Source organism: Streptomyces sp. NPDC048018 (assembly GCF_043202995.1).
Classification (GTDB): Bacteria; Actinomycetota; Actinomycetes; order Streptomycetales; family Streptomycetaceae; genus Streptomyces.
The window spans coordinates 1-230,686 of record NZ_JBIDBK010000003.1 but is presented as its reverse complement, the minus strand read 5'-3'; the positions used below and the strand labels follow the sequence as shown (position 1 = coordinate 230,686).

The 230,686-nt window shown below is 73.0% G+C and carries 181 protein-coding genes, 2 tRNA genes and 5 pseudogenes (1 of these 188 cut by a window edge); 93 read left to right on the top strand and 95 right to left on the bottom strand.

Annotated features, from left to right (window positions below; all coding sequences use genetic code 11):
* On the bottom strand, window positions 1–1,316 hold the 5' portion of the coding sequence (locus tag ACGF1Z_RS12365; RefSeq protein ID WP_393002838.1) for an MMPL family transporter. It extends 976 nt beyond the left edge of the window; the window shows 1,316 of its 2,292 coding nt (coding positions 1–1,316); its start codon is at window positions 1,314–1,316; the stop codon falls past the left edge of the window.
* A gap of 345 nt (window positions 1,317–1,661) precedes the next feature.
* Here ACGF1Z_RS12365 and ACGF1Z_RS12360 point away from each other — a divergent pair, with 345 nt between their 5' ends.
* Window positions 1,662–2,882: a sensor histidine kinase gene (locus ACGF1Z_RS12360; RefSeq protein WP_393002836.1), complete on the top strand. Its 1,221-nt coding sequence runs from the start codon at window positions 1,662–1,664 to the stop codon at window positions 2,880–2,882.
* A complete protein-coding gene (locus ACGF1Z_RS12355) occupies window positions 2,879–3,556 on the top strand; it encodes a response regulator (protein ID WP_393002834.1) in 678 nt (225 codons plus the stop codon). The genes ACGF1Z_RS12360 and ACGF1Z_RS12355 overlap by 4 nt, the downstream gene beginning before the upstream one ends.
* A 247-nt stretch (window positions 3,557–3,803) precedes the next feature.
* On the opposite strand, the gene ACGF1Z_RS12350 is transcribed toward ACGF1Z_RS12355, so the two are convergent.
* Both ACGF1Z_RS12350 and ACGF1Z_RS12345 read right to left on the bottom strand, forming a co-directional pair.
* The gene (locus ACGF1Z_RS12350; RefSeq protein WP_393002832.1) at window positions 3,804–4,223 is read right to left on the bottom strand and encodes an archease; all 420 of its coding nucleotides are present in this window, start codon (window positions 4,221–4,223) and stop codon (window positions 3,804–3,806) included.
* A gap of 108 nt (window positions 4,224–4,331) precedes the next feature.
* Window positions 4,332–5,546 carry an aromatic acid exporter family protein gene (locus ACGF1Z_RS12345; RefSeq protein ID WP_393002830.1) on the bottom strand — a complete coding sequence of 405 codons (1,215 nt, stop codon included), beginning with the start codon at window positions 5,544–5,546 and terminating at the stop codon, window positions 4,332–4,334.
* 348 nt (window positions 5,547–5,894) lie between these two features.
* Here ACGF1Z_RS12345 and ACGF1Z_RS12340 point away from each other — a divergent pair, with 348 nt between their 5' ends.
* Window positions 5,895–6,863, top strand: a complete 969-nt coding sequence (locus tag ACGF1Z_RS12340) for an adenosine kinase (RefSeq protein ID WP_393004139.1) — start codon at window positions 5,895–5,897, stop codon at window positions 6,861–6,863.
* A gap of 401 nt (window positions 6,864–7,264) precedes the next feature.
* On the top strand, window positions 7,265–8,689 hold the full coding sequence (locus ACGF1Z_RS12335; RefSeq protein ID WP_393002828.1) for an MFS transporter: 1,425 nt from the start codon (window positions 7,265–7,267) through the stop codon (window positions 8,687–8,689).
* Between the two features lie 536 nt (window positions 8,690–9,225).
* Here ACGF1Z_RS12335 and ACGF1Z_RS12330 read toward each other — a convergent pair.
* Window positions 9,226–9,456: a hypothetical protein gene (locus ACGF1Z_RS12330; RefSeq protein WP_393002826.1), complete on the bottom strand. Its 231-nt coding sequence runs from the start codon at window positions 9,454–9,456 to the stop codon at window positions 9,226–9,228.
* 308 nt (window positions 9,457–9,764) lie between these two features.
* Window positions 9,765–11,834 carry an NAD-dependent DNA ligase LigA gene (gene ligA, locus ACGF1Z_RS12325; protein WP_393002824.1) on the bottom strand — a complete coding sequence of 690 codons (2,070 nt, stop codon included), beginning with the start codon at window positions 11,832–11,834 and terminating at the stop codon, window positions 9,765–9,767.
* A gap of 320 nt (window positions 11,835–12,154) precedes the next feature.
* Here ligA and ACGF1Z_RS12320 point away from each other — a divergent pair, with 320 nt between their 5' ends.
* On the top strand, window positions 12,155–12,679 hold the full coding sequence (locus tag ACGF1Z_RS12320) for a DUF2199 domain-containing protein (RefSeq protein ID WP_393002822.1): 525 nt from the start codon (window positions 12,155–12,157) through the stop codon (window positions 12,677–12,679).
* 364 nt (window positions 12,680–13,043) lie between these two features.
* On the opposite strand, the gene ACGF1Z_RS12315 is transcribed toward ACGF1Z_RS12320, so the two are convergent.
* From ACGF1Z_RS12315 to ACGF1Z_RS12285, 7 genes are all read right to left on the bottom strand, one after another.
* On the bottom strand, window positions 13,044–15,038 hold the full coding sequence (locus ACGF1Z_RS12315; protein WP_393002820.1) for a hypothetical protein: 1,995 nt from the start codon (window positions 15,036–15,038) through the stop codon (window positions 13,044–13,046).
* Complete coding sequence (locus ACGF1Z_RS12310; protein ID WP_393002818.1) at window positions 15,035–19,189, bottom strand: DUF5682 family protein; 4,155 nt, start codon at window positions 19,187–19,189, stop codon at window positions 15,035–15,037. The genes ACGF1Z_RS12315 and ACGF1Z_RS12310 overlap by 4 nt, the downstream gene beginning before the upstream one ends.
* Entirely contained in the window at window positions 19,186–20,340 is a 1,155-nt protein-coding gene (locus ACGF1Z_RS12305) for an AAA family ATPase (protein ID WP_393002816.1), read from the bottom strand. Before ACGF1Z_RS12305 ends, ACGF1Z_RS12310 begins: the two co-directional genes overlap by 4 nt.
* A gap of 233 nt (window positions 20,341–20,573) precedes the next feature.
* Window positions 20,574–25,487, bottom strand: coding sequence for a DNA-binding protein (locus ACGF1Z_RS12300; RefSeq protein WP_393002814.1), 4,914 nt, complete (start codon window positions 25,485–25,487; stop codon window positions 20,574–20,576).
* Window positions 25,484–26,350: a DUF4132 domain-containing protein gene (locus ACGF1Z_RS12295; RefSeq protein WP_393002812.1), complete on the bottom strand. Its 867-nt coding sequence runs from the start codon at window positions 26,348–26,350 to the stop codon at window positions 25,484–25,486. The genes ACGF1Z_RS12300 and ACGF1Z_RS12295 overlap by 4 nt, the downstream gene beginning before the upstream one ends.
* 268 nt (window positions 26,351–26,618) lie before the next feature.
* Window positions 26,619–26,864 (bottom strand): hypothetical protein, encoded by a 246-nt coding sequence (locus ACGF1Z_RS12290; RefSeq protein ID WP_393002810.1) that lies wholly within the window; start codon window positions 26,862–26,864, stop codon window positions 26,619–26,621.
* 372 nt (window positions 26,865–27,236) lie between these two features.
* The gene (locus tag ACGF1Z_RS12285; protein ID WP_393002808.1) at window positions 27,237–28,517 is read right to left on the bottom strand and encodes an extracellular solute-binding protein; all 1,281 of its coding nucleotides are present in this window, start codon (window positions 28,515–28,517) and stop codon (window positions 27,237–27,239) included.
* A gap of 559 nt (window positions 28,518–29,076) precedes the next feature.
* Here ACGF1Z_RS12285 and ACGF1Z_RS12280 point away from each other — a divergent pair.
* From ACGF1Z_RS12280 to ACGF1Z_RS12270, 3 genes and pseudogenes are all read left to right on the top strand, one after another.
* Entirely contained in the window at window positions 29,077–29,451 is a 375-nt protein-coding gene (locus ACGF1Z_RS12280; RefSeq protein WP_393002806.1) for a hypothetical protein, read from the top strand.
* Between the two features lie 200 nt (window positions 29,452–29,651).
* Window positions 29,652–29,990, top strand: a complete 339-nt coding sequence (locus ACGF1Z_RS12275; RefSeq protein WP_376634307.1) for an ArsR/SmtB family transcription factor — start codon at window positions 29,652–29,654, stop codon at window positions 29,988–29,990.
* A gap of 221 nt (window positions 29,991–30,211) precedes the next feature.
* Window positions 30,212–30,598, top strand: a pseudogene (locus ACGF1Z_RS12270) (transposase); the annotation flags it as partial.
* 869 nt (window positions 30,599–31,467) lie between these two features.
* Here ACGF1Z_RS12270 and ACGF1Z_RS12265 read toward each other — a convergent pair.
* The 5 genes from ACGF1Z_RS12265 to ACGF1Z_RS12245 all read right to left on the bottom strand — a co-directional run bounded on the left by ACGF1Z_RS12265 (window position 31,468) and on the right by ACGF1Z_RS12245 (window position 38,595).
* The gene (locus tag ACGF1Z_RS12265) at window positions 31,468–32,685 is read right to left on the bottom strand and encodes an amidohydrolase (protein WP_393002804.1); all 1,218 of its coding nucleotides are present in this window, start codon (window positions 32,683–32,685) and stop codon (window positions 31,468–31,470) included.
* 301 nt (window positions 32,686–32,986) lie between these two features.
* On the bottom strand, window positions 32,987–35,050 hold the full coding sequence (locus ACGF1Z_RS12260) for a S9 family peptidase (protein WP_393002802.1): 2,064 nt from the start codon (window positions 35,048–35,050) through the stop codon (window positions 32,987–32,989).
* Entirely contained in the window at window positions 35,023–36,807 is a 1,785-nt protein-coding gene (locus ACGF1Z_RS12255; RefSeq protein WP_393002800.1) for an N-acetylglutaminylglutamine amidotransferase, read from the bottom strand. Before ACGF1Z_RS12255 ends, ACGF1Z_RS12260 begins: the two co-directional genes overlap by 28 nt.
* Window positions 36,795–38,195, bottom strand: coding sequence for a glutamate--cysteine ligase (locus tag ACGF1Z_RS12250; protein ID WP_393002798.1), 1,401 nt, complete (start codon window positions 38,193–38,195; stop codon window positions 36,795–36,797). The genes ACGF1Z_RS12255 and ACGF1Z_RS12250 overlap by 13 nt, the downstream gene beginning before the upstream one ends.
* A 193-nt stretch (window positions 38,196–38,388) precedes the next feature.
* Window positions 38,389–38,595 carry a hypothetical protein gene (locus ACGF1Z_RS12245; RefSeq protein WP_393002796.1) on the bottom strand — a complete coding sequence of 69 codons (207 nt, stop codon included), beginning with the start codon at window positions 38,593–38,595 and terminating at the stop codon, window positions 38,389–38,391.
* Window positions 38,596–38,793: 198 nt separating this feature from the next.
* Between ACGF1Z_RS12245 and ACGF1Z_RS12240 the strand changes: the two are divergent.
* The 3 genes and pseudogenes from ACGF1Z_RS12240 to ACGF1Z_RS12230 all read left to right on the top strand — a co-directional run.
* A pseudogene (locus ACGF1Z_RS12240) lies at window positions 38,794–39,264 on the top strand (SRPBCC family protein); the annotation flags it as partial.
* Between the two features lie 339 nt (window positions 39,265–39,603).
* Entirely contained in the window at window positions 39,604–40,569 is a 966-nt protein-coding gene (locus ACGF1Z_RS12235; protein WP_393002794.1) for an LLM class F420-dependent oxidoreductase, read from the top strand.
* A gap of 215 nt (window positions 40,570–40,784) precedes the next feature.
* A complete protein-coding gene (locus ACGF1Z_RS12230) occupies window positions 40,785–41,912 on the top strand; it encodes a glutamate--cysteine ligase (protein WP_393002792.1) in 1,128 nt (375 codons plus the stop codon).
* Between the two features lie 145 nt (window positions 41,913–42,057).
* On the opposite strand, the gene ACGF1Z_RS12225 is transcribed toward ACGF1Z_RS12230, so the two are convergent.
* The 4 genes from ACGF1Z_RS12225 to ACGF1Z_RS12210 form a co-directional block, all read right to left on the bottom strand.
* Window positions 42,058–43,488, bottom strand: coding sequence for a DEAD/DEAH box helicase (locus ACGF1Z_RS12225; protein WP_393004137.1), 1,431 nt, complete (start codon window positions 43,486–43,488; stop codon window positions 42,058–42,060).
* 135 nt (window positions 43,489–43,623) lie between these two features.
* On the bottom strand, window positions 43,624–43,893 hold the full coding sequence (locus ACGF1Z_RS12220) for a GlsB/YeaQ/YmgE family stress response membrane protein (RefSeq protein ID WP_393002790.1): 270 nt from the start codon (window positions 43,891–43,893) through the stop codon (window positions 43,624–43,626).
* 135 nt (window positions 43,894–44,028) lie between these two features.
* The gene (locus ACGF1Z_RS12215) at window positions 44,029–44,202 is read right to left on the bottom strand and encodes a hypothetical protein (RefSeq protein ID WP_393002788.1); all 174 of its coding nucleotides are present in this window, start codon (window positions 44,200–44,202) and stop codon (window positions 44,029–44,031) included.
* 241 nt (window positions 44,203–44,443) lie between these two features.
* Window positions 44,444–46,324, bottom strand: coding sequence for a transketolase (locus ACGF1Z_RS12210; RefSeq protein ID WP_393002786.1), 1,881 nt, complete (start codon window positions 46,322–46,324; stop codon window positions 44,444–44,446).
* A gap of 447 nt (window positions 46,325–46,771) precedes the next feature.
* On the opposite strand from ACGF1Z_RS12210, the gene ACGF1Z_RS12205 reads away from it, so the two are divergent.
* Window positions 46,772–47,374 carry a TIGR03086 family metal-binding protein gene (locus tag ACGF1Z_RS12205; RefSeq protein WP_393002784.1) on the top strand — a complete coding sequence of 201 codons (603 nt, stop codon included), beginning with the start codon at window positions 46,772–46,774 and terminating at the stop codon, window positions 47,372–47,374.
* 72 nt (window positions 47,375–47,446) lie between these two features.
* On the opposite strand, the gene ACGF1Z_RS12200 is transcribed toward ACGF1Z_RS12205, so the two are convergent.
* Window positions 47,447–48,589: a serine/threonine-protein kinase gene (locus ACGF1Z_RS12200; RefSeq protein WP_393002782.1), complete on the bottom strand. Its 1,143-nt coding sequence runs from the start codon at window positions 48,587–48,589 to the stop codon at window positions 47,447–47,449.
* 235 nt (window positions 48,590–48,824) lie between these two features.
* On the opposite strand from ACGF1Z_RS12200, the gene ACGF1Z_RS12195 reads away from it, so the two are divergent.
* On the top strand, window positions 48,825–49,049 hold the full coding sequence (locus ACGF1Z_RS12195; protein ID WP_393002780.1) for a DUF6458 family protein: 225 nt from the start codon (window positions 48,825–48,827) through the stop codon (window positions 49,047–49,049).
* 59 nt (window positions 49,050–49,108) lie between these two features.
* A complete protein-coding gene (locus tag ACGF1Z_RS12190; RefSeq protein WP_393002778.1) occupies window positions 49,109–49,462 on the top strand; it encodes a PRC-barrel domain containing protein in 354 nt (117 codons plus the stop codon).
* Window positions 49,463–49,718: 256 nt separating this feature from the next.
* Here ACGF1Z_RS12190 and ACGF1Z_RS12185 read toward each other — a convergent pair whose 3' ends face one another.
* Complete coding sequence (locus tag ACGF1Z_RS12185) at window positions 49,719–51,311, bottom strand: FMN-binding glutamate synthase family protein (RefSeq protein WP_393002776.1); 1,593 nt, start codon at window positions 51,309–51,311, stop codon at window positions 49,719–49,721.
* Window positions 51,312–51,494: 183 nt separating this feature from the next.
* Here ACGF1Z_RS12185 and ACGF1Z_RS12180 point away from each other — a divergent pair, with 183 nt between their 5' ends.
* Window positions 51,495–51,899, top strand: a complete 405-nt coding sequence (locus tag ACGF1Z_RS12180) for a hypothetical protein (protein ID WP_393002774.1) — start codon at window positions 51,495–51,497, stop codon at window positions 51,897–51,899.
* A gap of 86 nt (window positions 51,900–51,985) precedes the next feature.
* Entirely contained in the window at window positions 51,986–52,147 is a 162-nt protein-coding gene (locus ACGF1Z_RS12175; RefSeq protein ID WP_393002772.1) for a hydrophobic protein, read from the top strand.
* A 220-nt stretch (window positions 52,148–52,367) separates the two neighbouring features.
* Here ACGF1Z_RS12175 and ACGF1Z_RS12170 read toward each other — a convergent pair whose 3' ends face one another.
* Window positions 52,368–52,595 carry a DUF5133 domain-containing protein gene (locus ACGF1Z_RS12170; protein ID WP_393002770.1) on the bottom strand — a complete coding sequence of 76 codons (228 nt, stop codon included), beginning with the start codon at window positions 52,593–52,595 and terminating at the stop codon, window positions 52,368–52,370.
* A 354-nt stretch (window positions 52,596–52,949) separates the two neighbouring features.
* Here ACGF1Z_RS12170 and ACGF1Z_RS12165 point away from each other — a divergent pair, with 354 nt between their 5' ends.
* The 4 genes from ACGF1Z_RS12165 to ACGF1Z_RS12150 all read left to right on the top strand — a co-directional run bounded on the left by ACGF1Z_RS12165 (window position 52,950) and on the right by ACGF1Z_RS12150 (window position 61,254).
* On the top strand, window positions 52,950–56,975 hold the full coding sequence (locus ACGF1Z_RS12165; protein ID WP_393002768.1) for a HAMP domain-containing protein: 4,026 nt from the start codon (window positions 52,950–52,952) through the stop codon (window positions 56,973–56,975).
* A gap of 123 nt (window positions 56,976–57,098) precedes the next feature.
* A complete protein-coding gene (locus tag ACGF1Z_RS12160) occupies window positions 57,099–59,582 on the top strand; it encodes a SpoIIE family protein phosphatase (RefSeq protein ID WP_393002766.1) in 2,484 nt (827 codons plus the stop codon).
* A 67-nt stretch (window positions 59,583–59,649) separates the two neighbouring features.
* Window positions 59,650–60,018, top strand: coding sequence for an STAS domain-containing protein (locus tag ACGF1Z_RS12155; RefSeq protein WP_393002764.1), 369 nt, complete (start codon window positions 59,650–59,652; stop codon window positions 60,016–60,018).
* Between the two features lie 60 nt (window positions 60,019–60,078).
* On the top strand, window positions 60,079–61,254 hold the full coding sequence (locus ACGF1Z_RS12150; protein WP_393002762.1) for a PP2C family protein-serine/threonine phosphatase: 1,176 nt from the start codon (window positions 60,079–60,081) through the stop codon (window positions 61,252–61,254).
* A 139-nt stretch (window positions 61,255–61,393) separates the two neighbouring features.
* On the opposite strand, the gene ACGF1Z_RS12145 is transcribed toward ACGF1Z_RS12150, so the two are convergent.
* Window positions 61,394–61,906, bottom strand: a complete 513-nt coding sequence (locus tag ACGF1Z_RS12145) for a MarR family winged helix-turn-helix transcriptional regulator (RefSeq protein WP_393002760.1) — start codon at window positions 61,904–61,906, stop codon at window positions 61,394–61,396.
* 107 nt (window positions 61,907–62,013) lie between these two features.
* Between ACGF1Z_RS12145 and ACGF1Z_RS12140 the strand changes: the two genes are divergently transcribed.
* The gene (locus ACGF1Z_RS12140; RefSeq protein ID WP_393002758.1) at window positions 62,014–63,228 is read left to right on the top strand and encodes a PP2C family protein-serine/threonine phosphatase; all 1,215 of its coding nucleotides are present in this window, start codon (window positions 62,014–62,016) and stop codon (window positions 63,226–63,228) included.
* Between the two features lie 117 nt (window positions 63,229–63,345).
* Window positions 63,346–63,786: an ATP-binding protein gene (locus ACGF1Z_RS12135; RefSeq protein ID WP_393002756.1), complete on the top strand. Its 441-nt coding sequence runs from the start codon at window positions 63,346–63,348 to the stop codon at window positions 63,784–63,786.
* 95 nt (window positions 63,787–63,881) lie between these two features.
* Here ACGF1Z_RS12135 and ACGF1Z_RS12130 read toward each other — a convergent pair whose 3' ends face one another.
* Entirely contained in the window at window positions 63,882–64,139 is a 258-nt protein-coding gene (locus tag ACGF1Z_RS12130; RefSeq protein ID WP_393002754.1) for a WhiB family transcriptional regulator, read from the bottom strand.
* Window positions 64,140–64,272: 133 nt separating this feature from the next.
* Here ACGF1Z_RS12130 and ACGF1Z_RS12125 point away from each other — a divergent pair, with 133 nt between their 5' ends.
* The gene (locus ACGF1Z_RS12125) at window positions 64,273–65,109 is read left to right on the top strand and encodes a DUF1206 domain-containing protein (RefSeq protein ID WP_393002752.1); all 837 of its coding nucleotides are present in this window, start codon (window positions 64,273–64,275) and stop codon (window positions 65,107–65,109) included.
* Between the two features lie 232 nt (window positions 65,110–65,341).
* Here ACGF1Z_RS12125 and ACGF1Z_RS12120 read toward each other — a convergent pair whose 3' ends face one another.
* Window positions 65,342–66,112 (bottom strand): restriction endonuclease, encoded by a 771-nt coding sequence (locus ACGF1Z_RS12120; protein WP_393002750.1) that lies wholly within the window; start codon window positions 66,110–66,112, stop codon window positions 65,342–65,344.
* A gap of 415 nt (window positions 66,113–66,527) precedes the next feature.
* Here ACGF1Z_RS12120 and ACGF1Z_RS12115 point away from each other — a divergent pair, with 415 nt between their 5' ends.
* Genes ACGF1Z_RS12115 through ACGF1Z_RS12105 form a run of 3 tightly spaced genes read left to right on the top strand, consistent with a single transcriptional unit; the run spans window position 66,528 to window position 69,732 of the window.
* A complete protein-coding gene (locus ACGF1Z_RS12115; RefSeq protein WP_393002748.1) occupies window positions 66,528–68,216 on the top strand; it encodes a PP2C family protein-serine/threonine phosphatase in 1,689 nt (562 codons plus the stop codon).
* On the top strand, window positions 68,213–69,331 hold the full coding sequence (locus ACGF1Z_RS12110) for a B12-binding domain-containing protein (RefSeq protein ID WP_393002746.1): 1,119 nt from the start codon (window positions 68,213–68,215) through the stop codon (window positions 69,329–69,331). The genes ACGF1Z_RS12115 and ACGF1Z_RS12110 overlap by 4 nt, the downstream gene beginning before the upstream one ends.
* On the top strand, window positions 69,328–69,732 hold the full coding sequence (locus ACGF1Z_RS12105; protein ID WP_393002744.1) for an STAS domain-containing protein: 405 nt from the start codon (window positions 69,328–69,330) through the stop codon (window positions 69,730–69,732). Before ACGF1Z_RS12110 ends, ACGF1Z_RS12105 begins: the two co-directional genes overlap by 4 nt.
* An 81-nt stretch (window positions 69,733–69,813) precedes the next feature.
* Here the strand turns inward: ACGF1Z_RS12105 and ACGF1Z_RS12100 are convergent, their stop codons facing one another.
* Window positions 69,814–70,383, bottom strand: coding sequence for a DUF4230 domain-containing protein (locus ACGF1Z_RS12100; protein WP_393004135.1), 570 nt, complete (start codon window positions 70,381–70,383; stop codon window positions 69,814–69,816).
* Window positions 70,384–70,673: 290 nt separating this feature from the next.
* Between ACGF1Z_RS12100 and ACGF1Z_RS12095 the strand changes: the two genes are divergently transcribed.
* A complete protein-coding gene (locus tag ACGF1Z_RS12095) occupies window positions 70,674–71,435 on the top strand; it encodes a VanZ family protein (RefSeq protein ID WP_393002742.1) in 762 nt (253 codons plus the stop codon).
* A 57-nt stretch (window positions 71,436–71,492) separates the two neighbouring features.
* On the opposite strand, the gene ACGF1Z_RS12090 is transcribed toward ACGF1Z_RS12095, so the two are convergent.
* The gene (locus ACGF1Z_RS12090; RefSeq protein ID WP_393002740.1) at window positions 71,493–72,005 is read right to left on the bottom strand and encodes a GNAT family N-acetyltransferase; all 513 of its coding nucleotides are present in this window, start codon (window positions 72,003–72,005) and stop codon (window positions 71,493–71,495) included.
* Window positions 72,006–72,237: 232 nt separating this feature from the next.
* Between ACGF1Z_RS12090 and ACGF1Z_RS12085 the strand changes: the two genes are divergently transcribed.
* Both ACGF1Z_RS12085 and arr read left to right on the top strand, forming a co-directional pair.
* A complete protein-coding gene (locus ACGF1Z_RS12085) occupies window positions 72,238–74,526 on the top strand; it encodes an FUSC family protein (RefSeq protein WP_393002738.1) in 2,289 nt (762 codons plus the stop codon).
* 60 nt (window positions 74,527–74,586) lie between these two features.
* Window positions 74,587–75,015: an NAD(+)--rifampin ADP-ribosyltransferase gene (gene arr / locus ACGF1Z_RS12080; protein ID WP_393002736.1), complete on the top strand. Its 429-nt coding sequence runs from the start codon at window positions 74,587–74,589 to the stop codon at window positions 75,013–75,015.
* 205 nt (window positions 75,016–75,220) lie between these two features.
* On the opposite strand, the gene ACGF1Z_RS12075 is transcribed toward arr, so the two are convergent.
* Both ACGF1Z_RS12075 and ACGF1Z_RS12070 read right to left on the bottom strand, forming a co-directional pair.
* Window positions 75,221–75,865 carry a TetR family transcriptional regulator gene (locus ACGF1Z_RS12075; RefSeq protein WP_393002734.1) on the bottom strand — a complete coding sequence of 215 codons (645 nt, stop codon included), beginning with the start codon at window positions 75,863–75,865 and terminating at the stop codon, window positions 75,221–75,223.
* The gene (locus ACGF1Z_RS12070) at window positions 75,862–77,358 is read right to left on the bottom strand and encodes an MFS transporter (RefSeq protein ID WP_393002732.1); all 1,497 of its coding nucleotides are present in this window, start codon (window positions 77,356–77,358) and stop codon (window positions 75,862–75,864) included. The genes ACGF1Z_RS12075 and ACGF1Z_RS12070 overlap by 4 nt, the downstream gene beginning before the upstream one ends.
* 336 nt (window positions 77,359–77,694) lie before the next feature.
* Here ACGF1Z_RS12070 and ACGF1Z_RS12065 point away from each other — a divergent pair, with 336 nt between their 5' ends.
* Window positions 77,695–77,901, top strand: a complete 207-nt coding sequence (locus ACGF1Z_RS12065) for a DUF6480 family protein (protein WP_393004133.1) — start codon at window positions 77,695–77,697, stop codon at window positions 77,899–77,901.
* Window positions 77,902–78,167: 266 nt separating this feature from the next.
* Here ACGF1Z_RS12065 and ACGF1Z_RS12060 read toward each other — a convergent pair whose 3' ends face one another.
* Entirely contained in the window at window positions 78,168–78,893 is a 726-nt protein-coding gene (locus tag ACGF1Z_RS12060) for a dienelactone hydrolase family protein (RefSeq protein ID WP_393002730.1), read from the bottom strand.
* A gap of 383 nt (window positions 78,894–79,276) precedes the next feature.
* Here ACGF1Z_RS12060 and ACGF1Z_RS12055 point away from each other — a divergent pair, with 383 nt between their 5' ends.
* From ACGF1Z_RS12055 to ACGF1Z_RS12035, 5 genes are all read left to right on the top strand, one after another.
* A complete protein-coding gene (locus tag ACGF1Z_RS12055; RefSeq protein ID WP_393002728.1) occupies window positions 79,277–79,660 on the top strand; it encodes a DUF6479 family protein in 384 nt (127 codons plus the stop codon).
* A 127-nt stretch (window positions 79,661–79,787) separates the two neighbouring features.
* Window positions 79,788–80,453 carry an SDR family NAD(P)-dependent oxidoreductase gene (locus ACGF1Z_RS12050; RefSeq protein WP_393002726.1) on the top strand — a complete coding sequence of 222 codons (666 nt, stop codon included), beginning with the start codon at window positions 79,788–79,790 and terminating at the stop codon, window positions 80,451–80,453.
* Between the two features lie 334 nt (window positions 80,454–80,787).
* Complete coding sequence (locus ACGF1Z_RS12045; protein WP_393002724.1) at window positions 80,788–81,288, top strand: hypothetical protein; 501 nt, start codon at window positions 80,788–80,790, stop codon at window positions 81,286–81,288.
* Between the two features lie 269 nt (window positions 81,289–81,557).
* Entirely contained in the window at window positions 81,558–82,025 is a 468-nt protein-coding gene (locus ACGF1Z_RS12040; protein WP_393002722.1) for a DUF3592 domain-containing protein, read from the top strand.
* 252 nt (window positions 82,026–82,277) lie between these two features.
* Entirely contained in the window at window positions 82,278–82,823 is a 546-nt protein-coding gene (locus tag ACGF1Z_RS12035; protein ID WP_393002720.1) for an EF-hand domain-containing protein, read from the top strand.
* Window positions 82,824–82,875: 52 nt separating this feature from the next.
* Here ACGF1Z_RS12035 and ACGF1Z_RS12030 read toward each other — a convergent pair whose 3' ends face one another.
* The 3 genes and pseudogenes from ACGF1Z_RS12030 to ACGF1Z_RS12020 form a co-directional block, all read right to left on the bottom strand.
* Entirely contained in the window at window positions 82,876–83,409 is a 534-nt protein-coding gene (locus ACGF1Z_RS12030; RefSeq protein ID WP_393004131.1) for an SMI1/KNR4 family protein, read from the bottom strand.
* Window positions 83,398–83,610 (bottom strand): annotated as a pseudogene (locus ACGF1Z_RS12025) (AraC family transcriptional regulator); the annotation flags it as partial. The gene ACGF1Z_RS12030 and the pseudogene ACGF1Z_RS12025, both read right to left, overlap by 12 nt.
* A gap of 293 nt (window positions 83,611–83,903) precedes the next feature.
* Window positions 83,904–85,013, bottom strand: coding sequence for an FAD-dependent oxidoreductase (locus tag ACGF1Z_RS12020; protein WP_393002718.1), 1,110 nt, complete (start codon window positions 85,011–85,013; stop codon window positions 83,904–83,906).
* Window positions 85,014–85,083: 70 nt separating this feature from the next.
* Between ACGF1Z_RS12020 and ACGF1Z_RS12015 the strand changes: the two genes are divergently transcribed.
* The 3 genes from ACGF1Z_RS12015 (at window position 85,084) to ACGF1Z_RS12005 (ending at window position 87,390) form a co-directional block, all read left to right on the top strand.
* The gene (locus ACGF1Z_RS12015; protein ID WP_393002716.1) at window positions 85,084–85,764 is read left to right on the top strand and encodes a TetR/AcrR family transcriptional regulator; all 681 of its coding nucleotides are present in this window, start codon (window positions 85,084–85,086) and stop codon (window positions 85,762–85,764) included.
* A 403-nt stretch (window positions 85,765–86,167) separates the two neighbouring features.
* Window positions 86,168–86,629, top strand: a complete 462-nt coding sequence (locus ACGF1Z_RS12010) for a hypothetical protein (RefSeq protein WP_393002714.1) — start codon at window positions 86,168–86,170, stop codon at window positions 86,627–86,629.
* A 170-nt stretch (window positions 86,630–86,799) separates the two neighbouring features.
* Window positions 86,800–87,390, top strand: coding sequence for an SMI1/KNR4 family protein (locus ACGF1Z_RS12005; RefSeq protein ID WP_393002712.1), 591 nt, complete (start codon window positions 86,800–86,802; stop codon window positions 87,388–87,390).
* Window positions 87,391–87,614: 224 nt separating this feature from the next.
* Here the strand turns inward: ACGF1Z_RS12005 and ACGF1Z_RS12000 are convergent, their stop codons facing one another.
* Window positions 87,615–88,355: a class I SAM-dependent methyltransferase gene (locus tag ACGF1Z_RS12000; RefSeq protein WP_393002710.1), complete on the bottom strand. Its 741-nt coding sequence runs from the start codon at window positions 88,353–88,355 to the stop codon at window positions 87,615–87,617.
* Here ACGF1Z_RS12000 and ACGF1Z_RS11995 point away from each other — a divergent pair, their 5' ends adjacent.
* The gene (locus ACGF1Z_RS11995; RefSeq protein ID WP_393002708.1) at window positions 88,356–88,829 is read left to right on the top strand and encodes a DUF4440 domain-containing protein; all 474 of its coding nucleotides are present in this window, start codon (window positions 88,356–88,358) and stop codon (window positions 88,827–88,829) included.
* 222 nt (window positions 88,830–89,051) lie between these two features.
* Entirely contained in the window at window positions 89,052–89,957 is a 906-nt protein-coding gene (locus ACGF1Z_RS11990; RefSeq protein ID WP_393002706.1) for a GNAT family N-acetyltransferase, read from the top strand.
* A gap of 238 nt (window positions 89,958–90,195) precedes the next feature.
* Here ACGF1Z_RS11990 and ACGF1Z_RS11985 read toward each other — a convergent pair whose 3' ends face one another.
* A complete protein-coding gene (locus tag ACGF1Z_RS11985; RefSeq protein ID WP_393002704.1) occupies window positions 90,196–90,357 on the bottom strand; it encodes a hypothetical protein in 162 nt (53 codons plus the stop codon).
* Between the two features lie 559 nt (window positions 90,358–90,916).
* On the opposite strand from ACGF1Z_RS11985, the gene ACGF1Z_RS11980 reads away from it, so the two are divergent.
* From ACGF1Z_RS11980 to ACGF1Z_RS11970, 3 genes are all read left to right on the top strand, one after another.
* Window positions 90,917–91,210 carry a hypothetical protein gene (locus ACGF1Z_RS11980; protein WP_393002702.1) on the top strand — a complete coding sequence of 98 codons (294 nt, stop codon included), beginning with the start codon at window positions 90,917–90,919 and terminating at the stop codon, window positions 91,208–91,210.
* Between the two features lie 812 nt (window positions 91,211–92,022).
* On the top strand, window positions 92,023–93,159 hold the full coding sequence (locus ACGF1Z_RS11975) for a phosphatidylserine/phosphatidylglycerophosphate/cardiolipin synthase family protein (RefSeq protein ID WP_393004129.1): 1,137 nt from the start codon (window positions 92,023–92,025) through the stop codon (window positions 93,157–93,159).
* A gap of 110 nt (window positions 93,160–93,269) precedes the next feature.
* Entirely contained in the window at window positions 93,270–95,237 is a 1,968-nt protein-coding gene (locus ACGF1Z_RS11970) for an amino acid transporter (RefSeq protein ID WP_393004127.1), read from the top strand.
* Window positions 95,238–95,381: 144 nt separating this feature from the next.
* On the opposite strand, the gene ACGF1Z_RS11965 is transcribed toward ACGF1Z_RS11970, so the two are convergent.
* Entirely contained in the window at window positions 95,382–96,257 is an 876-nt protein-coding gene (locus ACGF1Z_RS11965) for a carbon-nitrogen hydrolase family protein (RefSeq protein ID WP_393002700.1), read from the bottom strand.
* Between the two features lie 3 nt (window positions 96,258–96,260).
* Window positions 96,261–97,736 (bottom strand): APC family permease, encoded by a 1,476-nt coding sequence (locus ACGF1Z_RS11960; RefSeq protein WP_393002698.1) that lies wholly within the window; start codon window positions 97,734–97,736, stop codon window positions 96,261–96,263.
* A gap of 121 nt (window positions 97,737–97,857) precedes the next feature.
* Here ACGF1Z_RS11960 and ACGF1Z_RS11955 point away from each other — a divergent pair, with 121 nt between their 5' ends.
* Both ACGF1Z_RS11955 and ACGF1Z_RS11950 read left to right on the top strand, forming a co-directional pair.
* Entirely contained in the window at window positions 97,858–98,487 is a 630-nt protein-coding gene (locus ACGF1Z_RS11955) for a TetR/AcrR family transcriptional regulator (protein WP_393002696.1), read from the top strand.
* Window positions 98,488–99,066: 579 nt separating this feature from the next.
* On the top strand, window positions 99,067–100,749 hold the full coding sequence (locus ACGF1Z_RS11950) for a SpoIIE family protein phosphatase (RefSeq protein ID WP_393002694.1): 1,683 nt from the start codon (window positions 99,067–99,069) through the stop codon (window positions 100,747–100,749).
* 218 nt (window positions 100,750–100,967) lie between these two features.
* On the opposite strand, the gene ACGF1Z_RS11945 is transcribed toward ACGF1Z_RS11950, so the two are convergent.
* Together ACGF1Z_RS11945 and ACGF1Z_RS11940 are read right to left on the bottom strand one after the other, a co-directional pair.
* The gene (locus ACGF1Z_RS11945) at window positions 100,968–101,492 is read right to left on the bottom strand and encodes an RICIN domain-containing protein (protein WP_393002692.1); all 525 of its coding nucleotides are present in this window, start codon (window positions 101,490–101,492) and stop codon (window positions 100,968–100,970) included.
* A gap of 118 nt (window positions 101,493–101,610) precedes the next feature.
* Window positions 101,611–101,970 carry a hypothetical protein gene (locus ACGF1Z_RS11940; protein WP_393002690.1) on the bottom strand — a complete coding sequence of 120 codons (360 nt, stop codon included), beginning with the start codon at window positions 101,968–101,970 and terminating at the stop codon, window positions 101,611–101,613.
* A 614-nt stretch (window positions 101,971–102,584) separates the two neighbouring features.
* Here ACGF1Z_RS11940 and ACGF1Z_RS11935 point away from each other — a divergent pair.
* The 3 genes from ACGF1Z_RS11935 (at window position 102,585) to ACGF1Z_RS11925 (ending at window position 104,045) form a co-directional block, all read left to right on the top strand.
* Window positions 102,585–103,598, top strand: coding sequence for a CPBP family intramembrane glutamic endopeptidase (locus tag ACGF1Z_RS11935; RefSeq protein WP_393002688.1), 1,014 nt, complete (start codon window positions 102,585–102,587; stop codon window positions 103,596–103,598).
* Between the two features lie 115 nt (window positions 103,599–103,713).
* Window positions 103,714–103,914, top strand: a complete 201-nt coding sequence (locus ACGF1Z_RS11930; RefSeq protein ID WP_030221474.1) for a cold-shock protein — start codon at window positions 103,714–103,716, stop codon at window positions 103,912–103,914.
* Between the two features lie 57 nt (window positions 103,915–103,971).
* Window positions 103,972–104,045: transfer RNA gene (locus ACGF1Z_RS11925), tRNA-Met, on the top strand.
* 57 nt (window positions 104,046–104,102) lie between these two features.
* On the opposite strand, the gene ACGF1Z_RS11920 is transcribed toward ACGF1Z_RS11925, so the two are convergent.
* The 3 genes from ACGF1Z_RS11920 to ACGF1Z_RS11910 all read right to left on the bottom strand — a co-directional run bounded on the left by ACGF1Z_RS11920 (window position 104,103) and on the right by ACGF1Z_RS11910 (window position 108,458).
* The gene (locus ACGF1Z_RS11920) at window positions 104,103–105,563 is read right to left on the bottom strand and encodes a catalase (RefSeq protein ID WP_393002686.1); all 1,461 of its coding nucleotides are present in this window, start codon (window positions 105,561–105,563) and stop codon (window positions 104,103–104,105) included.
* Between the two features lie 297 nt (window positions 105,564–105,860).
* A complete protein-coding gene (locus tag ACGF1Z_RS11915) occupies window positions 105,861–107,027 on the bottom strand; it encodes a Rieske 2Fe-2S domain-containing protein (RefSeq protein ID WP_393002684.1) in 1,167 nt (388 codons plus the stop codon).
* A gap of 279 nt (window positions 107,028–107,306) precedes the next feature.
* Window positions 107,307–108,458 (bottom strand): hypothetical protein, encoded by a 1,152-nt coding sequence (locus ACGF1Z_RS11910; protein ID WP_393002682.1) that lies wholly within the window; start codon window positions 108,456–108,458, stop codon window positions 107,307–107,309.
* 264 nt (window positions 108,459–108,722) lie between these two features.
* On the opposite strand from ACGF1Z_RS11910, the gene ACGF1Z_RS11905 reads away from it, so the two are divergent.
* The gene (locus ACGF1Z_RS11905) at window positions 108,723–109,073 is read left to right on the top strand and encodes a metalloregulator ArsR/SmtB family transcription factor (protein ID WP_393002680.1); all 351 of its coding nucleotides are present in this window, start codon (window positions 108,723–108,725) and stop codon (window positions 109,071–109,073) included.
* Window positions 109,070–109,816, top strand: a complete 747-nt coding sequence (locus tag ACGF1Z_RS11900) for a DUF2071 domain-containing protein (protein WP_393002678.1) — start codon at window positions 109,070–109,072, stop codon at window positions 109,814–109,816. The genes ACGF1Z_RS11905 and ACGF1Z_RS11900 overlap by 4 nt, the downstream gene beginning before the upstream one ends.
* 141 nt (window positions 109,817–109,957) lie before the next feature.
* Here ACGF1Z_RS11900 and ACGF1Z_RS11895 read toward each other — a convergent pair whose 3' ends face one another.
* From ACGF1Z_RS11895 to ACGF1Z_RS11805, 19 genes are all read right to left on the bottom strand, one after another.
* Complete coding sequence (locus ACGF1Z_RS11895) at window positions 109,958–110,788, bottom strand: glycoside hydrolase domain-containing protein (protein ID WP_393002676.1); 831 nt, start codon at window positions 110,786–110,788, stop codon at window positions 109,958–109,960.
* 45 nt (window positions 110,789–110,833) lie between these two features.
* Window positions 110,834–111,229: a hypothetical protein gene (locus ACGF1Z_RS11890; protein WP_393002674.1), complete on the bottom strand. Its 396-nt coding sequence runs from the start codon at window positions 111,227–111,229 to the stop codon at window positions 110,834–110,836.
* Between the two features lie 106 nt (window positions 111,230–111,335).
* On the bottom strand, window positions 111,336–111,881 hold the full coding sequence (locus ACGF1Z_RS11885) for a hypothetical protein (RefSeq protein WP_393002672.1): 546 nt from the start codon (window positions 111,879–111,881) through the stop codon (window positions 111,336–111,338).
* A gap of 46 nt (window positions 111,882–111,927) precedes the next feature.
* Window positions 111,928–113,301: a hypothetical protein gene (locus ACGF1Z_RS11880; RefSeq protein WP_393002670.1), complete on the bottom strand. Its 1,374-nt coding sequence runs from the start codon at window positions 113,299–113,301 to the stop codon at window positions 111,928–111,930.
* Between the two features lie 355 nt (window positions 113,302–113,656).
* Entirely contained in the window at window positions 113,657–114,253 is a 597-nt protein-coding gene (locus ACGF1Z_RS11875; RefSeq protein WP_393002668.1) for a sigma-70 family RNA polymerase sigma factor, read from the bottom strand.
* Between the two features lie 274 nt (window positions 114,254–114,527).
* Window positions 114,528–116,009: a S8 family serine peptidase gene (locus ACGF1Z_RS11870; RefSeq protein WP_393002666.1), complete on the bottom strand. Its 1,482-nt coding sequence runs from the start codon at window positions 116,007–116,009 to the stop codon at window positions 114,528–114,530.
* Window positions 116,006–119,425 (bottom strand): right-handed parallel beta-helix repeat-containing protein, encoded by a 3,420-nt coding sequence (locus ACGF1Z_RS11865; protein WP_393002664.1) that lies wholly within the window; start codon window positions 119,423–119,425, stop codon window positions 116,006–116,008. Before ACGF1Z_RS11865 ends, ACGF1Z_RS11870 begins: the two co-directional genes overlap by 4 nt.
* 71 nt (window positions 119,426–119,496) lie before the next feature.
* The gene (locus ACGF1Z_RS11860) at window positions 119,497–120,996 is read right to left on the bottom strand and encodes a hypothetical protein (RefSeq protein ID WP_393002662.1); all 1,500 of its coding nucleotides are present in this window, start codon (window positions 120,994–120,996) and stop codon (window positions 119,497–119,499) included.
* Between the two features lie 81 nt (window positions 120,997–121,077).
* Window positions 121,078–121,512, bottom strand: a complete 435-nt coding sequence (locus ACGF1Z_RS11855; RefSeq protein WP_393002660.1) for a hypothetical protein — start codon at window positions 121,510–121,512, stop codon at window positions 121,078–121,080.
* A gap of 97 nt (window positions 121,513–121,609) precedes the next feature.
* Complete coding sequence (locus tag ACGF1Z_RS11850; protein ID WP_393002658.1) at window positions 121,610–132,169, bottom strand: hypothetical protein; 10,560 nt, start codon at window positions 132,167–132,169, stop codon at window positions 121,610–121,612.
* A gap of 389 nt (window positions 132,170–132,558) precedes the next feature.
* A complete protein-coding gene (locus tag ACGF1Z_RS11845; protein ID WP_393002656.1) occupies window positions 132,559–132,867 on the bottom strand; it encodes a hypothetical protein in 309 nt (102 codons plus the stop codon).
* Window positions 132,860–133,426: a YbaB/EbfC family nucleoid-associated protein gene (locus ACGF1Z_RS11840; RefSeq protein WP_393002654.1), complete on the bottom strand. Its 567-nt coding sequence runs from the start codon at window positions 133,424–133,426 to the stop codon at window positions 132,860–132,862. The genes ACGF1Z_RS11845 and ACGF1Z_RS11840 overlap by 8 nt, the downstream gene beginning before the upstream one ends.
* Before the next feature lie 46 nt (window positions 133,427–133,472).
* Window positions 133,473–135,680, bottom strand: coding sequence for a hypothetical protein (locus ACGF1Z_RS11835; RefSeq protein ID WP_393002652.1), 2,208 nt, complete (start codon window positions 135,678–135,680; stop codon window positions 133,473–133,475).
* Window positions 135,681–135,721: 41 nt separating this feature from the next.
* Entirely contained in the window at window positions 135,722–136,162 is a 441-nt protein-coding gene (locus tag ACGF1Z_RS11830; protein ID WP_393002650.1) for a hypothetical protein, read from the bottom strand.
* A gap of 159 nt (window positions 136,163–136,321) precedes the next feature.
* The gene (locus ACGF1Z_RS11825; RefSeq protein WP_393002648.1) at window positions 136,322–136,618 is read right to left on the bottom strand and encodes a hypothetical protein; all 297 of its coding nucleotides are present in this window, start codon (window positions 136,616–136,618) and stop codon (window positions 136,322–136,324) included.
* Between the two features lie 64 nt (window positions 136,619–136,682).
* Window positions 136,683–137,018, bottom strand: coding sequence for a hypothetical protein (locus ACGF1Z_RS11820; RefSeq protein WP_393002646.1), 336 nt, complete (start codon window positions 137,016–137,018; stop codon window positions 136,683–136,685).
* A gap of 86 nt (window positions 137,019–137,104) precedes the next feature.
* Window positions 137,105–138,580 (bottom strand): type VII secretion protein EccB, encoded by a 1,476-nt coding sequence (gene eccB / locus ACGF1Z_RS11815; RefSeq protein ID WP_393002644.1) that lies wholly within the window; start codon window positions 138,578–138,580, stop codon window positions 137,105–137,107.
* Between the two features lie 58 nt (window positions 138,581–138,638).
* Window positions 138,639–140,018 carry a type VII secretion integral membrane protein EccD gene (eccD, locus tag ACGF1Z_RS11810; protein WP_393002642.1) on the bottom strand — a complete coding sequence of 460 codons (1,380 nt, stop codon included), beginning with the start codon at window positions 140,016–140,018 and terminating at the stop codon, window positions 138,639–138,641.
* 82 nt (window positions 140,019–140,100) lie between these two features.
* Window positions 140,101–140,481, bottom strand: a complete 381-nt coding sequence (locus tag ACGF1Z_RS11805; RefSeq protein ID WP_393002640.1) for a hypothetical protein — start codon at window positions 140,479–140,481, stop codon at window positions 140,101–140,103.
* 298 nt (window positions 140,482–140,779) lie between these two features.
* Here ACGF1Z_RS11805 and eccCa point away from each other — a divergent pair, with 298 nt between their 5' ends.
* The 3 genes from eccCa to ACGF1Z_RS11790 are packed head-to-tail and all read left to right on the top strand — an operon-like array spanning window position 140,780 to window position 147,395.
* Window positions 140,780–144,823 carry a type VII secretion protein EccCa gene (gene eccCa / locus ACGF1Z_RS11800; protein WP_393002638.1) on the top strand — a complete coding sequence of 1,348 codons (4,044 nt, stop codon included), beginning with the start codon at window positions 140,780–140,782 and terminating at the stop codon, window positions 144,821–144,823.
* Window positions 144,820–145,665 carry a hypothetical protein gene (locus tag ACGF1Z_RS11795; RefSeq protein ID WP_393002636.1) on the top strand — a complete coding sequence of 282 codons (846 nt, stop codon included), beginning with the start codon at window positions 144,820–144,822 and terminating at the stop codon, window positions 145,663–145,665. Before eccCa ends, ACGF1Z_RS11795 begins: the two co-directional genes overlap by 4 nt.
* Entirely contained in the window at window positions 145,614–147,395 is a 1,782-nt protein-coding gene (locus tag ACGF1Z_RS11790; protein ID WP_393002634.1) for a hypothetical protein, read from the top strand. The genes ACGF1Z_RS11795 and ACGF1Z_RS11790 overlap by 52 nt, the downstream gene beginning before the upstream one ends.
* Before the next feature lie 125 nt (window positions 147,396–147,520).
* On the opposite strand, the gene ACGF1Z_RS11785 is transcribed toward ACGF1Z_RS11790, so the two are convergent.
* Window positions 147,521–149,596: a M4 family metallopeptidase gene (locus tag ACGF1Z_RS11785; protein ID WP_393002632.1), complete on the bottom strand. Its 2,076-nt coding sequence runs from the start codon at window positions 149,594–149,596 to the stop codon at window positions 147,521–147,523.
* 321 nt (window positions 149,597–149,917) lie between these two features.
* Between ACGF1Z_RS11785 and ACGF1Z_RS11780 the strand changes: the two genes are divergently transcribed.
* The 4 genes from ACGF1Z_RS11780 (at window position 149,918) to ACGF1Z_RS11765 (ending at window position 153,931) form a co-directional block, all read left to right on the top strand.
* Window positions 149,918–150,919, top strand: coding sequence for a hypothetical protein (locus tag ACGF1Z_RS11780; protein WP_393002630.1), 1,002 nt, complete (start codon window positions 149,918–149,920; stop codon window positions 150,917–150,919).
* A 366-nt stretch (window positions 150,920–151,285) separates the two neighbouring features.
* Window positions 151,286–151,732 (top strand): hypothetical protein, encoded by a 447-nt coding sequence (locus ACGF1Z_RS11775; protein ID WP_393002628.1) that lies wholly within the window; start codon window positions 151,286–151,288, stop codon window positions 151,730–151,732.
* Window positions 151,733–151,805: 73 nt separating this feature from the next.
* A complete protein-coding gene (locus ACGF1Z_RS11770) occupies window positions 151,806–152,387 on the top strand; it encodes a carbonic anhydrase (protein ID WP_393002626.1) in 582 nt (193 codons plus the stop codon).
* A 14-nt stretch (window positions 152,388–152,401) separates the two neighbouring features.
* Complete coding sequence (locus ACGF1Z_RS11765) at window positions 152,402–153,931, top strand: SulP family inorganic anion transporter (protein ID WP_393002624.1); 1,530 nt, start codon at window positions 152,402–152,404, stop codon at window positions 153,929–153,931.
* A gap of 234 nt (window positions 153,932–154,165) precedes the next feature.
* Here ACGF1Z_RS11765 and ACGF1Z_RS11760 read toward each other — a convergent pair whose 3' ends face one another.
* Window positions 154,166–154,792, bottom strand: a complete 627-nt coding sequence (locus ACGF1Z_RS11760; protein WP_393002622.1) for a hypothetical protein — start codon at window positions 154,790–154,792, stop codon at window positions 154,166–154,168.
* A 361-nt stretch (window positions 154,793–155,153) separates the two neighbouring features.
* On the opposite strand from ACGF1Z_RS11760, the gene ACGF1Z_RS11755 reads away from it, so the two are divergent.
* Window positions 155,154–156,281 carry an NADH:flavin oxidoreductase gene (locus ACGF1Z_RS11755; protein ID WP_393002620.1) on the top strand — a complete coding sequence of 376 codons (1,128 nt, stop codon included), beginning with the start codon at window positions 155,154–155,156 and terminating at the stop codon, window positions 156,279–156,281.
* A 197-nt stretch (window positions 156,282–156,478) separates the two neighbouring features.
* Here the strand turns inward: ACGF1Z_RS11755 and ACGF1Z_RS11750 are convergent, their stop codons facing one another.
* The 4 genes from ACGF1Z_RS11750 to ACGF1Z_RS11735 form a co-directional block, all read right to left on the bottom strand.
* Window positions 156,479–156,937, bottom strand: coding sequence for a MaoC family dehydratase (locus tag ACGF1Z_RS11750; protein WP_393002618.1), 459 nt, complete (start codon window positions 156,935–156,937; stop codon window positions 156,479–156,481).
* 65 nt (window positions 156,938–157,002) lie between these two features.
* Window positions 157,003–158,589: a long-chain fatty acid--CoA ligase gene (locus ACGF1Z_RS11745; RefSeq protein ID WP_393002616.1), complete on the bottom strand. Its 1,587-nt coding sequence runs from the start codon at window positions 158,587–158,589 to the stop codon at window positions 157,003–157,005.
* An 11-nt stretch (window positions 158,590–158,600) separates the two neighbouring features.
* Window positions 158,601–159,488: an amidohydrolase family protein gene (locus tag ACGF1Z_RS11740; RefSeq protein ID WP_393002614.1), complete on the bottom strand. Its 888-nt coding sequence runs from the start codon at window positions 159,486–159,488 to the stop codon at window positions 158,601–158,603.
* Window position 159,489: 1 nt separating this feature from the next.
* Window positions 159,490–160,401, bottom strand: coding sequence for an SDR family oxidoreductase (locus ACGF1Z_RS11735; RefSeq protein WP_393002612.1), 912 nt, complete (start codon window positions 160,399–160,401; stop codon window positions 159,490–159,492).
* A 205-nt stretch (window positions 160,402–160,606) separates the two neighbouring features.
* Between ACGF1Z_RS11735 and ACGF1Z_RS11730 the strand changes: the two genes are divergently transcribed.
* Window positions 160,607–161,020, top strand: a complete 414-nt coding sequence (locus ACGF1Z_RS11730) for a MarR family winged helix-turn-helix transcriptional regulator (RefSeq protein WP_393002609.1) — start codon at window positions 160,607–160,609, stop codon at window positions 161,018–161,020.
* A gap of 347 nt (window positions 161,021–161,367) precedes the next feature.
* The gene (locus ACGF1Z_RS11725; RefSeq protein ID WP_393002607.1) at window positions 161,368–161,850 is read left to right on the top strand and encodes a DedA family protein; all 483 of its coding nucleotides are present in this window, start codon (window positions 161,368–161,370) and stop codon (window positions 161,848–161,850) included.
* A 269-nt stretch (window positions 161,851–162,119) separates the two neighbouring features.
* On the opposite strand, the gene ACGF1Z_RS11720 is transcribed toward ACGF1Z_RS11725, so the two are convergent.
* The 3 genes from ACGF1Z_RS11720 to ACGF1Z_RS11710 all read right to left on the bottom strand — a co-directional run bounded on the left by ACGF1Z_RS11720 (window position 162,120) and on the right by ACGF1Z_RS11710 (window position 164,081).
* Window positions 162,120–162,548 (bottom strand): hypothetical protein, encoded by a 429-nt coding sequence (locus tag ACGF1Z_RS11720; protein ID WP_393002605.1) that lies wholly within the window; start codon window positions 162,546–162,548, stop codon window positions 162,120–162,122.
* 178 nt (window positions 162,549–162,726) lie between these two features.
* Window positions 162,727–163,476, bottom strand: coding sequence for a hypothetical protein (locus ACGF1Z_RS11715; RefSeq protein WP_393002603.1), 750 nt, complete (start codon window positions 163,474–163,476; stop codon window positions 162,727–162,729).
* 263 nt (window positions 163,477–163,739) lie between these two features.
* Entirely contained in the window at window positions 163,740–164,081 is a 342-nt protein-coding gene (locus ACGF1Z_RS11710; protein ID WP_393002601.1) for a hypothetical protein, read from the bottom strand.
* Window positions 164,082–164,565: 484 nt separating this feature from the next.
* Between ACGF1Z_RS11710 and ACGF1Z_RS11705 the strand changes: the two genes are divergently transcribed.
* The 4 genes from ACGF1Z_RS11705 (at window position 164,566) to ACGF1Z_RS11690 (ending at window position 169,199) form a co-directional block, all read left to right on the top strand.
* Window positions 164,566–164,730, top strand: coding sequence for a hypothetical protein (locus tag ACGF1Z_RS11705; RefSeq protein WP_393002599.1), 165 nt, complete (start codon window positions 164,566–164,568; stop codon window positions 164,728–164,730).
* Window positions 164,731–164,865: 135 nt separating this feature from the next.
* The gene (locus ACGF1Z_RS11700) at window positions 164,866–166,227 is read left to right on the top strand and encodes an adenosylmethionine--8-amino-7-oxononanoate transaminase (RefSeq protein WP_393002597.1); all 1,362 of its coding nucleotides are present in this window, start codon (window positions 164,866–164,868) and stop codon (window positions 166,225–166,227) included.
* A gap of 247 nt (window positions 166,228–166,474) precedes the next feature.
* Window positions 166,475–167,968, top strand: a complete 1,494-nt coding sequence (locus ACGF1Z_RS11695) for an MFS transporter (RefSeq protein ID WP_393002595.1) — start codon at window positions 166,475–166,477, stop codon at window positions 167,966–167,968.
* Between the two features lie 358 nt (window positions 167,969–168,326).
* Complete coding sequence (locus ACGF1Z_RS11690; protein WP_393002593.1) at window positions 168,327–169,199, top strand: helix-turn-helix domain-containing protein; 873 nt, start codon at window positions 168,327–168,329, stop codon at window positions 169,197–169,199.
* A gap of 114 nt (window positions 169,200–169,313) precedes the next feature.
* Here the strand turns inward: ACGF1Z_RS11690 and ACGF1Z_RS11685 are convergent, their stop codons facing one another.
* The 3 genes from ACGF1Z_RS11685 to ACGF1Z_RS11675 form a co-directional block, all read right to left on the bottom strand.
* On the bottom strand, window positions 169,314–170,114 hold the full coding sequence (locus ACGF1Z_RS11685) for a maleylpyruvate isomerase family mycothiol-dependent enzyme (RefSeq protein ID WP_393002591.1): 801 nt from the start codon (window positions 170,112–170,114) through the stop codon (window positions 169,314–169,316).
* Between the two features lie 323 nt (window positions 170,115–170,437).
* Window positions 170,438–171,712 carry an MFS transporter gene (locus tag ACGF1Z_RS11680; RefSeq protein WP_393004125.1) on the bottom strand — a complete coding sequence of 425 codons (1,275 nt, stop codon included), beginning with the start codon at window positions 171,710–171,712 and terminating at the stop codon, window positions 170,438–170,440.
* 17 nt (window positions 171,713–171,729) lie between these two features.
* Window positions 171,730–172,269, bottom strand: a complete 540-nt coding sequence (locus ACGF1Z_RS11675; RefSeq protein WP_393002589.1) for an ArsR/SmtB family transcription factor — start codon at window positions 172,267–172,269, stop codon at window positions 171,730–171,732.
* Window positions 172,270–172,477: 208 nt separating this feature from the next.
* On the opposite strand from ACGF1Z_RS11675, the gene ACGF1Z_RS11670 reads away from it, so the two are divergent.
* A complete protein-coding gene (locus ACGF1Z_RS11670) occupies window positions 172,478–173,035 on the top strand; it encodes a hypothetical protein (protein ID WP_393002587.1) in 558 nt (185 codons plus the stop codon).
* Window positions 173,036–173,307: 272 nt separating this feature from the next.
* On the opposite strand, the gene ACGF1Z_RS11665 is transcribed toward ACGF1Z_RS11670, so the two are convergent.
* On the bottom strand, window positions 173,308–174,210 hold the full coding sequence (locus ACGF1Z_RS11665; protein WP_393002584.1) for a LysR family transcriptional regulator: 903 nt from the start codon (window positions 174,208–174,210) through the stop codon (window positions 173,308–173,310).
* 124 nt (window positions 174,211–174,334) lie between these two features.
* Here ACGF1Z_RS11665 and ACGF1Z_RS11660 point away from each other — a divergent pair, with 124 nt between their 5' ends.
* Complete coding sequence (locus ACGF1Z_RS11660) at window positions 174,335–175,270, top strand: DMT family transporter (protein ID WP_393004123.1); 936 nt, start codon at window positions 174,335–174,337, stop codon at window positions 175,268–175,270.
* A 170-nt stretch (window positions 175,271–175,440) separates the two neighbouring features.
* On the opposite strand, the gene ACGF1Z_RS11655 is transcribed toward ACGF1Z_RS11660, so the two are convergent.
* Window positions 175,441–175,749, bottom strand: coding sequence for an STAS domain-containing protein (locus tag ACGF1Z_RS11655; protein WP_393002582.1), 309 nt, complete (start codon window positions 175,747–175,749; stop codon window positions 175,441–175,443).
* A gap of 543 nt (window positions 175,750–176,292) precedes the next feature.
* Window positions 176,293–177,957 (bottom strand): ROK family protein, encoded by a 1,665-nt coding sequence (locus tag ACGF1Z_RS11650; RefSeq protein WP_393002579.1) that lies wholly within the window; start codon window positions 177,955–177,957, stop codon window positions 176,293–176,295.
* A gap of 172 nt (window positions 177,958–178,129) precedes the next feature.
* Here ACGF1Z_RS11650 and ACGF1Z_RS11645 point away from each other — a divergent pair, with 172 nt between their 5' ends.
* From ACGF1Z_RS11645 to ACGF1Z_RS11630, 4 genes are read left to right on the top strand one after another with little or no spacing between them, the layout of a single operon-like run.
* Window positions 178,130–179,440, top strand: coding sequence for an ABC transporter substrate-binding protein (locus ACGF1Z_RS11645; protein WP_393002577.1), 1,311 nt, complete (start codon window positions 178,130–178,132; stop codon window positions 179,438–179,440).
* An 11-nt stretch (window positions 179,441–179,451) separates the two neighbouring features.
* A complete protein-coding gene (locus ACGF1Z_RS11640; protein ID WP_393002575.1) occupies window positions 179,452–180,444 on the top strand; it encodes a carbohydrate ABC transporter permease in 993 nt (330 codons plus the stop codon).
* Window positions 180,445–180,481: 37 nt separating this feature from the next.
* A complete protein-coding gene (locus ACGF1Z_RS11635) occupies window positions 180,482–181,321 on the top strand; it encodes a carbohydrate ABC transporter permease (RefSeq protein WP_393004121.1) in 840 nt (279 codons plus the stop codon).
* A 35-nt stretch (window positions 181,322–181,356) separates the two neighbouring features.
* Window positions 181,357–182,751: a GH1 family beta-glucosidase gene (locus ACGF1Z_RS11630; RefSeq protein WP_393002573.1), complete on the top strand. Its 1,395-nt coding sequence runs from the start codon at window positions 181,357–181,359 to the stop codon at window positions 182,749–182,751.
* A gap of 439 nt (window positions 182,752–183,190) precedes the next feature.
* Here the strand turns inward: ACGF1Z_RS11630 and ACGF1Z_RS11625 are convergent, their stop codons facing one another.
* Complete coding sequence (locus tag ACGF1Z_RS11625; protein ID WP_393002571.1) at window positions 183,191–184,210, bottom strand: LacI family DNA-binding transcriptional regulator; 1,020 nt, start codon at window positions 184,208–184,210, stop codon at window positions 183,191–183,193.
* 200 nt (window positions 184,211–184,410) lie between these two features.
* On the opposite strand from ACGF1Z_RS11625, the gene ACGF1Z_RS11620 reads away from it, so the two are divergent.
* From ACGF1Z_RS11620 to ACGF1Z_RS11605, 4 genes are all read left to right on the top strand, one after another.
* The gene (locus ACGF1Z_RS11620; protein WP_393002569.1) at window positions 184,411–186,603 is read left to right on the top strand and encodes a discoidin domain-containing protein; all 2,193 of its coding nucleotides are present in this window, start codon (window positions 184,411–184,413) and stop codon (window positions 186,601–186,603) included.
* Window positions 186,604–186,864: 261 nt separating this feature from the next.
* Window positions 186,865–189,033 (top strand): discoidin domain-containing protein, encoded by a 2,169-nt coding sequence (locus ACGF1Z_RS11615; protein WP_393002567.1) that lies wholly within the window; start codon window positions 186,865–186,867, stop codon window positions 189,031–189,033.
* Window positions 189,034–189,079: 46 nt separating this feature from the next.
* Window positions 189,080–190,171 (top strand): DUF1996 domain-containing protein, encoded by a 1,092-nt coding sequence (locus tag ACGF1Z_RS11610; protein WP_393002565.1) that lies wholly within the window; start codon window positions 189,080–189,082, stop codon window positions 190,169–190,171.
* Window positions 190,172–190,399: 228 nt separating this feature from the next.
* Window positions 190,400–191,806 carry a GH1 family beta-glucosidase gene (locus ACGF1Z_RS11605; protein WP_393002563.1) on the top strand — a complete coding sequence of 469 codons (1,407 nt, stop codon included), beginning with the start codon at window positions 190,400–190,402 and terminating at the stop codon, window positions 191,804–191,806.
* A gap of 92 nt (window positions 191,807–191,898) precedes the next feature.
* On the opposite strand, the gene ACGF1Z_RS11600 is transcribed toward ACGF1Z_RS11605, so the two are convergent.
* Window positions 191,899–192,375, bottom strand: coding sequence for a hypothetical protein (locus ACGF1Z_RS11600; RefSeq protein WP_393002561.1), 477 nt, complete (start codon window positions 192,373–192,375; stop codon window positions 191,899–191,901).
* Window positions 192,368–193,846: a glycosyltransferase gene (locus ACGF1Z_RS11595; protein ID WP_393002559.1), complete on the bottom strand. Its 1,479-nt coding sequence runs from the start codon at window positions 193,844–193,846 to the stop codon at window positions 192,368–192,370. Before ACGF1Z_RS11595 ends, ACGF1Z_RS11600 begins: the two co-directional genes overlap by 8 nt.
* A 436-nt stretch (window positions 193,847–194,282) precedes the next feature.
* On the opposite strand from ACGF1Z_RS11595, the gene ACGF1Z_RS11590 reads away from it, so the two are divergent.
* Window positions 194,283–195,572, top strand: coding sequence for a serine/threonine protein kinase (locus ACGF1Z_RS11590; RefSeq protein ID WP_393002557.1), 1,290 nt, complete (start codon window positions 194,283–194,285; stop codon window positions 195,570–195,572).
* Window positions 195,573–196,004: 432 nt separating this feature from the next.
* Here the strand turns inward: ACGF1Z_RS11590 and ACGF1Z_RS11585 are convergent, their stop codons facing one another.
* On the bottom strand, window positions 196,005–197,828 hold the full coding sequence (locus tag ACGF1Z_RS11585; protein WP_393002555.1) for an alkyl/aryl-sulfatase: 1,824 nt from the start codon (window positions 197,826–197,828) through the stop codon (window positions 196,005–196,007).
* 92 nt (window positions 197,829–197,920) lie between these two features.
* On the opposite strand from ACGF1Z_RS11585, the gene ACGF1Z_RS11580 reads away from it, so the two are divergent.
* Together ACGF1Z_RS11580 and ACGF1Z_RS11575 are read left to right on the top strand one after the other, a co-directional pair.
* Complete coding sequence (locus ACGF1Z_RS11580; protein WP_393002553.1) at window positions 197,921–198,208, top strand: DUF3253 domain-containing protein; 288 nt, start codon at window positions 197,921–197,923, stop codon at window positions 198,206–198,208.
* A 631-nt stretch (window positions 198,209–198,839) separates the two neighbouring features.
* Complete coding sequence (locus tag ACGF1Z_RS11575; RefSeq protein ID WP_393002551.1) at window positions 198,840–199,211, top strand: hypothetical protein; 372 nt, start codon at window positions 198,840–198,842, stop codon at window positions 199,209–199,211.
* Window positions 199,212–199,556: 345 nt separating this feature from the next.
* Here ACGF1Z_RS11575 and ACGF1Z_RS11570 read toward each other — a convergent pair whose 3' ends face one another.
* A complete protein-coding gene (locus ACGF1Z_RS11570) occupies window positions 199,557–200,075 on the bottom strand; it encodes a DUF6328 family protein (RefSeq protein ID WP_393002549.1) in 519 nt (172 codons plus the stop codon).
* Window positions 200,076–200,706: 631 nt separating this feature from the next.
* Here ACGF1Z_RS11570 and ACGF1Z_RS11565 point away from each other — a divergent pair.
* Window positions 200,707–201,213 carry a hypothetical protein gene (locus ACGF1Z_RS11565; RefSeq protein WP_393002547.1) on the top strand — a complete coding sequence of 169 codons (507 nt, stop codon included), beginning with the start codon at window positions 200,707–200,709 and terminating at the stop codon, window positions 201,211–201,213.
* A gap of 291 nt (window positions 201,214–201,504) precedes the next feature.
* Window positions 201,505–201,924: a hypothetical protein gene (locus ACGF1Z_RS11560; protein ID WP_393002545.1), complete on the top strand. Its 420-nt coding sequence runs from the start codon at window positions 201,505–201,507 to the stop codon at window positions 201,922–201,924.
* Between the two features lie 303 nt (window positions 201,925–202,227).
* On the opposite strand, the gene ACGF1Z_RS11555 is transcribed toward ACGF1Z_RS11560, so the two are convergent.
* A complete protein-coding gene (locus ACGF1Z_RS11555; RefSeq protein ID WP_393002543.1) occupies window positions 202,228–203,511 on the bottom strand; it encodes a hypothetical protein in 1,284 nt (427 codons plus the stop codon).
* A gap of 990 nt (window positions 203,512–204,501) precedes the next feature.
* Here ACGF1Z_RS11555 and ACGF1Z_RS11550 point away from each other — a divergent pair.
* The 3 genes from ACGF1Z_RS11550 (at window position 204,502) to ACGF1Z_RS11540 (ending at window position 206,794) form a co-directional block, all read left to right on the top strand.
* Window positions 204,502–205,302: a peptidoglycan DD-metalloendopeptidase family protein gene (locus ACGF1Z_RS11550; protein WP_393002541.1), complete on the top strand. Its 801-nt coding sequence runs from the start codon at window positions 204,502–204,504 to the stop codon at window positions 205,300–205,302.
* Window positions 205,303–205,494: 192 nt separating this feature from the next.
* Window positions 205,495–206,484: an ArsR/SmtB family transcription factor gene (locus tag ACGF1Z_RS11545; RefSeq protein ID WP_393002539.1), complete on the top strand. Its 990-nt coding sequence runs from the start codon at window positions 205,495–205,497 to the stop codon at window positions 206,482–206,484.
* Window positions 206,485–206,717: 233 nt separating this feature from the next.
* Window positions 206,718–206,794 (top strand) — tRNA-Trp (locus ACGF1Z_RS11540).
* Window positions 206,795–207,008: 214 nt separating this feature from the next.
* On the opposite strand, the gene ACGF1Z_RS11535 is transcribed toward ACGF1Z_RS11540, so the two are convergent.
* The 3 genes and pseudogenes from ACGF1Z_RS11535 to ACGF1Z_RS11525 all read right to left on the bottom strand — a co-directional run bounded on the left by ACGF1Z_RS11535 (window position 207,009) and on the right by ACGF1Z_RS11525 (window position 209,053).
* Window positions 207,009–207,962, bottom strand: coding sequence for an SDR family NAD(P)-dependent oxidoreductase (locus ACGF1Z_RS11535; protein ID WP_393002537.1), 954 nt, complete (start codon window positions 207,960–207,962; stop codon window positions 207,009–207,011).
* 165 nt (window positions 207,963–208,127) lie between these two features.
* A pseudogene (locus ACGF1Z_RS11530) lies at window positions 208,128–208,397 on the bottom strand (DUF6479 family protein); the annotation flags it as partial.
* Between the two features lie 416 nt (window positions 208,398–208,813).
* Window positions 208,814–209,053, bottom strand: coding sequence for a hypothetical protein (locus ACGF1Z_RS11525; protein ID WP_393002535.1), 240 nt, complete (start codon window positions 209,051–209,053; stop codon window positions 208,814–208,816).
* Window positions 209,054–209,661: 608 nt separating this feature from the next.
* Here ACGF1Z_RS11525 and ACGF1Z_RS11520 point away from each other — a divergent pair.
* Window positions 209,662–210,213: a TspO/MBR family protein gene (locus ACGF1Z_RS11520; RefSeq protein WP_393002533.1), complete on the top strand. Its 552-nt coding sequence runs from the start codon at window positions 209,662–209,664 to the stop codon at window positions 210,211–210,213.
* Window positions 210,214–210,490: 277 nt separating this feature from the next.
* Complete coding sequence (locus ACGF1Z_RS11515; RefSeq protein ID WP_393002531.1) at window positions 210,491–211,885, top strand: aspartate ammonia-lyase; 1,395 nt, start codon at window positions 210,491–210,493, stop codon at window positions 211,883–211,885.
* A 128-nt stretch (window positions 211,886–212,013) separates the two neighbouring features.
* Here ACGF1Z_RS11515 and ACGF1Z_RS11510 read toward each other — a convergent pair whose 3' ends face one another.
* Window positions 212,014–213,441: a pre-peptidase C-terminal domain-containing protein gene (locus ACGF1Z_RS11510; RefSeq protein WP_393002529.1), complete on the bottom strand. Its 1,428-nt coding sequence runs from the start codon at window positions 213,439–213,441 to the stop codon at window positions 212,014–212,016.
* Window positions 213,442–213,759: 318 nt separating this feature from the next.
* Here ACGF1Z_RS11510 and ACGF1Z_RS11505 point away from each other — a divergent pair, with 318 nt between their 5' ends.
* The 7 genes from ACGF1Z_RS11505 to ACGF1Z_RS11475 all read left to right on the top strand — a co-directional run bounded on the left by ACGF1Z_RS11505 (window position 213,760) and on the right by ACGF1Z_RS11475 (window position 221,048).
* The gene (locus ACGF1Z_RS11505) at window positions 213,760–214,707 is read left to right on the top strand and encodes an ABC transporter substrate-binding protein (RefSeq protein ID WP_393002527.1); all 948 of its coding nucleotides are present in this window, start codon (window positions 213,760–213,762) and stop codon (window positions 214,705–214,707) included.
* A gap of 2 nt (window positions 214,708–214,709) precedes the next feature.
* Entirely contained in the window at window positions 214,710–215,672 is a 963-nt protein-coding gene (locus tag ACGF1Z_RS11500; protein ID WP_393002525.1) for an amino acid ABC transporter permease, read from the top strand.
* The gene (locus ACGF1Z_RS11495; protein WP_393002523.1) at window positions 215,669–216,433 is read left to right on the top strand and encodes an amino acid ABC transporter ATP-binding protein; all 765 of its coding nucleotides are present in this window, start codon (window positions 215,669–215,671) and stop codon (window positions 216,431–216,433) included. Before ACGF1Z_RS11500 ends, ACGF1Z_RS11495 begins: the two co-directional genes overlap by 4 nt.
* The gene (locus ACGF1Z_RS11490; protein WP_393002521.1) at window positions 216,430–217,647 is read left to right on the top strand and encodes a M20 family metallopeptidase; all 1,218 of its coding nucleotides are present in this window, start codon (window positions 216,430–216,432) and stop codon (window positions 217,645–217,647) included. The genes ACGF1Z_RS11495 and ACGF1Z_RS11490 overlap by 4 nt, the downstream gene beginning before the upstream one ends.
* A gap of 102 nt (window positions 217,648–217,749) precedes the next feature.
* Window positions 217,750–219,039: a cyanophycinase gene (locus ACGF1Z_RS11485; RefSeq protein ID WP_393002519.1), complete on the top strand. Its 1,290-nt coding sequence runs from the start codon at window positions 217,750–217,752 to the stop codon at window positions 219,037–219,039.
* Window positions 219,040–219,158: 119 nt separating this feature from the next.
* Window positions 219,159–220,022 (top strand): MurR/RpiR family transcriptional regulator, encoded by an 864-nt coding sequence (locus ACGF1Z_RS11480; protein WP_393002517.1) that lies wholly within the window; start codon window positions 219,159–219,161, stop codon window positions 220,020–220,022.
* Window positions 220,023–220,088: 66 nt separating this feature from the next.
* Window positions 220,089–221,048 carry an ABC transporter substrate-binding protein gene (locus ACGF1Z_RS11475; RefSeq protein ID WP_393002515.1) on the top strand — a complete coding sequence of 320 codons (960 nt, stop codon included), beginning with the start codon at window positions 220,089–220,091 and terminating at the stop codon, window positions 221,046–221,048.
* A 34-nt stretch (window positions 221,049–221,082) separates the two neighbouring features.
* Here ACGF1Z_RS11475 and ACGF1Z_RS11470 read toward each other — a convergent pair whose 3' ends face one another.
* From ACGF1Z_RS11470 to ACGF1Z_RS11455, 4 genes are all read right to left on the bottom strand, one after another.
* Complete coding sequence (locus ACGF1Z_RS11470) at window positions 221,083–221,967, bottom strand: MurR/RpiR family transcriptional regulator (RefSeq protein ID WP_393002513.1); 885 nt, start codon at window positions 221,965–221,967, stop codon at window positions 221,083–221,085.
* Between the two features lie 335 nt (window positions 221,968–222,302).
* Window positions 222,303–222,746 carry a DUF2267 domain-containing protein gene (locus ACGF1Z_RS11465; RefSeq protein ID WP_393002511.1) on the bottom strand — a complete coding sequence of 148 codons (444 nt, stop codon included), beginning with the start codon at window positions 222,744–222,746 and terminating at the stop codon, window positions 222,303–222,305.
* A 59-nt stretch (window positions 222,747–222,805) separates the two neighbouring features.
* Window positions 222,806–223,201 carry a DUF2267 domain-containing protein gene (locus tag ACGF1Z_RS11460; RefSeq protein ID WP_393002509.1) on the bottom strand — a complete coding sequence of 132 codons (396 nt, stop codon included), beginning with the start codon at window positions 223,199–223,201 and terminating at the stop codon, window positions 222,806–222,808.
* Between the two features lie 101 nt (window positions 223,202–223,302).
* Window positions 223,303–223,734 carry an Hsp20/alpha crystallin family protein gene (locus tag ACGF1Z_RS11455; RefSeq protein ID WP_393002507.1) on the bottom strand — a complete coding sequence of 144 codons (432 nt, stop codon included), beginning with the start codon at window positions 223,732–223,734 and terminating at the stop codon, window positions 223,303–223,305.
* A gap of 128 nt (window positions 223,735–223,862) precedes the next feature.
* Here ACGF1Z_RS11455 and ACGF1Z_RS11450 point away from each other — a divergent pair, with 128 nt between their 5' ends.
* Together ACGF1Z_RS11450 and htpG are read left to right on the top strand one after the other, a co-directional pair.
* The gene (locus ACGF1Z_RS11450) at window positions 223,863–224,513 is read left to right on the top strand and encodes a type III effector protein (RefSeq protein WP_393002505.1); all 651 of its coding nucleotides are present in this window, start codon (window positions 223,863–223,865) and stop codon (window positions 224,511–224,513) included.
* Window positions 224,514–224,631: 118 nt separating this feature from the next.
* A complete protein-coding gene (gene htpG, locus ACGF1Z_RS11445; protein WP_393002503.1) occupies window positions 224,632–226,551 on the top strand; it encodes a molecular chaperone HtpG in 1,920 nt (639 codons plus the stop codon).
* 339 nt (window positions 226,552–226,890) lie between these two features.
* Here the strand turns inward: htpG and ACGF1Z_RS11440 are convergent, their stop codons facing one another.
* The 3 genes and pseudogenes from ACGF1Z_RS11440 to ACGF1Z_RS11430 form a co-directional block, all read right to left on the bottom strand.
* On the bottom strand, window positions 226,891–227,472 hold the full coding sequence (locus ACGF1Z_RS11440; RefSeq protein ID WP_393002501.1) for a GNAT family N-acetyltransferase: 582 nt from the start codon (window positions 227,470–227,472) through the stop codon (window positions 226,891–226,893).
* An 827-nt stretch (window positions 227,473–228,299) separates the two neighbouring features.
* Complete coding sequence (locus tag ACGF1Z_RS11435) at window positions 228,300–229,343, bottom strand: YihY/virulence factor BrkB family protein (protein WP_393002499.1); 1,044 nt, start codon at window positions 229,341–229,343, stop codon at window positions 228,300–228,302.
* 1,130 nt (window positions 229,344–230,473) lie between these two features.
* A pseudogene (locus ACGF1Z_RS11430) lies at window positions 230,474–230,686 on the bottom strand (hypothetical protein); the annotation flags it as partial.

Below are 230,686 nucleotides of genomic sequence, written 5' to 3'. Positions count from 1 at the left end.
TCGGAGACCCCCGGCGGCAGGGCCCGGGCGATCTCCCGCGCCGTCGCCGCGGCCGCCGTCTCCCGCGGGGTCCCACCGGTGCCGAAGTCCATGCGCACGCCCTTCACCCCGACCGCGAGCGCGCCGAGCAGCACGATCGACGCCGTGAGCACGAGCAGCGGGCGACGCGCCACCAGTTCTCCGACGCGGCCGGCCGCACCGGGCCGCTCGGGCTTGCTCAGGCTCCGCGACGGCCAGAACATCCGACGCCCCGCCACCGCGAGCAGAGCCGGCATCAGGGTCAGGCTGGCGACCAGCATCACCAGCACCGACACGGCCACCGAAGGCCCGAGGACGCGGAACTGACCGAAGGTCGCCACGCCCAGCGTGGCGAAGGCCGCCACGATCGTCAGCGCGGCCGATGTCACCGCGGTGCCGACCCGGCCGGCGACGTACGCGGCCACCTCCCGGTGGTCTGCCTCCGGCTGCCTCCTCAGCTCCTCGCGGAAGCGGAACAGCAGGAAGAGGAAGTAGTCGACGCCTATGCCGATGAGGACCGTGCCGATGAGGCTCGGGGTGCCCGGGTCGAGGTCGAAGCCCGTCAGGAGGGCGGCCCCGACGACCGTGCCGGCCGCCGCGCCGCCCACCACGGACACCGCGAACAGCGGGACGAACGCGGCCAGGACACTGCGGAACACCAGCACGTTGATCAGCACGATCAGTCCGACCATCACCAGACCCACCACCGTCTGCGTGCCCTTCTCCGCGTCCGCGCGGTCCACCACGTCCGCCACGCCCCCGGTGAACCCGGTGCGCAGCCCCGCGTCGCCGAACTGCTGCTCGGCACGGTCGTGGAAGGCCCGGTACAGGGCGTGCATCCCCGGGTCGGTCGTATTGCCCCGCAGGCGCGCGCTGAGCAGCGCGAACGACCCGTCCGGCGCGGTCATCGCCGGGACGACCGAGGGGACCTGGGAGTAGTCCTTGGACAGCCCCGGGATCCGCTCCTCGATCAGCGGCATCTCCACGCGTTCGGCACTCAGGCCGCGCGCCACCTCACCCATCCGGCGCCGGTCCGCGTCCGCGAGCGGCCTGCCGTCGCGCCGCGCCACCAGCACCGTCACGGTACCGGCGTCGGCTCTCGCGCCGAACTCGTCCTCGGCGACGCGCAGCGCCGCGGCCGCGTCGTACTCCGAGGGCAGGAAGCCCGCGCTGTCGGTCTGCGTCACCCGGAAGACCAGCGCCTGCCCCAGCACGGACACGAGGATGCCGAGCACGCCCCACAAGGCGATCACCCGCCAGGGTTTGCGGGTCGAGAATCCGGTCAGGGCACGAATCACGGAAGTCCTCCGGTGCGGCTCGGCGAGCGACGGCCGGCGCGGTTGCGTACAACGGGTGCGTACGAGGGATGCGTACGAGGTACGAGGGGCGCCGTGTACCGGGCGGCTCCCGGCACCCGTCCAGGACATCAGCGGTGATCGGCCCGGACCTCGGCGCCGGGAACGAGAATCCGCCTGGGACCACGGCCCCCCACCGTCCCCCGACCGGGAGCCTGCTCCCAGTCCCCGCTCACCCCGGCCCCGGTCCGGAGCCGCACGCGGCGCTGACACAATGGGGCACATGACGGACAAGCCGCAGCTCAGCACGCCACTGTGCGATTCCCGGGTAACCGCACAGGGGGCGACATGAAGCGGCGCGGCGGAACGCGCCCGGGCCGGATACCGGGCACGGTCGACCTGCGGGGCGAAGGCTCGCGTCCGGGCTCTTCGGGATGCCGGGTATGGAGTCAGCACGACGGGCTCGTCGCCGTCGGCGCCGCCGCCGTCGACCTCGTCGGCTTCACCGTCACCAGTCAGATGGACCAGGGCCACGTGCCGGTGGCCGGCTGCCTGGTCGCGGTCGGCGCCTCCCTGCTGCTCGTCGCCCGTCGTCGCGCCCCGCTGTGCGTCCTCGCCGGGGTTCTGATGATGAACCTGTCGCTCAACTGGTTCAGCGCTGTGGGCCAGCATTACGGCGCGGCCACCGTGGTCGCGCTCTTCACCGCCGTACGCCACCACCGTGCCGTCATCGGGGCCCTGGCCGTCGCCGGCTGCGTCGCGATGCTCCAGTTCGTGCATCCGGTACTGCCCGCGCCGTCGCTCCTCGACTTCGTCGCCAACGCCGCGTCCGCGCTGCTCGTCGCGGGCGCCGCCGTCGCCGTCGACCGATGGCAGCGCAACGCCGAGACCCACCGGCGCATGCTCGCCGACCGGGCCGTCGCCGACGAACGCCGCCGCATCGCACGCGAACTGCACGACATCGTCGCCCACCACCTCACCACCATGCAGCTCCTCGCCGGCGGCGCCCGCGCCAACCTCGACCGGTCGCCCGAGACCGCCCGCGAGGCCCTCGTCACCCTGGAGGGCTCCGGCCGGACCGCCCTGCACGAGATGCGCCACCTGCTCGACGTGCTGCGCGCGGGCGACGAGAACGAGGAGGGCGAGGCCACCGCGCCGCAGCCCGGCATCGGCGACCTCGACCGCATCGTCGAGGACAGCCGCCGCGCGGGCCTTCCCACCACCCTCACCACCGAAGGGGACCCGCGGACGCTGCCGCCGAGCGTCGCGCTCGCCGTCTTCCGCATCGTCCAGGAGGCCCTCACCAACGCGCGCAAGTACGCCGGCCAGGGCGCCAAGGTGGACGTCCGCCTCACCTACGCCGCCCGTGACGTGCGCGTCAGCGTCACCGACGACGGCCGGCTCCCCGGCCGTCAGCCTGCCGCGCGCGGCTCCGGCTACGGCCTCATGGGCATGCGCGAACGCGTCGCGCTGCACGGAGGCACCCTGCACGCCGGCCCCGGGGACGGCGGCTTCACCGTACGCGCCAGGCTGCCCCTGCCGGCCGACCACCAGGAGGCGTACGCGTGACCTCGCCCGTGACCGTACTCATCGCCGACGACCAGCCCCTCGTCCGCCGCGGCCTCGCCCTGATGCTCGCTCCTGAACCGGACTTCGAGGTCGTCGCCGAGGCCGCCGACGGGGCGGAGGCGCTGCGACTGGCCCATGAGCACCGGCCCGACGTGGTCATCATGGACATCCGCATGCCCGTCCTCGACGGCATCGCCGCCACCGAGCGCCTCACCGCGGAGCTCCCGTCCTGCCGCGTCCTCGCGCTGAGCACCTTCGACATGGACGAGCACGTGGTGGCCGCCCTGCGTGCCGGGGCCTGTGGCTTCCTGCCCAAGGACATCTCGCCCGAGGACCTGGTCGCCGCACTGCACGTGGTCCGCGACGGCGAGGCGATCCTGGCCCCCAGACTCCTCACACGTCTCATCTCCCGACACGTCACCGCGCCCGCGCACTCCCTCGCACCCCCGGCACCCGCGAACGCCGACGGGCTCACCCCGCGCGAACGGGAGGTGTGGCGGCTCATCGCGACCGGCCTGGACAACGCGGAGATCGCCGACCGGCTCGGCGTCAGCGCCTCCACGGTCAAGAACCACATCACCGGTCTCTTCGCCAAACTCGCCGTCCGCGACAGGGCCCAGGCGGTCATCGCCGCGTACGAGACGGGCCTGGTGTCGGCCCGCCGGGAGGCGTGACGCAGCCGGGTGACCGGCTCCATGGCCGGGGCGTCCCTGCGAAGGCGTCGGGGACGCTCGCTCACGGTTCCCTGTGCGGGCGTCCACCTTCAGGCGTCGATGCGGAGTGTCCCCTCGCCGAGGCCAACGTTCACGTTCACGCTCAGGCGTCGGACCGCCCCCCATGGAGAGAGTGGGCACGCGGCGTCCACACGCGGAAGACCGCCTCAGACCGCCACACGCGGACGACCGCCTCAGACGTCCACCGTCAGACGTCCACGATCGCCGTGCACGACCAGCCCTCCGCATCCGGCCCGATGCGGAGTCCCTCCCAGGAGACGCTTTTCGGCGTGGCTCCGGTGACGTCCACGTCCGTGAGCGCGGCGACCGCCGCCCGCACTTCCAGGCCGCCGTCGTCGGCCGTCTCCACCTCCACGTCCACCGGGACGCGGCCCGCCAGCTCGAACCCGAGCACGATCTCGTCGAGCAGTTCGACCAGCATGTCCTCGTCGCTTCCCGGTTCCAGGAGCAGCCGGTCCACGGCGGTGGGCCGGACGCCCGACACCTCGGCGAAGCACTCGACCACTCCGAGCACCGCCTCCGCCAGACACGCCTCGCGCGTCGAGCCCCATGCCTGTACCCGCGCGTCGGCGGTGTGCGGCACCGATCGGTGGCCGTTCGCGGCCATGTCCACCTCCGCAGTTCTCGCGGGCCTCGCCGGACGCTCCGGGCCCCGGTGCCCGTCGTGTACCCGGCCGGGCAGGACCCACGCGTGGCGCCACCCGTACGGGCGAGGTCAGTGCTCCGCGGGCACCCGGGCGGACCCGGGTGCCAGGCGGCGTCGCCGGTCGCGCCGCTCGCGCGCGTGGCGGTCGAGTTCCTCCATGAGGCGGCGGCCCCGGTGCTCGGGATCGAGTTCGTCGAGGACGCGGTCGAACTCGGCGAGCAGGGAGCCGTAGAGCTGCCAATGGCCGGGCTCCCGCAGGGCGCTGGCCAGGAGCAGTTCGGCCGCGTGGGCCCGGCGGGCGCGGGCGGCCCGCAGTTCGCCCGCAAGGCGCGTCTCGGCCGCCTCGGCGGCCCCGCTGTCCGGGGCCGTGACGAGGACGGCGTAGCTGACGAAGGCGTCGGCGGTGTGCTGGGCCGTCTCCTGCAGGACGAGAGCTGTCGGCCGCGGCAGCAGGGACTCGCCGGCGCGCGCCTTCGCCAGGTCGGTGACGCTGCGGGCCAGGACGCGCAGCACCACGGCGCAGATCTCCAGGGTGTCGAGGCCGGTGCGGAGCATGATGCGGTGCAGCAGGCCCTCCTTGACGCGCGGATTGAACCGCAGGCTGTCCTCGGCCGTGCGGAGCGCGGCGTCGACGTCGGCCACGTCGTTGTCGAGCCGCCGCGCCTCGTACAGCCGGGCCGTGGCGCGTTCCACCGGGGTCGCCCCGGTGAACTCCTCGGACACGTCCAGCAGCAGCCTGCGCATGCGCCGCGCCAGGTCCTCGATCGAGTCGCCCGCGGTGTCCACCCACACGGGCGGGGCGAGCAGCAGATTGAACAGGAGCCCCACGACGGCCCCGATCAGCGTCTCCAGGACGCGGTCCCAGGCGGTGTGGGCGACCTGCGTGACCCCGAGCACCAGCATCGCGCTGATGGCGACCTCGGGAATGAACTCCTCGACCCGCACGAACCGTCCGACGACGAGGGAGGCCAGGATCACGAGGGCGAGACTCCACCAGGACAGCCCGACGATGGCGCTGAACCCGATGGCGATGAGGACGCCGACGACGACGGCGTTGACCCGTCGCAGGCTCGTGGTGAGTGTCGAGTAGAGCGTGACCTGCACGACGAGCAGCGCGGTCAGCGGCGCGGTCAGGGGCGCAGACTCGCTGCTGAGCCAGAGCGCGGCGACGTAGGAGAGCGTCGCCGCGGCCGTGGAGCGCAGCGTCTGCACGACGAAGGGGTCGTGCCGCAACCGCTTGGCCACGTCCGCGTACCGGGCGGCCGGTCCACTGAGCTGTGCCATCTGGTCCCTCCTGCCCTGCGGACGGCGAGTCCACACCGGCCCCTACTCTTGCAGAAAGGTGGTGAAGGATCTTGCAGGGGCGCGAGGCCCGCTGTTTGACTGCCTGGCATGAGCAGCAGCGACAGCGCCCTCGACAACGGTGGCAACTTCGCCGGCGAGACCGACGCCGACATCGATGCCGACAGAAAGATTGACACCGACATCGACCCCGACGGCTCCACCGACACGGACCTCGGCCTCGGCATCGGAGGCGAATCCGACGCCGATGCGGACGAGACCGACCTCGACCATGCCGAAGTCGCCGGCACCGAAGCTGACTACACCGAAGTCGACTACGTCGACGTCACCATCGACCACGACGATGCCGACCACGACGACACCGACTGCGACGACAGCGACATCGACGTCCTCGTTCTCGGAGGCGCCGGGGTCGACACCATCGTGTACGTCCCCGAACTGCCCCTGCCGTACGCCGACAGCCACATGATCCGGCCCGGCATCGAGACCCGGGCCGGACAGACCGGGGACTTCGTCGCCCTGGGGCTGCACCGGCTCGGGCTGCGCACCCATCACCTGGACATGCTCGGCGCCGATCCCGAGGGCGACCTCGTCCGCGCCTTCCACCGGGACCAGGGCATCCCACTGACCGAGGTGCGCCAACCCGCCGGGACGAAGCGGGCCGTGAACCTCGTCGGCCCCGACGGCCGCAGGCTGTCGCTCTACGACGCCACCCGCGGCCACGACGACGACCGGTTGCCCCCGCAGACCGTCAAGGCGCTCGCCGCCCGCAGTGGACACGCCCACGTGTCCCTCACCCAGCCCTGCGCCCACGCCCTGCCCGAGCTGCGCGACTCGGGCGTCACGCTCTCGACCGACCTGCACGACTGGGACGGACGCGCCGCCTATCACGAGCCCTTCGCCCTCGCCGCCGATCTCGTGTTCCTGTCCACCAGCAACCTCGACGACCCCGAGGGCACCCTGCGGGACATCGCGGCGCGCGGCCGCGCCTCCGCGGTCATCGGGACGTCCGGCGCCGCCGGCGCCCACCTCCTCACCGGGCCCGAGGCCGAGCTCGTCCACATCCCCGCCGTCAGTCCGCCCGCTCCCGTCGTCGACAGCAACGGCGCCGGCGACGCCTTCGTCGCCGGATTCCTGTACGCCTGGCTCTCCGGCGCGCCCGTCCTCACCTGTGCCCTGTACGGCTCCGTGGCCGGCGCATACGCCTGCACCGTGCCCTCGACCCGTGCCGATGCCATCGGGCGTGACGCACTCCTGGCGGAAGTGGCTCGGCTGCGCGGTGCGTCGGGCGGTCACTGACGCGCGCGACGGCGGGTCGGGGGCAGACCGTCGGAAGGCCCGCCCGACGCGACGTGCGGCGAAGCCCGATCAGCAGCCTGCGCGGAGGCCCACCGGAGACTCACGCATGCGCACCGGGAGTCGGCCCGGAGATCCGAGATCCGAGAACCGAGAACCGAGATCCGAGATCCGAGTCGGAGATCGAGCGGGAGTTCGGATGGGGGATCCGGCCGGAGAGCCGGCCGACGTGTCCGCCGGCGAGCAGGTCGGCGATCCGGAAGGAGATCCGCGGGGACCCGGTGGAAGCCCGGGGCGGAAATGCCACCCGGCCGCTCCCGGGCGGCTCCCGGCCGCGGGCGGTTGCGCGGCCTACTGTGCCTCCTGACGTGACGCCCCCCACGCGGACGGAGAGGAGCCGGCTCGTGGAGTACGGCAGGTCGGCCGGAGACGTCGGGCCCGCGCCTCCGGAGCGTCCGGGCCCGGCTGACGGCGGGCGGGCCTGGGCGCCGCTGACGGCCGTCTGCGCCGGGTACTTCATGGTGATCCTCGACGTCACGATCCTCAACGTCGCCGTGCCGGTCATCGGCCGGGACCTGTCGGCCTCGCTGACCGGCATCCAGTGGATCACCGACGGCTACACGCTGGTCTTCGCCGGGTTCCTGCTGACCGGCGGCGCGCTCGGCGACCGGCTCGGCAACCGCCGGGTCTTCTGCTGGGGCGTGGTCGTCTTCACCCTGTCCTCGGCCGTCTGCGCGCTGGCACCCGACACCCCCGCCCTGGTGGCCGCCAGGCTGGTGGAGGGCCTCGGCGCGGCCTTGATCGTGCCCGGTTCCCTCGCGCTGCTCCAGCAGACCTACCCGGCGCCGGCCGCACGCTCTCGGGCCTTCGGGCTGTGGGGCTCGATGGCCGGCATCGCGGCCTCGGCGGGACCGTTGCTGGGCGGGCTGCTCGTCTCCACGGTGGGCTGGCGGTGGGTGTTCGTCATCAACCTGCCCGTCGGCACGGCCTGTCTGCTGCTCACCCTCCGGTACGTCGCCGCCTCGCCCCGGAACCCCGGCCGGGCGCTGGACGGGCCGGCGCAGTGCGCCGTCGTCGCCGGGGTGGCGCTGCTGACGGCGTCCCTCAACGAAGCGGGCCGGCGGGGGTGGGGCGACCCGGCGGTCATCGCCGGCCTGGCGCTGGCGGCCGTGTCCGCGGGGGCCTTCGTGCTGCGCGAAAGGACGGCCCGCTCGCCCGCCCTCCCGCTGGAACTGCTGCGCTCGCGGCCCCTGGCCGGCGGCGCGGTCATCGGCCTGCTCTTCAACTTCGCCTTCTACGGCATGGTGTTCACGGCCAGTCTGGAGTTCCAGCAGCAGCGTGGCTTCAGCGCCCTGGAGACCGGACTGGCGCTCTTCCCGGCCGTGGCGGTGACCATGTTCGCGTCCGTCCTGTCGGGCCGGCTCGCCGCCCGCACCGGTCACCGCCCCCTGGTCGTCGCCGGCATGCTGCTGGGAGCCCTGGGCCTGGGCGGCTGGGCGCTCGCCGGGAACGCCACCGCCTACGCCCTGCTCGCCCTCTTCATGACGGCAGCCGGCTTCGGCACCTCCTTCGCGCTCACCGGCACGACCACCACCGTCATGGGCGCCGCGCCGCCCGCGTACGGGGGCGCGGCCTCCGCCCTGTTCAACACGACGCGGCAGATCGGCAGTGCCACCGGAGTCGCACTCGGCGGCAGCCTCCTCGCCACCGCGGGCCACGGCACCGGTGTGCGGATCAGCATGGCCGCAGGCGCCCTCGCCTACCTCGTCGCGGCCGTCCTGGCCGCGCGTGCCGTCCCGCCCGGACCCACGGCCACTGCCCGGAGTTGACGGTCTGCCGACCGGCACGCGGCCGACGCCACGACCCGGCTCGGTTGCGGTGCCCGCCCCAGGTACGCGTACGCGTCTGCCGGACTCTCGTGGGGGTCGAGATCAGGACCGCCCCGACAGCGCGTTCCGCCGACCACATCACGGGTTCCCAGCACTCTTCCCATGCCTTGACGGCCTCGTCGAAGTCCTCCATCTCCTCGAAGTCGTCCTCGTCAGGCTGCTCGGCCGGCAGCGGCCGGACGGTCTCAGGATCGGCACCCTCACGAGGAAACGGCTCGGCCAGCCGGGACAGGTCGGCCAGATCGGCTCCGTCTCCCTCTCACCGCCAGCGACCTCGACGAGCCGCACCGGATACACCCCGTAAGAAGGCCCGGCGCCGCCGGCGCCCATCTTGGAGGAGGAACTCGCGGTACTCCCGGGGGAGCGACACGCCCAGCGCCCGCAGCGTGACGACTCTCGGGACAGCGTGACGGGCTCGGTGCCGGGCCGGCCGTGCCGGTCGGCTCGGCGTCGGCCCGGACGAGGGGCGGTGCAGGTCAGCCGAGCAGAGTGCCCAGCGGCGAGAGCGAGTTGCCGGACAGCGGCAGCTGACCGAGAGCCGGCGCGCTCTGCGTCGCCGCCGCGGGCACGTCCGACAGGTCGCCCGCCGCCGCGGGCCGCGGCGCCGGTGCGTCACGGTCGACGGGGCCGTCGGCCGCGGCCACCCCGGCGGTGCCGAGGGCCACAGCCCCCGCCAACAGCACGCTACCGACAATCCTGGACTTCATGGGTCCACCTTCCGAAGGTCACGACTGGTACGGCGTGACCAACGAGAGGCGCCCCCGGTGAGATGCGCGCCGGGCAGGACGGGATCGGACGAGCAGACGGCGCGGACGCCAGGGGTCGACCAGATCCGGCGCCGCTCACGCGAGCGGCCCACGGCCCCTCGCCGTTCGCGGTCCCGCAGGCCGGCGCGAGGGTCCGTGAGCCGCTCGCCCTTCACGGGCCGGTCGTTCCCCCGGCGAGTAGCCAGCCGGCGGAGCCCGCCCGCAGGGCAGCGAGGGCGCGGGCCCTTCCGCGCGCCGCGGGCGCGTCGTCAGGCGAGGTGCTCGGCGACGAGGTCGGCGAACTCCTCCGGAGTCAGGACCTCGACGCCGAGCTTCTCGGCGGCGGCGGCCTTCGAACTCGGCTTGCCCGAGGGCGAGGAGGCGGCGACCAGGTAGGAGGTCTTCGCGTTGACGCTGCTACCGGCGCGGCCGCCGGCGCGCTCGATGAGCTCGTTCATCCGGGTACGGCCGAAGCCTTCCAGGCGGCCGGTCATCTTCCCCGTGACGACGACGGTCCGGCCCGCCAGCGGTCCCTCGCCCAGGGCCGGGGCGGCGACGCCGGCCTGCCCGGGTTCGGACATGTTGACGCCCGCCGCGATCAGCTTGTCGACAACCGGGGCGAGAGCGGCGAGTTCCGCCACCACGACGGGGGCCTTCTCGGGGCCCATGCCCTCGACGGCCTGGATGTCCTCAGCGGTCGCCCGGCGGATCGCGTCCATGGTGCCGAAGTGCGCGGCGATCCGCCGCGACATGCTGCGGCCCGTGCCCGGGATGCCGAGTGCGCAGAAGACGCGGCTGAGCGGACGGGTCCTGGCCAGGGCCAGCTGCTCGACGAGCTTCGCACCGCGCTTGGCGCTGCCCGAGGCGGCGGTCAGCTGCTCCTCGGTCAGGACGAACAGGTCGGCCACGTCCCCGACGAGCCCGGCGTCGATCAGCGCCTTGACGTAGGTCCTGCCCAGGCCGTCGATGTCGAGGATGTCCCGGCCGGCGGCGTACCCGATCAGCGGGGCGAGCGCGCACGTGGTGCCCTTCGCGCACCGCCACCGCTCCTGGCTCCTGTCGATGGGGCCACCGCAGTGGGGGCACGCGTCGGGGAGCGGGACCGGCACGGCACCTTCGGGACGGAGCTCCACGACCGGGGCCTGGACGCGGGGGATGATGTCGCCGGCCTTGTAGACGGTGACGGTGTCCCCGATGTGCAGGCCACGGCGGGCGATGTCGGCCGGGTTGTGCAGTGTGGCCCGCGCGACCGTCGACCCGTCGAGGTCGACCGGAGTGAGGACGGCGGTCGGGGCGAGCACACCCGTGCGTCCGACCTCCCAGACCACGTCTTCCAGCACGGTCTGCCGCTCGACGGCCGGGAGCTTGTACGCGATCGCCCAGTACGGGAAGCGGCTGCCCAGCCCGGCCGCTTCCTGCTCGGCGGCGCTGTTGGCCTTGACGACCACGCCGTCGATACCGAAAGGAAGCCCGGCGCGCAGCGCGGCGATGGCCTCCACCCGCGCCTGGGCCTCGGCGATCGTGTCCACCACGCACAGCCCTGCGGGGGTCGCCGCCGTGGTCTGCACGCCGGCCCCGGCGACGGTGGCCAGCACCTCGGCGTGCGTCGCCCCGACGGGCAGGAACGATTCGGCGTCCAGGTCGACCGCGCCGTACGCCCAGAACGTCATCTCCAGGCGGTAGGGCCGGTCCTTCGCCCGCAGCGTCCCGGCCGCGCCGTTGCGCGGGTTGGCGAACAGCGCCGCCCCGAGCGCGGCGCGTACCTCGTTCGCGGCCTCGAACTGCGCGTGGGTGAAGAGGACCTCGCCGCGGGCCTCGAAGGTCACCGGCTCGGCCAGCACCTCGGGCAGGCCGACGATGCTGCCGATCACGTGGCTGACGTCCTCTCCGTGGGTGCCGTCGCCGCGGGTGATGATCTGCACCAGCCGGCCGCCGCGGTAGCGGGCGGCGACGGCCGCGCCGTCCAGTTTCGGTTCGACCGTGAAGCCGCCCTCGGCCTCGCGTCCCAGGCGACGCGTCAGCGACGCCGCCCAGCCGGTCAGCTCCTCGGGGCTGAACACGTTGTCGAGGCTGAGCAGCCGGGAGGTGTGCGGGACGTCGCCTTCCGGGGCGGCCCCGTCGGCGACCAGCCCGGTCGGCGAACCGGCCGTCTCGCTCGGGTGCTCCGCCTCCCACTCCAGTACGGCGCGGCGCAGTGCGTCGAAGGTCGCGTCGTCCATGGGGCTGTTCCCGCCGCCGTAGTAGGCACGAGACGCCTCACGCAGCAGGCCGAGTGCGGAGGCGTGATCGGCGCTGGTGGACAGGGCAGGGGACGCCTCAACGGCGAGAGGTGCGGTCATGCACGCATCATGTCGTGAGGGTCTGACAATGCACGGGTGCCGCCCGGGGACCCTGGACGGCATCGCGTGGGGAGACCACCCGTCTCCTGGCTCCGCTCTCGCCCCGTCCGGCGGGGCCCCGCGGACCGGAACACCGCCGGCCGTCGGTCGGGCTCGGGGTCCCGTCCTCGCACCGGTCGACGTCGACGCGCTCGACGGTGTGCCGACCGCGCCGCACCACCCGGAGCCCGGGCCCCGGTCAGGCGGGGGCCCGCCCGGTCGCGGACGGAAAGGGTTCCCGCCCGAGGCGGTCGCCGAGCCGGTCATTATGCTCCGGCACCATGACCAGCGACCTCGGATTCACCTGTACGTGCTGTGGAAACCACCACCCCGAGCTGCCGATGAACTACACGGCGGAGGCTCCGGCGGTGTGGGATCCGGCCTTTGCCGGCGCCGACGACTGCGTCCTCTCCTCGGACCAGTGTGTGGTCGGTGGGCAGCACTACTTCGTGAAGGGCCTGATCGAGATACCGGTCGTCGACAGCGACGAGGTGTTCTCGTGGGGCGTGTGGGTGTCGCTCAGCCGCGAGAACTTCTCCCGTGCCGCGGAACTGTGGGACCGGCCCGGACGTGAGGCGGAGGAGCCGTACTTCGGCTGGCTCACCACCGACCTCCCGGTCTACTCGCCCACCACCCTCAACCTGAAGACTTACGTGCACACCCGGCCCGTCGGGGAGCGCCCCTTCGTCGAGCTGGAGCCCACCGCCCATCCCCTCGCCGTCGAACAGCGCACGGGAATCACCCTGGACCGTGTACGGGAGATCGCGGCGGCCGTGCTCCACGAGGGCACCGGCGAACAGCGCTGAGGCCGGCCCCCGCGACGTCGCCGGTTCAGATCGCGCCCGCCGACCGGAACCGCAGAACACGGAGGAGCGCGGGGCCGTGACCGTGCGGGAGGGCCCGCGTCGCTCGCGGCGGCGCCTGCGCACGAGCGACACCCCCTGGGCCGCTCAGCGCATCGCCGGGCCGGCGGCGGGCGGGGGAGACCTGGGCGCACGCGGGGCACGTCGGGCACCCGGCGTCTTCGCCGCGGTCAGCCCTCGTCCGATGCGGCTGGCGCGGGCGCTCGGGGCGGCCCGTGAGCTGCCGACAGGCGTGGGCCACCGGCCGGGACACCGGAGCCGGGCCTGCCGCGCGGCGATGCCGCCTGGCAGCAGGCCCAGCCTCGGCTCAGGACCAGGACGCCGCCACCAACGCCCGCTCCGCGGCCGCCAGATGGACGGCCGAGGCGAGCCAGGCGCGCGTGTACCCGTCGGCCGAGGCGTCCGTCAGGCGGCCGAAGGCGTCACGCGGGCGACGGCCCGCCTCCGCCGTCAGGGCCTGCGCGAGGTGCGCCGCGCCGCCGAGGCCCGCCCGGGTCAGCCGGGCGACGAGCGAGGCCGCGTCCGTGCCGCGGCCCGACTCCGCCAGGGCCCGCCGCCCGCCCGCGACGCCCGTCTCCAGCAGGCGCCGCACCCGCCACAGCGGCGCGTCGGCCAGCGGGTCGGGACCGACCGGCACCGGCCCGCCGGCCGAGGCCCCCGCCGTCGCGCGGGGAAAGTGCTCCCCTTGGAGCCGGTCGTAGCCCAGGTCGGCGTGGCCCTTCCACTCCTCCGGCAGCCGCAGGGTGGCCGCCGCAGCCGGCACCGGTCCGACCGCCAGCGGCCGGAGCGTCGCCGCCCGGTCCAGGTCGGGACGGCCGAGCACGCGCAGCGCCAGGCCCGGGTGTTCGGCGATACGGCGCAGGTTGACGGCGTGCGGCAGCTCCGGGTGGGGGTGTGCGGCGCGGAGCCGCAGCACGGGCCCCTCCCCGGCGACGCGTACGACGACGCTGTCGCCGGCCGCACCGATCACCTCGACGTCGCAGCCCAGCAGCCCCGTCGCCGCCCTGCCGGGGTCACCCGCCCCGCCGGCCTCGGCGAGCACGGCGGCCATCGCCTCCTGCACCGGCCGGGCGAACAGGGCGGCGGCGGGCTCCTCGGACCAGTCCACCCCGCGCAGCGGGGTGGCGCCGACGCCCCGTCCCGCCCCGAGCCGCCCGTCCGGGGACACGGTCGCACCGACGATCCGCAGACCCCCGCGCGCCAGCCCGGCGTGGTCCAGGACGGCGCCGCCGAGCGCCACGGACGCCGAACCCGCACCCTTCACCCGGGCGAGACCGCCGGGCCGCACGTCGGACACCGTGTACGCGGCGCCGTCCGCGCCGATCAGATGGGTCGAGACGCCCGCGTACCCGGTCGCGGACAGCACCGGCTCCCGGCACAGGCCGTACACCCGCAGGCTGCCGCCCTGTTCGTAGACCCGGCGCGCGGAGCCCGCCGCACCGGCCCCGGCCGATCCGGAGGCCAGCAGGGCGGCACCGGCCAGCAGCTCGCGGAAGGCCTCTGCGAGGTCGCCGAGGCGCTGCCCCTGGCTCCGCTCCCGTGCGGCCCTCAGACCCCTGACCACACGCAGCGCGGCGGCCTCGGCGCGCGGCAGCCCGGCGAGCCGCGCGGTGTGGGCGGCGCGGAGCAGCTCGGCCTGCACCACCGCGCCACCCGCGCCGACTCCGGCGGACAGGGCCTCGGCGGCGGCGTCCCACAGCGCCGCGGCGGCGCGGACCTGCGCCGGGGTGAGGGCGACGGCCGCGGCCGCCCCGGCGTCGCCCGGAGGCAGCGCCACGTCGGCCGGGGGACGGCCGCCGCCCGCGGGTGCCACGGCGGACGATCCGGCCGGCGTCCCGGACCCGGTGCTCGCCACACTGCCCGCGGGGGTGGGAGGACCCTCCGCCTTCCCGTATCCCGTCACAGCCCCCGCGCCCGTGCCCGGACCCGAGGCCGTACCCGCGGCTGAGCCCGACGGGGCGGCTCCGTCCGTGTCCGGGGCCTCGCCCCCGCCCGCCTCACCCTCCCCGTCGGCGAGGGGGGCCGCGCCCAGAACGGCGGCACGGTGCAGGCAACGCGGAGCCAACAGGCAGGTGCACAGGGCCTGTTCCGCGCTCGTGACGGTGCCCGACGGGCCGGGGCGCAGCGTGACCGTCGCGTCCTCGCCGAAGCAGACCTCGACCGATCCGTCGGCCGCGGCCGCTGCGAGGCCGGCGCAGCCCGCGATCGCCGCGTCGAGCTTCTTGCGGAGCCGCGCGCTGAGCTGCTCCACGGCATCGGCAACGACACCGGGCGCGACAGGAGGCAGGAGTTCGGTGCTCAACGGGCTTCTCCACGGAGGCGGTCGCCCACCCAGCGGGCGAGGGCGAGCGGACTGAGGGCCGCCACCGGCATCCCGGCCGCGACGAGTTGGCGTGCCACCGCCACCGAGTAGCGCGGTGTTCCACGGTCGTCGAGGGCCGCGCAGCCCAGCAGATGCGCGCCGGAGGACGCCAGGGCGCGTACCTCGCCCAGCAGCCCGCCGAGCGGCGCGCCCTCCTCGAAGTCGCTGACCACGACGACCAGCGTGCGGCTCGGCACGGTGATCAGCGAACGCGCGTGCGCCAGACCGGCCGCGATGTGCGTACCGCCGCCGACCTTGACCTCCAGCAACAGCGACAACGGATCCTCGACCCGGTCGGTCAGGTCGATCACCTGCGTGGAGAAGGCCAGGAAGTGCGTGGACAGGGTCGGCACCCCGCCCAGCACCGCGGCCGTCAGCGCCGACCAGATCACCGAGGCCTCCATCGAGCCGGAGACGTCGACCACGAGGATCAGACGCCAGTCCGCCTCGCGGTTCGCCCGGGTGCTGAACAGCGGGCGCTCCGGCACGACGACGAGCCGGCCGTCCTCCATGCGGCGGGTGTGGGCGAGATTGGCCCGCAGCGTACGCGCCAGGTCGAGCCGCCCACCGGGCCGCCGGGTGGGGCGCGGGGTGGCCAGGCCCGAGAGCGCCGGGCGCAGCCGGGTGGCCAGCTCCCGGGCCAGCTCGTCCACGAGTCGCTTCACCAGCGGCCGCAGTCGGGCCAGTTGGGCCTCGGGCAGGCCGCCGGCCAGGGACAGCACCGAACTGAGCAGTTCCACCGAAGGCCGTACCGCCGCCGGGTCGAGCTGCGCGAGTACGTCGGTGCGGCCCGCGTCGGCGGCCTCCGCGAGCACCTCCTCGCGTACGTCGGCGCCGAAGAGGGCCTCCAGCTCCTGCGCCCACTCCCTCGCCGTGGGGAACGACGGGTCCTGGCCGCCGCCCTGACCGGACGCGCCCCCGTCGAGGTCCTGCGCGCCCTCGCCGCGACCGCGGCCGTAGAGCTCGTCCAGCGCGTGGGCGTAGCGGCGCGCGTCTCCCGTGAGCCGGTCCTTGTGGCGGCCGAGGAGCAGCCGCCAGCGGTCGGTGCGGCCGAGCCGACGGTCGGCGCCGGCCGCGGTCGCGGTGTCCGCCGAGGCCGCGTCGGCGACCTCACCGGTGGGCGCCGGGTCCGCGGACCCGGGATGGAGCCCATCATCGGCGGGGGCGGGTGCCGCCTTGGGCCGGAGACCGTCTGCAGCGTCCGTGCCCGGCAGGCCGAGGGCCTTCAGCGCGGCCGATCCGGCCGCGTCGGCCGCCGCCCACAGGCCGAGCAGCTCCGGTGGGGCGTCGAGCGACAGGTCGAGCCGGTCGCCGAGCCGTTCCGTCACGGTGGTGAGCAGCCGGTCGCGCGCGGCCGGTGCCAGGGTGTCGAAGCCGCCGCGCAGGGCAGGCAGTCGATCGAGGAAGTCCCGGTCGGCGAGCTCGTCCACCCGGTCCAGGAGAGGGGTGAGCGCGTCCGGTGAGGCCTGCAGCAGGGGTCCTGCCGCGGTGAGCACTCCGGCGAGACGCTTCGTCAGCGCCCGGCGCGCGTCGGGAGTCGTGGCCCCGTCGATCCAGCCGGCCGTGCGCTCGCCCAGGCCGGACGCGTCGTCCAGGTCGAGCAGCACGCGCACGGCCAGGGCGGCTCCCTGGACGAGCGGGGAGCCCTCGGCGGAAAGCCCGGCGAGGGCCCGGTCCAGCCGGAGGCCCAGATGACGTGCGGCCGCCCGGTCCGCCAGCGCCACCAGCGCCCCCGCATCGGCGACGCTGTCGCTCCCGGCGAGACCGGGAAGGGAACGGACGGCCGCCTCCAGCAGCTCCTCCGAGAGCGCGCCGGCCGTGCTGCGGGTGTCCTGCGTCGTGCCGGGGTAGTGACCGCGCCGCAACCCCTCCAACAGGTCCAGGGCCTGGAGGAGCACGGGCAGATCGGCGCTCTGGGGCAGCACCGCGGAGGCCTCGAGGAGCCGCGCCTCGACCAGGTCGGGCAGGTCGCAGCGCGCCGCGGCGGTCAGACCGGCCAGGATCCGGTCCGGGGTGGGGCCGCCCTCGGCGGCGTCGCGGCGCGCGGCCGCGGTCAGCGTGCCGGCCGCGGCCTGGGCCGCGGTGACGCCGCGTACGCCCGCGAGGTCGAGGCGCGCCGGTACGGACGGCGTCCACGTCGCACGCCATTTGGTGCCGAGCGCCGTGCCCTCGCCCGTACTCGCCACGGCGAGGGGTTCGCCGTAGGAGGCCCCGATGACGAGCAGGCGCTGGAGCAGCACCTCGCGGCGGCCGTCCAGCGGCGAACGGAGCGGGTCGAGTCGCAGGTCGCGGCGGTCGGGGTCGTCCGGGCGGGGCAGCCGCAGCTCCTCGAGCTCGGCCTCCACCGAGGGGCCGAGCCCGGACCGGGGCGTGTGCGGGCCGAGCCGGCCGCGTGCGCCACCGACGAACACGGCTTCCAGCGCTCGGGCCAGGGCCCGGCCCCGGCCCAGGGGCTCGCCCTGACCGAGGACGGTGGTGACGGCCTCGAGCAGTTCGCCGCGGCCGGGCGCCGGCAGTCCGCGCAGGGTGGCCAGGTCGCAGGCCAGCCGGAGGGTCTCGGCGGCCTCGCCGGTCCCCGCGGTGTGACCGGCGCGGCGCATCTCCCGGCACAGGCCGGTCACCGCGTCGGCGGCCGCCTCACGGATCCGTTCCGGGTCGCCTGCGGCCGTGAGCACGGCCTGCTGCCACAACGGGTCGCGGATGCCCGCGGGGTAGCCGGACCGGGAGTCGAGCAGGTCGAAGGAGTACGGGACGAGCGAGGTCACGGCCGAACCGCGGTCCTCCGCAGGAGCGATGCGCGCAGCAGCCCCGGAAGCGCCGCCGGAGGCCGCCCCCGAGTCGGAGGCCGTGCGGGAGCCGGAGCCGGAGCCGGAACCGGAACCGGAACCGGAGCCGGAGCCGGAGCCGGAGCCCGAGTCCGAGCCCGTGCCCGAGTTGGAGCCCGAGTCCGAGCCCGTGCCCGAGTTGGAGCCCGTGCCCGTGCCGGCGCCGGAGGCCGTGCCCGTGCCCGTGCCCGTGCCGGAGCCCGAGCCCGAGATGGAGCCGGAGCCCGTGCCCGTGCCCGACGCAGCTCCCGCGTCGGCATCCGCCACGGCGGGTGCGAGGGGCGCGGACCCGGTGAGTGCCGGCGTCTGGGGTGCGGGTGTGTGCGGTGCGGTGGCGTGGAGGGCGGGCGCGTGGAAGGCGCCGACCACGGCTGCCACTCGCCGCCCGCCCGCCGCGGCGGAGGCGATCACCTGCCGCATCCGTTCCTCCCGCGCCAGGTCGGTGGCGGGTACGGCGCCATCGGTGCGCAGGGCCCAGCCCACGCCGAGTGCGGCGCGGCGCACCGCCTCCGGGGTGCACCCCGGAGCGAGGACCTCCACCGCCCGGTCCCACAGGTCGTCTCCGTCACGGCCGGTCCCGGCGGCGGCGAGCGCCTCGGCGTACGAACGGCGCCCCTGCGCGGTCCCGTCGAAGGGGCCTGAGGAGAGGCCGTCGCCGTCACCCCGGCCGTCGTCCAGGCCCGGGGCGGGCACCTCCGGCACTCCCGAAGGCTCCAGGCCCCCCGGACCCCCCTTCGGGACGCCCGGCGTCTGCGAGGCTCCCGCGTCACCCGCGTCACCCGCGTCACCCGCGTCACCCGCGTCACCCGCGTCACCCGCGTCACCCGCGTCACCCGCGGCCGCCCCGGCGTCGGGGCTCGCGGGCTCGCTCCGCTCCGGCTCGCGCACCGGACCCGGGGCCTCGGCGGACCAGCCCGGGTGGCCGAGGGGAAGGTCGCAGCACACGACCTCCACCCCGCGCCGCCCGGCCCAGCGGATCGCCGCGAGTTCCGGCGAGAAGTCCGCGAAGGGGTAGAACGACAGCTGTCCGGCCTCGCCCGCCCCGGCCAGGGCGACCGGGGCCACGGTCTCGGGGTCCGCGAGGTGTTCCAGCCAGGGCTGGAAGTCGGCCGGCAGCTCGACGCAGACGACCTCGGCCCGCGCCTCGTCCAGCAGGGCGGGCACCACCGCGGCGAGAGCCGGGCTGTGATGGCGCACCCCCAGCAGGTACGGCGTGCGCGAGGCGGCCAGCGCGTCCACCGCCGCTCGTGGATCGACGGCCGTCAACGCAGGCTCCCGCGCAGGTCCCAGAGCCGGCGCCACATCGCCGAGCCGTTCTCGGCGCGGCGGCGTACCGGGCCGTCCCAGTAGCCCAGCAGCCGCGCGTGGTCGGCCGGGTCGTCCTTGCGGACGACGCCCAGCAGATGGCCCGGAAGCAGGTCGAGCACGTCACCGCCCGGCAGGTAGGCGGCGGCGACTCCCAGGGAGGCCGCCACCTGAACGGCCTCGGCGGTGGACATGACCGTGCCGGGCCGCTCCACGTCCCAGCCCTCGGTGGAGCGACCGGAACGCAGGTCGCGGAAGACGGTGACGAGGGCGTCCAGGACGGCGTCGTCGACGGCGAAGGCCGCGCCCGCGCGCTGTACGGCGGCGACCGCCTGGCGGCGGATCAGGACCGCTTCGGCGTCGGCGTCCGCGATCGGGTCCACGGTCTCGAAGTTGAAGCGGCGCTTCAGGGCGGCCGACATCTCGGAGACGCCCCGGTCGCGCAGGTTGGCGGTGGCGATGACGGTGAAGCCGGGAGTGGCACGGACGACCGCGTCCTCGGTGGCGGTCAGTTCGGGCACGCTGATCCGCCGGTCCGACAGGATGGAGACGAGGGCGTCCTGGACCTCGGGCAGGCAGCGTGTGATCTCCTCGACCCGCACGACACGGCCGGCCCGCATCGCGGCGAGGACGGGGGAGTCGACCAGCGCCTGCGGGGTGGGGCCCTGGGCGAGCAGCAGGGCGTAGTTCCAGCCGTAGCGGAAGGCCTCCTCGGTGGTGCCCGCCGTCCCCTGCACGGTCAGCGCGCTGGTGCCGCTCACGGCGGCCGCGAGGAGCTCCGACAGCATCGACTTGGCCGTACCGGGCTCACCGGTGAGCAGCAGCCCGCGCTCTCCCGCGAGGGTGACCACACAGCGCTCGACCAGGGCGCGTTCGCCGACGAACTTCGGGGCGATCGCGAGCTTCGACGGGAGGTCCGGCCGACGCTCCGGCAGGGTCAGCTCCCTGCCGTCGCTGCCGCAGACGAAGGTGACGACCGCGCGCGGCGTGAGCGCCCAGCCGGGCGGACGCGGGCCGGGGTCCTGTGCGGCGAGGAAGGCGAGCTCGGCGGCGTGACGTTCCTCGGCCGGCCGGCCCTGCCGGACGGGGGCGGTCTCTTCGGTGACGGTCATGGGGGTTTCCTTCGTAGGAGTTCGACATGCGGGCGTACGGGGTGGGGGCGGCGCGGCGCACCCGGGGTGGGGGCGCCGCGCCGTGCCGACGACGGGAGGTGGGCGACCGGCGGCACGGATGCGGCTCGGCGGTGCCGCATCCGCGCCGGGGAGGCGATACCGGCGGGGCGCCGCCTCGCCGGGGCGCCGCCGGGGCGACGGCGCTCGGGTGGCGGCGCCTCACCGGCCGTGGCTCAGCGGCGGCGCCTCGTACGCCGGACCTTCAGCTCCTCGAAGCGCGGGACGTCGCCGTCGAGGATCCGCCGCCACGCGCGGGTGAACAGCTCGGCGGCCGGTTCGGTCGGGACCAGTGCCCCCAGCGCCGGCCGGTTGCCCGTGACCACCCCGTACATCGGCAGCTTCCACTGCTCGACGGGCAGGAGCGGCGACGCCTGCTCGGCCCAGGCTCCCGGCAGGAAGAGTGCCCGCCCCGCCCTGGCCCGTACCGCCGACACCACCAGTTCGGTCTCCGCCAGTTCGGCCCGCGCCGCCTTGAGACGGGCCGGCTTCCACCCCGTCCACCGGGCGGTGTTGCGGTCCGTCGGGTCGGGCATGGCCAGCAGCATCAGGTAGAGCGTCGCCGCGTCGGCGCCCAGGCCGTGCGCCCCGGCGACCTCGGCCACCAACGCGGGCACCGAGCGCGACGGATCCTGCGGCCACCACATGCCCTCGGCGTCCGGCTCGCCGGCCGCCGGCGCGCCCGGGTCCGCCAGCAGGCGTGCGAACGCCGGGTCGTGCGCGCGCCGCAGGGCGGTCTCGACACCCGTCGGCTGCTGGTCGGCGCCGCGCAGCGCCACCAGATACGGGTCCGATCCGGTCGAGTCCAGCAGGGAGGGGCGTACGGCCGGCTGGGGCTGCCCGTCCTGCGTGGCCATGAGCACCGCTCCGTACCGCTCGTGGTCGGGAGCCGTCTCCGTCGGCGCGCCGGCCACCTTCCTGAAGTCCGCGAGGCTCGTGTAATGCCCCGCGGAGAGCAGCAGTCCGGGCGCCGCCAGTCGCTGCCGTACGGCGGTCAGAGCACTCGGCAGCGCCGCCCGGACCGGATCGCCGGCCGGCAGCCGGTGGGCCAGCCAGGCCGCCAGACTCATCGCGCCCGCCAGAACCGACGAGGTGAACGGCGCCTCGGTGGGGGCCGCCGGAGCCGGGTGGTCGCCCTCGATGCGCCACTCCACGTCGACGCCGAGCTCCGGCGACGACGCCGGGTCCAGCAGCGCCGGGAGCGCCCGGTGGACCGGCCAGCCGCTGCGCGCGGCGCGCGCAGCCTCCGCCGCCAGCCAGTCGGGCACCTGCCGGCGCCGCCCCACCTTCTCGTTCCACATGGCCGCAGCCGACGCCACGTCCGGCCCCTCGGTCCACAGCCGCGCCGGGTCCTCGGGCAGGAGCGCTGCGAGCACCGCCCGGCGCACCTCGACCGTGAGCGCACGCAGCTCGTCACGGGCGTGTCCCGCCTCGGCCACCTTCAGGCCCAGGGCCTTGCGCAGCTCGGCCGGCAGGAAGTTCTTCTCCCAGCTGTCCACGCCGGGCATGCCCACGAGGACGATCCGGGCCAGCGCCCCGGACACGCCGGTGAGACGGCTGAACTCGTCGGCGGCATCCGGCAGGAAGGGCGCCTCGGCACGCGAGCGCGCCTCCCGCAGGAAGCCGGTCAGCCAGTCGGCACCGCGCACCCGGTCGCCCACCGGAGCCTCACCGCGCACCGTGTACGGGCCGGGCACCTCGAAGCGCCCGCTCGGGTCGTGGAAGAGCGCACCGAACTCCCGCCCGTCGGGAACGCTCGATGTGTGCTCGGTGATGCCGAGCGCCGCGCCGCCGCCGAGAGGCAGCACACTGCGGTGCGAGACATTGCGCTCCTGGCCGTCCGGAGTACGCAGGTGAGGCGCCGTCAGGTGCACCAGAACCCGTCGCCAGTGCCCCGCCGAGACCGCCGTCGAGGCCAGCCCCAGCGCGTCGACCTGGCCGAGGACGCCGAGCAGGGCCTCACGCTGCGCCGGGTCGCTGCCGGGCGCCACGGCCCGGTAGGCGATCGCGGCGGGCTCGTCCAGGAGGGAGACGAAGGGCAGCCCGCTGTACGGCAGCGACGGCAGGTCGAAGTGCAGCCGGCCCGGCGGCGCGACGGCCGTGGTGTCCGCCCGTACGGCGGCCAGCGCCTCCAGATAACGGTGGGTCGTGTCGTTGTCCGCGCCGTAGCGGTAGTAGCCGGTGCCGGCGATCCCGTGCAGCGCCTTGCCGATCACCTGGTCGCTCGGTCCCTGCACGCGGGGTTCCGCGGGCTCGGCGGCGGGGTCGAGCCGCGCGGCCACGCCGTCCAGCGCCTTCTGCTGCCGCACGGCGAAGCGCAGCACCTTCACCACGCCGGCGATCAGCTCGGGCGCCGAGACCTGTGGCAGTGCGGCGCTCACCAACTCGGGCAGGTCCGCCGCCCGTTCGGCCAGCGCGGCCGCCTTCAGCAGCACGCCGGCCGCCTCCGCGTCGACGCCCCGCAGCGCCGCCGACCCCTGCGGATCACGCGCCCGCAGCATGAACAGGTAGGGCAGCGGCGGCAGGGCCTGACCCGCGGTCCCGTACAGCTCGTTGCGGTGGTCGCACTCGGCCGTGGTCGTGACCACGCCGTCCGGGTCGCTGAGCGACAGCTCGCGCCACCGCTGGGTCAGGGCCCGCGGCCGGTGGTCGCCGGGGAACGTCAGCGCGGCGACCGGCTTGCCGGCGCCCTTGGGCAGGGTGACGGACCGTCCGGCGGTGTCCTCGCCGAGGTGGCCGCCGTCGGGGAGCCGCACCACACGCCAACCGAGGAGCCCGTCCACGGGCGTGCCCTGGGCCGAGCCCTCCACCATCGGGGCGGGCCGCACCCAGGACGACCCGGCGGACAGTTCGGCGCCGGGCGCGTGCCGCTGCAGCGCGTCGGCGAGGAATCCGGGCTGGGAGCGCCGCCCGTAGGCGCCGCCGACGGGGTCGTACTCCAGCCAGCCGCCCCGGTCCTCCCCGGAACCGTTCTGCCACACCCAGTACGACGTGCCGTCGGACACCAGCGCCCGCTCCCCGGGCAGCTTCGTGTCGCCGCTGTGCAGCACCCCGCCGCCGGTGGTGCGTCCGCCGCCGGGCAGCTGCAGGCTGAGGTGCTGCGAACGCATGGTCCAGTAGTCGGTGCCGGCCAGAGCGAACACCGTGTCCGGCGCGGTGTGCCAGTAGCCCTGCGGTTCGCTGCGACCGTACGTGCTCCAGAACACCAGCAGTGCACCGTCCACGTAGTGGAAGCCGGTCCGCCACACCGACCCCGGGGGCACCCGCAGGTCGTGGACGAGAAGGGTGCCGTCCGCGTCGATGACGCGCGCCTGCGTCGCGTTGGCCACGATCAGGTACGGCCAGGCCTCGACGACGGTCAGACCGTCGGTGCTGTACTGCCCGGGCGCCAGCTCCGACAGCGCCTCCTCCCACGCCGGCCAGCGCAGCTCCTCCCACAGGCCGCCGCGCAGGGTGCGGGCCACGGTCTCGCCGAGATCGGCCGCCGCCGCGGCCGCGACCTCCTGCGGCGCGAGCGTGAGGGCCTCGGAGGGCAGCCACGACAGCCGCGCGATCGCGCTCGGCAGTCCGGGCAGCCCGGCCGCCACCGACGATACGGCCACCTCCCGCATCCACTCGGCGAGCATGGGGCGCCCGCCCGGCGAGGCGGCCAGGCGCCGCATGACGTCCGTACCGGAGGACGCGCTGTTGTAGCTGTTCGCCCCGCGCCGGAACGCGGGCCGGAAGCGCGGGTCGGCCGCCAGCGCGACCAGGTCCCGCGGTTCCTCGCCACGCGCCCAGTCCGACAGGTTCAGGGCGTCGCCGCGCCGACCGCGGCCGGACGTCTCCTCGGGGTCGGCGACCGGGATCTCCAGCGAGAGCAGGAGGTCCAGCAGGTTCACGTCCTCGACACCGATCCGCAGGAACCGCTCGCCCTCGGGCCGCGCCGCCAGGTCGGCACGCAGCCGCCCGGCCGCCCGCTCCACCAGCTCCAGCAGGGCAGACGGTGTCGGACGCGGACCCCAACCGCGGTGCCGGGCGGCGTGGAAGCGCTCCAGCCAGCCCGCCGCGCCGTCGGAGCACCGCTCCTCCTGCGGCAGCTCCGCCTCGGTGAGACCGGCGTCGGCCCCGGACTCCGACAGCACCCCGAGCCACAGCTCGGCCATGTCGCCGTTGTCCCCCGGCAGGGTCATCGACAGCAGCGTGCCCCGCACGGACGGAACGCGCCGGGCCAGCGCCACCAGCGCGCCGCGGTGCGACTTCCACCAGCCGGCGGCCGCCCGCAAGGTGGCCGGCAGCGGCAGGATCTCGGCGAGGTAGTCCTGCTCCGCCTCACTGCCGGACAGGGCCGCGGCCCGGGCGAGCAGCTTCAGCTCCGTCGCCGCCTGCGCGGACGGTGCGAGGCCGCCGGCCGTCCGGCGTACGCACAGGCGCCGGAAGCGCTCGTACGCCTCGACGGGCGCGAGCCGGGCCGACAGGTCCTTGCCGTAGGCGGCGAGGACCTTCACCGGCAGGGCGCCGGCCAGGGCGAACTCCAGGAACACGGCGTCCAGCCGGTCCTCGTCGACCGTCAGCCCGTGCTGCGCCTCGCTCGCACGGGCGCGGCCGAACAACTGCCCGGCGTACGTGGTGTTCTCGACGCCCAGGAAGACCCGCGCCGCCTGCTCGTAGAAGACGGGAAGGAAGTGCGGGACGGCCGAGGCGAGCCGTCCGGCCAGCTCGTGGCAGGCGTCCAGCGCCGCCTTGGGCTTGCTCTTGGCCTGCCGGGCCAGCCGGTCCAGCTCCGGCACGACCGCCAGGGCGTGGTGCCCGTCCTCCGGGTGGTGCACCAGCACCCACTCGGGGAAGCCGAGTTCGCGGCGCCGGCCGAGACCCACCACGGCCGGCTCGCCCTGGAGTTCGAGTCCGAGGAAGCCGGCGGCGAGGTCCTCGGCCGGGCCGAGTTCGGCCGCCGCCAGCCGCACGACGACCCGGTCCGCACCGAGCACCGGGTGGCGGTAGGTCCGCGCGGTCAGCTCGACCGCCGCAGGGCCCGCTCCCCGGGCGTCGGCCGGCAGCACCGCGCCCGCCGCGAGCAGCTCCCTGTTGTCGTCCACACCCGTGCCGGTCACGCGTCCCCACCCTCTTCGATCGTGCGGCCGGCGTACAGCGCAGCGGCCATGCGCATCCCCTCGGACCAGGCCACCGGCCCGACCTCGCTCAGCCGCACCGCGCGGCCGTCCTCGTCGTGCCAGCTCAGCGCGCCGGTCTCCGACTCCCCGTCCCAGTACGGCTCGCCGATCCACACCGACGCCTCCGTGCTGCGGCCACCGTCGCGCACCTTGCACGTCGCGTAGCCGCCGGACACCCGGTAGCCCAGGCCCGTGGCGCGCGCGGCGAGACCGAACCGCGAGGCGAACTTCCCGCCCGCGTAGTCCCGTACCTCCGTCGCCGTCCCGGGACGCCCGGAGTCCGGCCCGTCCGTCCGGGCCCAGGTGGCCCGGTGGATCTGCTCCACCTTCTGGGTGATGCCGAGGTCGGCCGCGAAGTCCCGCACGTCGTCCAGGTCCGGCAGGAGCACGGGGTGGGGGAGCGTCACCGTGCGCGGCGACAGACGCACGGTCTCACCGTCCAGGTCGACCACCTTGAGTTCCCCGTCCGCGGTGACGTCCCGCAGGAAGCCGACCTCGTCCGGGTCGTCGCCGACGACGGCCATGTCGCGGAGCGCGGCCTGCCATGCCTCGTCGGGCCACACCCGTGCGATCAGCTCGGTCGGAACCGGCAGCGACGACACCATCCAGGCGTCCACCTGGGCCACGCAGGAGGCCTCGTGCCGGTCCAGCCACTCGGCGAGCTGCTTGAGCCTGTCGACCTCGGCACTGTCGCGCACCGCCTTCGGGAGCGTCTTCAACTGCCGCCCCCCGGCGCGCCGTGCGACCACGCGCCCCTCCTCGAGGGTGACCTCGTACCCCTCACCCGCTGCCAGCCACGCCATCAACCGCGCCCCTCCGCCTGTCCATGGGATGTCAGCGCAGCCCGAACCAAGGGGAACGAAGCCCCTGAGCTGCGATATGAGGGGAGATTAACGAGGGCCACTGACAATGCGGTGCGGGCCCCCGGCGCACCTCCGGCCACTCCGGCGGTCTCCGGTGGCAGGAGGGCGCGGACGGCGGGCGAGACCGGGCCTCAAGAGCCGCCGGATCCAGGGGAGGCGACGCTCGCGCTCGATGCCGGTGGCCTGCCGCGGAGATCCACGTCCGAGGTCAGAACCCCCACGGACCGAGCTCGACGACGGCTGCGAACAGATGCCCCCAGACGTCCTGCGCGGGACACTCCTCGTCGACCGTGAGCAGTTCGAGAGCGGCGACCTCCCGCAGGAAGTCACACCGCCCGTCCTCGCCCGGGTGCCCGTCCCAACAGGCGCCCGTGAACCGGTACACGGCCTCCAGCAGCCGCCGTACGAACGTCTCGGTGTCACGGGCGAGCGGGAACGGCGAACAGCGTGTCAAGATCGTCGCGCGTCATGCGCACATGCTGCCAGTGCGGGGTCGGCGACGGGCGCGGGGCCGTCGCTCACGTGCGCGGGATCGTCGTCGACACCCGGGAGCGGACGGCGTCGGAGTCGGTCAGGCTGCGGCGTAGGGACCGGTCTGCGTCCGCGCGGACTGGCGCTGCGGGCGGAGGGGGGCGTCGCCCCGTGGGCCTCGTGGGCACGTCATGGGCGACGGGGAGGGCGTCCGGTAGACGCCGTGGGTCGGAGTGGCGCGGGGGAGTGGGCCACGGGGTGGAATCCGCTGACGCGGGATTCCGCGACGGTGGACGGAGCCGGTGAGGGGGAGGGGAGGAGGTCGTCCCCCGCGGATCCTGGTCCGAAGAAGGGCCTAGCTCCGCTTCGCGATGTCGTCCGCCTGCTGGGCGATGTCCTGGAGCACGGTCTTGGGGTCGGCGGTCGGCGCGACGGCCTTGCCGATGTTCTGCTTGATCGTGTTGCTGACCTGCAGCCAGGACGGTTCGTTGACCGGGTACAGCTGCGAGACCCGCAGTGCGGTCAGGAACTGCTCGACGTCGGGGTCGGCCGCCCCGTCCTGCGAGGCCTGGGTGGCCGAGAAGGTGGAGGGCAGCAGGTGATAGCGCCCGGCGAACTCGATGAGGTTCTTGTCCTCGTAGACGAAGTCCAGGAACTCTCCCACCAGTTTGCGGTTGTCGTCGTGCCGGAACGCCATCATCCAGTCGGCGACGCCGGCCGCGGGCGGGGTCTCGCCGTCGTCCAGCGTGTCCGACACCGGCATGCTCAGCGTGCCGACCCTGATGCCCTTCGCCCGGGCCTCGTGGAGGAGCGAGGGGTAGCCGTTGACCATGCCGACGTCGCCGCGCAGGAAGGCGGCGAAGGCGTCCTGCCGGTTGAGCTGGGCCGGCGGGACCGGCCCGGTCAGTCCGGGCGTGACCAGGTTGCTCTTGATCCACTGGAACGTCTGCGTGTTCCGGTCGGACGCGATGCTGTACCCGCCGCTGTTGTCGGTGTACCCGCCGCCGTTGCTCAGTTCCCAGATCATGGCCTCGGCATGCGCCTCCTCGGGGCCGAGCGGAAGGGCGTACGGATAGAGCACGCCCTCCTTCTTCAGCGCCTTGGCGGCGGCTTTCAGGTCGGACCAGGTCTTCGGCGGCTCCGCGCCGGCCTTGTCGAACAGCTCCTCGTTGTAGAAGAGCAGCCGGCTGCTGGCGACGAAGGGCAGGCCGTACAGGGTGTTGTCGATGGAGCCGGCCTCGGCGAGCGGAGGCAGGAAGCTCGCCTCGGCTCGGACCGACAGCACCTCGTCGGCGGCGTACAGGCGGCCCTGCGCCGCGAAATCGGAGTAGGCACCCATGAGTGCCACGTCCGGGGCGTTGTCCTCCTGGACCATGCGGGTGACCTCGCGGTCGACGTCGGCCCACGGGTAGAGCGTTACCTCGATGTTCTTGCCGGGGTGAGCGGCGGTGAAGGCGGCCGTCAGCTTGTCCCAGTACGCCCGGGAACTGTTCGCCGGGGTGTCACCGTACTCGGCGGCCACCAGGCGCAGTGTCGTCCCTCCGTCGCCGGTGGACGAGCCGCAGGCGGTGACGAGGGAGCCCAGGAGTCCGAGTGCGGCCACGGAGGCTGCCGTGCCGAAGAGTCTTGGTCGCACGGATGTTTCCTCTTGATCTTAAGTGGACGGTGTGCGTCCGGAATTCTCTCCCGCCCCAGGATGAATTGCGTGCCCTGGCCAACGATTATGGCCATTGCTCCAACCGTGCCGGTTGCGAGTGGTGTTTTCCGATATACCGAGCCCGACCAGGACGCGCGTAGACCCGTCCCGGCCCTCTTCGGCGTCCCGCTTGTACGGCATGGGGTGAACGCACGGTCGGAGCGCGCTCTTCCGTCGGCCGAGGGCCGCCTCCGGACCGCAGTCGAAACTCGCGCCTCGTTCTGCGTCCGTGGGCGGCGCCACGGGTGCGCGTCAACCGGCCATCGTCCGTCGCGCCTTTCCCGGGACGGGGTGGGACGTTCCCCCTGGCCCACGACGCCCTCGCGGCTGAGGGGCCCGGTGCTCCGCGGTGGCCGATGTTAGGGCATGGGGGATCGATTCCTGCCGGATTCCCGATCTTCCTGAAGTTCTGACACCCAGTGGGTAGCGTCTGCCGTCGTCACCCGGCCGGGCTGTGAGGGCGGCCGGGTTCTTTCGAGAACAGAGGGAGCGAGTACTGATGTTGAGTGTGGAGACATCTCTCAAAGAGGCGATGACCTCGATCGAGGGCAGCCTGGGCGTCGCCCTGGTCGACTACACGAGCGGCATGGCCCTCGGAACCCTGGGCGGGGGCAAGGACCTCGATCTGTCGGTGGCCGCGGCCGGCAACACCGACGTGATCCGCGCGAAGGTCCGCACCATGGAGATGCTGGACCTCAAGGAGGACATCGAGGACGTGCTGATCACCCTCGGGAGTCAGTACCACCTCATCCGGCTGATCAGGGGCCGCGGCGGCAACGGCCTCTTCCTGTACCTCGTCCTCGACAAGGGCCGGGCCAACCTCGCCATGGCCAGGCACCAGTTGAGGCGCATCGAGGAGTCGCTCGAGCTGTAGCCTTCGTCCTGCCTACGGCTCCCGCATGCCCACGACTTGAAAGAGTTTTCAACTCGGCACATCTGAATGTGATCAGTCGGGGGCGGGCCGGAGCCGGAGGCGGGAGGATTGCTGGAGCTGGACATCGAGGTGCCATCGAGCAGCCGGCGGTTCCGCCTGCCGGCCCTCGGAACGGTCGAACCGGGTGGGAGTGTTGTCGCATGCAGGTGCCGCTGTACCAGGCGAAAGCGGAGTTCTTCCGCATGCTGGGACATCCCGTTCGTATCCGCGTACTGGAACTGCTCCAGAACGGCCCCGTACCTGTCCGCGAGCTGCTGAACGAGATCGAGATCGAGCCGTCCAACCTCTCCCAACAGCTCGCCGTGCTCCGGCGATCGGGCATCGTCGTCTCGATCCGTGACGGCGCCACCGTCAGCTACGCCCTCGCCGGAGGCGACGTGGCGGACCTGCTGCGCGCCGCACGCCGCATCCTGACGGAACTGCTCGCCGGGCAGAGCGAGCTGCTCGCCGAACTCCGCCACGCCGACACCTCCGCGTAGCCGGTCCGCCCGCACAGCGGCGGTCCGAGACGGAGCCGCGGAGGGCGGCGGCCTTCATCGTCTTCGGGGTTCGCTGCGAAGAGTCACGCGCCCCGCCCGCTCCTCGTTGTGCGACATCGACGCCCCGTCCGGTGCCGGCGTGCGGGCAGGGCGAGAGGGCGTCCCCTGCGGAAGGCGTGATCGACGCGTGTCTCTTTGATCGGTCGGACGTTTGACCGGGTATGTCCGTCCGTCTGGCGATTTCTGATGCGATGTGGGACCGGATCCAGCCGCTGATGCCGGCCGATCCGGTCCACGGTCGGCGTTGGGCCGATCACCGCCGAACCCTGGAGGCCATCGCGTGGAAATACCGTACCTGCTCACCTTGGCGGGACATGCCGGCCGAGCTCGGCCCGTTCCAGACCGCTCACAAGCGGCTGATCAGGTGGGCCGGGGACGGCACCTGGGAGCGCATTCTCGTCGCGGTGCGGGCGGCGGCCGGCGACGCGGACGACACCACCTGGACCGTTTCGGTCGACTCCGCCGAAAGCCCGGCTCCCCGGCACGCCGCCGAAGCAGGGCAGAAGGGGCGCCGGGGCGGGCCGGATCCGACACCCTCGCGCTACGGCGCTCCCGCCTGAGGACGGAGGTGCGTCCTGCCGGGCGCCGGACGCGTCAGCCTTCGCCCTGGGCGCCTGACCGGGCGCGGTTCCTGGCACGGGTCCAGCGGGCGGCCTTCGCCGGGTCGCGGCGAGCAGGGCCAGTCCGGCGCACCCGACCGCGATGTTGCCCAGGCCGATGCCGGTTGTCAGCGCCAAGCCGCTCAGAGCGTCGAGGAGGTCCAGTCGCGCTTCGGTACGGGCCGGGCGGTCCGTACCCCGCAGGCGTCGTAAGGCGGTTATGAGGGGGATCAGTTGCAGGGCCGCCAGCACGAGGAACACCCAGCGGAACGTGTCGTAGTCCACGCCGGGAATCCTACGTCCGGGTGCGCACATCGCGGCCGAGTCCGTGGGACGTGGGCGCGACAACCGCCCTGTGCTGACCGGCCTCCCGCTGCTGACCGGGCCGGGGGCGGGGGCGACGGCTCGGCGCCCCGTCCCTCGGGAGCCCCGTCCGAGCCGGCGGGATCCCCCGGCGGCGGGTCCGCGGTACGAGGCCGTCCGGCAGCCGGTCCCGGGCCTGTTCCGCCCCTGCCTCCCCGCTGTCGCGGCGTCGTGGGGCGCGGCGCCGCGGCCGACGGCCCGGACGCGCGGGACACCGGTCGCGGGATGCCGCTATGCCGTGTCCGCCGCCCTTCGCCTCCGGGCGGTTCACGGCCGCCGTCAAGCGCTCGGTCACGCCCGTGCCCGCAAGGACAGGCGGAACCCGGCACGCGCGAGCGGCGGGTGCGGGCAAAGGCGCCGCGCCCCACACCGCCGGGTGCGGCCCTCCGGCCGCGAGGGAAGGCGACGAGTGCCCGCAGACGAGCGGCGACCGTCCCACCGGCCGGCCGGTGTCGTCACAGGCCTGCGGCGGCCTTCTTCCGGAGACCCGCCCAGGCGATCTCCGCGACCTCCTGGCGCAGCAGGACGTCGGCCGCCGTGCAGGCCAGCGCCTCCGCGGCGGCCAGCATCACCTGGCGCGCCCGGGGCCCCGCGGAGGCCTCCGCGAACTGCGGCGTGTGGGTGGTCGCCTCCGCGTCCAGGATCGCGACGAAGGGATGGATCGCGGGGACCCGGGTGCTCACGTTGCCGATGTCCGAGGAACCCACGTAGACCCCGGGGGCGGGCTCCGACAAGCGGATGCCGGTCCGTGCGAGGTGACCGGTGAACAGACCCGAGAGCACCTCACTGTCCCGGAAGTGCTCGTAGCGGCCACCGACGTCGGTCACCTCCACCGTCGTGCGCGTGGCCAGAGCGACGCCCCGCGCGCACGAGCCCAGCTCGTCCACCAAGTCCTCCAGCGCCGCGGTGGTGGCCCCGCGCAGCCCGAACAGGCTCTCCGCGTACGCGGGGACGATGTTGGTCGCCCGGCCGCCCTCCGACACGATCCCCTGGACGTGCGATCCCTGGGGGAGACGCCTGCTCAGGACGCCCAGGGCGTTGAAGAGCTGGACGAGGGCGCCCAGGGCGTCGATCCCCTCGGTCGGATTGCCCGTCGGGTGGGCGGCGCGCCCGTGGAACCCCACCCGGATCTGCGCACTGGCCGTCAGCGGCGCCCACGCCCAGTCGTGGACCCCCGGGTGGAACATCAGAGCCGCGTCGACCCCGTCGAACACCCCCGCCTCCACCAGCGTGACCTTGCCGCCGCCGCGCTCCTCCGCCGGCGTCCCGACGGCCGTCAGGCTGCCGCCGACCTCACCGAGCACGCTGTGCAGCGCGAGTGCGGCACCCAGACCGGCCGTCGCGATCAGGTTGTGGCCACAGGCGTGCCCGAGCAGCGGCAGCGCGTCGTACTCCATCAGCAGGGCCACGTGCCGGCCGGGCGGCTCAGGGCTCGGGGTCTCCGGTCCCGCGCGGCCGACGAAGGCGGTCGGCAGCCCGGCCACCCCGCGCTCCACCCGGAAGCCCTCCCGCTCCAGTTCCCCGGTGAGCCGTTCCGCCGCCCGGTGTTCCTCGTAGGCCGTCTCCGGTTCGCCGTGCAGCGCGAGGCTGAGATCCCAGAGCCGTTCCGCACGGCCGGCCACCTGCCGTGCGATGCGGGTGTGCACCTGCTGGGGTTCGGGACTCCGTGACACGTCGGGCCTCCTCCGACCGGTGCGGAACGCTCTGCCCGTTCCGCGTCTTCCACACGAGGGGCCCCCGACACCCTGATGCGTCCTTTGCGTGCGACCGCCGGCCGGGAACACCGACCCCGCTCGGCGCCCCGGACCCTCCGCACACCTCCCGGCATGCAGTCGCCCGCGCCCCGAGCCGCCCACGCGCCCGCTGCGCGCTCGCCCAGTCCGGGCCCTCCACGCGCCCGGCACGCCTCAAGCCGCCCGCGCGCCCGCGGACCGCGCCCGCGACGCGCCCCGCCGCCGCCGCGCCCGAGCCCGGTCACGCGGCGAGGCGGCGCTGGATCCAGTCCGCGGCGGTCAGCCGGAACAGGCGCCGGCTCTCCGCGCGGCGGAAGTCGTGGCCCTCCTCGTGCAGCAACAGCAGCTCCGCCTCGAGGCCGCGGGCCCGGGCGGCCGCGACGATCTGCTCGGACTCGCGCGGCGGGACGTTGGTGTCGTGCTCGCCGTGGATCGCGAGGAGAGGCACCCGCAGGGCGTCGATCCGGCTCATGGGCGAGAGCGCGCGCAGCAGGGCCCGGTCGCGGACCGGATGGCCGTACTTGTGCGCCGCCGAATCGGCCAGCCAGGGCTCCGTTCCGGCGAAGAAGGTGGCGAAGTCGGACATGCCGCACACGGTGACCCCGGTGCGGAAGAGCTCGGGGTGCCAGACCACGGAGGCGAGCGTGAGGTAGCCGCCGTACGAGTGGCCCATGACGGCCAGCCGCAAGGGGTCGGCGAGCCCCGCCTCGATCACGTGCGCGGCGCAGGCGGCCACGTCCTGGATCGCCGCGAAACGCCCTGCGCCGAGGTCCGCGTCGCGAAACGTGCGGCCCCAGCCGGAGGAGCCGCGGACGTCCGGGGCGAAGACGTCGAGGCCGCGGCCGAGCAGCTCGTGGTAGAGCGGGTCGAAGACCGGACGCTCCTGCTCCTCCGGGCCACCGTGCAGATGGAGCACACAGGGGGCCGGCTCGCCGGCGGCACGGCCGGGGGCCCGGTGGTACCAGCCGCCCAGGAGCAGCTCGTCGCGGGCCGTCGGGCGGACGGGAACCGGCCGTACGGGAGCGCGCCCCGGCGGCACGGTGTCGGCGTCACGCGCCGACCACGGCGTCCGGGCGGGGGGCGACGCGTCCGGCAGGTGCCACACCCCGGGCCTCCGCTGGGACCCCGAGAGGGCGACGAGCATGCCCCGCGCTCCGGCCGGGGTGACCCGGGTGACCACCTCGTGGTCCAGGTCCACCTGGCGGGGGGCCGGGGCGACGGGCGCGGCGCCGTCGTGCGGAACCGCCGCGGAGCCGGTGAGCGGCCGGGTCTCCAGGACGCTGGCGCCCCGGACGTTCCACGCGAGTGCGGCCCGGCGGCCGTGTTCGACGAACGCGAGGAGTTCCAGATCGCAGGCCTCCCGGTACGCCACCACGCGCACGTCGCTCGCGGGATCTCCCGCGCCGGTCAGGTCGAGGGCGAGCAGCGCCGCGTACTCGCGTCCGTGGTCGCTGCGCAGCCACACGGTGCCTGCGTCCGGGGAGAAGCGGCCGATCCACGGGTCGCCGTCGGCGACGGGCAGCACGCGGGCCGGTGTCCCGTCGGCCAGCCGGACGACGACCGCCTCCCGCCGTCCGCGCGGCCCGCGGCGCAGCAGGACAAGGCCACCGTCCGGGCTGATGTCGCACACCCGCAGCGTCGCGGCCTCGGTCTCGTCCGCCAGCAGGACGGGCGCGCCGACAGCCGCCGGATCGACGAGATAGGCGGTGAGCCGGTCCCGGGCCGGGGGGCCGCCGTCCCCGTCCGCGGCGGTCACGCCGCCCCGGAGCATGGCGGCGTGGCCGTCGCGTTCCGTCCAGTCCGCCGACCCCGCAAGGTGCGCGCGCAGGTCCTCCGGCCGGTCCGGCGTCGGCTGCGCGATCGTGACGGCCAGCGCCGAGCCGTCCCTGGTCCAGCAGCCCAGGTACGCCGAGGAGCCCGGGTCCGCGCCGGCCAGGACCCGGCGGTCGGTGCCGTCGGGGCGGACGCAGAGCACGCGGGTGTGACCGCTGCCGCCGGGGGAGACGGTGTACGCGATCCAGCGCCCGTCCGGCGACCAGGAGACCTCGGTGACGTGGTCCGGGGCGGCGTCCAGCAGCCGGACCTCGGCGCCGTCCACCGGCGCCGTCCACAGTTGCGGCACACCACCGCGGTCGCAGATGAACGCCACGTGTTCGGCCGCCGGGTCCGCCGTCGGATACCAGCAGGCGTGCGCCCCGACACGCGGCCGGTCGTCCGGCGGCCCGACGGCGCTGCCGAGGGGCAGTGCCGCGGGCGCCCCGGGCAGGACGGGCGCGGTCAGTGGATGCCGTGCGTCTGCAGCCATGTCTCCAACAACGCTACCTGCCACAGGGCATTGGCCCCACGGTTCGTGCGATGGCCATCCGGCGCCTCCAGGAGCGAGGCGATGTACTCGTCCCGGAACACCCCGCGGCCACGGGCGACGGGTGCGGCGAACACGTCCCTCACGCGCTGTCGTACCGGGCCCGCCATGTGGCGGATCGCCGGCACCGGGAAGTAGCCCTTGGGCCGGTCGACGACGTCGTGGGGCAGGAGCGTGCGCGCGGCGTCCTTGAGGACACCCTTGCCGCCCTGGGCGAGCTTCAGCTCGGGCGGGCAGGCGGCCGCGAGCTCGACGAGCTCGTGGTCGAGGAAGGGCTCGCGGGCCTCCAGCCCCCAGTCCATGGTCATGTTGTCGACCCGCTTCACCGGGTCGTCGACGAGCATGACGTGCGTCTCCGTCCGCAGCGCGGCGTCCAGGGCCGTCTCGGCGCCGGGCATCGCCATGTGCCGGTGCACGTACTCCGTCGACGGGTCGGATCCGGGGAGCATCTCGGGCCGCAGGATCCTCGCCAGCTCGGCGTGCCGCCGGTCGAAGTAGACCTCGGCGTACCGCTCCGGCTCGGCCTCGCGGGGCACCTCGGCCATGGCCGGGTACCAGTGGTAGCCGGCGAAGACCTCGTCGGCGCCCTGCCCGCTCTGCACGACGCTCACCTCCTTGGAGACCTGCTCCGACAGGAGATGGAAGGCGACCGCGTCGTGGCTGGTCATCGGCTCGCTCATGGCGGCGACGGCTCCGTCCAGGGCGGTGGAGACCCGGTCCGAGGGCACGATCAGCTGGTGGTGGTCGGTTCCGAAGCACCGGGCGACCCGGTCCGAGTAGGGGAACTCGTCGCCCTCCTCCCCGGCCTCCGACTCGAAGCCGACGCTGAAGGTCCGCAGGTCGGTCTGCCCTTCCTCGGCGAGCAGGGCGACGATCAGGCTGGAGTCCAGTCCGCCGGACAGCAGCACGCCGACCGGCACGTCACCGACCATCCGGCGTCGTACGGCGGTCCGCAGCGCCCCGAGGACGGCGTCGCGCCACTCCTCGGCGCCCATCCCGGCGTACTCGGTCCGCCGGGTGTAGGAGGGCTGCCAGTAGGAGTGGTCGTGCTGCGTCCCGTCCGCCTCCACGACCCGCACGGTGGCGGGCGGCAGCTTGCGCACCCCGGCGAGGACGGTGCGCGGGGCGGGGACCGTCGACTGCCAGCTCATGTAGTGGTGCAGCGCGACCGGGTCGAGGGAGGTGTCGATCCCGCCCGCGGCGAGGAGGGCGGGGAGCGTGGAGGCGAACCTGAGCCGTCCGGGACGGGCCGCGAGGTAGAGCGGTTTGATGCCCAGCCGGTCCCGGGCGAGGACGAGCCTGCCGGTGGTGTGCTCCACCAACGCCACGGCGAACATGCCCACGAGATGCCGGACGAAGCCGGTGCCCCACTGGCGGTACGCCTTGAGGACGACCTCGGTGTCCGACGTGGTGCCGAAGCGGTGGCCGTGCCCCCGCAGTTCCTCGCGCAGTTCCCGGTAGTTGTAGACGCAGCCGTTGAAGACGCAGGTGAGACCCGCCTCGTCTTCGGTCATCGGTTGCGCGGCGCGATCCGACAGATCGATGATCTTCAGCCGGCGGTGTCCGAGAGCCACGGCTCCTTCGGACCAGAGACCCCGGCCGTCGGGTCCACGGGCCGCCAGCCGGGCGGTCATGCGTTCCACGGCGGCGAGGTCGGGCCGCCCTCCGTCGAAGCGGACCTCTCCACTCAGACCGCACACGCCGGGCCTCCTTCGGACCGGACGGCGGGCGCCGGGCGACGGCCCGGGGTCGTCCCGGGAGCGGGGCCGCCGCGTCGCCATGGCGACGCGATCGGCCCGGTCCCGCGCACGTTGTGCTCGTCGGCCGGGTCGTCGGCGACGCCGGGGTCGGCGGGCGCGTGCCGCGTGCCGCGCGCCCTGGCCGGCCGGGCCGCGAGGCGCCCGCCACCGCTCTGCCGCCCCGCCGGGCGCGGCGCCGGCCGGCGTGCCCGGCGCGCCCGGTCACCCCTGACGGGGCCGGGTGCGCCACCCCGGGTCGCGGCGAGGAGGTCGTCCACGCCCGCGAGCAGGTCCTCTGCCGCGACCGTCCTGCGCAGCCGATGGGCGGCGCTGCCACGGGCCAGCGCCTCTTCGGTCAGGGTCAGCACGGTCGCCCAGTCCCCGTACTCCTCCAGCGGGTGGCGGAGTCGCCTCAGCATGCCGCGTACGACCTCGGGGGCGGGCGCGGCCCGGCGGGTGGCCGGATCGACGAGTTCGCCTTCCAGACCGGACCGGGCGGCGCGCCAGGTGGCCGCCCGCAACCACTCGTGCCGGCCGTCGCACCGGGTGCCGCCGGCCGTGCGGAGGCGGGCGCAGGCGTCGACCACGAGGGCCCGGAACAGGGCGGCGATCAGGACGACGGTCTCGACCCGCGGACACGCGTCGCAGACACGTAGTTCGAGGGTCTGCAGATGGGCCGACGGACGGATGTCGTAGTAGATCATCCCGGGGTCGCTGATGACGCCGGAACGCACCAGTTCGTCCACGGCGCGGTCGTACTCCGCGGCGCCGCCGAAGCATCCCGGCGGCCCGGACGTGGGCCAGCGTTGCCAGACCATGGTGCGCCAGCTGGCGTAGCCGGTGTCGGCGCCGAGCCAGAAGGGCGAACTCGCGGACAGGGCCAGAAGCGGCGGCAGCCAGGGCCCCGCGGCGCACATCGCCCGCACCGCGGTGTCCCGGTCCGGCACGTCGACGTGCACCTGCGCGCCGCAGATCAGCTGCTCGTCCGCCAGCCGGCGGTACTCGTCCGTCATGTGGTGGTAGCGGCGTTCAGGGGTCGGCGGGACGGTGCCGAGCCGGGTCAGCGGGGCGGTGCCCGCCGCGGCGATGCCGAGGCCCTGGCGGAACGCGCTGTCGTCGAGCCGGCGGCGGGTTCTGGAGAGGTCGGCGTAGAGGCCGTCGAGGGACGTGTGCACCCCGCTGTTGGACTCCACGACGGACTGCGGGAGCTCGCGGGCGTAGCCGTCATGGGGCCCGCTGTCGGGGGGCCGGGCCACCCGGCTGAGGACGTCTTCGGCTCGTGGAACGAGCTCCCCGGTCTCGACATCGATCACGTGGAACTCTTCTTCCACTCCGATCCGGACGGTCACGGCGACTCCTACGTGCTCATGGACGTGTGCTCCGGCGAGCGCGCCGTGATCGGCGTCGGCCCGTCTGCCGTGCGAATGCCCCGCCGGGGGCCTCGCATGCCTGGACCGCTCATCTGATGTGCAAGGTGCACGAATGAGCGACGGCTGGAGTGCGGGTGCCAGGCGCGCGGCGGCCGGAAGGCCGCGACCCGCTCTACGTCTCGTCCGGCGCCTCGTCCCGCGGCTCCCCCTCGGCGCGCCCGCGGCGCGGCCGCTCCCTGTCGTCTTCGGGGCGGCGCAGTTCACCGGGGCCCTTGCCGCCCTGCGGCGGCCGAGGGGATTCACGTTCCGGCTCGTGGGGACGGACCTGCTCCTCGCGGCCCTTCCCCGGCTGCTGTTCCTTGTCCTGCATGCCGCCCATGACGACCTCTCCTCTGCGGTGCGGGCTTGTCCCGTCACACCAACCTGACACGGGGCGTGATGACCCGCACATCGGCGACAGCGGAGAGTGAGCGGACGCCCGGCGTTCGTGACGGCAGCTGCGAGATTGAGTCGCACCGCGACGGGTACGCGCGCATCGATCCAGCTTTGTCCTGAGCGGCATGAAGGAGGAATGACCGTGAGCATGGTGGAGCAGACGATCGACGTGGACGTTCCGGTGCGGAGCGCCTACAACCAGTGGACCCAGTTCGAGGACTTCCCGAACTTCATGGAAGGTGTGGAGGACGTCCGCCAGATCGACGCCCGTCACTGCCACTGGAGCACCAAGGTCGCGGGAGTCCGGCGCGAGTTCGACACCGAGATCATCGACCAGCTCCCCGACGAGCGCATCGCCTGGCGCGCCGTGGGCGGTGACGTCAGGCAGAAGGGGGTCGTCACCTTCCAGCGTCTCGACCCGGACCACACGCGGGTCCGGCTCGCCATGGACGTGGAGCCGGAAGGCATGGCGGAGAAGGCCGGCGACGCCCTGGGCTTCCTGGACCGCCGCGTCAAGGGCGACCTCAAGCGGTTCAAGGGGTTCATCGAGGAGCGCGGGCACGAGACCGGCGAGTGGCGCGGCCGCATCAGCCCCTCGGGCGAGATGACCCCGGGGGACATGACCTCGGGTGGCATGACCTCCGGTGGAACGTCCGCCGCCGGGACGCGGGGTGGGGACACGACGGGCGGCGGTACGACCGGCCGGACAGGGCCCCGTCCCGCCCCCGACACGTGGGAGCTCCCGCCGGAGCCCGGTGAGCCGGGCATGCGCTGACGCGCGTTCACGTCTCCCGGGGAGCCGCACCTCGGGCGGCCGCGCGCCCGCAGTCCGGGCGCGCGGCCGCCGAGGGGGTGGGGGTCGGCGGGTGAGCCTGCCGACGTGCCTCCGTGATGCCCGATATGGCAGAAAATGGCTCGTTTATGGGAGGGCGGTCGCGGCAAGGCGCCGGTCATGATGAACATCGGCTACACGATGATGACCGAGCAGGCGGGACCCCGGGAGCTGGTCGAGCACGTGGTCGCGGCCGAGAAGGCGGGGTTCGACTTCTCCGTCGTCTCGGACCACTCCTTCCCCTGGCTCGAGGAGCAGGGGCACGCGCCGTACGCGTGGAGCGTTCTCGGGGCGGCCGCCCAGGCCACCTCCCGCATTCCGCTGACGACCTTCGTGACCTGTCCGACCTTCCGCTACCACCCCGCCGTGATCGCGCAGAAGGCGGCCACCCTCCAGCTCCTGTCCGAGGGCCGGTTCCGGCTCGGCCTGGGCTCCGGAGAGAACCTCAACGAGCACATCGTCGGGGCGGGATGGCCCTCCGCGGGCGTCCGGCTCGAAATGCTGGAGGAGGCCGTCGTCATCATCCGCGAACTGTTCGACGGGGGATACGTCACCCGGCGCGGCCGCCACTTCCAGGTCGAGAACGCCCGCCTCTGGGACCTCCCCGACCCCACGCCGCCCCTGGGCATCGCGGTCTCCGGCCCCCGTTCCTGCGAGATCGCGGGCCGCCACGCCGACCTTCTCATCGCCACCGAGCCCGAGGCGGAACTCCTCGACGCCTTCGACCGCCACGGGGGCGCGGGCAAGCCCCGCATCGGCCAACTCCCCCTCAGCTACGACACCGACCGCGACGCGGCGGTCGCCCGCGCCCACGAACAGTTCCGCTGGGCCCTCGGCGGCTGGCCGTTGAACGCCGAACTGCCCCTGCCGACCGGTTTCGCCCAGGCCACCCGGCACGTCCGCCCCGAAGACGTCGCCGCCGCCATTCCCTGCGGGGACGACGTCGACGCGGTCCTGAAGGCCGTGCGCGCGTACGAGGAGGCCGGGTTCACCGACCTCGCCCTCGTCCAGATCGGCGGCGCCCGGCAGCTGCCCTTCATCCGCTGGGCCGAATCCACTCTGCTGCCCGCCCTCCGCGAGCGGTGACGGCCGCGCGCCGGCCGTCGGACGCGGGGTGCGGGAGGAGGACGGCGAGCGGAGGAGGACGGCGAGCGGATGCCGGCGGCCGTGCCGTCGGCGAGGCGCCGCCGTCGCGGCCGGCCGGCACGCGAGCATGAGCCGGACCGTTCCGGGCAGGAGTATGACCGGCAGACCGACCGACCGGCGCCTTTCAGTGTGCCGAGTGCCGTACAGGAGCACGGATGCGCACCGTAGGAGTCGAAGAGGAACTGCTGCTCGTCAGCGCCACGACCGGGGAACCGCTCGCGGTGTCGGCGGCCGTGCTGGCGGCTGCGGAAGGCGCCCGGAACGAGGGCGCGCGCGGCGGCGGCGACGCGGAGCCGGAAGGTGGCTTCGAGAAGGAGCTGCACCAGGAACAGCTGGAGTTCGCCACCCGCCCCGTGAGCGACATGCGCGAACTGCGGGCGGAGATCGTCCGCCGGCGCGGCGACGCGGCCCGCTACGCCAAGGAGGCCGGCGCCCGGGTCGCGGCCCTCGCCACCTCGCCGCTCCCGGTGGATCCCTCGCGGAACTTCGGCCGCCGGTACCTGTGGATGGCCGAGCAGTTCGCCCTCACGACACAGGAGCAGCTCACCTGCGGGTGCCACGTCCATGTCTCCGTGGAGTCCGACGAGGAGGGCGTCGCCGTGCTCGACCGGATCGGGCCCTGGCTCTCCCTCCTGAACGCGATCAGCGGCAACTCGCCCTTCTGGGGCGGCCAGGACAGCGGATACAGCAGTTACCGCAGCCGGGTCTGGAACCGGCTGCCCTCGGCCGGACCGTACGAGCCGTTCGGCAGCGCTGAGGGCTACCACGACCGGGTGCGCGACATGCTCGCGACCGGGGTCCTCCGCGACCCGGGCATGGTCTACTTCGACGCCCGGCTCTCCCACACGTACCCGACCGTCGAGATCCGTGTCGCGGACGTCTGCCTGGAGGCGGACACCACCGTGCTGGTGGCGACTCTGGCCCGGGGGCTGGTGGAGACGGCCGCGCGCGCCTGGCGAGCGGGGGAACCACCCACCCGGATCCCGGCGACCCTGCTGCGGCTGGCGTCGTGGCGGGCGGCTCGCTCGGGGCTCCGGGGGCCGCTCCTCGACCCGCGCACCATGCGCGAGACGCCCGCCGATGTGGCCCTGGACGCCCTGCTGGAGCACACGGACGCGGCCCTGCGCGCCTGCGGAGACCGCGACGGGGCCCATCGCGCGATGGCCGCTCTTCTCGCCCAGGGAGGCGGCGCGCAGCGTCAGCGCGACCTCCACCGCGGCGGCTGCGACCTGGGCGAGGTCGTACGCGAGTGCGTGCGCATCACGGCCGGCGCCGAAGCCTGACCCACGGAGCCGGGTCGACGTCCTCCGGCCGTACGCACCTGATCCCGCTGGGGACGCCGGAGGCCGGAACCGGCGGGCTGCCTCCGCGGCCGCGCGCCGGCCGGAGCGTGACTCCGCGGGGGACGGACGGCGGAGCCGGCGGCGCCTACGCCTGCGCGCCGCCGCGCCGGACGCGGGCCGCCCTGCGGGCCTCGGCCGTGCGCCGGGCCTCGGCGGACTTGCGGGACTCGTTCTTCGCGCGGCCGGGCTTTCCCGGGACCGTCCCCATCCCGCGGAACGTGGCGCCGCGCCGGTCCCCGCCCGCAGCGGCGGACCCGCCGTCGCCAGGGGTGGTGGCGGGCGTACGGGCGCCGGTGATGCGCCGCAGTTCGGCATCGCCCGGACGGACCTTGGTGATCCGGGGCCGGATGCCCGCCTCCGTGAGGAGCCGCGTCATGTCGCGGCGCTGGTCGGGCAGGGCGAGGGTGACGATGCTTCCGGAGGCTCCCGCCCGTGCCGTACGTCCGCCGCGGTGGAGGTAGTCCTTCGGGTCGGTGGGCGGGTCGACGTTGACGACGAGGTCGAGGTCGTCGACGTGGATCCCGCGGGCGGCGACGTTCGTCGCCACGAGGACGGTGACGGCCCCCGTCCGGAACCGCTCCAGGGTGTCGGTGCGCTGGGGCTGGGACTTGCCGCCGTGCAGCGCCGCCGCCCGTACGCCGCTGCCGACGAGCTGCCGGGTGAAGCGGTCGACGGCGTGCTTCGTGTCCAGGAACATGATCACGCGCCCGTCGCGGGCGGCGATCTCCGTGGCGGTGGCGAACTTGTCGGAACCCTGGACGTGGAGCACGTGGTGCTCGACCTTGGACGCGCCCTCGTCGGTGAGGTCGGCGGCGTGGATCACCGGGTCCTGGAGGTAGCGGCGGACCAGCCCCTCGACGTCCTGGTCGAGCGTCGCCGAGAACAGCATCCGCTGCCCGCCGGGTCGCACCTGGTCGAGCAGCTCGGTCACCTGCGGCAGGAAGCCCATGTCGGCCATCTGGTCGGCCTCGTCGAGGACCGCGATCTCCACCTGGTCCAGGCGGCAGTCCCTGCGCTCGACGAGGTCCCTGAGGCGGCCCGGCGTGGCGACGAGGACCTCGGCCCCGGCCCGCAGCTCGGTCGCCTGACGGCCGGACTGGAGGCCGCCGACGACGGTGGCCAGGCGCAGCTTCAGCGCCTGGGCGTACGGCGTGAGGGCCTCGGCCACCTGCTGGGCCAGCTCGCGCGTCGGCACGAGGACCAGGGCGAGGGGCTTCTTGGCGTCGGCACGCCGGCCGGCCGTGCGGGCGAGGAGCGCGAGCCCGAAGGCGAGCGTCTTGCCCGACCCGGTACGCCCCCGGCCCAGGACGTCGCGGCCCGCGAGGGCGCTGGGCAGCGTGGCGGCCTGGATCGGGAACGGGGTGGTGACGCCCTGGGCGGCCAGCGTCGTCAGGACCGCCGGGGGCAGCTCCATGTCGTCGAAGCGCTCCGCGGCCGGGAGCGACGGGGTGCCGGTGTTGCCGGTGAGATCGGCGAGGCCGGAGAGATCTCCCGTACGGGCGGCCGAGCGGTTCATGGGTGCCATGCCTTCTTCGATGGGGTTCCCACCAAGGAAAACACGGCGGGGGCGGCCGGGCCGAATCCCCGGCGGCACGACGACGCGGCTCTGCCCGGCGCGGAGGGCGCCGGGCAGAGCCGCGTGAGAAGCCCGTCAGTGACGGTGTCTGGAACCGGCGACCATGCGGTACGCGGCCAGCAGGATGAGCGAGCCGACGATGGCGGCGACCCAGGTGGAGAGTTCGAAGAAGCCGTCGATGGAGTCGACGTGGAAGATGACCTTCCCGAGCCACCCGCCCAGGAGCCCTCCCGCGATACCGATCAGAATGGTGATGATGATGCCGCCGGGGTCCTTTCCCGGCATCAGAAGCTTCGCGATCATTCCGGCTATCAGGCCCACCAGAATCCAACCGATGATGCCCACGGTGCACCTCTTTCCCGCGCATGAATCCTGTCAGTCCTCCGTATGCGCCGAACACCGCCGTCCAAACCTCGGGAAACGCGTCGTCCGGGAAACGGGATCCTTCGCGCCGCGAGTGACATCCGCATCACCGTCGGCTCAGCGTTTGAAGGCGTCCTTGGCCTTTTCCTTCCAGTGCCGGGCCTTGCCGCGGGCCTGCAGTCCGGCCCCCTTGAGTGCCGTCTTGTCCCTTCCCAGCGCATGGGCCGTCTTCCTGACGGCTTTGCCCACCAGCTGCTCGGCAGCGGCTTTCCACTTCTCGGTCGTGCTCATATCCGTCCTCCGGAACGGGGTCCGGGACGAAACCGTCGGCCGCCCGGTATCCACCGCTACAGCTCGATTCTGCGCCCGCCGCCGCCTCCGGGCCACCACCCCGGCGATCCGGGTGGGGCCGGGGCCGCTTCGGAGGCAGCCACGAGGAAACCCTCGTCCCCTCGTGGCGGCCTCGTCCCCTTTCCGTGGAGACACGCGCTCGGACGGGACCGCCACCGGTGCCACGGCGTCCTGCGGCTCGCTACCGGTCGAGCAGCTTGCGGGCGGCGCGCGCGATGTGGGTGCGGGAGATGCCCGCCGCGTCGAGGAGTTCGGCGGTCGTGCCGGAGCCCGGCAGGCCGGTGACCGCGAGGTGGGCGAAGGCCGGCTGATGGCCGCCGGGGGCCAGCGCGGACAGCACCGCCTCGCCGATCCCGCCCTCGGGATGGTGGTCCTCGGCGACGACGAGGGCACCGGTCTCGCGGGCGGCCCGCACGAGGGTGTCGGTGTCGACCGGCTTGACGGAGTAGAGGTCGACGACGCGGGCCGGGATGCCGTCGGCCGCCAGTTCCTCGGCGGCGGCGAGGCACTCGTGCAGCGTGACGCCCGCGCCGAGGAGCGTGACCCGATCGTGCTCGCCGTGCCGCAAGGTCTTGGAGCCGCCCACCGGGAAGCTCTCGCCGGCGGCGTACAGCACGGGATACGCGCCGCGGGTGGTGCGCAGGTACGAGATGCCGTCGAGGTCCGCCATGGCGGCGGTCAGGGCCGCCGCGGAGGTGGCGTCGCTGGGGTAGAGCACGGTGGAGCCCAGCACGGCACGCATCATGGCGAGGTCCTCGACGCCCATCTGCGAAGGGCCGTCGGCGCCGATCTCGACGCCGCTGTGCGTCCCGCACAGGGACATGGTGATCTGCGAGACCGCGGCCATGCGGATGAAGTCGTGGGCCCGGGTGAGGAACGCGGCGAAGGTCGTGGCGTACGGGCGGAAGCCGCGTACGGCCATGCCGACGGCGTCGGCGATCATCTGCTGTTCGGCGATGTACGTCTGAAAGAACCGCTCCGGATGCGCCTTCCCGAAGTCCTCGCTGTGCGTGGAGTTGCCGACCTCGGCGTCGAGGGCGACCACCTCGGGCCGGGCGCCGAGCGCGGCGAGGGCGGCACCGAAGGCCACCCGCGTCGCGACCTCGTCCCCGACCTCGTAGCGCGGCAGTTCCACCGGACCGCTCTTGCCGGCGCCGACGGGGATGCCCCCGGCGGCCGGCGGCCTGGGGCCGTCCACGGCCAGGTGGCGGACGCCGCCCAGTTCGGCGACGGCCCGCTCGGCCATGTCCTTCGGCAGTGGCTTCCCGTGCCAGCCGTTCTTGTCGGCGACCTCGGACACGCCGCGGCCCTTGACGGTCCTGGCGACCACGACGGTGGGGGCCGTGCCGTCCGCGGCCACGGTCAGCGCCCGGTCGACCTCCGCCAGGTCGTGGCCGTCGACCACCAGTGCCCGGCAGCCGAAGGCCTCGACGCGCCGGGCGTAGGCGTCGGTGTCCCACTCCAGCTCGGTGGGGCCGCTCTGACCGAGACGGTTCACGTCGACGAGGGCGACGAAGTTGCCCAGCCGGTGATGCCCGGCCTTGTCGAGGGCCTCCCACACCGAGCCCTCGGCCATCTCGCTGTCGCCGCACAGCACCCACACCCGGTACGGCTGCTGCTCCAGCTCGCGGCCGGCGAGCGCGATCCCGACCCCGTAGGCGATGCCCTGGCCGAGGGAGCCGGTGGCCAGGTCCACCCAGGGCAGGGCGGGGGTGGGATGCCCCTGGAGTCGGTGGCCGAAGCGCCGGTAGGTGGTCATCAGCTCGTCGTCGTCGATCGCGCCGGCGGCCTTGAACATCGCGTACAGCAGCGGCGAGGCGTGTCCCTTGGAGAAGATCAGGTGGTCGCCGGCCGGGTTGTCCGGGGCCGCCCAGTCGTAGCGCAGATGGCGGGTCATCAGGACCGCCATCAGATCGGCCGCGGACAGGCTGGAGGTGGGATGGCCGGAGCCCGCCGCCGTGCTGGCGCGCACCGAGTCGACCCTGAGCTGCTGTGCGAGTTCGAAGACCTCGGCGAGGTCGCTGTCCGGTCCGAGCGTGACGGTGGTGGGCGCTGCGCTCATGTCGTAGGTCCTTTCCTGCGGAGGGGACGGCCGCGGGGGAGTGGTCCCGGGCGCCGGGTCAGGGGTTCCCGTCCGCGCCCGGCCGATCACGCCCGGCGCCCGGCTTCGGCCCCTCGGGTGCGGCATTGACCCTTTTGCGTCTGCTCCGAAACCCTGGGGGGCATTCCTGCGGCCCGGCGGGAGGTGAAGCCTTCGCGTCGCGCACACCTTCGGCCGCCTGCCCGGGCGGGGTCCTCGCGTGCCGGCCGCACCACCCGCGTCCCGGCCCGGCGGGCCCGCGCCCCGCGTCCCCGCCCCGGCACCGGTTACCCGTCACCAAGGCCCGCGCCCCGGCCGGGCCACCCGCCGGAGGAGTCCGTCCGGCAGAAATCTGCCGGCCGCACGGCGATGAGTTCCCGCCCCGCCGCCGGTCCACCCTTCGGATCCCTCGTCTCCAAGGAGTGGCAGATGACAGACATGACCGGTCTCGACCTCGGACCGCAGGCGCTGGTCGTGGCGCGTCTCGCGGCGGGCGTTCCGGACGCGCGCCTCGCCGACCGGACCCCGTGCCCCGCGTACGCGGTGGGTGACCTGCTGGGCCATCTGGTGGGCCTGTCCGTGGCCTTCCGTGACGCCGCGCGCAAGGACCTGGGCCCCACGACGGACACCGCGCCCGATGCCGCCGAGCCCCTCCTGCCCGCCGACTGGCGCACGGAACTGCCGCGTCTGCTCCAGGACCTGGCCGAGGCCTGGAGGGATCCGGGGGCCTGGACCGGGATGACCCGCGCGGGCGGCGTCGATCTGCCCGGCGGTGTCACGGGGATCGTGGCCGCCGACGAACTGGTGATCCACGGGTGGGACCTGGCCCGCGCCACCGGCCAGGAGTACGTCCCCGACCAGGCCGCGCTGCGCGCCTCGCACGCCTTCCTGCTGGCCGCGGCCGAGGAGCAGGGCAACGGCGGTGGCATCTTCGGCACCGTGGTGCGCGTCCCGGAACACGCCCCGCTGCTGGACCGCACCGTCGGCCTGAGCGGCCGTGACCCGAACTGGGCCGCGCCGACGCCCTCGTGACGCGGCGGCCCGGAGGAACGGACCGCCACGGCCGGGCGCGCTGCCGTACGCAGGCGTCGCTCCCGACGCGGGTCAGGCGTGTCCGCGAGGCTCACCCGGACGCGGGGCGGAGGGCACCCCGGCGGCGGGCCGCGGGTGGTCCACGGATCCCGCCCGGTGGTCGACGGCGGCCCGGCCGGCCGGCCGGGCCGCGGCCGCCTCGCCGCCGGTGGGGGTGCTGCCCCACGAGCCGGCCAGCGTGAGTCCGAGCGTGGCCACCGTCGCGGCCACCGCCCGTGCGCGGCCGCTGACCTCGGAGTGTTTCCGGACCGGGCCGCGACGCGGTGACGTGGTCGCGCGGTGGGATGGGGAGCCCGCGGTCCGCGGGTCGCCCAGGGCCCGGGCACAGGCCCGGGCGTCCGGCCGGGCGGTGGGCGCCTGTGCGGTCATCGCCGTCAGCAGACCGGCGAGTCCGGCCGGGAGGCCGGGCGGGACCACCGGCGGGCGCTCCAGGTGCGCGAGCGCGGCCTCCAACGGCGGTCCTCCGTACTCGGCTTCCCCTTTGAGGGCTTCGAGGAGCACCAGACCGAGGCTGTACACATCGGCGGCAGGACCCGTGTGCCGGCCCAGTGCCTGCTCAGGCGCCATGTAGGACGCGGTCCCCGTGAGCCTGCCGCCGGCGTCGGCCCCGGAGCCGGGAGCGGGTCCGGTGGCCGCGTCGAGGCGGCGGGATATGCCGAAGTCGGCGAGGTGCGGGGCGTCCGCGCGGTCCAGAAGTATGTTGGACGGCTTGACGTCGCGATGGACGACACCGCGGGCGTGCACGTGGGTGAGGGCCGAGGCGAGGGTCGCGCCCATGCGGCAGGTCTCGGCGGGGGTGAGGGTGGACCGGGCGAGCCGGCGGCCCAGGGTCGTCCCCCGCACGAGCTGCATCACCAGGTAGGGGCGGCCCGCGTCGTGGCCCGAGTCGTAGAGGGTCACCAGCCCGGGGTGCTGCATACGCGCCAGGAGGCGGCCCTCCTCGTCGCACTGTTCCTCGCACCGCTCGTCCGGCCGGCCGGGGTCGGCGGGACGGAACAGCTTCACCGCCACGGGGCGCCGCAGTCGCAGGTCCAGCGCCTCGTAGACGTCGGCCGCGCCGCCGCGCCCCAGCAGGCCGTCGAGCCGGTAGCGGCCGGACACGTCGTGAGCCGTCAGCCGGAGTTCCGGGTCGTCGGGCCACTCCTCGACCTGCATCGGTTCTCCCTGGGGGTCGTCCTTCGGCCATGTGGTGCCGGCCCTGGGGCGGGGCGCGCCGCCCGGCGGCGTGCGCGGGGCCCGCGGCTCACGCGTGCCCCGTCGGGCCATGAACATCCCTGCGCGGAACGGGAAACAGGAATCGGGCGGACGCCGACGGTCCGAAATCGGGTCGCGTGAATTCCGGATGCCCGGGTACCCGGACGCTGACCAACCCGCATGGGAGGGAGCAATCATGGGTCTGGGACTGTTCATCATCCTGATCGCCGTCGGCGCCATTCTCACTTTCGCGTCCGACTGGGAACTCCAGGGAATCGACCTCGATCTGGTCGGCATCATCCTGATGGCGGTCGGCATCATCGGCACAGCCGTCTACACCAGTGTTCTCCGCCGCCGTCGGATGGTCGTCCCGCCCGTGGCCCCCACGGTCACCCAGGACGACCGACGCGACCTGCTCTGAGGCAGCCGCGTTTCCGGTCCGATACGCATACGACACGAACGAGCAGAGGAGTGACAGCAATGACCGACCACTTCTGGAGCTACGGCACGGAGTCCGGCCACCTGGCGGGCACCGACCTCACCGGATGGCGGGTCGAGGCGGCCGACGGCCACATCGGAAAGGTGGACAAGCACTCCGACGAGGTCGACGACGCCTACCTGGTCGTGGACACCGGAGTCTGGATCTTCGGCAAGGAGGTGCTGATCCCGGCGAGCGCCGTGACCCGCGTCGACCTCGAGGAGAACACGGTCCACCTCGCCCTGACCAAGGAACAGGTGAAGGACGCACCCGAGTTCCACTCGGACAAGCACCTCGCCGACCGGCAGTACCGCGAGGACCTGATGGCGTACTACCGCGTCGGCGGCCCGTTCTAGCGGGACGGCGCCGTACGCGCCCGCGGCCCTCGGCCCGGGACGGAGCACACAGGCTCCGTCCCGGGCCGAGGGCTTTCCGGTCGGCTCGGCAACGGGCCCGCCGGCCGTGGCCGGCCACCGGCCCAAGGGGTGCAGCCCTCCACCACTCCCGGCTCGGCCGAGGGTCAACCGGGCCACCCCGGTTCGACCGGGATCTTCCGGGCCCGGGCGATCCGGACCACCCGAGGGGCAGCCCGGTCGCCCGGCCTCGACCGCTTCACCCGAGGGCGAACCGGTCCGGATGAGCCGCCTTCCAGTCGGCCGCCCACGCGTCCGGAACCGAGGCGGAGGAGAGGAGTGCCCCGTGAGCGAGCGGTGTGTACAGGTCGGCATGGGACCGGACGTCGTCCGGGCCGACCCGGCGCAGGAGCATCCCGGGCGCCAGATCGCCGGGGCGCTCGACGCCCATGGCGGCCATGATCTGCAGGGCGCTCTTCACGGTCGCCTCCTGGAAGCGCTGGACGCGCCGTGCCTTGTCCTCGACGTCCAGGGCCCGGGCGCGCCGCGGGTCCTGGGTCGCGACACCGACGGGACAGGTGTTGGTGTGGCAGCGCTGGGCCTGGATGCAGCCGAGCGCGAACATCATGGCCCGGGCGGAGTTGGTGTAGTCGGCGCCCTGGATCAGCCGCTTGACGATGTCGCTGCCGGTGGCGACCTTGCCGGAGGCGCCGATCCGGATCCGGTCGCGCAGCCCCGCGCCGACGAGCGCCCGGTGGACCGTCGTCAGACCTTCGGTGAGGGGGAGCCCGACGGTGTCCGCGAACTCCAGCGGTGCCGCCCCGGTGCCGCCCTCGGCCCCGTCCACGACGATGAAGTCGGGCGTGACGTCCTCCTCCAGCATCGCCTTGCAGACGGCGAGGAACTCGCGGCGCGAGCCCACGCACAGCTTGAACCCGACCGGCTTGCCCCCGGCCAGTTCCCGCATCCGGTCCAGGAAGCGGACGAGCTCCCGCGGGGTCCGGTAGACCCGGTGGTACGGCGGCGAGATCACGGTGCGGCCCGGCGGAACGCCCCGGACCGAGGCGATCTCCCGGCCGACCTTGGAGCCGGGCAGCACGCCCCCGATACCCGGTTTGGCTCCCTGACTGATCTTCAGCAGCACACAGGCGACCTGGTCGAGAGCGGCCTTCTCGGTGAACAGCCGCGGGTCGAAGCCGCCGTCGTCGGTGCGGCAGCCGAAGTATCCCGTGCCGATCTCCCACACGAGGTCGCCACCGGGAGCCAGATGATGCGGCGATATCCCGCCCTCGCCGGTGTCGTGGGCGAAGCCGCCGCGCCGGGCGCCCTCGTTCAGGGCCCGGATCGCCCGGTCCGACAGGGCGCCGAAACTCATCGCCGACACGTTGAGCAGGGCCATGTCGTAGGGCCTGGTACAGCCCGGGCCGCCGATCCGGACCCGGGGCTGTCCGGTCGGCACCGGGCGCGGAGCCATCGACGGGACGAGGTACTCGGTGCCGGTGCGGTCCAGCTCCAGCTCCGTTCCGAAGGGGTCCTCGGCATCCGTTCCCTTCGCCCGCTCGTAGACGATGGAGCGGGTGTCGCGGTCGAAGGGCACGCCGTCGACGTTCCGCTCGACGAAGTACTGCTGCACCTCGGGACGGAGCGCCTCCATGGCGTACCGCAGGTGTCCCAGCAGCGGGTAGTTACGGAGTACGGAGTGGCGCCGCTGGCGCAGGTCGCGCAGCGCGACGGCGGCGAGCAGGAGGGCGGGGCCGGCCGCGCACCACCACCAGGGGGACACCACGACGGCCAGGAGGCCGGTGGCGAGGGCGGTCAGGGCCGGAAGGGCCGCGAGAAGAATCGTCACCATGCACGGCCGTCTGTCCCGGATCGGCCGGGCCAAGCGGGTTCGTGGGCCGTGCGCCCGCGGTCCGCCGGGCCCGGGGATTCCGGGTGCCACGGAGCCCCGGAACACCGGGGAGGTGCGCCGGGAAATTTCGCTTCGGTGCGAAGGACGGGGTTTGCCGTCGGCGAGCGCGGCCAGACGACAGCCATGAGTGCTTCCGACAACAGCGACCAGAATCCGCCCCGCCGGGCCGGCCCGCACTCCGTGCCCGAGGCCGCCGGCCCGTCCCACGGTGCGGACCGCGCCGTACGGGCGGACCGCGCCGTACGGGCGGAGCAGGCCGGCACCACGGAGCCGGCCGCGTCCGGTCCGGCGGCCACGGGGGCGCTGCGTGCCCTTCCGGCCCCGTTCGCCGAGCAGGCCCGTACCGCCGGGCATGTGGCGCGTGGCGCCGGCGGAGCGCTGTGGACCGCCGTGCGCACGCACAAGGGGGTGACGGGCGGCGCCGCCGTGAGCGCGACGGCCGCGCTCACCGGTGCGTACGCGCTCGGACACCGGGCGGGGCGACGCAGCCGCGGCCCGCTGGCCCGACTCCTCGGACGCCGCTCCTGAGACACGGGTGAGGTTTCTCTCTCCCCAGGGGCCGATCCGGCCCGTTGATCCGTTTCCTTTCACCACTCTTCCGGAGGTTGACGCACATGGTCCCCCTGCTGCTCGTTCTGCTTCTCGCTCTGCTGCTCTTCGGCGTCGGCTTCGCGGTCAAGGCGCTCTGGTGGATAGCCGTGATCGTGCTCGTCGTGTGGCTGATCGGCTTCGTGGCCCGGCCGAAGGGGAGCACGGGCCGCTGGTACCGCTGGTAGGCGGCGCCGCGTCCCGCGGGCGCGGCACGCCCCCGCCCGCGCGCGAGACCCCGCACCGTACGAGACGCCCTGCGCCCGCCGCCGGATCCCGGCCGCGGGCGCAGGGCGTTCCCCGTGGGACGCCCTGCCCCGGCCACGGGGCCGGGAACGGACGTCCCACCCATGGCACGAACGGGCCCGGCACGCTCCGAGGGGAGCGTGCCGGGCCCGTTCGTGTCTCTCAGGCGGTCAGGACCGAGTCGTCCTCCGGGCGGGCGCCCGGCAGGCGGTGGCGGGCGGCGATCAGCGCCGCGTCCACGTCGCGCGTACCCGTGCAGACACACAGCGTGTAGGCGAGGTCGTCCATGCGCTTGCGCACCTCGGCGCTACCGTCCTGCGCACGGAGGACCTCGAGCGTCTCGTACTGCTCGATGAGATTCCGCAGGACCGCGGGATGAGCCATCAACACGTTGGGAGTCCCCTCGTCGTCAGGGCGCCGACCGCCCGGTCTGACGCGGCGTGTACCCCGGCTCCCGCCCCGTACACCCCCGGTTCCGGGGCGCGGCGGGCACCGGAACCGGGCGGGTCCGCGGGGCGGCTCCGGCGCGCTCCGAGGCCTCGTCTGTGACGTTGACGACGTCGTCTTCCGGCCGCATGACGCGGCATCGCCCTCCTCTTGTCGATCACGAGGGAGTACTGTCGTCATAATTGCCGTACGGCAACGGTCTGAGCTGCGGAACCGTACGGGAAGGCGGACGGTTCCGACGCGTGACCGTACCCGTATGGACCGTGTGCGGATGCCTGATGGCGAACGAGGATGGGCATGTCTGAGACGACGATCAAGGGCTCCGCGACCGATGGGCGGCCGGGGCCGGCCGCGGTGGGAGAGCCGGAGCTCCGGCAGCTCCTGGCCGGTCTCACCGCCGTGCGGGACGGCGACTTCGGCACCCGTCTGCCCGACGAGGCGGGCGGGCTGATGGGCGAGATCTCCAGTGTGTTCAACGGGATGGTCGACCAGCTCTCCCTGTTCACCTCGGAGGTGACGCGCGTCGCCCGTGAGGTCGGCACGGAGGGCACCCTGGGCGGGCAGGCCGTGGTCCCCGGGGTCTCCGGCACCTGGGCGGACCTGACCGACTCGGTCAACGCGATGGCCGGGAACCTCACCACCCAGGTCCGGGACATCGCCCAGGTGGCCACCGCGGTCGCCAAGGGCGACCTCTCCCAGAAGATCGACGTGGACGCCCGCGGCGAGATCCTGGAGCTCAAGAACACCATCAACACGATGGTCGACCAGCTCTCCTCCTTCGCCGACGAGGTCACGCGCATGGCCCGCGACGTGGGCACGGAGGGCATCCTCGGCGGCCAGGCCGACGTCAAGGGCGTGTCCGGCACCTGGCGCGACCTGACCGACTCCGTCAACTCCATGGCCGGGAACCTCACCGCCCAGGTCAGGGCCATCGCCCACGTGGCCACCGCGGTGGCCACCGGTGACCTGTCGAAGAAGGTCGACGTGGACGCCCGGGGCGAGATCCTTGAGCTGAAGACGACCATCAACACGATGGTCGACCAGTTGTCGGCCTTCGCCGACGAGGTGACCCGGGTGGCCCGCGAGGTGGGCACCGAGGGCAACCTGGGCGGTCAGGCCACCGTCCGGGGAGCCTCGGGCACCTGGAAGGACCTCACCGACAACGTCAACGTGATGGCGTCGAACCTCACCGGACAGGTGCGTTCGATCGCCCAGGTCGCCACGGCGGTCGCCCGCGGCGACCTCTCCCGCCGGATCACCGTGGAGGCCAAGGGCGAGGTCGCGGCCCTCGCCGACACCATCAACACGATGGTGGACACCCTGTCGGCCTTCGCCGACGAGGTGACCCGCGTCGCCCGGGAGGTGGGCACCGAGGGCCGCCTCGGCGGCCAGGCCCGGGTGCCGAACGTGGCCGGCACCTGGAAGGACCTCACCGACAACGTCAACTCCATGGCGAACAACCTGACCGGACAGGTCCGGAACATCGCCCAGGTCACCACCGCCGTCGCCAACGGCGACCTCTCCAAGAAGATCGACGTCGACGCCCGCGGCGAGATCCTGGAGCTGAAGACGACCATCAACACGATGGTCGACCAGCTGTCCTCGTTCGCCGCCGAGGTGACGCGCGTCGCCCGCGAGGTCGGGAGCGAGGGCCGGCTCGGTGGTCAGGCCGAGGTGGAGGGCGTCTCCGGCACCTGGAAGCGGCTGACCGAGAACGTCAACGAGCTCGCCGGCAACCTCACCCGCCAGGTCCGCGCCATCGCCGAGGTCGCGAGCGCGGTCGCCGAGGGCGACCTGACCCGTTCGATCACCGTCGAGGCCTCGGGCGAGGTGGCCGAGCTCAAGGACAACATCAACGCCATGGTCGGCTCGCTGCGCGAGACCACCCGGGCCAACCAGCAGCAGGACTGGCTGAAGTCCAGCCTGGCCCGGATCTCCGCGCTGATGCAGGGCCACCGCGACCTTGCCGTCGTCGCCGAACTCGTCATGGACGAACTGACCCCCCTCGTGTCCGCCCAGTACGGCGCGTTCTACCTGGCGGAGGAGGGGGCGGACGGCATCGAACTCGGGCTCGTCGGGTCCTACGGGCGCCCCGCCGGCGAACAGGGACGGGACCGGTTCCGGCTGGGGGAGTCGCTGGTCGGGCAGGCCGCCCGCAGCCGGCGCACCATCGCCGCCGAGGACGTCCCCGCCGACTACGTCGCGATCTCCTCGGGGCTCGGCCGGACGGCCCGGGGCAGCCTGATGGTGCTGCCCATCGTCGTCGAGGACCAGGTCCTCGGCGTCATCGAGCTGATGTCCTTCAGCCGCTTCACCTCCGTGCACCGGGACTTCCTGGAGCAGCTCATGGAGACCGTCGGCGTCAACGTCAGCACCATCGTCGCCAACGCCCGTACGGACGAACTGCTGGACGAGTCCCAGCGGCTGGCCGGCGAACTGCGCTCGCGCACCGAGGAACTCCAGGTGCAGCAGGACGAACTCCAGCGCTCCAACGCCGAACTGGAGGAGAAGGCGGCCCTGCTCGCGACGCAGAACCGCGACATCGAGGCCAAGAACCTCCAGATCGAGCAGGCCCGTCAGGAGCTCGAGGACCGCGCGCAGCAGCTGGCCCTGGCCTCGAAGTACAAGTCCGAGTTCCTGGCCAACATGAGCCACGAGCTGCGCACCCCGCTCAACAGCCTCCTGATCCTGGCCCAGCTGCTCGCCCAGAACCCGACCCGCAACCTCACGGCGAAGCAGGTCGAGTACGCCGGCATCATCCATTCGGCCGGGTCGGACCTGCTGCAACTGATCAACGACATCCTCGACCTGTCCAAGGTGGAGGCCGGGAAGATGGACCTCAACCCCGAGCGCGTGGCGCTGCGCCGGCTTCTCGACTACGTCGAGGCCACCTTCCGCCCGCTCACCTCGCAGAAGAGCCTCACCTTCACGGTGTCGACCTCCGCAGGCGTCCCCGTCGACCTGATCACCGACGACGCGCGGCTCCGGCAGGTGCTGCGGAACCTGCTGTCCAACGCCGTCAAGTTCACCGAGCAGGGCAGCGTCGAACTGCGCATCGAACCGGCCGCCGACGACGAGCTTCCGGCGACGGTCCACCGCGGCGGTCCCGTCGTCGCCTTCCGCGTCACGGACACCGGCATCGGCATCGCGCCCGAGAACCTGGAGGCCATCTTCGGCGCCTTCCAGCAGGCCGACGGAACGACCAACCGGAAGTACGGCGGCACGGGCCTCGGGCTCTCCATCAGCCGCGAGATCGCCTACCTGCTCGGCGGCGCCCTCACGGTCGACAGCGTGCCCGGCGAGGGCAGCACCTTCACCTTCTACCTGCCCGTCACCCGCCCCGACTTCACGGAACAGCCCGCGCTCACCGCGGGGACGGCGGAGGCCACCGTGGCCCCTCCGGACACGGCGCCCGAAGGCGGCACCCCCGCCCCCCTCGGCTGGGCCGGTGCACCGTCCGTCCGGCCGACGCGGCGGATCCTGGTGATCGAGGAGCGCCCGCGCGGACTCCTCGCCCTCGTCGCCGAGAACGCCGTCACCGAGCTCGCCGCCGACGGCGGCCGCGCCGACCGGGGGGACGTCGAACTGATCGCGGTCGTCGGCCCGCAGGAGGCCGCCACCGCGCTGGCCACCCAGGCCTTCCACTGCGTCGTGCTCGACGTCGACATGGCGGACGGCGACGCCCTGCGCTTCCTCGACGCCGTGGACGGGGACGAGGCCCTGCGCACCGTTCCCGTCCTCGCCCACAACAACCGGCGCCTCGCCGCCGACCAGGAGCGTGCCCTGCAGGAGCTCGCCCGCCGGCGGCCGCTGGAGCTCCTCTCCAGCCTCGACGAACTGCGTGAGCGGATCGCCCTGCACCTGTCCGCGGAGCAGCCCGGCGACGTCGTGCCCCTGGTCCGGGGCGAGCACCAGGGCCCGGCGCCGCAGACCATCGACACGGCGCTGCACGGCCGTACCGTTCTCGTCGTCGACGACGACGCCCGCAACCTCTACGCCCTCAGCGGCATCCTGGAGCTGCACGGCATCAGGGTGCTGCACGCCGAGAACGGCCGGAAGGGGATCGAGACGCTGCTCGCGCAGCCGGCGGTCGACCTCGTCCTGATGGATGTCATGATGCCGGAGATGGACGGCTACACCGCGACCGCACAGATCAGGGAGATGCCGCAGTACGCGGACCTGCCGGTCATCGCGGTCACCGCCAAGGCCATGCCGGGCGACCGGGAGAAGAGCATCGCCTCGGGGGCCAGCGACTACGTGACCAAGCCCGTCGACGCCGACGAACTCATCGCCTGCGTCGGCCGCTGGCTGAACGACGGGTAACTCCGTGACCGTCCTCCCCGCCGGCCCGTACCGCACCCCGCGGCGGGCCCCGCGCCTGCCCGGCACGCCCTGTTCCCCTTCGTCCGGCGGCCCCACGGCCGCCCTACCCCTGGAGTCGTCGAAGTGAGTGGTCCCCACCTCCGGGGCGCGGACGCGTCCTCCGGCACCCCCGGGGAAGACGCTCCGCTGCCCGAGGTGCCCCTGGCGAGCGTTCCCCGCCCCGCTGCCGCCGAAGGCGACCGGGTGTCGACGCAGGACCGCCTCGCGCTCGGCCGGCTGGCCGCCACCGTGGAACGGCTGCGCGGGGAGGTGCGCGCCGCGCACGCGGCGGCCGAGGGCCGTGCCCTGGTCGAGCTCGCCAAGGGAGTCATCGTCGAGCGCCTCGGCTGCGGCCCCGCCCAGGCGGCGCGGCAGCTCGCCGAACTCGCCGAGCGGGCCGGACTCTCCCAGCTGGAGTTGGCCGCGGACATCATCAACCAGGCGGCCCGTGACCGGGTCGCCGAGGCCGCCGGCGAGTTCGTCAGGACCACCGTCGGCGAGCCCGGCTCTCCCGGCCCGGTCGCCCGGGCCGACGCCTCGGTCGCCGTCCGGCTGCGTACGGCCGAGAGCGCGGCGCTCAGCGCGAGCGACACGCAGTCCGTCGCCGAGTCGCTGCTGGCGCACGCGCTCGAACCCCTGGGCGCCGTCGCCGTGGCGATCTGGACCACCGGCCCGGACGCGTCGCTGACCCTGTGCGGCCACGCCGGTTTCGGCTCCGACGAGGCGGCACGCTGGCACTACGTGCCGCCCGGTGTGAGCACCGCGGCCCGCCACGCCCTCACCGACCGCAGGACGGTCTGGTACCCGTCCCTGGCCGCCGCCGGCGTCCCCTCGATCGGACGCGCCCGCCACCCCGAGGGGGGCCGGGTCGTCGTCCCCGCCGGGACCGGCGGCCGGATCCACGGCGTGCTGGAGATCTGCTGGGCCCGGCCGCTGGAGCCGCAGCCCCAGGCCGTGGAGCGCCAGATCGAGGCCCTCGCCGAACTGTGCGCCCACACGCTGGAGGCCCGCTCCGCGCCCGCCGAGCCGACGCGCTCCCCCGTCGCCTCCGGGCACGGAGCGCTGGAGCTGGCCGAGCTCGCCGACGGGCTCTACGACCCGGTCCTCGTCCTGGCCCCCCACCTGGACGAGACGGGGCGGCTGGCCGACTTCCGCATCCGGCACGCGAACCCGCACTTCCAGGACCCGGCCGGCCGGCCCCGCAGCGCCGTCGAAGGAGCCCTGCTCCTGGAGGCGTACCCCGGGACGGCGGGCGAGAGGGAGCTCTTCGAGCGGATCGAGCGGGTCTATGCCACGGGGGAGCCCTTCCGCTCCCGGCGCACCCGGCTGACCGCCCTCGTGGACCAGGTGCCGCTCTCGTCACTCGCCGACATCAGCATCAGCCGGCACGGAGACAGCGTCCTGCTCGTCTGGCGCGTCGAGGACGAGGCGGCCCGCCTGGCGAATCTGCTGCAGCACGCCCAGCGGCTCGGCCGGATCGGCGCCTTCGACGAGGACGTCCTCACCGGCGAGATCACCTGGAACGCCCAGCTCTTCGAGCTCTTCGGCCGGCAGGTGACGGAACCGGCCGTCTCCCTGCGCGACCTCGCCGCCCACGCCCACCCCGACGACTCCGGCACCATCCGGCGTTTCCTGCAGTCCGTGCTGCACCAGCGGCGGGCGGGCTCCATGGCCTTCCGGCTGCTGCGTCACGACGGCGTCGTCCGGCACATCCGAGTGATCGCCGAACCGACCCTGGGCGCCGACGGCGGACTCCAGGCGATCCGGGGCGCCTTCCAGGACATCTCGGCGCAGCACTGGACCGAGGTCGCCCTCACGGCCACCCGCGACCGTCTGGCCGCCACCGAGGAGGAGGCGGAGGAACGCAACCGGCTCACCCTCCAGCTCCAGCACGCCATCATGCCGCCGGCCAAGCCCCCGCTGGACGCCCCGGGACTCGACGTCGCCGTGCGCTACCGCCCGGCGGAGTCGGAGTCCCTGGTCGGCGGCGACTGGTACGACGCCGTCGTGCTGCCGTCCAAGAAGGTGCTCCTGTGCGTCGGGGACGTCGCGGGTCACGGGGTGGAGGCCGCCACCGGGATGGTCGTCCTGCGCAACGCCCTGCGCGGCCTCGCCGTCACGGGCGCCGGCCCGGGACAGCTGCTGGCCTGGCTCAACGGCGTCGCCCACCACCTGACCGCCCACGTCACGGCCACCGCGATCTGCGGCCTCTTCGACCCCGAGGCCCGGACGCTGCGCTGGGCCCGGGCGGGACACCTTCCGCCCGTGCTCGTACGGGCCGGCGAGGCCGCCGACCTCCCGCTCCTCAAGGGGATGCTGCTGGGTGCTCTCGCCGAGGCCGAGTACGAGGAGGCGGAGATCCGGCTCGAACCGGACGACACCGTCCTGATGTACACCGACGGTCTCGTCGAACGACGGGACACCTCCGTTCAGGAATCCGTCACCCAGCTGCTGGCCGTCGCCGGCATGCCCGCGGACAGCCTCGAACGCCGCCTGGACCTGCTGCTGGCGCGCAGCAAGTCGGACACGGACGACGACACGTGCGTCGTCGGTGTCCAGGTGACCTGATCCGCGACCGCCCGTCCCCCGCCCGTTCCCCCCGTTCGTCCCCCACCCCCCAGTGGAAAGCAGGAACATGTCCGAGAGAGAACCGAACCTGGACGTCGACGTCGTGATCCGCGACGACCGCACAGCGGTGCTGGCCGTGGGAGGTGAACTCGACATGGAGACCGCCGACCTGCTCGGCGCCCACCTCACGGAGCAGTTCCGGCAGGGCCGGGGGCACCTCGTCCTCGACCTGTCCGCACTGGACTTCATGGACTCGTCCGGGCTGAACGTGCTGATCAGGGCGGTCCAGAAGGCGCGCGACGCCGGGGGCGACCTGTACCTCGCCGCGCCGACACCAGCGGTGCGACGCATCCTGGACATCACCGGACTGACGACGACGGTCCCGCCCCACGCCGGCGTCCCGGAGGCCCTCGCCGCCGCCGGCGACGCAAGCTAGACGAAGACTTCGCGGCCCCGCGCAGGGGACCGCACCCAGGGAGGAAGGAAGCGGGAGAACGTGCACGAGATCGCCGACGTCGAGCAGGCGCTCCGCAGGGCAGCGCCGCACCGTCTGGTGGCCGTCGTCGAGGACGCCCTGCGGGCGTACTGCGATGCCCGGGGGGTGGAGCTCCGGCTGGCCGACTACGGGATGCGGACGCTCCAGCTCGTCGAGCGCACACCCGGGGCCGCGGTGTCGGTCCAGATCCACGACAGTCCGCAGGGGCGCGCCTTCGGCGCCCAGGAGCCGTACGTCGTCCAGGGGACGGACCCGCTCCTGGTCCACCTTCCCGTCACGGTCCGCGGGGACCGGCTGGGCGTGCTCACCGTCGGCCTGCCGCCGGGGGCCGACGTGGGTGCCCTGCTGCCCGAGCTGGGCCACGTGTGCGAGAGCCTCGGTCACGAGATCCTGGTGGCCGAGCGTGACACCGACCTCTACGTCCTGGCGCGGCGGGCGGCGCGGCTGACGCTGGCGGCCGAGATGCAGTGGCAGCTCCTGCCCGGTCGCGCGTGCGCCCGGCCGGAGTTCGCCCTGGGCGCGCATCTCGAACCGGCCTACGCGATCTTCGGGGACAACTACGACTGGTCGGTCTCCGACGGCCGGCTGACCCTGACCGTGACCAACGGCATGGGCGAGGGCATCGAGGCCGCGCTCCTGACGAATCTCGCGATCAACGCGCTCCGGAACGCCCGCCGGGCCGGTCTCGGCCTCGCGGACCAGGCCGCCCTGGCCGACCAGGCCGTGTACGCGCAGTACCGCGGCGGCGCCTACGTGTCGGCCCTCCTGATGTGCTTCGACCTCGCCACGGGCGAGGCGGAGGTGGTGGACGCCGGTTCGCCCCGGCTGTGGCGGCTGCGGGGCAACGCCGTCGAGTCCGTCTCCTTCGAGGCGCAGTTGCCGCTCGGCATGTTCGAGGAGACCGTCTACGTCACCGAGAGGTTCACCGCGCGCCCGGGGGACCGCCTGCTGTTCGGCAGCGACGGGGTGTACGCCGCCGTCTCGCCCGCCGGGGAGAGCTACGGGGAGCGGGCGCTGGCCCGGGCGCTCAGCGGGACGCGGCTGCTGCCGCCCACCCACGTACCGCAGGCGGTGCTGCGCGAGCTCGCCACCTACCACGGCACCAGCCCGCTGGAGGACGACGCCCTCGTGGTCTGTCTCGACTGGCATGGCACCCCGTCAACAGTTGCCGTGTGACAACTGTATCCTTGGTGCAACACGTGGTGTGGGCCCGGTCGTGCCCGGCCCACACCCGGTGGACGCATCGACGACGACCCAGAGGGCGGCAATGAGGACATGGGCTGTGCGGCCGGCCGGAGCAGGCGGCGCGCGGGGATCAGGCCGAGCTGACGTCCTTCAGCGGCGTGTCAGGGCGTGACGGGGCCGCGGGCGCGCCCTCGCCCAGTGCCTCGTGGAATCCGGTGAGCCCCCGCAGCAGCGCCTTGCGGCTCGTCGGCGACATGGCGGCGATCACCGCCAGCAGGGCCTCCTCGCGCTGGGCCCTGAGGTCCCGCAGGTACGCCTTGCCGCGCGCGGTCAGGTGCAGCTCCAACTGCCTGCGGCTGACGGGACTCGGCAGCCGCTGGACGAAGCCCAGCGCCTCCAGCCGGTCGCACATGCGGCTCACCGACGGCGGCGCGGACCCGAGCAGCTCACCCAGGGTGCGCAGGCTGATGCCCTCCTCGCGGTCCACGCTGTAGAGCACGCGCAGCTGACTCGCCGACACCGGCGTCGGCGACACCATGTCCCGGCCGCGCTCCCACAGCACCTCCAGAAGCTCGATCAGCTCCCGGGCCGCCTCGGTCGTCTGCTGCGGTTCCCGCGGGGACGGGGCGGGGTTGTTCTTCATGCCTGCCGACACTCCTCGGGCGTCCGGGGCCGAGGACGTCGGCCTTCCGACGGACCGGTCATCTCCACATCTCTCCAGAAGGCGGTACGAACTCGGTGGATCGACACGTGACGGTGGAGAGCGCACTGCGCGGGGCGGCACCACACCTCCTGCTGGACTCCCTCCGTGTCAGTCTCACGCAGCAGTACGCCGCGTCCTCCGCCGACCTGCTGCTCATCGACTACGGGCATACGTCCCTGCGCGCCGTGGAGCCCGTGCAGACGCCCGCCGTGGTGCGGCACGGGCCCGTGGACACAGGGACCGCCGGTCGCACGTTCCGCACCCAGCAACCATATCTTTTCCGTGATGACGGGCCCACGGCGACCGCATACCTTCCCGTCACGGTCCGCGGCGAGCGGTTCGGCGTCCTCGTCGTCGTGCTGCCCGCGGACCGCGCCACCCCGGAGGCGACGGAGAGCCTCGGCCGCGTCGCCGAGAGCCTCGGGCACGCCCTGCGCGTCGCCGACCGCCACACCGACCTCTACCGCAGCACCCGCAGGACCCGCGCCCTCAGCGTCGCCGGGGAGATGCAGTGGGACACCCTGCCGGGCCGGGCCTGCGCCGGCCCCGCGTTCGATCTGCACGCCCACTGGGAACCGGCGTACACGTCCGGAGGGCACGTCCTGGACTGGAGCGTGACCGAGGACGAACTCCTCCTGGTCGTCGCCAACGGCGCCGGCCCCGGCACCCCGGCCGCCCTCGCCGGCGCCCTCGCCGTCAACGCCATTCGCAACGCCCGGCGCGCCGGACTCGACCTGGTGGGACAGGCCAGCCTCACCGACCAGGCGCTCTACGGGCAGTACCGCGGCAGGAGCACGCTCGCCGCCCTCCTGCTGAAGATCACCCTGGCCACGGGCGACGTCGAGGTGGTCGACGCCGGCTCGCCGACGGTGTGGCGCACGCGCGGGGGCGTGAGCGAACGCATCGAACTCGACCGCCAGCTGCCTCTCGGCATGTTCGAGGACACCGTCTACACCACGCAGCACCTGCGCCTGCTGCCCGGCGACCGGGTCGTCTTCGTCGCCTGCGAGCAGGGCGAGAGCCCGCCCGGCGGGGCGACCGAGGCGCCGGACGGTCCCGTGGCCCGGGCCCTGGCGCCGGCCGGCCCCCTGAGCTGCGCGGACGTGCCCGGAGCCGTCGTACGGGCGCTGCGGGAGATGCCGAGAGACGTCTCGGACGCGGTCCTCGTCCTCTGCCTCGACTGGCGCGGTCAGCAGCCGGAGCGACCCGGCACGGACAGGGACCGCGGCACGGGTGACCCCGCACCGCCCGCGTTCGGCTGACCGGAGGGTTGCGGGTGTGATCCTCGTTGTGGGCGGTGTGGGAAGCGTAAAGGGGGGAAGGGCGAGTACGAGGTGCCTGCGGCGCCCATCACGACGGACGAGGGGAGTACCAGGGCCATGAGGGACGCGATGTCCGCGGAACGGGCCGCACAGGAGCCCCTGCTGTCGGCGAGCGCCGCCTACGACGAGACCGACGGGGGCGCGATCGCGTCCGCCCGCGCCTTCACCTCCGACTTCCTGTCCGCCGTGCCGGCCGTCCGCTACGGACCGGTGACGCCCGACCGTGTCGACCTCGCCAAGCTGGTCGTCAGCGAACTGGTGACCAACGCCGTCCGGCACGCCCCCGGCCCCTGCCGGCTGCTGCTGGAGGTGCACGAGGACGTCCTGGAGATCTCGGTGTTCGACGGCACGGCGGCCGCCCCCGTGCCCCGTGGACACGACCCGAGCCGTATCGGGCAGCACGGCGTGGAGATCATCGTCGCGGTCTGCGAGAGCGTGACCGTCGAGCCGCACCCGGCCGGAAAGCGGGTCCGGGCTCGCCTCTCCCTCCTGTCCTAGGGGGCGGGCGCCGGGGAGACCGGCGCCCGCCCGGGCGGGGGGTGGGAGCCGACGCGGCAGTCCCGGGACGGCGACCCGCTGCCGCGGTACGGCCGTCACCGCCGCTCGTCCGCCCTGCGGCGCAACCGCCGGTGCAGGGAGCGGCGTTCGTTCTCCGTCAGGCCGCCCCACACGCCCGTCACCTGACGGGAATCGTCCATGGCCCAGCGCAGGCACTCCTCGCGGACCGGGCAGGTCCGGCAGATCTCCTTCGCCTCCTCGGCCTGGGAGAGGGCGGAGGGACCCGCCCCCACCGGGAAGAACAGATCGGGGTCGACGTCCTGGCAGGCCGCGGCCGCGCGCCAGCTGCCCATGGGGTCCTCCTCGTGCTCGAGTCGCGATGTGTCTCCGTTCGTGTCACCGCCCGTCCGCGGTCGAAACGGAGCGGCCGGGATTCGTTCGGGATTGACGGGGCACCTGGAGGGTCGACCGAGAGGAGCGAGCGCTATGACCACAGCCAGAACGGGGACGTACATGGCAGGGACCGGAAAGGGGGCCCGCGGTGAGGCCGTACGGGCGGGTGCCCGGGCCGGATTCGCGGCCCGTGGCGTGCTGTACCTGCTCGTCGGAGCGCTGGCCGTACGGGTCGGCCTCACGGGTTCGGGCGAGCAGGCCGACCGGGGAGGGGCCCTCGGGCAGGTCGCCGCCGCCCCGTTCGGGGCCTTCCTCCTCTGGTCCCTGGGCGTGGGCCTCGCCGGGATGGCGCTGTGGCGGCTCTCCGAGGCGGCCGTCGGCGCGGCCGGCCCCAAGGGGCACAAGGCGCACAAGCGCGCCGCGTCAGCCGGCCGCGCCGTCTTCTACGCCGCTTCCGCCTTCCTCGTCCTCTCGTTCGCGGTGGGGGAGCGCGGGAGTGGCGCGGGCTCCACCGACCGGCAGAGCCGGGACGTCACGGCACGCCTGCTCGAACTGCCCGGGGGCCGCTGGTGGGCCGGCGCGATCGCCGTGGGCGTTCTCGCGGCCGGGCTGTGGATAGCGGGCAGGGCGGTCCTGCGGAAGTACCGGGACCACCTCGCCTGGGGCCGGCTGACGGCCAACCAGCGTCGCTTCATGGACGTGACCGGTGTGGCGGGCGGCATAGGACGCGGTCTCGTCCTCGCCGCGCTCGGCGTCTCCGGTCTCAAGGCGGCGATGGCGTTCGACCCGAACGAGGCCAAGGGCATGGACGACACGATCCGTTCCTTCGCACAGACCCCGGCGGGGCCCTGGCTGCTGCTCGCGGTGGCCGTCTGCCTCGTCCTGTTCGGGTTCTTCTCCTTCGGCCAGGCGAAGTGGCGCGAGGTCTGATCGCGCCCAGGAACACTCCGGCCCCGGCGGTCACGCCGGGGCCGGTCTGTGTCCCTGGGCCGGCGGCCGTCCGGGGCCGGCCGCCACAACAGCCTCCGGTGGTCACCCTCGGCGCCGCGGGGCTCCTGGGGGCCGGCGGTGACTCCGGCGCCTGCGGTCACCCCGGGGCCGCGGTCAACCCGGCAGTCTGCGGTCGCCCCGGCCCCTGCCGCCGTCGCAGCGGCCCTCGCCGTCACACCGGAGCCGTGTCCGACTCCAGGGGCAGCGCGTCCCAGGGGGCCGGGGACGCCGAAGCGGTCCACGCGTCCAGTGCCGTGCCGTCCACGCACAGGATTCCGCACGAGGCCGCGTACTCCAGGGCCGGGTCGGTGAACGAACTCGTCGTCACCAGGACCGCCACATCGGCGCCGTGCACGGTGTAGCAGGTGCCGCCGAAGCGCTGCAGGTCCGGGGAGCCGACGCGATGATCCGGGGCGTACCGCTTGCACTGCAGCACGACCCGCCGGCCGTCGGCCGTCGTCGCCAGCACGTCGGCGCCCAGGTCACCCGCACCGCCGACCACCTCCACCGCGGCGCAGCCGTCCCGGACGCACAGCGCCGCGACGGTGTGCTCGAACCCGTCGGCGTCGGCGCCGATGTGGTCCAGTGCCTCCCCGTCCACGACGGGAACCTCGGCCGCGCCGCCCTCGGCCGGCACGCTCCCCTCGACGGGCGCGAATCCGCCCCCGTCCCCGCGACGGCCCGTCCGCCGCATCCTCCTGATCCTCCCGCTGCGTGCCGGGGCTATGCTCCACCGCGCCATCGCCACCCCGAGACCGAGGACCAGGAGCAGCACGACCAGGACCATGGGCGGGTGAACGCCCGCGGCCCGTGCCGTCCTGAGGAACAGCACCACTCCTCCGACGACCGTGGCCGCGAGCCCGACGGCGAGCGCCACATCCCGCCCGAGCGTCACCGGACCTCCATCGAGCAAGGCCCTCTCCCTCTCACCGCTCGCCGCCATGCGGCCCCCTTCCCCGGTTGGTGTACGGCTCGACCGAAGCGCGGTCCCGCCCCCGGGAGACCGGGGGCGGGACCGCGCGCGACCGCCTCGTGAGCGTCGGTTCCCGGAGGTGTCCTTCGTCCCTGTCCTCGGCGTCACGGGGTCGACTCCCGCATGACCGCGAATGCCCCGCCGAAACGCCCCCTTCCGCCCGGAGTTCGCAGGTGCCGGGGCGGACCGCGGTGCCGACGGCCCCGTTCCGCGGGCTTCATGTGAAGCCGGTGTGCCCGGAAGGTGAGGGTACGGGCAGGAAGTGGCCCGGCATGTACCGGAAGTGGGGAGTTCGCTTGATGTGCGGCGTGCCCTGAGGAAAGGTGGGAGGACGAGCTGCATCGACGAGCGGAAGGCGGCGGGCCGACACCAGCAGGCCACCCATATGACTGTTTTCGAAGAGGAGTCGGGCCGGTCGGAGGGCAGACCCGCGGCCGTCAGCACCTCGTGGCTCCGCTCGCCCCATCCCGCGGTCGTGGCGGACCGCGAGGGCGGCGTCGTGGAGTTCAACGCCGCCGCCGCGGGTCTCTTCCCGGCGATGGGCGTCGGTTCGTGGCTCGACGAGGTCGCCCCCGCCTGGCTGGCCGACGCGCACCGACGACTGGCGCTCCCCGGCCGGCAGAGGACGCGGGCCACCGAGAACCCCGCCAGGACGGGGGGCCCCGCACTGCGGGGGCACCACCAGGGCCGGTTCCTGAGGGCCCATCCCACCCGGTCGGGACACGGCGACGTCGCATGGTGGCTGGTCGACGACTCGGACCTGGTCGCCGCCGAGGAGGCGCTGCGGACCGAGCAGGAACGCACCGCGCTCCTGGCGGAGGCCTCCACGCAGCTGCTGGCGTCGCTGAACCCGGACCGCTGCCTCGAGAAGGCCGCCCAGCTCGCCGGGGCCCACCTCGCCGACGCGGCACTGGTCATCGCGCCACCGGTGAGGAACCGCTACTGCGTGGTCACCGCCATAGGGGAGCGGATCACCCGCCGCCAGGTGGCGATGGACCCCACCGCGGTGACCGGCCTCGCCGAGGCCCTTCAGGGCTTTCCCCCGGTGCCCGCCCGGTGGATCGATCCGGCGGAACTCCCGGAGTGGGCCGTACCCGAGGGCTTCGGGGGAACCCCCGGATCCGTCGCCATCACCCCCCTGCCCGGCCACGGCGTGCCCGCGGGCGTGCTGATCCTGCTGCGGCGCACCGGCCACACGGCCTTCGACGCATCGGAGGAGCTCTTCGCCCGGCTCTTCGCCGCCCGCGCGGGATCCGCACTCTCGGCCGCCCGGCTGTACGCGGAACAGGCGCGCGTCACCCGCGCGCTGATCGCCGAACTGCTCCCGCCGCAACTGCACCACGTGCACGGGGTGGACTTCGCCGGGGGCTACCGCGCCTCCCAGGACACCGAACGGATCGGCGGCGACTTCTACGACGTCCACGCCGGTGCCGACGCCGACCAGGAGTCGCTCGCGGTCCTGGGGGACGTGTGCGGCAAGGGGCTCGACGCCGCCGTGCTGACGGGAAGGATCCGCAGCACCCTCCAGGCGCTGCGGCCTCTCGCGGGCGACCACCAGAACGTGCTGACGCTGCTCAACGGTGCTCTCCTGACCACCCGGCACACCCGTTTCGCCACGCTGGTCCTGGCCTCCGTGAGGCGTTCCGGCGGCAGCGTGCGGGTGCGGCTGACCAGCGCCGGCCACCCGGAGCCGCTGATCCTGCGCGCCACGGGGGAGGTCGAGGGGGCCGACACCCGCGGCACCCTGGTCGGCGCGCTCCCCGAGGTCACCTCCCGGTCCGCGACCGTGCACCTGGCGCCCGGAGAGACGTGCCTCCTCTACACGGACGGCATCACGGAGGCCCGCGGCGGACCGCTCGGCTCGTCCATGTTCGGCGAGGACCGGCTGCGGACCGCCCTGGCCGAGTGTGTCGGACTCCCCGCGGAGGCCATCGTCGAGCGCATGCAGATGCTCGCCGGCAACTGGGTGGGCACCGGTCCCCACGACGACATGGCCGTCGTCGCGATCACCGCACCGCACACCACTCTTCTCACCGCGGTGAACGGTCACACCCGGGGCAGGTACACCGCATGACCACGCACACCACGATCCCGCTCACCGGCCTCGCCGACGTCCGCGAGCGGCTGTGGGCGGCCCTGGGCGCGAGGGACGAGGAAGCGGCCGCCGCCGCGGTCTTCGAGGCCTGCGACACGGGGACCCCGCTGGAGGACGTCCTCCTCGACGTCATCGGCCCCGTACAGGCCCGCGTCGGCCGGGAATGGGCCGCCGGTCGTCTCGGCGTGGCCCAGGAGCACGCCGCGACCGCCATCCAGGACCGCGTCATCGCCGCCCTGGCCCACCGCACCGCGTCCCACCGCGCCGGCGGGCCGCCCGGCCGGCGGCAGGACGGAGCTCCCCGGCGCCGCGTCACCATCGCCTGCGTCGACGGAGAATGGCACGCCCTGCCCGCGCGCCTCCTCGCGGAGGTCCTGCGCGGCCGCGGCTTCGACGTCGACTACCTCGGAGCCCAGGTCCCCACTCCGCACCTGATCGCCCATCTCCACCAGACCGGCACGGACGTCGTCGCACTCTCCTCGTCCCTGCCCGTCCGCCTCCCGACGGCCCACGCCGCCATCACCGCGGTCCAGGCCGTCGGACTGCCCGTGCTCGTCGGTGGAGCCGCCTTCGGCCCCGACGGCAGATACGCCCGCCTGCTCGGAGCCGACGGATGGGCACCCGATGCCCGCGCCGCCGCCACCCTCCTGGCCGGCGGCCTGCGGCGCCCGGAGAAACCGCTGCCCGCCTCCGAGCACGACCTGCCCCATCTGCTCGACCAGGAATACACCCTCGTCACCCGCACCCGGGTCCAGCTCGTCCGCGACGTCCTCAGCGGCCTGGAGGACCGGGTCCCGGAGATGTCCGCGTACACCGACCCGCAACGGGAGCGGACCGCCGAGGACATCGCCCACATCGTCGACTTCCTCGCCGCCTCCCTCTACACCGACGACGCCGAGCTGTTCACCGGCTTCCTCACCTGGACGGCCGGGATCCTCCGGGCCCGCGGCGTCCCCGCCGGTGCGCTGCTCGTCGCGCTCGACCTCCTCGCCGACGCGCAGCGTGACTTCCCCCGCGCCCGGGCCCACCTCGCCGCCGGACGCCGAGCCCTCACCCGTGTCCCCCGCCCGCCCGACCCCGGAACCCACGCATGACGACTTTCTCCGACAACATCTTCGAGCTCAAGGCCACCACCGGTGTGGACGGCGTCCTGTACGCGGAGCTCGCCGGCGACCTCGCCTGGGACGCCACCGACGAACTGCTGGACATCGCCCGCGCGCACCTCTCCACGTCCCGGGAGCCCGCGGACATACGGCTCGACTGCACCCGCTTGACCCTGTGCGACTCGATGGGCCTCTCCGCGCTGCTGGCCCTCCACCGGTACACCGCGGCGGCCGGAGTGCGGCTGTACCTGGAGAACCGGCCGGCCTTCCTGGACAGGATGCTCCTCATCACGGGCACGTACGAGCACCTCACGGAACGGTCCGAGGCGGCCGGCCCCGACGGTCCCACTCCCGGCGAGGACGCGGACAGTCCCCGGCTGCCGCGCGCCTGACGTCCGGGCTCTCCGGCCGGAAGCCTCGCCTCGACAGCGGGCAGGGCGAGCTGAGGGACCGTCGGCCCTTCCGCTCCCCGCTCAGACGTAGGTGACCGTCACCTGTTCGAATCCGAGGGCGCGCAGGAGTCCCTGCAGCATGGCGGTCGTGTTCCGTTCGGCCCGCGACGTCAGGTCCGACTCCCGGGCCGCCTCGCCGATGTGCCGGGCGGCCAGGACGTTGACCGCCCGTTCGCTCGCCGGGTTGTCCGAGAAGAGGTCACCGAGCCGGTCCAGCAGCCCGCGCTGCTTGGAGACGGCGTAGGACCGCTCGGGGTCGAGGGCGGGCGAGGCCAGGCGGGCGTGCGGCAGACGCAGGGTCGCCGTGGTCCGCTTCGCGTCGACGGTGACGGCGTCCTTCTTGACCCCGCCGAGCTCCACGTACGCGGTGACGCTGCCGGTCGCCACGTAGAGCGTGCGGGTGCCGCGGATGGCGTCCGGCAGGAACCGGGCGTCCTGCTCCAGGTCGACCACGACCTGATAGGTGCCGGCCGCACCCTCGTACCGGTTCATGTCCTGGACGGACTTCAGGACGGCGGGCCCGGAACGGTCCTTCACCTCGGTCCCGAACACGTCCAGCCCCGGCAGCCGCAGGACCTGGCCCGCCACCATCAGGGCCACGGCCAGGACGAGCAGCACCACGGCGCCGACGGGCCACCTCCGGCCCGAGCGCTCCGGGTTTCCTCTGAGGAACGAGCGTCTTCTCGCGGTGTCTTCTCCCATGGGCGCCTGTTGCCCGGAGCGCCGCGACTCATGCCCAACTCGGCCGGGTGTGGGGCCTGTTGACGCTCGACGTGTCCATGTTGCGCCTGTGGTGGGCTCTTTGACACCCGGGCATACGCGGGCCCGGCCGGGGTATCCGGGCTCCGTCGGCCATCGGACCAGAGCTGGGGGAGTGACCCATGATCGGCTGGAGAGACTCGCGGAGCCGGGCGACGACGGGCGCGCGCAAGCCCGTCGGGGAAGCGGCCTCGACCCACCCGGCCCCGGCCGGAGCGCCGCGGGACACACCGGCGGCGGGCACCGGGAAGCCGTTCGGCAGAAGACTCCTCGCCAGAAGGCTCCTCGCCGGGAAGCTACTCGGCGGGACGGCCGCCCGCAGACCGGTCGCGAAGGAGCCGGCCGCGGCCGAGCCGACGGTGCCCGAAGCCGGGCGGCGCCCGGCCCGCAGCGGCCCCGGCCGGGTGGTGCGGGTGCTGGTCGCCCTGCTGGCCCTCGCGGGCATGGTGGTCTTCGCCGCGGTGCTGGCGAAGCTCACGCTGGGGGAGTCGCCCGCTTCCGTCCCTCTCACCCACAGCAACCTGACGCCCGGCCGGTCCATCCAGGCGTACCTCCAGCAGCCGGCCTTCGTGGAGACCGTCAAGCAGCTCGGCGGCAACGTGGCCCTCGGGGTGCCGTTCGGCCTGCTGCTCCCGCTGCTGTCCCGCAGGACCCGGGGCTTCGTCCGGGTGGCGCTCGTCACCGTCTGCACCATGCTGCTCGTGGAGCTGGTCCAGGGTGCCCTCGTGACCGGCCGGGCCTTCGACATCGACGACGTCCTGCTCAACACCACGGGCGCGCTGATCGGCTACGTCCTCATCGGTCGGCGCCTCGGCCGGGCCGTTCACCCGCGGACCCGCCGCCGGTGGTGGCACCGCCGGGTCCCCGACACCGCCCGGCCCTGAGCCGCGCGAGCCGGACGCGTCGGCCGGACCCGCGCCGGCCGACCGGACCCGCCGGTATCACCGCACCAGCTCGGACGCCAGCAGATCCATGAGCAGCCCGTCGTGCCAGCTGCCGTCCGAGCCCCGCTCGTACCGCCGCATCACGCCGACGGGCCGGAAGCCGGCCTTCTCGTAACAGCGGATCGCGGCGACGTTGTCGGCCGCCGGGTCGATGACGAGCCGGTGGTGGCCGACGTCGTCGACCAGATGGCGGGCGAGGGTGCGGACGGTGTCGGTGCCGAGGCCCTTGCCGTGCACCGAGGGGTCGAGGAAGAGGTCGATCCCCGCGTGCCGGTAGTCCGGCTCCTCCTCCGCGTACCACTGGACCATGCCGACGATCCGGTCGTCGTGGAGGACCGTGTAGCAGTGGGTGGCCGGGTCCTCCAGGCCGGAGGCCACCTCCGCCGTCAGATCGTCCCCGCCGCGCCACCGCGCCCGGACCTCGGGGGTGGCCCGGATGGCGGCCAGGGCGGGGACGTCGTCGGGGCCGGACGGACGCAGGACGACGTCCGCACCTCGCAATGCGTTCATGCGCACCAGACTGCCTCCCGAGCCGGGCGGCGGGCTACCCCCGTGCCGCGTTCCCCCGCACGGGGGAGGCCGAGGGCCGGCGCGGGTGCCGTCAGGCCGGGGGCGTCGGCTCCCCGCCCCCGCTCCCCGCCACCGATCGCCATCACCGCCCTCCGTCCCCGCTCGCCGCTCCCGTGACCGCGCGGGCCGGTCCCGTCGTGCCGGGTGCGGCCCGGCGGGTGATCCTGGGGGCATGGGTGGCGCGTTCCCACGACCTCCGTCGCCCGCCTACCGGGCGGCGGCGCGCAGGGCTCTGCGCGTCACGATCGCCGCCGGGGCCGGGTTCTACGTGCTGCTCTACGGATTCGACCTGGCGGTCGGCGCGACGTACGCGCTGTTCGCGGCGATCGCGATGGCCGGGCTGTCCCACCTCCCCGGCTCCGGGCGGCAGCGCGCGCTGCTGCTGGTGTGCGTGGTGCCGGTGTGCTGGGTGCTGATCACGCTCGGCACCTACCTGTCGGTGCGGACCTGGAGCGCGGTCGCCGGGATGCTGGTCGTCGGGTTCGCGCTGGCGTTCACGGCCGTGGGCGGACCGCGCTTCGCGGGCGCGGCCACGGGGCTGCAGCTCATGTACATCCTGCCGTCCTTTCCCCCGTACGACCCCGGTTCACTCGGCGAACGACTGGCAGGGGCGACCTTCGGACTCGCGCTGCTGACCATCGCGGAGTCGACCCTGCTGCCCGAGCCGGGTGCCCTGTCCTACCGCGAACGGGCCGCACGGGCCGCCGACGGAGCCGCCGGCTGCGCGGACCGGCTGCGCACCGCTCCCTACAGGCTTCCGGAAGCCACCCTGCGCACCGCCCGGGCCTTGAGCGACGGGCTCCGTTCCTCCCAGGTGCCCGAGGCGGAACGGCCGGCCGGAGCGGGGGTACGGCAGAGGGCACTGGCCCACACCGGCCTGGCGACGCGCACCCTGATCGGCCGCCTTACCGTGTTGCCGCCACCGCCTCGGGGCGCGGAGCGCGAAGTCGCTGCCGGGGGAGGCGGGGCGGCCGGGGGGGCGGAGAGCGCGTCGGCGAAGGATCCGGACCCGTTGCGAGCGGTCGCGGAGGCTGCGCGGGAGGCCGCCGCCCGGCTGCGCGGCCGAGCCCCCGACGGACGGGCGCACGACGGCCTCCGGCAGGCGCGCCAGGCTCTGGCGGAGGCGGAGGACGGCTCTCCCGCCGGGCTGCGCAGGAACGCGGCGCTGCTCGAGGTGGCGGACGCGGCGCTCGCGATGTCCACGGCGGCAGACATCGCCGTACGGGGCCGGGCGGCCGACGCACCGGCACCCGGGCGCTTCTGGTACGCGCGGGAACGGGCCCCCCGGCTGTGGTGGCGGCGTCTGTCCGGTCACGTGGGCGGCCGTTCGGTGTTCTTCCAGAACGCCGTGCGGATCGGTCTCGCCCTGGCGGCCGCCCGGCTGATCGCGGGCATCGACACGCTCCCGCACGGCTTCTGGGTGCTGCTGGCCACGCTGACACTGACCCGTACGACGGTGCGGGAGACCCGCACGACGGAGCGGAAGGCGCTGACCGGCACCCTCGTCGGCGCCCTGGTCGCGGCGACGCTGCTGGCACTCGTCGGCACCGACATCGAGGTGTACGCGGTGGCCCTGCCGCCGCTGATGCTGGTCACCTTCACCCTCGGGCCCGTGAAGGGCGTCGGATGGGCGCAGGCGCTGTTCACCGTGGTGGTCGCCCTGGTCTTCGCGCAGCTGGCGCCGGCCACCTGGCAGCTCGCCGAGTTCCGGCTGCTCGACGTGCTCACCGGCAGCGCGATCGGCGCGGTCTTCGGACTGCTGGCCTGGCCGCGGGGTGCCCATGACGAGCTGCGGCGGTCCGTGGCGGTACTGCTGCGGATCGCCGCGGAGATCGTGGTGGCCACGACGGCCCAGATCGCGGCGGGCGGGCGGCGCGTGCCCGTGATCACGGCGCCGGGGCACCGTTCCCTGCAACACGCCCTGGTCCTCGCGGAGTCGGCGTACGCGCAGTATCAGAGCGAGCCCCGAGGGCCCGCCGCCCCGCGGCCGGCCCGCCAGGACTGGCAGGCCGCGCTCATCGCCGGGCACCACACGCTCTGGGGCGCCGACCGGCTTCTCGTACCGCCCGAGCCGGTCGTGGTCCCGCCGCTGGGTCGGGACGCCTCGGAAGCGGTCATCCGCACCGGCGACCGGGTCGCGGCGGCCATGCTGCTGGCCTCCGCGCGCATGGACCCGACGGGGGACACCACGGTGACACCGGCGCCGCTCCATGCCCCCACGGCCTTCGCCACCATGGCCGCCGACCCGCCGGACGCACCGCGCGCGTACTACGCGACCGTGTCCTGGCTGGCCTCACTGACGACGGACCTGGAAAGGCTCGCCGGCGACACCGGCACCGACACCGATGACGACACCGACACCCGCGCCCCCGGCGAGGTCGGCGCCGTGACCGGGAGTGCCGCGCAGGCCGAGGCGCCCGCCGACGAGGGGCGCGCGCGTCACGCCGGGGGCGTGGCGTAGTGCCGGGCCGTCACATCGGGCACACTCGGACTCCCGAACCCGACGACCCACGGAGCAGCCATGACCGGTGAACCCGTCCCCTTCCAGGTGTACGAGGCGGGAACCCTCCTGCACGGGACGAAGGCCCACCTCGTCCCGGGAGACCTGTTGAGAGCGGGCCACGCCTCCAACTTCGAGGAAGGGCGGGTGTCCCGGCACATCTACGTCTCCGAGACCCTGGACGCGGCCGCCTGGGGCGCCGAACTGGCGGCGGGCGACGGTCCGGGACGCATCTACGTGGTGGAACCCACCGGAGACCTGGAGGACGACCCCAACGTCACGGACAAGAAGTTCCCGGGCAATCCCACCCGCTCCTACCGCACGCGGGAGCCCGTGCGCGTGGTGTCGGAGCTGAAGGGGTGGCTCGGGCACTCCGAGGAGAAGATCCAGGCCATGCGGGAGGGACTGGACGACCTGCGGCGCCGGGGCGTCGCCACCATCCTGGACTGACCGGGGAGCGTGCCGGGCGGCGCCGTGGTGGGACAGGCCCCCGACGCCTGTCGATCTGGCGGGCGGGAGGGCGCTGGGGTGGGCAGGCAGCGTCGCGCCCCGGCACTCCGCGGCACCCGCCCCGGTACCGCCCCCGGGTGGAACGCGGCCGGGGGCTCCGCGGGCCTGCGGGACCGTGCGACCGCGAGTCCGCCCGCGTCCCGCCTCAGCTCCCGTCGACGAGGCGCTGGATACCGGGGGCGTAGAGGTCGGCGAGCCGTTCGGCGGTGGTGCGGGCGGTCGCGCCGTCGGGGCGGTGGAGGCTCAGGGTGGCCCCCAGGCCGAGGAGTTGGCCGGCGACCAGTTCGGCGCGCAGGGCCGCGTCGGGTCCCGGGAGGATGCCGGTGAGCCGGTCGGTGACCTGCTCGCGGAAGCGGGAACGCAGCAGGGTGCGTTCGTCCTCGATGCCCAGGGAGAAGACGACGCGCAGCAGCGGGTCGCCGCGGAGCCGGTCACGGAGGTCGACCATCGTCAGGACCAGGTGCCTGCCGAGCCCGGGGAGTGGGGCGGCGAGGAGCTCGGCAGCGGCCGGGCGGAAATCGACGACCGTGTTGAACAGCGCCTCCTTGCTGCCGAACCGTTTGACGATCAAGGACGGGCTCACCCCGGCGGCCGCGGCGATGCCGCGCATGGTGACCTCGGCGTACGGCTTGAGGGTGAACGCCCGCCGTGCGGCCCGGATGATGGCGTCGCGCCCGGTCTCCCCACCCGGTTCAGCGCCGGGCGTCGGGTCATGAGAGGTGTACCCGAGGGCTGCCCGGTCCGGGCCCCTCCCGGCGGCTCGGGCGGTCGGGTCGTCGGCGGTGCTCATGCGTTCCCTCGGGCGGCGCTGGTGGGCGGTGACACCGCGACCGTACCGCCCTCCCCGCCGCCGTCGTGCGGCGTGTCCCGGCCGGGGCGGTCGGAGGGCAGGAGCAGGGTCGCGACGAGGGCGGCGAGGGCCGCTCCGGCCGCGATCAGGAAGATCAGCAGATAGGCGTGGAGCGTCGGCGCGGTGCGGCCGTCCGCCACGAAGGTCACGCGGGCCAGTACGGCGGTGACCACGGCGCTGCAGCAGGCCTGGCCCACGGAACGCATCAGGGTGTTGAGGCCGTTGGCCGATCCGGTCTCGCTCACCGGCACGGCCCGCATGACGAGGGCGGGCAGCGCGGAGTAGGCGATGGCGGTGCCGCACGCGACCACGGTGGCGCCCGCGACGATCAGCCACAGACTGTGGCTCGTGAAGAAGCGCACCAGGTAGCCGAGGGTCATGATGACGGCCGCGACGGCAAGCGCTGTCCGTGGCCCGTACGTGGCCGAGATCCGGGCCGAGAGGGGGGACAGGGCCACCATCGCGAGTCCGCCGGGCAGCAGGCAGAGTCCGCTGACGACGATGGACGCGCCGAGACCGTAGCCGGTGCTGGTGGGCTCCTGCACGAGCTGCGCGGTGACCAGGGAGTTGGCGTAGAACGAGAAGCCGATGAACAGCGCCGCGATGTTGGTGAGCAGTACGGCGGGCCGGGCGGACACCCTCAGGTCCATGATCGGGGACCGGGTGCGCAGCTCGTACCGGCCCCAGAGCAGGCCCACGGCGACCGAGCCGCCGAGCAGGCCCAGCGTCGGCCCGGAGGTCCAGCCCCAGCCCGAGCCCTGCGTGATCGCCAGGAGCACGCCGACCAGCAGTCCGGCCAGGCCCAGTGTGCCGAGCACGTCGAAGCGTCCCTTCGAGCGCACGGGTGACTCCGGCACGATCCACAGCACGAGCAGCACGTCGAGCAGTCCGAGCGCGGCGGAGGCCCAGAACATGGTGTGCCAGTCGAAGTTCTCCGTCACGACGGCGGCCACGGGCAGGCCGATCGCCGCGCCGATGCCGAGGGTGGAGCTCATGAGCGCGATCGACGGCAGTACGCGCTCGGCGGGGAGCTCGTCGCGGATGATGCTGATGCCGAGCGGGATCACCGCGAGAGCCGCGCCCTGGAGGGCCCGTCCGGCGATCAGCACGCCGATGTCGGAGCTGACCGCACAGAGTACGGAGCCGAGGGTGAGCACGCCGAGCGAGGCGAGCAGGACCCGACGCTTGCCGTACATGTCGCCGACCCGGCCGAGCACGGGCGTGAACACCGCGCCGGTGAGGAGGGTGACCGTCACGAGCCACCCCGCGGCGCCCGCGCTCGACCCGGTCAGCTCGGGCACGTGCGGCAGGAGGGGCACGACGAGCGTCTGCATGACGGCGACGACCACGCCGCAGAAGGCGAGGACGGGAACGACGAGCCGGGAACGGGCTCGGCCGGGCGGCGTTCCGGGCGCGGAGATCGCGGAGGTCATCGTGCTCCAGAGGCGGTGCGCGGGCAGGGGAGGGCGGGGGTGTACAGCTGTTCACCCCAAGGGTAAACAAGTGTGCACCCCCTGCCAAGGCCGAGGGCTCCGGGGCCTGGCGGTCGGGGATCCGGCGAAGGCGAGGGCAGGGGGTGGGCGGCGGGACGTCTGGCCCGGCCATGCCACGCCACGCCGTGCGTCCGTCACCTGCGGCCCCAAGGGGCCCGTGCCCCTTCGCCGCGGCTGCCGCCGTGCGGCCCCCGATCGCCGAGGTTTCGCTGCACCAACGACGCAGGTGGCAGCGGCGGGTGCGAGGAGGGACGTTTGAGCGAGTAGGCACAGCACATCCCGCCCGCGCACACAGGAGGCGTCATGGCCGACAGGCGCGTACCGCCCCAGGAAACACCGCCCGTGGAGGGCTCGACCTCATCGGCCCACCCCGAGAGGCCGGACGGCGGCATCTGGGACCACCCCATGATGTGGGTCTCCCTCATCGTCGCGGGCGCCGTCATCGTCGCGCTCTTCTTCGCCTTCCGCATCGCCGGCCTCTGAAGCAGCGCTGACGCGGCTCCGAAGCCCGGAGTGCCGGTGTGGCCCGGAGTGCGGTGGGACCGTGGGTGGCGCGGCCCGGCTGTGGGCGAAGGCCGCCGCCATCGGCGACGGTCGGGGCACCGGCCCGGTCAGGCCGGTGCCCCCTTTCCGTAGCCGCCGTCGAGGAGCCTCACACCTGTCCCCGACGGCGGCCCCGTGTGGGACCAGACCCGCGTCCGCCCGGCTGCTCAGCCGGCTGCCTCAGCTGTCGGCCGGGCGGCCCGGCGTCACTTCAGGTGTCGGTCCAGGAACCGGCAGCCGTCCTCCAGCTCGAAGGAGGGGGTGCCGGTGTGTCCACCGGGATTGGCGTGCAGCGTCTTCTCCCTGCTGCCGAAGGAGTCGAAGAGGTCCAGGGCCCTCTGCCGGGGGTTCCCCTCGTCGTCCCACTGCAGCAGGAACAGCAGCGGGACGGTGACCTGCCGGGCCTCCTCGCGCTGGGCTCGGGGCACGAACCCCCCGGCGAAGAAGCTCGCGGCCGCGATGCGCGGCTCGACCACCGCCAGCCGGATGCCGAGCGCGGCCCACCCGCCCGAGTACCCGACCGGTCCGCCGATCCCGGGCAGTTCGAGGAGGGCGTCCAGGGTGGTCCGCCATTCCGGGACCGCGTTCTCGACCAGCGGGCCGATGAAGGACTCGAAGATCTCGTCGACCGGCTCGCCGGCCCGCATCGCGCGGCGCAGGTCGGCGCGCGCCTGCTCGTCGGCGGCGGAACGGGGCCGGTCACCGCAGCCGGCGGCGTCGATGGTGGCCACCGCGTAGCCACGCGCCGCGGTGTACCGGGCCCGGGCGACCAGCCGGGGATCCGACTTGGGCAGGCCGTTGTTGTGAGCCATCAGGACCAGCGGGGCCGGTGCGGATCCGGGCCTCGTCCACAGGGTGCCGGGAATCTCGCCGAGGGTGAAGCTGCACTCGAGGAGGCCGTCGTCGAGGCGCTCTTCGGAAGTGACGTGCATGGTCGTGCCTTTCGGGAGTGCTCATGAGCGGCGCTCCCGGACGACCTACCGCCCGACCGTGACTCCGGAGGGGAGCACCCATGTCGATACAGCGTTCACGGGTACCACCTCCTCGTTCTCTCGCACGGCCTCCCGGAGGCTAGCAAGGCTTCCGCGGTTCGCCAACGCCTTATTGAGCGAGGCTCCCGAGCCGGATGCCGCGCACCACGCGGGACCCCCTCGCGCGGCTGTCCGCCTGGCCGGACGCGGCCCCCGGGAGCACCGGCCGGGCCGGGCACTCCGCCCTCGTGCATCCGCCCGAGACGGGCGGACGGAAGGACAGATGACGTTGCCGAACCCCGACACGGCTTCGGCCGACCGGGAGAGACGAGCGAGGTACGTCCATGCACACGCACACTCTGGGAGAGCAGGTCACCGCGGCCGGCGTCTGGCAGTCCGGACTGGCCCAGGTGCTCGGCGGACTGCTGGTGGTCGCCGTTCTGATCGGCGCCTTCGCGCTGGGGATCCGGGTCAAGAACAAGGAGCTTCCCCCGCCGGAGCCGGAGTCGCATCCCCACCGGCCCGACACGGATCAACTGCCCGGCGAGGTGGTCGAGTACCGAAAGCCCTCCGAGATGCCGGCGACGGACGGCGAGCACCGGCTGATGCCCTACAACCTCACGAGTTCGGGCGAGGCCGACCCCGAACCGCAGAGTGAGGAGAAGCGCAAGTGGCGCGGCATCTCCAGCGGCGGATTCGGCAGTGGCGGACCGGGCCACGGCGACTGAGCCGCTGCCTCGTCCGTGGCTCCACCGACTCACTCGAGGCCGCTGCCCAGGGTCTCTACTCCATGCGCGGGAGGTTCACGTGACCGCTGACCGGACGGTTCCCGTCGCTGCCCAGGAGGTATCCGAGATGCCCGGACACAAGGCGCTCGTCGTGGGCGCGACCGGCATGATCGGCGGTCTCGCCGCGCACATGCTGGTGCGCGCAGGTGTGTCCGTGGCGCTGGCCGGGCGCGACGCGCAGCTGCTGGCCGAGCGGTCGAAGCTGCTGGGCGACCGCCCGTACCGCACCTTCGACGCCTACGACCTCGACGGCTGCGCCGCGCTCGCGCCGTGGGCGGCGACGGCCCTTGGGGGCCTCGACACGACGGTGGTCGCCATCGGTGTCGCCGGTTTCGGCCTGGCCGAGGAGGTGACCGACACCGCGGCGGAGCACCTCATGACGGTCAACGCCCTCGCACCCATGGCCGTCGTACGCGGCGCCCTGCCGGTCCTGGAGCCGGCGGGCGCCGTCGTGGTCGTGACCGGGCGCATCGTCGACCGGCCGATGCGCGGAACGGCCGACTACACGGCGGCGAAGACGGCGCTCGCGGCCTGGCTGGACGTGGTCCGGCGGGAGCGACGCGGTCGCGGTGTCTCCGTGGTGCACGTACGCATGCCCCACCTCGACGGTGGATTCGCCGACCGCGCGGTGACGGGCGGCCCGCCGCCGATGCCGCCCGGTCTGGATCCCGCCCGGGCGGTGGAGGAGTACGTGATCGGGCCGATCGCCGAGGGGCGCAGGCGGGGGCCCTGACGACCGGGGGAGGAGGCGGAGATCCCGACGACCGCGGCGCGGGGTCGAGACGGTGACGACCGCGTGGCGGGGGTGGAGATGCTGACGGCCGCCGGGCGGAGCCGGACGCCTGAGTTTCCCGAGTCCCGCCACGGGAGCAAGTGTCCCCTGCGTATGAAAACTCGTCAGGCCGCATCCGGAACGCTCTGCCGGAAGAAGTGTTCGTGGAGCCTCCGCTGTCCATCCCCCCGAGCGGCGGAGGCTCCGCTCATGCCCGATCGGGCAGAGGGAAGCCCCGCCGGGCGTGCCGCTACGATCACAGGGTTCGGTTCGGGGGGCAGCGGGGCGGGGGCACATGAACGGCGTGGCGGACTTCGGGCGGCGGGGCGCACTCGCACTCGGCCTGGCGGCGGTACTCGGGGCGTGTACGTCGCCGTCGAACAGCTGGGAGGACAGCACGGTCCGGACGGACTCCGAACCACTGGAACGTCGTTTCGCCGCCCTCGGTCCGCTCTCCGACGCCCACTGGCTCGGCACGGTCCTGGGCGCCGAGGGGAGGGGCTCCGTCCCCGGCCCCACCGACGTCCGTGTGGTGGGATTCGCCCGGATGCGGACGGGCGGTGTCAGGGCCCTCGCGGGGGCACCGCAGTGGCGATTCCGGTCCGCGACGCCGAGCGCGCCGCCGGAACCGCTCCTGCCGTATCTGCCGGAGAGCGCCCGCTGGGTCCGGAGCCCGTCCTTCGACGACGAGGTGACGGGCAGGAGATATGCCGGCACCTTCTACCTCGACGAGAGCGAGGACCGGGTCTACTTCGACACGACCAATCCCCTGCCCGTTTCCAGCTCCGGACCGTGATCGGACCCACCGGTCCGCTGCGTGATGCCGCTGGGGGCACGGGGGGACCGGTCCGGCGCCGTGGGGCGCACCCCCTCTCGGGAGAGGCCTGCGGGGCGGTCGGCTACGGTCGGGGTCCCGCCCCGCCGGCGTACGGCATCGGAAGCGCCCCTGTGCGGGCCTGCCGCAGCCGAACGGTGAGGCGGCCGACGACGGCTGAGTCGTCACGTCCGAGCGGTATCCACCCCTACCCCTGCCGTCGCCCTGCGCGGCTGAATCGAGAAGTCCGTATGTCCCCTTCGCAGGTTCTCTGGCTGATGGCGTCGGTCTTCACCCCGGTGGGCGCACTTGTCGCCGCAGCGGCCTACCGCAGAATCCGGGAGATCCGACGGCTGGTCCGCGAGGGAGAGCGTGCCCAGGGCCTGGTGATCCGTCTCGAGCCGACGAAGCTGGAGGGCCACGGCTCGGACCACACGGTCACCGTCCGCAGCTCCGGCACCACGGTCTACTACCCGGTCATAGCCTGGGCCACGGCCGACGGCCAGGCCATGGAGACCAAGGCGAACATCGCCCGGCCCAGGAACAGGACGCCTTCTCCCGGCACCAGGGTCGAGGTCCGTTACGACCCGGCCGAGCCGTCGCGCTGGACGCTGCCGGCCGAGAAGCCCGGGATGTGGTGGCTCGCCGTCGCGCTCGGCGGGCTCTTCGTGCTCCTCGGTACGGGATTCTCCATCGGGGCGTCGGCGTTCGGCCGTTGACCGACGCCGTGGCGGAGCGCTCCACGGTGGGCGGGGGCCGGCGGGCCGCGCCAACGGGCGTCGGGGGCCGGGTTAGCGGGCGGGCTGCGCCCGGCCCCCCAGGCGGTCCCCGTGACGCGAGCTCTTCCGGCACGGAGCGAGAAGGGCGCGTACGGGGGCTGCGCGAGACTCCTCGCGCTGCCGGGCGCCGTTGGGGCGCGACCGCCCACGGGCAGGATCGCAGAGGACCGGAACCCGGCGGAAAGGCAGAACGTGGCAAGTGAGTTCCAGCGTGACAAGCTCGTCAGCATGTTCCGCGCGTTCGACGCGGACGGCAACGGCTACCTCGACCAGCGCGACTTCCAGGCACTCGCGGCACGCTGGCATGGCCTGCCCGGTGTGACACCGGGATCCGAACTCGCGGCCCGTGTGGACGCGGTCATGCTCGGCTGGTGGGACCACCTCGCCGCCCATGTGGACACGGACCGGGACGGCAGGGTGGATCTGGACGAGATCCTCGCCATGGTGGACCTGCTGCCGACGATGCGCGAGGTCGTCGCCGCGACCGCCGAGACCGTCTTCGACGCCGTCGACGAGAACGGCGACGGACGCATCTCGCCCTCCGAGCACCAGCGGCTGGTCGACACATGGCACGGTGAGAGCGTGGACGTCGCCGATGTCTTCAGGCGGCTCGACCAGGACGAGGACGGGTACCTGAGCCGCCCCGAGTTCACGGAGCTGTGGCTCCAGTTCTGGACCAGCGACGACCCGGCCGAACCGGGGAACCAGCTGTGCGGCCCCGTGACCGCCCACAGCTGACGACCGCGCCCGCCAGGCCGGCGGCACGGCTCCACCCGGCCTCCGTACCCGGCTACCGGGCGAAGGACAGGCGGCTCGCGGCCTGCTCCCAGGGCGTCGGCTCGCTCACGTCGTCCCGCTCGTAGGCGTCCTCTTCGAACCACCCCGCTCCCGAGAGCCACGTCTCCAGCCACGCCGCCAGGCCGGGGGAGTCGAGGAACCAGCACTCCGCCCACGATCCGCCGCTGTACGGGTTCGGCTCGAAGAGCAGCACCTGACCGTCCTCGCTGAAGCAGTCGACGGCGGCATACATCCCGCAGCCCCAGGTCAGGATCGGCACGACGCCGTCCGGCCACTCCGGGTGCTCCGCACCGAGGGAGGCCTTCCGGCGCGCGAGGAACTCGGCGACCACGCCGTTGTCCGGGGCGAGCAGCGGCAACAGCTGGTAGTCCGGGCCGAAGCCGCCGTCGGCGACCTCGCCGTACAGGCGGGCGAGAAGGGGGTGCAGCGCGAAGCCCAGCTGCGCCTCGGCCCGGGCGATCCGCCCGTCGTCGACGCGGGCGGGAAGGCCGTCGCCGCCGGAGGCGGCACGTAGGGGCACGATCACCGTGTCGGCTCGTTCGAGGTGCTCGAGACCATGATCGGGCTCCAACCGGAAGCGCCCGACCTGCACGGCGCTCGGCCCGCAGAGCGCGAAGTCGTACCAGGGGCCCACGATGTGGGTCAGGTCGGAGCCGAAGACCTCGATCGCCAGGGACAGTTCGAAGTGCAGCATGCCGTCGGTGACGGCCAGCGCGACAGTGGTCACGTCGGGAAGTGTAGGGAGACGGCGGCCGTGGCGACGCCGACGGTGCCCGGCCGGCCTCGCGGTTCCGGACACCCGGGCGGCGACGGTGCGTGCTCGCGGCACGCCGCCCATCCCGCCGGAGGGATGCGGCCGGTGAACGGTCAGGCGCACCGGCTCCCGCAGGGCGATCCGGATCGCTCGGTGGATCGCGCTGCGGCGGCAAGGCGACGTCCGCCGCCTCCGTGACGCCCGTGTGGCACGTGGTGACCGGTGGGACAGGGCTGCTGCTCGCCGGGTCGCCGTATCCGGCTGCGTCAGCCGGGCTGGAAGAACGCGAGCATCCGCTGGGCGGCGTCCGGTGACGTCAGCAGTTCCTGCATGTCCGCGGACATGCGGGCGGCAGCGCCGGTGCGTTCGAACATCTCGCGCTCGTACTCCTTGACGGCCGCCGGGAAGTCGTCCGGGTGGGCGGCCAGTGCGAGGCCGAGCCGGGCGCCGTCGAGGAGCGCCATGTTGGCGCCCTCTCCCACCGGCGGCATCAGGTGCGCGGCGTCGCCGAGCAGCGTGACGTCCGGTGCGGACGGCCAGGTCAGGCCGACCGGGAGGGTGGTGATCTGCCGGGGGACCACCGTGTCGTCGCAGGCCGCGATCAGCGCGGTGAACCGTGGGTGCCAGCCGGGGAGCAGTTCGATCAGGCGCGCCCGGGCGGCGGCCGGGTCGTCGAACGGGATCCCGCTGGTGTCGAACCAGTCCTCGGCGGTGTTGTAGAAGCTGATGCCGATGCGGACGCGTCCGTCGCCGTTGCGCTGCGCCGCCAGGGATATTCCGTCGCCGAGCACCCAGTAGGTGCCCCGTCCGACCATCGCCGCGAGGTCGGGGTACGTGCGGTCGATGTCGGGGATGCCGACCTCCACCACGTTCTGGCCGGTGTGGAGGGGGCGGGCGTCGGTGAGCAGCGGTCGGACGCGGGAGTGCGCGCCGTCGGCGCCGACGAGCAGGTCGTACGGAGCGGTGCGGCCGTCGCTGAAACGCAGGAGGCCGTGGGCGGCGGACGCGAACGCGTACCCCCAGCGCACCGTGCCTTCGGGGAGGGAGTCCAGGAGCAGATCGCGCAGGTCGGCGCGGTCGACCTCGGGCCGGTCGAGCGGAGCGTCGTCGGGAGTGTCCTCCTGAAGCAACAGCGTGCCGTCCGGCTGGAGAAGCCGCATGTCCTGGCCCTCGCCCCGGGCGATGACGTGGAACCGGTCGATCAGACCGGCCACGCGCAGTGCCCACTGTCCGGAGTGGATGTCGAGCATGCCGCCCTGGCCGCGCGCGGTGCGTGACGACTCCCGTTCGTACACGACGGCGTCGATGCCGTTCACGTGCAGGACACGGGCGAGCGCCAGGCCGCCGAGGCCGGCTCCGACGATGGCGATGGTCATGGTGGGGTCCTCTCGATACGGCGTACTGGTCGATACACTGTATCGGTCCGATGCGATGTACCGTAGCGGCATGTTGGTATGGGAGAGGCCGGAGCCGCCGAATCGGCCCGCCCCGGCATCGTTGAGCAGGGACCGGATCGTGCGAGCGGCGATCCGGCTGGCCGACGCGGACGGCCTTGAGGCGGTGTCGCTCCGCAAGGTCGCCGCCGCACTGGGTGTCGGGCCGATGCGGCTGTACGGCTACATCGCGAGCAAGGAGGAGTTGCTCGACCTGATGGTCGACGCGATCCACGCCGAGATCCGGCCGGTCGGAGACGGCTGGCGGGAGATGCTGCGTTCGCTCGCGGTGACCACCCGTCAGGCGGCCCATGAGCACGAATGGCTCGCCGACCTGCTCGGTGGCCGACCGCAACTCGGGCCGCACGCGCTGGCCAGGGGAGAGGCGGTGATGGCCGCGCTGGACGGCGTCGATGTGGACGCCGCGATGCCGGTGGTCGGCGCGGTCGACGCGTACGTGATCGGCACGGTGCGCCGGGAGATCGCCGAACGGCGGGCCGAGCGCGCTTCGGGCATGGACGAGCGGCACTGGCAGGCCTCGCTCGGGCCCTATCTGGAGCGGACCTTCGCCACCGGCCGCTTCCCCGCGCTGGCCACCGTGGTGCGGGACGCCGCCCACCTGGACGCCGACGACACCTTCCGGATCGGCCTCGACTTCCTGCTCGACGGGATCGCGGCGAGCATCTCACGGTGACGTGCGCGGCTGAAGGGCGCCCGTCCGGTTCGTCACGCACGCACGGACGGGCGGGCGTCCCGTCACGGCGCGGAACCACACCGGTCCGACCGAACGCCCCGCGACCGGTGCAGGCCCGCCCGCACTCCCACGCCCTCGCGGAGCGCATCGAGCACGTCCGCAGGGCCCCGTCCCGGGAGGAGCGGGCCCCCGGATTCGTGCACGCGACTGGTCGAACCCCTCGGGCGGTAGCCGCCGCGGTCGCCATCGACGGAGCGGAGTGCATGGGACCGCTTGGGTACCGGCCGCTTGGGGCGAGCCGGATCGACCCGGGCCGTGCCCAGGGGTATCAGGCCTCGGGATGACATCGACGGATCGCGGACGCGGACGGTCGACTCCGCGCCCACCCGCTACCGTGGCGAACATGGATCCCGACACCTCCCTCGTGGCAGCAAGTCTCTTTCCTGACGAGCAACCCTGGGACGTGGTGTTCGATGCATTCCACGTGACGCACGGCCAGTTCTGGCTCGTTGCCGGCGACGGCGCCGAGATCGTGAGCGCCGTCCCCGAAGGCGACTCACTGAAGGGCAACGGAGCGGCGATCGGCATTCCTGCATCGAGGTCCGCGACGCGCGTCTCGGTCGCGCTGTCGTTCTGGGAGGAGCCCGCGCACGACGGATGCGGCGCCCTGGTGGGCAGGTGTCGTATCGCGGTGCCCGACAGAGAACTTGCGCTCGTCAACGTGGAGGGCAGGGAGCCGGGCCCCGTCCTGCTGCTGCCGGACGGGGGCGAGTACGAGGTGACGGTTCGGCGGCTCGAAGCCGAGGACGCCGTCGCTCCCGAGCGCTATGAAATTCGCGTGTGGCCCTGCGCCGCACCCCGATGAGGGGCCACAGCCAGGACCGCAGCAGGCAGACGATCCCCGAGCCCTGGCTCAAGGACCTTCGGGCCTGCGCTGCGTCGCCATGTCCTTCACGTTCGACCACGGGGAACCGATCTTTCCGGACGAGCGGTACGACCCGCCGGGCACCCTGTGCCGGCCCTTCAGGATCTTGCATGATGACCGGCATGAACACGGAAAACTGCGACCCGGCCGAGCTGGCAGCCCTGCGCGAGATCTGCGCGTCCCGTCCCGGGGCGGCGCCGCCGGCGGGTTGGGAGGCGGTGCACTCCTTCGAGGCGGAGCACGGCATCGTGCTTCCCGAGCCGTACCGCACGTTCGTGGCGGAGGTCTGCGACGGGCTGCGCGCCGGACCGCCCTACTACGGCTTGCTGCCCCTGGCAGAAACCCCCCTGGACTGGGGCGCGGACCGCCCTGAGCGCGTGCTCTCCGCGACCTTTCCGCTCACGGCGGCATGGCTGTGGGAGGCCGAGGAAGACGAGGAGGCGTTGTCGAATGAGGAGTTCGAGGCCCGGGTGGCCCCCGTGTTTGATCACGGCTCACTGCTGCTGGGCACGGACGGGTGCGGCATGTACTGGCACCTCGTCGTCACCGGCCCACAGCGCGGGCACGTCTGGCAGATCGCCGGCGAGGGCGCGATGCCCTTCGGCACCCAGTCGCCCGACCCGGTCATGCCCGGCGTCCCGGGATTCACGGGGTGGGTCTCCCACTGGGCCCAGGGCCGCTCCTGGTTCGCCGACGCCTAGGAGCGCCCCTTCGTCCGGCGGTGGGCTGGGTCGGTGGCAAGGGATGAGCGGATCCTGTCGCCGTGCGGGCGGGCGCATCGCGCAGTTGCCGCCGTCTGCGCCGGGCTCGCGGGCGGCAGCGGGATCACCTCCACGTCCGCGGGAGGTCCTCGGATGGGGTTCTGCTCGGGGGAGGGAAAACCCCAACACCGACTTCTGGTCGACCATTGATCGACAAGGCGGACTCACAGTTTGTGGGTGACCCAGAGCAGTTCCGCGGGCCAGCGGTGGGCCCAGTCGGGTGGGTCGGTTTCGTTGTAGCCGTTGAGCGTTCCGACCTCGGGTCGCGTCTCGATGAGGTCGTCGATGACGAGTCCTGCGCCGCGCAGGACCCTGACCCAGTCGCCGTAGGTGAGCTGATAGCTCGTCGCGCCGTCGCCTTCGGCGATGCCGTTCAGCCCGAAATAGTCCTGCTGCAGCGTCGTGGTCACACGGCCGGCGGCTTCGTCGTAGCAGGCTTCGAACCACGGGCTGGCGACGTTGAACACCAGCCGCCCGCCTCGGGCCAGGACGCGTGCGGCCTCCGGTACGGCCAGGTGCGGCGGCGCCCAGCTGAGCCCACCGAAGTCGCAGAACACCAGGTCGAAGCTGGCGGCAGCGAACGGGAGTCGTTCCGCGGCGCCTTGCACCAGAGGGTACCGGGCTGCTCCCATCGAGGCGGCCGCCGCCGCGAGTTGGGCTTCGGACAGGTCGAGCCCGACCACGGTGGCGCCCTCGGCGGCGAGCGCCCTGGACCACTGGCCGGCGCCACAGCCGAGTTCCAGGACGCGCTGACCGGTGACATCGCCCAGGGCGCGCAGGTGGGCGTCGGGAACGGAGTACATGCCCCACAGGCGGGGCGCGGCACCGATGCGCGGGTCATGCCTGTCCTGGTAGGCGCTGCTGATCTGGTTCCAGAGCCGCCGGTTGGCGGGGATGCTGTCCACGTGCCGACTCCAGCACTGCTGCCGGGAGCGGTCAACACCGGGCATCATGTCGCCATGATCCAGAACGACCGGCACGCGCCCGAGGCCCTCCCGCGGCATCCGGACGTCACCGAGGTGATCGCCCGGGAACGGAGCCTGCACGACCTCTCCGTCCGCCTCTCCGGCCCCCTCGCCGAAGTCCTCTTCGACCCCGATTTCGTCGAGGTCGGCGCCTCCGGGCGGCGGTGGACGCGTGCGGAGATGATCGCCGCCCTGCCCACGCTGCACGGCGGAGCCGAGAACAGCACCCCCATCACCGCGGAGCGCTTCGAGGGCACGGTCATCGCCCCCGGGATCGTCCACCTCACCTACGAGACCCGCATCGAGGAGCGCCACGCCCGCCGTTCGTCGATCTGGCGCCGTGACGCCGCCGGAGAGTTCCGGCTCTTCTACCACCAGGCCACGCCGGTGCCGGACGGGACGGCCCGCTCGTAGGGCCCGCCGTGGGGCCCGTCTGGTTCTCTTTCAAGGGCCGCGGAAATCCGTGGACGGACCCGCGGAAGATCACGTACCGTGTGGCTCCACGCCCTGAGACGAACGGAAGGAGGCGAGTGCCGTGCGGTTCACACCTTTCCAGCGCTCCCTCTTCCGCTGTCCCGGCGTGGTTCGCGAGTTCTGACCGGGAGCGCTCCACACAGCCTGTATCCCGGAGGATCCATGACCGATCTGGTCATCCGTACGCTCTCCGCGAGCGACGCCCATCTCTTCGACGCACTCCCCGACCCGCTGGGCGCCCGTGAAAGCCATCGGCGTACCCGGTTCCGCCCCGACTGGAAGCGCATCGTCCTTCGCGACGGCGAGGTCGTCGCGCGCGGCGCGTGGTGGGGCGGCCCCGACGACTCGGAGCCCGTCAACATCAACTGGTTCGACGTGGCCGAAGGCGAGGAGGAGGCCGGAGCCGAACTCCTGCGCTCCGCTCCCTGGCAGGTCGAACTCGAGATCAACCTGCCCGGCGGCTGGCGGGACCAGCCCGAACTGCGGGCCGGCGCCGAGACGCGCTTCGCCGCCGCACGAGCCGCCGGGTACGAACTCCTGGTGGAACGCTTCCTGTACCGCTGGACCCCGGAGCGGGGTCTGCCCGAGCGGCCCGGACGCCTGCGCTTCAGCGCCGAACCCGACGACACCGTTTTCTTCGACGCGTTGCGCCGCATCCACTCCGTCACTCTGGACGCCCACGCGCTCAGGGCCATCGAGGAGGGCGGCATCGACCAGGCCGCCCAGGAAGAACTCGACTTCTTCCACTGGTGTCCCTCCCCCCGCGAGTGGTGGCAGGTCGCGCGCACATCCGAGGGCGACCTGGCCGGCATCCACATCCCCGCCCACAATCCCTCCGGCCCGACCGTCGGCTTCATCGGAGTCGTCCCGGAACAGCGCGGTCACGGCTACGCCTACGACCTCCTCGCGGAGTGCACGCACCTCCTCGTCGAACAAGGAGCGGAGTTCGTGAGCGGAGCGACGGACCAGGGCAACTTCCCCATGGCCGCCAACTTCGCCAAGGCCGGCTTCCCCGTCGTCAGGGAACGCATCAACTTCCGGCCGGCCACGCGGCCTGGCGACGAGTAGCAGCACCCCGCTGCGGGCGGTCCGGTCCGAGGGCAGGTCCGGACCGCCCGTCCGTGCCCGGTGGCAGGCCGGCCGGCAGCGACAGCGGGCGCGATCAGCGCGGTCATCTCATCCGCGCTGAACCTCTCGCCGGACTGCCCGGGAGCGCGGCGGCCCCGGACGGCGGGGCCTCCGGACTCCCGATGCGCCATGCCGTCGCACCACCCGGTCTTCGCGAGATCTCGGGCCGGTCAGCTGATCACGAGGCCTTCTCGTCGTCCGTAGGCGGCGTGTCCTCCCCGCCCTTCTCCGCCTTCGCGCGCACATCCTTCGGCGTCGGTACCGGGATGTTCCGCTGTGCTGCCGAACGCTCCCGCGTCCGTTCGCCGACCTCGTTGTGCCTCTTCTCCGGCGTGTTCATGTCTCGTCCTCTCTCTCGATCCGCGGGCGCCCGTGCGGCGCGCCCGCGGCGGCGGCCGTCACGCCCGCGGCCGGCCCGGCCAGGTCTCGCCACTCCGCGTACCTGTGCGGCCGAGGGCCGGGACGGCGGCGTGTCGGGCGACGTGCGCGCGACGGCCATCGGACATGCCCCTGCGCGAGATGCTCCGGAATCGGCTGGGTCGCAGGAGGCGTGGTCATTGTGGGCGGATACCCCTGATGTACCGATGGATGCGTTGCATCGGGCCCGCCTCGACGTCCTGCCGGTCGCCGGGCCGCCCTCGACCGGCAGCCGCCTCCCGGCGCCGGGCCGCTCGGGGGTACCGCCCCGGGGCGTTCCGGAACGGGGCGATGGGGCCCGTGCGCCGGGGCAAGGGGGTCGCGGAACGGTGTGCTCCCTCCCGGGAGGGCCACCGAAGCGTCGTGCGCGGGCTCCCGTGCCGAACAGCCTGACCGTCACCCATAGGGGTCAGTCGATTACGTAAGGCTAGGATGCCCGGCGTTGCCGCGGTCGCGCGGCGTACCGAGACAGGGGCATCTGCATGGCCATCATCGTCACCTTCGACTTCCCCGACGCCGGACAGGAGCTTTATGACGCAGTGATCGACCGGGTGACCGACGGGCAGGGTTTCACGAAGTTCGCGGACCTGCCGAATCCGGGTCTCCTTTCCCACGCGGCAGGGCCGGTGGACGGAGGATTCCGGGTGACCGAGGTCTGGGAGAGCGTGGAGGCCCTCGAAACCCACGCGAAGGCCTTCGGCCCGGTCCTGGCCGACCTCGGCCACGCCGACGTACGGCCCACGATCATTCCGGCCCACAACGTCGTCGTCCGGTAGACGCGGCCACGGCTCCGTTTCCGGGACGACGGCAGGGCGCCGCCCCGGGCGGCCCCCTTCCCGCAGGCGGCGGAAAACAGCAGCGCCGCCTGCGGGAAGGGGGGAGCCACAGGCGACGGCTGGAGCGGGCGGGTCGCGCGCTCGCCCCGCCGCCTGCCCTCGCCTCCTCACCTCACACCTGCGAAGTGCGAGTGAGCTCCGGCGTCACCGAGCTGCCGGGCGCGAAGTGACGGGTGCGCTCACGTCGGAGTTCCGGCCGCGCTGACGACCGCGCGCGTGTCGACTCGCGGCCCCCCGGTCCCGTCGCGCGCGGAACGCGCGGAAACCGCCCCCGAAGCCGCTCCGTACGGGAACGCGGCTGAGCGGCCCGGCAACCGGGAAACACGTCCGACCTCCGCTTTCCGTCGGAGTACGGCGCAGGAATGGGGCGAGGTCGAAGGGGCACATGGTAGGCCGGGCTCGCCCAGCAGCCCGTCATCGTCTATCGAGGTCCGGGGGGACACCGCATGCTCCTGAACGACGTACCAGCCGACTCCGCCGAACACGGCACCGGCGCCGAACACCCCACCGGCCTCGATCCCACCACTGGGCCCGACCACCCCGCCGGCCCCGACCACCGCGCCACCGCCGGCCGCGCCCCTGCCGAGCGCACCGCCACCGCCGAGCGCGCCCCCGCGGCCGATTCCACCGCAGCCGCCGATCAGGCCCCCACGGCCGGCCTCCCCGCCACCGCCGGTCGCACCACCGGCTCAGACCTCCCCGCCACCGCCGAGCGCGCCCCCGGCCCCGATCTGGCCGCGCGCAAGCAGCGCATGCGCCGCAGGCTGGAGCGGCTCATCGGTATCGCCGCCACCGAGGGCAACGAGCTGATTCCCCTGCGGAACGGCGACCAGATCTTCCCCGCGATGCTCGGGGCGATCGGGGCGGCCCGCCACACGATCGACATGATGACGTTCGTGTACTGGCGCGGCCAGATCGCCCGTGACTTCGCCGTCGCGCTCGCCGAGCGGGCCCGCGCGGGCGTGCGGGTGCGGCTGTTGCTCGACGGCTTCGGGGCCAAGACGATCGAGGAAGGACTCCTCGACCTCATGGAGGAGGCCGGCGTCCAGGTGGCCTGGTTCCGCAAACCCGTGTGGCTGTCGCCGTTCAAGCAGAACCACCGCTGCCACCGCAAGGCACTCGTCGTCGACGAGCAGACCGCCTTCACCGGAGGCGTCGGCATCGCCGAGGAATGGTGCGGTGACGCCCGCGATTCCGGCGAGTGGCGTGACACCCACGTCCAGGTGCGCGGTCCCGCCGTGGACGGCATCGCGGCCGCGTTCGCTCAGAACTGGGCCGAGTGCCATGCCGAGCTGTTCGACGACCGCGACCGCTTCACCGAGCACCCCCGGGCGGGAGACTCCGTGGTACAGGTCGTGCGCGGCTCGGCCAGCATCGGCTGGCAGGACCTGGAGACCCTCGTCCGCGTCATGCTGACCTCCGCGGAGGAACGGTTCCGGCTCGCCACCGCCTACTTCGCCCCCGACCGCTACTTCATCGACCTGCTGTGCCGGACGGCCGCCCGCGGCGTACGCGTGGAGATCCTGCTCCCCGGGCCGCACACCGACCAGCGGGCCTGCCAGCTCGCCGGCCAGCAGCACTACAGACGCCTGCTCGAAGCCGGCGTGCACATCCGCCAGTACCAGCCGACGATGATGCACGCCAAGATCATCACCGTGGACTCGGTCGCCGCGCTCATCGGGTCGACCAACTTCAACCGCCGGTCCATGGAACACGACGAAGAGGTCATGCTGGCCGTCCTCGACGAGGACTTCACCGCCGCGCTCGACCGGGACTACGACGCCGACCTGGAGCGGAGCGTGGACATCGACCTCGCGCGGTGGCGACGTCGCGCGGCAGTCCAGCGCGTCAAGGAAGCCGCCGTCACACCGATCCGGCACTTCCTGTGAGCACCCTGCCGGGGCACGGCGCACGACACACGACGGCCGCACGGGACCTTGAGGCGGGGTCAGGAGGGAAGCGTTCCATGGGTGAGGCGACGAAGGCGCCGCGGGCGGGCATGCCCGAAGTGGCGGAGGGACGGGCCCTGCGGACGCGGCCGACCGGGCCGCTGGCACGGTGGATGCTCCGTCACCAGGTGCAGCGCGTCGGACCCGGGGCGGGCAAGGGGACGACGGGGGAGGCGCAGACACAGGCGTGGTGGAAGGTGATGTGCCTGACCGGGGTCGACTACTTCTCGAGCCTCGCGTACGTCCCGGCCATCGCCGCCCTGGCGGCAGGCGCCGTCTCCCCGCTGGCGACGCTGCTGATCGTGGCGCTGACCCTGTGCGGCATGCTTCCCATGTACCGGCGGGTGGCCAAGGCGAGTCCGTACGGAGCCGGATCCGTCGCGATGCTGGAGGATCTGCTGCCCTTCTGGTGGGGAAAGCTCTTCGTCCTGGTCCTGCTCGGCTTCGTCGCGACGTCATGGATCATCACGATCACCCTGTCCGCGGCGGACGCGTCCGTCCACGTCGTCGAGAACCCCTTCTTCCCCGAGGCCCTGCACGGTCACGAGGTGCTGCTCACCGTCGCCCTGCTCGTGGTCCTGGGGGGCGTCTTCCTCCTCGGGTTCAGCGAGGCCGTCGGCGTGGCGATCCCCCTGGTCGCCGTCTTCCTCGCACTCAACGCCGTCGTCATCGCCGTCGGCGCGGTCCAGGTCTTCACCACCCCCGGCGCCCTCTCCACCTGGACGGACGCGCTCGCCGGGAACGGAGCCGGCCTGGGCGACCTGATGACACCGGCGCTGCTGGCCTTCCCGCTGCTCGTGCTCGGGCTGTCGGGCTTCGAGACCGGCGTCAGCATGATGCCCCTGGTGTCGAGCAGCGGGGCCGACGACGAGGAGCGACTGCACTCCCGCATCCGTCACACCCGCAGACTGCTGACCACCGCGGCGCTCGTCATGAGCGTCTACCTGATGGCCTCCAGCTTCGTCACCACCGTTCTCATCCCCCCGGAGGAGTTCGAGCCGGGCGGCGCGGCCGTCGGCCGCGCACTGGCCTGGCTGGCGCACGAGCACGTCGGTGAGGCGTTCGGCACCGTCTACGACATCAGCACCATTCTGATCCTGTGGTTCGCCGGCGCGTCCGCCATGGCGGGGCTGATCAACATCGTCCCCCGCTACCTGCCCGAATACGGCATGGCCCCGGAGTGGGGCCGGGCGGTCCGGCCCGTCGTCCTCGTGTACACCGCCCTGTGCATCCTGATCACCGTCGCCTTCGACGCCGACGTCGACGCGCAGGCGGGCGCCTACGCGACCGGCATCCTGGCCATGATGGTCTCCGGCGCCTTCGCGGTCACCCTGTCCGTCGCCCGGCACGGCCGCAAGCCGGTCGCCCTGGGGTTCGCGCTGCTCACGACGGTCCTTCTCTACGCCCTCGTGTACAACATCGTCGACAAGCCCGACGGCATCACCATCTCCGGCTTCTTCATCGCCGGCATCCTCCTGGTGTCGCTCGTCTCCCGGGTGTCACGCACCACGGAGCTGCGTGCCGACCGCATCGTCTTCGACGCGGACGCCCGTCGCTTCGTCGACGACACCCTGGCCCACGATGGCGCCATCAACATCGTCGCCAACCGCCGCCAGGCGGGCGACGGGGCCGAGTACCGGGACAAGGAGCGTGAGCAGCGGGGCAGCAACCCGGTCCCGGGCCGGGCCGACGTGCTGTTCCTGGAGATCCACGTGGTCGATCCTTCGGACTTCAGCGAGGACCTGATCGTCTGCGGCGTCGAGGTCGACGGATTCCGCATCCTGCGGGCCGAGGCACCGGCCGCCCCGAACGCGATCGCGGCGATCCTGCTCGCCCTGCGGGACCACACGGGCGTCCAGCCGCACTGCTACTTCGCCTGGGCCGAGGGCAGCCCCTTGAAGCACATGCTCCGCTACTTCCTCCTCGGTCGCGGGGACACGGCGCCGGTCACCCGCGAGATCATCCGCAGGAACGAACCCGACCCGGAGCGGCGCCCCGGGATCCACGTCGGCGGCTGACGGCTCAGCCCCGGGCGGTCACGGCCGACCACGCGATCGGTGCGGAAGGGGCGCCCCCTCGCGCCGCCGCCGTGACGCGCGCGGCCCGGGCGCGGCACTGCCGGCCGTGCCGCGCCCGGGCCGCGCCGCGGGTTCCGTCGTGTCTCAGGGGGCGTCGGTGAGCCAGTGCGGGGTACGGAAGGTGCCGCCGTACATGGGCAGCGGTATGTCGCCGCCGTGGCGGGCGAGCTGGGCCCAGGGGCGGTTGAGGCCGGCGGAGCCGTACCTGCGGACACGGGTGACGGTGTCGAGGTCGAGGACGTCGACCAGCACCTCCTCGCCGGTGCCGGCCTGCTGACGGACGATGCCCTCGGGGTCGACGATCGCGCTGGTGCCGACGCCCGCCGGGTCGGCGGCGTTCACGTTGACGACGTACACCTGGTTCGTCCAGGCGTTGGCGCGGGCGCACACCAGCTCCATCTCCCGGTCACGCGTGGTGGTGAGGGTGGGCTGCACGACGATCTCCGCGCCGAGCCAGGCCAGTTGGCGGACCGTCTCGGGAAAGGAACCGTCGTAACAGATCGCGAGGCCGATCCGGCCGACGCCGGGAACCTCGAAGACGGTGAACTCCTGCCCCGGTGCGGTCCGTTCGTACGGCTGCCAGGGGAACACCTTGCGGTAGCGGGCCACGATCTCGCCTTCCGGCGAGACGGCCACGGCGGTGTTGTGGACGCGGCCGTCGTCGGCCCGCTCGTAGACGGTGCCGGGGACCAGCCACAGTCCGGTCTCCCTGGCCAGGGCGCACACCCGGTCCGTCGTGGGCCCGGGCACGGATTCGGCGGTCTTCTCCATCCAGCCCGCGGGGGCGGACCCGAGGAGCGGGCCTTCCGCGGCGAGCAGCAGCTCGGGTACGACGACCAGCTGGACGTGGGGGAAATGGGAACGGGTGGCCCGGACCTGGTCGGCGTAGCGCTGCCAGGTCGCCTCCAGGTCGTACGGAACGGGGGCGGTCTGCAGGGCGGCGACGGCGAGTGTGCGCATGGATCAGTCCTCAGTGGTGACGAGCCGGGCGGCCACGTCGGCGCGCCCGGTGCGGAAGAAGCGGGTGAAGCGTGCCCTGGCCGCCAGGACGGCGACCGCTCCGGCGGCCATCGAGCCCGCGCCGAGCAGGAAGACCCCGCCGACGCCGTGGAAGGACGTGCTGCCGTATGCGGGGTCGACCATGTCGTGGGCGGAGCGGGCGAAGGCGGCGAGCATCATCAGTCCGCCGAGGAGCGGAAGCACGCCCCGCAGCACCAGATCGCGCGGTGAGCCGCGCAGCCGCTTGCGGAAGTACCAGACGCAGGCCAGGGCGGTGGTGCCGTAGTAGCAGGCGATGAGCAGCCCGATGCAGAGAATGGCGTCGCCGAGGAAGTCGCGCGAGACCAGGGTCAGCAGGACGAGCAGGGCGGCGGCCGCCGACCCGAAGACGACGGTGCCGAAGGACGGGGTGCGGTGGCGGGGGTGCACCCGGGCGAAGGCGGCCGGCAGGGCCCCGTGGGCGGCCATCGACAGGGCCCCGCGGGGGCTGCTGACCAGGCAGGTGAGCAGGGCCGCGGCCGCGGAGACGCAGACGGCGAGACGCATGAGGTTGGCGAGCGGGTCGCCGAGGACCGGCGGTGCGAGCGCGGCGAGCACGTCGGCCGCGTTGTCCGGGTTGCCGAGGCCCGGGCCGCTGTCGCCGGTGCCCGCGAAGGACAGGGCGGCGAAGCCGGTGAAGAGATAGGTGGCGAGCAGGACGAGGGTGGAGATGAGTGCGGCCTGCCCGGGCTGGCGTTCGCTGTCGCGGCTCTCCTCGTTGGTGGTGATGAGCGCGTCCCAGCCCCAGTAGATGTACAGGCAGAGCAGGACGGCCTGGGCCAGCGGCCCGAAGCCGTCGACGGCCAGCGGGTTCAGCCAGGCGGCGGAGGGGGTGGCGGCCCCCGGCCGGGCGAGCGCGGCGACACCGAAGCCGAAGAGGGCCAGGAGCTGGAGGCCGAGGAGGACGTACTGGACGCCGGCCGCGAGTCTGAGACCACGGCGGGCGAGCCAGGTGAGCAGGCCGAGGACGAGCACCCCGACGGCGGCGACGGCCCCCGGACGGTCCGCCGCGCCGTCGGGTCCGAGCAGGTCGAGCAGTTCGGCGGCGCTGACCTGGGCGAGCGCCGCCATGGCGACGAGCGTCGCCGTCTGCGGCACCCAGCCGCCGGCGAACCAGCCGGAGACCGGGCCGAAGGCGCGCGTGGTCCAGACGAACGTGGTGCCGCAGTCCGGCATCTCGCGGTTGAGCTCGCGGAAGGCGAAGGCGGTGAGCAGGATCGGCACGAAGCCGAGGAGCAGTGCCGCGGGGGCGAGATCGCCGACGGCCAGGGCGACGAAGCCGAGGGTGACGGTGATGCTGTAGGCCGGGGCTACGGAGGACAGGCCGAGTGAGACGGCGGCGAGCAGGCCGACGGAGCCGCGGCGCAGCCCCTTGCCTGTCTCGTCCGGGTGCGTCGTCATGACGACTCCTGGGGACGGGAAGTTTGTTAAACGCAGATTTAAGAGAGCGGTCTGCAAAGCGTCAAGAGCTGGGGGCTATCATTTGAACCGACGTATAGGAATGTGAGGGTGGAGGAAGCGCATGGCGACCAGGAAGCCGGGTGGCAGGAGCGGCAAGGAGGCCCGGAGGGCCGAGCTCGCGGAAGCGGTCCAGCGCGCCCTCCTCGCCCGCGGCCTGGAGGGCCTGCGGCTGCGCGACATCGCCGACGAGGCCGGCGTCACCCCGGCGGCCGTGCTGTACTACGGGGACCTGGACGCCCTGGTCCACCAGACCTACCAGCAGGCCATCGCCCGCTACGGGCAGGAGCGCGAGGCCGCGGCCGACGCCTTCGCCGACGCCCGGCTCAAGCTCGCGGCGTGCATCGAGAAGGGCGTGGCCACCGGCCCCGACGACGCCCTGACCCGGCTGCTCTTCGAGTACTGGCCGCGCTGCCTGCGCGATGCCCGGGCCGCCGCACTGGATTCTGCCCTGACCGAGCGTCAGATCGCGGTCTACGCCGAGACCCTCGTCCTCGGCGGCGCCCAGGGCCACTTCACGCTCCAGGACCCGCCCCGGCTGCTGGCCGCCAACTTCGTGGCCATGGAGGACGGCTACCAGATGGACGTGCTCGCGGGCCGCCGCACCCGCGACGAGGTCGTCGCCGCGCTCTCCGCCTACGCCCGGGCGGTCACCGGCTACGACCCGAGCACGCCCCCGGAGCAGCACGTCTGACCCCTGGGCGGATCCGGGTCCTCCGACCGGACGAGCGCCGCCTGGCCGGGTTCGTACCGCCGGCCGAGACGGCGCCGAGCCGGGTGGTCGGGGCTCGCAACGCAGGCGACACCAAGCCCCTGGTCCGATCCCTCGTCGAGGTCGCGACGGGTGCCTGCCGCCACCGACCCGAGCCCGTCCGGGCCCGCGCCGGCCCCACGCGGGAGCGCGGCCCGTGTCCCGGCGGCGTCCGGCGCGCCTGCCACCCGGGCCGCCGCCTCGACCCCGGGGCCGTGCTGCCGCCCCTGCGGGGGTTCCCCGGCACCATCCGTCGACGGGCTCACCCGGGCGGGGCGACGGGCGGCCGGCGAGGCCCCGGCCGCCACCCCCGGAACCTCCGTGACCGTCTCGTATCGGCGCGCCGCACCCCGCACCCTGCGTTTACCGGTGCCGCCAGCGAGCAGGTGGTCCGGCGGGTGAGGGCGGACTCGGCAGGGCCCGATCCCGGGGTGGCGGTGCAGCGGCTCCGTCGCGAGGAGCCGCGTGATCTACTGGAAAGACTGCCGAACCGTACGACCTCCAGGCGAAGGGTGCGACCGCATGCAACGGCAGGACTCGGCGTCGACCGCGCTGTCCAGAGCGGTCCCCGCTCTCGGCGACCTCGGCGGCTACGTGGTGGACGAGACCGGGCGGATCGTCTCGGTCAACGACTACGGCCTGACGCTGCTGCGCCTCACCCGGGCGGCCGCGCTCGGCCGAGACCACCACGACCTGTTGCACCGCGACGCCGAAGGACACATCGGCCCCCGGGCGCTGTGCCCGCTCATGGACGCGGTTCTCTCCCGCGCCGCGTGCAGCGGCGGAGGCCTGTCCTTCCTCCGCGGCGACGGCCTGCTGCTGCCGGTCCGCTGGACCGCCACCCCCTTCCCCACCGGGAGCGGCCCCGGCACTCTGGTGCTCTTCCACCCCGGCTCCGTCGACGTGCCGCCGGCGGCCGAGGGCACGATGCCCGAGCTCCACCGTCTCGCCCTGCTCGCCGAGACCACCACCTCCCTGTCGGAGACGCTGAACGAGCTGGAGACGGTCGACCGGCTGGCGCAGCTGGTCCTTCCCCGGCTGGCCGACTGGATGGTCGTGGACCTGATCGCCGACGGGGGCGACATCCGGCGCACGCACGTGGTGCAGCACCATGACGGCCGCCTCACCCGCCACCCCGACCTGGAGGGCCCGATCCCCGCCGTGACGGCGCAGTCACCGCTTCCGCTCTCACGGGCCCTGCGGGGCAGCGGCGCCTCCCTGGCCGGGCCCGAGGTCTACCAGGGCGCGCCCGACTCCGGTATCGCCGTCGTCCAGCGCGAGCTGTTCCTCGCGACCCATATGCACTCGGCCGTCATCGCCCCGATCCGGGGTCCCCGCGAAGTCCTCGGCGCCCTGACCCTGGGGCGCGGCGACAATCCCGTGCCGTTCACCACCAGCGACCTGTCGCTGCTGGAGGACATCACCCGCCGGGCCGGACTGGCCATCTCGAACTCACGCCTCTACCAGCGCCAGCGCCGGATCTCCGAGACCATGCAGCGCCACCTGCTGCCCCGGCTGCCCGACGTGCCGGGGATCGAACTCCACGCGAGCTACCTGCCCGCGCCCGACGCCTCCCAGGTCGGCGGTGACTGGTACGACGCGTTCACGCTCCCCGACGACACCACCGGCCTGGCCGTCGGCGACGTCGCCGGCCACGACCTCGAGGCGGCCGCCCGCATGGCGCAACTGCGCAACATGCTCCGTGCCCTGGCATGGTCCGAGCCGCACCCGCCCAGTGCCGTCGGCCGGCTCGACCAGGTGATGGCCCGCACTCCCGGCATGTCCACGGCCACCCTCATCCTGGGCCGCCTCACCTCCACTCCGCAGGCCGGCTGGACCTGGGAATGGACCAACGCCGGCCACCCGCCGCCCCTGCTGATCACCCGCGACGGCCGCGCCGCCTTCCTGCGCACCCCGCGGAGCCTGCTCCTCGGCACCGGCGTGCACGTCGCCCGGGGCCGGGACTCCGTCCACCTGGCACCGGGATCGACCCTGCTGCTGTACACCGACGGACTCATCGAGTCCCGCTCCCGCGGCATCGAACCGGGCCTCGCACGGCTCCGCCGCCACGCCGCCGCGCTGGCGCACCACAGTCTGGGAGTCGTCTGCGAGCGGCTCATCGAAGACGTCCGCCCGCAGGACAACGACGACGACGTCGTCCTCCTGGCCGTGCGCGTGCCCGACACCGGCGCGCCCAGCAGCTAGCGTCACGACCGTCACCGCGGGGCCGAGCCGGCGAACGGTCCTCCGGCAGGCTTCCCGGGCCCCGGCAGGACGCGCGCCGACGCGTCCGCAAGGGGCGTACGCCCCCGGGGCCGGTTACCCCGGCCTGCGAAAAGGAGAGGCGGCGCCCCCGGATGCCCGGGGGCGCCGCCTCGTCCGCCGTCGTGCGCCTGACAGCGCGTCGTGGGGCGGGCGTGGTCCTACCAGAGGTGCTGCACCCACAACTGGTTGTCGCCGTTGTTCCGCTCCCACATGATCATCTGGGTGCCCCAGACGCCCGTGCCTCCCGGCACGTCCACCACCTGGTCGATCGGAGTGTTCACGAGGTAGCCGGTTCCTCCGCTGAACGCGAAGACCTGGTTCCAGGAGTCGTTGCAGTACCAAAGGATCAGCTTCGCGCCCATCCTGGTGTCGTCGTGCCGGTCCAGGCACAGGTTGTTCGTGGAATTGACGATCCTCGGGCGCCCTCGGGAGTCCGTGCTCGCGTACCAGAACTGGTTCGAACCGGCGTTGCACTCCCACTGGATGACAGCGGAACCGGGACCCGCACCGCCGTTGCCGTCCAGGCAGAGCCCCGTCTGGTAGTTCCACAGCGATCCGCTGCCCCACGAGGCCGCGGCGGCCGGCTGCGCCACCACCAGGCTGCCGGCGATCACCGCCACGCTCGCCGTGACCAGCGCCATCAGGCGCCCGGCCGTTCTGCTCGCCCTGATCCTTGCGATCATTGATTCCCCCTTGGAGGGAAGGCCGTGTCCCCTGCGCACGGCCTTCGCCTGCCTTCGATGACGGGTGTGCGTTGCGGTACGCCCCGGGCACCCGTCACCCTGCCCGTGGCGCGCCGGTTCAGGAGTAGACGGACGTCCAGTCGCCGCTCTGCGAGGCCGGCACCCAGGCGTTCGTCTCTCCGTAGTAGGTGGCGAAGGAGCAGGAACTGCCCTTGTAGAAGGTGACGGTGACCTCTCCCTTCCACCACCAGCCGCCGACCCAGGTGTCCCTGCCCGGCGTGCTGAAGCATCCCGATGCCACGTCACCGTTCTGGTTGGGGCCCTGGATACGGATCGCGTAGACGGCGCCGCTGCTGTCGTGGAAGTGGATCTGCTGGCCGTTCGACGCGGCCGACGACGGGCCGGCGGACCCGAGTACGCCGACGAGGGCGAGGGCCGAGGCCCCGACGGTGGTGGCAACCTTCTTGCGCAGGCTCATATCTTCCTCATGCACGGGAACCGGGACGCCCGCTCGCGGCGACGCGAGGAGCACGGGGACACGGCCGTCACGACCGTCGCCGCCGACGGTGTCCGGAATCGCCTGGCGTGTGCCCCGCGGATCCGTTCACGCCAGGGGCGGTGTCTCCGGAGGCGAATCTAGGCGGGACCGGCGCCCGGTGGGTGTGCGTGGCGTGCACGCATGCTGTGCTCTGCGTGCCCTGGCGTGACCGGCAGGCCGAACCCCCGGGCGTCGCGCCGACGTTGTCCACGGGCGCTCGGGTGCGCCCGATCCGGCGGCTGTCCGGTTTGGGTGATCGATTAGGGTTCCGGGTTGTCGGTGGTGCGCCCGGACGTGCGTGGAACGCCGGGTGAGGCGCGGGGGAGGGGCTTGGGGTGGCCGAGAGACCAGGGGCGGGCCGGATGGCCGAGGACGGACCGGGCGGTGGGCGGACCGAGCCCTCCGCGGAGCCGCCTCACCCGGACCCGTGGGCCGCGCCCCGGCCCGGGCCGGGACATCCCGGCGGGGCCGGATCACCGGCCTGGCCCGGTCCGCCGCATGCCGCGGCTCACGGATGGGGTGCGCCGCCCGGCGGTCCGCCGTACGGGGTCCCGTTGCCGCCGTGGCACGGTGCGGAGGAGTGGGCCGCTGCCCGCGGGGTCGTCTCCGCGCCGCAGGGCTCGCGGTACGGCGAGCAGTCGCGGAACGGGCGGCAGGGGGCGTGGCGGCGGATCGGCGAGTTCTTCGCGGTGATCGGCCTGCTGGCCGCCGGCACTCTCTCCGTCGTCCTGTTCGGCATGGCTGTCGCGGCCGTCTCGGGAGTCCGGTCGGCGCCCGACGGAAGTGAACGCCTGCTGGCCGATCCCCTGGCCGACGAGGCGCTCGGGCTGCTGTCGCTGGCGATCGGCATCCCCGCGGTGATGCTGGGCGTGCGGTGGTGCGGTAGCCGGCCGGCGGGGACGCTGGCCTCGGTGACGGGCCGGCTGCGATGGCGCTGGCTCGGACTCTGCGCCGGGCTCGCGTTCGCCGTCACGGCCCTGAACATGGGCGCGCTGATGCTGTGGGAACGGCTCGCCGACGGGGACGGGGCCTTCGCCGGCGAAACCCCCGGCGCGGCCCGGCTCGTGGGGGGCCTGGCGGTCTTCCTCGTCCTGGTGCCCTTCCAGGCCGCGGCCGAGGAGTTCGTGTTCCGTGGCTGGCTGCCGCAGTTCTTCGGCGGCTTCCTGCGCTCGCCCTGGCCCGGTGTGGTCGTGGCCTCGGTGCTCTTCGCGCTCGCGCACGGGTTCGGCGGGTGGAGCGGCTTCCTGCTGCTGCTGTACTCCTCCCTGTGGTGGGGGTGGCTCGTCGACCGCACCGGCGGGCTGGAGGCGGTCATCGCGCTGCACACGGCCAACAACGTGCTGGCATACGTCGTCGCGCTGGTCCTGGGGCAGCTGGCGGACACCGGCACCGCCGCGGACGCACCGTGGCAGGCGCTCGTGGCGGAGCTCGTGTCGGCCCCGGCCTACTGTCTGCTGGTGGCGCGGCTCGCGAAGGGGCGCGGGGTCACCGCGACCCGGCCGGAGGAACCGGCCGCGGCTCCCCGAGCCGACCGGTCGCATCCCGTCTCCGACTTCCTGGACGGATGATCGAATGACGGGGCCCTGGATGGGGTAGAACGGACGCCGGGCGCCTTCCCGCGGTGGGAAGACCCCGTTACTCACCCCTGCCGGCTCGCCCGGCATGAACTGAAGGACAGGCAGTATGGCCAGCGGCACCGTGAAGTGGTTCAACGCCGAGAAGGGCTTTGGTTTCATCGCCCAGGACGGCGGCCCGGACGTCTTCGCCCACTACTCCAACATCTCGGGCAACGGGTACCGGGAGCTGGTCGAGGGAGAGACGGTCACCTTCGACGTCACCCAGGGCCAGAAGGGCCCGCAGGCCGAGAACATCGTTCGCGGCTGACCCGCCGGAGCCTGCCGAGCACCTCGCGCCGTCCGCCGTGTATGGTGGGACCACCGACGCGGGGTGGAGCAGCTCGGTAGCTCGCTGGGCTCATAACCCAGAGGTCGCAGGTTCAAATCCTGTCCCCGCTACGAAAGACAGGGGCCCGGCATCAGCCGGGCCCCTGTCGCGCATCCACCGTCCGGGATCTACGCGCTCTGCCGGGCGCGGACGCCCTCCGCGATGCGCTTGCCGAGGGCCGTGTCGATGTTGGCCCAGTACGCGAAGGCGCGCTCCAGCACGGGTTCGCTCACGCCGTCGAGCAGGTGGCCGACCACGTTGTCCACGAGCCGGTCGCGGGCCGCGTCGTCCAGGACCTCGCGGACGAGGGTGCCGGGCTGCCCCCAGTCGTCGTCCTCGGGGTGGGAGACGTACGCCGCACGGGTGATCTCCCCGTCGGCCGCCCAGCCGGGCGGGGTCCCGTAGCGCTCGGTGTCGGCCGCCGGTCCGCCCTTGGAGTTGGGTGCGTAGACCGGATCGGAGGTCTTCCGGTACGCCATCGCGCCGTCCTTGGAATACGTGTGGACGTCGACGACGGGGGCGTTCACCGGAAGCTGCTGGTAGTTGGTGCCGAGCCGGGCCCGGTGCGCGTCCGCGTAGGAGAAGAGCCGCGCCAGCAGCATCCGGTCCGGGCTGGGCCCGATGCCGGGGACGAAGTTGTTCGGCTGGAAGGCGGCCTGCTCGATCTCGGCGTGGTTGTCGGTCGGGTTGCGGTCCAGCGTCATCCGGCCGACGGGGATGAGCGGGTAGTCGCCGTGCGGCCAGACCTTGGTGAGGTCGAAGGGGTTGAAGCGGTACCCGGCCGCGTCCTCGTACGGCATGACCTGCACGTGCAGCGTCCACGAGGGGAAGTCGCCGTCCCGGATGTGCTCGAACAGGTCCCGGACGTGGAAGTCCGCGTCCGCCCCCGCCATCCGGTCCGCCTCGTCCTGGGTGAGGAACTCGACGCCCTGGTCGGTCTTGAAGTGGTACTTCACCCAGAAACGCTCGCCGGACGCGTTGATCCACATGTACGTGTGGGAGGTGTAGCCGTTCATGTGGCGCCACGACCGGGGGATGCCGCGGTCGCCCATCAGCCAGGTGACCTGGTGCGCGGACTCCGGAGACAGGGTCCAGAAGTCCCACTGCATGTCGTGGTCGCGGAGGTTGCTGTCCGCCCGGCGCTTCTGGGACCGGATGAAGTGCTGGAACTTCATCGGGTCCTTCACGAAGAACACGGGCGTGTTGTTGCCGACCATGTCGTAGTTGCCCTCGGGCGTGTAGAACTTCACCGCGAAGCCGCGCGGGTCCCGCCATGTGTCCGGGCTGCCCCGCTCGCCCGCGACGGTGGAGAACCTGGCCACCAGATCGGTGCGGGCGCCCGGCTGGAAGAGGGCCGCCCGGGTGTACCGGCTGACGTCGTGGGTGACCTCGAAGCGGCCGAACGCGCCGCTGCCCTTGGCGTGGGGCTGGCGTTCCGGGATCCGCTCCCGGTTGAACTGCGCCATCTGCTCGATCAGGTAGGCGTCCTGGAGAAGAATCGGTCCGCCCGGACCCACGGTCAGCGAATGCTCGTCACTCTCCACCGGGGCGCCGGAATCGGTCGTCGTCGCGGGTCGGCCTTCGGTCATCGCTCTGCCCTTTCGTCGCGCATGCCTACCTTCCACCTACCGTGCGGAACCTGCTACCGGAGACATGACCCTCCGTGACCTACCCGGCGTCACGCGAGCCATGCCCGACGGGGCGTGCCCACGGCGATGACCCCAGGTCGGCGCCATGCTCAGCGAAGACCTGCCAGGGGGGTGCGGCCCGTCCGTGCTCGCGGCGTCGCTCCGTCAGGGACAACCGGAGGCCGCCGGCCCGAAACCCGTCACCGGGCATCCGGAGTCACGCCGACCCGACACGCACGCCTTCCTCCACGGCTCCGCTCACCCGCGCGTCCGGCCGTCGGCGTCGGCGCACAGGTCCGCGTCCGGGCAGACCGCGGAGCCGAGTGCGGTACGGAGCGGGATGCCGTTCCTCCGCAGGACGTCCCGCACGTCGAGGATGAGCGGGAAGACCTCCTGGTTCCAGTCGGCCCCCTGCTCGTCCCAGGCCCGCTGCTCGGCCTCGACCGCCATCCTGTCCTGGGCGAACACCCGCTCCGTGAAGCGCCGGATCAGCGGCCAGGCCAGCGGAAGGGCCCCGGGCAGGGCGGGCTTGGCGATCATGAGCAGCCCGAAGACGCGGCTGACCCGCTGCTCCAGGTCCTCGGGAACGTACGCGGCCCACAGGGAGAACGCGGCCGTGTCCGACGACTCGGGGACGTTCCGGAGGGTCTGGTAGGGGTACTCGGTGCGGATGGTGACGACGTCGGGCCTCGAAGCGCCGCCGACTCCTTCCGCCGACAGCAGACCCGCTCCGCGGTCCTTCCGGCCACCGGAGGGGACGAAGAGGTACCTGGCCTCCACGGAGCGCGGGCCGGTGTCGTACCCGAGGAGCTTGGGCTGGATCCGGCCCAGGACGCCCCTGTGCAGGAACTGGTGGTTCATGTCGAGCAGGTTCTCGTGCAGGAACGAGTAGTGGCAGCGGACGGTGCGCGAGAACATCATGGTCCGGTGCCGGGCCGACTCCGCTTCGGGGAGCACCGGCAGGGGCGTGGTGTCGGCGCGGGCGGGGTCGCCGGGGAAGACGAAGACGAGTCCGTACCGCTCGCGCACGGGGTAGGAGAGCACCCCCCGGGGCGGACGTTCGGCACCCCTGGGCAGGTAGGGGATCTGCGAGATGCGCCCGTTCCCGCGGTAGGCCCAGGCGTGGTAGCAGCAGCGCAGAACCTCGCCGTCCACCACCCCCATGCTCAACGGCACCTGCCGGTGGGCACAGCGGTCCTCCAAGGCGTACGCGGTCCCGCCGGCGCTGCGGTAGAGCGCGATGCGTCGGCCCGCGAAGGCGGCCGCGCGGACCTTGTTCCTGCGCAGGCCCGCGGAGCGGGCCACGGGGTACCAGAAGTCCGGGTCGATCCCGACGCGCCGCAGGTCGACCTCGCGCGCCTCACGGCCGCCCGCCTGCGGTGCGTATCCGTCCCTCGTGCCGCGGGCTTGAGCCTCCTCGGTCATCCGCATCCCTCTCGTCAGGCCGTTCGCCTATCTGGGCATACCTGAACAAGCGGAACACGTATCGTCCGGCGGCGCGATTCATCGGACGGCCGGCCCGCTCCGGGTGGCGCCATCCGTCCGCTGCCGGGCGGCGCCACGCCGTACTCGGCGAGTCGGGGGAGGCCGTGTGCCGGCCCCCGCCGCAGCGTGGGCGGCCTCGCGGCGTCGCAGGCGCGGCCGCGGCCTCTGTCCACGGGGCACGTCCTTCCGGGGAGGGGCGCAGGTCGTGGGCAGAGGGCGCTAGCGGTTCGGGTTCCGGAAGAGGCCGAGGCTCTTCGTGAGGGACTTCAGCGGCGAGGTGTCGGGCTTCGCCACAGCCGGGACGGGCATCGGGGGCGTGCCGGTGCCGCTCGTCGCCTCGGCCAGCGCGGCGAGCGCCGATTCGGCCGCCTCCCGGTACAGGTTGCAGGAGGCCGTCATGGCTTCCAGCGACTTGGCGTACCTGGTGACCATCTCCCGTGCGTGGACGAGTTCCTCGTCCGGGGTGAGCAGGTGCCAGCCTTGGCGCAGCCGGGTCAGGACCGGCTCCGCGTCGGCCGGCAGGGGCTGCGGCAGGGAGGCGAACTCCACGATCTTCGCCAGGAGTTCGGTCGGTTCGGTGCCGTCGAGGAAGACGTCGCGCACCGTGAAGCGCTCCGCTTCGTAGCCGGGGACCTGCGGCGTCAGCGGCAGGACGACGGCGCCGCCGCGCGGCAGCCCCACGCCCAGCTCACGCTTCATCGCGAAGTCGGCGATCAGCGCCTGCTCCGGGGTGGCCCGGTGCTCGACCACCCGGTGTCGCAGGCTCGGTGGCAGGAACGCCGTGATCGGCCTCCGGCCCAGTGTGTCCGGCGTCATCGCCTCGTGCACCACGACGTGGACGTACCAGCTCTGCCGGGTGCAGTCCCGCAGCAGGCGCCGCACCTTGTCGTCTTCCTTCGGCAGGTGGTTCGCCGTCCGCAGGCGCACGCCCGGCACCTTCTCGTGGTCCCAGGCGACCTGGTCGCTGTCGGGCCAGAAGACGGTGGCGGGTGAGGGCCAGCCGGCTTCCCACGCCCGCTCGGCCTCCGCGGCGAGGACCCAGCTGACGCCTTCGCCGTCGGCGCGGCGGGACTCGGGCTCGTAGGTGGTCAGTTGCGCGCGCACGGTGACGCCGTCGGCGACGCGCCAGCGGGCCTCGAAGAGCCGGCGGGCCGACGGGCCGGGGTCGGCGGACTCGTCCCGGGGGAAGAGGTCGGTGGAACGGGCCGCCTCGACGGGGTCGAGGTCCAGGAAGTCGTCGATCACCCGGGCGGCCTTGAGGGCGATCAGATTGCGCCGGACGTCCTGCTCGGCGTCGGGACCGAGGTGGCGCCCACGCCCGAGCCACGCGGTGTCGGGGACGGTGGTCGAAGGAGTGCTGTTCTTGGCCATGGAACCGTTCAGTGGGTGATCAGGGCCCGACCAGTATGGTCCGCGGCCCGGGTGGTGGAGTCCACCAGGTCGCGCGGTCCCGGTCGGGCACGCGCTTCCCGGCGGGCGGCGGACCACCCGCCTTCAGGAGGGTCTGCGCTGCCCCGGTGTCGGTGGGCCGACTCTACCCCGCTCGCCCTCCGCGCAACCGGGCCGTCTCCGAGGACGCCGTCGGCACGCCGCCGGAGCTTGTTAGCTGTTTAGCTAATATGCTAAATATCGCGCATGACCGAGTCAGCAGACGACGCCGGGGTGTTCCGCGCCCTCGCCGATCCCACCCGGCGGCAGATCCTCGAAGACCTCCGTGGCGGTGAGCTCGCCGCCGGCGAGATCGCGGGCCGCTTCGCCATCAGCGCCCCGTCCATCTCCCGCCACCTGGGCGTGCTCAGGAGCGCGGGGCTCGTCGCCGAGCGGCGGGACGGGAACAGGATCCTGTACTCCCTCGTCGAGGACCGGCTGGCCACGAGCGTGGGGCGCTTCCTCAGCGCGGTGTGTCCCGAACAGATCGTGCTGCGTCACACGAAGTGGCGTACCGACACCGCTCGCAGCGACCGGGAGGAGGAGAGCACCGCATGAGACCCCCTCGCCTCGCCTCCGTCATCGAACGGCGTCTGCTGGTCAACTACCGGGTCGCGCCCGAGATCGTCGCGCCACTGCTCCCCGCGACGCTGCGCCCGCAGATCGTGCGGGGGCACGCCGCAGCCGGGATCTGTCTCCTCCGGCTCGGTTCGGTTCGGCCCGCCTGGGCCCCGGCCGCCGTCGGGCTGCGGAGCGAGAACGCCGCGCATCGCATCGCCGTGGAATGGGACGGGCCGGACGGCGTCGAGACCGGTGTCTACATTCCGCGCCGCGACACCGGCTCGCTCGTCAACCGCTGGGCCGGCGGCCGGATCTTCCCGGGCGAACACGGTCACGCCGACTTCGAGACGCGGGAGACCCCCGGCACGCTGCACGTCGCCTACGCGACCCGCGACGGGTCCACCAGGGTCGACGTCACCGCGGACGTCACCGAACACCTGGAGGGCAGTGAGCTCTTCGCCGACCTCGCCGAGGCCTCCGCCTTCTTCCGCGGGGGGAGCAAGGGCTGGTCCGCGACCCGTTCCGGCTGTTCCCTGGACGGCATGGAGCTGCAGACCGACGCCTGGCGCATCCTGCCCGGCCGGCTCACCGCCGCCCGGTCCAGCTACTTCGACGACCCCGACCGTTTCCCGCCGGGCAGCGCGCGGCTCGACTCGGTCCTCGTCATGCGCGACGTCCCGGTCCGCTGGCGGCCGCTTCCCGCGATGGGCACCGGGACCGGGGTCCCGACGGCGGCGTGAGGGGCGAGCCGGAACGTCGGCGCTGATCGCGCGGCGTCGGCCTTCCGGCCGGCGGCGGCCACCATGACACGCGGACCGGTCCTGCCGGGCCGTGGAAGGCCCGCTCCGGTCGGCGCACCGGGCGAACCGCCCGCGCGCCGGTCAGCCGATGACGGCGACGGGCGCGTCCCAGGCGTTGCGGTCGACGGTGATGGTGTAGCCGCCGCGGGTCTCCTTGCTGTTGGCCTTGTACTGGTGGCCGCGGCTGTGGTCGGTGTACAGCTTCGGATCCCAGGGCCAGTCCCTGGTCGTGGTCTCCTGGGCGTCCCACAGGGCGTACCAGAGGTTGCCCGGCAGGTCCGTGCGGTTCCCGGCGGTGGCGACCGCCTTGGCGCTGGAGCTGCTGAAGCCGTAGAGGCCGGCGCGGTAGGTCTTGGCGCGCAGCGTCCTCGTGAAGGAACGCACGTAGTCGAGGGTCGCGTCGTTGCACGCCTTGTCGGCGGTGTCGTACGGCTCCATGTTGAGGTAGACGGGGCTGCCGGCCTTCATGCCGAGCGCCGCGGCCTTGGCGACCGCGTCATGGGCGTTGCTCGCCCCGACCGAGGCAGCGGTGGCCGCGGTGAACCGCTCCTTGTTCCCGCTCTTCTGGCAGGGCGGCTGGGCTCCGACGTAGAGGGGGATGGTGCGCCAGCCGAGGGCGTCGACCGACTTCACCCAGGACCGGGTCAGGTTGGGCTGGGCGCAGCCACGGTTCTTGCCGCCGACGTAGACCGCGACGCCGCCGTAGTAGCCGTCCTTCTTCCACGCCTTCATCGCGGAGAGGGAGGGCGCCGTGCAGGCGTCGAACGCCCGGCCCGTGTAAGTCCTCTGGGCCGGCCACGCCGACGCCGCCATGGACGTCTGCGCCGCGATCCCGGCGCCGGCCACGACGACGACACCCGTCGTCGCCAGGGCCGTGTAGCGGCCCTTTCTGGACAGCCGGTGCTTCGCCATTTCCCCACCCCTTGTGCGTCACGGCTCCGGCCTCGCGGAGCCCGCTCACTCTACCCAGGGCCCGCGGGAGGGCTGTGACGCCATGGGGCCGGGCGCCTGCGCCCCGGTTCCGCCGGGGCGCAGGGCCCCCTCGCCCGACCGGTCCAGGGGGAAGGGCGAGCCGGGGTTCCCTGGTGTCCAGCCCCGGGCGAGAGCGGCGCGGACGGTGTCGGCCACCTGGGAGGGCAGGACCGGGGCGCTCGGGGCACCCCACCAGTTGCCCGGATGGGGCCGGTCGGTGGTGACCACCAGCGTGGCGCCCGGATCGTCCGCGCGCTCGACCGCGTAGGTGAGAGACGACTGGGCGAGTCCCTGCGCGTAGGTCGGACGTCCGCGCAGGCGCCAGCGGTAGGTGGTGCCGTCCACGGTGATGAGGCGGGATCCCTTCTTCGTCAGTGCCATGTCCACGTCCTTTCCCCGGTCACGGTAGACAGGGGCACCGCTCCGCGTCCTGCCGATTCCCGGCGGACCGGGTCGGCTCAGGGGAGAGGGATCGCCGCGACCGGCTCTACCAGGGGCTGCTGCTGCTCGTCGATGTCGTCGATGTCGTGCCGCCCCCGGAGGCCGTGGACGGCACGCCGAAGGCGGAGCCGGAGGAGGAGCGAGCCGGGCCGGAGGCGGGCCCGGCGGCCGTGCGGCGGGCGGGGGTGTCCGCCGTCGACTGGGTGACCGCCCGCGCCGGCGCCTCACGGACCGTCTCGCGCGGGCGCTCGGCCTCCTCGCCGACCCGCTCCAGGCGCAGCACCAGATTGCGCTCGTGCCGGTTCCCCCCGGGCCGGTCCACGTCCTTGCTGGTGATCGTCTGGGTGCGGACCCCGCCCACCGTCTCCCAGCGGCTCCTGATCGCACGGACGTTGGGCTGCCACCGGCCCTCGTACAGGTGCTCCACCTCCAGGTGCCAGCCCGGTGCGTCCACGTGCCGGACCGCCCCCACCTCCCCGGGGATCTCGATCCGCGCCCCGCGTGCGCCGGACACGGTGACGACTGCACGCTGCGGCCAGTCGGCGTCGAGACCGGTGACGGTGATCCGGCAGGGGCCTTCGTACCAGGCCATGGGTGCTCTCCAGGGTTCTCGGGGGACGGTGAAGGGGAAGGCGGCGTCAGCCGCGGGCGAAGTTCTGGGCGACGAGCGCCGCCAGCTCGTAGTACGCGGCCCTGGTCCGGCCCCGCATCCACGCCGGGTCGACCTCGGCGCCCCGGGCGAGATGGGGGTCGTACGGGACGGTCACCACGGCCCGGCAGCGCTCCCGCACCTGGGCCACGGCCTCGTCCGTCCCGGCCGGTCGCCCCGGGGAGGAGCGCACACCGGAGAGAACCGTCACCGCCCGGCGCGCCTTCTCCTCGTGGCCGAGGGCGGACAGCCGGTCGAAGAGGAGGCCGGCGCCGCTCGTCCCGGCCGCGCCCGGTGTGGCCGCGACGACCAGCTGGTCCGACAGCTCAAGGACCGCGCGCAGACTGTCGAGCGGGAGGCCGGTCCCGGAGTCGGTGAGGACGATCGGGTACTGGCCGCCGAGGAGGTCGACGACCTGCCGGTGGTCCCGCTCGCCGAGCGGCCGCGGGTCCAGCGGGTCCGGGTCGTGCGCCAGGACCTCCAGGCCGTCCGGGGTCTGAGAGGTGAAGGCCCGGATGTCCATGTAGGTGCGCAGCCGGGGGAGCGCGGCCACCAGGTCGCGCACGGTGGCGCCGGACTGCCGCTGCACCCGGCGGCCCAGGGCGCCCGAGTCGGGGCCGGCGTCCCATGCGACGATTCGGTCCGCCCGCTCCCGTGCCAGCACCGCGCCGAGCGCGAGGGTGACGGTCGTCTTCCCGGCCCCGCCGTCCAGACCGATCACGGCGATCCGGTGGCTGCGCAGCAGGGGGATCCGGAGGGCGTCCGGGACGCCGCCCGGCACCCCGCGCCGCCCGATCCGGAACAGCGGACGAGGAGCGCGCCGAGCCGGCCGAACTCCCGGCGCGCGCCCGGCCGGACCGGTCGGCCCGGCGGGCCCGGCCGGGGCCGGGGGGAGGAACATCGGGGGCGGCTCTGCGGCCTCCACGGCGGCCGTGGTGCCGGCCCCGGCCGTGGTGCCGGCCTCGGCCGTGGTGCCGGCCTCGGCTGTGGTGCCGGCCTCGGCTGTGGTGCCGGCCTCGGCCGTGGTGCTGGTCTGGGTGGTGGTTCCGGCCTCGGTCTCGGCCTCGGCCGTGGTGCTGGTCTGGGTGGTGGTTCCGGCCCCGCCCTCGGTCCCGGCCGCGGTGCTGGCCTCGGTCTCGGTCCCGGCCGCGGTACTGGTCTCGGCGGTGGTCCCGGCCTCGGCCCCGGTGCCGGTCTCGCTCCCGGCCGGCGGGCTTGTCTCGGCCGCGGTACTGGTCTCGGCGGTGGCCCCGGTCCCGGTCCCGGGCTCCGTCCCCGGCCCGGACCGGGCCGCGGCGAGACGCGCCGCCCCTGCCGCCGCCTCCGTCTCAGGAGTGCTCTCGCGCGCCGACTCGGCAGCCACCGGCGCGGGTACGGGAGCTGTCGGGACGGCAGGCCGGGAAGGGGGACCGGGAGATACGGGCTCCGCGGAATCCGGCTCGGCAGGAGCCGGGGTCTCCACCGCGGGCTCCGCCCGTACGGCTTCGGCGGGCGGCTCGGACGGCCCCCCGGCGGGGGTCTTTGCCGGTGTCCCCGGGAGGACTTCGCCGCGCCTCGCGCGCCAGTGCTCGGGGCTGTAGTCGGGCGCGTCCGTCCAGTGCTTGGGCGCGTCCATGTCGTTCCTGGCTACGACGGTGACCACCTCGGCCCCCTCTCGTCGGTCGACCGGAGGAACGGCCCGACGGGGGCGGCCGGTTCAGACGGCACGGGCCGGGCGGTCACGCCGGAGCGAGGCCGTGCCGCTCCAGGACGGGGCGCAGGGCCCGGACCGCGTAGAAGTTGCGGGACTTGACGGTCCCCGGGGGGATCCCGAGCACCGCGGCGGCGTCCGCGGTCGAGCGGTCGTTGAGGTGCAGTTCCACCAGCACCTCCCGTTGGTGGCGCGGCAGTTCGGCGAGCGCGTCGTCGACGGCGTAGGCGGTCACGACCTCCTCGAACGGGTCGTCCGGGGCCGCGCGGTCCTCCGGCGTCTCGTCGCCCAGCTCCTTCACCCGGGCGGACAGGGCGCGGAAGTGGTCGATGGCGATCCGGCGCGCGACGGTGAAGAGCCAGGGGCGGCCGTGCTCCGGGCCCCGGGTCAGCGCCTGCGGGTTCTGCCACGCCCGCAGAAACGTTTCCTGAAGCATGTCCTCCGCCTTGCCCCGGTCCCCGCTGGTCAGGCGGAGCAGAGCGCGCAGCAGGGCGGAGGCGTGCAGCCGGTGAAGCTCCGCCAGGGTGTCGCGGTCCATGGTCGGGCGGGGCCGTGCCTCCGCGTGGGAGCTCCGTCCCGTCCTCTCGCGGACCGTGCCGCCGGCGCCGTGTTCGTGCGTTCCCACCAGGGTCGTTCCTCCCCCGCCGCCCGTGTCGACCACTCCGAGGCGGTGGACGGCGGCATCGATCTGCCGACGGCTCCGGGCTCGTCGGACTGGTCGGGGACGACGTTGGCAGCCGTGACTAATGCTCCGCTAATGCCCCGGGTCTGATCGCGGCTCGTGCGGTAACGCGCCGCTAACGCACTTCGTGCGCGGCAGGCGGCGAGGCCGCGCGCGGGGAGGGGCGATCGCGGCCGGGCGGCGGCGGGAGCGCACGGTCGGTGCGGCGGTCGACGCCTCAGGCCGGCTCCCGGCCGCTCCCGCTCCCCGTCTCCGGGGCACGGTAGCTGCCCGGTCGCCACCGGCGTCGGCGGCCGCGCGGCACCACGGCCGCGGCCCCGGCCACTCCCGCCGCCACCGCGAGGGAACCGGCCGCCACCCACCAGGCGGCCCCGGCGGCGGACGGCCCCGGCGCGGCCGGCATCGCCACCCCGGGCGCCGCGACGCGCCCGCCCGGGGCAGCCGCACCGCTCCGCTCCTCGGGCAGGACGGCCGTGACGGCGGCGATCGGGTCGACGGAGCCGTAGCCCCGTACCCGGTCCGGGAACGGTTCGCCCGGACCCGACGTCGTGGAACGCAGCCGGTGCACCAGGGCCCGCGCGCTCAGTTCCGGCCGGCTGCCCAGGACGAGGGCCGCCGTCCCGGCCACCAGCGCGGTCGCACAACTCGGGCCGGAGGCCGTGAAACTGCCCCTTCCCCCCGGCCCGGGGCCCGTCAGCGCCTCTCCCGGCGCCGTCAGGTCCACCCGGCCCGCGGGAACCTGCCCGGACGTCCGCCCGCCCGGGCCGGTCGCCGCCACCGACACCACCTCCGGATGAGCCGCCGGATAGGCCACGTCCTTCGCTCCGTCCGGTGCGGCCGGGGCGAACACGACCGCCCCCTCGGCGACCGCGTACCGCACGGCGCTCCTCAGCGCCGGGCTGTCCGAACCCGTCACCGCCACGACGGCGATCACCCGGGCGCCGCCGCCGACCGCGGCCCGGATGCCCTCGGCGAGGAGTCCGGGGGTGGTGTTCCCCCGCCGGTCGGTGACCGGGACGTCGAGGATCCGCGCCCGAGGCGCGATCCCCGCGAAGCCCGTCCCCGGGGTCCGGGCCGCCGCGATCAGACCGGCGGTGAAGGTGCCGTGACCGGCGCAGTCAGCGGCCGGGCCGGCGTCGAACCGTCGCGGCGTCCGCTTCAACCGGTCGCCGAGCAGCCCGGCGGCGTCGTCCACCCCCGAACCCACCACGGCCACCGTCACCCCGGCCCCCTCGGTCAGCGGCCAGACCGCCTCCGGGCGCAGCTGGGCCTGCGGCCACGGCAGTCCGGTGACCTTGCGGTCCGACGCCTTGCGGCAGGTGTCGTCGGAGAGCCGTTGCGTGATGGCGGGCAGCGAGGCGGGATCCGTGTCCGGCGTCCCGGTCGCCGCCCCGGCCGCAGCCCCGTCGGCCGTCCCGCTTCCGTGCGCGGTCCAGGCCCCGACGCCGGTCGCGCGCGCGGTCCACGTCCCGCCGACCCCGGTCCCGGCCTCCGCTCGGATCCCGCTCCCGTGCGCGGACCGCGTCCCCGTCCCCGATCCGGCGTCCGCCGCGGCCTCCGCCACGGTCCCGCTCCGGGAGGAGCGCCTGCCGCCCTCCGGGGCGGGCAGGGACGCCGCGCTCGCCGGCAGCGGGGTCAGGATCCCGCACCACAGGGTCGCCGCGAGGGCCGCGGCCCCGCCGCGGGCCCACCGGCTCACGCGACACCGTCCGGCACCCGGTCCCAGGGCACGTCCTGCGGCAGCAGCAGGCTCAGCTCTGCCACGTCGTCGACGTCGAGCCTGCTGAGCCGCCCGGCCTGCCGGGTGATCATCGTCTCCAGGATCTGGCGGGCGAAGCGACCGTTGCCGAAGTTGCGGTCGCGCGGCACCGTCGCGAACAGCTCGCCGAGCGCCGACAGGGTCTCGGGCGGGCACACGTAGCCGCTCTTGTCGGACAACGCCTCGACGATCTGCACCAGTTCCTCGTCGGTGTAGTGCCCGAAGACGACGGAGCGGGAGAAGCGTGAGGCCAGGCCCGGGTTGGAGTCGAGGAAGCCCTGCATCTCGTCGGCGTAACCGGCGACGATCACCACGACCTCGTCGCGGTGGTCCTCCATCAGCTTCATGAGGGTGTCCACCGCCTCCTGCCCGAAGTCGTTGCCGGTGCCGCCGCGTGGCGTCAGGGTGTAGGCCTCGTCGATGAACAGCACACCACCGCGCGCCCGGTCGAAGGCGTCCTTCGTCAACTGAGCGGTGTGGCCGACGAACCGGCCGACCAGATCGGCCCGCGCCGTCTCCACCAGCTGGCCGCCCGGCAGTACGCCGAGCTCGGCGAGCAACTGCCCGTACAGCCGGGCCACGGTCGTCTTTCCCGTGCCGGGCGGGCCGGAGAACACCACATGGTGGCTGATCGCGGCCGTCGGCAGCCCGGCCTCCTTACGCCGGTTGACCTGCTTGATCAGATTGACCAGGTCCTCGACCTGCTCCTTGGCGGCGGGCAGGCCGATCATCGCCCGCAGCTCGTCGAGGAGTTCCGTCCTGCGTTCCACCGGTTCGCCGGACGCCGCCGCGGCTGCGGCAGCGGCGGTCACCCCCACGTCCTCCGGTGTGAGCAGCGCCAGATCGGTGTTGCCGATCTCGGGCAGCCCGGCCAGCCGGGACGCCTGCCGGTCCACCATCTCCTCGAACACCTTGCGTGCGGCGCGGCCGTTGCCGAAGTCGGCGCCCTTGGGCATGGTCTCGAAGTGCAGCCTCAGCGCCTCGCGGGTGCCGTCGGCGAGCTGGTAGCCGTGCGAGGCGGCGGACATCGCCACGATCGTGGTCAGCTCGTCGTCCCCGTAGTTCTCGAACTCCACCGTACGGCTGAACCGGGATGCCAGACCGGGGTTGGAGTCGAGGAAGCCCCGCATCTCCTCCGAGTATCCGGCGACGATGACCACGACCTCGTCGCGGTGGTCCTCCATCAGCTTCACCAGCGTGTCGATGGCCTCCCGGCCGAAGTCCGGTCCGCTGCCACCGGTCCCCTGCGACAGCGTGTACGCCTCGTCGATGAACAGCACGCCGCCCAGAGCCTGCTGGAACACCTCCGTCGTCTTGATCGCCGTCCCGCCGATGATCGACGCCACCAGATCCGCCCGGGCCACCTCCACGAGATGCCCCGAGGGCAGCACGTCCAGCTCGGCGAGGATCGAACCGTAGAGCCGCGCCACCGTCGTCTTGCCGGTGCCGGGGGGCCCGGCGAAGATCAGGTGGCGGCTCATCGGCAGCGCGGGCATCCCCGCCAGCTCCCGGCGCCTGGCCAGCTTGTTGAGGTTGACCAGGGTCGCGACCTGCTCCTTCACCCCGTCCAGGCCGACCAGCGCGTTCAGCGCCTCCAGTGGTCCGTCCGGCCTGCGGGACGCGGCGGGCGCCCCCGCCTCGGCGCCGGAGGCGCCGTCCGGGGCGCCCGCACGGTCCGCGTCCTCCTCGCCGCGCGGCCCGCCGGCCGGCGCCCCCGACCCGTCGGCGGCCGCCGTCTCCCCGTACGAGTCCGGCAGACCGTTCTCCGCGCTCGTCAGGTTCTCCACCGCGAGCCGCGCCGACGGCCTGAGCCGGCGCAGCCCCGAACCCCCGTTCCCCGAGGCCGCGCAGTCGTGCACCCGTACCGCCTCCGTGGAGTCGATGCGGATGCCGTCGCCGGTGTTGTCCACCGCCTCGCACCGGTTCAGCGTGGCCCGCCCGCCCTCCGCGATCCGGAAGCCGTACCGCCGGCAGGACCGCGTCCGGGTGCGGGCCGCGGTCAGCTCCCCGCCGTCCTCGACGAGCACGCCCTCCTGCGGCGAGCCCGTGACCTCGCAGTCCCGCAGCGTGGCCACCCCGCCCGCGCCGACCGACACGCCGGCCGCGCCGGTGTCCCGGATGGTGGTCGTGCCGACGTACGCGTCGCCGCCGTCGGCGATCCGCACACCGGTCTGCCCGGTCGCGGAGATCGCCGAACCCTCCAGGCGGCCCCGGCCGCCCCGGGTCACCTCCACCCCGGCCCCTGCCACGTCCGACACGTCCAGCCGTCGCAGCATCGGGTTCGCCCCCTCCAGCACCCGCACCCCCGCCGCCGCGCCGCCGCGCACCTCCAGACGGTCGAAGTCCGGCGCGCTGTCCCCGGTCAGCTGGACCCCGGCCCCCCTCGGGTCCCGCACCGAACACCCCTTGAACGACGGGCCCGAGGACTCCTCCACCCAGATGCCGGCGCCTTCGGCGGCGGTGACCTCGCACGCCTCGAAGGAACCGCGCGAACGCCCCGTCACATGGATGCCGTTGCCCTTCGTCCGGGAGACCCGGCAGCGGGTCAGCAACGGGTCGGTACCCTCGGCGAGCGCGATCCCGTGCACCTTCGTGGCGGACACCGAGCACTCCTCGAGGACCACCCGCTCCTGGGAACTGATGTACACGCCCAACAGGCAGTCCCGCACCGAGGTCCGCACCACCCGGGTGGCACTGTTCTCCTCCAGGGCGATGGCGGGCTTGTCGGTGGCCGAGATCTCGCAGTCCTCGATCAGCCCCCGGCCCTCGCCGTTGGCGCACACCCCGTTGCCCCGGGCGTCGCGCAGCACGCAGTTGCGGAAGGTCGGGTTGGCCCGCTCGCCGATGACCACCGCCGAGGTGCCCAGGTGCTCCACGACGCAGCCGTCGATCACGCTGGTGCCGGTGGACGTCTCCACGATCCCCGCGCCGCCGGGGTTGGTCACCCGGCAGCCGCGCATCGCCAGCGAGCCCTGCTGCCGGGTGAGCACGGCCGTCCAGGCGTTGCCCACCACCTCGCAGTCCTGGAGCGCCGCCTGCCCGCGCGGCACGTCCACGGCGGGCAGTTCGTCGTCCTGCCCCTGCAGCACCAGACCCGTGAGCTGGACGGCCTCCGCCACCACCTGCACCACCGTCCCCCGGGGCGGCACGATCCGCACGGTCCCGTGCGGGTCCTCGGCGGTGATCGTCACCATCTTGGTGATGACCAGGTTCTCCTCGTACCGCCCCGGACGCACCGAGATCACCGCACCGCTGCGTGCGGCCTCCAGGGCCGCCCCGATCGTGCGGTAGGAGCCGCCGCCGGGCGGGCGGTCGCCCTGCGCCTCGGCGCTCACGGTCAGCACATGGCGCGACATGCGTGGATGTTCCCTTCGTGGGGGGGCCGCGGAGACGGCCTCAGGAGCGGGCCGGGGACGGCCGGGCCGCTTCAGGCGGAGGTGCACTGGACGCGGGCGGCGTCGCCCGCGTGGTGGGCGTAGGTCTTCTGCGAGCCGGACCAGTCGAGGCCCCGGTCGTGGAGTTTCACCGTCAGCACGCCGCCGGTGATGCGGACGCTGCCGGCGTTCACCCACTGGCCGCGCACGGACTGCTGGTCGAGGGTGAAGGACCGCAGGATCGGGTCGTTGCCGGTGGTTCCCGCGTGGACCGTGTAGTACGACGGCTTGCCGCCGACCGCCTTGATGTCGGTGTGGGAGGGGATGTGCACCGAGACCTGGCAGGTGCCGGAGGTGACGGCGCCGGTGCGGAAGGTCCAGCGCAGGGCGCTGCCGGCGTCGGAGCCGGTCTTCCCGGACATCGGCAGCGAGAAGAAGCCGCCGTTGCAGCCGCCGCTCGCGTAGCCGCCGGAGCCGTACTTCTGCCAGCCCTCCTTGTCGTCCGTATACCAGCCGCTGGAGGTGAAGGTCGCGCCCGCGCCCGCGCAGTTGGGCCCCGCCACGGCCGTGTACTGCTGTTTCGCCGGAGGGGCCGGGGGCACCTGGGTGGCCGGCTTCCGCGGGGGGCCGGCGGTCTCCCGGGGCGCAGAGGGGGCGGTGGCGTGTGCGGGGGAGGCGGGCGCCGGACCGGCAGGGGCACCGACGCCCACTCCGGCTCCGATGCCGGCTCCGGCGCCCGCCAGGCCGGTGGACAGGGGGCCCTTCCCGGCGGCCGAGGAGCCCTTCCCCGTACCGGCCGGGGCTCCCGGACGGGCGGTGCCGGGCAGCGGGGAGCCCTTCTCCGGCGCATCGGCCCTCGGCACGAAGCCGCCGGGCCCGCCGTCGGCCTGGTTGTACCCGGTGGGGCGCGGCGGCGGCACGGAACCCGGCCCTGAACCGCCGCCGCCCAGCTGCGAGAGCAGCAGCGGAACGCCCATCAGGACCACCCCGGAGGTGGCCGCCGCCGCGATCACCGGCTTCGGGAGGCGCCGGCCGGGCCGTGACCAGGACCGGGCGGCCGGTGCGGCAGAGGCGGCCTCCGTGGCGAGACCGTCGGCGTCGGAGGCCGCCTGCGCCCCGTGCGCCCCGCTCGCGGGGGCGCCGACCGGTGCGTCCTCACCGCCGGAGTCGTCACCGGTGCCTGCTCCGGCACGGGCTCCGGCCTCGGCCGCGGAATCCGTTCCGGTACCCGTCCCGCCGCCGGGGGCGGGTACGGCCGGGGCGGCGCCGGAGGCCACGGCCGAAGGCGCCGCCGGGGACTCCGGCTCCGCGGCGGTCACCGGGGCCGGCCCCGGAGCCACGGCACCCTCCACCGGCCCGCTCCCGGACTCTCCCCGGGTCCCCTGTCCGGCCTTCCCTCCAGGACTGCCGTCGGGCTCGCCCTGCGGCCCGCCCTCCGGCTTCCGGGCCGGTTCGTCGCCCGCCTGCTGCCAGGCGACCGCCGGCAGGCTGATGGCGGACACGGCCTGCCCGGCGGCGTTCCCGGCCCGCACCTCGTTGTCGTCCACGGTCATTCCCCTCGGTCCCTCGGTCGTCGCGAACCCTCCGCGCACGTACGAACGGACCGGCGGCGTCCAGTGGTTCACCGTGCGCGGTCAGCCCAGCGGGTGGACCTCCGTCCCCTCCGGCGCCGGGGTCAGGAGAAAGGCGGCGGCCCGCTCCACGACGTCCTGCCCGAGGGGGCCCGGGGCGGCGTAGCCGGGGGCGCTCAGGTGGGCGGCCAGCCCGGGATCAGGGGCGAGCGCGTAGTGCTCCAGGTAGTACGCGACGGTGTCCGTCCACACCCACCGGCCGTCCGTACGGAAGGTGAGCGGCACCTCCGCCGCCCGGGAGGGGTCCAGCACGTCGTCCATCAGCACCGGCGTCGCGAGCACGGGTGTCCCGGCCGCCAGCCGTTCCAGCAGCAGGGCGAGCAGCTCGGGGTCCTCGACCACCGGATGGTCGGCGGCGAAGCCCGGACCCGTCACCGGGTCCGCGTGGTCGAAGACGGAGGCGAGCCGGAACTCCGGCCGGTTCTCGGGGTCGGTCATGACGGGGTCCTGTCCTGGATCGGGGCGGCCCGGCGGCCGTACGCCCCCGGGGAAACGTACGGGGCACCGGGCCCGGTTCAGACGCGGGGCGGGAGGATCAGAACGACCAGTCCACCGACGGCAGGACGACGGCGGCCGGCGGCCGGCCGGGGTCCCGGTGCCGGTCGTCCCGCGGGGTCCCGTGCTCGTCCCCGCCGTCGTCGGCCGGACCGAACGGCACGGCCTCGGAGAGGTCCTCGGACGTGTCGTCGCCGTCGGCCCGGTAGCCGTCGGGCGCGGGAGTCGTCGCGGGCCGGCCGTCGGGCGACAGCCGGCCGTCGGGCGGCATGTGACCGTCGAGGAGGGTGGTCCGGACGGTGGCGTCCCTGCCCACGGGCAGGGTCAGTTCGACCCAGTGGTCGGGGACGAGGCGGGGCGTGCCGTCGGAGCCCCAGACGACCTTCCGGGCCACGGCCGTGTGGCCGGGGCCGGTGGTGTCCGTCGTGAACGGGCCGGTCACCGACGGCACGAACCACAGGGTGGACCGGGGCGCGTACGCGGTGAGCGGCAGATCGGGGCGCAGCTCCCGCAGCGCGCGCAGCGTGTCGGCCACGTACGACCGCTCCGTGTTCTCGCCCAGACCGCAGGCGGCGAACCGCAGCGGCCTGGCGGTGTCCCACACCCCGTCGTCGGCGAGCCGGGACAGCACGACGGCCAGCTCCCCGGCGCTGACCCGCTGCCCGCGCCAGGTCGGCGCGCCGTCGGTCCCCGCGATGTGACCGGCGAGCGTGAAGAACCGGTCGTCGCGGGGGAACCGGCCGACGGCGCCGCGGATCCGGTCCGCCTCGGCCGGGTCGGTGTCGGGGTCGAGGAGATGGTGGGTGCCGTTGCCCTCGTGGGAGCCGGTGAGCGAGACGACGAGCTGGTCGATCCGCTCGGCGGAGGACCGCGGGGTGGTGGGTGCGGGAGCCTCGCCGTTTCCGAGCGCCATGATCCCCAGCACGTAGTCGTCCCCGTCGTCGAGCGGGTCGACGGGCGCGTCCTCGTTCGCGTTCCGGTCCGTCGGCGCTGTGCCACCGTCCCCGCCGGGCGCGTCGGGCGGGGGCGTCTCCGCCTTCGCGTTCGCCTCGTCACCGAGCGCCTTCGCGTCGGAGCGCATCCGCTCGCCGCCGACGCGCCGGAAGTTGGCTCTGACGTCCTCGTCCGTCGCGAACATCTTCGCGATCTCGGCGTACATGGTCTCGTACTTCGTGTCGAAGACGAACCGCAGACCGTGCCGCTCGCCCACCGGGGAGGTCTCGGCCATGCGGGGCCCGGTGCCGTAGCGGTTCTCCGGGTCCAGGGGCTCCTGGCCCGCGTCGGAGACGAACTGCTGGGTGAACGTCTCCTTGCCGACGGCCTCGCCGGCCGGCTCCCGGGGAGCGGCCTCGAACGCCCCCGGGTTCTCCTCGCTCAGGGTCTCGCCCCGCCTCGTCCTCTCCGGTGCCTCGTAGTCGCTGTACCTGCCGTACCTCGTGTAGGAGGAGAAGTCCGCCTGGTAGTACTGGTGGAACTCGTGGAACAGCCTCCGGATGCCCTCGGCGTCCGCGTCGTCCAGCGTGGCCAGCCGGCGCGTGGTGCCGTCGGAGGTGATCAGCGGCCTTCCCCGCAGCCGCAGGTACGCCTCGACGATCCAGTGGAACGTCGCGTCGCGGTTGGCGGCGTCCTTGGTGTGGTGCTTCTTCCGGTAGTAGAAGCCGAAGGGGTCGGAGTCGACCATCATGACGGCCGCCCGGTAGGCGCGCGCCAGATCCTCGTCGCCGTCGACGTCGCCCCACAGGTGGCGGTAGCGGCTCATGAGGTCGACGGCCCCGCGGTGCTCGGCCTCGTCGTCGTGCTGCTCCTTCCTCTTGGGAGCCTTCTTGGGCTTCTTCTCCTCCGGATCCGGCTCCTGGTCCGGGTCCTTGTCGTCCCCGTACATCACCTTCGAGTTCGCCTTCTCGATGTCGTGGAAGAGGATCGCCTTGACGATCGCGTCCACGGGCACCACGCGCCGGGTGTCGTCCCTGTCGCGGTGGGCGAGCTTGAGGTACTGGCCGAGGACCATCTGCGCGTGCTGGAAGAAGGTGTACCTCTCGCTCGGCGCGCAGATCTCCCCGTACAGGAGCGAGAGTTCGGGGTAGTCCCGGATCAGGCGGTTGATCAGCCGGTGGGCCGGCTCGCCCTGCCGCCAGAGCTCGGTGAGGTCCGTGCCCACCTGGAGCTGGAGGTGGACGTCCTCCTTCCGGTGCCGCCGCATCTCGTCGAAGTCGTGGATCAGCGGCGCGTCGGTGACGTTCCGGTCGCCCTTGACCTCCTGGTGCTGACGGGAGAGGAGGTAGCCGATCTCGGCGTGGGAGGCCCAGGTCAGGACCGTGTCGACCATGAACTTCTCCACGGTCTCCCTGGCGGCGAGATCGGCGGGGGCCACGGTGTCGCGGTCGGGCACGTGGAGGAACGCGAAGGAGAGCTCGGCGCCGTGCTCGTCCCGCAGGTACCGGTTGTGCTCCTTGAGGAACCTCTCCAGGAAGCCCAGCCGCTTCTCGTACGTCAGCACGGTCGCGTCCGGGTCCAGGAGGAGGCTCGGCCTGCGGTCGGCCGGCTGCTGCCGTGACTGCTGCCAGGTGGCGTAGAACTGCCGCAGCTGGTGGGAGATGTTCCGCAGCTTGTCGGCGCTGTTGACGTGCTTCCTGTTCTGGACCCAGGGGTTGTAGTCGGACTTCAGCTGGGGCGCGTCGACGCGGGGGATGCCGAGACGGTCGCGCAGCTCGTCGACGTGGAGCGTCCGGCCGTTCCTGGGGAACGCCGAGCCCTCCTCCTCCTGTGTCAGGTCCTGCAGGTCGCTCCGCTCGTAGTACGTGATGAGGGACTTCGGGAGGATGCTCTCGCGCAGCAGGGTGAGGTGGCTGCCCCGGATGCCGAACTGGTTGCGCTCGCCGGGCTGATCGGTGTTGATGCTCCGGTCGGCGAGGGGGGTGGGGCCCTCGATCGGATCGGGGGCGGAGCCCTTCCCCTGCGCCTCCGCTCGCTTCCGGTACGCCACGCCCTCGGGGGTCGTCGGCACGGCGAGCGGCTCGCGCAGTCCCTGGGGCACCAGCGACTCGCTGCCGCGGTAGGGGTCGCCGAGCGCGTTGACGTCGCCCTCCGGGACCGCCGTCGAGGTGATCTCGCGGTAGACGTGCAGCGGGACGAGGTAGGAGCGGATGAGCGGCCGGTTCGCGTCCGGGTTCTCCGCCTTGTACTTCATCGCCCAGGCGACGGCCCGCGCGGGCGTGCCGATGCCGGTCCACAGGGTGCCCCCCATGTTCGGGCCGGTGGACAGGACGACCTCGCCGGTCTCCGGGTCCTGCTGGATGTCCTTGTACTCGGCGGTGACGCTTCCCGACTCCCTGTCGATCGTGAGCGGCGTCTGGTTGGTGACCGCGGTGTAGAAGCGGACGTGCGGCCCCCTCTCGGTCATCTCCACCTCCACCTCGCCGCGGTGGATGTAGAGCGCCTTCCGGAACCCGTAGCGGCCCTCGTCCTTGTGGTGGACCAGGGTGGAGTCGAAGGGACGGCTCGGCCCCGCGTAGCCGACGCCCGGAAGACCGATGGCCGGGGTGGCCCGCGCGGGCTCTTCGAGCGGCCGGTCCTCGCGGTCGTCGGGACGCACCTCGCGCAGGGTCACCAGGCTGCGTCCGGAGTCCGTGCGCTCGAACGAGACCACCTCGACGCGCGTGTCTGGAGTGAACGTCACCAGGCCCGCGGCCCAGTCCCGCCGGGTGCTCCGGTCCGCTCCCTCAGTCTCCAGCCGGAAGACCACGTTGTGTTCCTCCAGGGGCGTCGCCCCGGAGCTCTGGTAGACGCGCGAACCGACCAGCTCGTCGAGCGAGAACGTCATGCGCCGGGAGTCCGTGAGGTCCGCCAGCTGCCGGAACACCGCCAGTTCGGCGAGGTTCATCGTGGCGGACCGTTCGAGGACCCTCGGGAGCGGCTGGAGTTCGGCCAGGACCGTGCCCCGGCGGCGCAGCACCGAGGGGGACGCGTCGCCCGTCCGGTCGGACCCCGCGAGGTCCCGGCCGCGGGTCGTCACGGTGAACACGGCCAGCGGCTCCACCTCCGGAAGGTTCCGCTCCGTGGCCAGCTTCCTGATCTCCGTCGCCAGCGCGCCGGCGACGGCGTGGGCGCGGTCCGCTCCCACTCCCTCGGCGGCTCCCGGGAGGCGGTTGTTGCCGCCCGCGGCGACCCGGATCTCCAGCGGGTCACGGGACGGGCCGTAGGCGCGGCGGACCAGCTCGGGGAACAGCTCCCGCGCGAGGCTCCGCACGACCGTCCGGCCCGCCTCGGTGAGCGTCTTCTCGCCCTTGCCGAAGTCGACGGTCCACTGCCGGGGGACGAGGCCGGCCGAGGTCATGCTGAACGAGGAGGACTCCGACTCCCCGTCCTCCTCGCCGAACCGGACCGCGTCCCCGTGCGCGGGGTCGTCGGGGCGCGCGGTGCGCACGGCGTCGGCGGGGGCCCCGTCGTCCCCGACGGGGGAGCTCGCGGCGGTGTGGTCGGGCGCGCCGGTGTCGTCGTAGCGGTGCCAGTCCGCGCCGTCGCCGAAGACGGTGACCCTGCCGTCGGCGGTGACGCCCACGTGTCGCGCCGTGAACAGCCCGTCGCCGCCGGGCACGTACCAGACGGGGGCGTCGGCGGCGAGGGCGGTGAGCGGCCCGGTCTCCGTGCCCTTCGCGGCGCGGTGCTTCCACAGGCCGCTCATGACGGTCCTCACGGTGTGCTCGTGGACCGGGGTGGCCAGGTCGCAGCCGGTGAACCGGATCTCGGTGACGCCGTCGAGCCGGCCTTCGTCGTGGGCGTCGGTGAGGGCCTTGAGGACGGCGTCGGGGTCGTGGGGGGTGCGGGGGTCGGTGTGCATGCCGACGACGAAGACCCCGCGGCGCGGGGGGAGCGCCGACAGGGCGCTGCTGCGGGCGGCGGAGAGGGCGCCGACGGCGATCCCGGCCGGGATGTCCCGTACGGGCATGGTCAGCGGTGCGGTCCAGGCGCCGGGACCGTCGTTGTCGTGCAGGACGGAGCCGGACTCCGTGACGTCCTCGACGGCCGCCAGGTAGCGCAGGGGCAGAGTGCCGTCGGGCAGCAGGGCCGTCGCCATGACCCCGGACGCGTCGGCCTGGCCGGGCCTGTGCCGGAACAGCGTCTCGGCGTCGTGGTAGCGGTCGGGCAGCCCCGCGTAGTGCAGCAGTTCGTGGAGCAGCATGGCGTCGTCACGGTCGCGCACGTCGGGATCCGCGTCGTCGGCGTGCAGCCGGAAGTGCAGCTGGTCGGACCTGACGCCGGGTCCGGCGTCCCGGCTGACGGTGACCCAGTCGTCCCCCTTGACCCCGTCCTTGGGCACGGGCCTGGGGTCGAGCCGTACGTCCATGTGGAGCTGGTCCCCGCTGCGGGGGAGCCGGAAGCCCAGGTTCACATGGGTGTCGAGGAGCTTTTGGAGCCGGTCCCGCAGGGCGGCGACATCCGCTGCCGAGGAGTGGTCGTCGACGGCCACCGGAAGCGTGACCTGCACCAGCCGCACGGCCCCGCCCGGCGTGCCGTCCCCGTCCGGGGGCACGGTGAAGCGCTGGACGTCGGCGCTGATCAGCGTACGCCGGCCCGCGAGCGTCCCGTCGTCGTTCCGGCGGTCCGACGTGCCCGGGAACGGGCCCGTGACGTCCGGGTCCGCCGCCGGGTCGAAGCGTTCGGTACGGACCCGGGCGGGCGGCGGCACGTCCTGCCGGCCGGGGGTCCACGACCACGCCGCCCACCGCTCCACGGCGATCGGCCGGACCGCCGGGGCGACCTCCTCGGGCCGGAGGCGTCCCGGCAGGCTGTGGGGCGAGTCCTCGGGGACGGCGGGACTGCCGTCGTCGCGCCGGTACTTCCTGTTCCGGTCGTCCTCGCCCTCACGGGAGCGCTTCGTGCCGGTGCCGGCGTCCGCCGGCGTCCCCGGTTCCTCGACGTCGACGTCCATGGCGTCGGGGTCGGCCGCCGCCTCCCGGGCCGCGAACTCCCGGAACAGCTGCTGCCGGTACTCCTCGGCGATCTCGTCGGGGAACAGCCCGCGCTCCGCGACATGGGCGCGCAGGTCCTCCTCGGGCAGCAGACCGAGGAGACGGTAGTGGTCCCGGCCCGGGGCGTCGCCGGGGGCGGGCATCCGCAGGGAGGCGATGTCGTCCCGCCCGGGATACAGATGCCCCAGGGTCTCGGCGAAGGCGGACGAGCCCGCGAGCACCTCGGGCAGGGAGTGATGGCCCTGTCCGACGAAGGTCGCGATGACGGCGAGCCGCAGCGTCCGGTGGTCGACGGCGATTCCCCAGCGGTCGGCCATCAGCTGGGCGTACCGGTGGAAGGAGTAGCCCGAGCCCGACGTACCGGCCGTGACCAGGCGTCCCCGTGCTTCGCTCTCCCGCTGCAGCGCGCTGCTCATGTCGAGGGTGAAGCGGCTTCCGCCCGGGATCCACCGCAGCTTCCCGCTGGAATTGAGGGCGAGCCGCCGCTCCGTCGCGCTCAGGGAGGGCACGGCGTCCGCTTCCCGGAAGGGTCTCAGGACGGAATCGAGCGCCTGCCACTGGTCGTTGAGCCGCTGGAGCTCCCGGGGGTCCGCTCCCGTCCTCCGCAGCTCGGGGATCCTCTTCTCGGCAGTCCGGTAGGTGTCGAGGTCGGGGTTCGCGTGCCGCTGCGGACGTTCCTGGGTGAGGGAGCCCGGGTAGCTCGGATTCTGCTGGATCCTCTGGGGGAGGGCCAGCGACGAGATGGAGTTGAAGAACAGGGTCATGCGCTCGCGGAGGTTGCCCTCGTTCACGACGCGTTTCAACGCCTCCCGGTCGGCGCCCACGGCGCCGGGCATCTCGATGCTCTTCGTGCCCAGCTCCTCGTGGACCCTGGGCCTGTCCTTGAGCTTGCTCCAGAGGGTTTGGGACAGCACCCGTGCGAGCTCCCGGACCTCCGTCAGCTGGGACAGGTGGGCCGCCAGACGCCTCTCGTACGTCTCCGAGGCCTGCAGGTAGCGGATCCGGACCTGGTCCTCGATCGAGGCGTCCCGGGCCCAGCCGGGCGGGCCCTCGCCGGGCGGCGCCTGGTCCGGCGGGGTGCCCGAGTCGGTGTGGGTACGGGAGCCCGGACGCGGACGGGTGCTGGATCCCTCGCCGTTGCCGGACGGGTTCGACCCGCCCGGGCCGAACTTGACGGCGTCCGGGTGTTCCGCGTCGACCGCGGGCGTACGGAAGAGGAAGCGGACCGCGTCGTCCGGGAGGGCGTCGGCCTCGGGGGTCGTCCGGACGGGCGTGTGGTCCGGGTCGCCGCCGTCGCCGTACACGTGCCAGGCGCCCTCGTCGACGACGGCGATCCTCCCGTCCGGCGTGAGGCCGATGTGCCGGGCGGTGAGCAGGTGGCCGGCCGCCGTGTCGCCGCCGGTCGTGGGTACGTACCAGACGGGGGCGTCGGCGGCACGGGCCGTGAGCGGGTCCGGAGCCGTCGTGCCCTTCGCGGCGCGGTGTTTCCACAGGCCGCTCATGACGGTTCTGACGGTGTGCTCGTGCACGGGCGCGGCGAGGCTGCAGGCGGTGAACCGGATCTCGGTGATGTCGTTGAGCCGGCCTTCGTCGTGGGCGTCGGTGAGGGCCTTGAGGACGGCGTCGGGGTCGTGCGGGGTGCGGGGGTCGGTGTGCATGCCGATGACGAAGACGCCGGGGCGCCGGGGAAAGGCCTGGAGGGCGGTGGTCTGGGCGGGGGTGAGGACGCCGACGGCGATGCCGGAGGGGATGTCCCGGACCGGGGCTTCGGACGGCGCGGTGGTGCCGTCGCCTCCGCTTTCACCGCGGTCGGCGTCGAGGCCTGACCTGCCATCGGCGGCGTCGTCGCCGCCCGGGCCGGCGGGGTCGTCGGGGACCGGGCCGGCGGGGTCGTGGGGGAGCGTGGGGTCGTCGTCCGCGCTGTCATAGGGGAGGAGGTAGTCGAGTCCCTCGGCCGCGGCCCGGTCCTTCTCGGCCTGGAGCGGGTGGGGCCGGCGGCCCGGCGTCTCGGTCTGCGCGGGCGCCTCCGCGCGCGGTGCGGAATCGCTCTCCTGCGGTACGGGTGCGGTGAACCGGTCGCCGCCGCTCTGGGTGACGGGGCGGGCCGCGGCCGGGTTCGGGTTCGGTGCCGTCGGATCCGGGACCCGGCTCTCCGTGCCGTCCCCCAGCAGGGAGGAGAGGTCCGACGAGACGGTGGTCCGGGCCGGCTCGGGGACCGTGGCCGAGCCCTCCGCGTCTTCCTGCTTCGCGCCGTCGCCCGTGGACACGCCGCCGTCCGGCGCGGTCCGGAACAGCGGGTCCGTGGCGATCTCGTCACCGAACGACGGACCGAGGTCCAGGTCGAGCGGCGTGAACGCGCCGTCGCCGTCGCTCTCGACCGTGACGTCCGGCCGCTGGGGCAGGTCGGCGAAGAAGGGGGTGCCGGTGATGGGGTGGGAGAAGACCCACTTCACCATGTCCTTCATGTCACGGACGAAGCTCGGGTCCTGCACCTCCGAGGTGGGGCGGGGGACCGGCCACGGCGCGGGGTTGCCCGTCATGTTCGCCACGAACGAGGCGATGTTGATGGGGTGCAGCAGCCCGAAGTACTTGCTGTCGTGAGGATTCTCGGCGTGCTGGTGGCTGAGGACCCAGTTCTGGTATCGCACCGTGATGGGTTCGAACGCCCGGTGCAGTCCGGCGCTCAGCGCGCCCATGGCCACTCCGGAGGCGAACGGACCGCCGCTGACCTTGAACGTCCCGTCGCCGAAGATCAGGTTGTAGAAACCCTCGCTCAGCATCTCGTTCGTACCCTCGTTGAGGAGGGACGCGACGGCTCCGCCGAGCTGGTACATCGGGCTGCCCTGGAGCGGGTTCTCCTGCTTGAAGATGCGGGCGAGGGCGTTGCTGTGCTCGGAGCGGGCGAACAGGTTCGGCATCGAGTCGGCGAGGTTCCTGAGCGGCGCCAGCCGGCCGAAGTCCCCCAGCGCCTTGGTGAGGAGCTCGGGCAGTTCGGTGTGGTCCGCGCCGAGCCGGACCCACTTGCGGGTCAGCATCTCGCCGAACGCCTCGCCCGCCTCGCGGGCACCCGCCCGCCCGAGGTGCTCGGTGAAGACGTCGCCCATCTTCTTGGAGAACGAGTCCGCGATGGTGCCCTCGCCGAAGCGCAGGAATCCCGTCTCCAGATTGCGGCTGACGCCGCCGAGGAGTTCGCCGACGTCCTTGGCGAAGGCCGACCGTGCCTCCGGGGTGGCGAGGAGCTCGTCCAGCGGGGTTCCCGCGTCTCCCGCGGTACGGCCGGCCGCCGACGCGTCGGGGGCCTTGGCGGGCGCCGCCGTGCCGGGTGTGTCCCCTGCAGCGGTCCTGCCGGGCGCCTCGTTCCCGCCGACGGTCTCCGTCTTCTGCGCGGCCGGGACGTCGGCCTTCTCCGGAGCGGGGGCGTCCGTCCTGCCCCCCGCCGGAGCGTCGCCCTTGCCCGTGGTGGGGACGGCGTCCTTGTGCACGGTGGGCATGTCGCCCTTGCCCGCGGTCGGGGCACCGGTCTTGTGCACGGGGGGTACGTCGCCCTTGCCCGTGGTCGCAGTGCTCCCCGGCCCCGCGGCGGGATTCCCCTTCGTCCCCGTCGTCGGCGCGGTCGGCGTGTCCTTCACCGTGGCGCCGGCCGGCGCCTCCGGCTTCCGCGCTCCGGTGGCGGGCGGCGACGCGAGGCCGTCGCCGACGGTCTTCGGCGGGACCGGGGGAGGAGTCACCCCGTTCGGCGCCTTGTCGTGCGGGACCGGCGGCAGGTCCTTGTCCGACTTGGACGCGAGGTCGTCCAGCTTCGCCTTCGCCCCCGCCCCGCCCGCCGGGACGTCGGGCTTCGGGTTCGGCGTGATGCCGTCCAGCTTGTCGTCGACCTTGTTCAGCACGTCGTCGACCCGCTTGCTGATGATCGAGCCGGGGGTCTTCCCGCCGAGGAGCCTGCCGAGCAGCTTGCCGCCGTAGTGGGAGAGGATCTCCAGCGGGCCGGCGACCACGCCGCTCAGCGCGCCCTGCTTGATGGAGTCGACCAGGGACTCCGTGTTCCAGCTCGTGGTGTGACCCGCGCCGAGCTGGTAGAGCTGGATCACCGTGTCCTGGAAGACGCCGCCGACGATGCCGATGAAGGTCTGGCTGATGATCGTCTGGAGCAGCCACCGGAAGAGCTGGTGGAGACCCTCGCGCGTCGCCGCGAACAGCGCCGACACCGGGCCCCACACCGAGCCGAAGGTGAAGACGGAGAAGAGCGTGGCGAACAGGATCTCGGCGAGCAGCTGCACGAGCTGGAGGATCGCCATGATCTTCGTGTACTCGACCTGGTTGGCGACCTTCAGCGCCACCTCGGACAGCTGACGGGACAGCTCCGCGGTCTGCTCCAGCTGGTTCGCGCCCGCCGTCCGGCCGGTCAGGTCGTTCATGGCGAGCAGGAACGAGGCGGCCGCCTCGCCGTCGAAGTCGTTCTTGACGATCGGGATCAGCTCGATGACGTAGCCGGACAGCGTCTCCAGGTCCCGCGCGACGGCACCGTAGTGTTCCGACACCCGCCGCATGAGGTCCTCGTCGGCCTCGGGCCACTCCATGCCCGACACGAACGCGAGGAAGTCGGCGATCCCTTCCGGCGGGTTGATGGCCATGGTGTGGAGGTCCTCTGATCGGGCCGACGGCTGTGCCCGGAGGAACGGGGAGCAGCGTCCGCGCGGTTCAACGGGGGGCGTGACCGCGCGGACGCGGGCCGGGCGGCCGGGCCGCCCGGCCCAGCGGCGTCCGACCCGGCTCGGTCGCGTCCGGCTCGGCCCCGGCGGGATCCGTCCCGGCTCGGTCGCGTCCGGCTCGGCCCCGGCGGGATCCGTCCCGGCTCGGCCGTGTCCGCCCGGGGGCGCAGGGGTGCCCGGCCGGCTCAGGGGCGTCCCGTCCGGCTCGGCGGCCCGCGCCCGGCTGTCGGCAGCGTCCGCCCGTCCGGGCCGGGCGGCCGACATCGGGCTGGTGCCGCCGCACGGCCGCCACGGCCTCGGCGCCGTCGCCCTCAGAAGCCGGCCGACCGGGATCCGGCCTCCTCGTCCGAGTCGGCCATGATGTCGGACGTCCGGTTCCCGGCGTCCACGACCATCCCCAGCCGCTTGGTGACGTACTCCAGGGTCTCGGTCAGGTTCTCGGTCGGCCGGTCGACCTGCTGGTGGTACGTCTTGCCGATCTCGTCCTGCCCCGCGGATCCCTTGTTGATCCGGTTGATCTCGACGATCGCCCGGCCGAGGTCCGTGAGGCAGCGCTGGTAGTCGTCGAAGTGCGCGAACTTGTTCTTGAGGTCGCTCAGGACCTTGAGGTCGTCAGCCACTGAACTCCTCCTGCCTGCCGGTGGGGATGCGGCTCTCGGCCTCGGCGGCGAACTCCTCCTGCCGGACCCTCTGTTCGGAGCCGCGGCCGGTCGCGGTCTCCTCCTCGGCCGCGAACTCCTCCTGCCTGGACTCCTTCAGTTCGCCCAGGGTCTCCTCCAGGCCGAAGGACGGGGCCATCGCACGCAGCGGCTTGAGGAGCTCGTCCATCTCGACGGGGGTGCCGGCGAGACCGGTGACGCTGCGCAGGTGCCCGCCGAAGTCCTGGAATCCCTTGATGTGTTCGATGACCTGGCTGCCCATCGCGGCCCGCGCCTCGTTCAGGACGCCGACGAGGGCCGCGGCCAGTTCGGCCGGCGCCATCGACTGGTACGCCTTGGTGTGGAAGGTCATCGAGACCACCTGGCCCTGCGGACCGACGGTCACGGACACCATGTGGTCCTTGGAGGTGACGGACGCCGTCGCCGCGTCCAGTTCGCGTTTGGCCGCGAGCATCCTGTCCCGCTGATCGTGCAGGGCGGACATCGCGTCCTTGAGGATGCCGTCGAAGTCGATGGCCATGGGCCGCCTTTCGTGAGGGAGGGAAGGGGTGTGGCTGGGCGCGGTGTCAGCGGCCGATGACCCCGCTGACGGACCCGGTGTCGGTGCCCCAGGTGTCCTCGTCCTCGGTGAGCCAGGTGGTGCGCTGACGGTCCTTGCCCTGGTTGGGCTGGCCTCCGCCGGCCGCACCGGGGCTCATCGGCGGCATCATCGGGGGCGGCGCGGACTGGGTGCCTCCCGTACCGCTCCCGGTGCCGGTCCCCGTGCCGCCGGCCCCCTGCCGGCCGCCGGTGTCCCCGCCGGCCGAGGTGGTGGCGGTGCCGGGCGGGGGCCCGCCGACGGAGCGCGCCGCCCGGTCGCCGAACGTGGTGGTGCCGCCGGTCGCCGTGCCGGTGAAGCTCTTCGGGCCGCTCCCCGTGCCGCCGCTGCCGAGGTGGTCCGGCAGCCTGGCGTGGGTGCCGCCGGGGCCGCCACTGGTCGAGGGGTGCGGCGTGGGCCGGGAGCCGAGGGCGTGCTCGGCGTTCGTGAGCAGCTGGTACGCGCGGCTGAGGGGCTTGCCGCTCGCGTCGACGACGACACCGTCCTTGAGCGTGGCTCCCTTGGGCAGCGCGTACGGGTTGCCGTTGGAGTCGAGCAGTGGCTTGCCCCTGGCGTCGAGCACGGTGCCGTCCGGGAGGACCTTCGCACCCTCGGGGAGCCGGATCTGGTCGTAGTGGGACCCCGGCAGGCCCTTGCCCGGCGTCTCCTCGGGAGGCTGCTGCTGCCCCACCTTGGCACCGGGCGGAGCGACGAGCTGTTTGCCGTTCGAGCCCAGGACCGGCTTGCCGTTCGCGTCGTAGACCTTGCCGTCTTTGCCGATGCGGGAGCCCGGCGGGAGGACGACGGGCTTGCCGTCCGCGCCCACGACGGGTTTGCCGTTCCGGTCGAGCAGCGGGGCACCCCCCGACGAACCGGACCCGGGCCGGCCGGTGGGCGGCGGGGACCCCGGTCCGCCGCCGCTCCCCGTGCCGGGCAGGGTGTCGGGGAGACCGGTCTTCGGACCGCCCGTGCCGTTGCCTCCCTTGCCCTTGTCGAAGGGGTTGCCGCCGCCTGCGCCGCCGCCGGTCCCTCCGCCGATGCCGCCCGTGCCCGCTCCGGCACCGCCGCCCGTGCCGGTCCCGCCGCCGGGGGGAGCCTCCGGGCCCGGGCCCGCGCCGCCGCCGGTGGGCAGCTGGAGCCGGGGCTGGTAGATGCCCTCGCGCAGCGCCCCTCCGAGGGCGAGGTACGCCGTGTCCACCTTGCTCATGTACGTCTGCGCCGCGGTGTCGAGCGGCTGCAGGTTCTCCAGCCACTTCTTCTTGGCGGCGAGCTCGACGCCGTCCAGCCAGAACTTCTGACTGACGTCGGAGCCGCCCTTGTCGACCACCTTGGGGTCCACGGGGTAGTAGGAGGTCGGGGCGTTCTCGCCGCCGCTGGTCTGCACCTTCCAGGTGAAGGTGCACGTCGCTCCCGACATGACCTCGGCGAGTGCGTCACGCATGCGCCACACGGGGCTGGTCTTCGGGTTCATCTCCTTCGTGTTCGGCGGCCACCACCACTGTTCGAGCGCGAGGTAGAGCTGGTAGAGGGAGTCGTTGAGCTCCTTCTTGGCGTCGGCGATGAGCGTCTCGTAGCCGCTCTTCTGGGAGAAGTCGAAGGTGTCGGGATAGCCGGTGGCGCCCTTCACGGGCTGCGGCTGGGCGAGGTCGAGCTGGACCTTGCTCATCTCCGTGGAGATGACGTCGAGGAACTTCCGGAAGGCGCCCGCCGCGCTGCCCTTCCACTCGCTCTCGTCGGCGTCGACGTTCTCCTCCCACCGCTTGATGATCGGGACCCACTTCGCCAGCCACGCGTGGGCGCCGTGGACCACGTCGGCGGCGGCGTCGAAGGAGGCGAAACTGACGGCTCCCGAATTGCGGGTCGTCGAGAACACCAGTTCCGTCAGGACCTTGTTGGCGTCGCTGTGGAACAGGTTGAACTTGGACTTGGGGCTGTCCAGGACGTTCGTCCAGTCCAGGTTGAACCCGATGACGCACGAGTACTGCTGGTCGCCGTTCGCGTAGTCGTTCTGCGTGAGGGGGATGACGTGCGAGACGTCGAACCTCTCGGAGAGGGCCTTGCCGTCGCCGCCCACGATCTCGATGTGGGCGGTGTCCGACGACCGCCACTTCTCGGCCGTCACCGCCTCGCGGTTCGTCAGCGCGTTGGTGTCGGGAAGAAGGACCTTGATGGCCTGTTCCCAGGTGAAGGTTGCCATGGGGTGCGCGGGAATCCCTTCCGGAGGCGTCGGCGCCGGGGCTAGTTGCCGGCCGAGGTGGAGGAGCCGGTGCCGGACCCGGTGCCCGGGCCGGAGCCGCGCTGGATGTCGTTGAGGATCTCCCACATCTCGGTGACGTCGACGGACTCGTCGTCCGAGTTCTGGAAGGTCTCCTTGACGAACATCAGGTCGAGGTTGGCCGACTTGGCGATCCTGCGGAACGCGTCCAGCGCGCTGTTCAGCTCCTTGCACAGCGACGCGAACCCCTCCTGCACGGACAGGGCGCTCACCAGCTCCTTGACGTTGCCCGGCAGGAGCTTGCTGTTCCCGACGCCCTTCTCCCAGGAGAGCAGCGCCATCACGGACGGGTCCTGGAAGTCCGTGAGCAGCGTGTTGAACTTGAACGCGTAGTCGCGCAGCACGTCGTCCGTGATCGACGTGACCGTCCCGCCGTTCGGGTCGTTGCCGGTCGGGTTTCCCATCAGTGCTCTCCTGCCGAAGTCTCGGTCGTACGTCGTCCGGGCCGTCCGGCACGGAGAACGGGGGCACCGGGCCCCGGGGTTCAGCAGCGGCCGGGGGACGACGGAGCCCGGCGCCGCCCGGCCGGCGAAGGGCGGGCGCGCCGGGCTCGTGAGAGGGACTCAGCGCTGGAAGAGGAAGGCGCTCTTGCGGTCACCGTTGCGGATGATGCCGTGCGCGTCCGCGAGCAGGTCCGCGCCCGTCTTGAACTGGCCCGACAGATCGGCGTCCAGCATGCCGACGGCACGCTGGAACTCGTCGAACTCCTTGGCCGCCTCACCGGTGAACTCGGCCTTGATGGCGTCGAGGCGCTTCAGGATCGTGTCCAGTGCCGCGTCCATGGCGGCGGCGACCTGCACCATCTGGGCGTTGGCGTCCTCGAGCACGCCGTGCTTGATCTCCATCGACATGTCGCTCATGCGCGTTCCTTACACAGAAGGGGAAGAAGGGGGAGGAGTCGGGGGACGGGACGCTCCGTCGGCGTCACCTGCTGAGGACGTCGTAGACGTCGCCGCTCCACAGGTCCATGTTGGCCTCCGCCTCGCCCGAGGTGTCCGCCATGACCTTGCTGGTGACGCCGACGGCGTCCAGGAGGTCCTTGTACTCGGCCATCACCGTGCGATAGCCGCGCTGCCAGTTCTCGATCTTCGCGATGAACTTGGTGCCGGCGGCCGACTTCATGCTGTCGAAGACCTGCTGGGCGATGTCCTCGGACTGGGTGTAGGACCGCTCCATCGTCTGAAGGTGCCCCTCCAGTTCGTTGAGGGTCTGTGTGAGTACCGCTGACGAAACCTTGAGGGTGTCGTGGGGAGTGGTCACCTGATCTCCTTCGATCGTCGGGTCGTGGGTTCCCGGCAGGGTGAACGGCCCGTTCACGAGCGGGGGTTCACCGCGGGCAGCGGCAGTCAGCCCCGCGCGTCCCGCCGCTCCGCCGCGCTGCAGGCCGGCGCCCGCAGGCCCACGGCCGGCTCGACCACCCCGGCCGCTGCCAGCGCCGCCGGGTCCAGGGCCGGTCCGGACGGCAGCAGGGTCAGCAGCGTCGCGGGCACCCCGGACGGCGCCGCGCCGGCGTAGCCGAGGGTCTTCGCGGACTCCGGCGTCGGCAGCGGGTACTTCACACCGTTGTCGGCGACCAGATACGTCGTCCCGGCCGCGCCCGCCCCGGACAGCGCGCGCACCAGCGCGCCGCCCCCCGGCCGTACGGAGACCAGGTCCGCCGCGCCGCACGCCGCCGTCACCCCGGGCTGGGGCGTCACCGGCCGGCCCGCGACCGCCGCCGCGTCGGCGACGGTCACCAGAGTCCCGGGGCCGCCGTCCGCCGCGGGGCGCACCGCCGTGCACACGCCCTGCCCGGCGCCCGGCACCACCAGCTCCGGCGGCTCCGCCGGAAGCCCCGCCCCCGGCAGGGTCCCGGCCGGTGCCGGGTGAGCGGCCAGATCCGCGGCGCCCACCGCCACGGCGACCGCCGGCGCTCCCGCATACGCCTCCCGCTGCGTGCGCGGGTCGCCGCGCAGCAGCTCGAAACGGGTGCGGTCCAGTGCCGCCAGGCCCTTCCGGGTCAGCACGTACGGCTCGCCGCCCGGGCCCGTGAAGAGGCGGCCGATCCGGGTCTCCCGCCCGGCCAGCGCGGGACCGGGCTCGCCGCGCCCCGCGATCTCCGGCAGGGCCAGATCGGGGCCCGCGGGAAGGGAGTTCAGATAGGACGACGCCACCGGGAACGGAGTGGCCGTGCCGTAGCCCAGCGCCGTCCCCGCGCCCGCGCCCAGGCGCAGCCGCCTGCCCTGCCACAGCACATGGGCGCTGCCGTCCGAGGCCGCCACGAGGACCGCCTGCCCGGGCCCCAGCGCCCGGCCCGCCCCCGCCGCGCCGACGGCCACGGAGACCACCGGGCCCGGCCGACCGGTCGTCGCCGCGGCCTCCGCCAGGCCGCACACCAGCCAGTCGTCCCGGGCCAGCGCGGACGCGGCGGGGAGCCCGTCCGGAGCGCCCACGATGCCCACCGGCCCGCCCCGCGGTACGGTCCCGAGCGAGTTCAGGCCGACCTGCGTCACGGTCATCTTCTCCCCGGCCACGAGCCGGGCGCTGGCCTGGTTGAGCACCGGCCGCAACTCCCCGCCGACGAACAGGTACCGGGCGCCCGTCTCCTTGACGACCACCAGGGTTCCCGGCTTGGCCCAGCCCGTCGCGCCGCCCGGCTTGACCGCCCCGTACAGGCCGGTGACCAGGGCGATGATCACGGCGATGAACAGTCCGGTCCGCACCCCTCGGGTGGTCCGCCGGGTCGGGAGGTCCAGCGCGTCGGGCTCGCCCCGCACCATCCCGGCCCCGAGCCTGCTCATCACGAACAGGTGGGCCTGCACCTGGTCGCGCCTGGACTGCATGTGAACTCCTGGGTGGGAAGGGGACGTCGGTGGACGGGGGTGTGCCGGGAAGCGCCGCTCAGCCGGTGAGCCCGCGCACCCACGCGAAGAGCCCGGCCTCGGTCAGCGCCAGCGGGATCAGGCTCAGCGCCAGCGCACTGTGCAGCAGGTCGGCGGCCCGGCCCCAGTACGGCAGCAGCCGGCGGCCCGGCACCGTCCACGAGAAGATCGCGAGCGCCGCGGCCGCGGCCACCAGGCCCGTCAGCAGGCCGAGCCGGCCCGTCGGCCCGAGGGAGAGCGCCCCTCCGGCCGCGAGCAGGGTGAGCCCGTACACCCCCGGCAGGATCAGGGCCAGCCGCTGCCACCGCGAGCCGACCTCCCGGACGTGCAGGATCAGCAGCAGCGAGAGCACGGCCGCGAGTGCCGCGGGCGCCCAGCCCGGCGCGGGTGCCATCAGCGTGAGGCAGGCGGCGCACAGCGCGCCGCTCACCCCGTGGAAGGCCGTCAGATAGGCGTCGGCCACCGCGCTGCGGTCCACGACCTCCTGCGCCGGATAGGGATCGATGTCCTCCTGCAGCTCCTCGGCCCGGCGCGGCAGCGCGGGCAGCCTCAGCCCGGACAGCCGGAAGGCGAAACCGGGCAGCAACGCCCCGGACGCCACCACGAGCACGGCCAGCGCCCCCGCCGTCTCCGAGGCGGAGAGCCCCGCCAGGACGAGTGCCCCCGCCGCGGACGCGGCGACCGCGCCGACGAGCAGCCCGAGGAACAGGGGCGCCGAACAGGCCACGGACGCGAGCGCCAGGACCGACCCGCCGGCCGCCGCCGAACCGCCCGCGAGCAGCCGGGCGGCCGTCAGGTCGCTCTCCCCGGCCGGCAGCAGCGCCCCGGCCAGCGCCAGATAGGGCACCGCCGCGGCGCCGAGCGCCGTACCGGCCCCGGCGTCCCCCACCGCCCGCGCGGCGCTGCCCGCGCCGAGCAGCAGGAGGACCCCGGTGCCCGCCGCCGCGACCACCCGCAGCGAGCCGAGCCCTCCGGAGAGCGCCAGGAGGACGAGACCGCCCGCCAGCGCCAGCATCGCGACGCCGAGCGCCAGGTGGTGGGTCAGGGCCGGGTGCCAGCCGTCGCCGCGCCGCTCCAGCCCCGCCGCGACGCCGTCGACGATGTCGTCGAAGTGCACCTCCGGCAGCGCCTCGCGGCGCATCCGCAGGTAGAGCCGTTCGCCGTCGCGCAGTCCCAGGGCCTCGGCGGTCCGCTCCTCGTCCAGCGGCTCCTCGCCGAGCCGCTGGAGCACCCAACCGCCCGCCTCGACGGCCTTCTCGTCCAGATCGTCCCCGGAGTAGCCGACGACGGTCGGCAACAGGTCCGCCAGGGGGACGTCGGCCGGTACGGAGAGCTCGACCACCTTGTGCGGCCCGTGGAACCTCAACCGGCACAGCCCCGCCACCGCGCTACCGCTCACTGCCCGCGTGTCCTTCCTGCTGTCCAGCCGAGGCCGGAACGCCCTCGGCGGACAGGGGAACGGAAGCGCCCGGGCGCCCGGTTCAGCCGCCCTCGTGCCGCTCGCCCCGCAACTCCCGCACCAGCGCCTCGACACCCTCCTCGCCGTACCGCGCCACGAGCACGGCGGCCAGCTCGGCCACCGACCGCCGCTCGCCCTCGCTCCAGCCCGCCGCCGACGGATGCTCGTCGACCACGAACACGCGCGCGACCGACAGCGCCTCCGGCCCCGGAGCCTCGTCCCGGGCCGCGGGCCCGAGCAGCCCGGCGAGCACGCCCGCCACCTCCACCGCGGTGGCCTCGGGCACGTCCAGCCCCGCCACGGCCCCGCCGAGCGGATCCGCCTCCTCCGGGCTCACCCCCGGCAGCCACGTGCGCAGCAGCGCCCCCACCTCGTACGCCTCGTCGTCCTCGTCCCCGTACACCGCTCTCCCCCCGACACCGCCCCGACGGGCGTGCGCACACCGCCCGGCCCGGCCCGGCGACCGGCCGGACCCGTGACCCGGCGGGCGTCCGTGAGCGCGCACGCCTCACCCCTTCCTCCGCTCCCTCCCTGCCGCAGCGGTCAACGCATCTCACGGCCGCCGGGTTCACCCGGGGCGGCTCCGCAGCCACCGTACGGACCGACTGAACCGCCCGGTACCACCCGTCCGTTCCCGACTGACGAGGAAACCGCAGAGAGTCGGCCGCCCGGCGGAAGCCAGGCGTGAGGAGCGAAGTTCGTTGAGCGTGGTGCAAGTCAACCGCCCGCCGCGGCGGCCGGGCCCCGAGATGCCCGACGGCGAGATCCAGCTCCAGGAGCCCCCCGGCCTGCCGGAGAAGCAGAACGGCATGGGCAGCATCATCACCATGGTGCCCATGGCGCTGTCCTCGCTGTCCATGGTCTTCATCTTCCTGCGGCCCAACGGCGGCATGATGACGTACATCGCCATGGGCACCATGGCGGTCTCCGCCATCGGCATGGTCGTCACCCAGATCATGCGCGGCAACGCCGACCGCAAGCAGGAACTGACCGGCGAGCGCCGCGACTACCTGCGCTACCTGGCCCAGATGCGGCGGCAGGTGCGCAAGGAGATCCTCCGCCAGCAGGAGGCCCTGGCCTGGCGCCACCCCGACCCGGCGGAACTGCCCTTCCTGGTGCGGACCTCGCGCCTGTGGGAACGGCGCTCCTCCCACCCGGACTTCAGCGACGTGCGGATCGCGCGCGGCTCCCAGCGCCTCGCGGTGCGCCTCGCCCCCCTCGCCACCAAACCGGTCGAGGACCTCGAACCGCTCGGCGCCCACGCGCTGCGCCGCTTCATCCACGCGTACGGTTCCGTCGCCGACCAGCCCGTCGCCATCCACCTGCGCGGCTTCGCCCACGTGCTGATCCGCACCGACGCGGACGGCGACGGCGCCACCCCCACGGCCGAGGCCGGGACCGGTGCCGACGACGACCGGTCCCGCGCCCTGGTCCGGGCCGTCCTCGCCCAGCTGACCACCTTCCACGCCCCCGACGAACTGCGCGTCGCGGTCGTCGCCGCCCCCGACCGGCGCCGGCACTGGGAGTGGACCAAGTGGCTCCCGCACGCCCTGCACCCCCACGAGACCGACGGCGCCGGGCCGCTGCGGCTCGTCGCCGGCACCATCGGCGAACTGGAACAACTGCTCGGCGAGGAGTTCGGTGCCCGGCCGCCCTTCGAGCCCGACGCCACGCCCGGCCGCGAGGAGCCGTACACCGTCGTCGTCCTCGACGGAGCCGCCTTCACCTCCCCCCACCGGGCCGCGCTCGGCGGCTACCGCAACGCCACCGTCGTCGACGTCGGCTCCGCCCTGGAGTGGAAGCACGGCAGGCTCACCCTCCGGCTGCGCGTCACCAGCACGCCCGACGGCCCCTCCGCCCTGGAGATGGTCGGCGCCGACCGCAACCGCAAGGACCAGATCACCCCGCTCGGCGTCCCCGACGCTCTCACCCCCGTCGCCGCCACCCGGCTGGCCGCCGCCATGGCCCCGTACCGCCTCGGCGACAGCCTCGACTCCGGCGAACCCCTGGAGACCGACTTCGACCTGGCCGGCCTGCTGGGCATCCCCGACCTGCACCGCTTCGACGTCAAGGAACAGTGGGCGCGGCGCAACCAGTCCAACAAGCTCCGGGTCCCCCTCGGCCTCGGCCCCGACGGCACGCCCATCGACCTCGACATCAAGGAATCCGCCCAGGGCGGCATGGGCCCGCACGGCATGCTGATCGGCGCCACCGGCTCCGGCAAGTCCGAACTGCTGCGCACCCTCGTCCTGGCCCTGGCCCTGACCCACTCCTCGGAGATCCTCAACTTCGTCCTCGTCGACTTCAAGGGCGGCGCCACCTTCCTCGGCCTGGACCGCCTGCCCCACACCTCCGCCGTCATCACCAACCTCGCCGACGAGGCCGACCTGGTCGACCGCATGCGCGACGCGCTCCACGGCGAGATGATCCGCCGCCAGGAACTGCTGCGCGCCGCCGGGAACTACGCCTCCCTCCTGGAGTACGAGACCGCGCGAGCCAACGGCACCCCGCTGGACCCGCTGCCCACGCTCTTCGTCGTCGTCGACGAGTTCTCCGAACTGCTCGCGGCCCACCGCGACTTCATGGACCTCTTCGTCATGATCGGGCGCCTCGGCCGCTCCCTCGGCGTCCATCTGCTGCTCGCCTCCCAGCGCCTCGACGAAGGACGCGTGCACCAGCTGGAGTCCCACCTGTCGTACCGGATCGGCCTGCGCACCTTCTCCGCCATGGAGTCCCGGGGCGTCCTGGGCGTCCCCGACGCCTACCAGCTCCCCTCCCAGCCCGGCAACGGCTACCTGCGCAGCGACATCTCCACCCTCACCCGCTTCAAGGCCGCCTACGTCTCCGGCAGCTACCGGCCCAAGCGCCGCCCGGCCGCACGCCGTTCGGTCATCGAGGGCCAGGTCGTCGCCCTCGGCACCGAGTACGTGGCCCCGCGCGTGCTGCCCGCGACCCCCGACCCGGAGGAGGAGCCGGCGGCCGAGGAGACCGGGACGCTCCTCGACATCGCCGCCGAACGCCTCGTCGACGCCGGACCGCCCGCCTACCAGGTGTGGCTGCCGCCCCTCGACGTGCCGCCGACCCTGGACGAACTGCTGCCCCCGATCGGCCCCGACCCCGACCACGGCTTCACCGCCGAGGGCGAGACCCGCGGCACCCTCAAGGTCCCCGTCGGCGTCGTCGACAAGCCCTTCCAGCAGGTCCGTGACCTGCTCGTGGCCGACCTGGGCGGAGCCGACGGCCACATCGGCATCGCCGGCGCGCCCCAGTCCGGCAAGTCCACCCTCATCCGCACCCTGATGACGGCGCTCGCGCTCACCCACACCCCGGCCGAAGTGCAGTTCTACTGCCTGGACTTCGGCGGTGGCGCGCTGTCCGGCCTGCGCGGCCTGCCGCACGTCGGCGGGGTCACCGGCCGGCACGATCCCGACCGGGTCGTCCGGACCATCGCCGAGGTCAACGCGGTCATCACCCGCCGCGAGAAGTACTTCGCCGAACTCGGCATCGACTCCGTCACCGCCTTCCGCCGCAGGAAGGCGGCAGGCGAACTCCCCGACGACCCACACGGAGACGTGTTCCTGGTCGTCGACGGCTGGAACACCCTGCGCCAGGACTTCATGGACCTGGTCCAGCCCCTCACCCTCCTCTCCCAGCGCGGTCTCAACTACGGCGTCCATCTGGTCATCGGCACCACCCGCTGGGGCGAGATCACCGGAGCCCTCCGCGACCAGCTCCAGACCCGCTTCGAACTCCGCCTGGGCGACGCCGTGGACTCGGTCGTCAACATGCGGGCAGCGGCGAAGGTCCCCAAGATCCCCGGCCGCGGGCTCACCGCCGACCAGATGCACTTCCTGTGCGCACTGCCCCGCATGGACGGCATCGGCACCGTCCACGACCTCGGCGAGGGCGTCGCCGACCTCGTCGACGTCGTCGCCGACCACTGGACCGGCCCGCGCGCCCCCGAGGTCCGGATGCTTCCCCTCGTCCTCGACGCCGCCGACCTCCCCGAGCCCCACGGCTCCCTGCGGATCCCCCTCGGTCTGGAGGAGAACGACGTCCAGCCGCTGTGGCACGACTTCTCCCAGGACCCGCACCTGATCGTCGTCGGCGACAGCGAGACCGGCAAGACCAACCTGCTCAAGCACATCGCCACCCAGATCATGCGTGCCTACACCCCCGACCGGGGCCGCCTGATGCTGGTCGACTTCCGCCGGGAGATGTACGAGACCGTGCCCGAGGAATACCGCCTCGGCTACGCGGTCTCCGCGGACCCGCTGCGCCAGATGATCACCGGCGCGGGCAAGGCGATCGCCAACCGCGTCCCGGCCGCCGACATCACGCCGGACCGGCTGCGGCTGCGCGACTGGTGGAGCGGCCCGGAACTCTTCGTACTCGTCGACGACTACGACCTGGTCAGCGGCTCGATGTCGGCCCACCCCTTCGCCGCCGTCCTCGACCACCTGGCCCAGGGCGCGGAGATCGGCCTGCACGTCATCGTCGCCCGCTCCGCCAACGGCGCCGGCCGCGGCCTGTCCGACCCGCTCCTGCGCAGGCTCCAGGACGTCAACACCCCGGCCGTGCTGCTCTCCTGCCCGCCGACCGAGGGCTACCTCTTCGGTGGCACCAAGCCGAAGGTGCTGCCCACCGGACGCGCGCTGCACATCACCCGCCGCCGCACCGTGCAGCTCCAGACCCCGCTGCTCGACCCCGACGGCCGGGCCCCGCAGAACGGACACGCCGGATGACCGCCCCCGCCACCGCCGCCCGATCGGGCACGCATCCCGTCGGCCCGCACCTGCTGATCGCCCCCGAGGAGACGGCCGCCGCGCTGACACCCGTCCTGAGCGGTCTGCCCCCGCTGCCCGGTGCGCTCCTGGTGCTGGCCGCGGCACCCGACGCGGCACCGGTCCTCCGTCACGCCCTCCCGGACCTGGTGGCCCTGGCCGCAGAACGCGGCGCGAACCGTCTGGTCCTCGCCGCCTCGGGCCTCGCCGCGCAGGGCCCGGGCGGCCGACGCCCGGTGCAGGCGGTCGCCGCGACGGCGGACTTCCCGGTGGTCGCCCCGGACGCAGCGGTCAGCGTCGAGCCCGACGGCACGCTGCGACTCGCGGTACCGGGCGCCTGGTGGCTGGCGGGACCGGGGGAGGAGCCGGTCGAGCTGGGTCCGGGATGGCCGCCGCAGGAAGCGCAGCCGCTTGAGCGGCCGGAGCGGCCGGAGCAGCTTGAAGAGGAGCCGGAGGAGCGGCAGGAAGAGGAGCGGGCAGCGGAACAGCCGGCCGAACGGGTCGGGGAGCAGGAAGAGGGGAAACGGGAGACGGGGGAACAGGAGACGGGGGAACAGGAGACGGGGGAACAGGAGACGGGGGAACCGCTCCCGCCGCCGGCCCCACCCGTTCCCGTCGTGGCGGAGTCCGGATCCGGTGCGCACCGATTCGGAGCCGCGCCGAAGGCCGGGCCTCGGAGGAACCGTCATTTGCGCCGGGGCAGCCGCTCACGGAGGACCCGGGGGAGGAGCGGTCGGAGAGCAGCCGAACCGTGCCGGGCGGAGTGTGGCTGGGAGGAGCGCCCGAGGCGGTCGACCCGCTGATCGGCGTCGGCCCGGACACCTTCCTCCTGGGCGTCGGATCACCCGGCCGTCCCGCACTGCCCGCCGCGGAACTCCTGGACCGGGTGCCGGCGTACGCGGCGGACGCGCGGCACCTCCTGCTGGCCGCGCCGTGGGCCGCGCCGTCCGAACTCGTCGCCATGGCGGCGTCCCTCGCCGACCGCCTCGACCGTACGGTGCGGGCGGCGATCGGCCTCCCCGTACGGACGCCCGACGCGCATGCCACCACCTTCCTCGACGGACGGGGCGCGCCCACCTGGCAGCCGCTCCTGCTCGAACTCGCCGCCTCGCCCGCGCACCACCGCGTGGTGCCGTCCGCCTGGCTGCGGCCGTCGGGACCGGAGGCGACGGGCCCCGCCCGCTACGCGTGCGCGGACCTGGCGGGCTGGGTGCTCGAACTCGTCCCGGCGGGAGTCTGGCTGCGCCCGGCGGACGGCGTGACCGACGCCCGTCCCCGCACGCTGCCCCCCGACCCGGCCGGCCCGGTCCTGGTCGTGGGTGACGGGGAGCGGCCCCTCGGCCCCGAGGTCCGGCGGGCTCTGTCCGGGGTGCCGGCCGTGCTGCCGGACCTGGGCGCGACGGAACCGTACGGACTGCTGCTCCACGGCGACGCGTCCGACGAGGAGCGGCCCCGCTCCTGGGCGGGCGAGCTGAACCTGCGCTGGCTGGGCTCGACGAACGCGCATGCGGCGCCGGCAGCGGAGTCGGAGGCGGGTACCGAGCCCGCCTCCGCGCCGCGTACCGGACCGCTCGCGCCCCCGACCGCGAGCGAACCGCCCGGCACGCCCCCGGAGCCGGCCCCGACCCCGACCCCGCGCCCGACGCCGACCGCGACCCCGGCACCGGTCCCGAGTCCGCCGTCGGAGGCGCCGGCGCCCCTGGTACGGGAGACGCCCGAGCCCGCGCCGCCGGATTCCTCCGTCGCCCCGTCGGTGTCCGTCGCCCCGTCGGTGCCGGGCGGTCGCAGCGGACCGGACGACCGAGCCGCCCTCCGGGAACTCCTGGGCGAGAAGTACCACATCCTCGCGAGCAAGGCGGAGTTGCTGGCCTCCCGCCTGCCGTCGCTGCGCTCCCTGGCGCAGGACGGCCTGAAGCCGGACCTGGTCGCCATCGCGCTGTACCAGGCGGACGCCCCCGACCTGGGCTCGCGGGCGGGGCTGGCCGCGGCCGCCCGTGCGGCCGCGCCCGGCCCCTGCACACCGCTGCTGCGCTGTCTGGAATCGGGGCTGCGCCGCCTGCCGGGGCATTACGGGGCGGTGATGCTGGCGGCCCCGGTGGAGCGGGTGCCGTTGGACCGTTACGTGCCGGGCACGGTGATCGTCGAACCCGCGCCGGTGGCGGCCGTCCCGGCGTGCGACGCGGAACTGGCCGGCGCGGTGGAGTTCGGGATCTGGTCCACCACCGGCCGCCGGACGTCCGTCTTCAGCGGGACCGACGCCGAACCGGAGGTGGTGTTCCCCCCGGGCACGGCCTTCTCCGTCCTGGCCCTCCACCTGCCGGAGGACGACACCACACCGATCCGCGTCCTGCTCCGCGAGGTCTCGCCCGCGGAGACCGACGGGGCGGACGACCGTGCCCGGAGACGCGACGAGCAGGCCCGTACGCGGCTGACCGAATGGTTCGAGCGCAGGGACATGCTGGAGCCGCACGACCGCCGCACGGTCCCGGACGCGACCCGCTTCCACGTGGCCCCGGGAGCGGCCCTGAACTGACGCGCGTGCCACCGACGGCCGGGCGTCCTCCGGTGCCGCGCCCCCGTCGGACTTCATGCGGCGGGCCCGGCCGGTCGTCGCCGGCCGGGCCCGTCCCGGCACACCCGCGGAGCCTGTGGGGAGGCTCAGCCGGTGGTGACCGCGGTGTCGTCGATCAGGAAGCTGGTGGCCGCGGACGAGTCCTCGGTGCCGGTGAACTTGATCGTGACCGTCTTGCCCTTGAACGCCGAGAGGTCGAGCGTCCGCTGGGTGTAGCCGCCGGGCGTGGCGTTGGAGTACGTCGCCAGGGTCGTGGTGGTGGTGCCCGAGACGACCTGCGCCTTCAGGGTGTCGTACGGCGTGGTGCCCGACTCCTTGGTGTCGATCGCCAGGTAGAAGCTGAGCTTGGGCGCCGTCGCGGTGGCCGGGACGGTCACCGACTGGGACAGGGTGTCGGTGTGCGCGCTGCCGTAGCCGTCCAGCCAGGCGTAGTACGAGCCGGAGCGCGGGTTGGCGCCGGCGTCGTTGGTGATCACACCGCTGCTGGCGGTCCAGTTGACCGCGCCGGACTCGAAGCCCGGGTTGGCGAGCAGGTTGGTGCCGCTCGGCGGGGTGGTGCCGCCACCGCAGGTGGTGGAGGTCGGGACGACGGCGACACCGCTCCACGCCTTCTCCACGGCGGCGCACTGGCTGCTGCTCGCGCCGTACAGGTCGATCGCGGCCTTGATGCTCGCGGTGCGGGCCTCCGGGTAGGTGGTGCCCGAGGTCATGTACGTGGTGAGCGCGCGGTACCAGATCTTGCCCGCGGCGGAGTTGCCGACGCCGGTGACCGTGCCGCCGTCACAGGTCGGGCTGTTGCCCCACTGGGAGGAGCCGGAACCGACGGCCAGCAGGTAGAAGAAGTGGTTGCCGACTCCGGACGAGTAGTGCGGGTCGAGGTTCTTGGTGCCGGTGGTCCAGCAGCTCTGGGAGACGCCGTCCTTCTTCGGGTCGTCCATGTACCGCAGCGGCGTGGAGCTGATCTTCTCGCCGATGAGGTAGTCGGGAGCGTCCGCCGCGCTGTTGGCGTTGAACTCCACCAGGGTGCCGAAGATGTCGCTGGTCGCCTCGTTCAGACCGCCCGCGTCGCCGAAGTAGTTCAGGCCGGCGGTGGCGGAGGTGACGCCGTGGCTCATCTCGTGACCCGCGACGTCGAGCTCGGTGAACGGCTTGTCGCCGGGGGCGCCGTCGCCGTAGATCATGCTGAAGCTGGTGTCGTCCCAGCCGGCGTTGGCGTAGTTGTTGCCGTAGTGCACGAAGGAGCGCGCGCCGACGCCGTCGTTCTTGATGCCGTTGCGGCCGTGCACGTTCTTGTAGTAGTCCCAGGTCGCCTGGATGCCGAAGTGGGCGTCCGCCGCGACGGTGGCGCGATCGGTGAGCGTGCCGTTGCCCCACACGTTGTCGGTGTCGGTGAACGCCTTGCCCCAGCCGGCCGGCGGGCTGTCGTTGGTGGCGGTCAGGTTCTGCGCGTCACGGGTCTCCCCGTTGCCGCGGGTGCCGTCCTTGAGCTGGTAGCCGCCGGAGACCGCGGTGGTGGTCAGCGGGACGTCGCCCACCTGGTAGCCGTGGCCGGTGCCGTCGGCGGTGTGGAAGGCGTTCCACGTCTGCCCGACCTTGCCGGTCATCGCGTCCACGAGCACGTTGAAGTGGCTGGGCGACTGGTCGGGGGCGGTGCCGTCGACGGTCACCTGCCACGCCAGCCGCGGCGTGCCGGAGAGGGCGTCCACGACGAGCTTGCTGGTCGTCCGGGCGCGCTTGCCCCGGAACTGCTTCTGCGCCAGGCTCTCCGCCCGCCCGGCGGCGACCTTGGGCGTCACCGCGAGGGAGAGGCTGTCCTTGAGCGTCAGCGTGCTCTCGCGGAAGGCCCCGTTGGGCGCGGAGTGCACGACGACGTCGCCGCCGAGCACGGGCAGGCCGCGGTACTGACGCGTCATGTGCACATGCCGCGTGCCGTCCTGGTCGACCAGGACGGAGGCCGACGCGAAGGTGTCGTCGGAGCTCGCCCGCACGGCGCCGGGGTGGGCGGCGATCGAGGCACGGGCGTCCTGGACGGCCTGGTTCCTGTCGGCCCTGGGCGGGTGGGGCCGGGCCGTGGGGGCAGCGGCGGCGGGGGATCCCATGCCGGCTATGAGCAGGCCGCTGACGGCCAGCGAGATCGATGCGGCAAGAACGGTTCTCTTCATGGGCCCGGATCGTGGCCGCCGTGGGGAAGCCGGGTCAACGAGCCCCAACTCTGTTTAATTGCGGGCGCTGTGAAGAGGCCGGTGGCCGGTTCCGCCCCCGGCTGGGGCCCCGCCCCCGCCCTGAGCTTTGGTCAAAACTGTTCACAGAGTGTCTTACGTCTCGTCGATATCCGGTCAGGTCGTGGCTAGCCTGTGGCCCCGCTGCATCCCCCCACGGATGTGCCGATTCCCGCCGGCGCATCCATCCCCCCACGAGTGCGCTGTTCCAGGCAGCGCCTCCATCCCCAGGCACGCGACGTCGGTGCAGGAGGCGAGAGACTGGTGAACACCGGTGGAACCACCCGGTTCGAGCGGACGGCCGAGGTCCCACGGCTGCAGGAGCTGAAGACCGTACGGCGAAGAGAAGGCGCGGCCGAACTGCGCGACGTGCTCCGCACCGGCCCCTTCGAGGCCGCCCTGGACACCGCCGTGCGGGCCAGCGGACTCAGTCTCGAACGGATCCAGCACCGACTCGCCGAGCGCGGCGTGGAGATCAGCGTGACCACGCTCAGCTACTGGCGGCGTGGCCGCAGCCGCCCCGAACGCCCCCAGTCGCGGCGGGCGGTCCGCCTCCTCGAAGAGCTGTTGGGCGTCCCCACCGACGGGCTGGTCTCGTTGCTCGGCCCGCGCCGCCCCCGGGGCCGCTGGGTCCAACGGGACGACGAGGTGGTGGAGACGGAACACCTGTGGCGGGAGTTCGTCAGCCTCCCGGAGCTGCTGGCCGAGCTGGGCAGCACGGACGACGGCCTCGTCCGGGTCGCCGCGCACGACAGCTACGAGCTCGACGCGCAGGGCGCCGGAGCACGGCTGACCACCCGCCTGACGCTGAAGGCGATCCGGGACGGGGTGGACCGCTGCGTGGTGATCCTCCGGGGCGAGGACCCCGACGGAGCCCTGCCGGAGTTCGCCGACGTGCGCAACGCGCGCCTGGGGCGGCTGCGCTCGGACCGTAGCGTGCCGCTGGTGGTCGCCGAACTGTTCCTGGACCGCACGCTGTCCGAGGGAGGGACGACGCTGATCGAGTACACCCTGCGGTTCCCCGACAAGGGACGCCGCGCCGAGGAGTGCGGGCGTGGGTTCCACGCCCCCGCCCTCCTCTACACCCTGGAGGTCGCCTTCCACCCGGACGCCGTGCCGGTGCGCTGCCGGCGCTGCGCCAGTGCCGCGGTCAGCGGGGAGCCCCTGTCGGCGGAGCCGGTCTGGATCAGCGCCGCCGGACGCGTGCACGCGGTCTTCGAGAACCCGGGGCCCGGCTTCCGGGCACTGCGCTGGGAGTGGCACTGAGCGACGACGGGGCGGCCGTACGCGCGCCGCGCGTCGTCCGGATCGGCCCCCCGGCCTCCGGCCCGCGGCGCGCGCGTCGTCCCGTGGTTCCCCCGGCCCCCGCCCGGAGTATGCGCCGGTCCGCGCCCCGTCGTGCTGCCGTGCGCGGGCGGTGGAGGACGTTCGAGCCCCCTGCCCGGACGCGCCCCGGGCGCCGATCCCGTAGTCGATCGCGTCAACTTGCGGCTGGTTCCCGTCGGAAACCGGTCTTGTCGCCCGGGTGTTACGCGGGTGACATCACGTGCGCGTATTACTGTTCATTGACCTCGACTTGAACGTGCTTTGGTGAATTCTGACATCCGTGCGACCCGGGGGAGGGGAGTGCTCATGAGGCCCGCCGGGCACACCACCGCGACACCCCGAGCCGCCTCGGCGCGCACCCTCGTCCTCACCCTCTTCCTCGCCCTCCTCCTCGCCGTGACCTGCGGCAGCGGGAGCCCCTCGGCCGGGGCCGGGCCACGAACCGCCGCTCCACCGCCCCGTGTCCTGGCCGCCGTCCCCGGTCCGTACGAGACCGTCCCCTCGAACGACGGCGAACTCACCGCCGCCACCGGCCGCGCCACCGCCGGCCGCCACGGACGACGTCGCACCATCCCGCGTCGCACCGCCCCGGGCCATCCGCCCCTCACCGAACTCCCGCCCGCACCGGCCCTTCCGGAGCCACGGCCGGCCGCTGACGGCGGGACGCGCGCGAGACGGCACCACGCGAACGACGCCGACGCCGCGCGCACGCACACCCACGCACCCTCCGCACTCCAGGTGTTTCGCCGCTGACAGGCAGGACCCAAGCGAAGAGCCGTCCTGTCAGCCCGACGCGCCGCGACGGCGCGCCAGGAGGAATACACGCATGCAGCCCCTCATCGACAACGCCCGCCGATTCGGACAGCGCCCTGAGGAGTTCGCCCCGCTCGCCCAGGGCCAGTCACCCGCCGCCCTCTTCATCACCTGCTCCGACTCCCGGGTCGTTCCCGCACTCATCACCGGCGCCCGCCCCGGAGAACTCTTCGAACTGCGGACGGCGGGCGGCATCGTCCCCCCGTACGCCGGCACGGCCCCCGCCGGTGAGACCGCCACCATCGAGTACGCCGTCGAAGTCCTGGGCGTACGCGACGTCGTGGTCTGCGGCCACTCCCACTGCGGTGCCGTCGGCGCCCTCGTCCGCGGCGACGACCTCAGCGCCGTACCCGCCGTCCGGGACTGGCTCGCCCACGCGGCCCCCGACGGCGCACCCGGCCGCCCCGACGATCCGGCCGTCGCCGACGCCGTACGCGGCCACGTCCTCGCCCAGCTGCTCCGGCTGCGCTCCTACCCCTGCGTGGAGCGCGGCCTGGCAAACGGCGGGCTGCGACTGCACGGCTGGTACTACGAGGTGCACACCGGCGCCGTCAGCGCGTACCGCCCTCTGACCGACTCCTTCGAGACCCTGTGAAAGGGGAGATCCGCGTGCCGACTTCCCTCTCCCGCGTCCCCCGCTCCCTCGCCCGCTTCTCCCACCTCCGGCAGGACTTCGCCGCCTCGCTCGTCGTCTTCCTCGTCGCGCTCCCGCTGTGCATCGGTGTGGCCGTCGCGTCCGGCGTGCCGGCCGAACTCGGCCTGATCACCGGCATCGTCGGCGGCGTCGTCACCGGCCTGATGCGCGGCAGCAGCCTCCAGGTGTCCGGACCGGCCGCCGGCCTGACCGTGCTCGTCTTCGAGGCGGTCCGCGCCTTCGGCCTGCCCGCCCTCGGCATCATCGTGCTCCTCGCCGGGCTCCTGCAGATCGCCATGGGCGTGCTGAGGTGGGGGCGCTGGTTCCGGGCCATCTCGCTTTCCGTCGTGGAGGGCATGCTGGCCGGCATCGGTCTCGTCATCATCGCGGGACAGCTGTACGCCGCCGCCGGCATCCCCGCCCCCTCCTCCGGTCTCGCCAAGCTCGCGGGGCTGCCCGCCGCCCTCGTCAGGGCCCTGGACAGCACCGCCGCCCTCGTCTCCCTGGCCGTCGCCGCCGGCACCGTCCTCGTCCTGGTGACCTGGCGGCTGCTGCCCCGCGCCGCCCGGGCCGTTCCGGGCGCACTGGTCGCGGTCCTGCTCGCCGCCGGGGCGACCTGGCTGTTCGACCTGCCGGTCGCCACGGTACGGGTGAGCGGCGTCCTCGACGCGGTACGCCTGCCCGGCACGGACTCGCTCTCCGCCCTCGCCGACCTGGCGCTCCTCGGCACCGTGCTGGCGTTCGCGCTGATCGCCTCGGCCGAATCGCTGTTCAGCGCCGCGGCGGTCGACCGGCTGCACGCGGGCCCGCGCACCCAGTACGACCGGGAACTCGTCGCCCAGGGAGTCGGCAACACCGTCTGCGGCCTGCTCGGCGCCCTGCCCATGACCGCCGTGATCGTGCGCAGCTCGGCCAACGTGCAGGCGGGTGCCCGCACCAAGGCGTCCCGGGTGATGCACGGCGTGTGGCTGCTGCTCTTCGCCGCCCTCCTGCCGGCCACCCTCTCCTCCGTGCCCCTCGCGGCACTCGCCGGCATCCTCGTCCACGCAGGCTGGAAGCTGATCCCGTTCCGGGCGGTCGCCACCCTCTGGCGCACCCACCGCGGCGAGGCCCTCGTCCTGGTGGTGACGGCGGTGTCGATCGTGGCGGTCAACATGTTCGAGGGCGTGCTGATCGGCCTCGTCCTCTCCGTGGCGAAGGCCGCCTGGGACGCCTCGCACCTGCGCATCGACCGCACCGACGACGGTGACGGACCGGTCGTGGTCCGGCTGTCCGGTACGGTCACCTTCCTGCGCCTGCCGAAGATACTCGACGCTCTGGAGGCGCTGCCCCACGACCGGCCGGTCGAACTGGACCTCTCCCAGGTCCACCACCTCGACCACGCCTGCCGCACCGCCCTCGAAGCCTGGGCGGCCCGGCACAGCCCCCACGGCCCGGCCGCCGTTCGCCTGCACGCCCTACCGGAGCGCCCTGGGGCCTCCGAGCCGGCCGGCACACCCCGCTGATCCCGGAGCGGCCGGCCGGGGCCGCGTGCGACCTCGGCCGGCCGCATCCGAGGGACGAGGCGGGCCGAGGTCCGGCGCGGCGCCGGACCGTCGCGCACGGGGAGGTCGTCCCGCCGGCGGCCACGGCGCTCCGCAGGCTGCGTGGGCCTGATCGGACTTCACCGGGCCCCCGGGCAGGTGACTGCTCGTCAGCACCGTCGCTGGGCCGGGATCGCGGTGGGCGTCCGTCGTGATTCAGTCGCGCGGCGATGCGCTGGCAGCGGAACGACGCCCGCCGACGGAGGCGATCAACGCGTCCGCCACGATCACCGCGTCCGCCTCCGCGACTTCGGCCGGGTACTCCGGCAGCAGGTCGTCCCAGACGGGCAGCCACGACCCGTACAGCTGGGTCTGCCCCTCGGGCCGGGCGAAGAACCAGATGTGCAGGTGTGCGCCTCCGTCCCCGATGCGGTAGACGTGGGCCCGCGAGATGTGCGGCAGGGCCTGCAGGTGGCGGACGATGTGCGTGGACAGGACCCCCAGTTCGGCCGCCAGGTCGTCGGGCAGGTCGGCCATGTCGTAGTGCTCGATCGGGTGCAGCATGAGCACCAGCGGCACGCCGACGCCGGGGATCCGGGTGAGTCGCCAACCGTCGTTGAACCAGATGCCGTCGTCCCGGTCACGGCACGCGTCGCAGTTCGACGGGTCCTCGCCGTGTCGCGGGGGCTCGGGCAGAACCGGGGGGCGCAGGGGCGAGACGCGCAGTCCGTCCGCTTCGAACGGGCTGATGGTCCACCCCGTCATGCGTGCGAGCGGGAGCCGATGCTCGTCATCCGCCGCGGCGAGCGCGTGATCGTAGAACTCGTCAGGTCGCAGGGCCATGGTGCGAAGACTAGTTCGTGATCTTCACCCGGTGAGGGTGGGGGGAGCCGGGTCCGGTTCCCTGATGTGCCATGAGGACCTGGCCCGCCCGTTACGGAATGCGGCCGGAGCGGTCCCCGTCGCGGGAGGCGAGCGGCCGCTTCCCGTACCCACCGTGACCGTCGCCGGCGTCCTCGGTCGGGCGGCGGGCGGAGGAGGGGGCCGCTCCGGGCGGAGCGTGCGAGGAGCTCCGCCCGGACGCCCGGGGTGCCGCTCCCACCCGAGAAGCTTGACTATCTGAAATATCTACCCCTACCTTCTTTTCGTTGCATGAAGTGTTCAAGCGTCAAGGTTGTCGAGCAGTAGCAAGAGGAGCGTCCCCGTGACCGTCACCGCTTCCCCCGCCTCCCGTGCGGCCGAGATCCTGTCCCGGCCCGTCGCGCTGAACGGCCTGACGATCCCGAACCGCATCGTGATGGCCCCGATGACGCGCATGTTCTCCCCCGGTGGCGTTCCCGGTGAGGACGTGCGGTCGTACTACGCCCGCCGTGCGGCCGCCGGAGTCGGCCTGATCGTCACCGAGGGGACCTACGTCGGCCACGACTCGGCCGGGCAGAGCGACCGGGTGCCGAGGTTCCACGGCGAGGAGCAGCTCGCGGGCTGGGCGGAGGTCGCGAAGGCCGTGCACGCGGAGGGCGGCACGATCGTGCCGCAGCTGTGGCACATCGGCATGGTGCGCAAGCAGGGCCAGGCGCCGTACGCCGACGCCCCCGCCGTGGGCCCCTCCGGGATCCGCGTCGACGGCACCGAGGGTGGCGGCAAGGCGATGACCCTGCGTGACCTGGACGACGTCGTGGGCGCCTTCGTCGAGGCGGCGGCGGCCGCCGAGCGCATCGGCTTCGACGGCGTGGAGCTCCACGGCGCCCACGGCTACCTGCTCGACCAGTTCCTGTGGGAGCGGACGAACCGCCGCACGGACGCCTACGGTGGCGACGCTGTGGCCCGCACGAAGTTCGTGGCCGAGATCGTGGCCGCGGTCCGGGCTGCCGTGTCGCCCGACTTCCCGGTGATCTTCCGCTACTCGCAGTGGAAGCAGGAGGCCTACGACGCGCGGCTCGCCGAGACCCCGGAGGAGCTGGAGGCGATCCTGGCCCCGCTCGCCGCGGCCGGCGTCGACGCCTTCCACGCCTCCACCCGTCGGTACTGGATCCCGGAGTTCGAGGGCTCGGACCTGAATCTGGCCGGCTGGACCAAGAAGCTCACGGGCAGGCCCACGATCACCGTCGGCTCGGTCGGCCTCGACGGCGACTTCATCCACGCCTTCGCGGGCCAGGGTGCCGAGCTGGGCAGCCTCGACAACCTCCTCGACCGACTGGAGCGGGACGAGTTCGACATGGTCGCCGTCGGCCGGGCCCTCCTCCAGGACCCGGAGTGGGCCTCCAAGGTCCTGGCCGGGCGCGTCGACGAGCTGAGCCCCTACGACGCGGCCGCTCTGAAGACGCTGAGCTAGGACGTGTCCGTGAGGGGGGCGTCTGGACGCCCCCCTCACGCGGACATCGTCGCGACGCGCTGCGGGCGGCCCCGCCGAAGCAAGGACCCTGTGCCGGGTACCGACCCTTACGGGCCCACAGGGTTCTCCGCGTCGGCGGGCCGTCGTGAGGGTCGGTCAGGGGCAGCGGGGCGGTGCTGCGGTGCGCGCCGGCCCCGTCAGGCGTAGTGGCGGTAGACCGCCTCGGCTACGCAGGCCGGCTTGTCGCTGCCCTCGACCTCCACGGTGAAGGTCAGCGGCATCTGGACGCCGTTGCCCTTCACCTCCTCCACCGCGCCGACGGCCCCGTGCAGGCGGATCTTCGCGCCGACCGGCACGGGACGGGGGAAACGGACTTTCTCCAGGCCGTAGTTGACGCTCATCGTGGTGCCGGTGATCTCCAGCAGCTCGCCGAAGAGCGGGATGATGAGCGAGAGGGTGAGGTAGCCGTGGGCGATCGGGCGCCCGAAGGGCCCGTCCTTGGCCTTCTCCGGATCCGTGTGGATCCACTGGTGGTCGCCGGTGGCGTCGGCGAAGGTGTTCACCCGCTCCTGGGTGATGTCGAGCCAGCCGGTACGTCCGAGGTCGGCTCCGGTGAGGGCCTTGAGCTCGTCGAGGCCGTGGGCGGTGGTGGGCATGGCGCATCCTTCCGATGGCGCGACAGCGGCGGACGCCGCCCGCGAGAGGGAATGTCGGATCACTGTCAGGCGGACGGACGGGCGTCCGGACCGTCCGCGTACGCGTCGCGCACGGCGGCCTTGACGATCTTCCCCGAGGCCGTGCGGGGCAGGTCCCCGGTCAGCACCAGGGACTTGGGGATCTTGTACTTGGCGAGTCGGCCCTGCAGGTGCCCGAGGAGCTCGTCCCCGTCGGCCTGGCTGCCGGGCCGGAGGACGACGACGGCGCGGCCCACCTCGCCCCACACGGGGTCGGGTACGCCGATGACGGCGCACGCGGCGACGCCGGGATGGGTGAGGAGCGCGTCCTCCACCTCGGCCGGGTACACGTTCTCGCCGCCCGAGACGAACATGTCCTTGACGCGGTCGACGATGTACGCGTAGCCGTCCTCGTCCAGCCGCGCGATGTCGCCGGTGCGCAGCCAGCGCCCGCCCCGAACGGCTTCGGCACCGTCCCGGCCGTCGTCCTCGCCGGCGAAGGCGTCCTCGGTGGCCTCGGGCCGTCGCCAGTAACCGGTCATGACGTGGGGGCCCTGGACCAGGATCTCGCCCCGTTCCCCGGGCCCGGCCTCACGGCCGTCCGGAAGCACCACGCGGGTGTCCGTGAAGAAGTGCGGCACGCCGGCGGAGCCGGCCTTGGCCGCGGTCTGCTCCCGGTCCAGGAAGAGCACGCCGGGGGAGGCCTCGGTCATCCCGTAGCCCTGGCTGAAGGCGAGGCCACGGTCCAGGTACGCGGCGATGGTGCGGGTGGGGACGGGCGCACCGCCGCAGTTGAGGGTGCGCAGGCTGGACAGGTCCGCCGACTCCCACCGGGGCTGGGCGGCCATGGCGTCGTACATGGTGGGGACGCCGAACATGTACGTCACGCGCAGCTCCTCGACCAGGTCCAGGACCCGCCCGGCGTCGAAGGCGCCGAGGAGGACCACCCGGCCGCCCTTGAGCAGGGTCGGCAGGCAGGTCATGTTGAGGCTGCCGGTGTGGAACAGCGGGGCCACGACGAGGGTCACCTCGTCGTGGGCGAGATCGGTGTCGACGAGGACGTTGACACTGTTCCAGGTGATGTTGGCGTGGGAGAGGACGGCGCCCTTGGGGCGCCCCGTGGTGCCGGAGGTGTACATGATCATGCACGGGTCCTCGGGCGCCACGGCCTCGTCCAGGGGACCGGTCCCGGCGTCCGCGAGGAGTTCCTCGTATCCGAGTGCTCCGTCCCCGCCGGGACCGGCGAGCACGATCCGGTGCCGTACGCCCGCCTCGGCCGCCGCCGCTCGCGCCGCCTCGGTGTGCTCGGGCGCGTGGACGAGGACGACGCTGCCCGAGTCGGCCAGGTTGAACGCCAGTTCCGGCGCCGCGAGCCGGGTGTTGAGCGGGACGAAGGCCGTCCCCAGCGCTCCGGCGGCGAAGAGCGTCTCCAGGAACGTCGGATGGTTGGCTCCGAGGTAGGCGATCCGGTCTCCCCGTGCCGCGCCCAGCGCGCGCAGGGCGTGGGCGAGGCGCAGCACCCGCTCGTGCAGTTCGCGGTAGGTCCATGTGCGGCCTTCGTGGACGACGGCGATCCGGTCGGGGGTCTTGCGGGCCCGGCGCGCGGGCCAGGAGCCGATGCCTTGGTTCAACACGAGCGGTTCCTTCAGTCGGTGAGGAGGCCGAGCAGGCGGGCGGCGTTCTCCTTGAGGATCTTCGGTCGGACCTCGGGCCTGATGTCCAGTCTCCCGAAGTCGGCGAGCCACCGGTCGGGAGTGATGACCGGGTAGTCGGACCCGAAGAGGACCTTGTCCTTGAGCAGGGTGTCGGCGTAGCGGACGAGCTGCGGCGGGAAGTACTTCGGCGCCCATCCGGACAGGTCGATGTACACGTACGGCTTGTGGGTGGCCACCGCCAGGGCCTCGTCCTGCCAGGGGAAGGACGGGTGCGCGAGAATGATCCGCAGTTCGGGGAAGTCGACGGCGACGTCGTCGACCAGCAGGGGATCGGAGTACTTCAGCCGGATGCCTCCGCCGCCCGGGACGCCGGCACCGATGCCGGTCTGGCCGGTGTGGAACAGGGCGGGGACGCCGAGTTCCTCGATGGCCTCGTACAGCGGGTAGGCGAGCGGGTCGTTCGGCGAGAACGCCTGGATGCTGGGGTGGAACTTGAAGCCGCGCACGCCGTACTCCTCCACCAGCCGCCGTGCCTCGCGCACTCCCGCCCGGCCCTTGTGCGGGTCGATGCTCGCGAAGGGGATCAGTGCGTCGGCATGGGCGGCGCAGCTTTCGGCGATCTCCTCGTTGGAGATCCGCGGATGGCCCGTCGCGTGCTCGGCGTCGACGGTGAAGACCACCGCCGCCATGTGGCGCTCCCGGTAGTGGGCGGCCATCTCGTCGATGGTCGGCTGCCGGTGGCCGTGGGCCTTGAAGTACTTCTCGGAGGCGCCGAACAGCTCCGGGCTCAGCGCACCGTGGCCGTCCTTGGAGACCTCCGCGTGCGTGTGCATGTCGATGGCGGTGATGCGGTCGAGGTCGAGCGCGAGGCCGGCCATGTCACGCCTCCGGGGCATGAGGTGCGGGGATGCCGTAGGTCTCGGGCTCGGCCCCGACGCCGCCGGGCCACTCGGCGGCGATGGCGTCGGCGCTCCATCCGCCGTCGGCGAAGGCGACCGCCTTCTCCTGGGGGTGCGCCCACAGGGCCAGCCGGTCTCCGCCGATGCCGATGGCCTGTCCGGTCACTCCGGCGGAGTCGTCCGAGGCCAGGAAGGTGATCAGCGCGGCGACGTCCTCGACGGTGCCGAGGCCCTCGTCCTTGCGCAGCCAGTCCGGGAGCGGCTTGCCGGTGCGCTCGGACTCCTCGATGACCGGCGCGAACGCGGGGACGGTCTTGGTCATCTCGGTGGCGGCGACGGGCACGACGGCGTTGACGGTGATGCCGGCGCGACCCAGTTCCATGGCCCAGGTGCGGGCCATGGCGACGATGCCGGCCTTGGCGGCGGCGTAGTTGGTCTGGCCGAAGTTCCCCCGCTGTCCGGCGGGCGAGGAGATGAGGACGAGCCGGCCGCCGGTGCCCTGTTCGCGCATCCGGACGGCCGCCGCGCGGGCGCAGGTGAAGGTGCCGCGAAGGTGGACGCGGACGACGTCGTCGAAGTCGTCGTCGGTCATCTTCCACAGGACGCGGTCGCGCAGGATGCCGGCGTTGGTGACGAGCACGTCGAGACGCCCGAACTCCTCGACCGCCGCGTCCACCAGTTGCCGGGCCGCCTCGCTGCCGCCGACGGCCGCGACCACGCCGGTGGCCGTACCGCCCTCGGACGTGATCGAGTCCACGGCGGCGTCGACGGCGGCCCGGTCGACGTCGTTGACGACCACGGCGGCGCCGGCCGCCGCGAGGGCCTGCGCGTAGGCCAGTCCGAGACCGCGGCCGCTGCCGGTGACGACGGCGACCTTGCCCTGAAGATCCATGAGAGGTACCTCGCGTAAGGGGGAGGAGGAGACGCCGAGAGCACCGGCACGTCGCCGGGATCGACAGGAATCCTGATGAACGCCAGTGTGTGGATCAACAGGATTCCTGTCAATGGCCTAGGGTGAGGGAAGTGCCGCCGTCGCGGTGGCGCCTGCGGGGGCTCTGCGAGCCACCCGCGCAGACCGCCCCCAGAGGAGGACGCCCGTGAGCACGTCGCTGCTCTATCTGCTCAAGAGGACGGAGCTGGCGGTACGCGCCCGGCTCGACGAGCTGCTCAAGCCCGCCGGGATCACGGCGCTGCAGTACACGGCCCTCACGGTGCTGGAGCGGCACGACGGCATCTCCGCCGCACAACTCGCCCGCGACTCCTTCGTCACCGCCCAGTCCATGGCGGACATGGTCCGGGCGCTGGAGAGCCGCGGTCTGGTCCGCCGGGAGCCCCACCCCGGCAACCGGCGCGAACGCCTCATCCGCCTCGCCGACCCGGGGCGGCGACTGCTCGCCGAGTACGCCGGACCGGCCCGCGCGCTCGAGGAGCGCATGGTCGCCGACATGAGCGCCGAGCAGGTCGGCGCCTTCCGCGAGGCCCTGGTCGGGGCGTGGCGCGCCCTGTCCTGAGGAGAGGCGAACGGTCCGCGGGGCAGCCGCTCCCCGGGCGGGCGCAGGGGGAGGGCGACGTCGCCTTCGCGGCGCGCGCGGGACCGCACCGGGCGTCCCTCCACGGCCGGGCGCCCTGTACCCCCGGATCCGCGTTCGGTTAGGGTTGCCTTGCCTGCTGTGCGGGCGGGTGGATTCGTGTCCCGTGGCCTTGCCGCGGGCGATGACCCATGGGACGGGCCGGGCAGAGGCGGGGTGCGGGTGAGCGACGGTGACCGGGCTTGCGCGCGTCGTGCGCCCGCGGGGCGGGACGCCCGTCCGCGTGACAGGCGTCGCGCATGCGTGCGCGCGGCTCAGGGCGGGGCGTCGTGAACAAGATCGTGCTCACGGCCGGAGCCCTCTATGCCATCGTCCTGCTGCGTGCCGGCGGGACGTTCGCCGTGGGGTGGCTCGCCGGTGCCGGCGCCCGGCGCAGCAGGTTCGCCGCGCGCATCTCCTCGGTGACCTTCCGGCGCGCCGAGAAGGCGATCCAGCGATGGGGCGCGCCGGTCGTGGCCGTCTCCTTCCTGACCGTCGGTTTCCAGACCGCCGCGAACTTCCTCGCCGGCAGCATGCGCATGCCGTTGCCGCGCTACCTCCCCGCCCTGTTCCTGGGCGGAGCGGCCTGGGCGCTGCTCTACGCGACCGCGGGGCTCGGCGTGTTCGAGGTGCTGGCCCGGCTCTTCGCCGAGCAGACGGCCCTCGGCGTGTCCGCCGTGGCAGCCCTCCTCCTCGCGGTGGGCGGACTGGTGGTGTACCGCAGGAGGAGGACGGCGCTGCTCTCCCGGGACACCGCGATCGAGGAGTCGTGAGCCCGTCCCGCGAGCGCGCGTACAGCCGGTCCGAGGGGCTGATGACCGGCGCGGGACGCTCGCGCCCGATGCGCCGTGTGCCGCTCGGCGACCGGCACGCACCCGAAATGGGTGGTCGCTCCGGCAGACCTGCAACCGGAGGCCGTGAGCCGGATCGGCGGACGGCGCGATGACGCGGTGGAGGATGAGGTGCGGGCCGCGGCCCGGGCGCGCCTCTCCGCCCCTGGAGGCCGGGCTCCCGCCCCGGCTCCCCAACCGCCTTCCTCGGATCACCAGGTGAACCAGCCGGGGGTGGCGGTGTAGACCTGTGGGGCGTAGTCGCAGCTGATCTCGCTGAAGGGGGCGGCCGCCAGGGCAGCCGCCTGCCGTTCGCCGTGTGCGTCGACGCCGTCGGCTGTGATCACGAAGGCGAGGGCGGCCAGCATGCAGATGATGAGAAACGCGGGCCGGGAGGGTTTGCCTCGCAGGGTTGCGGTGGCGGCGCCGACGACGGCCGCGAGGAGGGCGCCCGCTACGAGCGCGAGCGCCGTCAGGGTGAGACGGTCCAGAGCCGGCGACGCGTGGCACAGCACGTACTGGTGACCGGACCTGAACCCCTGAACCCGCTCGCACAGCGCGACGAGTGCCAGTGCCGAGCCCACGGCAAAGGCGTGCCACGGTCGCACGGCAGGTATCTGATCGGCCTTCACATCGCTCACGGCGCCCCCCAGTCGTCATCCCGCCGCATTGCTGGTCGCACCCTACAGAACGGACGGGGCGGCGACTTCGCGCTCGGGTCGAGGAAGGTGTTCCGGCCATGTGGTGAACGCTCCGGGAGCGAGCGTCGGGCACCGGTCGGCCGAGCGCCGTCGTGCCGGCCTGCGGCGGAACGGGCGATCACCGGTCGGGCAGGAGAAGCCAGACTTCGGAGAAGGCGAGACCGTGGTCGTGGGTGACCTTCCCGCAGGGACAGCCGAGTGTCATCGTGCGCCAGTCGCAGGTCACCGTCCAGGGGCCCGTCGTCGCCCCGCAGGCCCCGCAACCGACCGTCTCGGCCGTCCACACCCCCGGCGCGGGTCGGGCGTAGTGGCGGAAGCGGCCGTCGTGCCGGACCCGCCAGCACGCGACGGGAGGTGTGAGCGGGACGGTCCCGGGTGGGCTCGCCGCGGACAGGGTCGCGAACAGCGCGATCAGGCCGGGGAGCAGAGCCTCGGCCGCGTCCGTGGCCGGCACCGCGGGGCCGTCTGCCGGTGCCGCGGCGAGCCCGTATCCCGGGGCCGCCGCCGCGAGGGGAGGGTTGGGGACGGTGTGCCACGGCAGGAAGGCGCGGGCGACGCCGGCCAGGAGGGCGGCCGCGGGCGGGCTGACCGCGCCTGCGTCGAGGTGGTGCAGGGTCGTGCGCAGAAGGCGTTGGAGTCGCCGGTCCCGGTCCGTGGCCGACGTCCTCGCCGGCGCCGCCCGCCGGACGGGGAGCGGGGCGGAGAGCCGGGCCAGGACGGCGGCCGCCGCTGCGGAGTCGGCCGCGGCGGGACGCCACTGCCCGGCGGCCAGGAGCCGCCGGGCCCGCGAGGCCTCGCGGGTCAGGGCACGGGTGCGCAGGGGCCCCGGACCCGGGGATGCGGCTCGAGACTCCTGCGGGCTCGTCATCGCACCCGCGCCCTCCCCGTGTTCTCGTCCTCGCGGCCCGCGTCTGCCGAGCCGTATCGACGCCCATTCCATCACGCAGACGGACGGGGCACGGAGACGCTGAGCGAGCCGCCCTGCCGCGGTACTCCCGGAAGACCAGATCCGCCCCTTCACGACGCTTCGCCGCAGGTCCGGTTACCCGTCCGCCTCGCCGTGCGCTCGGGCCCGGGGCTGACGGAGCCGGGGAGGTGACCCGCAGCCGGCGATGTCGTGCGCCTGGCGGGTCAGAGGGCGCTGTCGAGGTGGGTGAGCCATCGCCGGAGTGCCGTGTGGGTGGTGTCGTCGAGCGTGCAGAGCGCTTCGATGGCGTCGCGGTCGCCGGGGGAGGGGGCGATTCCCGCTGTGGTGAGGGCGGCGTTGAGTTCGATCCGACGGCGGTCGGCGGGCTTCAGCTGGTCGGTGGGGCGGCTTGCGGGTGCGGGCAGGGTGCAGGGGCCGGAGAGGGAGTCGGTCGTGGTGGTCGGCGTCTCGTCCTGCAGGTCGTCGAGGAATGCGGCGGGGAAGCGGTAGGGGTCGAGATCCATCATGACGCTGGGGGTCGATGCGAAAGCGTGCGTTCCAGTCATGAGTGCCTCCTGGTTGTCGCTTGACTGCCCGGGACGACGGCGGCGGAGCGCGGGCCGGTTGCGCCCCGAGGGGACATCCACCCGGATGTCCCCTTGGGCATCTCGTCACATGTGAGAAGAACCGACGGATCCCTCCAAGGGCGCCTGGACCGCTCCGGCGCCGGGCGCCGGACCGCCGCGGCGCGCCGGACGCCGGGCACCGACACGCCGGATCGGTTGGTAGACATCGTCTACGTACCCTGGTAGACAGTGTCTATGCGCTCAGGCGCGCAGCTCACTCCCGACGCGCGGCTACCGGAGCGGCCGCCAGGCCGTGACCCGCTCCACCCCCGCTCGACCCGCGACCCGCTTACCCGCTCGACACGACCGCGCCGAACGCCGCCTGGGTCCGCCGGAGTTCCCGCGACCACGGACAGCCGGCGGACCCGGCGCCCGCCATCGCGTCAGCACGACGCCCGCCCGGCCCCCGACAGAGACAGGTGACATGGATCCCCACCCCGCAGTCGACCACAGCATCGAGGCACCGGCCCTGACCAACGCCTACGACACCTCGGAGATGCTGCGTCAGGTGTTCCTGCGCGCCCGGTCCGCCCCACGCCCGGAAGACCGGCACGGCGTCCGACCGGTCGCCGACCGACGGAGTTCCTGATGTCCGTCCACGTCCGGCGTCACGACCGCCGCCCCGGCGCGCGGCCCCGTCCGTCGCACGCCGGCCCACCCGGCCCGGCCGCCGTCGCGGCGGCCGGTGACCTCGCCGCACCGGCGGGGACGGACGCGGTGACCCGTGTCTGAAACCCTCGGCCCCGACCTGCTGCTCGCCCTGGACAGGCAGCACGTTTGGCATCCCTACAGCCCCATGCCGGGGCAGGCCGCCCCCCTGCTCGTCCACTCCGCCGCCGGCGTACGCCTGCGGATCGCCGAACCCGGCGGCGGTACGCACGAGTTGGTCGACGGCATGTCCTCGTGGTGGTCGGCGATCCACGGGTACAACCACCCGGTGCTCAACGAGGCGGCGCGGGCCCAGCTGGACCGGATGAGTCACGTGATGTTCGGCGGGCTGACGCACGAGCCCGCGGTCCGGCTGGCCGCCCGGCTGGTGGAGATCACACCGGAGCCGCTCCGGCACGTCTTCTTCTCGGACTCCGGCTCCGTCTCGGTCGAGGTCGCGATCAAGATGTGCCTGCAGTACTGGCGTTCCGTCGGCCGGCCGCTCAAGAGGCGGCTGCTCACCTGGCGCGGCGGCTACCACGGCGACACCTGGCAGCCGATGTCGGTGTGCGACCCGGACGGCGGCATGCACGCCCTGTGGTCCGGCGCCCTGCCGCAGCAGGTCTTCGCCCAGGCGCCCCCCTCCGGCTTCGACGCCGCGCCGGACCCGGCGTACACGGCCCACCTCCGGGAGACGATCGCCGCGCACGCCCACGAGCTGGCGGCAGTGATCGTCGAGCCCGTGGTACAGAACGCGGGCGGCATGCGCTTCCACGCGCCGGCCTACCTGACGGCCCTGCGGGAGGCGTGCGACGAACACGGCGTACTGCTGATCCTCGACGAGATCGCCACGGGCTTCGGCCGGACGGGCGCGCTCTTCGCGACGGAGCACGCCGGTGTCTCGCCCGATGTGCTGTGCGTCGGCAAGGCTCTGACCGGCGGTTACCTCAGCATGGCGGCGACCCTGTGCACGACGCGCATCGCGGAGGGGATCTCGCGCGGCGACGTTCCGGTACTCGCCCACGGGCCGACCTTCATGGCCAACCCGCTCGCGGCCGCGATCGCCGACGCCTCGCTGAACCTCCTGCTGGATCAGGACTGGCAGCGAGAGATCAGACGGATCGAGACCCGACTGCGCGAAGGGCTGGCACCCGCGGCCGGCCTGCCCGGTGTGCGGGACGTACGCGTCCTCGGTGCCATCGGGGTCGTGCAGCTGGAACACCGCCTCGACCCCGTCGCGATGGCGACGGCGACACGGGCCGCCGCCCGGGAGGGCGTGTGGCTGCGCCCGTTCGGAGATCTGGTCTACACGATGCCGCCGTACATCACCCCGGACGCCGACGTGGCGAGGATCTGCGCCGCCGTGCTGGCCGCCGCCACCGCCGGCTCAGCCGCGGATGCCGGCTCGCCCGGGGCCGGCCCCCCTCCCGGCGCTTGACGTCCGGTCACACGCGGTCGGGAACGTCCCGCCGAAAGAGGGGGCCGGGCGCCGGTGACCTGGTCCGGTCCGGGACGGCCCCACGGCGGCCCGCGCGGACGGCTGCGTGTGAGTGCTCCGGACGGCGGGTGGCCGCCGTGCTGGTGCCCGTCAGCGGTCACATGCTGGAGACGGCGTCCTGCGCCGCGAACGCATGAGCGCCCCCGGGCGGGGCACTCGCACAAGGCCGCCCGACGGAGAGGGAGTCATGACGGAAGCATCGAGGCGGGCCCCCGAGTCCGCAGCCACAGGAACCGTGACCACGGCCGTACCGGCCCGGCTGGATCGTCTGCCCTGGTCGCGCTGGCACTGGATGATCGTGATCGGCCTCGGAACCGTATGGATCCTGGACGGCCTCGAGGTCACGATCGTCGGCAACATCGCCGGCCGCCTCGCCGAGGACGGCAGCGGCCTGGACATCACCGCCGCCCAGGTGACCGGAACGGCCGCCGCACTGTACGTCGCGGGTGCCTGTTCCGGCGCCCTGTTCTTCGGGTGGCTGACCGACCGGTACGGCCGCAAGAAGCTCTTCATGGTGACGCTGGCCGTCTATCTCGGAGCCACCGCACTCACCGCGCTGTCGATGGAATCCTGGTGGTTCTTCCTCTTCCGTTTCCTCACCGGCTTCGGCATCGGCGGGGAGTACGCGGCCATCAACTCGGCGATCGACGAACTGATCCCGTCCCTGTACCGGGGCCGGGTCGACCTCATCATCAACGGCAGCTACTGGCTCGGAGCGATCGGTGGGGCCCTGCTCTCGATCGTCATGCTCGACACGGACATCTTCGCCGCCGACGTGGGCTGGCGGCTCAGCTTCGCCCTCGGCGTGGTCCTCGGCCTGGTGATCCTCCTGGTGCGACGGCATGTGCCGGAGAGCCCACGATGGCAGTTCATCCACGGTCACGGCGAAGAGGCGGAGCGACTGGTCTCCTCCGTCGAACGCGAGGTGGAGCAGGAGCAGGGCCGTCCGCTGCCGGAGCCCGCCGGTGAGATCACCATCCACCAGCGGCGGGGCATCGGCTTCGGACTGATCGCGAAGACGGTCTTCCGCCGCTATCCGCGCCGCGCCTTCCTCGGCCTGTCGCTCTTCATCGGCCAGGCGTTCCTCTACAACGCCATCACCTTCGGCTTCGGCACGATCCTGACCACGTTCTTCGACGTGCCGACGGGAAACACGGGCTATTACTTCGCCGTCATCGCCGCCGGCAACTTCCTCGGCCCGCTGCTGCTCGGCAGGCTCTTCGACACGGTCGGCCGCCGCATCATGATCTCGTCGACCTACCTGCTGTCCGGCCTGCTGCTCTTCGGCACCGCGTGGCTCTTCGGCAGCGGCGTCCTCAGCGCCACGACGCTCACGGCCTGCTGGTGCGTCGTGCTGTTCTTCGCCTCCGCCGGGGCGTCGAGCGCGTACCTCACCGTCTCGGAGATCTTCCCGATGGAGACCCGGGCCATGGCCATCGCCTTATTCTACGCGATCGGTACGGCGGCCGGCGGCATCAGCGGCCCCCTGATCTTCGCGAGCCTCACCGAATCCGGCGTCCCGTCGCAGACGGTCCTCGCCTTCGAGATCGGCGCGGGCCTGATGTGCGCGGCCGGCCTCGTGGCGGCCTTCCTCGCGGTGAAGGCGGAGCGCCGCTCGCTGGAGGACATCGCCGAGCCCCTGTCCACGGCCCACGACGCGACGGAGCCGACCCCCACCTGAGGGATCGACAGGGCGGCGCCGGAGCGGTTGCGCCCCGGATGCCCTTCGCCCCGCGGAGCTCGACGTCGTGCCAGGGGCCCACGCGGGGACCCCTGGCACGACGTCGAAGGCCACGATCGCCGTTTCACCGGTGACCGCGGCGACGGACAGGGCATGCGTGCGAAAGCGGGTACTTGATAATGATCACGGCGCGGGAGGGCGGAGCACGGCGGTGCGGCCCCCGGGACAGGGCCGGCGCGCTGCTGGGTCGAGATACGGGGGTCTCATGGAGCTGCTTGCCGCGTCCGGTGCTGTCGGGGCGAGTGAGGACAGGTTCGACTGGTTCTGTGAAGCGGTGTCCACCGAGGTGATGCCCATCATGCTCAGTACGCGGCACGCGGCCGACTTCCGGGCGGGCATCACGTATCTGGACCTCGGCGTGGTGCGGCTGTCCGCCGTGGCCTCCTCGCCGGTGCTCTCCCGCCGCACCTCGGCTCACGTCCGGCGCGGCGATCCCGAGCACCTGCAGCTGGCGCTCATCACGCGAGGTTCCCTGCGGATCTCCCAGCTGCGCAACGAATCGGTGGTCGCGGGAGGACTCGTGCTGACCGACACCTCACGGCCGAGTGAGGGGGAATGCACCGGCGGCCAGATCGAGTCGGTGGTCCTGCAGATCCCCCGTCAGGCCCTGCCGCTGCGACCGGACCGTCTGGACGGCCTCCTCGCGCAGAGCCTGGCCGCGGACGAGGGGTCAGGGGTGATCCTCGCCGAATTCCTGAAGTCCCTGCTGTCGTACGGCCCGGGCTGTCGTCCCGAGGAGCTGAACGGGATGGGGTCCGTGGCTCTGGACCTGGCCACCGCCTTTCTCGCCCGGCAGCTCGGTGACGCCGGCGAGGCGCCTGCCGAGGCCCGTGCGCAGGAGACACTGCAGCGGATTTATCGCTTCGTCGAGAACAACCTCGGCGACCCGGGGCTGACTCCCCAGATGATCGCCGACCGCCACAACATGTCCCTGCGCCAGCTGTACAACCTCTACGCCGACCAGCCGCTGACCGTCGCGGCCCACATCCGCCGAAGCCGGCTGGAACGCGCCCGTGCCGACCTGGCATGCCGGGAACTGAGCAGCTCGCCCGTCCACGTGATCGCGGCCCGCTGGGGCTTCCCGAGCCCCACCGGTTTCAGCCGGGCGTTCCGCGAGGCCTACGGGATGACGCCCACCGAGCACCGCACGTACTCCCTGGGGGCACGGTGAGACGGGACGGACGCCACGCCGCCTCGCGCGGTCGAGCCCGGGACCGCGACCGACGAGCGGCGAAGGGGCGGGTCCCACCGGCTGGAGGCGCGGCCGACCGGCCCCCGCTACGGCCTACTTCTCCTCCGGCTCCCAGGCGCGCAGCAGGTCGAGCAGCCCTGCGTCTCCGTCGACGTGCAGGGAATCGGCCTGGATCCGGTCGTACAGGTAGAGGACCAGCTCACTGGCCGTGCCGTGGACGGCGGCACCGGCTGCGTCCGAGTCCTCGCCGGTCGCGGCGGTGGGCGCGGGGATGCGGGTGACGCGTGCGCCGTCGCCGTCGACGGTGAGGCGCCAGGAGCGGCCCTCGGCGGCGTGGAAGTCGAAGGCCGTGGGCTTGTGCGGCCAGGCGCTCGGCGCCGCGCAGACGGTGAAGAGGAACTCCTCCACACCGTCGAGCGCCGGTTCGAGCGGCAGTGGCTCCGGCACGCCCCCGGCGAGCTGGGCGTCGTAGGTGTGCACCGCGGTCTCCTGGACCCGGTGCCGGGCGGTGCCGCCGGCGGTCTGCGGCGACTGCGAGGCGGGCCACCACGTCCAGCAACCGCTCTCCGGTCCCGCCGCGCGCAGAGCGCCCAGCAGAAGCTGCGTCGACGCGTCCAGCCAGGCCAGCAGGGCCTCACGCTCCTGCGGCACTTCGAGAGCGGCGCGCGCGGCGACGGCCTCGGCCGGGGGCGCGTCGGCGGGCCCCGCGCCGACGATGGCGGCCCAGAAACGGTCACCCCCACCCAGGTGCTTCACCAGATCGAACAGCGTCCACCCAGGGCAGCTCGGCACCGCTGCGTCGAGACGGGGCGCGGCGGCGACCACGGCGCGGAAGGCGGTCGACCGCTCATCGATCAGTCGCAACAGGTCGGGGAACTCAAGAGTCTTCTCCACACCGGATCCCTATCACTGTGCTCCGGTGTGCGGACAGCGGTTTTCGCAGTCGCCGCCGGTTGGCCATGTCGGACGCCCTCGCCTCCCGCCGCTCGGGTGACAGGCTGCGCACTGCCGCGAGGACTCTGGTGCTGGCGACACGTCAGGCGCGTTCGCCGGTGCGGGAGTTCAGGCGTCACTGCCGACCGGCTCTCTTACGTTCGGTACGACAGCCGCCCCTTGCGGCAGCGGGTACCTCCTCTGCTGCCGCCGTCTGCGGTCACTCCGGCAGGACGCCGCCACGTCGGCCCGGCCCAGCGAGGGAGGGGAGGCTGGGGGCGGCGTCACGACACGTCGGATGCCTTCTCCCGTTCGGGGTCCACGGACGATGACGGGCGGCCTGGACCGTCGGTCCGCGCGGCGGCCAGTGCCGCCTCGACCCGGCGGTTGCTGGTCATGGACGCCGTGACGGCCGTCATCGTCAGGAGGAGCGCGGCGGCGGCGTAGAGCGGGGTGCGGATGTCGTAGGCGGTGGCCAGCCAGCCACCCAGGAAGGCCCCGAGGGGGGCGGCGCACATGGCCAGCATGCGGGAGGTCGAGGCGACCCGGCCCATCAGGTGGGCGGGGACGATCGCCTGCCGGAGGGAGGGGGCGAGCACCATGGTGGCGCCCATGCCGGCCCCGCAGACGGCGAGCGCCGACCCGGCCACGTACGGGTTCGGAGCAGCGGCCAGGACCAGGATCGCCAGCCCTTCGACGGCGGCTGTGCAGGTCAGTGCGGTCCCGGTGCCGAGTCGGCGCCCGAGCGGGGAGGCGATGCCCGCACCGATCAGACCGCCGGTGGCCTCCGCGGTGAGGAGCAGGCCGAAGCCGTAGGTGTCGATGCCGAGACGGTCGTGCGCGAAGAGGGCGAGGACGGTCTCCACGGCGAGGAAGGCGACGTTCCCGACCGCCGGACGGAGCGCCAGACCGAGCAGCACCCGGTCCCGGAAGACGTACGAGGCCCCTGCCCGCGCCTGCCGGAGCAGCGACTCGTGGAGCTGCGGAACGGGCCGGGGCATGGCGGGCAGCGTGCGTACGAGCAGCGCCGAGAGCAGGAACGACACGGCGTCGGTGAGCAGGGGAGCGGCGCGTCCGCCTGCGAGCAGGGCGCTGCCCGCAGGCGGTCCGGCGAAGCCGGACATGGCCGTCTGGGCGCCCCGCAGACGGGAGTTGGCCCGCTCCAGAAGCGCGGGATCCCGGCTCAGCAGATCCGGCAGGTAGGCCGTGGCGGCCGTATCGAAGAAGAGCCCGCCGACACCGAGCAGGAAGGCGACGGCCGCGAGGAGCGGGATGCTCAGCACGTCGAGCACGGCCGCCCCGGCGGGTATCGCGAGCAGCACCGCCCGGGCCGTGTCCGCGACCCACATCGTGCGCCGACGGTCCCAGCGGTCCACCAGCGCTCCGCCGAGCACCCCGAAGAGCAGCCACGGCAGCGTCCCCGCGGCCGTGACGACGGCGAGTGCCATCGGGTCCCGGGTCAACGTCAACGCGAGCAGCGGCAGCGCGGCGTGCGTCACCCCGTCACCGAACGAGGAGACCGTCTGCGCGGTCCACAGCCGTCCGAAACCGGTCGGCAGCCTTCTGGTCCCCTGGGTCACTTGGAGTCCCCTTCCGCCTGCGTGCGCGGGGCCGGCCGGAACAGCGCGAAGGCGAGAGACACGTCCGGCAGCGACGGGTCGGACAGCTGCCGGTACTCCAGCGCGAGGGCCTCCAGGCGCGCCCCGAGCTCGGCGAACTGCTCGTCGGTGAGCCGCAGATGCATCATCCCCACATGCCGCTCGCCATCCGGCGGAGACGCCTCCAGGTCCGCCACCGCGTGCCGCATCAGCACATCCGGCTGTCCCGCCCCCGTCTCCGGCAGCACGATCGACCGGGCTGCCATGGCGTAGTACCGCTCGGTGACGCCCCGCACCTTCCGGGTCCGCACCACCTTCACCAGGCCGGCCCGTTCCAGCAGCCGTACGTGATAGCTGGAGCTTCCCTTCGCGAGTCCGACCCGTTCCGCGATCTGCGTGATCGTCGCCGGCTCGAAGCGGAGCACGGCCATGATCCGGTGGCGCGTGAGATTGGAGACGGCGCGTAGCTGCTCGTCAGAGGTGACGTGAAACGTCTCTGGAAGATCGTCGGTAGCCATGTGAGCAATGGTCAACGATTCTTGACCATTAGGCAAGGGGTTTCGCCTCCCTACCGGCGCACGGTGCGAAACGTCCTCCTCCCCGAACTGCCCGCGCGCCCGTCCATCCCCGAGGGGCCCATCGGAGAACGCTTCCTGATCACTCGTCACGGTGCATCGCCCGCAGGTCTCACCCCCGTCGGAGCCGCGGTCCGCGATCGTGGTGCCCATGCACCCCCGTCGCACCGCACCCGCCCTCCTCGTGGGACTGCTCCTCGCCGTCACCGGCTGCGTCGCCGTCCCCGGCGTCCCGCCGACAGGCCCGGCCCGGCCGCCTGCCGGCCTCGCTCCGGCCGACGACCGACCCCCGGCTCCGCTCCCGCGCGACTGGCCCGCACCCACGCAGGACACTCCGCGGGAAGCACTCGACACGACCGACCCCGACCCGGTGCCCGGTGGCCCGGGTGCCCCGGCCGAGCGAGGCGGGACGCCCCACGGGGCGCCGGCCGCCGAGCGGGCCGCCCGCCCCGGGTCCGCCGGGCGCAACGAGTCCGCCGGACGCAACTCCGCCAAGCGCAACGGTGCCACCCGGCGGCAGGTGCGGCCGAAGGCACCCCAGCAGGCGAAGGGGTCGCACCGGACCTCCACGGCGAAGAAGCCGCACCGCGTCACCCGGACCCGGCCGGGCGCCGAGCCGGCCGACATGCGCCGGCTCTGCCGCGAAGCCGAACGCATCCGGGTCCCCTACGGAGTTCCCGCCCTCTGTCGCAGTCAGTACGGGCGCTGACGACGCGCCACCGAGGGACCGCCGACGCAGTCGCCCGCGTGCGACACGTGGAGGATGCGGGGGAGTGCGCCGACGACCGGGACGGGCGCGGGTCCACCGTCCGACGCCCGGCCTGCACGGCGAGCCGGCACCGCCCGTCGTTCCCGGCGCACGACGACGGGTGCGCCGATCACCGACCAACCGTCAGCTCGGTCGTCACGCGACGCCAGCAGGACGCACCTGCCGAGGTGATGCCCTCCCCGTGCGGCGCCCGACGCACGGAGCCGGGGGCGTCAGTCCCGCACCGCCCTCGCCGTGTCCCGGAGCGCGGCCACCAGACGCGCGAGCGGCGGCTGCCCTCCGGCGGTCTCCCGGATGGCGGCGTGGATCGCGCGGACCGGTTCGGGGGCGCGTACCTTCCTGACGGCGACACCGGGGTGGCGCTGCCCGGCCAGTCCGAGTAACGGGACCAGCGCGACGCCGAGACCCGCGGCGACGAAGCCCTGCGCGGTCGCGTAGTCCTCGCTCTCCACCGCGAACCCGGGACGGAAGCCCGCCGCGGAGCAGGCCTCCAGGACCATGTCCAGGCAGGGGCCGGGCCGATCGCCGCCCACCCAGGGCTCCTCGGCGAGGTCGGCCAGGTCGACGACGCGCCTGGTCGCGAGCCGGTGGCGCTTCGGAAGGACGACGCGGTACGGGTCGTCGAGCAGATGGACGAGGCGCAGCCCGGGATGGGCCGCGCCTCGGCGCCGTACCACCACCGCGACGTCGGCCCGGCCCTGGAGCACCTCCTGCACGGGGTCCTCCGGGTCGGTCATCCCGAGGTCCAGACGTACCCCCGGGTGGTGGGCGCGGAAGGCGGCGACGGCGGGGGCCACCAAATGCGCTCCCGCCGTGGCGAAATACCGCACCGTCAGATGACCGCTCCGACCCGCCAGCAGGTCACCGAGCGCGGCTCCGGCCTCCGCCACCTGCTGTTCGATGACGGCGGCGTGTTCGGCCAGCAGACGACCGGCCGCCGTCGGCCGAACGCCCCGTCCGGCGCGTTCGAGCAGTGCCGTCCCCGCCTGCCTTTCCAGCGCCGCCACCTGCTGACTGACGGCCGAGGGAGTGCAGGCGAGGGTGGTGGCGGCTGCGCTGACCGAACCCCCTTCGACCACCGCGCGGAGTACCTGGAGACGTCGCACCTCAAGCATGTAGCCCATCTTAAGGGTGCTGAAGAACCTTTCACTTGTCCTGTCGCGTTCCGGCGGGCAGCGTTCGTCCTGCCGCCTCCCAGGCGCGTCCGAACGAACGAAAGGCAGGTGCCCCGTGGTGCGGATGGCCGTCCTCGCCCTCCTGTGGGGATCAAGTTTCCTGTGGACCAAGCTCGCGCTGCGCCACGGGCTCTCCCCGCTGCACGTCACCGTGCTGCGCTCCGTCCTCGGGGCCGCGGTGCTCCTCCTCCTCGCGCGTGCCGCCGGCCAACGGCTGCCCCGCGGCGGCCGGACGTGGTTCCGCCTCGTCGTGGCGGCCTTCCTCTGCAACACGCTGCCCTTCTTCCTGGCGGCCCAGGGGGTGCAGACGGTCGACTCGGGGCTGGCCGGGGTGCTCAACGCGACCACCCCGCTCTGGTCCCTGTTGATCGGCATCTTCCTCGGTACGGAGCGTGGGCGTCAGCCGCTCCGGCTCGGCGGACTGCTGCTGGGATTCGCGGGCGTCCTGCTGATCTTCTCGCCGTGGCAGGGCAGCGGCGCCGCCGCGGGCGGCGGAACCTTCGGCTGGGGTGCGCTGGCACTGCTCGGCGCGGCCGCCAGCTACGCGGTGGCCTTCGCGTACATGGGGCGCGTCCTCTCCGACACCGGCACCGAGGGCCTCGCACTCTCCGCCGCCCAGCTGAGTGCCGCCGCCGGCCTCAGCGCACTGGCGCTTCCGGCGGACGGCGGCACGACGGCCGGGTTCAACCTCCAGGCACTCGCGGCGGTCACGGTCCTCGGCGTCTTCTGCACGGGGCTGACCTTCCACCTCAACTACCGCCTGATCGCCACCGAGGGGGCCACCAGTGCCGCCACCGTCGGGTACCTGCTTCCCGTCGTCTCGACGGCTCTCGGCGCGCTGTTCCTCGGTGAGCCGCTGAGCCTGCGGACCGTCACGGGGATGATCGTGGTGCTGGGCGGGGTGTTCCTGACGCGACGGCACCGTGACCGACCGAGCCCCGGGACCCTGCCGACCGCTGCCCTTCCGGTCGCCGCCGGCGACCGGGCGAGCCGGTCGTGAGCCCCTCGGGGGTCCGTCCGGCAGGAGGCGTCCGGGCCGCGGTTCCGTCCGCCGCCGCGTGGACACCCGCAACGGTGAGGCGAGCTGTCGCGTCGTCAGGTGGTGCGTCACCGCCTCCGATCACGGCCATCAGGTCGACCGGGCCGTGAGGCGTTTCACACCCGCCACGGTCACGTGCGGAGGAGCACCGCGTCGGCACCGGTGAGGGCCAGGACGCGCTTCGGTCCCTCCTGCAGGCCGGTGAGCACGAGGGGACTGCCGGCTTCCCGCAGACGGCGCTGCAGTATCAGGAGGAAGTTCAGTCCGGAGGAGTCCATGAAGGTGACTCCGGACATGTCCAGGCACAGCGGCGTGCCGCTGGAAGGGGCCACCCGGGTGGCCCTTTCGAGTGTGGGGCAGGACGCGAGGTCCATCTCCCCGGACACGGTGATGACCATGCGGTCAGCGTCTTCGCGGGTGGTGAGGATGAGATCGCTCATGGTTCACCCCTCTCTTCAGGGGTCGAGCCCGACGCACCCCGGTCGCGGGGTGCCAGGAGCATGACGTGGGGTCATGCGCAGACCAGCAAGACCACCCGAACCGCGTCCCGGCCCTCCGTGGACAGCCTGCGCGGGCGGCTCGGGGTCTCCTACCAGACCAGGCTGGTGTCTCCCGAGCGTCCCACACCTCACCGCCCCGAGGCCAGGCCGTGGTCTCCGGGCCCCGTCTCGGGTACCCCTCCCGTCCGTCCCCGCCACGCGAGTTGCCGTACGGCCCACCACGGGCGGCGGGCGCCGGGGGAGGAGCCGCGGTCCCGTGGAGGCCGCGGAGGCGCGAGCGGGCAGTCGGCCCGCGCGGCGCGGCGTCCTCCCGCGCGCCCCGGCCGGGCTCAGGGGCAGCCGGGCCGGAACGGCGCACGGGGGCGGCGCCGACACGGCCCCGCCCCGTGCCTGGCATCAGGTCGACGCAGCCCCGCGCGGCCGGAATGGTGAACGGGTCAGGTCGACGCCCCCCGCCCGGCCGGACGGGAAGGGCGCCCGGTCTCAGGTGGAGGCCCGGTCCCGCAGGGCCGTCTGCCAGGCGGGCGCCGGGATGCTCGGGGCCCGCTCCGGGCGGCGGCCGCCCTGGGCGAAGAAGTCGACCAGCGGCAGCAGTCCGGCCCCGACGGTGACCGCCTCGGGTCCGAGGGTGCCGAGCGCGATCTGCGTCCGGCCGCCGGGGTGCCGGAGCGCGTACGCGCGGGCGTACGCCGTCACCGTGGCCAGGAACCGCGAGCCGAGCTGGAGCCCCGCCCAGCCGCCGACGAGGATCCGCTCCGGCTGGAAGAGATTGATGAGGTCGGCCAACCCGGCGCCCAGGTACTCGGCGGTCTCGTCGAGGACGGCGAGCGCGACCGCGTCCGGTACCGCGTCAGGAGCCCCGGGCGCCTTCGGACTCGCGCCGGACCCGCCCCCGCCGTGCGCCTCAGGTCCCCCTGAACGCGCCCCGGAAGCGCCCGCGCCGGTTGCCCCGGTGCCGGAACTCCGGTCCCGGTCCGCCCCGGAGACGCCCGCGCCGGCAGCCCCCGCCGCCCCGGACGGATCGGTCCCGTACACCCCGTACACCTGGTACGTCCCCAGGGCGCCCACCCCGGTTCCCCCGCCCCCGGTTCCCCCGCCCCCGGCGCCTCCGGCCCCGGCACCCTCGACGCTGTGCGTCCCACCCCCGTACATCCCGACCCCCGGCGGCCCCGTCCGCCCGGATTCCCGAGCCGCCGGAGCCTCCGGTCCGTCCGTCGCCGGGTACGCGGCCGCGAGCATCGAGGTCAGGGCCGTCTCCTCGTCGGCGCCGGCCGGTGGCTCGCCGCCCGCTTCGCGCCAGCGTTCGAGCAGAGCCTCCGCTCCGGCGTACGCCTCCAGACAGCCCTGAGCGCCGCAGCGGCAGCGGCGCCCCCGCACCCGTACGGTCAGGTGGCCCCACTCCAGTGCCTGCCCGGGGCCCAGCGGATCGTTCACCACGCACGCGCCGACGCCGGAGCCGAAGAGCACGACCACCGCGCTGCGGGCCCCGCGGCCCGCGCCGAACCACATCTCGGCCTGGCCCAGGGTCTTGGCGCCGTTCTCGATCCGGTACGGGACCTCGGCCGGCAGGTCGACCGTCTCGCGGAGCAGCCGCTCCAGCGGCACCGCGTCCCAGCCGATGGTCTGCCCGTGCACGACCGCCCCCTGCTCCGGCGTCCGCTCGACGATGCCCGGTACGCCGATCCCGACGCCGAGCAGCCGCTCGGCGGACACGCCGGCCGTGCGCAGGACTTCGGCGATGCCGTCCCTGAGGTGTCCCACGACCACCGCGACCTCGTACCGCGCGGTCCGGGGCCCTGAGCTGGCCAACGCCCTTTCGGTGCGGGCGAGTTCGGTGAGCGCGAGATCGAACAGCTCGATGCGCACCCGGGTCTCGCCGATGTCGACGCCGATCATGCAGCCGCTGTCCGGCGCGATCCGCAGCAGGGTGCGGGGGCGCCCGCCCGCCGAGTCGACGCTGCCGGCCTCCTCCACGACCCCTTCGGCGACCAGTTCGGCGACCACGTTGCTGATCGACCCCGAGGAGAGTCCGGTCGCCGGACCCAGCATCAGCCGGCTCATCGGACCGTCGAAGTAGAGCCGCCGCAGCACCGCCGTCCGGTTCTCGCGCCGCAGGTCGCGCACCGTGCGGCCACTCTTCGCGTGCACTCTCGTCCCCGTCCGTCGTAGTCGTCGGCTGCAACATACCCGCACGGCAAGCCTTGACGCGACTTTCTCATGGGGTTTAACTCACATCCTAAATTAAGCCGATGAGGCGGTGGGCGATCCGGGCGCCCCCTCTTGTCGGTACTCCCGCCTTCCCTGAAAGGGACCAGGAGCCATGCGCAGAATCAGAGCCGCCGTCACGGGTGCCGTCACCCTCTCCCTCGTCTTCACCGCGACCGCCTGTGGCGGCGGGGGAGAGGACGGCGGCGGCCAGGCGTCGAAGACCCTCACCTACTGGGCCACGAACCAGGGCTCCAGCCTCGAGGTCGACAAGAAGGTCCTCCAGCCCGAGCTCGACCGGTTCGAGAAGGAGACCGGCATCAAGGTGAAGCTGGAGGTGATCCCCTGGTCCGACCTGCTCAACCGGATCCTCACCGCCACCACCTCGGGCCAGGGCCCGGACGTGCTGAACATCGGCAACACCTGGAGCGCCTCCCTCCAGGCCACGGGCGCCCTGCTGCCCTGGGACGAGAAGAACTTCGGGGCCATCGGCGGCAAGGACCGCTTCGTCGACTCCGCCCTCGGCTCCACCGGAGCCCCCGGACAGGACCCGGCCGCCGTCCCGCTCTACTCGATGGCGTACGCCCTCTACTACAACAAGCAGATGTTCAAGGACGCCGGCATAGCCAAGCCGCCGACGACCTGGGACGAGGTCGTCGCCGCGGGCAAGAAGCTCAGCAGGGACGGCAAGTGGGGCATCGGGGTCGAGGGCTCCAACCTCTCCAACAACATCCACCAGGTCTTCGTCCTCGGCAAGCAGCACGGCGCCGACTTCTTCACCGCCGACGGCCGGCCCGACTTCACCTCCGACGGCGCCGTGGCCGCCGTCAAGCAGTACGTCGACCTGATGGCCGCCGACAAGATCGTCGCCCCGGGCAACGCCGAGTACGCGCAGAACCAGTCCCTGAGCGACTTCGCCAAGGACAGGACGGGCATGGTCCTCTGGCAGACCCCGTCCCAGACCTTCGCGTCCCAGGGCATGACCGAGGACGAGTGGGGCGTCGTCCCCGCCCCCGTCCCGTCCGGGAACCTGGTCACCGGCACCGCCACCAACTCGATGGTCGCCGGCATCAACATGGCGGTCTTCAAGAACACCGACAACCGCGACGGCGCCCTGAAGTTCGTGAAGTTCATGACCAGCGACAAGGAGCAGGTCCTCCTCAACAAGACCTACGGCTCGGTCCCGCCGGTCAAGACCGCGCAGAACGACCCGGCCTTCGCCGGCCCGTCCCTCGCCGTCATCCGCGACACCCTCGCCTCCAGCGCCGCGGCCCTCCCGCAGGTGCCGGAGGAGTCCCAGTTCGAGACGGTCGTCGGCACCGCCGTCAAGGAGCTCTTCGCCGACGCCGCCGCCGGCCGTCCCGTCACCACCGAGTCCGTCAAGGCCAAGCTCGAAAAGGCCCAGCAGCAGATGCCGAAGAAGTAGGCCGCGGAACCATGACCCAGACCGCCGTCACCTCCCCCGCGGAGCCGGCGGTGCGCAGGACGACGCCCGGAGGGGCGCGCACCGCACGCCGCTCCGGGCGTCGCCGTCCCGCACTGCCCTACATGCTGCTGCTGCCCGCCCTGCTCCTCGAACTCCTCGTCCACCTCGTGCCGATGCTCATGGGCATCACCATGAGCTTCAAGGAACTCACGCAGTTCTTCATCCGCGACTGGGCGGCCGCCCCCTGGTCCGGACTCGACAACTTCTCGGTCTCACTCGACTTCGACGAGGCCGTGGGGCAGTCGCTGCTCAGGTCCTTCCTGACCACCTGCCAGTTCACCGTGCTCTCCGTCGGCCTGTGCTGGCTTCTCGGGACGGCCGCCGCGATCCTCCTCCAGGAGAACTTCCGCGGCCGGGGCGTCCTGCGGACGCTGTTCCTCGTCCCGTACGCCCTGCCCGTCTACGCCGCCGTCATCACCTGGGCGTTCATGTTCCAGCGCGACAACGGCCTCGTCAACCACGTCCTGCACGACCAGCTCGGCATCGGCGACAGCCCCGCCTTCTGGCTGATCGGCGACAACAGCTTCTGGGCCCTGCTCGTCGTCTCCGTCTGGAAGGGCTGGCCGTTCGCCTTCCTCACCGTGATGGCCGGACTCCAGAACATCCCCCGGGAGATGTACGAGGCCGCGGCCCTGGACGGGGCCGGCGTCTGGCGGCAGATCCGCCACATCACCCTGCCGTCCCTGCGACCGGTCAACCAGGTCCTCGTCCTGGTCCTCTTCCTGTGGACCTTCAACGACTTCAACACGCCGTTCGTGCTCTTCGGCGAGGCGGCCCCGGAAGCGGCGGACCTCATCTCGCTGCACATCTACCAGTCGTCCTTCCAGACGTGGAACTTCGGCACCGGCTCGGCCATGTCCGTGCTCCTGCTGCTCTTCCTGCTCCTCGTCACGGGCGTCTACCTCCTGCTCACCACCCGCGGAAGGAAGACCTCCGATGTCTGAAGCCGTCCACCGGCGCGCGGCCCGGCCACGCTCCCCGATGGCCCCGCCGCGCTCCTTCACCTGGACCCGCCGCATCGTCCTCACCCTCCTCACCGGCTTCGTCCTGCTGCCGGTGTACGTCATGGTGTCCAGCTCGCTGAAGCCGCTGGAGGACGTGTCGGGCACCTTCGAATGGATCCCGTCCGGGCTCACCCTGCGCCCCTACGCGGACATCTGGAAGACGGTCCCGCTCGCCGACTACTTCGTGAACTCCCTCGTCGTCGCGGGCGCCGCCACCGTCCTCTCCGTGGCCGTCGCGATCTTCGCCGCGTACGCCGTCAGCCGCTACGACTTCCGCGGCAAGCGGGTCTTCGCGGTCACCGTCCTGTCGACGCAGATGTTCCCCGGCATCCTCTTCCTGCTGCCGCTCTTCCTCATCTACGTCAACATCGGCAACGCCACCGGCCTCGCCCTCTTCGGCTCCCGCGAAGGCCTGATCCTCACCTATCTGACCTTCTCCCTGCCCTTCTCCATCTGGATGCTCACCGGATACCTCGACTCGATCCCGCGCGAGCTCGACGAGGCCGCCAAGGTCGACGGCTGCGGCCCGGTCGGCGCCCTCTTCCGCGTGATCGTGCCCGCCGCTCGCCCCGGCATCGTCGCCGTGGCCGTCTACGCCTTCATGACCGCCTGGGGCGAGGTCCTGTTCGCCTCGGTCATGACCAACGACACCACCCGCACCCTCGCCGTCGGCCTCCAGGGCTACGCCACCCAGAACGACGTGTACTGGAACCAGGTGATGGCCGCCTCCCTCGTGGTCAGCGTGCCCGTCGTCGTCGGCTTCCTGCTCCTCCAGCGCTACCTCGTCGCAGGCCTCACCGCGGGTGCGGTCAAGTGACGCCCTTCTCTCCACCGAACTCGAAGAGGTCCTCCGTGTCCGTCCCCGTGTCCGCCCCCGCCCCCGACACCGCCGGCGCCGTCCAGCCCGACCTCGCCGCCTTCCCGCCCTCCTTCGCCTGGGGCACGGCGACCTCCGCCTACCAGATCGAGGGCGCCGTCGCCGAGGACGGCCGCGCCCCCTCCATTTGGGACACCTTCGCCCACACCCCCGGCGCGATCGACAACGCCGACCACGGCGACGTCGCCTGCGACCACTACCACCGCTGGCCCGAGGACATCGCCCTCATGAAGGAGCTCGGCACCGACGCCTACCGGATGTCGATCGCCTGGCCCCGCGTCGTCCCCGGCGGCGACGGCCCCGTCAACGCCGCCGGACTCGACTTCTACGACCGGCTCGTCGACGGCCTGCTCGACGCCGGCATCACCCCGTCCGTCACCCTCTACCACTGGGACCTCCCGCAGGCCCTGCAGGACCGCGGCGGCTGGTCCTCCCGCGAGACCGCCGAACACCTCGCCGCGTACGCCTCCGTCGTCGCCGAGCGCCTCGGCGACCGCGTCACCCGCTGGGCCACCCTCAACGAACCCCTCTGCTCCGCCTGGATCGGTCATCTGGAGGGCCGGATGGCGCCGGGCCTCACCGACCTGCCGACCGCCGTCCGCGCCTCGTACCACCTGCTCCTGGGTCACGGCCTCACCACAGCAGCCGTCCGGGCCGCCGCCCCCGGCGCCCGCGTCGGCCTGGTGACCAACCACTCCACGGTCGCGCCCGCCTCCGGCAGCCCCGAGGACCTCGCCGCCGCCCGCCGCATGGACGGGCACAGCAACCGCTGGTGGCTCGACCCGGTGTACGGCCGCGGCTTCCCCGCCGACATGCGCGAGCTCTACGGGGTCGACCTTCCCGAGCGTCCCGGCGACCTGGCGGCCATCGCCGCCCCGCTGGACTGGCACGGCCTCAACTACTACTTCCCCGTCACCGTCGCCGACGACCCGGCCGGCCCCGCCCCGTTCGCCCGCGAGGTCCGCCTCCCAGACGTGCCGCGCACCGGCATGGACTGGCAGATCGAGGCGGCCGGCCTGGAGAGCCTGCTGCTGCGGCTCACCGAGGAGTACGGCGTCCGCGAGCTGTACGTCACCGAGAACGGCTCCGCCTTCCCCGACACGGTCGGCCCCGACGGCGCCGTACACGACCCCGACCGCACCCGCTACCTGGAGGGACACCTCGCCGCCTGCGCGAGCGCCGTCCGCAAGGGCGTCCCGCTCGCCGGCTACTACGCCTGGTCGCTCCTGGACAACTTCGAGTGGGCGTACGGCTACGACAAGCGCTTCGGCCTCGTCCACGTCGACTACGCCACCCAGAAGCGGACGGTGAAGACCAGCGGTCGCCGCTACGCCGAACTCATCCGCGCCCACCGGCGGCTGCGCGGCTGACCGGCCGCCGCCGGGACCCTCCGGAAGGCCGTCCCGCTGTCGCCGGGACGGCCTTCCGCGCGACCCGCGCCGGACCCCGCCGCCTCACCAGGCCCCCGTGGACGAGGAGAGTCCCGAGCCGTGCCACCGCCCCTCGCCTGCAGCGCGCCGGGTCCCCTCGGGCGGCCGCGCCGCGCCCCGGGCGACGGTCGTCAGGCGCACCGGTCCCGCCGGGGCCGCTCCCGCGCCGCCGAACCCGGCGACGGCAGGCGGCGGGTGCTCAGCAGCGGCCCCGGGCCTGCCCGCCCATGCACCACGCCGTTCTCGCCGACACCGGTCCGTACGGCGTCATCCCGCCCGTCCCCGCCGGGGTCGTCGCCGCGCCGCCCGCCCGGTCCGGTCGACGGTTCGCCGAGGGCCGACGGCCGCACCCGGCCTCAAGGCCTGAACCGCCCCGGGATCAGGCCGACTCCCGGATCACCAGAGCCGGCTCGAAGACCACCGACCCGGACTCCGGCGTGCCGCCGTCGAGCTGGGCGAGCAGCAGCCCGGTCATGGCGGCCGCCATCTCCTCCACCGGCTGCCGCACCGTGGTGAGCGGGGGAGTGGTGTCCCCGGCCGCCGCCGAGTCGTCGAAGCCGACCACGGCGACGGTCCCCGGCACGGCGACGCCCCGTTCTGCGAGGAGGCGGCAGACGCCGCGGGCCATCAGGTCGTTGGCGGCGAACACCGCGTCGATGTCCGGGTGCCGTTCGAGCAGTCGGGCCATCGCCTCCCGGCCGCTCTCCTCGGTGAACCGGCCCCGTTCGACCGGCACCGCGCCGGCTCCGCGCGCGGCGAGCGCGGCCGTGAAGCCGTCGAGCCGCTCGCGCGCGGTCGGCGCCGACACCGGCGCGGCGACGGTCGCAGGCCGCCGCCGCCCGGTCGCCCACAGGTGCTCGGCGGCCAGCCGAGCCCCCGCCGCGTTGTCCAGGTCCACCCAGCCGCAGCGGACCCCGGCGCCCGGGCGCCCGAAGAGCACCGTCGGGAGGCCGGCCGCGACCAGCATCCCGGGCAGCGGGTCGCTCTCGTCGAGCGGCACCACCAGCGCCCCGTCCGCGCCGCCGCGCCGCAGGTAGTCGACGAGCTGGAGCCGGGCCGCCTCGGACTCGGCGACCAGCAGCACCGGCTGTACCGCGCGCTCGCGCAGCACCGGCAGCACGCCGTCGACCACCCGTCCGAAGAAGGGGTCGGAGAAGAGCCGGGCGGTGAAGGATCCGCCGGTCGCCGAGAGGACCAGCGCCACCGCGCCGGTGCGCCGGGTGACCAGGGACCGGGCCGCCTGGTTGGGCGCGTAGCCGGTCCGGGCGACGGCCGCGCGGACCGTCTCCTGGATCTCCGGTGCCACGTTGCGCACGCCGTTGACCACGCGGGACACCGTCGCGCGCGACACCCCCGCCTCGCGTGCGACGTCCTCCAGCGTCGGTCCTCGATTCCCCATCCGCGCACTTTATCGGTGCCGTGTGTCCGATGGGTGAGCACGTGGCAACGGGCGCGCCCGCACAGCGGACACTCCCGATCGATGCTTAATGCAAGCCAAAAGAAAAGCCGTGTCGCATGCCTTGACCGTCCACTGCGGTGCCGTGCATGGTTTCGGAGAGCGCTCTCCCACGTGTCCGTCCTGTATCACCGAGGAGACTCATGTCCCCCGTAGGGTCCCCGCCGGTCCGCCGGCGCCCCGCATCCTCACTCCGCCGCTCCACGGTCGGCGCCCTCGTCGCCTCCCTGGCCGGCACGCTGCTCGCGGCCCTCCCGGCGACCACCGCCCAGGCCGCCGACACCCTGCTCTCGCAGGGAAGGACGGCGACCGCCTCCACCGTCGAAGGAGCCGCCTTCCCCGCCTCCGCCGCCGTCGACGGCGACCTCGGCACCCGCTGGGCCAGCCAGTGGCAGGATCCCCAGTGGCTTCAGGTCGACCTCGGCGCCGCCCGCCAGCTCAACAGAGCCGTCCTCACCTGGGAGGCCGCCTACGGCAAGAGCTACGAGATCCAGGCCTCCGACAACGGCACCGACTGGCGCACCGTCACCGCCGTCACCGCAGGCGACGGCGGCACCGACGAGGTCACCCTCTCCGGCTCCGGCCGCTACGTCCGGGTGAACGGCCTCACCCGGGGCACCGGATACGGCTACTCCCTCTGGGAGTTCCAGGTGTACGGCTCCACCGACGGCACCGGCCCGCAGCTGCCCGGCGGCGGAGACCTCGGACCCAACGTGCACGTCTTCGACCCGTCCACCCCCGGCCTCCAGGCCAAGCTGGACGCCGTCTTCCAGCAGCAGGAGTCGGCCCAGTTCGGTGCCGGCCGCCACGCCTTCCTCCTCAAGCCCGGCACGTACAACGGCCTCAACGCCCAGATCGGCTTCTACACCCAGATCGCCGGCCTCGGCGTCCGCCCCGACGACACCACGATCAACGGTGACGTCACCGTGGACGCCGGCTGGTTCAACGGCAACGCCACCCAGAACTTCTGGCGCGGGGCCGAAGGACTCGCCCTCAACCCGGTGAACGGCACCGACCGGTGGGCCGTCTCCCAGGCGTCCTCGTTCCGCCGCATGCACGTCAAGGGCGGGCTCAACCTCGCCCCCAACGGCTACGGCTGGGCCTCCGGCGGCTACATCGCCGACTCCAAGATCGACGGCCAGGTCGGCAACTACTCGCAGCAGCAGTGGTACACCCGCGACAGCACGATCGGCGGCTGGTCCAACAGCGTCTGGAACCAGGTCTTCTCCGGCACCGAGGGCGCGCCGGCGACCTCCTTCCCCGAACCGCGCTACACCACCCTCGACACCACCCCGATCTCCCGTGAGAAGCCGTACCTGATCTGGGAGGACAACCAGTACAAGGTCTTCTCCCCGGCCAAGCGGACCAACGCCCGCGGCACCACCTGGGCCAACGGCACGCCGCAGGGCGAGAAGATCCCGCTCACCCGGTTCTACGTCGTCAAGCCCGGCACCAGCGCCGCGACCATGAACCAGGCCGTGCAGCAGGGCCTGCACCTGCTCTTCACGCCCGGCGTCTACCACGTCGACCGGCCGATCGAGATCAGCCGAGCCGGCACCGTGGTGCTCGGACTCGGCCTCGCCACGATCGTCCCCGACAACGGCGTCGCCGCGATGAAGGTCGCCGACGTCGACGGCGTCCGCCTCGCCGGCTTCCTCGTCGACGCCGGCTCCGTCAACTCCCCGGTCCTGCTGGAACTCGGCCCCCAGAACGCCGCCGCCGACCACGCCGCCAACCCGACCACCGTCCAGGACGTCTACATCCGCGTCGGCGGTGCCGGCCCCGGCAAGGCCACCACGAGCATGGTCGTCAACAGCGACGACGTCATCGTCGACCACACCTGGGTCTGGCGCGCCGACCACGGCGACGGCGTCGGCTGGGAGACCAACCGCGCCGACTACGGCGTCCGCGTCAACGGCGACGACGTGTTGGCCACCGGTCTCTTCGTCGAGCACTTCAACAAGTACGACGTCGAGTGGTACGGCGAGCGGGGCCGGACGATCTTCTACCAGAACGAGAAGGCCTACGACGCCCCCAACCAGGCCGCCATCCAGAACGGCGCCACCAAGGGCTACGCCGCCTACCGCGTGGACGACTCGGTCACCACGCACGAGGCCTGGGGTCTCGGCAGCTACTGCAACTACAACGTGGACCCGAGCATCGTCCAGGACCACGGCTTCAAGACGCCCGTCAAGCCGGGAGTGAAGTTCCACAGCCTCCTCGTGGTCTCCCTCGGCGGCATGGGCCACTACAACCACGTCATCAACGACACCGGGGCGTCCACCATCCCCGCGGGCACCTCGACCGTGCCCTCCACCGTCGTCTCCTTCCCCTGACGGTCTCCGCCGGGACGCGCCCGACCGACGCGTCCCGGCCCCGGTCCCGAGCCGCCCCGCCCCGGCCCCCGTCCCGCCCCGGCCCGCCGTGTGTCGGCCGCCCCGGGCCGGGCCTCCAGCCCCCCGCCCGGCGCACCCGGCCCCCGACCCCTTCCGGCCCGGCGCGCCCGGGCCCCCGAACCCTTCCGGGCGGTGCTCATCGCCCCGCCGCGCCGCCCGGAAGGCGATCCCCCTCCCTCCCCTCCCGTCCAGGAGCCCCCCATGACCACCGCCCCGACCACACGAAGGCGGGCCCGGGCCACGGCCTCACTCGTGTCCCTCGGTGCCCTGCTCGCCGCCTCCGCCACCGTGCTGGGCGCGGCCCCCGCCACCGCCGCCGAGACCCTCCTCTCCCAGGGAAGGACCGCCACCGCCTCCTCCGTCGAGGGCGCCGGCTACGCCGCGGCCGCCGCCGTCGACGGCGACCTCACCGGCACCCGCTGGGCCAGCCAGTGGAGCGACGACCAGTGGCTGCAGGTCGACCTCGGCGCACGTGCCGACATCAGCCGCGTCGTCCTGAACTGGGAGGGCGCGTACGGCAAGGCCTACGACATCCAGCTCTCCGACAACGGCACCGACTGGCGCACCGTCAGGTCCGTGACCGCCGGGGACGGCGGCACCGACGACCTCACGCTCTCCGGCGCGGGCCGCTACGTGCGCCTCCAGGGCGTCACCCGCGCCACCGGATACGGCTACTCCCTCTGGGAGTTCCGGGTCTACGGCGACAGCGGCACCACATCGCCCGCCCCCGGAGGCGCCGTCCGGGTCGCCGGCTCGCAGGGCGACTGGCGACTCACCGTCGGCGGACAGCCGTACATCGTCAAGGGCCTCACCTGGGGCCCGGCCCTCGCGGACGCCGCCCGCTACATGCCCGACGTGAGGTCCATGGGCGTCAACACCGTCCGCACCTGGGGGACCGACGCCGGCTCCAAGCCCCTGCTCGACGCCGCGGCCGCCCAGGGCGTCCGCGTGATCAACGGTTTCTGGCTCCAGCCCGGGGGCGGCCCCGGCTCAGGCGGCTGCGTCAACTACGTGACGGACACCACCTACAAGAACAACATGCTCACCGAGTTCGCCAAGTGGGTCGACACCTACAGGTCCCACCCCGCCACGCTCATGTGGAACGTCGGCAACGAGTCCGTCCTCGGCCTGCAGAACTGTTACGGCGGAGCCGAACTCGAAGCCCAGCGCAACGCGTACACGACCTTCGTCAACGACGTCGCCAAGAAGATCCACTCCATCGACCCCGACCACCCCGTGACCTCCACGGACGCGTGGACCGGAGCCTGGCCGTACTACAAGCGCAACGCCCCGGACCTCGACCTGTACGCGATGAACTCCTACGGCGACATCTGCGGAGTGCGCCAGGCCTGGACCGACGGCGGGTACACCAAGCCCTACATCATCACGGAGGGCGGTCCCGCGGGCGAGTGGGAGGTCCCCGACGACGCCAACGGCGTCCCCGACGAACCGACCGACGTCCAGAAGGCCGACGGCTACACCAGGGCCTGGGGCTGCGTCACCGGCCACCAGGGCGTCGCCCTCGGCGCCACCCTCTTCCACTACGGCACCGAGCACGACTTCGGCGGGGTCTGGTTCAACCTCCTGCCCGACGGGCTCAAGCGCCTGTCCTACTACGCGGTCAAGAAGGCCTACACCGGCTCCACCGCCGGCGACAACACCCCGCCGGTCATCACGAACATGACCGTCAGCCCGGCCTCCGCGGCCCCGGCGGGCCGGGAGTTCACGCTCCGCGCCGACATCCGCGACCCCGACGGGGACCCCGTCACCCCCAGGATCTACCTCAGCGGAAACCACGCCAACGGCGACAAGCGCCTCGTCGACGCCGCATGGCGGGCCACCGGCAACGGCACCTTCGCCGTCACCGCGCCCGAGAAGCTCGGCGTCTGGAAGGTCTACGTCCAGGCCGAGGACGGCCACGGCAACGCCGGCATCGAGACCCGGTCCGTGAAGGTCGTCGCCCCGCCGGTCAGCGGCACCAACCTCGCGCTGGGGAAGCCCACCACGGCCTCCTCCTTCCAGGCCTCCTACGGCGACTGCCCCTGCCCGGCCGCCAACGCCACGGACGGCAACCCCGGCACCCGCTGGGCCAGCGACTGGAGCGACCCGCAGTGGATCCGGGTCGACCTCGGCGCCGTGCGCTCCTTCAGCCGCCTCCAGCTGATCTGGGACCCGGCCTTCGCCCGCGCCTACGAGGTCCAGGTCTCCGACGACGGAAACGCCTGGCGCACCATCCACACCACGAGCGACGGCAACGGCGACGTCGACACCGTCGAGGCCGGCGCCACCGCCCGCTACGTGAGGCTCCAGCTCACCGCACGCGGCACCGGCTGGGGCTACTCGCTCCACGAACTCGGCGTCTACAGCTGACACGACGCCGCCGTCCCCCTTCCGAGGAGAACCGAGGAGAGAACCGATGAGAATCCGCGGCCGGACCCTGTCCGCCTTACTGCTCGCCACCGCCCTCGGCGTCTCGGCGCTGTCGGTCGACGCCTTCACCGCTGCCGCCTCCGGCCCGAGCGACGCCCCCGCCGTCCGGACGGCCGTCCCGTCCCACACGGGGCACGTGATGGGAGCCTCCGCCCTCCCGTCGGGCGACGACGCCGACGGGGACGGCTACATCCCCGCGAACCCCCAGGTCACCGGAGTCATCCCCTCCCAGGCGGTGCCCCCGCAGGCCTACTTCCACGAGTTCCAGGCCAACTGCTCCGTCACCCACACCGCGTCGGACGACCCGATCGTCTACCCCGGCCAGCCCGGCGCCTCCCACGACCACACGTTCATGGGCAACACCGGCACCAACGCCCACTCGACCACCGCGTCCCTCACCGGCGGGCCCACCACCTGCAACGCCCCCGCCGACTCCTCGGCGTACTGGATGCCCTCGCTCTACAAGGGCGACCAGAAGATCCTGCCCGTCGGACCCCAGGTCATCTACTACAAGTCGGGCGTCACCGACTACCGGAGCGTGCGTCCCTTCCCCAAGGGCCTCCGCTTCGTCGTCGGCAGCCCGATGCAGAGCGCCCAGGAGTTCCGCAGTCACAAGGGCTTCGTCGAGGGCTGGGAATGCGGTGACAGCTTCTTCAACGTCGACTTCCCGGCGAGCTGCCCGAGCCGGCCCGACGTGCAGCTCAACATCCGTTTCCAGGCTCCCAGTTGCTGGAACGGCCTGTACCTCGACACCCCCGACCACAAGAGTCACATGGCCTACCCGGTCGTCAAGCCCGGCACCAACGACAACATGTGCCCGGCCTCCCACCCGGTCGCCCTGCCGATGATCGAGTTCAAGATGGCCTTCCCGGTCAACGGCGACATGAGCCAGGTCCGCCTGTCCAGCGGACGCGGCTACTCCTTCCACTACGACTTCTTCAACGCGTGGGAGGAACGCACCCTCAAGGCCCTGGTCGACCACTGCGTCGTCGGCGGCCTGCAGTGCGACACTCGCGGCTACGACCAGAACCACCCCGAACGCGGAGCGGTGCTGGACTCCGACCACCGCCTCCCCTGACCCCCCGCTCCACCCTGTACGGGGCGGCCCGGACGCCCCTCGCGGCGCCCGGGCCGCCCCCGCACACGCCCGGTCGCGCGCGCCCGCACCCCCGCCTCGGACCTGCTGCACGCCCCGCTCCCGTGCCTCGGACCCGCCCCCCAGACCCGCCTCGTACGCCCTGCCCTGCCCCTGCCCCTGTGCCCCCTGCCCCCGCCCCCTTGCGCCCCGCCCCCCGGAGACCTCCGTATGCCCGCCGTAGACCGCTTCCCCGACGACGACGCGCTGATCGAGCGCCTCCCGCCCGACTTCCGGATCGGCGCCGCCACCTCCGCCTACCAGATCGAGGGCGCCGCGGCCGAGGACGGCCGGACCGCCTCCATCTGGGACACCTTCTGCCGGGTCCCGGGTGCGGTGGACAACGGCGACACCGGGGACACCGCCTGCGACCACTACCACCGGATGCCCGAAGACGTCGCACTGATGGCGGCCCTCGGCCTCGACACGTACCGCTTCTCCGTCTCCTGGCCGCGCGTCCAGCCCGGCGGCCGCGGCCCAGCCAACCCGGCCGGACTCGCCTTCTACGACCGGCTGGTCGACGAACTCCTCGGCCGGGGCATCACGCCCTGGCCGACCCTCTACCACTGGGACCTGCCCCAGGAGCTGCAGGACGCCGGAGGCTGGCCCGCCCGGGACACCGCGCAGCGCTTCGCCGACTACGCGGGGCTCGTCCACGACCGGCTCGGCGACCGCGTCACCCACTGGACCACCCTCAACGAGCCCTTCTGCTCGGCGGTCCTCGGGCACGTGGAGGGCGTGCACGCCCCCGGCGGCCGTTCCCTCGCCGACGGTGTCGCCGCCGTGCACCACCTGCACCTCGCGCACGGGCTCGCCGCCCGCCGCCTGCGTGCGGACGCCACGCGCCCCCTCGACCTGGCCGTCACCCACCTGCTCGGCACCAGCGCCCCCGCCACCGACAGCCCCGCCGACCGCGAGGCCGCCCGCCGCGCGGACGCGTTCGGGTTCCGTTTCTACCTCGACCCGATCCTGCGCGGCGCCTACCCGGACGACCTCGTCGCCGACCTCGGCGCCCAGGGCATCGCGATCCCGGTCCGCGACGGGGACCTCGACACCATCGCCACCCCCATCGACACCCTCGGCGTCAACTACTACCGCTCCATGAGGTCCTCCGGCACCGGCCCCGACGGCGCCACCACCGACCCCCACGGCCGCCCCGTCACGCGCGCCCTCCCGCACGGCGGACTGCCCGTCACCGGGCTCGGCTGGGAGGTCATGCCCCACGACCTCACCGCCCTGCTGCTCCGCATCGCCCACGACTACCCCGGCACCCCCATGGTCATCACCGAGAACGGCGCCGCCTACGACGACACCCCGGACGCGGACGGGTACGTCGACGACCACGAGCGCACCGCCTACCTCTCCGCCCACCTCGCCGCCGTCGCCCGCGCCCACGCGGCCGGCGCCGACATCCGCGGATACCTCGCCTGGTCGCTCCTGGACAACTTCGAGTGGGCCTACGGCTACGCCCAGCGCTTCGGCCTCGTCCGGGTCGACTACGAGACCCGGACCCGTACCCCCAAACGCAGCGCCCGCTGGCTCCGCGACACGGCCTGCCTGGTGCGCGGCGGCGCGTGACCCACTGCCCGTCCGGGGCGCGTGTCAGGCCCGCGAGGCCCGTATCCGGTGCCCATCACGGCTCAGGTCCGAGGGTTCGGCATCGGCCCGGATCAGGGCGCCGGCGGTGGCGGTGGGGGTGGCTGTGGCGCCAGTTGGTTCGCGGCGGTCCGGGACGCCGCGGCGGCCAGCTTCAGGTCGGCGGCGTCACTGCGGCCCAGGGTGAAGATCTTGACCAGGGCCAGCAGGGTGGGCCCGAAGAAGGTGCCCGCCAGTACCGGGTGGTCGTTGATGCCGAAGTGGACGGAGGCCCCGAGCGTGGCCAGGGCCACCACCAGCCCCGCGTACACGCCGTGCAGATGCCGCCGGTGCGCACGCAGCCGTTCGGCCCCCAGGGCCCGGATCCGCTCCTGCTCGGCGAGGGCCCTGTCCCGTTCGGCCTGCATCCGTGCCTCGTGCTCGCGCGCGAGCTGCGGGTCGAGCGCCGCCAGGGCCACCGCGAGGTGCTCCGCCGGAAGAGTCGCCCACTGGGTGGCGATGTCCAACGCGCTGGGCTGACGCGCCTCCTGCATGCCCAGGTCCTCAGCCATCGCCGGCGCCTCCGTCTCCTTGCGGCGTCGGAGCCGCCTCGGCGAGCCGCAGCGACGAGGGGGGAGGGCCCAGGGCCCGGAAGAGTGCGTCGAGGCCGCTCGCCATGGCCGTCACCGCGGCCGGGGTGTCCGTGGACTCCGCCACGTGCAGCAGGTCGGCCGGGGCGGAGTCCGGGGCGGGCCGGTCCGGCGGGGGCGCGACGGGCGGGCGAGGGGGTTCGTCGCGGCTGCGTTCGAAGTGTGAGCGCAGCACCTTCGTGTCGCTGCGGAGATAGGTCCACAGGGCGGCCCACGCGGACCAGGTGAGGAACGCGAGGTCGGGCAGACGGGGCAACAGCACCCGCCGGGCGAGTGCGACGTCCTGCGGGCCCGTCGCGAGGAGCAACCGCAGCTGCCGGCGGCCCGACGACTGGGCGCGCAGCCACAACGTGGCCTCCAGAGCCGGTCCGTGGAGCAGGAACAGGCACCACAGGGCCATGGCCACGGCGAAGGAACCGTTCGCGAGGACGCCGGCGAGCGTCGCGGCGCAGACGGCGACGGGGCCGGCGGCCAGGGCGCGGACCAGGGGGACCAGCAGTGCCTGCCGGGCCGCCGCCCGGTCGCGGAGGCCCGTGGTACGACGCCACTCGCCCGTGCGGTGGATCTGGAGCACGCTCGTGAAGTGCCGGACGCGCCACGAGGTGAGGCCGGTCCACCGGGTCACGGGCGTGGTGCCGTCACGTGCGGGTTCGCCGTACAGCACGGCGCCGGCGGCTCCGTAGCTGAACAGCCGCAGCATCAGCTCCCGTTCCTCGAACCTGCAGTCGTCGTCCCAGCCGCCGAGGAGACGCACCAGCTCGGTCCGCACGAAGTGCGTGTCGCTGGGGCCGAGGTAGAAATGCCTGGTCACGCGGACCGGGCGGTGGCCGCGCACGCACACCAGCTCGTCGAGCCGCTTCTGGAGGTCGATCGCGTTCGTGTTCTCAGGGATGTCGATCGCGACGCGGACGACGTCGGCACCGGACACCTGGAAGGCACCGTCCACCCGGTCGAGCAGACCGCTGCGGACGGGGCCCTCCACGTCGATCACGCCGATGATCTCACCGGAGCAGTGCGGCAGCCCGGCGTTGAGTGCTGCGGACTTGGTCACCGCCGGGGTGTGGACGACGCGGATCCGGTCGGGATGCCGCTGCGCCAGGACCCGCGCGGCCGGCTCGCTCACGAAGTCGTCCTGCGCCAGGAGCAGGAGGATCTCGACGTCGCGGCGCGGCCCGGCGAGGAGCGACTCGACGGTCGCCGCGAGTTCCGGCTCGTACCGAGCGGCCACGAGCAGCGAGAAGCGCACCCGGCCCGGCGGCGCGTACGGCAGCGCCCCGGGATCCGGCAGGTCGTACTGGGCCTGGGCGCGGACGAACCTCGGCCGGGGCAGGAACAGCCGGACGAGTACGGCGCAGACGGCGACGACGCCCATCGCCACGACGGAGACGCCCATGAACCCCACCCCCCTCACGACCACTATGGCCCAACGGCCCCCTCGCCGTACGCCGTTCCGGCAGGCCGACCGGTCTTGCCCCGGACCTCCGTTGCCGGTGAGCCGCTCGAACACGGAAGGCCGCGGCGAACGCGGAGCCCTCCCGTCAGGACGCGCTGTGCCCTCAGGGGTGAGGCGAAACGTGGATACGGACGTGCGTCGTGCACGCGGCCCGCGAGCAAGCGCATGGCCTCCTCAACTAGCCTACGGGTGTACGCACTGAGGAGATCTCGTCGATTGGCCGGCGCACCGGCGACGCCCCGCAGGGCGCGAGCCCTCGTAGCGGCTCTCGGCGCCGGCGCCCAGCCGACGGGGTGCGGTCGCGCCGATCGTTCTCGCGGAGCGTCAGCCCGCGAGCACGTAGGACGTGAACGTCTGCAACGGGGGAGGCCCGACAGTGCAGGACCAGCTCTTGGGGGACCGCTACCGGCTGCTGCGACCGCTCGGTGAGGGCGGAATGGGGCAGGTGTGGGAGGCACGCGACGAGACGCTGGGTCGGCCCGTCGCCGTGAAGGTGATCTCCAGGCTCGCCGGCGGCGGGAGCCGGGGCGATCAGGCGCGCCGCCGGTTCCTGCGCGAGGCGAGGATCACGGCCCGTCTGCAGCACCCCAACATCGTGACCGTCCACGACCTGGGCGAGACCGGTACGGGGGACGAACGGGCCCCGTTCCTGGTGATGGAGATCGTCCGCGGCGAGGGCCTGGACTCCATGCTGGGCAGGGGAGCCGTTGCCCTGCCGGACGCTGCCCGGTGGGGCGCGCAGATTTGCGAGGCACTCACGGAAGCGCACGACGCCGGGATCTTGCACCGGGACATCAAGCCGTCCAACATCTTCGTCACGCCGTCCGGCACGGTGAAGGTCCTTGACTTCGGCATCGCCAGGGCGGCCGGCCCCCTGCCGACGGTGGACCGACTCACCGCGACCGGCCTCATCGTCGGTTCACCCGCCTACATGGCGCCCGAACAGGCACGCGGTCTCCCGGAGCCCGGCAGCGACCTGTATGCCCTGGGGTGCCTCCTCTACGAACTGATCACGGGACGGCTCCCCTTCCAGGCGCCGGACGCCCTGGGCCACCTCTCCGCGCACCTCACCCAGGAACCGCTCCCGCCCAGCTCGCTGGCCGCGGGCATTCCACCCGCCTGGGACAGTCTCGTGCTGAGGCTGCTCCACAAGGACCCCGCCCAGCGGTACGCGACTGCCGCCGACCTCTCCCGGGCCCTACGGCAGGTCGGCCAGGGCCCCTTGGGCCCGTTCCACATCTGGACGTTCGCCGACAAGGTGCTGGACGTATGGAACAGCCCCGAGGACGGCGTCCCGATCATTCAGCACAGCTGCCACGGCGGGCCGAACCAGCAGCTCACCCTGCAGCCCCTCGGGCAGGGGCTGTTCGAGATCGGAACCTTCGCCGGGAAGTGCCTGGAGGTCTTCGACGCCAGTACCGAGGACGGCGCTCGGATCGTACAGAACAGCCGGCACGGCGGGCCGAACCAGCGGTTCACCCTGCGGTCCCTTGGGCAGGAGTTGTTCGAGATCGGAACCTTCGCCGGCAAGGTGCTGGATGTCTGGAACAGCCCAGAGGACGGCGTCCCGATCATTCAGCACAGCTGCCACGGCGGGCCGAACCAGCGCTTCCGCCTCGTGCTCGTCGGCTCGGAGAACCTTCTGGAGCGCCCAGGGGTCTGGTGAGCACCCCCATGCACGTCTTCGGTAATACCGCCGAGGACGGAGGCAGTACCGTGATCGGCACCGGAGGCGAGTTCGGGATACCGGTGGGCGCCCCTGCACGCCACCACCGAGGTCTGGGTGGAGTCACGGGCACTGGACGGCCACGCCCGGCGCTGGGCCGGAACGGTCACGAGGATCACCGGCCAGGCCGTCGACGCCCTGGACCTTGAAGGGCGCGAGCCGGTACCCGGAGTGCGGGGCCGCACGACACCTGGTGGCGGGGGGAGGACTCGCTGATCGCCGTGTATCGCGGCGAGGCCGTTGCCATGGACGCCCCGGGGGCTCTCGAAGCCCGTGTCTGCAGCGGCCTCGACGAGTGGGGTCTGCACGGCGGCTGACCCCCGCACTCCCGCCCGCGAGGAGGGGCGCGGTCCCCATGGCCGGGACGCGGTGTCACGGGGTGACGATGGCGAACTCGGGGTCAGGAGTGTCCAGTACGGACACGAGCCTGGTCAGCACGCTCGGGTCGCCGTCGACGTCGACCCCGTCGAGACCCTGCCCGCCCAGCAGGGCCGGCAGCTGCGCTTTGGTGAGGGTCAGCGTCAGGTCGGCCGGCCGGCCGGTCGGGGCGTCGAGGTCGCGCGTGCGATAGGTGAGGGCACCGTTGGAGAGGGTGAGACGCCAGACCCTGCCCTGGTCGGTGACCTTCCAGTCCAGGGTCAGGCGAACGTCCCAGGCGCGGGGGCCGTTGACGCGGATGGCGAGCGAGTCGGCGAGCTGGTCGACCGACAGGGCCATGGCCATCTCGGGGTTGGTCATGTCGATGGCGACCGACGCGCCCGTGCCGCGCAGTTCCTTGGCCGCGGTCAGGTAGAAGTTTCGCCAGGTGCCGTTCTCCGCCCCGTGACCGAGCCGGTCGTAGACCGTGGCGAGGGCCTCGCGGGCCGGAGCGTGGTCCGGCCGGGCGAACACGGCGTGATTCAGGAGCGTCGCGGCGAAGCGCAGATCGCCGGCAGCCGCGTACTCCTCGCCCTTGGCGGTGATGGCCTCGATACCGCCGTAGTCGGCGGTGAACCGGCGGGCCTGCTCGACAGGCGTGTGCTCCCACAGGTGGGCCGGGTTGCCGTCGAACCATCCCATGTAGCGGTGGTAGACGGCCTTGACGTTGTGGCTGACCGAGCCGTAGTAGCCACGCGCGGACCAGGCCCGCTCCAGAGCGGGGGGAAGGGCGAGCTCCTCGGCGATCTCGTCGCCGGTCAGGCCGTCGTTGAGGAGCCGCAGGGTCTGGTCGTGCAGATAGGTGTAGAGGTCGCGCTGGACGCCGAGGAACTCGGCGATGGCCTCGCGCCCCCACGTCGGCCAGTGGTGGGAGGCGAAGAGGACGTCGGCCTCACCGGCGAACAGTTCCTCGGCCTCGGTCAGGTAGCGCGCCCAGACGCGGGCGTCACGGACCAGCGCGCCGCGCAGGGTCTGGATGTTGTGCAGGGTGTGAGTGGCGTTCTCGGCCATGCACAGGGCCCGGTGCCGGGGAAAGAAGAAGTTCATCTCCGAGGGTGCCTCGGTGCCGGGGGTGAGCTGGAAGACGATCTCGACGCCGTCGATGACCTCCTTCTGGCCCGTCCGGGTGATGTCCACCGTGGGCGGCACGAGACTGATGGTGCCGTTCGAGGTCGTGGCCCCGAGGCCGCAGCCGATCTGTCCGGCCGGCCCCTTCTCCAGGTCGCTGCCGTACATGAACACGGAACGGCGGGTCATCGCGTTTCCCGCGTAGACGTTCTCGCTGACCGCGTGCTCCATGAAGCCGACCGGGGCGTAGATCGGGACGCGGTCCTCCGCGCCGCGCGGGACGATCGCCCGGCTGCCACCGAAGTGGTCGCCGTGGGAGTGCGTGTAGATCATGCCGGTCACGGGGCGGTCACCCCGGTGCTCGCGGTACAGCGCGAGGGCCGCCGCGGCCGTCTCCATCGAGATCAGCGGGTCGATGACGATCACCCCGCTGTCACCCTCGACCAGGGTCATGTTCGACAGGTCGAGCCCGCGGACCTGGTAGATGCCCTCGGTCACCTCGTACAGGCCGTGGCGACCGACGAGCTGCCCCTGGCGCCACAGGCTCGGGTGCGCCGTGTCGGGGCACTCGCCCTCCATGAACGCGTAGGCGCCCGCGTCCCACACCAGGTGACCGTCGGCCCTGGTGATCCGCACCTCGCCCAGCGAGGCGACGAAGCCACGGTCGGCGTCGGCGAAGTCGGCGTCGTCTGCGAAGTCCAGCTGCGTCATACGCGCAGATTAGGACGATCCATCCGGTTCGGCGCGACGACGGAGGACGATGCGCTCGAAAAATCACGGACCGAGTGGGAAGGTCCTCGGTCGTGCAGACTGGAAAGGTGACGGAAGGCAGGCAGCAGACGGTCCGGCGCCTGGAGCGGACGATCCTCGAGCTCCTGGAGCGCCGCGCCCCCGATGCGTCGATCTGCCCCTCGGACGCTGCGCGCGCCGCATACGAAGGGGACGACGACGGCTGGCGAGCCCTCATGGATCCGGCCCGTCTCGCCGCCCGCCATCTCGTGGAGCAGGGCGAAGTCGAGATCACCCAGGGAGGCCGCCCGATCCCGCCGGGGAAAGCCCGGGGTCCGATCCGCATCCGCCGCGTCCGCTGACCCGTTCCAGGAGGCCCGTGCGTCGCTCGGGCACCACGGCCGCCTCCGCCGGCACGCCGTACCACGCTTCGCGCCCATCGATCCGACGCCCTGTCCAGCCGACGAGCACGAGCAGCGGGAACACCAAGCCGGCCGTGATCAAGGCGGTGCGTGACCCGAGGCGCCATCTGGGGCGGCGGTCGGCGGGCGCATCAACGGGCTCCGCCGGGTGTGGAGGGGCACTCAGTCCGGCCCGGGACATAGGCGCGGCCGAGAATGGCGAGGCGGGCGTTGCCGTCCGGGAAGGGGAAAGAAGGCCACGTCGAGGTGAGCCCTGGCCGCGCGGGCGGCCAGAGGGACCCGCAGGTCGGCGCTGTTGCGTCGCAGACATCGCTCGAAGTCTCGCCTGGTGCGTGACGTCAGGGTGCAGCGTTCCCGGCCACCTGTGGCGAAGGCGTCGCCCTGCCGGTGAGGCCGTCCACGATGGTGGGGTGCTCAAGTGCCGACCCGGGCCGGAATGAGGCCGGTGACGGGCAGTCCAGAACGCGTAGGGGGACCGGCGGCCCCCCGACCCGTGACGGCCACTACCGTCGGCAGCATATTCCCGTGGCCCGTATTCATGAGTGGTGCCCGGCCTCGATACGGTGGCGACATGACGACGATCCTGCGCCACCCTCGACCGGGACTCAGCTGGGATTGGTGGGCAGTCGACGCTTCGGGCTTCCTGGTGCAGTTCACCTGCGGTCCGGCTCCCGAGCACCTGCTCGCGCATATGGATCGTGTCGACGCGGCGGCCGCGTGGGCGGAGCAGCACCGTCCCGCATGGTTCGGCGGCGGACCGCCTTCGCTCCACGCCTTCGACGGCGACGGCGAGCTGCCGCACTACACCCGCGACGGTGTCCCGGACACCCCGCTGCGATGGTCCGATGCGCCGTCAGTCATCGCGGACGTGGCAGGCCTCGTCGAACTGCGTCGAGCCGTGGGAGGCAGCAGGGCGATCTTCCTCGACGAACGGTGGGTCTAGAAAGCTCTGGCAACTGCCCCGTGACCGGCTGACGAAAAGCGAGCAGAACTGCTTCGCGTCACGTACAAGCCCCCCTGCTCGCAGGGCCGGCACCATCCATCGATCGGGTAGCGGTCCCGCTCCCCTCCTCCGCTCGGCCACGGCTCGCCCCGGCCGGGGGTGTCACCGGAGCGCCGGGACCAAGGCGGCGCGCTCGACGACGGCGCGAGCAGTCCGCGTACACCGGGCTGCAGGTGCCGGAGCGCGGGACTGCCGAGCCCCGATTCGCGAGCTCCGATCCACGACCCCGAGGCGCCCATGCCTCCGCCTCGGGTGACGAGCGATCTGCCGCGCCGTTCCGTCCGCTCAGTGTGGGGATATGCCACGGGCGCGGTGCCGCGCCCACAGGGGGATGGCGAACCACCACGTGGCTATCCACAGGCCGATACCGGTGGCCAGCCAGAACGCCAGAGTGTCGTGCAGTGCGACGCGCAGGATGAGCAGGAAGACCATCACGATGGTGCAGAACTGAAGGACCAGCGAGGTGAGTGTCATTCGGGAGGCGAGGACGACCGTCTGGGGCTTGAGTCCCTTGCCGGAGACCAGCCGGTGCAGCGACACCGGGCCCACGAGTGCGCCGACCGCGGCCGCGCCGAAGGCGACGGTGACGACGAAAATCGTCTGATCGACGTCGTTCAGTTCCTTGAAGCGGGGTTGGAAGACCACTGCGAGCAGGAACCCGAAGAGGATCTGCATGCCCGTCTGGGCGACCCGCAGTTCCTGGAGCAGTTCCGTCCATCTGCGGTCCGCCCGTTCGGCTTCGGTCTCGTTCCGTCCGTCCCTGACCGCGTCCCGGTGAAGTCCCTTGTCACTGTCTGTTGTCATGTCCGCCGTCTGCCCAGATCTCGACAGCCCAGACCCCCTGCCACGCGCCGGTCGCGACGCCGGCCTCGGACGACTGGCGGCGCGCACCAGTGGAGCGTGGAGTCAGCTCCAGCCGGCAGCTCGCCGCAGGTCACGTGTGAGGGCGGATGAGGGGTGCCGAGCGACTTCGCGATGGGGGACACCGAGTCCCTACCCGGGCGAAGTCCGGAGCCGGGCAGCGGACCGGCCCGCACGCACCGCGCGTGCGGGCCGGTCTCCACCTGCCCGGGCCCTCGCGGACGGGGGAGGCCGCGGGGCCCTGATCGAGCGGCCCATGTCTTCCGCTCCACGCCCGCATACCCGCGAACCGGGTCATCAATCGCGCCCGGCGGAAGGAAGCGACTCGAAGAAACCGGTGGTCAGTCATCCTCGCGGCCATACCGCCTCGGAGGGCGGCAGGGCGTCGCGGAGCCGAGAACGCCTCGCTGTGTGCTTCAGGACCGCGGTGGTTGCCCCAGCGCGCCAGTGCGATGGCCTGGGTGCGCGGCACCTGCCCAGCCGTAGACTTGAACGCGTTCAATTAGTCTGGCAGGGTTCTCCCCGCGGCCACTCCTATCGCTTGGCCGATGCGGGCCGAGGGCGGGAGGTCCTGGTGACGGACGGACGCAGGCTGCGTGTGCGGGGTGCGGCGCTCGGTGTCGTGCTGATGATGTCGGGCGCCCTGACGGCGTGCGCCGGCCCCTATCAGTACTACGAGGGAACAGGGGTCCACGACACCACGGCGACCGAAGTCGCTGATGGCTGGGAGAACGTCGGGGGGACCCATGTGGTGCTTCGTAAAGACGGATCGGCTCTCGTCGTAAGGCTCGACGGGCAGGACTTCGACTTCGATGACGGCTGGCGGCTCTCCGGTTCGGGCACCTGGCAACTCACCGACGACGACGGTCAGGTCGTCCGGCTCGCGCTGACGACCCGTACACGAGTCGAGCGGCGCTTGCCGGTGACGGGGGCTGACCCCTCGGCTCAGGAGCCGCCGTCGACGTACTCCTGGATCTTCCACGTGGACCGCGATCAGCGCAATGGGCTGAAGCTGTTCTTCTTCTACGGTGATCCCGACATCGGGAACACCTACGTGATGACACGCGGGACAGAGGCGTAGCCGTTCCCCCGGCTCGAACGGCGGCCAGTCCCGCGTCGCCCGTCGTCAACGCCCCTGGAGCCGGGCCAGGAATGCTGGGACGAGTCGCGGTCTTTCGCGTACGGGGACCTCGAGGTCTGCTGCTGCCGCAAGGTTTCTCTCCTCTGCGTCCAGAGCTGGCGTGACTGACACATGCTCGCTGCATGATCGTGGCGTGAGCCCGGCAACCTCTGTTCGTGTTCTCGCGTCCCTTCGGATGCCGACTCTCCCGGCCGCTTCCGAGCCGCATCGATTCCGGAGGTTTTCGTCCGCATGACCGCAGCCGTCCCGAACTCATCGCAGAAACGCCTCCGCCGCCCGCGCCGGCTGGGGCCGGTCCTGTGGGGATTCGTGTGTGGCGTCGTGCTGACCGGCTGCTTGGTCACCGCTCTGCGGTGGCCGCAGGAAGAGGTGACCTACCGCAGTGCCGCCCCGTCTTCGCTGATCTATCCGGACGAGGCGCCGCACCACCTGGCCCTGGTTCGCCGCAGCACGTTGTCGGGCAGCGAGACCTTCCGGCTCTTCGTGGGCAGGCAGCCCAATCCTTCCTACGGGCACTGGATCGATGTCGACGCCGCCCTCGGGCAGCGGGGGGTGGAGTCGACCGAGTGGACGAGCGAGGGCGTACGGGTCCGCTTCCCGACGGGGCACGAAGTCTTCATACCTGCACGGGCGTTCCTCTACGGCAGGTGACGCGCGGGCCCGCCCTGTTCGACCGGACGAGCCCCTGTGCGGCGCCTGCGGCCCGCGCACGTGGCCCGGGCGGACGGCCGTCACACCGGGCTCGTTGACGTCGCGCCCGTCGCCCGTCGGCGTACGGCGGACGGCCAGGAGGGCGCGAGGGGTGTGCCACACGGACTGTGAGCTCGGCATCCTCGACCGGTTCACCCCACCGGCGCCCGGTGAGATCGCAGTGCCCCGTACGAGGATGCCCGTCGAACGACAGGGGGCGGCTCGTTCCTTGGTCACGGGCGACCCGTCACCCCCGGCGTCGGTTCAGCAGGTCGGGACGCCGGGGAGCCAGCCTTCGGGGACGTCGATGTAGATGTTGGAGACATAGCCGCCGTAGTCCGGCAGGTAGGACCAGGCGTCGTTGCTGTAGCCGTCGATCTGTACGAGCTGACCGTGGACCTGGCACTGGACGCGCACGGTGGTGGGGCCGGCGAGCTGAGCGACCTGGGCGGACGCGGATGTGGCCTGCTTGCGGATGTTGACGCCGGTGCCCCAGGTCGGGAAGGAGCGGCTGGTGGCGTCGCCGGTCCACAGATAGGTGACGGTGACCCAGCCGTTGTCGTCGAGGCCGATGTTGTAGAAGGTGCCGTCGGCCAGGTCGATGCCCGCCGGGTTCAGCACCCGGCGGCCGAATTCGTCCCGCCCGCCGTTGTAGCCGTTCTCGTAGGCCGCCTGCGCCTCCGGCTTGCCCTGGGGAAGGTCCTTGAAGGTCTCCCGGACGGAGGAGGGATTCCAGTGGTCGTCGTGGGTGTTCCAGGGGCCGACGTCCCAGACCGGCGCGGTCTCGCACCGGGCCGGGCCGCAGACGTGCACGGAGTACTCGGTGCTGCCCTTGGGGGACAGCCCGCGCCGTGACGGAAGTGCGACGAAGTGGTCGTTGGGGACGATCACATGGCCGTTGGCGGTGGTCCCGCCGACCAGGCCCTCACGGGTGGCGAAGACCCGGGCCGAGAACGGCGCGGCGGCGGCCACGCCGGCCGTGCCGGTCGCCCCGGCATCGGCGGCGGGCGCGCCGAGGTGCGCGCTCAGGCCCAGGCCGCGGATCTCCGGGGTGGCGCCCGCCGGTGCGCCGATGAGGGTGAGGCGGACCTGGACCTCGGTGACGGCCCGAGGCAGCACGGCGGGTTCGCCGGCGCGCGCCTCGCGCCACTCCGTCCAGCCTCCGAGGCCGTCGCGTCCGCGAAGGTCGACCGCCGTCCCGGTGCCCGTGGGAGTGGTGGCGTCGAGGTCGACCGTGATCCGGTTCACGGCCCGGTCGAGCACCCGGGTGGGCAGCACGGTGCTGCCTTGGCCTCGGCCGGCACGGGCCGAGGCGGGCCGCAGACGGCCGTCGCGCAGCCGCAGGGAGCCGCCGGCGCGGATGATGTTGACCTCGTCCGAGCCGGCCGTGAGGTCGGCCCGCCAGGCCACCGGCCCCGGCGCGCGGTTCGCCGCCGGATCCTGCGCGGCGGCCGGGCCCGGGCCGAGGGCGAAGGCGGACAGGGTGGTCAGCAAGACGGCGGCTACGGCCAGGCGGCGGCCGGAGCGCGGTCTGTCGGTGCGGCGCATGGTGCGACTCCTTAGGGTCGTGGGGGGGCGGGGTGGTGCGCGGGGTGCGGTCAGGGGTAGTCGGCGATGTCGGTCAGGGTGTTGTCGCCGGGGTAGCTCATACAGATCTGGGTGATCCAGCCGCGATGTTGCGGCCGCCAGGCCCAACCAGCCGTTGTCCTACGGGGTCACGGTGACGCGCGTGCCCTTGCTTCGGCGCAGTGCACGATGACCGCGACTCCGGTTGGCAGGGTGGCCAGACGGGTGGAGCCGGTCTCCGGTGGACCGGATGCGTACGCCGATTCCCAGGTGCCGACCCGGGTGCCCGCAGGGCGGGGCTGCGCCCGGCCGGTCGGGGGAGTGGGCGTGCGCCGGCCGCGGCGTCGTCGCTGCTGCTGCGCAGCACGGCGGCGAGGCGCACCCGTCGGCGCAAGGGAGTGGGGCGGAGCCGCCGTTCCCGAAGACGGCAGACGTCGCAGGCGAGCAGCGGCTTCGCCAAGGAGACAGGCCGGGACTTCTCTTCGGGGCCGGGAAGTTCGGCGAGCCCGCTGCTCTGCCGTTCGTGCACGGAGAGGCCCTCCGTCGTGCCGCCGGGGACGTCGGGCATCGTGCGGGCGTCCGCTCTCCCTGTGGCCGGCACCTCCGCGGCGGGCCGGGAGCCCGGTGGGATGACGGCCCGCCGTGTGAGCACGATGCCGAAGAGGAGGAGCAGTGCGGCGTGCGCCGGCATGGCACCACGCCGGCGCGGTGCGCAGGGCCGGTGATTCCGGGGCACGGGTCGAGGGCTCCTCGGAGACGTGGGGCGGGGGGCTGACGGGCCGTCGGACACATCTGGTGCGCGGACGCCAGCGTGAGGAGGTCCGGCGCCCCGGCGCAACGGTTTCGATCCTGGTCGAAGGAGCCCGGCACACGCTTGTCAGGGCCACGTCCTCCCGCTACGTTCCCGACGTCTCACAGCGCCCCCGTCCGGAGCGTCGCCGCCCGGCCTCGTCCCCCCACCTAGGAGCAACAGTGAGGTTCCTCAAACGTCTTCCGGTCCTTGCCGCGGCCGCGCTGCTGGCGCTGGCCGGTCTCTCGGCCTCCCCCGCGCACGCCGGGGAGAGCGCGGCGACGGCCGCACCCGGCTTCAAGGCGCCGTATCCCTGCGGCCAGCGGTGGACCTACAGCCACCACTCGGCGGAAGTCCGGCGCGCCCTCGACTTCGTCCGCGCCGACGGCGGCGCGACGGCGGGCACGCCCGTCCTCGCCTCGGCTGCGGGCACGGCCACCCGGCACTCCCAGCCCAGCGGCGCCGGCAACTACGTCGTGATCGACCACGGCGGCGGCTGGCAGACGTACTACTTCCATCTCTCCGCGTACTCGGTGGCGAGCGGCGCATGGGTGGGCCAGGGCCAGCAGATCGGCACCACCGGCAGCACCGGCAACTCCTCCGGCGCGCACATCCACTACGAGCAGCTCTACAACGGTGTGGGCCAGAACATCGTGATCAACGGCGTCGGGCTGTCCTACCCCGGCAGCTACAACCAGGCGTACCTGACGAGCGACAACGCCTGCGGCGGCAGCGGTTCGCCGTTCACCACCTGGGGGAGCGGCATCAACGTGCGCGCGGACGCGCGGCTTTCCGCGCCGGTCGTGACGACGCTGGGCGGTCCGACGGCCGTGTGGGTGCTCTGCCAGAAGCAGGGCGACACCGTCAACGCGGAGGGCTACACCAACAACTGGTGGAGCAGGCTCCGCGACCAGAACGGTTTCATCAGCAACATCTACATCGACCACCCCAGCGCCCAGCTCCCCGGCGTACCGCTCTGCTGACGCGGCACCCGCCCGCCGAGCCTCGGCGATGCATGTCGGCGGGACCGTCCGGGCGGGGAGCCCGGACGGTCCCGCCGACGCACGCCCGGCGTCAGTCTTATGACATGCCTGCGCCAAAGGCTCAACGCGCATAGACTGCCGGACCGGCGCCGTCCGGCGCCCCTGACTCGCTGGGGGTGCACAGTGCTTCGGGTGGACTTCAGCAACGAGGACCTGGTCCGGCTGCGCGTGGCCGCCGGCGTGGACCCGCTCTGGGAGACCGCACTCAGTCTCCATCTCCTCCAGAACCGGACCGCCCCCCTCACCTTCGGACCCTGGCGCCGCGAGGTGGGCGCGGCACTGCGGCGCACCGGGCTGCTGCCGACCGCCCGCGACCTGATGCGCCTGTGCCCCGACGACGCCTACTTCCCCGACTTCCTGACCCCCGGGCGCGGCGACCTCGACATCGACGCCGGCCTCGACCGGCTGCTCACCACCCCCCGCCGACAACTCCTCGCCGAACTGACCCGACTCCACGCCCACACCCGCGGCCGGGCCCCGCACGGGATGCGGCTGCTCGCCGACGGCTGCCCCCGGGCGCTGCGCCGGCTCGGCCAGTCGCTGCGCGCCTATTACCGCGTCGCCGTCGAGCCGTACCTCCCGGCGATACGGGCACAGGCGGCGTCCGACCGGGCGCTGCGGGCCGAGGCGGCACTCACCCACGGCGCCGAGGGCATGCTCACGGGATACGACGACCTGCCCGGCTGGCAGTACCGGCAGGGCCGTCTGCGCGCCCCGTATCCCGTCGACCGCTCGCTGCTGCTGCGCGGCAGGGCACTGACCCTGGTGCCGGCCTTCTTCTGCGTCCGGGCGCCGCTGGCCCTGGTGAACGACTCGCTGCCGCCCGTCCTCGTCCATCCGCTCGCGCCCGCACCCGGCTGGCTCGAGCGCCGACGCGGCACCCCGACCGGCCCGGCGGCGCAGCTCATCGGCTCCTCCCGCGCCGAGCTGCTGCGGATGCTGGACCGCCCCATGACCACCAGCGACCTCGCCGCCGCACTGCGACTGGCCCCCTCCACGGCGAGTCGGCATGCCTCGGTGCTCCGTGACGCAGGGCTGCTGCTGTCGCACCGTGACGGCGTACGGGTGCTCCACCACAGGACCCGGCTGGGCGAAGCGCTCCTCGACGGCGCCCTGAGCTGAGACAGCGCGGGCCCCTCGGAGGAGCAGGGCGAGAAGATCGTCGGTCCGCGGTGTGCACCGTGGACGGGGGACCACCACGGCGTCCGCGGTGAAACATGCCGCGACCGGTCGAGCGGATCGCCGCTGACATCAGCCACAGGCTGCCGGCCTGATGGCCCGGCCGTGCCGATCTCCGGCGGCAGGGAAAGTCGGTGGCGGGTGCGAGGCGGCAGGTGCCATGCTTGCGGCCGCAGAGGGGTGTAGCTCAGATGGCCAGAGCGCCGGTCTCCAAAACCGGATGCCGCAGGTTCGACTCCTGTCACCCCTGCCATAGCCTGGTGGCCCCCAACGAGTCGTTGGGGGCCACCAGGCCGTACCTGACGCATGATGCGAACCGCCCCCTACTTCGCCGTCGATGGCCGTGAAAACGGGCAGTTCCCGGTGTGTGGGCCTTCGGGGACCGTGGTACCGCTGCAGGGGCCGCCCTGGTGGTCGCTGCCACGGAACACCAGGAGAGGGGCCGCCGGTGCGTCCCGCGGCTCCCTTCAGATGATGCCGAGGTCGGCGCCGGTCAGATCACAGCTTGCGTCCCACAGCCCTGCGGCGACGGAGCGGTCTTCCAGATGGCTCCACATCGCTTCGGGTCGGGGCCGGCCGCGCAGGCCGAAGACGCGCGGGCCCCAGAGCTGGCCCCCACGCACAGCCGGGTCGAGCACCGCCCGGACCGCGGACCATGCGCCGGCGTGCTTGCCCTGGACGAGAAGGGCGGCCGGTGCGGCCTTCAGCCGTTCACCGGTGGTTCGCGTGTGTACCGGCGGCCGCGACGGGGTGAGGGAGTCCAGCGCGCCGCCGGGGTGGACCACCACGCTCGCCACCGTGCTGTCGGCGGCGCGCAGGCGGCGATCGAGTTCGAGGCCGAAGTACATCTGGGCGAGTTTGGAGCGCCCGTAGGTGCGCTTGGGCCGGTAGTCCCTCCGGGACTGCAGGTCGTCCAGGTCGAGACGCTCGGACTTCGCGGCGAAGCTTCCCATGGTCACGACGCGGGCCGACGGCGCAGCCGACAGCAAGGGCATCAGCCACTGGGTCAGGACGAAGTGCCCCAGGTGGTTGATGCCGAACATGAACTCGTGACCCGCGCCGGTCTCCCGGCGCGGCGGGTCGTCGAGCGCGACGCCGGCGTTGTGGACCACCGCGTCAAGGCGCTCCACCTTGAGAGATTCCACCACGGCTCCGAGCGAGGTGAGGTCGGCGAGGTCCAGACGCACGGATCGCAGCCGTGCACCGGGGATGCGCGCCCGGATCGAGGTCATGGCGACCTCTGCCCTGGCGGGACTCCGGCTGCCGAGTACGACCATGGCTCCGGTCGCCGACAACTGCTCGGCGATGAAGTACCCGATGCCGGCGTTGCCGCCGGTCACCAGGATGACGCGGCCATCGGCCTCCGGCGGTCGTCGGACATTCCAGGCGCGGTGGGAGGACGGGGACGCGGTGGACGACATGGCGGCGGGGCTCCTTGCACGTGAAGGCGGTCGCAGCTGTCCCTTGGACGGCTCGATTCCACGCTTCCAGCGGCCACCGACAGATTGCTGATGAATCACCGACAGACCCGCCGGTCCACCGACACGCCGTCGCACCGAGCACCGCGGTTGCGGCCTGCGGTCTCCCTAGCCCTCCGGGGGCTCCGGCAGGGGTACCGTGGCCGCCCCGAGCTGGTAGGGGCGCAGGCGGTGGGCCTGGTCGGTTCTGGGGACCTCGGCGTGGCGTCGGTATTCGGACGTCTCGCCGGGAGGCCGGTCGGTCGCCGGCCTCCGGGGATGGGCTGTGGGGGAGGGCGGGGCACCTTCTTCGTTGCGCAGCCTGGCGCCCAGGATGAACCCGCCGATGAGAACGGCGACGACGATCGCTCCGATGATGATGTGCACGAGACCTCCAAGGCCGTGTGTACGTGCTGGTGCGACGGTTTCCCCCGCCCCGTGGACGGCGGATGCACCGTCCGGACGCGCCGACTCCCATGGGCTAAGGCGCGCGGCACCTGAGGGCGAGCTGTGCGTCCGGACCGGGCACGAACTCCTCGCCGGCGGGTGCTGTGCCGGCGGGTGGTGCCGCCGACGGAGGGCGACCGCAGGGCGGTGGCCGGCGCCGAACCGGTGCCTGTGAAGCTCTGGCCGCGATCACCTTCGTGGCGACGTCGGGCTGCAGGAACAGTGCGCGGTCGGCGCCGGCAGGTCTCGCCTGGCCATCGACGGAGCTGGACCGTCGACTAGGTCCCGGACCTGGGGAGAGGTCCCACCCCCGCGGCGGTGGGACCTCTCGGCGGTACTCGTTCGAGGAACCTTCCTGATCGCGCGGTTCAGTGTTGCGGAGTCGCTGCTCCGCTCTCGTCGCGCTCGTAGTTGGCGAGGGCCAGGCCCAAGCCGAAGAAGGTCGGAGCCCATTCGCCCACGAAGATGCCCCAGCGGTCGGCCCGCTCCAGGTCCTCGCGTCGATTGGACGCCAGCCACGAGGCGAGGGACAGGCCGATGGATCCCAACGCGGCCATGTAGGCGTGCTCGCTCCGCAGTCCCGCCTCGTGCAGCTTCTTGATGATCATTTCTCTGCTCCCTGTGAGTTCCCGTACGACAGGTCCCCTGTGCCTGCACGCACCTGAAGCCGGTTCAGGCCGCGGGGAGGTTGCCGTCGTGTTCCGCAGGCGCGAAGGCCTCTGCCGCCGCGCTCCACGCGGCACCGCTGCACCCGGGGGGCAGCGGAGGGAAGACGTGACCGGCGAGATCGATCCGCCACAGGTGGCCCGTGGGACAGTTGCACACGAAGACACCGGCGGCCGGGGTGACGGCGCCAGGCCGAAACATCTCCGATGAGACCATCGCCTGCTCCTTTCTCCGTTTTGAGTCGCTACGCACCTCTTTCGGGTCCCCGAAACTGCTTGGATGCGGAGCCCCGCACAAATAGGCCGGACGAGTGCGGTCACGCGCCTGCCCGGTGGCCGGCCGTCCGGCGCATTGCCCTGGTCGCCCGACACGGGCCCGGCGCGCTGAGCAGGTCAAGGCAGCGACGGTGCCGAGCTCGCCGTGAGCCGCCGCACGGGCCTCCCGCCCCCGGCCATCCGCGGCCGCCGCGCCGCATGAGGGGAACTGCAGGCGAGCAGGTATGGCCTTCGACGGTGGTGAGTGAGCCGCGCTCACGGGGAAGGTCCTGCACATGAGCATCATGACTCCGAAGAGCTCCTCGCCTGCGAGGGGAGAACAGATTCGCTGGTTCACGGTGGCCGCGACAGGCGTGGTCGCAGCCGCGACGGCCGGGGCGGTGGCCGTCGACCCCGACACGTCCTGGTACCGGTCGCTGCGCAAGCCGTCGTGGCAGCCCCCGTCCTGGGCGTTCGGAGCGGTGTGGACCCCGCTGTACGCATCCCTGGTGTTCGCCGGCGGACGTGCGCTGGCCCGCACGTCCGGTCTGCAGCGGTACCGGCTCGCCGGGAGCCTCGCGGTCAACCTCGGACTGAACGCCGGGTGGAACTGGCTCTTCTTCCGGATGCGAAGTCCGCGCGCGGGACTCCTCGGAACCGCACTTCTCGACCTCAGCAACGCCGAGCTCATCCGGCGTACCGCGCGCCACGACCCCGTGGCCTCTCGCTCGCTGTGGCCCTACGCCGCCTGGTGCGCCTTCGCCACCGCGCTGAACGCCGCGATTGTTCGAGCCAACCGTCCAGCCGGTCCGCGCGTGGAGGCCGGCGACGGCGACGTCGAGAGCTGACCCGCCCTGCGCGGGGGCGGCCCGGATGGAGTTCCGCTCGCCCCCTGTCCTTCGTCCACGGCAGTCGCTGCCGGGGGAAGCCGCAGCTTCACCCGTACGGGCTCCGCCCGACGCCCCAACGCCCCCGCGCCCCCACACGTCCGGCGCCAGCCGTCATTGCCGTCGCGAGCCCGCCCGGTAACGTGTATTCCATCTAGCGCACTGCATCCATCGAATGTAATGATTGGTACCGGCGGGGGGGCAGGGAGCCCTCCGGCGACGACCGAAGGGCGCGAGGGTGAGTTCACAGCGCACAGAGCACGACTTGATCGGTGACCGTCTGGTCCCGGAGCGCGTCTACTACGGCATCCACACCTTGCGTGCTCGCGAGAACTTCCCCCTCACGGGCGTCGCCCTCTCGGTGCATCCCGAGCTGGTGGAGGCCCTTGCGGTGGTCAAGGCCGCCGCTGCGGCGGCGCACCGGGATCTCGGCGTCCTTGCCCCTGAGCGTGCGGACGCCGTCATCAGGGCGTGTCAGGAGATCCGCGAGGGGCATCTCCATGACCAGTTCGTCGTGGACGTGTTCCAGGGAGGTGCCGGCACGTCGGCGAACATGAACGCCAACGAGGTCATCGCGAATCGTGCGCTGGAGCTGTTGGGTCATGAGCGCGGCGCCTACGGCCACCTGCACCCCAACGACGACGTCAACCGTTCGCAGAGCACCAACGACGCCTTCCCGACAGCGGTCAAGCTTGCCCTGCACACGGCGGCCGGGCGTCTTCTCGACGGCATGAGTGTGCTCGCCGGTGCCTTCTCGGAGCGCGGCGGCACGTTCGCGAAGACGGTCAAGCTCGGCAGGACGCAGCTCCAGGACGCGGTGCCGATGACCCTGGGGCAGGAGTTCGACACCTTCGCCCTCACCGTCCGGGACGACGCCGAACTGATCACCCGGGCCTCGACTGCGCTCCTCGAGGTCAATCTCGGCGGGACGGCCATCGGTACCGGGCTCAACGCGGAGGCCGGATTCGCCCAGGCGGTGATCCCGCACTTGGCGGCCTTCACGGGTCTTCCCGTCCGCCCGGCCCGTGACCGGATCGAGAGTACGCAGGGCATGGGCGGGTTCATCCAGCTCTCCAGCGCGCTGAAGCAGTACGCGGTCCGGCTCGCCAAGGTCTGCAACGACCTCCGGCTGCTGTGCTCCGGCCCCAGAGCGGGGCTGGGGGAGATCCGGCTGCCGGCCCTTCAGGCCGGTTCGAGCATCATGCCCGGCAAGGTCAACCCCGTCATTCCCGAGGCCGTGAACCAGGTGTGCTTCGAGGTGGTCGGCATCGACGCGTCCGTCTGCGCCGCCGCCCAGGCGGGCCAGCTCCAGCTCAACGCCTTCGAGCCGCTGATCGTGCACCTGTTGCTCAACGCCCTGAACCGCCTCGACGCCGCCGGCCGGCTGCTGGCCGAACGGTGCGTGCAGGGCATCGAGGCGAACGAGCGGCACCTCCGCGAGACGGTCGAGGGCTCTGCGGGCCTCGCCACCGCACTCAATCCTGTCGTCGGCTACCAGCGTGCCACCGAGCTTGCCCAGGAGAGCCTCGGCACGGGCCTGCCGGTGAGGGAGCTCGCGCGGCGCCGGGGGCTGCTCACCGAGGACGAGCTGGACGCGCGCCTCGACCTGTGGACCCTGGCGCATCCCCGCTGACACGGGCGCAGGGGCGTGGCCCCGGACAGCCGGCTGCTGTCCAGGGCCACGTCGCCTCCTTGAGAGGTGCGGAGCGGTGCCCGCCCGCGGGGCAGGTGGGTGCGGTGCCCGCCCGCGGGGCAGGTGGGTCAGTTCTTCGTCACGGTGCAGGTGTAGGAGGCGGTTCCGGAGCCGGAGTAGGCCTCGAGGTCGAGGTAGTAGGTGCCGCTGCCGGACGCGGTCCTGGTGAAGGCGAGCGATTCGTCGGTGCCTGCGCCGTTGTTCACCGAGCGCTCGAGGGTGCTGCCCGTGGAGTCGAGCCAGTACAGATCCGCGTCGTAGGCGCTGGGGACGGCGCAGTTCACGGAGGCGGTCTGGCCGGAGTTCAGGCTGACCTTGAAGTAGTCGCGGTCGGTCGTGGACTTGGTGTTGCCCGTGAGGGATCCGGGCGATGCCAGAGTGGTGGCATCGTCGGCGGTGTCACGGGTGTCGTTCGGTTCCGATTCCGCCAGTGTGCCGGCGCCCTGGCTGCCGCAGTTCGTCTGGGGGGTGCCGGTGTAGAGGTTGGGGTCGGCGACTCCGTTGTTCACGCTGCGGAGGTAGTAGCCGCAGGTGGGGCGGTTCTTGAAGTCGAAGGTCGAGCCCGGCGTCAGGCGCCAGATCTTGAATCCGGAGTACGTCAGGGGCTTGCGGTCCACGGCCTGCTCGGGCTGGTGGTCGGCGAGGACGACGTAGGCGTCCTTGCCGTACTGGGTGGCCATGCCGTTGCGGTCCAGGTAGAGCGAGCCGCCGCCCTCCTCGACGCCGACGCCCCACGCCGCGCCGCCCGGGGCGAGACCGTCCTTCACCGCTCGGGCCAGGAAGGACATGGTGCGTCCCATCCGGTCGCGGGTCACGAAGTGGGAGTCGTTGATGACGCTCGCGTAGTTGGGCCACTGGAACATGCCGGTGGTGAAGCTGATGTAGCGGTCGTAGGGATTGGCCAGGGCCTCGGCGCTGGTCACGCTCCCGTTGCAGGCGTCGTAGACGATGGGGCTGTTGATGTGATGGCCGGCGCTTCCGCCGCCCGAGCCTCCGCCCTTGGCGACGACCGACTCGACGGACGCTTCGAGGGCGGTGCCCTTCCACGCCGCGTAGCGGCACTGGTCGCCGCCGGCGAAGTAGACGAACTCCGCGTTGCGCACATCGCTGTTCACCTGGCTGTTGTTGCCGTCGGTGGCGGCGGTGAGCGTCCACGTCGTACAGGAGTTCACGCCCGTCAGGGTCATCACCGTGTCGCACTCGGGCGTGGCGCTCCCCGACGTCGGCGCCGAGCCCGCCAGGACCACCACGTCCATCGTTCCCGTGCCGCCGGTGATGTCGGTGATGGCTCGGCCCATGGAGGCGGGGATGACGGCTCCGGCGCCGTTCATGGTGAAGGCCGGCCCGTTCCAGGACGCGCGGCTGACGTCCGAGGTGCTGCCGAGACGGATCCTGTTCGCGTTGGCCTGGGCCGGCTGCTGGGCGGTGACCGTGAGTGCGACCGACAACAGCGCAACGGCTGCGGCGGTGGAACGGAGGGAGAGGCGTGACGCCATCAGGGCTCCTCGAGGAAGAAGGGGGGTGCCTCAGGGATCGGCTGGATCTGACGTGACCGAAAGCCGATGAGGTTGGTAGCGGAACTTACAAGTCATTGCGTCCGACGGGAAGATGTACGGCGACTTTCCTGGATCCTGCCGCACCTCGTTCGAGAAACATGCACTTCAGGGCCCCTCCGAGGCAGGCGCATGGCCGCGTTACGTGAACGTAACGTGAGGTACATCTAGTCAACCAGTGGATTGATCTGTAACTTCGCTGATGTGCGGCCGACGGCTTGAATCCGTCGGCAGAGTTCCCCCTTGAGAGGTTCCACCGCGATGAATGCTCGCCTTGCTCACCGAGTCGTTGCCACCGCCCTGGCGGCGACGGCCCTCGCCACGCTTTCCGCCTGCGGAGGCGGTGACGACACCGCCGCAGCCGCCGGCGGAAAGGTCATCGTCGCCGGTGAGGAGATCAAGAAGGACCAGGCCCTCCATGACATGCTGCCGGACAAGATCAAGTCGTCCGGCACGGTCCGAGTGGCCACCGACGTGCCCTACCCGCCGTTCGAGATGTTCGTGAAGGAAGGCGAGACCGCTCTCACCGGCCTGGACTACGACCTGGGTCAGGCGCTCGGCGGAAAGCTCGGCGTCACCTTCGCGTTCACACCGCAGAAGTTCGACGGCATCGTCCCGGCCATCCAGGCCGGCAAGTTCGATGCCGCGATGTCGGCCATCACCGACAACAAGGAGCGCCAGCAGGTCGTCGACTTCGTCGACTACTCCCAGTCCGGCTCCGGCATCCTCGTCGCGGACGGCAACCCCGGCAAGATCACCACACTGGACGACCTGTGCGGGAAGAAGGTCGCCGTCCAGGCCGCGACCAACCAGCTCGACCTGCTCAAGAAGCACCAGACGGCCTGCGGCGCCGCCGGCAAGGGCCAGATCGAGATCCAGACCTTCCCCAAGGACTCGGACGCCCAGCTCGCCCTGAGGTCCGGCAAGGTCGTCGCCCAGGTCCTCACCAAGCCCGCAGCCGGATGGGTCGCCAAGTCCGCCGACGCCGGCAAGGCCTTCGACCTCGTCGACGACCCGGCCGCACCCGGCGGCTACAACGCCTCGCCGAACGGCATCGCGATCAGCAAGCAGCAGCCCGAGCTGACCGCGGCCGTCCAGAAGGCGCTCCAGGCACTCATCGACGACGGCACCCTCACGGCCATCTACAGCAAGTACGGTGTGGCCTCCATCGCGGTGCGCGAAGCCACCAAGAACGCGGCGGTGGACTAGAAATGACCGCCACCAAGGCCCCCGTGGGCCCCGTCGCCGTCCACGGACCGGGCGCCCACGAGCTCGACGTCGTACCCGTACGCAACTACGGCCGGTGGCTTGCCGCCGCGGCCTCACTGCTGGCCCTCGTCGGGCTCATCGGATCCCTGGCGAAGAACGACAACCTGCACTGGGACGTCGTCGGCCACTACCTCTTCGCCGACCTCATCTTCGACGGCCTCGCCACCACCCTCTGGCTCACCGCCGCGGCGATGGCCCTCGGCCTCGGCCTCGGCACCCTCGTCGCCGTGATGCGGCTGTCGTCCAGCCCCGTCCTCTACGCCCTGGCGACCGCCTTCGTCTGGGTCTTCCGCGGCACCCCTCTGCTCGTGCAGATCATCTTCTGGGGATACGCGGCAGCCCTGTACAAGTACGTGAAGGTCGGCATCCCCTTCACCGACGTCACCTTCTTCCAGGCGGAGACGAACTCCCTGCTGACCCCGGCCGTCGCGGCCCTCCTCGCCCTCGGCCTCAACGAGGCCGCGTACGCCTCGGAGATCGTGCGCGCCGGCATCCAGTCCGTCGACCCCGGACAGGCCGAAGCCGCCCACTCGCTGGGGATGCGCCCCGCCCTCACCATGCGCAGGATCGTCCTGCCCCAGGCGATGCGCGTCATCATCCCGCCGATGGGCAACGAGACGATCAACATGCTGAAGATGACCGCCCTCGTGTCCGTCATCTCCGCTCACGACCTGATGTCGAACATCCAGGACGTCTACGCGCAGAACTACCAGGTCATCCCGATGCTCGTGGTCGCGAGCCTGTGGTACCTGGCCCTCGTCACCCTGCTCAGCATCCCGCAGGCCTGGCTCGAGCGGCGCTACGGACGCGGTACCGCCCGTGCCGGGCACGCCTCTCCGCTGCAGCGCATGCTCGGAGGCCTGGCCGCCGGGATGGGCAAGAAGAACAAGGAGCAAGCCCGATGAGCACGTCGATGGTGCGGGCCGAAGGCGTACGCAAGCACTTCGGAAAGCTCGAAGTCCTCAAGGGCATCGACCTCACGGTCGAACGGGGCCAGGTCTGCTGTCTCCTCGGACCCTCCGGGTCGGGCAAGTCCACCTTCCTGCGCTGCATCAACCATCTGGAGAAGGTCGACGGTGGCAAGCTCACCGTCGACGGGCAGCTCGTCGGCTACCGCCAGCACGGCAACAAGCTCCACGAACTGCGCGAACGGGAAGTGGCCGAACGCCGCCGGGACATCGGCATGGTCTTCCAGCGCTTCAACCTCTTCCCGCACATGACGGCACTGGAGAACATCACCGAAGCACCGGTGAAGGTCGGCGCCGTCTCCAGGGCCGACGCCCGCGAGCAGGCGCATCTCCTCCTGCAGCAGGTGGGCCTCGGCGACCGGGCACACCACTACCCGGCACAGCTGTCGGGCGGACAGCAGCAGCGCGTCGCCATCGCCCGTGCCCTGGCCATGAAGCCCAAGCTGATGCTCTTCGACGAGCCGACCTCCGCCCTCGACCCCGAGCTGGTCGGAGACGTCCTCGACGTCATGCGGCGGCTCGCCGACGACGGCATGACCATGGTCGTCGTGACCCACGAGATCGGCTTCGCCCGGGAAGTCGGTGACACCGCCGTCTTCATGGACGAGGGGATCGTCGTCGAGGCCGGCGACCCGCGTCAGGTCCTCGTCGAACCGGAGCAGGACCGCACCCGCGCCTTCCTGTCCAAGGTCCTGTGAGCGCGCCCCCGCGTCGGCGGCTCTCCGCGGAACTCCTCGACGGCGCCCGCTCCCTCCAGGCTCGCTACCTGCACGACCTCGAACAGCTCGTCTCCATCGACTCCGGCTCGTACACGCCCCAGGGAGTCAACCGCGTCGCGGACTGGGTCCAGCACCGGCTCACCGGCATCGGCTTCGCCGTCGAGCGCGTCACGTTTCCCCCGGGCCGGCAGGGATTCCAGGCAGGAGATGCCCTGGTCGCCCGTAAGAAGGGCGCCCTCGCCGAGTCCGCGGGCGGTCGCCGGATCCTTCTCGCCGGCCACATGGACACCGTCTTCGACGAGGGAACCGCGGCCGCACGACCCTTCAGCCTGAGCGGAACCATCGCCCACGGCCCCGGAGTCAGCGACGACAAGGGTGGCCTTCTCGCCGGACTCACGGCTCTGGAGCTCCTCCACGCCCACGGCGTCGACGCCTATGACGAGCTCGTCCTCCTCGCCACCCCGGACGAGGAGATCGGCTCGCCCGCCAGCCGCGAACTCATCGAGGAGACCGCCCGCGGCATGCACTACGGGCTCGGCCTCGAATGCGCCAGGGAGAACGGCGACCTCGTCATCGCCCGCAAGGGCGTGGCCGACTTCCGCCTCACGGTCGAGGGACGCGCCGCCCACGCCGGCATCGAGCCCGAACGCGGAGCGAACGCCGCCCTGACCGCGGCACACCTCGTCGTCCAGATCCAAGCGCTCAACGGGCACTGGGACGACGTCACCGTCAACGTCGGGGTGGTACGCGCCGGAACCAGGGCGAACATCGTGTGCCCCGAGGCGGAACTGCGCATCGAGGTCAGAGCCGCCACGACAGCCGACGTACAGCGCGTCACGCGTGCCATCCAGGAGATCGCCGACCATCCCGCCGTACCCGGCACGACGGTCCTCGTCGAACAGCTCGACCTGTGCCCGCCGATGGAAGACACCCCGGCCTCGCGCCGCATGCTCGAAGAGGCCTGCCGGGCCGCCTCCGCAGTCGGTGTCCCACTCGGCGCCGCGGCCACCGGGGGCGTGGGCGACGCCAACCTGATCGCCGGCATGGGCGTGCCCATCCTGGACGGTCTGGGACCCGTCGGAGGCGCCGACCACAGCCCCCAGGAATGGCTCGACGTCTCCAGCGTCCCGCATCGCATCGCCATGCTCGCCGACCTCGTCGCCTCGCTCGGCGACGCGAGAGACACCGCCTGACCACGCAATCCCTCCGGCATCGCCCCGTGCGATGCCGGAGGCGATCGGGCCTGAGACAGCCCCACGGGCCCCTCACCCACCACTCACTCACGGAGAGCCACCATGCGCGCACATCCCGGCACCGCACGCCGCACCGTTCTCGCAGGCAGTATCGCCCTCGCCCTCCTCGCCACCGCCCCCGCGGCGCACGCCCACGGCGACCGCCCCCAGACGCCCCGCGGCTCCCTGGTCCTCGTCGGAGGCGGCCTGAAGGACGACAACACCCAGGTGTACGGAGAGATCATCAAGCGAGCGGGAGGCGCCACCGCCCGCATCGGGGTCATCACCGCCGCGTCCGTCCCCGAGAGCCAGGACCCCCACGCCGGCGACCCCGACCTGTGCAGCAACTCCGCCTGCAACGGCGCCTACTACGCCGACCTGTTCAGGAAGCACGGGGCGGCCGACGCCGAGTGGATCCCCCTCGACACCGACCACGTCGCGAACGCGGACTCCGACGCCGTCGTCGCCCGGATCAACTCCATGAGCGGCTTCTTCTTCGGCGGCGGCGACCAGTACCGCTACCTCACCACCCTCCTGCACGGCGACCGGCACACCGACTCCAAGGTGCTCGCCGCCATCCGCGGCAAGCTCGCCCACGGTGCGGTCGTGGCCGGATCCTCCGCCGGCGCCCAGATCGCCTCCGGCGCCGACATGGTCAGCGGTGGCGAGTCCTACGAAGGCCTGCGCGACGGCAGCGCCCCGGGCTACTACGAGGACCCGGCCCGGCTCGCCTACATCCCCGAGGGCGGCTTCGGCTTCCTGCGCTCCGGACTCATCGACACCCACACCGGGGCCTACGGCCGCGAAGGACGGGCTCTCCGCCTCGCCGCCGACACCGGACACGATCGCGTCTACGCCCTGGAGGAGAACACCGCCCTGGTCGTCGACCACCCCGGCACCCGCCGCGAACAACTCACCGTGCTCGGGCCCAACGGCGTCGCCGTCCTCGACCTCCGCGACGCCCACGCCCACACGTCCGCCTCCGGCTGGACCCTCCGCGGCGCCCGCTACACCTACCTCACCGACAAGGACCAGTACGACGCCCGGACCTGGGCCCCCCGGCCCGCACCGGGCAAGCGCCCCCTGACCCCCACGAGCACGGAGCCGGTGCCCGCCAACACCGACGTCTTCTTCTCGCCTGCCGACCCGGACGGCACTCCCTACGCCTGGCGCACCACCGCCCGCGCGCTCGCCGCCACCCGCGCACAGAACACCGCGACCGCCACCACGTTCGAGTCCGGCCCCCGCTTCGAGGTCACCTTCCGCAAGACCAGGAGCTTCTCCGCCTGGACCGGCGACGGTGCCACCGCGCAGACCCTGATCGGTATGGGCATCAGCATCGCGCCCAGGTGACCCGGTCCCGCGCCCCGCGGTGACGGCCCCGGGGGGCGAGAGCGGCGCACGCCCCGGGGCCCACGGCGTACGGCCGGCGCAACACCCCTCGCCCCACGCAGGACTGAAGAGAGCAACCCGTGGTTCCCAGCCCCATCGCCGAAGACATCCGCCGCAGGCTCGGCATCCTGGCGCCGGCCGAACGGAAGGTCGCCCGCATCCTGCTCGCGTCCTACCCGTCCGCAGGATTCGAAACGGTGGCCACGATCGCCGACCGCGCCGGCGTCAGCGCACCCACCGTCCTCCGTTTCGTGACCCGCCTCGGCTACACGGGGTTCCCCGACTTCCAGGCCGCCCTGCGCAGGGAACTCGACGCGCGCACCGCCTCACCGCTCTCGCTCTACACGACCGCCGGAGACGGAGCCTTCGGACACTCGACCGACGGCATCGTCGCGCAGAGCAGCACACTCTTCGCCCAAGCCCTCACCCAGACCCTCACCGGCATCCCGCGGCACGACTTCGCGGGTGCGCTCGCCCTGCTGTCCGACCGCCGGCGCCGTATCACCCTCGTCGGAGGCCGGTTCACCCACCTGCTCGCGCGCTACCTCGGCCTGCACCTGATGCAGCTGCGCGACGACATCCGCTTCCTCCCCGACCGGGACGTGGAACGCACGGCTCTGCTGGCCACGCTCACCAAGCGCGACGTCGCCGTGGTGTTCGACTACCGGCGCTACGAGGAGGACAAGCTCGCCATCGCCCAACTGGTGAGGGAGAGCGGCGGGAAAGTCATCGTGTTCACCGACATGTGGCTTTCCCCCATCACCGCCCACGCCGACGTGGTGCTGTCGCACCGAGTCGACGCACCCTCTCCGTACGACAGCCTGGTTCCCACGCTGGCCGTCGTCGAGACCCTGGTGGCCGCGCTCGTCACCTCGCTCGGCGACGACGCACACCGCCACATGAAACAGGGCGAGGAGACCGCGCGCCGCATCCAGCTGGTCTGAACCGCCCGGGCCCCGGAGATGCCGCGTACCGCCCCAGTCGACACACCCACAGAAGGAAGTTCCGTCATGCGCTCGCACGCCGCACCGGCCGTTGTCCTCACCGCCGTCGCCGCCCTGCTCGTGTCCGCCTGCAGCACCGACACCGGCACTCCTGCCGCCGGCGGTGCCCAGCCGGCGACGGACGGCCCCGTCACGGTGCTGCCCGGTCTCACGGTCAAGCCCGACCCGAAGCTCCACGCCATGCTTCCCGAGCGCATCCGCGCCACGAGGACCGTGCGCGTGGCCACGGACATTCCCTACCCGCCCTTCGAGATGTACGAGAAGGAGGGCAGCAAGCAGATCACCGGCATCGACTTCGATCTCGGGCAGGCCATCGGCGCTCGGCTCGGCGTGCGGTTCGACTTCGCGCCGCAGAAGTTCGACGGCATCCTCCCCGCCGTCCAGGCCGGCAAGTTCGATGCCGTCATGTCCGCGATGACCGACAAGAAGGCACGGCAGAAGTCCGTCGACTTCGTCGACTACCTCAACGCGGGCCCCGGCTGGCTCGTCGGCAAGGGCAATCCGGCCAAGATCGCCGTGGTCACCGACGTGTGCGGCAAGCCGGTCGGCGTGCAGACCGGAACCAATCACCAGAAGCTCCTGGAGCAGCGTCAGCAGCTCTGCGCGGCGAAGGGTCTCCCGCCCATCGAGATCCTCACCTTCTCGAAGGACTCGGAGGCCCAGCTCGCCCTGCGCAGCGGCAAGGTCGTCGCCGACTACCTCGACGAGGTCACGGCCGCGTACGTCGCCTCCACCGCGGACGGAGGCAAGGCCTTCTCCACCGTGACGGGCCGCGCCGCGGTCGGCGAGTACAGCGCCTCACCCATGGGAATCGGCATATCCAAGGACCACGCCGGCCTCAAGGAAGCGGTGCGGGCAGCCCTGCAGTCGCTGATGGACGACGGCTCCTATCTGAAGATCCTGAACAAGTACGCGGTCCCGAACATCGCGATCCCGAAGGCGACCGTCAACGGGGCGCTCGACTGAGTCCCTCGCGGTCCTCTGGAGGACGCCGCGGTCATCACAGAAGGCCCGTGCGCCTGGCGACGGCCTCGGCGTCCTTCATCCGCTGGTGTGCGTCGGCGCCCAGTTCGCCCAGGGTGGCCGCGACGACGGACTCGATCAGCGCGAGAGTCGGAGTGAGGCTGTCGTAGGGGGAGTCGGAGCTCACCTGACTGGTGAGCACGACGTCGGCATGGCTGGCGCTCGGGGACAGCCACGGATCGGTGAAGACGATGACCTTCCCGCCGCGCTCCCGTGCCAGCTCCGCGATGACCGCCTTGTCGTCCTCGTAGCGCCGGTAATCGAAGATGACGGTCACGTCGCGACGTGCCAGCTGCGTCAGGAACGCCGCACGCTCGACATCCCGGTCCGGAACGAAGGCGACCTGGTCGCGGAACTGCATGAGGTGCAGACCCAGGTACTCCGCGAGCAGGTGGGTGAACCGCCCGCCCGTGAGATGGATGCGGCGGCGCGGGTCGCCCAGGAGCTTGACCGCATGGCCGAATTCATGAGGTGAGATCTCGTCGAAGGTCTGGGACAGGGCCTGCTGCACCAGGGCCAGGGACCGCCCCGCGACCGGATGGGCGCCCTCGCCCTGCTGTCCGGGGGACGGCTCCTGGCTCGTGGCCGAACCCGTGCTCTCGTACAGGGTGATGGGTGAGGCATGACGGGCCTCGAGCTCGGCGCGCAGGGCCGCCTGCAGGTCGGGGAATCCGCGGTAGCCGAGCCGGGAAGCGCAGCGGAGGACCGTGGGAGCGGACACGGAAGCGCGGTCCGCGATCGTGGCGACCGTCTCGAAGATCGCCGCGGGATAACCGGCCAGCAGGACCCGGGCGACCTTCCGTTCAGCAGGGCTGAGCTCGCCGAGTCGACTGCGGATCTCGTCGGCCAGTGTGCCGCCCATGTCGGTCCTTCCTCACGCTCTGCGGGCTCCTGCGAGCCTTCACGGTGTCGGGTGACACCCGTGCTCCGATGCCCGGCAGAACGGCTGCGCCACCGGCCCCGCCGTGGCGGCGCACCCCTCGTCACGGAGAGGATCACCCGTCGATCCCCGGCGGTCCTTGCCGACCTGCGGTACAGGCAAGGGTCACCCAGTGGCCGAATGTACCGTACGTTACGTGCTTTGGTGAAGCCCGCAGGAGGCCGGGGCGGGCGGGCCGGGGCGCAGCGCTCCCCGCGCCCGTTCACGTCGCCGAGGAGTGGGTGGGTCGCGCCCGCCCCGAGCGGGTGTCCCGACGCCTACGCGGCGGGCGTGAGTTCCGCTTGGCCGAACAGCAAGGCCCAGCCGGTGGGGAGCTGCCGGACGATGCGGGCGACCAGGTCGGCGCCGACGTGGGCGGTGACGGCGGCGAGGACGGAGCCGGTGTCCCAACGGGTGGTGGCCAGGGACGCACCGGAACGGGTGGCGAGGTCCTTGACGAAGGCCCATCCGGTCAGCGGCCGGGTGTCGGGGATCTGCGCGGTGAGCACCCGTGCCGCCTCCAGGGGCAGGGAGCGTGCCAGGTCGACCCGTTCGTCACCGGTGAGTTGACGCCCCAGTCCGGCGAGCACCGCGCGGACGGCCTCGTCGGCACGCTCACGGGTGGGATAGGCGCCTTCGTATCGGACCTTCTCCAGCATCTGCTCGTACGCCGTCGAGTACGGCTGCTGGTGCTCAAGCGGTACGCGCGCGTCGGTGATCACTGCGGGGCATGCCTTTCGGGAGCCGTCGGCAGCGCCGGACACGGCACTGCCGGTCTTGGTCAGATGGACTGGGGGCGGCCGAAGAGAAGGTCGTATCCGGCGGGGAGCTGCAGGAGGATCTGCCCGGTCAGTTCCTCGCCGGCCGTGTCGGCCGCGGTGGAGAGTACGGCGCTGACGTCCCACGTCGCGGTCTGCTCGGTGGCCCCCTCGATCCAGGCCGCGGTCGCACGGACGAATCGCTCGGGGGAGAGCGGCTCGGCGCTCTGCAGCGGGTTGAGCAGGATCAGGGCGAAGCCTTCCGGCAGGCGTGCCGCGAGCTGGGCGCGCACGTCGCCGACCAGGTGTGCGCCGAGCAGGGCGAGCACCACACGGGCCGCCCGCTCGGCTTCTTCCGTCGTGCCGTATTCGCCGCGCTCCTTCACGCGGTCGAGGAACGCTTCGTGTCGCAGGGTCATCAGCGCCACCCCTTGGTGTCGTCGGTTCCACGGGGGTGCGGAGGGCGGGGGAGGGGGAGATCGGACGGCCGTCCTCCGCACCCGTTCCGGACCTGCCGGGGTCAGCCGGAGATCTCCTTGCGACCGGAGCCGACGCCGATGGAGATCTTGCGGGGCTTGGCGCGCTCGGCGATCGGGATGCGCAGGGTGAGAACGCCGGCGTCGTAGTCGGCCTGGATGCGCTCGGTGTCCAGGGTGTCGGCGAGCACGATCTGGCGGGAGAAGACGCCCAGCGGCCGCTCGGACAGCTCCATCTTGACGTCGTCGGCCTTCACTGTCGGGCGGCGTTCCGCCTTGACGGTCAGCATGTTCCGCTCGACGTCGATGTCGAGCGCGTCCGCGGAGACGCCCGGGATGTCGAAGGCCACCACGTACTCGTCGCCCTCGCGGTAGGCGTCCATCGGCATCACCGACGGCTTGGACCAGGTGCCCGGGCCCATCAGCTGCTGTGCCATCCGGTCCAGCTCACGGAAGGGGTCAGTGCGCATCAACATCGTGAAACACCTCCAGCATGGTTCGAGCAGTTGCTGCCAATGCGCTGCACTGACACTGTTGTAACATGTCATCCAATGGATGACAAACACGATGTCGTCGACCTGATGACTCTCCGAGGGAGGTGCCCGTGACCGCAGCCGACCAGCCGTCCACGACCCGTACCGAGGCCCACAGCCCGGCGTCCTTCCTCGCTGCCGCGGCAGCCCTGGCCGCCATAGACGACGCGTTGCGCGACGCCCAGCACGAGACCCCCGACGCCGACCGGCCCGGCCCCGAGCAGGCGCTGGCCTCCCTGATGCTGCTGCGGCAGGTGCGCGAGCGGCTCGCCGGCTGGGAGACCGGCCTGATCGAAGCCGCCCGCGACGCGGGCGCCAGCTGGGCCGACCTCGCCCAGCCCCTCGGCGTGGCCAGCAGACAGGCCGCCGAACGCCGCTACCTGCGCGGCCGGCCCGGCCCCGCCGGCACCACCGGCGAGCAACGTGTCCAGGCCACCCGCGAACGCCGCGCCGCCGACCGCACCGCCGCCACCTGGGCCCGCGCCAACGCGGCCGACCTGCGCCGCCTGGCCGGACAGATCACCGCGCTCGCCCATCTCGGCCCCGAGGCGCGCTCCGCGCAGGCCGCCCTGCAGGCCGCTCTCGGCGCCGCCGACGCCGCCGAGCTGATCGCACCCCTCGCCGGCATGCGTCCCTACCTCGACGCCCGCCACACCGGTCTCGTCGACTCCCTCGACGCGCTCGAAGCCCGGCGCGCCACCACAGCCTCCACCGAAGACTGACGCCACCACGCGGCGTCTCCTCCCACGGGCGCGGTCCACCCCGCCTCCGCACCATCGCCGACGACGGCACAATGCCCGAGTCCCCTCCGTTCATGACCTTCCGCTGAAAGGATCCCGCATGACCAGCAGCGTCGAGACGCTGGACTTCCAGGCCGAGACCCGACAGTTGCTCCGCCTGGTGATCCACTCGATCTACTCGAACAAGGACATCTTCCTCCGCGAGCTGATCTCGAACGCCTCGGACGCCCTGGACAAGCTACGGCTGGAATCCCTGGCCGGCAGCCTCCCCGACGCCGACACCAGCGACCTGCACATCCGGCTGGAGATCGACGAAGACGCCCGCACACTGACCGTCCGTGACAACGGCATCGGCATGAGCCGGGACGATCTCGTGGAACTCATCGGCACGATCGCCAAGTCCGGCACCGCCGACCTGCTGGAAAAGATCAGGGAGTCCAAGGACGCCACCACCGCCGAGAGCCTGATCGGCCAGTTCGGCGTCGGCTTCTACTCGGCGTTCATGGTCGCCGACAAGGTCACCGTCCGCACCCGGCGCGCCGGAACCGACTCCGCGACCCAGTGGGAGTCCGACGGCGAGGGCTCCTACACCATCCAGACCGTCGACGACCTCCCCGTCGGCACCTCGGTCACCCTCCACCTCAAGCCCGTCGACAGTGAGGACGGGATCGCCGACTACCTGTCCGCGTCGAAGATCCGCCAGATCGTCAAGCAGTACTCGGACTTCATCCGCTGGCCCATCCGGATGGCTGCCGAACCCACCGACGCCGACGGCTCCACCCCGTCGTCCGGCCTCGACACGCTCAACTCGATGAAGGCGCTGTGGGCCCGCCCGCGCGCCGAGGTGAGCGAGGACGAGTACAACGAGTTCTACAAGCAGATCAGCCACGACTGGCTCGACCCGGCCGAGACCATCCACATGCGCGCCGAGGGCACCTTCGAGTACGAGGCGCTGCTCTTCATCCCCTCGCAGGCGCCCTTCGACCTGTTCTCCCGTGAGACCAAGCGCGACGTACAGCTCTACGTCAAGCGGGTGTTCATCATGGACGACTGCGAAGCGCTCATGCCCAACTACCTGCGCTTCGTCAAGGGTGTCGTGGACGCCCACGACCTCTCGCTGAACGTCTCCCGCGAGCTCCTCCAGCACGACCGCCAGATCGCCGGCGTACGCCGACGCCTCGTCAAGAAGGTACTCGGCGCCCTCAAGGACATGCAGTCCAAGGACGCCGAGCGCTACGCGAAGGTCTGGGACCAGTTCGGCCGTGTGCTCAAGGAAGGCCTGATCGAGGACACGGACAACACGGAGGCCCTGCTGCAGCTGGTGTCGGCCGCCTCCACCCACGACCCGGAGAAGACCACCACGCTGCGCGAGTACGTCGAGCGCATGAAGGACGGCCAGGACACCATCTACTACCTGACCGGCGAGACCCGCGCCACGGTGGAGAACTCCCCGCACATGGAGGCCTTCACCGCCAAGGGCTACGAGGTGCTCATCCTCACCGACCCCGTCGACGAGGTGTGGGTCGACCAGGTCCCCGGCTTCGACGGCCACCGCCTGCAGTCCATCGCCAAGGGACAGGTCGACCTCGACGACACCGCCGACGGCGAGAAGGACACCGACGCCGAAAAGGCCCAGCGCGAGCAGGACTTCGCCGCCCTGCTGCCCTGGCTGACCACCACCCTGTCCGACCACGTCAAGCAGGTACGCCTGTCGTCCCGCCTGACCACCTCGGCCGCCTGCATCGTCGGCGACGCCCACGACGTGACGCCCGCGCTGGAACGGATGTATCGGGCCATGGGCCGGCAGATGCCCCCCGTCAAGAGGATCCTGGAACTCAACCCCGCCCACCCGCTGGTCACCGCCCTGCGCACCGCACACGACGCGGACGCCGAGAACCCCGCGTTGACCGAGATCGCCGAACTGGTCTACGGCAGCGCACTGCTCGCCGAAGGAGGCGACCTCCCCGACCCGGCCCGCTTCACCCGGCTGCTCACCGACCACCTGACCCGCACCCTGTAGCCGCGGAACCAGCCGGACCCAGATGAACCCGCCTGCCCCGGCGCCCCGTTCGGGGCCCCGGGGCAGGCGGACGCGCTTCCGGCAGCCGACCGCGCCGGCCAGACCGATCCCGGACCGGCGCAGGTCCACGCCCGTCGCGGATGGCGAACACCCGGGAAGCGCTGTGCTGTTCTACGGGACGTCCGGGACTCGATGCCGACGACCGCCGCATGCCCGTGTGCCATGGCGTCGAGCGCGGCGCGCCTGCCGGGGGAGGAGATCCAGGGAGCTGCCCGTGAAGGCGACCTGTCTGTTGCGGCCCGCGTGTCTGGCAGAGCCGAGAAACGCGACCGCCCCCGGCTACTCGGCGTACGGGCCGGCGAGTTGCCCCGGTGCGGCTGGGGATCTCACCTCCGGCGAGAGGAACACGAGGACGTCTGTCTCGTTGCCCGGCAACGGCTCGGGCTCCCGCCAGCCGGCACGGCGGTAGAACGCGAGTGTGTCGTGCGCCTGGTCCCAGGTCAGCAGCCATGCCCTGCCGTCGGGTGCGGAGGCGGTGAGCGAGGACAGCAGCCGTCGGCCGAGTCCGGTGCCGCGGGCATCGGGCCGTACGCCGAGTTCGTCGATCTCGAAGGCACCGATCAGGAGCTCGCTCACGCGATCGGCACCGAGACGCGTGGTCACCTGCCCATAGGCACGATCGGACCGGAACGGGGCCTGGGTGATCCAGCCCGTGACGAAGCCGTCCACTCGGCCCTCCTCCGACATGGCCAGCACGGCGCGGAATCCGGGCCGGTGCGCATCTGCCTCCAGCCGTTCCCGGAACGCCGCCCCGGTGGCCTCGGCGCTTCGGTGCTCCCAGGGCGGGGCGGTGAAGATCTCGACGTAGGCCTCGGTGAGCTGGTCGGCGCGAGCGAGGATGTCCGGGCCGAAGGATTGCATGGGCGTGTGTCCTTCTCTGTGGCGCCGCTGCCGCAGCGTGGCCCGCGTGGCACAGGGCGATCGTGCGGCCACTGTATCCCCGGGATCTTGCGACCAGGGAGGGAATGTCAGGCCCGTGGAGGTGCCAACCACCGTTCTGCGCGGCCCCGCTTGTCGGAGTCTCCGTAGCGGCGGGCGTGCGCCAGCAGTCGCGCGCGCAGTGATTCGGGCAGGAGAGCGACGTCGCCCTTCTGGTGAGTACGGGCCTTCCGGCGCAGCAGATGGCGCACGGCTCCTGCGTCGCAGTCTGGTGACGCCCTCGGGAGGGCTCAGTGCCGTCGTGGGGGAGACGCCGACGGGGGCGACATCACCCTGGGCACGACAAGGCCGAGCCGCGCACAGTCGGCGACGCCAGCGGCGTGGGCCCTCTCGTTCGCCGCCCTCGACGGCGCTCCTATGCCCTCGGCGGCGGTCCCGGGACCGCCCGCATGACCTGTCGGGCCGAGAGCGCCGTCGGCAGGTGTGGGAACGGCGTCGACGCAGAGGAGCCGTGTCCTCCGTGACTGGGACCGTGGTCATCGAAGGCACCGCCTTCGCTCAGGCCTTCCTGGGCGCGGACCCTTCCCCCGGCGTCTTTCGGACTCACGGCACGTCCGGCGCTGTGCACCATCAGCCCGGGGTGCCCGCCAGGGACCTATGGATGGTGCCGAGGCGTGGAGTGGATCGCGTGGCATTCTCGTGGGATGCCAGGTGACCGCGTTGAGGCGACAGGCCCGGGGTTGTGGTGAGAGCAGGCCGGCCGGTGCGCCGCGGCCCCTGGTCATGAGGCCGTGCGACGGACGTACCACTCACTCGAGACGGCGACGGTCTTCGTCGCTCCAGGCCCGGGTGTCCCGGGGCTCGACATAGGGCTCCTCGTCCTCGGGCTGCCCGCCGGCGATGGCGCGCTGATGGACGAGTTCGGCGTTGAACTTCAAGCCCAGGAGGACGGCCAGGTTGGTGATCCAGAGCCAGACCAGGAAGATGATCACGCCGGCCAGGGTGCCGTACGTCTTGTTGTACGAGCCGAAGTTCGCCACGTAGAACGCGAAACCGGCCGAGGCGCACATCCAGATCGCGAGCGCCAGGAAACTGCCGGGGGTGACCCACTGGAAGCCGCGGCCCTTCGCGTTCGGTGCGGCCCAGTACAGCAGCGTGATCATGGCTGCGACCAGTACGAGCAGCACCGGCCACTTCGCGATCGACCACACCGTCATGGCGGTGTCGCCCACGCCCAGGGCCGTACCCGCCTGCTGTGCCAGGCTGCCGGTGAAGACGACGATCAGCGCGCTCGCGACCGCCAGGACCATCAGCGCCAGGGTCAGGCCGAGGCGCAGCGGGAGGACCTGCCAGAGCGGACGGCCCTCGGGCACCTCGTAGACGGCGTTCGAGGCGCGGATGAACGCCGCGACATATCCGGAGGCGGACCAGATCGCGACGACAAGGCCCACGACCGCCAGCAGCGAGCCGAGCCCTGCGTTGCCCTGCAGTTGCCGAACCGCGTTGCTGATCACATCGCGCGCTGCGCCCGGGGTGAGCCGTTGGAGGTTGTGCAGGATCTGCCGGGTGGCCGACTCACCGGCGATACCCAGCAGCGACACGAGGACCAGCAGACCGGGGAACAGCGCGAGCACCCCGTAGTACGTCAGCGCAGCGGCACGGTCGGCCAGCTCGTCGTCCCTGAACTCCTTCAGCGTCCCGCGCAGGACTGCCTTCCATGCGCGCTTGGGCAGCTTCGCCGGCCGGTCCGGCGCCCGTTCCTCGACGCGTCGGTCCGGCCCGGCGGCCTCGCCTCGGTGCGAGTCCGGCAGCCGGTCGTCGTTGTCCTGCTTCGATGTCTGTACGGGCCTCATGGCCAACGCTTGTCCACTCCGCACGTCGTCATACACACCGCATGTGCACCAGGTCCACGTCCGCGAAGCTCAGCACCACGTCTTCGTGAGCACGGCGCCGCCGTTGAGGAGCGGGTCGAGGAGATCGGTCAGGGCGGCCGGACGGGTGTGCCCGGGATCCTGCCGGTCAGTGGAGAAGCACATGACGATCCCTGTGCCCCCGCGGCCTCCGGGGAGGCGAACGAGTACGGGGCCCACGGCCCGGTGACCTCCACGGCGGCGCCACAGGCGGGGTCGGCAAGGGCAGCGACGGCGCCCGGAAGGCGGGCACCTGCGACGGCGGGACGGGGGAGGCGTCGTTGGCCACGTTCTCGCCGCGTCCCCCAGCCCAGTCGCTCTGCTGGGGCCGGTGGACCGCTCGGGCGACGGCATACCGCTCGGCCTGCCGCACGGAGTGCCCCGCGGTCGCGGCGGCCGCTCGGTAGACCTCGTCGGCGGACCGGCGCTGCGCACGCCGGCGCTGCAGGTAGGCCCGCCCAGGGCTGACGGAGAGGAGAGCATCCTGCGGATTGCGCCGCCTCTCGCGTGAGCGGGCGGCGGCAGCGCACGGCGAAGCTCCTGTGTGCAGGGCTCGACCTGGCGAGACGTCGGCGCGTCGTCTTCCCGAGAGGCGACTGCGGCGCGGTATCGCCGGGCGGCGGCCGCCGATGTCACCGGCGCCGGGGGCGCCCGTGCTTGCGGCATCGAACCGGTCCGTGGCTCCGCCGCCGCACATGGCCGTCGCCACCGGGCCCGAAGCCGGCGCACCGGCCCTGTCGACGGGCCGCCAACGAAGAGAGCACCTCGTCGGCGTCGCTGCCAAGCCGGTGAATGCCCAGGTGCGCCGAGACACCTCAGCGGTCTCCTTTGCCGCCGCCCTTTCAGGGCCTGGGCTACGACCTTCCGGCGGGACCTCGGCATTTTCGAGTGGGGCGCTCTGCGCCCGCTGCGACGCCCGGACCGTGCCCGTCACGCGTACGGTCCGGGCTCCCTCTGCCGGGGCGATTGCGGACAGGAGGCCGAAGGGCGAAGGCGTGGCTGCCGAGGCCTCGCGCACCCTCGTGCGGCTCGCCGGAGGAACACGCGGCCGTCGTGCTTCCTCGTCCGCGATGTCAGCCGGGGCCGGATGTGTGATCGGGGTGGCCTGCCGTACGCCGGGCTTCCTTCAGTCGTGCCTCGTACAGGTGGTTCCTGCTTCCGGCGAGGCGGGAGACCGCGAGCCGCTCGAGTTCCTTGAAGGGTTCGTAGTAGGTCCGCTCGTAGGCCTCGACGACTTGGAACGTCCAGTGATCGGGGATGACATTGCGTCCGAGGATCTCGGTCGC

Coding starts and splice junctions, on each gene's coding strand:
- ACGF1Z_RS12360 (WP_393002836.1), top strand. CDS start 1,662: ATGAAGCGGCGCGGCGGAACGCGCCCGGGCCGGATACCGGGCACGGTC.
- ACGF1Z_RS12350 (WP_393002832.1), bottom strand. CDS start 4,223: ATGGCCGCGAACGGCCACCGATCGGTGCCGCACACCGCCGACGCGCGG.
- ACGF1Z_RS12345 (WP_393002830.1), bottom strand. CDS start 5,546: ATGGCACAGCTCAGTGGACCGGCCGCCCGGTACGCGGACGTGGCCAAG.
- ACGF1Z_RS12330 (WP_393002826.1), bottom strand. CDS start 9,456: ATGAAGTCCAGGATTGTCGGTAGCGTGCTGTTGGCGGGGGCTGTGGCC.
- ligA (WP_393002824.1), bottom strand. CDS start 11,834: ATGACCGCACCTCTCGCCGTTGAGGCGTCCCCTGCCCTGTCCACCAGC.
- ACGF1Z_RS12320 (WP_393002822.1), top strand. CDS start 12,155: ATGACCAGCGACCTCGGATTCACCTGTACGTGCTGTGGAAACCACCAC.
- ACGF1Z_RS12305 (WP_393002816.1), bottom strand. CDS start 20,340: ATGACCGTCACCGAAGAGACCGCCCCCGTCCGGCAGGGCCGGCCGGCC.
- ACGF1Z_RS12295 (WP_393002812.1), bottom strand. CDS start 26,350: ATGGCGTGGCTGGCAGCGGGTGAGGGGTACGAGGTCACCCTCGAGGAG.
- ACGF1Z_RS12280 (WP_393002806.1), top strand. CDS start 29,077: ATGTTGAGTGTGGAGACATCTCTCAAAGAGGCGATGACCTCGATCGAG.
- ACGF1Z_RS12275 (WP_376634307.1), top strand. CDS start 29,652: ATGCAGGTGCCGCTGTACCAGGCGAAAGCGGAGTTCTTCCGCATGCTG.
- ACGF1Z_RS12260 (WP_393002802.1), bottom strand. CDS start 35,050: ATGGCTGCAGACGCACGGCATCCACTGACCGCGCCCGTCCTGCCCGGG.
- ACGF1Z_RS12245 (WP_393002796.1), bottom strand. CDS start 38,595: ATGGGCGGCATGCAGGACAAGGAACAGCAGCCGGGGAAGGGCCGCGAG.
- ACGF1Z_RS12235 (WP_393002794.1), top strand. CDS start 39,604: ATGATGAACATCGGCTACACGATGATGACCGAGCAGGCGGGACCCCGG.
- ACGF1Z_RS12230 (WP_393002792.1), top strand. CDS start 40,785: ATGCGCACCGTAGGAGTCGAAGAGGAACTGCTGCTCGTCAGCGCCACG.
- ACGF1Z_RS12225 (WP_393004137.1), bottom strand. CDS start 43,488: ATGAACCGCTCGGCCGCCCGTACGGGAGATCTCTCCGGCCTCGCCGAT.
- ACGF1Z_RS12215 (WP_393002788.1), bottom strand. CDS start 44,202: ATGAGCACGACCGAGAAGTGGAAAGCCGCTGCCGAGCAGCTGGTGGGC.
- ACGF1Z_RS12210 (WP_393002786.1), bottom strand. CDS start 46,324: ATGAGCGCAGCGCCCACCACCGTCACGCTCGGACCGGACAGCGACCTC.
- ACGF1Z_RS12205 (WP_393002784.1), top strand. CDS start 46,772: ATGACAGACATGACCGGTCTCGACCTCGGACCGCAGGCGCTGGTCGTG.
- ACGF1Z_RS12200 (WP_393002782.1), bottom strand. CDS start 48,589: ATGCAGGTCGAGGAGTGGCCCGACGACCCGGAACTCCGGCTGACGGCT.
- ACGF1Z_RS12195 (WP_393002780.1), top strand. CDS start 48,825: ATGGGTCTGGGACTGTTCATCATCCTGATCGCCGTCGGCGCCATTCTC.
- ACGF1Z_RS12190 (WP_393002778.1), top strand. CDS start 49,109: ATGACCGACCACTTCTGGAGCTACGGCACGGAGTCCGGCCACCTGGCG.
- ACGF1Z_RS12185 (WP_393002776.1), bottom strand. CDS start 51,311: ATGGTGACGATTCTTCTCGCGGCCCTTCCGGCCCTGACCGCCCTCGCC.
- ACGF1Z_RS12180 (WP_393002774.1), top strand. CDS start 51,495: ATGAGTGCTTCCGACAACAGCGACCAGAATCCGCCCCGCCGGGCCGGC.
- ACGF1Z_RS12175 (WP_393002772.1), top strand. CDS start 51,986: ATGGTCCCCCTGCTGCTCGTTCTGCTTCTCGCTCTGCTGCTCTTCGGC.
- ACGF1Z_RS12165 (WP_393002768.1), top strand. CDS start 52,950: ATGTCTGAGACGACGATCAAGGGCTCCGCGACCGATGGGCGGCCGGGG.
- ACGF1Z_RS12155 (WP_393002764.1), top strand. CDS start 59,650: ATGTCCGAGAGAGAACCGAACCTGGACGTCGACGTCGTGATCCGCGAC.
- ACGF1Z_RS12145 (WP_393002760.1), bottom strand. CDS start 61,906: ATGAAGAACAACCCCGCCCCGTCCCCGCGGGAACCGCAGCAGACGACC.
- ACGF1Z_RS12135 (WP_393002756.1), top strand. CDS start 63,346: ATGAGGGACGCGATGTCCGCGGAACGGGCCGCACAGGAGCCCCTGCTG.
- ACGF1Z_RS12130 (WP_393002754.1), bottom strand. CDS start 64,139: ATGGGCAGCTGGCGCGCGGCCGCGGCCTGCCAGGACGTCGACCCCGAT.
- ACGF1Z_RS12125 (WP_393002752.1), top strand. CDS start 64,273: ATGACCACAGCCAGAACGGGGACGTACATGGCAGGGACCGGAAAGGGG.
- ACGF1Z_RS12120 (WP_393002750.1), bottom strand. CDS start 66,112: ATGGCGGCGAGCGGTGAGAGGGAGAGGGCCTTGCTCGATGGAGGTCCG.
- ACGF1Z_RS12115 (WP_393002748.1), top strand. CDS start 66,528: ATGACTGTTTTCGAAGAGGAGTCGGGCCGGTCGGAGGGCAGACCCGCG.
- ACGF1Z_RS12110 (WP_393002746.1), top strand. CDS start 68,213: ATGACCACGCACACCACGATCCCGCTCACCGGCCTCGCCGACGTCCGC.
- ACGF1Z_RS12105 (WP_393002744.1), top strand. CDS start 69,328: ATGACGACTTTCTCCGACAACATCTTCGAGCTCAAGGCCACCACCGGT.
- ACGF1Z_RS12100 (WP_393004135.1), bottom strand. CDS start 70,383: ATGGTGGCGGGCCAGGTCCTGCGGCTGCCGGGGCTGGACGTGTTCGGG.
- ACGF1Z_RS12095 (WP_393002742.1), top strand. CDS start 70,674: ATGATCGGCTGGAGAGACTCGCGGAGCCGGGCGACGACGGGCGCGCGC.
- ACGF1Z_RS12090 (WP_393002740.1), bottom strand. CDS start 72,005: ATGAACGCATTGCGAGGTGCGGACGTCGTCCTGCGTCCGTCCGGCCCC.
- ACGF1Z_RS12085 (WP_393002738.1), top strand. CDS start 72,238: ATGGGTGGCGCGTTCCCACGACCTCCGTCGCCCGCCTACCGGGCGGCG.
- arr (WP_393002736.1), top strand. CDS start 74,587: ATGACCGGTGAACCCGTCCCCTTCCAGGTGTACGAGGCGGGAACCCTC.
- ACGF1Z_RS12075 (WP_393002734.1), bottom strand. CDS start 75,865: ATGAGCACCGCCGACGACCCGACCGCCCGAGCCGCCGGGAGGGGCCCG.
- ACGF1Z_RS12070 (WP_393002732.1), bottom strand. CDS start 77,358: ATGACCTCCGCGATCTCCGCGCCCGGAACGCCGCCCGGCCGAGCCCGT.
- ACGF1Z_RS12060 (WP_393002730.1), bottom strand. CDS start 78,893: ATGCACGTCACTTCCGAAGAGCGCCTCGACGACGGCCTCCTCGAGTGC.
- ACGF1Z_RS12055 (WP_393002728.1), top strand. CDS start 79,277: ATGCACACGCACACTCTGGGAGAGCAGGTCACCGCGGCCGGCGTCTGG.
- ACGF1Z_RS12050 (WP_393002726.1), top strand. CDS start 79,788: ATGCCCGGACACAAGGCGCTCGTCGTGGGCGCGACCGGCATGATCGGC.
- ACGF1Z_RS12045 (WP_393002724.1), top strand. CDS start 80,788: ATGAACGGCGTGGCGGACTTCGGGCGGCGGGGCGCACTCGCACTCGGC.
- ACGF1Z_RS12040 (WP_393002722.1), top strand. CDS start 81,558: ATGTCCCCTTCGCAGGTTCTCTGGCTGATGGCGTCGGTCTTCACCCCG.
- ACGF1Z_RS12020 (WP_393002718.1), bottom strand. CDS start 85,013: ATGACCATCGCCATCGTCGGAGCCGGCCTCGGCGGCCTGGCGCTCGCC.
- ACGF1Z_RS12015 (WP_393002716.1), top strand. CDS start 85,084: ATGTTGGTATGGGAGAGGCCGGAGCCGCCGAATCGGCCCGCCCCGGCA.
- ACGF1Z_RS12010 (WP_393002714.1), top strand. CDS start 86,168: ATGGATCCCGACACCTCCCTCGTGGCAGCAAGTCTCTTTCCTGACGAG.
- ACGF1Z_RS12005 (WP_393002712.1), top strand. CDS start 86,800: ATGATGACCGGCATGAACACGGAAAACTGCGACCCGGCCGAGCTGGCA.
- ACGF1Z_RS11990 (WP_393002706.1), top strand. CDS start 89,052: ATGACCGATCTGGTCATCCGTACGCTCTCCGCGAGCGACGCCCATCTC.
- ACGF1Z_RS11985 (WP_393002704.1), bottom strand. CDS start 90,357: ATGAACACGCCGGAGAAGAGGCACAACGAGGTCGGCGAACGGACGCGG.
- ACGF1Z_RS11980 (WP_393002702.1), top strand. CDS start 90,917: ATGGCCATCATCGTCACCTTCGACTTCCCCGACGCCGGACAGGAGCTT.
- ACGF1Z_RS11975 (WP_393004129.1), top strand. CDS start 92,023: ATGCGCCGCAGGCTGGAGCGGCTCATCGGTATCGCCGCCACCGAGGGC.
- ACGF1Z_RS11970 (WP_393004127.1), top strand. CDS start 93,270: ATGCCCGAAGTGGCGGAGGGACGGGCCCTGCGGACGCGGCCGACCGGG.
- ACGF1Z_RS11965 (WP_393002700.1), bottom strand. CDS start 96,257: ATGCGCACACTCGCCGTCGCCGCCCTGCAGACCGCCCCCGTTCCGTAC.
- ACGF1Z_RS11960 (WP_393002698.1), bottom strand. CDS start 97,736: ATGACGACGCACCCGGACGAGACAGGCAAGGGGCTGCGCCGCGGCTCC.
- ACGF1Z_RS11955 (WP_393002696.1), top strand. CDS start 97,858: ATGGCGACCAGGAAGCCGGGTGGCAGGAGCGGCAAGGAGGCCCGGAGG.
- ACGF1Z_RS11950 (WP_393002694.1), top strand. CDS start 99,067: ATGCAACGGCAGGACTCGGCGTCGACCGCGCTGTCCAGAGCGGTCCCC.
- ACGF1Z_RS11945 (WP_393002692.1), bottom strand. CDS start 101,492: ATGATCGCAAGGATCAGGGCGAGCAGAACGGCCGGGCGCCTGATGGCG.
- ACGF1Z_RS11940 (WP_393002690.1), bottom strand. CDS start 101,970: ATGAGCCTGCGCAAGAAGGTTGCCACCACCGTCGGGGCCTCGGCCCTC.
- ACGF1Z_RS11930 (WP_030221474.1), top strand. CDS start 103,714: ATGGCCAGCGGCACCGTGAAGTGGTTCAACGCCGAGAAGGGCTTTGGT.
- ACGF1Z_RS11920 (WP_393002686.1), bottom strand. CDS start 105,563: ATGACCGAAGGCCGACCCGCGACGACGACCGATTCCGGCGCCCCGGTG.
- ACGF1Z_RS11915 (WP_393002684.1), bottom strand. CDS start 107,027: ATGACCGAGGAGGCTCAAGCCCGCGGCACGAGGGACGGATACGCACCG.
- ACGF1Z_RS11910 (WP_393002682.1), bottom strand. CDS start 108,458: ATGGCCAAGAACAGCACTCCTTCGACCACCGTCCCCGACACCGCGTGG.
- ACGF1Z_RS11905 (WP_393002680.1), top strand. CDS start 108,723: ATGACCGAGTCAGCAGACGACGCCGGGGTGTTCCGCGCCCTCGCCGAT.
- ACGF1Z_RS11900 (WP_393002678.1), top strand. CDS start 109,070: ATGAGACCCCCTCGCCTCGCCTCCGTCATCGAACGGCGTCTGCTGGTC.
- ACGF1Z_RS11895 (WP_393002676.1), bottom strand. CDS start 110,788: ATGGCGAAGCACCGGCTGTCCAGAAAGGGCCGCTACACGGCCCTGGCG.
- ACGF1Z_RS11890 (WP_393002674.1), bottom strand. CDS start 111,229: ATGGCACTGACGAAGAAGGGATCCCGCCTCATCACCGTGGACGGCACC.
- ACGF1Z_RS11885 (WP_393002672.1), bottom strand. CDS start 111,881: ATGGCCTGGTACGAAGGCCCCTGCCGGATCACCGTCACCGGTCTCGAC.
- ACGF1Z_RS11865 (WP_393002664.1), bottom strand. CDS start 119,425: ATGTCGCGCCATGTGCTGACCGTGAGCGCCGAGGCGCAGGGCGACCGC.
- ACGF1Z_RS11860 (WP_393002662.1), bottom strand. CDS start 120,996: ATGACCGTGGACGACAACGAGGTGCGGGCCGGGAACGCCGCCGGGCAG.
- ACGF1Z_RS11855 (WP_393002660.1), bottom strand. CDS start 121,512: ATGACCGACCCCGAGAACCGGCCGGAGTTCCGGCTCGCCTCCGTCTTC.
- ACGF1Z_RS11850 (WP_393002658.1), bottom strand. CDS start 132,169: ATGGCCATCAACCCGCCGGAAGGGATCGCCGACTTCCTCGCGTTCGTG.
- ACGF1Z_RS11840 (WP_393002654.1), bottom strand. CDS start 133,426: ATGGCCATCGACTTCGACGGCATCCTCAAGGACGCGATGTCCGCCCTG.
- ACGF1Z_RS11835 (WP_393002652.1), bottom strand. CDS start 135,680: ATGGCAACCTTCACCTGGGAACAGGCCATCAAGGTCCTTCTTCCCGAC.
- ACGF1Z_RS11830 (WP_393002650.1), bottom strand. CDS start 136,162: ATGGGAAACCCGACCGGCAACGACCCGAACGGCGGGACGGTCACGTCG.
- ACGF1Z_RS11825 (WP_393002648.1), bottom strand. CDS start 136,618: ATGAGCGACATGTCGATGGAGATCAAGCACGGCGTGCTCGAGGACGCC.
- eccB (WP_393002644.1), bottom strand. CDS start 138,580: ATGCAGTCCAGGCGCGACCAGGTGCAGGCCCACCTGTTCGTGATGAGC.
- ACGF1Z_RS11795 (WP_393002636.1), top strand. CDS start 144,820: ATGACCGCCCCCGCCACCGCCGCCCGATCGGGCACGCATCCCGTCGGC.
- ACGF1Z_RS11785 (WP_393002632.1), bottom strand. CDS start 149,596: ATGAAGAGAACCGTTCTTGCCGCATCGATCTCGCTGGCCGTCAGCGGC.
- ACGF1Z_RS11775 (WP_393002628.1), top strand. CDS start 151,286: ATGAGGCCCGCCGGGCACACCACCGCGACACCCCGAGCCGCCTCGGCG.
- ACGF1Z_RS11770 (WP_393002626.1), top strand. CDS start 151,806: ATGCAGCCCCTCATCGACAACGCCCGCCGATTCGGACAGCGCCCTGAG.
- ACGF1Z_RS11760 (WP_393002622.1), bottom strand. CDS start 154,792: ATGGCCCTGCGACCTGACGAGTTCTACGATCACGCGCTCGCCGCGGCG.
- ACGF1Z_RS11750 (WP_393002618.1), bottom strand. CDS start 156,937: ATGCCCACCACCGCCCACGGCCTCGACGAGCTCAAGGCCCTCACCGGA.
- ACGF1Z_RS11740 (WP_393002614.1), bottom strand. CDS start 159,488: ATGGCCGGCCTCGCGCTCGACCTCGACCGCATCACCGCCATCGACATG.
- ACGF1Z_RS11735 (WP_393002612.1), bottom strand. CDS start 160,401: ATGGATCTTCAGGGCAAGGTCGCCGTCGTCACCGGCAGCGGCCGCGGT.
- ACGF1Z_RS11715 (WP_393002603.1), bottom strand. CDS start 163,476: ATGACGAGCCCGCAGGAGTCTCGAGCCGCATCCCCGGGTCCGGGGCCC.
- ACGF1Z_RS11710 (WP_393002601.1), bottom strand. CDS start 164,081: ATGACTGGAACGCACGCTTTCGCATCGACCCCCAGCGTCATGATGGAT.
- ACGF1Z_RS11705 (WP_393002599.1), top strand. CDS start 164,566: ATGGATCCCCACCCCGCAGTCGACCACAGCATCGAGGCACCGGCCCTG.
- ACGF1Z_RS11695 (WP_393002595.1), top strand. CDS start 166,475: ATGACGGAAGCATCGAGGCGGGCCCCCGAGTCCGCAGCCACAGGAACC.
- ACGF1Z_RS11690 (WP_393002593.1), top strand. CDS start 168,327: ATGCTCAGTACGCGGCACGCGGCCGACTTCCGGGCGGGCATCACGTAT.
- ACGF1Z_RS11675 (WP_393002589.1), bottom strand. CDS start 172,269: ATGGCTACCGACGATCTTCCAGAGACGTTTCACGTCACCTCTGACGAG.
- ACGF1Z_RS11670 (WP_393002587.1), top strand. CDS start 172,478: ATGCACCCCCGTCGCACCGCACCCGCCCTCCTCGTGGGACTGCTCCTC.
- ACGF1Z_RS11665 (WP_393002584.1), bottom strand. CDS start 174,210: ATGCTTGAGGTGCGACGTCTCCAGGTACTCCGCGCGGTGGTCGAAGGG.
- ACGF1Z_RS11660 (WP_393004123.1), top strand. CDS start 174,335: ATGGCCGTCCTCGCCCTCCTGTGGGGATCAAGTTTCCTGTGGACCAAG.
- ACGF1Z_RS11655 (WP_393002582.1), bottom strand. CDS start 175,749: ATGAGCGATCTCATCCTCACCACCCGCGAAGACGCTGACCGCATGGTC.
- ACGF1Z_RS11645 (WP_393002577.1), top strand. CDS start 178,130: ATGCGCAGAATCAGAGCCGCCGTCACGGGTGCCGTCACCCTCTCCCTC.
- ACGF1Z_RS11640 (WP_393002575.1), top strand. CDS start 179,452: ATGACCCAGACCGCCGTCACCTCCCCCGCGGAGCCGGCGGTGCGCAGG.
- ACGF1Z_RS11635 (WP_393004121.1), top strand. CDS start 180,482: ATGGCCCCGCCGCGCTCCTTCACCTGGACCCGCCGCATCGTCCTCACC.
- ACGF1Z_RS11625 (WP_393002571.1), bottom strand. CDS start 184,210: ATGGGGAATCGAGGACCGACGCTGGAGGACGTCGCACGCGAGGCGGGG.
- ACGF1Z_RS11620 (WP_393002569.1), top strand. CDS start 184,411: ATGTCCCCCGTAGGGTCCCCGCCGGTCCGCCGGCGCCCCGCATCCTCA.
- ACGF1Z_RS11615 (WP_393002567.1), top strand. CDS start 186,865: ATGACCACCGCCCCGACCACACGAAGGCGGGCCCGGGCCACGGCCTCA.
- ACGF1Z_RS11610 (WP_393002565.1), top strand. CDS start 189,080: ATGAGAATCCGCGGCCGGACCCTGTCCGCCTTACTGCTCGCCACCGCC.
- ACGF1Z_RS11605 (WP_393002563.1), top strand. CDS start 190,400: ATGCCCGCCGTAGACCGCTTCCCCGACGACGACGCGCTGATCGAGCGC.
- ACGF1Z_RS11600 (WP_393002561.1), bottom strand. CDS start 192,375: ATGGCTGAGGACCTGGGCATGCAGGAGGCGCGTCAGCCCAGCGCGTTG.
- ACGF1Z_RS11595 (WP_393002559.1), bottom strand. CDS start 193,846: ATGGGCGTCTCCGTCGTGGCGATGGGCGTCGTCGCCGTCTGCGCCGTA.
- ACGF1Z_RS11585 (WP_393002555.1), bottom strand. CDS start 197,828: ATGACGCAGCTGGACTTCGCAGACGACGCCGACTTCGCCGACGCCGAC.
- ACGF1Z_RS11575 (WP_393002551.1), top strand. CDS start 198,840: ATGACGACGATCCTGCGCCACCCTCGACCGGGACTCAGCTGGGATTGG.
- ACGF1Z_RS11570 (WP_393002549.1), bottom strand. CDS start 200,075: ATGACAACAGACAGTGACAAGGGACTTCACCGGGACGCGGTCAGGGAC.
- ACGF1Z_RS11560 (WP_393002545.1), top strand. CDS start 201,505: ATGACCGCAGCCGTCCCGAACTCATCGCAGAAACGCCTCCGCCGCCCG.
- ACGF1Z_RS11555 (WP_393002543.1), bottom strand. CDS start 203,511: ATGCGCCGCACCGACAGACCGCGCTCCGGCCGCCGCCTGGCCGTAGCC.
- ACGF1Z_RS11535 (WP_393002537.1), bottom strand. CDS start 207,962: ATGTCGTCCACCGCGTCCCCGTCCTCCCACCGCGCCTGGAATGTCCGA.
- ACGF1Z_RS11525 (WP_393002535.1), bottom strand. CDS start 209,053: ATGATCATCAAGAAGCTGCACGAGGCGGGACTGCGGAGCGAGCACGCC.
- ACGF1Z_RS11520 (WP_393002533.1), top strand. CDS start 209,662: ATGAGCATCATGACTCCGAAGAGCTCCTCGCCTGCGAGGGGAGAACAG.
- ACGF1Z_RS11510 (WP_393002529.1), bottom strand. CDS start 213,441: ATGGCGTCACGCCTCTCCCTCCGTTCCACCGCCGCAGCCGTTGCGCTG.
- ACGF1Z_RS11505 (WP_393002527.1), top strand. CDS start 213,760: ATGAATGCTCGCCTTGCTCACCGAGTCGTTGCCACCGCCCTGGCGGCG.
- ACGF1Z_RS11500 (WP_393002525.1), top strand. CDS start 214,710: ATGACCGCCACCAAGGCCCCCGTGGGCCCCGTCGCCGTCCACGGACCG.
- ACGF1Z_RS11495 (WP_393002523.1), top strand. CDS start 215,669: ATGAGCACGTCGATGGTGCGGGCCGAAGGCGTACGCAAGCACTTCGGA.
- ACGF1Z_RS11485 (WP_393002519.1), top strand. CDS start 217,750: ATGCGCGCACATCCCGGCACCGCACGCCGCACCGTTCTCGCAGGCAGT.
- ACGF1Z_RS11475 (WP_393002515.1), top strand. CDS start 220,089: ATGCGCTCGCACGCCGCACCGGCCGTTGTCCTCACCGCCGTCGCCGCC.
- ACGF1Z_RS11470 (WP_393002513.1), bottom strand. CDS start 221,967: ATGGGCGGCACACTGGCCGACGAGATCCGCAGTCGACTCGGCGAGCTC.
- ACGF1Z_RS11460 (WP_393002509.1), bottom strand. CDS start 223,201: ATGACCCTGCGACACGAAGCGTTCCTCGACCGCGTGAAGGAGCGCGGC.
- ACGF1Z_RS11455 (WP_393002507.1), bottom strand. CDS start 223,734: ATGTTGATGCGCACTGACCCCTTCCGTGAGCTGGACCGGATGGCACAG.
- htpG (WP_393002503.1), top strand. CDS start 224,632: ATGACCAGCAGCGTCGAGACGCTGGACTTCCAGGCCGAGACCCGACAG.
- ACGF1Z_RS11440 (WP_393002501.1), bottom strand. CDS start 227,472: ATGCAATCCTTCGGCCCGGACATCCTCGCTCGCGCCGACCAGCTCACC.
- ACGF1Z_RS11435 (WP_393002499.1), bottom strand. CDS start 229,343: ATGAGGCCCGTACAGACATCGAAGCAGGACAACGACGACCGGCTGCCG.